General features: G+C 70.1%; 219 protein-coding genes, 2 tRNA genes, 2 pseudogenes and 2 riboswitches (1 of these 225 cut by a window edge). Of the genes and pseudogenes, 159 read left to right on the forward strand and 64 right to left on the reverse strand.

Annotation, left to right across the window (positions count from 1 at the left end):
* Positions 1–446 carry the 5' portion of an NADPH-dependent FMN reductase gene (locus AW271_RS12085; protein WP_062335961.1) on the reverse strand. 130 nt of this gene lie to the left of the window's left edge, so the window shows 446 of its 576 coding nt (coding positions 1–446); it begins with the start codon at positions 444–446; its stop codon lies beyond the left edge, outside the window.
* Positions 447–533: 87 nt separating this feature from the next.
* On the opposite strand from AW271_RS12085, the gene AW271_RS12090 reads away from it, so the two are divergent.
* Together AW271_RS12090 and AW271_RS12095 are read left to right on the forward strand one after the other, a co-directional pair.
* Complete coding sequence (locus tag AW271_RS12090; protein ID WP_062335963.1) at positions 534–1,010, forward strand: MarR family winged helix-turn-helix transcriptional regulator; 477 nt, start codon at positions 534–536, stop codon at positions 1,008–1,010.
* A 34-nt stretch (positions 1,011–1,044) separates the two neighbouring features.
* Positions 1,045–1,617: a TetR/AcrR family transcriptional regulator gene (locus AW271_RS12095; protein WP_062335965.1), complete on the forward strand. Its 573-nt coding sequence runs from the start codon at positions 1,045–1,047 to the stop codon at positions 1,615–1,617.
* On the opposite strand, the gene AW271_RS12100 is transcribed toward AW271_RS12095, so the two are convergent.
* Positions 1,605–2,294: an SDR family oxidoreductase gene (locus AW271_RS12100; RefSeq protein WP_062335967.1), complete on the reverse strand. Its 690-nt coding sequence runs from the start codon at positions 2,292–2,294 to the stop codon at positions 1,605–1,607. The genes AW271_RS12095 and AW271_RS12100 overlap by 13 nt on opposite strands.
* Before the next feature lie 74 nt (positions 2,295–2,368).
* On the reverse strand, positions 2,369–3,439 hold the full coding sequence (locus AW271_RS12105) for a beta propeller repeat protein (RefSeq protein ID WP_062335969.1): 1,071 nt from the start codon (positions 3,437–3,439) through the stop codon (positions 2,369–2,371).
* Positions 3,440–3,586: 147 nt separating this feature from the next.
* On the opposite strand from AW271_RS12105, the gene AW271_RS12110 reads away from it, so the two are divergent.
* The 6 genes from AW271_RS12110 to AW271_RS12135 all read left to right on the forward strand — a co-directional run bounded on the left by AW271_RS12110 (position 3,587) and on the right by AW271_RS12135 (position 8,329).
* Positions 3,587–5,344, forward strand: coding sequence for a DUF2339 domain-containing protein (locus AW271_RS12110; protein WP_157554035.1), 1,758 nt, complete (start codon positions 3,587–3,589; stop codon positions 5,342–5,344).
* Complete coding sequence (locus tag AW271_RS12115) at positions 5,337–6,464, forward strand: hypothetical protein (RefSeq protein ID WP_062335973.1); 1,128 nt, start codon at positions 5,337–5,339, stop codon at positions 6,462–6,464. The genes AW271_RS12110 and AW271_RS12115 overlap by 8 nt, the downstream gene beginning before the upstream one ends.
* 276 nt (positions 6,465–6,740) lie before the next feature.
* Positions 6,741–6,941, forward strand: a complete 201-nt coding sequence (locus tag AW271_RS12120; RefSeq protein ID WP_062335975.1) for an Arc family DNA-binding protein — start codon at positions 6,741–6,743, stop codon at positions 6,939–6,941.
* A complete protein-coding gene (locus tag AW271_RS12125; protein WP_062335977.1) occupies positions 6,938–7,339 on the forward strand; it encodes a type II toxin-antitoxin system death-on-curing family toxin in 402 nt (133 codons plus the stop codon). The genes AW271_RS12120 and AW271_RS12125 overlap by 4 nt, the downstream gene beginning before the upstream one ends.
* Before the next feature lie 412 nt (positions 7,340–7,751).
* Entirely contained in the window at positions 7,752–7,955 is a 204-nt protein-coding gene (locus AW271_RS12130; RefSeq protein WP_062335980.1) for a hypothetical protein, read from the forward strand.
* Between the two features lie 101 nt (positions 7,956–8,056).
* On the forward strand, positions 8,057–8,329 hold the full coding sequence (locus tag AW271_RS12135) for a hypothetical protein (protein WP_062335982.1): 273 nt from the start codon (positions 8,057–8,059) through the stop codon (positions 8,327–8,329).
* 47 nt (positions 8,330–8,376) lie between these two features.
* Here the strand turns inward: AW271_RS12135 and AW271_RS12140 are convergent, their stop codons facing one another.
* The 3 genes from AW271_RS12140 to bcp form a co-directional block, all read right to left on the reverse strand.
* Entirely contained in the window at positions 8,377–8,964 is a 588-nt protein-coding gene (locus tag AW271_RS12140; protein ID WP_062335984.1) for a hypothetical protein, read from the reverse strand.
* Positions 8,965–9,469: 505 nt separating this feature from the next.
* Positions 9,470–9,543: transfer RNA gene (locus tag AW271_RS12145), tRNA-Leu, on the reverse strand.
* Positions 9,544–9,580: 37 nt separating this feature from the next.
* On the reverse strand, positions 9,581–10,051 hold the full coding sequence (gene bcp / locus AW271_RS12150; protein WP_062335986.1) for a thioredoxin-dependent thiol peroxidase: 471 nt from the start codon (positions 10,049–10,051) through the stop codon (positions 9,581–9,583).
* Positions 10,052–10,168: 117 nt separating this feature from the next.
* On the opposite strand from bcp, the gene AW271_RS12155 reads away from it, so the two are divergent.
* On the forward strand, positions 10,169–10,516 hold the full coding sequence (locus AW271_RS12155; protein ID WP_062335988.1) for a DUF3618 domain-containing protein: 348 nt from the start codon (positions 10,169–10,171) through the stop codon (positions 10,514–10,516).
* 123 nt (positions 10,517–10,639) lie between these two features.
* Here the strand turns inward: AW271_RS12155 and AW271_RS12160 are convergent, their stop codons facing one another.
* Positions 10,640–11,797 carry an amino acid deaminase/aldolase gene (locus AW271_RS12160; RefSeq protein ID WP_062336430.1) on the reverse strand — a complete coding sequence of 386 codons (1,158 nt, stop codon included), beginning with the start codon at positions 11,795–11,797 and terminating at the stop codon, positions 10,640–10,642.
* 98 nt (positions 11,798–11,895) lie between these two features.
* Between AW271_RS12160 and AW271_RS12165 the strand changes: the two genes are divergently transcribed.
* Complete coding sequence (locus tag AW271_RS12165) at positions 11,896–12,483, forward strand: DUF6286 domain-containing protein (protein ID WP_157554036.1); 588 nt, start codon at positions 11,896–11,898, stop codon at positions 12,481–12,483.
* A gap of 11 nt (positions 12,484–12,494) precedes the next feature.
* The gene (locus AW271_RS39620; RefSeq protein WP_062335992.1) at positions 12,495–12,992 is read left to right on the forward strand and encodes a hypothetical protein; all 498 of its coding nucleotides are present in this window, start codon (positions 12,495–12,497) and stop codon (positions 12,990–12,992) included.
* On the opposite strand, the gene AW271_RS12175 is transcribed toward AW271_RS39620, so the two are convergent.
* The 8 genes from AW271_RS12175 to AW271_RS12210 form a co-directional block, all read right to left on the reverse strand.
* Positions 12,918–14,339: a hypothetical protein gene (locus AW271_RS12175; protein ID WP_062335994.1), complete on the reverse strand. Its 1,422-nt coding sequence runs from the start codon at positions 14,337–14,339 to the stop codon at positions 12,918–12,920. The two genes, AW271_RS39620 and AW271_RS12175, sit on opposite strands and share 75 nt — an antisense overlap.
* A gap of 54 nt (positions 14,340–14,393) precedes the next feature.
* Positions 14,394–15,770, reverse strand: a complete 1,377-nt coding sequence (locus tag AW271_RS12180; protein WP_062335996.1) for an L-serine ammonia-lyase — start codon at positions 15,768–15,770, stop codon at positions 14,394–14,396.
* A gap of 10 nt (positions 15,771–15,780) precedes the next feature.
* Entirely contained in the window at positions 15,781–16,170 is a 390-nt protein-coding gene (gene gcvH, locus AW271_RS12185) for a glycine cleavage system protein GcvH (protein ID WP_062335998.1), read from the reverse strand.
* Positions 16,167–17,237: a glycine cleavage system aminomethyltransferase GcvT gene (gene gcvT, locus AW271_RS12190; RefSeq protein ID WP_062336432.1), complete on the reverse strand. Its 1,071-nt coding sequence runs from the start codon at positions 17,235–17,237 to the stop codon at positions 16,167–16,169. The genes gcvH and gcvT overlap by 4 nt, the downstream gene beginning before the upstream one ends.
* A gap of 33 nt (positions 17,238–17,270) precedes the next feature.
* A riboswitch (glycine riboswitch) is annotated at positions 17,271–17,365 on the reverse strand.
* A riboswitch (glycine riboswitch) is annotated at positions 17,366–17,463 on the reverse strand.
* 16 nt (positions 17,464–17,479) lie between these two features.
* Entirely contained in the window at positions 17,480–18,181 is a 702-nt protein-coding gene (locus AW271_RS12195; RefSeq protein ID WP_062336000.1) for a gamma-glutamyl-gamma-aminobutyrate hydrolase family protein, read from the reverse strand.
* Positions 18,178–18,942, reverse strand: coding sequence for a 3-oxoacyl-ACP reductase (locus AW271_RS12200; protein ID WP_062336002.1), 765 nt, complete (start codon positions 18,940–18,942; stop codon positions 18,178–18,180). The genes AW271_RS12195 and AW271_RS12200 overlap by 4 nt, the downstream gene beginning before the upstream one ends.
* A gap of 7 nt (positions 18,943–18,949) precedes the next feature.
* A complete protein-coding gene (locus AW271_RS12205) occupies positions 18,950–20,287 on the reverse strand; it encodes an aldehyde dehydrogenase family protein (protein ID WP_062336004.1) in 1,338 nt (445 codons plus the stop codon).
* On the reverse strand, positions 20,284–21,627 hold the full coding sequence (locus AW271_RS12210; protein ID WP_083976542.1) for a glutamine synthetase family protein: 1,344 nt from the start codon (positions 21,625–21,627) through the stop codon (positions 20,284–20,286). Before AW271_RS12210 ends, AW271_RS12205 begins: the two co-directional genes overlap by 4 nt.
* A gap of 66 nt (positions 21,628–21,693) precedes the next feature.
* Here AW271_RS12210 and AW271_RS12215 point away from each other — a divergent pair, with 66 nt between their 5' ends.
* From AW271_RS12215 to AW271_RS12235, 5 genes are all read left to right on the forward strand, one after another.
* Positions 21,694–22,416 carry a FadR/GntR family transcriptional regulator gene (locus AW271_RS12215; RefSeq protein ID WP_062336008.1) on the forward strand — a complete coding sequence of 241 codons (723 nt, stop codon included), beginning with the start codon at positions 21,694–21,696 and terminating at the stop codon, positions 22,414–22,416.
* 39 nt (positions 22,417–22,455) lie between these two features.
* Positions 22,456–23,187 (forward strand): hypothetical protein, encoded by a 732-nt coding sequence (locus tag AW271_RS12220; protein ID WP_062336434.1) that lies wholly within the window; start codon positions 22,456–22,458, stop codon positions 23,185–23,187.
* A 58-nt stretch (positions 23,188–23,245) separates the two neighbouring features.
* On the forward strand, positions 23,246–23,398 hold the full coding sequence (locus AW271_RS12225) for a CsbD family protein (protein ID WP_169806310.1): 153 nt from the start codon (positions 23,246–23,248) through the stop codon (positions 23,396–23,398).
* Positions 23,399–23,409: 11 nt separating this feature from the next.
* Positions 23,410–24,030, forward strand: a complete 621-nt coding sequence (locus AW271_RS12230) for a hypothetical protein (RefSeq protein WP_062336012.1) — start codon at positions 23,410–23,412, stop codon at positions 24,028–24,030.
* Positions 24,031–24,126: 96 nt separating this feature from the next.
* Complete coding sequence (locus AW271_RS12235) at positions 24,127–25,506, forward strand: FAD-binding oxidoreductase (RefSeq protein ID WP_062336014.1); 1,380 nt, start codon at positions 24,127–24,129, stop codon at positions 25,504–25,506.
* Here AW271_RS12235 and AW271_RS12240 read toward each other — a convergent pair.
* The 4 genes from AW271_RS12240 to AW271_RS38405 form a co-directional block, all read right to left on the reverse strand.
* Positions 25,463–26,977 carry a nickel/cobalt transporter gene (locus tag AW271_RS12240; protein ID WP_063817953.1) on the reverse strand — a complete coding sequence of 505 codons (1,515 nt, stop codon included), beginning with the start codon at positions 26,975–26,977 and terminating at the stop codon, positions 25,463–25,465. The genes AW271_RS12235 and AW271_RS12240 overlap by 44 nt on opposite strands.
* Complete coding sequence (locus tag AW271_RS12245) at positions 26,974–28,200, reverse strand: tetratricopeptide repeat protein (protein WP_062336018.1); 1,227 nt, start codon at positions 28,198–28,200, stop codon at positions 26,974–26,976. Before AW271_RS12245 ends, AW271_RS12240 begins: the two co-directional genes overlap by 4 nt.
* Positions 28,201–28,271: 71 nt before the next feature.
* On the reverse strand, positions 28,272–29,663 hold the full coding sequence (locus AW271_RS12250) for a DUF4331 domain-containing protein (RefSeq protein WP_062336020.1): 1,392 nt from the start codon (positions 29,661–29,663) through the stop codon (positions 28,272–28,274).
* 148 nt (positions 29,664–29,811) lie between these two features.
* On the reverse strand, positions 29,812–31,695 hold the full coding sequence (locus tag AW271_RS38405) for a cellulase family glycosylhydrolase (protein ID WP_062336022.1): 1,884 nt from the start codon (positions 31,693–31,695) through the stop codon (positions 29,812–29,814).
* 275 nt (positions 31,696–31,970) lie between these two features.
* Between AW271_RS38405 and AW271_RS12260 the strand changes: the two genes are divergently transcribed.
* The 3 genes from AW271_RS12260 to AW271_RS12270 all read left to right on the forward strand — a co-directional run bounded on the left by AW271_RS12260 (position 31,971) and on the right by AW271_RS12270 (position 36,425).
* Positions 31,971–33,689 (forward strand): ABC transporter ATP-binding protein, encoded by a 1,719-nt coding sequence (locus tag AW271_RS12260; RefSeq protein WP_245653035.1) that lies wholly within the window; start codon positions 31,971–31,973, stop codon positions 33,687–33,689.
* A 273-nt stretch (positions 33,690–33,962) separates the two neighbouring features.
* Positions 33,963–35,609, forward strand: a complete 1,647-nt coding sequence (hutU, locus tag AW271_RS12265) for a urocanate hydratase (RefSeq protein WP_062336026.1) — start codon at positions 33,963–33,965, stop codon at positions 35,607–35,609.
* 3 nt (positions 35,610–35,612) lie between these two features.
* Positions 35,613–36,425, forward strand: a complete 813-nt coding sequence (locus AW271_RS12270; RefSeq protein WP_062336028.1) for a MurR/RpiR family transcriptional regulator — start codon at positions 35,613–35,615, stop codon at positions 36,423–36,425.
* Here AW271_RS12270 and AW271_RS12275 read toward each other — a convergent pair.
* The 4 genes from AW271_RS12275 to AW271_RS12290 all read right to left on the reverse strand — a co-directional run bounded on the left by AW271_RS12275 (position 36,422) and on the right by AW271_RS12290 (position 39,201).
* Positions 36,422–37,171, reverse strand: coding sequence for an ABC transporter permease (locus AW271_RS12275; RefSeq protein WP_062336030.1), 750 nt, complete (start codon positions 37,169–37,171; stop codon positions 36,422–36,424). The genes AW271_RS12270 and AW271_RS12275 overlap by 4 nt on opposite strands.
* Positions 37,168–38,127, reverse strand: coding sequence for an ATP-binding cassette domain-containing protein (locus tag AW271_RS12280; protein ID WP_174553087.1), 960 nt, complete (start codon positions 38,125–38,127; stop codon positions 37,168–37,170). Before AW271_RS12280 ends, AW271_RS12275 begins: the two co-directional genes overlap by 4 nt.
* 67 nt (positions 38,128–38,194) lie before the next feature.
* Positions 38,195–38,725, reverse strand: coding sequence for a PadR family transcriptional regulator (locus tag AW271_RS12285; RefSeq protein WP_062336032.1), 531 nt, complete (start codon positions 38,723–38,725; stop codon positions 38,195–38,197).
* Positions 38,726–38,763: 38 nt separating this feature from the next.
* Entirely contained in the window at positions 38,764–39,201 is a 438-nt protein-coding gene (locus tag AW271_RS12290) for a hypothetical protein (RefSeq protein ID WP_062336034.1), read from the reverse strand.
* A gap of 171 nt (positions 39,202–39,372) precedes the next feature.
* Here AW271_RS12290 and AW271_RS12295 point away from each other — a divergent pair, with 171 nt between their 5' ends.
* Positions 39,373–40,041, forward strand: coding sequence for an SDR family oxidoreductase (locus tag AW271_RS12295; protein ID WP_062336036.1), 669 nt, complete (start codon positions 39,373–39,375; stop codon positions 40,039–40,041).
* Between the two features lie 8 nt (positions 40,042–40,049).
* On the opposite strand, the gene AW271_RS12300 is transcribed toward AW271_RS12295, so the two are convergent.
* Positions 40,050–41,327 carry a TIGR04013 family B12-binding domain/radical SAM domain-containing protein gene (locus AW271_RS12300; RefSeq protein WP_245653036.1) on the reverse strand — a complete coding sequence of 426 codons (1,278 nt, stop codon included), beginning with the start codon at positions 41,325–41,327 and terminating at the stop codon, positions 40,050–40,052.
* A 54-nt stretch (positions 41,328–41,381) separates the two neighbouring features.
* Here AW271_RS12300 and AW271_RS12305 point away from each other — a divergent pair, with 54 nt between their 5' ends.
* The 17 genes from AW271_RS12305 (at position 41,382) to AW271_RS12385 (ending at position 62,817) form a co-directional block, all read left to right on the forward strand.
* A complete protein-coding gene (locus tag AW271_RS12305) occupies positions 41,382–42,551 on the forward strand; it encodes an allantoate amidohydrolase (RefSeq protein WP_062336037.1) in 1,170 nt (389 codons plus the stop codon).
* On the forward strand, positions 42,551–43,882 hold the full coding sequence (locus AW271_RS12310) for a formimidoylglutamate deiminase (protein ID WP_062336040.1): 1,332 nt from the start codon (positions 42,551–42,553) through the stop codon (positions 43,880–43,882). Before AW271_RS12305 ends, AW271_RS12310 begins: the two co-directional genes overlap by 1 nt.
* A gap of 18 nt (positions 43,883–43,900) precedes the next feature.
* On the forward strand, positions 43,901–45,049 hold the full coding sequence (gene hutI / locus AW271_RS12315) for an imidazolonepropionase (RefSeq protein ID WP_062336042.1): 1,149 nt from the start codon (positions 43,901–43,903) through the stop codon (positions 45,047–45,049).
* Positions 45,050–45,196: 147 nt separating this feature from the next.
* Entirely contained in the window at positions 45,197–46,126 is a 930-nt protein-coding gene (locus tag AW271_RS12320) for a sigma-70 family RNA polymerase sigma factor (protein ID WP_062336044.1), read from the forward strand.
* A 277-nt stretch (positions 46,127–46,403) separates the two neighbouring features.
* Complete coding sequence (locus AW271_RS12325; RefSeq protein WP_062336046.1) at positions 46,404–47,705, forward strand: ammonium transporter; 1,302 nt, start codon at positions 46,404–46,406, stop codon at positions 47,703–47,705.
* On the forward strand, positions 47,702–48,040 hold the full coding sequence (locus AW271_RS12330; protein WP_030455639.1) for a P-II family nitrogen regulator: 339 nt from the start codon (positions 47,702–47,704) through the stop codon (positions 48,038–48,040). The genes AW271_RS12325 and AW271_RS12330 overlap by 4 nt, the downstream gene beginning before the upstream one ends.
* 7 nt (positions 48,041–48,047) lie before the next feature.
* Positions 48,048–50,348 carry a [protein-PII] uridylyltransferase gene (locus AW271_RS12335; protein WP_062336440.1) on the forward strand — a complete coding sequence of 767 codons (2,301 nt, stop codon included), beginning with the start codon at positions 48,048–48,050 and terminating at the stop codon, positions 50,346–50,348.
* 224 nt (positions 50,349–50,572) lie between these two features.
* The gene (locus AW271_RS12340) at positions 50,573–53,881 is read left to right on the forward strand and encodes a nitrate- and nitrite sensing domain-containing protein (protein ID WP_169806319.1); all 3,309 of its coding nucleotides are present in this window, start codon (positions 50,573–50,575) and stop codon (positions 53,879–53,881) included.
* On the forward strand, positions 53,878–54,297 hold the full coding sequence (locus tag AW271_RS12345) for a roadblock/LC7 domain-containing protein (RefSeq protein WP_062336050.1): 420 nt from the start codon (positions 53,878–53,880) through the stop codon (positions 54,295–54,297). Before AW271_RS12340 ends, AW271_RS12345 begins: the two co-directional genes overlap by 4 nt.
* 6 nt (positions 54,298–54,303) lie before the next feature.
* Positions 54,304–54,666 carry a DUF742 domain-containing protein gene (locus AW271_RS12350; protein WP_030455643.1) on the forward strand — a complete coding sequence of 121 codons (363 nt, stop codon included), beginning with the start codon at positions 54,304–54,306 and terminating at the stop codon, positions 54,664–54,666.
* A complete protein-coding gene (locus AW271_RS12355) occupies positions 54,647–55,231 on the forward strand; it encodes a GTP-binding protein (RefSeq protein WP_030455644.1) in 585 nt (194 codons plus the stop codon). The genes AW271_RS12350 and AW271_RS12355 overlap by 20 nt, the downstream gene beginning before the upstream one ends.
* Before the next feature lie 276 nt (positions 55,232–55,507).
* The gene (locus tag AW271_RS12360) at positions 55,508–56,641 is read left to right on the forward strand and encodes a polyamine ABC transporter substrate-binding protein (protein ID WP_083976492.1); all 1,134 of its coding nucleotides are present in this window, start codon (positions 55,508–55,510) and stop codon (positions 56,639–56,641) included.
* Positions 56,642–56,735: 94 nt separating this feature from the next.
* Positions 56,736–58,019: a glycosyltransferase gene (locus tag AW271_RS12365; RefSeq protein ID WP_062336052.1), complete on the forward strand. Its 1,284-nt coding sequence runs from the start codon at positions 56,736–56,738 to the stop codon at positions 58,017–58,019.
* Between the two features lie 174 nt (positions 58,020–58,193).
* Complete coding sequence (locus AW271_RS12370) at positions 58,194–61,439, forward strand: sensor histidine kinase (RefSeq protein ID WP_157554037.1); 3,246 nt, start codon at positions 58,194–58,196, stop codon at positions 61,437–61,439.
* Positions 61,436–61,858 carry a roadblock/LC7 domain-containing protein gene (locus tag AW271_RS12375; RefSeq protein WP_061296951.1) on the forward strand — a complete coding sequence of 141 codons (423 nt, stop codon included), beginning with the start codon at positions 61,436–61,438 and terminating at the stop codon, positions 61,856–61,858. The genes AW271_RS12370 and AW271_RS12375 overlap by 4 nt, the downstream gene beginning before the upstream one ends.
* Positions 61,859–61,877: 19 nt before the next feature.
* Positions 61,878–62,249: a DUF742 domain-containing protein gene (locus tag AW271_RS12380; RefSeq protein WP_030455649.1), complete on the forward strand. Its 372-nt coding sequence runs from the start codon at positions 61,878–61,880 to the stop codon at positions 62,247–62,249.
* A 7-nt stretch (positions 62,250–62,256) separates the two neighbouring features.
* Positions 62,257–62,817 carry a GTP-binding protein gene (locus AW271_RS12385; RefSeq protein WP_034385786.1) on the forward strand — a complete coding sequence of 187 codons (561 nt, stop codon included), beginning with the start codon at positions 62,257–62,259 and terminating at the stop codon, positions 62,815–62,817.
* 18 nt (positions 62,818–62,835) lie between these two features.
* Here the strand turns inward: AW271_RS12385 and AW271_RS12390 are convergent, their stop codons facing one another.
* The 5 genes from AW271_RS12390 to AW271_RS12410 are packed head-to-tail and all read right to left on the reverse strand — an operon-like array spanning position 62,836 to position 67,178.
* Positions 62,836–63,843, reverse strand: coding sequence for a methyltransferase (locus AW271_RS12390; RefSeq protein WP_062336057.1), 1,008 nt, complete (start codon positions 63,841–63,843; stop codon positions 62,836–62,838).
* The gene (locus AW271_RS12395) at positions 63,840–64,628 is read right to left on the reverse strand and encodes an ABC transporter ATP-binding protein (RefSeq protein ID WP_062336059.1); all 789 of its coding nucleotides are present in this window, start codon (positions 64,626–64,628) and stop codon (positions 63,840–63,842) included. Before AW271_RS12395 ends, AW271_RS12390 begins: the two co-directional genes overlap by 4 nt.
* 9 nt (positions 64,629–64,637) lie before the next feature.
* Positions 64,638–65,429 carry an ABC transporter permease gene (locus AW271_RS12400; protein ID WP_218008034.1) on the reverse strand — a complete coding sequence of 264 codons (792 nt, stop codon included), beginning with the start codon at positions 65,427–65,429 and terminating at the stop codon, positions 64,638–64,640.
* Positions 65,426–66,208, reverse strand: a complete 783-nt coding sequence (locus tag AW271_RS12405; RefSeq protein WP_062336063.1) for an ABC transporter permease — start codon at positions 66,206–66,208, stop codon at positions 65,426–65,428. The genes AW271_RS12400 and AW271_RS12405 overlap by 4 nt, the downstream gene beginning before the upstream one ends.
* A gap of 4 nt (positions 66,209–66,212) precedes the next feature.
* On the reverse strand, positions 66,213–67,178 hold the full coding sequence (locus AW271_RS12410; protein WP_245653037.1) for an ABC transporter substrate-binding protein: 966 nt from the start codon (positions 67,176–67,178) through the stop codon (positions 66,213–66,215).
* A 621-nt stretch (positions 67,179–67,799) separates the two neighbouring features.
* Here AW271_RS12410 and AW271_RS12415 point away from each other — a divergent pair.
* The 18 genes from AW271_RS12415 to AW271_RS12500 all read left to right on the forward strand — a co-directional run bounded on the left by AW271_RS12415 (position 67,800) and on the right by AW271_RS12500 (position 83,344).
* Positions 67,800–70,550: a nitrate- and nitrite sensing domain-containing protein gene (locus AW271_RS12415; RefSeq protein ID WP_245653047.1), complete on the forward strand. Its 2,751-nt coding sequence runs from the start codon at positions 67,800–67,802 to the stop codon at positions 70,548–70,550.
* Entirely contained in the window at positions 70,547–70,981 is a 435-nt protein-coding gene (locus AW271_RS12420; protein ID WP_062336070.1) for a roadblock/LC7 domain-containing protein, read from the forward strand. Before AW271_RS12415 ends, AW271_RS12420 begins: the two co-directional genes overlap by 4 nt.
* Before the next feature lie 2 nt (positions 70,982–70,983).
* Complete coding sequence (locus tag AW271_RS12425) at positions 70,984–71,376, forward strand: DUF742 domain-containing protein (RefSeq protein ID WP_030455658.1); 393 nt, start codon at positions 70,984–70,986, stop codon at positions 71,374–71,376.
* Between the two features lie 25 nt (positions 71,377–71,401).
* Entirely contained in the window at positions 71,402–71,956 is a 555-nt protein-coding gene (locus AW271_RS12430; protein ID WP_062336444.1) for a GTP-binding protein, read from the forward strand.
* Between the two features lie 70 nt (positions 71,957–72,026).
* Positions 72,027–73,568, forward strand: coding sequence for a signal recognition particle protein (gene ffh / locus AW271_RS12435; protein ID WP_062336072.1), 1,542 nt, complete (start codon positions 72,027–72,029; stop codon positions 73,566–73,568).
* Between the two features lie 156 nt (positions 73,569–73,724).
* Positions 73,725–74,174 carry a 30S ribosomal protein S16 gene (gene rpsP, locus AW271_RS12440; RefSeq protein ID WP_062336074.1) on the forward strand — a complete coding sequence of 150 codons (450 nt, stop codon included), beginning with the start codon at positions 73,725–73,727 and terminating at the stop codon, positions 74,172–74,174.
* Position 74,175: 1 nt separating this feature from the next.
* Positions 74,176–74,418, forward strand: a complete 243-nt coding sequence (locus tag AW271_RS12445; RefSeq protein WP_062336076.1) for an RNA-binding protein — start codon at positions 74,176–74,178, stop codon at positions 74,416–74,418.
* 126 nt (positions 74,419–74,544) lie between these two features.
* Positions 74,545–75,057: a ribosome maturation factor RimM gene (rimM, locus tag AW271_RS12450; RefSeq protein ID WP_062336078.1), complete on the forward strand. Its 513-nt coding sequence runs from the start codon at positions 74,545–74,547 to the stop codon at positions 75,055–75,057.
* 1 nt (position 75,058) lies between these two features.
* Complete coding sequence (gene trmD, locus AW271_RS12455) at positions 75,059–75,823, forward strand: tRNA (guanosine(37)-N1)-methyltransferase TrmD (RefSeq protein ID WP_062336080.1); 765 nt, start codon at positions 75,059–75,061, stop codon at positions 75,821–75,823.
* 116 nt (positions 75,824–75,939) lie between these two features.
* Positions 75,940–76,302 carry a 50S ribosomal protein L19 gene (rplS, locus tag AW271_RS12460; RefSeq protein ID WP_062336082.1) on the forward strand — a complete coding sequence of 121 codons (363 nt, stop codon included), beginning with the start codon at positions 75,940–75,942 and terminating at the stop codon, positions 76,300–76,302.
* Positions 76,303–76,468: 166 nt separating this feature from the next.
* Complete coding sequence (gene lepB / locus AW271_RS12465; protein ID WP_245653038.1) at positions 76,469–77,263, forward strand: signal peptidase I; 795 nt, start codon at positions 76,469–76,471, stop codon at positions 77,261–77,263.
* An 11-nt stretch (positions 77,264–77,274) separates the two neighbouring features.
* Positions 77,275–77,892, forward strand: coding sequence for a signal peptidase I (lepB, locus tag AW271_RS12470; protein ID WP_062336085.1), 618 nt, complete (start codon positions 77,275–77,277; stop codon positions 77,890–77,892).
* A gap of 22 nt (positions 77,893–77,914) precedes the next feature.
* The gene (locus tag AW271_RS12475; protein ID WP_062336087.1) at positions 77,915–78,622 is read left to right on the forward strand and encodes a ribonuclease HII; all 708 of its coding nucleotides are present in this window, start codon (positions 77,915–77,917) and stop codon (positions 78,620–78,622) included.
* Positions 78,619–78,942 (forward strand): DUF2469 domain-containing protein, encoded by a 324-nt coding sequence (locus AW271_RS12480; RefSeq protein WP_030455669.1) that lies wholly within the window; start codon positions 78,619–78,621, stop codon positions 78,940–78,942. Before AW271_RS12475 ends, AW271_RS12480 begins: the two co-directional genes overlap by 4 nt.
* 126 nt (positions 78,943–79,068) lie before the next feature.
* Entirely contained in the window at positions 79,069–79,425 is a 357-nt protein-coding gene (locus AW271_RS12485) for a YraN family protein (RefSeq protein WP_062336089.1), read from the forward strand.
* 960 nt (positions 79,426–80,385) lie between these two features.
* Positions 80,386–81,324 carry an ATP-binding protein gene (locus AW271_RS12490; RefSeq protein WP_083976496.1) on the forward strand — a complete coding sequence of 313 codons (939 nt, stop codon included), beginning with the start codon at positions 80,386–80,388 and terminating at the stop codon, positions 81,322–81,324.
* Positions 81,321–82,781, forward strand: a complete 1,461-nt coding sequence (locus AW271_RS12495; RefSeq protein WP_062336091.1) for a recombinase family protein — start codon at positions 81,321–81,323, stop codon at positions 82,779–82,781. Before AW271_RS12490 ends, AW271_RS12495 begins: the two co-directional genes overlap by 4 nt.
* Before the next feature lie 266 nt (positions 82,782–83,047).
* Positions 83,048–83,344, forward strand: coding sequence for a hypothetical protein (locus tag AW271_RS12500; RefSeq protein ID WP_062336093.1), 297 nt, complete (start codon positions 83,048–83,050; stop codon positions 83,342–83,344).
* Here AW271_RS12500 and AW271_RS12505 read toward each other — a convergent pair whose 3' ends face one another.
* Positions 83,345–83,956, reverse strand: coding sequence for a helix-turn-helix domain-containing protein (locus tag AW271_RS12505; protein ID WP_062336095.1), 612 nt, complete (start codon positions 83,954–83,956; stop codon positions 83,345–83,347).
* A 178-nt stretch (positions 83,957–84,134) separates the two neighbouring features.
* Between AW271_RS12505 and AW271_RS12510 the strand changes: the two genes are divergently transcribed.
* The 23 genes from AW271_RS12510 (at position 84,135) to AW271_RS12610 (ending at position 99,366) form a co-directional block, all read left to right on the forward strand.
* A complete protein-coding gene (locus AW271_RS12510; protein WP_062336097.1) occupies positions 84,135–84,404 on the forward strand; it encodes a helix-turn-helix domain-containing protein in 270 nt (89 codons plus the stop codon).
* Positions 84,404–84,598: a hypothetical protein gene (locus AW271_RS12515; RefSeq protein WP_062336099.1), complete on the forward strand. Its 195-nt coding sequence runs from the start codon at positions 84,404–84,406 to the stop codon at positions 84,596–84,598. Before AW271_RS12510 ends, AW271_RS12515 begins: the two co-directional genes overlap by 1 nt.
* Before the next feature lie 116 nt (positions 84,599–84,714).
* Positions 84,715–86,007 carry a hypothetical protein gene (locus AW271_RS12520; RefSeq protein ID WP_062336101.1) on the forward strand — a complete coding sequence of 431 codons (1,293 nt, stop codon included), beginning with the start codon at positions 84,715–84,717 and terminating at the stop codon, positions 86,005–86,007.
* Positions 86,004–86,456 (forward strand): hypothetical protein, encoded by a 453-nt coding sequence (locus AW271_RS12525; protein ID WP_062336103.1) that lies wholly within the window; start codon positions 86,004–86,006, stop codon positions 86,454–86,456. The genes AW271_RS12520 and AW271_RS12525 overlap by 4 nt, the downstream gene beginning before the upstream one ends.
* On the forward strand, positions 86,449–86,721 hold the full coding sequence (locus AW271_RS12530) for a hypothetical protein (protein ID WP_157554038.1): 273 nt from the start codon (positions 86,449–86,451) through the stop codon (positions 86,719–86,721). The genes AW271_RS12525 and AW271_RS12530 overlap by 8 nt, the downstream gene beginning before the upstream one ends.
* Positions 86,718–87,101, forward strand: coding sequence for a hypothetical protein (locus AW271_RS12535; RefSeq protein ID WP_062336107.1), 384 nt, complete (start codon positions 86,718–86,720; stop codon positions 87,099–87,101). The genes AW271_RS12530 and AW271_RS12535 overlap by 4 nt, the downstream gene beginning before the upstream one ends.
* A gap of 54 nt (positions 87,102–87,155) precedes the next feature.
* The gene (locus AW271_RS12540; protein WP_062336109.1) at positions 87,156–87,560 is read left to right on the forward strand and encodes a hypothetical protein; all 405 of its coding nucleotides are present in this window, start codon (positions 87,156–87,158) and stop codon (positions 87,558–87,560) included.
* Positions 87,557–88,171 carry a helix-hairpin-helix domain-containing protein gene (locus AW271_RS12545; RefSeq protein ID WP_062336111.1) on the forward strand — a complete coding sequence of 205 codons (615 nt, stop codon included), beginning with the start codon at positions 87,557–87,559 and terminating at the stop codon, positions 88,169–88,171. Before AW271_RS12540 ends, AW271_RS12545 begins: the two co-directional genes overlap by 4 nt.
* On the forward strand, positions 88,168–88,350 hold the full coding sequence (locus AW271_RS12550) for a hypothetical protein (protein WP_062336113.1): 183 nt from the start codon (positions 88,168–88,170) through the stop codon (positions 88,348–88,350). Before AW271_RS12545 ends, AW271_RS12550 begins: the two co-directional genes overlap by 4 nt.
* Entirely contained in the window at positions 88,350–88,991 is a 642-nt protein-coding gene (locus tag AW271_RS12555) for a hypothetical protein (RefSeq protein WP_062336115.1), read from the forward strand. Before AW271_RS12550 ends, AW271_RS12555 begins: the two co-directional genes overlap by 1 nt.
* Positions 88,984–89,475, forward strand: coding sequence for a hypothetical protein (locus tag AW271_RS12560; protein WP_062336117.1), 492 nt, complete (start codon positions 88,984–88,986; stop codon positions 89,473–89,475). Before AW271_RS12555 ends, AW271_RS12560 begins: the two co-directional genes overlap by 8 nt.
* On the forward strand, positions 89,475–89,633 hold the full coding sequence (locus AW271_RS39625; RefSeq protein ID WP_157554039.1) for a hypothetical protein: 159 nt from the start codon (positions 89,475–89,477) through the stop codon (positions 89,631–89,633). The genes AW271_RS12560 and AW271_RS39625 overlap by 1 nt, the downstream gene beginning before the upstream one ends.
* Complete coding sequence (locus AW271_RS39630) at positions 89,630–89,779, forward strand: hypothetical protein (RefSeq protein WP_157554040.1); 150 nt, start codon at positions 89,630–89,632, stop codon at positions 89,777–89,779. The genes AW271_RS39625 and AW271_RS39630 overlap by 4 nt, the downstream gene beginning before the upstream one ends.
* The gene (locus AW271_RS12565) at positions 89,776–90,306 is read left to right on the forward strand and encodes a RusA family crossover junction endodeoxyribonuclease (RefSeq protein ID WP_062336119.1); all 531 of its coding nucleotides are present in this window, start codon (positions 89,776–89,778) and stop codon (positions 90,304–90,306) included. The genes AW271_RS39630 and AW271_RS12565 overlap by 4 nt, the downstream gene beginning before the upstream one ends.
* Entirely contained in the window at positions 90,303–90,722 is a 420-nt protein-coding gene (locus AW271_RS12570) for a hypothetical protein (protein ID WP_062336120.1), read from the forward strand. Before AW271_RS12565 ends, AW271_RS12570 begins: the two co-directional genes overlap by 4 nt.
* Before the next feature lie 54 nt (positions 90,723–90,776).
* Complete coding sequence (locus AW271_RS12575; RefSeq protein ID WP_062336122.1) at positions 90,777–91,142, forward strand: YfdP family phage-associated protein; 366 nt, start codon at positions 90,777–90,779, stop codon at positions 91,140–91,142.
* Complete coding sequence (locus AW271_RS12580; protein ID WP_062336124.1) at positions 91,139–92,017, forward strand: DUF2303 family protein; 879 nt, start codon at positions 91,139–91,141, stop codon at positions 92,015–92,017. Before AW271_RS12575 ends, AW271_RS12580 begins: the two co-directional genes overlap by 4 nt.
* A gap of 81 nt (positions 92,018–92,098) precedes the next feature.
* Positions 92,099–92,683, forward strand: a complete 585-nt coding sequence (locus AW271_RS12585) for a hypothetical protein (RefSeq protein WP_062336126.1) — start codon at positions 92,099–92,101, stop codon at positions 92,681–92,683.
* Entirely contained in the window at positions 92,680–94,551 is a 1,872-nt protein-coding gene (locus tag AW271_RS12590) for a UvrD-helicase domain-containing protein (RefSeq protein ID WP_062336127.1), read from the forward strand. Before AW271_RS12585 ends, AW271_RS12590 begins: the two co-directional genes overlap by 4 nt.
* Entirely contained in the window at positions 94,548–95,018 is a 471-nt protein-coding gene (locus AW271_RS12595) for a hypothetical protein (RefSeq protein WP_157554041.1), read from the forward strand. Before AW271_RS12590 ends, AW271_RS12595 begins: the two co-directional genes overlap by 4 nt.
* Positions 95,018–95,803 (forward strand): PD-(D/E)XK nuclease family protein, encoded by a 786-nt coding sequence (locus tag AW271_RS12600; protein ID WP_063817954.1) that lies wholly within the window; start codon positions 95,018–95,020, stop codon positions 95,801–95,803. Before AW271_RS12595 ends, AW271_RS12600 begins: the two co-directional genes overlap by 1 nt.
* A 14-nt stretch (positions 95,804–95,817) precedes the next feature.
* On the forward strand, positions 95,818–96,498 hold the full coding sequence (locus AW271_RS12605) for a hypothetical protein (RefSeq protein WP_062336131.1): 681 nt from the start codon (positions 95,818–95,820) through the stop codon (positions 96,496–96,498).
* Positions 96,499–96,591: 93 nt separating this feature from the next.
* Positions 96,592–99,366, forward strand: coding sequence for a phage/plasmid primase, P4 family (locus AW271_RS12610; RefSeq protein WP_063817955.1), 2,775 nt, complete (start codon positions 96,592–96,594; stop codon positions 99,364–99,366).
* Between the two features lie 178 nt (positions 99,367–99,544).
* Here the strand turns inward: AW271_RS12610 and AW271_RS12615 are convergent, their stop codons facing one another.
* Complete coding sequence (locus AW271_RS12615) at positions 99,545–99,862, reverse strand: hypothetical protein (protein ID WP_062336134.1); 318 nt, start codon at positions 99,860–99,862, stop codon at positions 99,545–99,547.
* Between the two features lie 110 nt (positions 99,863–99,972).
* Between AW271_RS12615 and AW271_RS38410 the strand changes: the two genes are divergently transcribed.
* From AW271_RS38410 to AW271_RS12680, 14 genes are all read left to right on the forward strand, one after another.
* Positions 99,973–100,776 (forward strand): hypothetical protein, encoded by an 804-nt coding sequence (locus tag AW271_RS38410; RefSeq protein ID WP_169806321.1) that lies wholly within the window; start codon positions 99,973–99,975, stop codon positions 100,774–100,776.
* The gene (locus AW271_RS39635) at positions 100,773–100,934 is read left to right on the forward strand and encodes a hypothetical protein (RefSeq protein ID WP_157554042.1); all 162 of its coding nucleotides are present in this window, start codon (positions 100,773–100,775) and stop codon (positions 100,932–100,934) included. Before AW271_RS38410 ends, AW271_RS39635 begins: the two co-directional genes overlap by 4 nt.
* 22 nt (positions 100,935–100,956) lie before the next feature.
* Positions 100,957–101,229 (forward strand): hypothetical protein, encoded by a 273-nt coding sequence (locus AW271_RS12625; RefSeq protein ID WP_062336138.1) that lies wholly within the window; start codon positions 100,957–100,959, stop codon positions 101,227–101,229.
* Between the two features lie 75 nt (positions 101,230–101,304).
* Entirely contained in the window at positions 101,305–101,571 is a 267-nt protein-coding gene (locus AW271_RS12630) for a helix-turn-helix domain-containing protein (RefSeq protein WP_062336140.1), read from the forward strand.
* Positions 101,568–102,098, forward strand: coding sequence for a hypothetical protein (locus AW271_RS12635; protein ID WP_062336142.1), 531 nt, complete (start codon positions 101,568–101,570; stop codon positions 102,096–102,098). The genes AW271_RS12630 and AW271_RS12635 overlap by 4 nt, the downstream gene beginning before the upstream one ends.
* Positions 102,095–102,340 (forward strand): hypothetical protein, encoded by a 246-nt coding sequence (locus AW271_RS39640; protein WP_062336144.1) that lies wholly within the window; start codon positions 102,095–102,097, stop codon positions 102,338–102,340. The genes AW271_RS12635 and AW271_RS39640 overlap by 4 nt, the downstream gene beginning before the upstream one ends.
* Positions 102,337–102,813: a hypothetical protein gene (locus tag AW271_RS12645; RefSeq protein ID WP_062336146.1), complete on the forward strand. Its 477-nt coding sequence runs from the start codon at positions 102,337–102,339 to the stop codon at positions 102,811–102,813. The genes AW271_RS39640 and AW271_RS12645 overlap by 4 nt, the downstream gene beginning before the upstream one ends.
* Complete coding sequence (locus AW271_RS12650; protein WP_062336148.1) at positions 102,810–103,355, forward strand: hypothetical protein; 546 nt, start codon at positions 102,810–102,812, stop codon at positions 103,353–103,355. The genes AW271_RS12645 and AW271_RS12650 overlap by 4 nt, the downstream gene beginning before the upstream one ends.
* Positions 103,356–103,409: 54 nt before the next feature.
* Positions 103,410–104,276 carry a hypothetical protein gene (locus AW271_RS12655; RefSeq protein WP_062336149.1) on the forward strand — a complete coding sequence of 289 codons (867 nt, stop codon included), beginning with the start codon at positions 103,410–103,412 and terminating at the stop codon, positions 104,274–104,276.
* A complete protein-coding gene (locus tag AW271_RS12660; RefSeq protein ID WP_062336152.1) occupies positions 104,273–104,542 on the forward strand; it encodes a hypothetical protein in 270 nt (89 codons plus the stop codon). Before AW271_RS12655 ends, AW271_RS12660 begins: the two co-directional genes overlap by 4 nt.
* A complete protein-coding gene (locus tag AW271_RS12665) occupies positions 104,539–104,793 on the forward strand; it encodes a hypothetical protein (RefSeq protein WP_062336154.1) in 255 nt (84 codons plus the stop codon). The genes AW271_RS12660 and AW271_RS12665 overlap by 4 nt, the downstream gene beginning before the upstream one ends.
* Positions 104,790–105,170: a hypothetical protein gene (locus tag AW271_RS12670; RefSeq protein WP_062336157.1), complete on the forward strand. Its 381-nt coding sequence runs from the start codon at positions 104,790–104,792 to the stop codon at positions 105,168–105,170. Before AW271_RS12665 ends, AW271_RS12670 begins: the two co-directional genes overlap by 4 nt.
* Entirely contained in the window at positions 105,163–105,396 is a 234-nt protein-coding gene (locus tag AW271_RS12675) for a hypothetical protein (RefSeq protein ID WP_062336160.1), read from the forward strand. Before AW271_RS12670 ends, AW271_RS12675 begins: the two co-directional genes overlap by 8 nt.
* On the forward strand, positions 105,393–105,644 hold the full coding sequence (locus AW271_RS12680; protein ID WP_062336162.1) for a hypothetical protein: 252 nt from the start codon (positions 105,393–105,395) through the stop codon (positions 105,642–105,644). Before AW271_RS12675 ends, AW271_RS12680 begins: the two co-directional genes overlap by 4 nt.
* Here AW271_RS12680 and AW271_RS12685 read toward each other — a convergent pair.
* Positions 105,616–106,020 carry a hypothetical protein gene (locus tag AW271_RS12685; RefSeq protein ID WP_062336164.1) on the reverse strand — a complete coding sequence of 135 codons (405 nt, stop codon included), beginning with the start codon at positions 106,018–106,020 and terminating at the stop codon, positions 105,616–105,618. The two genes, AW271_RS12680 and AW271_RS12685, sit on opposite strands and share 29 nt — an antisense overlap.
* A gap of 118 nt (positions 106,021–106,138) precedes the next feature.
* On the opposite strand from AW271_RS12685, the gene AW271_RS12690 reads away from it, so the two are divergent.
* The 29 genes from AW271_RS12690 to AW271_RS12835 all read left to right on the forward strand — a co-directional run bounded on the left by AW271_RS12690 (position 106,139) and on the right by AW271_RS12835 (position 130,976).
* Positions 106,139–106,516: a hypothetical protein gene (locus tag AW271_RS12690; RefSeq protein WP_062336166.1), complete on the forward strand. Its 378-nt coding sequence runs from the start codon at positions 106,139–106,141 to the stop codon at positions 106,514–106,516.
* 969 nt (positions 106,517–107,485) lie between these two features.
* The gene (locus tag AW271_RS12695; RefSeq protein ID WP_062336168.1) at positions 107,486–108,115 is read left to right on the forward strand and encodes a hypothetical protein; all 630 of its coding nucleotides are present in this window, start codon (positions 107,486–107,488) and stop codon (positions 108,113–108,115) included.
* A gap of 5 nt (positions 108,116–108,120) precedes the next feature.
* Positions 108,121–108,672, forward strand: a complete 552-nt coding sequence (locus tag AW271_RS12700; protein WP_500784373.1) for a phage terminase small subunit P27 family — start codon at positions 108,121–108,123, stop codon at positions 108,670–108,672.
* Positions 108,673–108,747: 75 nt separating this feature from the next.
* Positions 108,748–110,169, forward strand: a complete 1,422-nt coding sequence (locus AW271_RS12705; RefSeq protein ID WP_169806323.1) for a terminase large subunit domain-containing protein — start codon at positions 108,748–108,750, stop codon at positions 110,167–110,169.
* A 10-nt stretch (positions 110,170–110,179) separates the two neighbouring features.
* The gene (locus tag AW271_RS12710; protein ID WP_062336173.1) at positions 110,180–110,362 is read left to right on the forward strand and encodes a hypothetical protein; all 183 of its coding nucleotides are present in this window, start codon (positions 110,180–110,182) and stop codon (positions 110,360–110,362) included.
* Positions 110,359–111,615 carry a phage portal protein gene (locus AW271_RS12715; protein WP_062336174.1) on the forward strand — a complete coding sequence of 419 codons (1,257 nt, stop codon included), beginning with the start codon at positions 110,359–110,361 and terminating at the stop codon, positions 111,613–111,615. Before AW271_RS12710 ends, AW271_RS12715 begins: the two co-directional genes overlap by 4 nt.
* A 1-nt stretch (position 111,616) precedes the next feature.
* Complete coding sequence (locus AW271_RS12720; RefSeq protein WP_062336176.1) at positions 111,617–112,405, forward strand: HK97 family phage prohead protease; 789 nt, start codon at positions 111,617–111,619, stop codon at positions 112,403–112,405.
* 66 nt (positions 112,406–112,471) lie between these two features.
* Positions 112,472–113,722: a phage major capsid protein gene (locus AW271_RS12725; protein ID WP_218008036.1), complete on the forward strand. Its 1,251-nt coding sequence runs from the start codon at positions 112,472–112,474 to the stop codon at positions 113,720–113,722.
* 60 nt (positions 113,723–113,782) lie between these two features.
* A complete protein-coding gene (locus AW271_RS12730; protein WP_062336179.1) occupies positions 113,783–114,193 on the forward strand; it encodes a hypothetical protein in 411 nt (136 codons plus the stop codon).
* Position 114,194: 1 nt separating this feature from the next.
* Positions 114,195–114,485, forward strand: coding sequence for a hypothetical protein (locus AW271_RS12735; RefSeq protein ID WP_062336181.1), 291 nt, complete (start codon positions 114,195–114,197; stop codon positions 114,483–114,485).
* A gap of 1 nt (position 114,486) precedes the next feature.
* On the forward strand, positions 114,487–114,906 hold the full coding sequence (locus tag AW271_RS12740; protein ID WP_062336183.1) for a hypothetical protein: 420 nt from the start codon (positions 114,487–114,489) through the stop codon (positions 114,904–114,906).
* Positions 114,907–114,920: 14 nt separating this feature from the next.
* On the forward strand, positions 114,921–117,011 hold the full coding sequence (locus tag AW271_RS12745) for a hypothetical protein (protein WP_062336184.1): 2,091 nt from the start codon (positions 114,921–114,923) through the stop codon (positions 117,009–117,011).
* Positions 117,008–118,066 (forward strand): hypothetical protein, encoded by a 1,059-nt coding sequence (locus AW271_RS12750; protein ID WP_062336186.1) that lies wholly within the window; start codon positions 117,008–117,010, stop codon positions 118,064–118,066. Before AW271_RS12745 ends, AW271_RS12750 begins: the two co-directional genes overlap by 4 nt.
* 8 nt (positions 118,067–118,074) lie before the next feature.
* Positions 118,075–119,172, forward strand: coding sequence for a hypothetical protein (locus tag AW271_RS12755; RefSeq protein ID WP_062336187.1), 1,098 nt, complete (start codon positions 118,075–118,077; stop codon positions 119,170–119,172).
* Positions 119,172–119,636: a hypothetical protein gene (locus AW271_RS12760; RefSeq protein ID WP_062336189.1), complete on the forward strand. Its 465-nt coding sequence runs from the start codon at positions 119,172–119,174 to the stop codon at positions 119,634–119,636. Before AW271_RS12755 ends, AW271_RS12760 begins: the two co-directional genes overlap by 1 nt.
* 13 nt (positions 119,637–119,649) lie before the next feature.
* Complete coding sequence (locus AW271_RS12765; RefSeq protein ID WP_062336190.1) at positions 119,650–119,895, forward strand: hypothetical protein; 246 nt, start codon at positions 119,650–119,652, stop codon at positions 119,893–119,895.
* A 2-nt stretch (positions 119,896–119,897) separates the two neighbouring features.
* Positions 119,898–120,929 (forward strand): phage tail tube protein, encoded by a 1,032-nt coding sequence (locus tag AW271_RS12770; RefSeq protein WP_062336192.1) that lies wholly within the window; start codon positions 119,898–119,900, stop codon positions 120,927–120,929.
* Between the two features lie 2 nt (positions 120,930–120,931).
* Positions 120,932–121,552, forward strand: coding sequence for a hypothetical protein (locus tag AW271_RS12775; protein ID WP_062336194.1), 621 nt, complete (start codon positions 120,932–120,934; stop codon positions 121,550–121,552).
* Positions 121,553–121,885, forward strand: a complete 333-nt coding sequence (locus AW271_RS12780) for a hypothetical protein (RefSeq protein WP_062336196.1) — start codon at positions 121,553–121,555, stop codon at positions 121,883–121,885. It abuts the gene before it with no gap.
* A 199-nt stretch (positions 121,886–122,084) separates the two neighbouring features.
* Positions 122,085–126,026 (forward strand): hypothetical protein, encoded by a 3,942-nt coding sequence (locus AW271_RS12790; protein ID WP_062336200.1) that lies wholly within the window; start codon positions 122,085–122,087, stop codon positions 126,024–126,026.
* Positions 126,023–127,705, forward strand: a complete 1,683-nt coding sequence (locus tag AW271_RS12795; RefSeq protein WP_157554044.1) for a hypothetical protein — start codon at positions 126,023–126,025, stop codon at positions 127,703–127,705. Before AW271_RS12790 ends, AW271_RS12795 begins: the two co-directional genes overlap by 4 nt.
* A gap of 53 nt (positions 127,706–127,758) precedes the next feature.
* On the forward strand, positions 127,759–128,223 hold the full coding sequence (locus tag AW271_RS12800; protein ID WP_157554045.1) for a hypothetical protein: 465 nt from the start codon (positions 127,759–127,761) through the stop codon (positions 128,221–128,223).
* Between the two features lie 12 nt (positions 128,224–128,235).
* Complete coding sequence (locus AW271_RS12805; RefSeq protein ID WP_062336207.1) at positions 128,236–128,439, forward strand: hypothetical protein; 204 nt, start codon at positions 128,236–128,238, stop codon at positions 128,437–128,439.
* Positions 128,440–128,502: 63 nt separating this feature from the next.
* Positions 128,503–128,877, forward strand: a complete 375-nt coding sequence (locus AW271_RS12810) for a hypothetical protein (protein WP_062336209.1) — start codon at positions 128,503–128,505, stop codon at positions 128,875–128,877.
* Entirely contained in the window at positions 128,867–129,070 is a 204-nt protein-coding gene (locus AW271_RS12815) for a DUF7620 family protein (RefSeq protein WP_062336211.1), read from the forward strand. Before AW271_RS12810 ends, AW271_RS12815 begins: the two co-directional genes overlap by 11 nt.
* Positions 129,063–129,401 carry a putative phage holin gene (locus AW271_RS12820; protein WP_062336213.1) on the forward strand — a complete coding sequence of 113 codons (339 nt, stop codon included), beginning with the start codon at positions 129,063–129,065 and terminating at the stop codon, positions 129,399–129,401. Before AW271_RS12815 ends, AW271_RS12820 begins: the two co-directional genes overlap by 8 nt.
* Positions 129,401–130,192 carry a peptidoglycan recognition protein family protein gene (locus AW271_RS12825; protein ID WP_062336215.1) on the forward strand — a complete coding sequence of 264 codons (792 nt, stop codon included), beginning with the start codon at positions 129,401–129,403 and terminating at the stop codon, positions 130,190–130,192. Before AW271_RS12820 ends, AW271_RS12825 begins: the two co-directional genes overlap by 1 nt.
* A 10-nt stretch (positions 130,193–130,202) precedes the next feature.
* Positions 130,203–130,607, forward strand: coding sequence for a hypothetical protein (locus tag AW271_RS12830; protein ID WP_062336217.1), 405 nt, complete (start codon positions 130,203–130,205; stop codon positions 130,605–130,607).
* A 9-nt stretch (positions 130,608–130,616) separates the two neighbouring features.
* The gene (locus AW271_RS12835; protein ID WP_062336219.1) at positions 130,617–130,976 is read left to right on the forward strand and encodes a hypothetical protein; all 360 of its coding nucleotides are present in this window, start codon (positions 130,617–130,619) and stop codon (positions 130,974–130,976) included.
* A gap of 62 nt (positions 130,977–131,038) precedes the next feature.
* Here the strand turns inward: AW271_RS12835 and AW271_RS12840 are convergent, their stop codons facing one another.
* Positions 131,039–131,269, reverse strand: a complete 231-nt coding sequence (locus tag AW271_RS12840) for a hypothetical protein (RefSeq protein WP_062336221.1) — start codon at positions 131,267–131,269, stop codon at positions 131,039–131,041.
* A gap of 12 nt (positions 131,270–131,281) precedes the next feature.
* Positions 131,282–131,665: an MmpS family transport accessory protein gene (locus AW271_RS12845; protein WP_062336223.1), complete on the reverse strand. Its 384-nt coding sequence runs from the start codon at positions 131,663–131,665 to the stop codon at positions 131,282–131,284.
* A gap of 314 nt (positions 131,666–131,979) precedes the next feature.
* Between AW271_RS12845 and AW271_RS12850 the strand changes: the two genes are divergently transcribed.
* From AW271_RS12850 to AW271_RS39645, 3 genes are all read left to right on the forward strand, one after another.
* Positions 131,980–132,474, forward strand: coding sequence for a hypothetical protein (locus AW271_RS12850; protein ID WP_062336226.1), 495 nt, complete (start codon positions 131,980–131,982; stop codon positions 132,472–132,474).
* Between the two features lie 72 nt (positions 132,475–132,546).
* Positions 132,547–132,627: transfer RNA gene (locus tag AW271_RS12855), tRNA-Tyr, on the forward strand.
* A gap of 160 nt (positions 132,628–132,787) precedes the next feature.
* Positions 132,788–132,973: a hypothetical protein gene (locus tag AW271_RS39645; RefSeq protein ID WP_157554046.1), complete on the forward strand. Its 186-nt coding sequence runs from the start codon at positions 132,788–132,790 to the stop codon at positions 132,971–132,973.
* Between the two features lie 58 nt (positions 132,974–133,031).
* On the opposite strand, the gene AW271_RS12860 is transcribed toward AW271_RS39645, so the two are convergent.
* The 8 genes from AW271_RS12860 to AW271_RS12895 all read right to left on the reverse strand — a co-directional run bounded on the left by AW271_RS12860 (position 133,032) and on the right by AW271_RS12895 (position 139,448).
* Positions 133,032–133,724 carry a PP2C family protein-serine/threonine phosphatase gene (locus AW271_RS12860; RefSeq protein WP_062336229.1) on the reverse strand — a complete coding sequence of 231 codons (693 nt, stop codon included), beginning with the start codon at positions 133,722–133,724 and terminating at the stop codon, positions 133,032–133,034.
* 188 nt (positions 133,725–133,912) lie between these two features.
* Complete coding sequence (locus AW271_RS12865; protein WP_062336231.1) at positions 133,913–136,159, reverse strand: MFS transporter; 2,247 nt, start codon at positions 136,157–136,159, stop codon at positions 133,913–133,915.
* Entirely contained in the window at positions 136,159–136,557 is a 399-nt protein-coding gene (locus AW271_RS12870) for a TraA-like protein (RefSeq protein WP_062336233.1), read from the reverse strand. Before AW271_RS12870 ends, AW271_RS12865 begins: the two co-directional genes overlap by 1 nt.
* The gene (locus tag AW271_RS12875; protein WP_062336235.1) at positions 136,538–136,750 is read right to left on the reverse strand and encodes a hypothetical protein; all 213 of its coding nucleotides are present in this window, start codon (positions 136,748–136,750) and stop codon (positions 136,538–136,540) included. The genes AW271_RS12870 and AW271_RS12875 overlap by 20 nt, the downstream gene beginning before the upstream one ends.
* On the reverse strand, positions 136,750–138,285 hold the full coding sequence (locus tag AW271_RS42310) for a hypothetical protein (RefSeq protein ID WP_245653039.1): 1,536 nt from the start codon (positions 138,283–138,285) through the stop codon (positions 136,750–136,752). Before AW271_RS42310 ends, AW271_RS12875 begins: the two co-directional genes overlap by 1 nt.
* 172 nt (positions 138,286–138,457) lie before the next feature.
* Positions 138,458–138,739, reverse strand: a complete 282-nt coding sequence (locus tag AW271_RS12885) for a hypothetical protein (protein WP_062336237.1) — start codon at positions 138,737–138,739, stop codon at positions 138,458–138,460.
* Positions 138,736–139,056, reverse strand: coding sequence for a hypothetical protein (locus AW271_RS12890; protein ID WP_062336239.1), 321 nt, complete (start codon positions 139,054–139,056; stop codon positions 138,736–138,738). The genes AW271_RS12885 and AW271_RS12890 overlap by 4 nt, the downstream gene beginning before the upstream one ends.
* On the reverse strand, positions 139,053–139,448 hold the full coding sequence (locus AW271_RS12895) for an ATP-binding protein (RefSeq protein WP_062336241.1): 396 nt from the start codon (positions 139,446–139,448) through the stop codon (positions 139,053–139,055). Before AW271_RS12895 ends, AW271_RS12890 begins: the two co-directional genes overlap by 4 nt.
* An 84-nt stretch (positions 139,449–139,532) precedes the next feature.
* Between AW271_RS12895 and AW271_RS12900 the strand changes: the two genes are divergently transcribed.
* The 6 genes and pseudogenes from AW271_RS12900 to AW271_RS42320 form a co-directional block, all read left to right on the forward strand.
* Positions 139,533–140,303 carry a GntR family transcriptional regulator gene (locus tag AW271_RS12900; protein WP_062336244.1) on the forward strand — a complete coding sequence of 257 codons (771 nt, stop codon included), beginning with the start codon at positions 139,533–139,535 and terminating at the stop codon, positions 140,301–140,303.
* A gap of 113 nt (positions 140,304–140,416) precedes the next feature.
* Positions 140,417–140,896 (forward strand): GntR family transcriptional regulator, encoded by a 480-nt coding sequence (locus AW271_RS12905; RefSeq protein ID WP_169806324.1) that lies wholly within the window; start codon positions 140,417–140,419, stop codon positions 140,894–140,896.
* Positions 140,897–141,132: 236 nt separating this feature from the next.
* On the forward strand, positions 141,133–141,774 hold the full coding sequence (locus AW271_RS12910) for an ATP-binding protein (RefSeq protein ID WP_062336248.1): 642 nt from the start codon (positions 141,133–141,135) through the stop codon (positions 141,772–141,774).
* Positions 141,771–142,880, forward strand: coding sequence for a DNA-processing protein DprA (gene dprA, locus AW271_RS12915; protein WP_062336250.1), 1,110 nt, complete (start codon positions 141,771–141,773; stop codon positions 142,878–142,880). Before AW271_RS12910 ends, dprA begins: the two co-directional genes overlap by 4 nt.
* A gap of 6 nt (positions 142,881–142,886) precedes the next feature.
* Positions 142,887–143,147: pseudogene (locus AW271_RS42315) on the forward strand (site-specific integrase); the annotation flags it as partial.
* A gap of 1,185 nt (positions 143,148–144,332) precedes the next feature.
* A pseudogene (locus AW271_RS42320) lies at positions 144,333–144,830 on the forward strand (tyrosine-type recombinase/integrase); the annotation flags it as partial.
* A gap of 801 nt (positions 144,831–145,631) precedes the next feature.
* Here the strand turns inward: AW271_RS42320 and AW271_RS12930 are convergent.
* Entirely contained in the window at positions 145,632–146,081 is a 450-nt protein-coding gene (locus AW271_RS12930; RefSeq protein WP_083976554.1) for a M23 family metallopeptidase, read from the reverse strand.
* A 128-nt stretch (positions 146,082–146,209) separates the two neighbouring features.
* On the opposite strand from AW271_RS12930, the gene AW271_RS12935 reads away from it, so the two are divergent.
* Positions 146,210–147,469, forward strand: coding sequence for a CoA transferase (locus tag AW271_RS12935; RefSeq protein WP_062336258.1), 1,260 nt, complete (start codon positions 146,210–146,212; stop codon positions 147,467–147,469).
* Here the strand turns inward: AW271_RS12935 and AW271_RS12940 are convergent.
* On the reverse strand, positions 147,402–148,679 hold the full coding sequence (locus AW271_RS12940; protein ID WP_063817956.1) for an MFS transporter: 1,278 nt from the start codon (positions 148,677–148,679) through the stop codon (positions 147,402–147,404). The two genes, AW271_RS12935 and AW271_RS12940, sit on opposite strands and share 68 nt — an antisense overlap.
* 72 nt (positions 148,680–148,751) lie before the next feature.
* Between AW271_RS12940 and AW271_RS12945 the strand changes: the two genes are divergently transcribed.
* The 6 genes from AW271_RS12945 (at position 148,752) to AW271_RS12970 (ending at position 153,771) form a co-directional block, all read left to right on the forward strand.
* Positions 148,752–149,348 (forward strand): ArsR/SmtB family transcription factor, encoded by a 597-nt coding sequence (locus tag AW271_RS12945; RefSeq protein WP_063817957.1) that lies wholly within the window; start codon positions 148,752–148,754, stop codon positions 149,346–149,348.
* 286 nt (positions 149,349–149,634) lie between these two features.
* A complete protein-coding gene (rpsB, locus tag AW271_RS12950) occupies positions 149,635–150,531 on the forward strand; it encodes a 30S ribosomal protein S2 (protein ID WP_062336266.1) in 897 nt (298 codons plus the stop codon).
* 84 nt (positions 150,532–150,615) lie between these two features.
* Complete coding sequence (gene tsf / locus AW271_RS12955; RefSeq protein ID WP_062336273.1) at positions 150,616–151,449, forward strand: translation elongation factor Ts; 834 nt, start codon at positions 150,616–150,618, stop codon at positions 151,447–151,449.
* A 33-nt stretch (positions 151,450–151,482) separates the two neighbouring features.
* Entirely contained in the window at positions 151,483–152,298 is an 816-nt protein-coding gene (gene pyrH, locus AW271_RS12960; RefSeq protein WP_202610317.1) for a UMP kinase, read from the forward strand.
* 10 nt (positions 152,299–152,308) lie between these two features.
* The gene (gene frr / locus AW271_RS12965) at positions 152,309–152,866 is read left to right on the forward strand and encodes a ribosome recycling factor (RefSeq protein ID WP_062336275.1); all 558 of its coding nucleotides are present in this window, start codon (positions 152,309–152,311) and stop codon (positions 152,864–152,866) included.
* Between the two features lie 71 nt (positions 152,867–152,937).
* A complete protein-coding gene (locus AW271_RS12970) occupies positions 152,938–153,771 on the forward strand; it encodes a phosphatidate cytidylyltransferase (RefSeq protein ID WP_245653041.1) in 834 nt (277 codons plus the stop codon).
* Positions 153,772–153,779: 8 nt separating this feature from the next.
* Here AW271_RS12970 and AW271_RS12975 read toward each other — a convergent pair whose 3' ends face one another.
* The gene (locus AW271_RS12975; protein WP_062336278.1) at positions 153,780–154,814 is read right to left on the reverse strand and encodes a suppressor of fused domain protein; all 1,035 of its coding nucleotides are present in this window, start codon (positions 154,812–154,814) and stop codon (positions 153,780–153,782) included.
* Between the two features lie 84 nt (positions 154,815–154,898).
* On the opposite strand from AW271_RS12975, the gene rlmN reads away from it, so the two are divergent.
* Positions 154,899–156,011, forward strand: coding sequence for a dual-specificity RNA methyltransferase RlmN (gene rlmN / locus AW271_RS12980; protein ID WP_062336280.1), 1,113 nt, complete (start codon positions 154,899–154,901; stop codon positions 156,009–156,011).
* Here rlmN and AW271_RS12985 read toward each other — a convergent pair.
* Both AW271_RS12985 and AW271_RS12990 read right to left on the reverse strand, forming a co-directional pair.
* A complete protein-coding gene (locus AW271_RS12985) occupies positions 156,001–156,666 on the reverse strand; it encodes a hypothetical protein (RefSeq protein WP_062336282.1) in 666 nt (221 codons plus the stop codon). The two genes, rlmN and AW271_RS12985, sit on opposite strands and share 11 nt — an antisense overlap.
* Positions 156,663–157,364, reverse strand: coding sequence for an ABC transporter ATP-binding protein (locus AW271_RS12990; protein ID WP_062336284.1), 702 nt, complete (start codon positions 157,362–157,364; stop codon positions 156,663–156,665). Before AW271_RS12990 ends, AW271_RS12985 begins: the two co-directional genes overlap by 4 nt.
* Positions 157,365–157,421: 57 nt before the next feature.
* Here AW271_RS12990 and AW271_RS12995 point away from each other — a divergent pair, with 57 nt between their 5' ends.
* A complete protein-coding gene (locus AW271_RS12995; RefSeq protein WP_063817958.1) occupies positions 157,422–158,807 on the forward strand; it encodes a M1 family metallopeptidase in 1,386 nt (461 codons plus the stop codon).
* Between the two features lie 31 nt (positions 158,808–158,838).
* On the opposite strand, the gene AW271_RS13000 is transcribed toward AW271_RS12995, so the two are convergent.
* The 3 genes from AW271_RS13000 to AW271_RS13010 all read right to left on the reverse strand — a co-directional run bounded on the left by AW271_RS13000 (position 158,839) and on the right by AW271_RS13010 (position 161,275).
* The gene (locus tag AW271_RS13000) at positions 158,839–160,224 is read right to left on the reverse strand and encodes an Nramp family divalent metal transporter (protein ID WP_062336289.1); all 1,386 of its coding nucleotides are present in this window, start codon (positions 160,222–160,224) and stop codon (positions 158,839–158,841) included.
* A gap of 40 nt (positions 160,225–160,264) precedes the next feature.
* On the reverse strand, positions 160,265–160,690 hold the full coding sequence (locus AW271_RS13005; RefSeq protein WP_062336291.1) for a hypothetical protein: 426 nt from the start codon (positions 160,688–160,690) through the stop codon (positions 160,265–160,267).
* 102 nt (positions 160,691–160,792) lie between these two features.
* Complete coding sequence (locus AW271_RS13010; protein ID WP_030455690.1) at positions 160,793–161,275, reverse strand: Lrp/AsnC family transcriptional regulator; 483 nt, start codon at positions 161,273–161,275, stop codon at positions 160,793–160,795.
* A 182-nt stretch (positions 161,276–161,457) separates the two neighbouring features.
* On the opposite strand from AW271_RS13010, the gene AW271_RS13015 reads away from it, so the two are divergent.
* From AW271_RS13015 to AW271_RS13035, 5 genes are read left to right on the forward strand one after another with little or no spacing between them, the layout of a single operon-like run.
* Positions 161,458–162,885, forward strand: a complete 1,428-nt coding sequence (locus AW271_RS13015; RefSeq protein ID WP_062336293.1) for a gamma-aminobutyraldehyde dehydrogenase — start codon at positions 161,458–161,460, stop codon at positions 162,883–162,885.
* A gap of 16 nt (positions 162,886–162,901) precedes the next feature.
* A complete protein-coding gene (locus tag AW271_RS13020) occupies positions 162,902–163,996 on the forward strand; it encodes an ABC transporter ATP-binding protein (RefSeq protein WP_062336295.1) in 1,095 nt (364 codons plus the stop codon).
* A 60-nt stretch (positions 163,997–164,056) separates the two neighbouring features.
* Complete coding sequence (locus AW271_RS13025) at positions 164,057–165,256, forward strand: ABC transporter substrate-binding protein (protein WP_062336298.1); 1,200 nt, start codon at positions 164,057–164,059, stop codon at positions 165,254–165,256.
* A 4-nt stretch (positions 165,257–165,260) separates the two neighbouring features.
* Complete coding sequence (locus tag AW271_RS13030) at positions 165,261–166,112, forward strand: ABC transporter permease (protein ID WP_062336300.1); 852 nt, start codon at positions 165,261–165,263, stop codon at positions 166,110–166,112.
* Positions 166,109–166,897 (forward strand): ABC transporter permease, encoded by a 789-nt coding sequence (locus tag AW271_RS13035; RefSeq protein ID WP_062336302.1) that lies wholly within the window; start codon positions 166,109–166,111, stop codon positions 166,895–166,897. Before AW271_RS13030 ends, AW271_RS13035 begins: the two co-directional genes overlap by 4 nt.
* A 350-nt stretch (positions 166,898–167,247) precedes the next feature.
* On the opposite strand, the gene AW271_RS13040 is transcribed toward AW271_RS13035, so the two are convergent.
* Positions 167,248–168,426: an RNA-guided endonuclease InsQ/TnpB family protein gene (locus AW271_RS13040; RefSeq protein ID WP_245653042.1), complete on the reverse strand. Its 1,179-nt coding sequence runs from the start codon at positions 168,424–168,426 to the stop codon at positions 167,248–167,250.
* Between the two features lie 215 nt (positions 168,427–168,641).
* Between AW271_RS13040 and AW271_RS13045 the strand changes: the two genes are divergently transcribed.
* Positions 168,642–170,039: an NAD(P)/FAD-dependent oxidoreductase gene (locus AW271_RS13045; protein ID WP_062336306.1), complete on the forward strand. Its 1,398-nt coding sequence runs from the start codon at positions 168,642–168,644 to the stop codon at positions 170,037–170,039.
* 24 nt (positions 170,040–170,063) lie between these two features.
* The gene (locus tag AW271_RS13050) at positions 170,064–170,960 is read left to right on the forward strand and encodes an alpha/beta hydrolase (protein WP_062336308.1); all 897 of its coding nucleotides are present in this window, start codon (positions 170,064–170,066) and stop codon (positions 170,958–170,960) included.
* Here the strand turns inward: AW271_RS13050 and AW271_RS13055 are convergent.
* The 7 genes from AW271_RS13055 to AW271_RS13085 all read right to left on the reverse strand — a co-directional run bounded on the left by AW271_RS13055 (position 170,917) and on the right by AW271_RS13085 (position 177,403).
* Positions 170,917–171,753, reverse strand: coding sequence for a phosphotriesterase family protein (locus AW271_RS13055; protein WP_062336310.1), 837 nt, complete (start codon positions 171,751–171,753; stop codon positions 170,917–170,919). The two genes, AW271_RS13050 and AW271_RS13055, sit on opposite strands and share 44 nt — an antisense overlap.
* A gap of 52 nt (positions 171,754–171,805) precedes the next feature.
* A complete protein-coding gene (locus AW271_RS13060; protein ID WP_062336312.1) occupies positions 171,806–172,465 on the reverse strand; it encodes a hypothetical protein in 660 nt (219 codons plus the stop codon).
* A gap of 145 nt (positions 172,466–172,610) precedes the next feature.
* Positions 172,611–173,246: a DUF998 domain-containing protein gene (locus AW271_RS13065; RefSeq protein WP_062336313.1), complete on the reverse strand. Its 636-nt coding sequence runs from the start codon at positions 173,244–173,246 to the stop codon at positions 172,611–172,613.
* A gap of 12 nt (positions 173,247–173,258) precedes the next feature.
* Positions 173,259–174,482: a glycosyltransferase gene (locus AW271_RS13070; RefSeq protein ID WP_062336315.1), complete on the reverse strand. Its 1,224-nt coding sequence runs from the start codon at positions 174,480–174,482 to the stop codon at positions 173,259–173,261.
* An 11-nt stretch (positions 174,483–174,493) separates the two neighbouring features.
* Positions 174,494–175,312: a DMT family transporter gene (locus tag AW271_RS13075; protein WP_062336317.1), complete on the reverse strand. Its 819-nt coding sequence runs from the start codon at positions 175,310–175,312 to the stop codon at positions 174,494–174,496.
* Between the two features lie 208 nt (positions 175,313–175,520).
* Positions 175,521–176,252, reverse strand: a complete 732-nt coding sequence (locus AW271_RS13080; RefSeq protein ID WP_062336320.1) for an SDR family oxidoreductase — start codon at positions 176,250–176,252, stop codon at positions 175,521–175,523.
* 14 nt (positions 176,253–176,266) lie between these two features.
* A complete protein-coding gene (locus AW271_RS13085; RefSeq protein ID WP_062336322.1) occupies positions 176,267–177,403 on the reverse strand; it encodes an MFS transporter in 1,137 nt (378 codons plus the stop codon).
* Positions 177,404–177,455: 52 nt separating this feature from the next.
* Here AW271_RS13085 and AW271_RS13090 point away from each other — a divergent pair, with 52 nt between their 5' ends.
* Positions 177,456–178,391, forward strand: a complete 936-nt coding sequence (locus AW271_RS13090) for an ROK family transcriptional regulator (RefSeq protein WP_218008037.1) — start codon at positions 177,456–177,458, stop codon at positions 178,389–178,391.
* On the opposite strand, the gene AW271_RS13095 is transcribed toward AW271_RS13090, so the two are convergent.
* Positions 178,388–178,858 (reverse strand): TspO/MBR family protein, encoded by a 471-nt coding sequence (locus tag AW271_RS13095; RefSeq protein WP_062336325.1) that lies wholly within the window; start codon positions 178,856–178,858, stop codon positions 178,388–178,390. The genes AW271_RS13090 and AW271_RS13095 overlap by 4 nt on opposite strands.
* Positions 178,859–178,887: 29 nt before the next feature.
* Positions 178,888–179,520: a VC0807 family protein gene (locus AW271_RS13100; protein ID WP_062336326.1), complete on the reverse strand. Its 633-nt coding sequence runs from the start codon at positions 179,518–179,520 to the stop codon at positions 178,888–178,890.
* A 289-nt stretch (positions 179,521–179,809) separates the two neighbouring features.
* Between AW271_RS13100 and AW271_RS13105 the strand changes: the two genes are divergently transcribed.
* From AW271_RS13105 to AW271_RS13125, 5 genes are read left to right on the forward strand one after another with little or no spacing between them, the layout of a single operon-like run.
* Positions 179,810–182,137 (forward strand): hypothetical protein, encoded by a 2,328-nt coding sequence (locus AW271_RS13105; RefSeq protein ID WP_157554050.1) that lies wholly within the window; start codon positions 179,810–179,812, stop codon positions 182,135–182,137.
* Positions 182,138–185,263: an Hsp70 family protein gene (locus AW271_RS13110; RefSeq protein ID WP_062336331.1), complete on the forward strand. Its 3,126-nt coding sequence runs from the start codon at positions 182,138–182,140 to the stop codon at positions 185,261–185,263. It begins immediately after the preceding gene.
* Positions 185,263–186,291: a hypothetical protein gene (locus AW271_RS13115; RefSeq protein ID WP_062336333.1), complete on the forward strand. Its 1,029-nt coding sequence runs from the start codon at positions 185,263–185,265 to the stop codon at positions 186,289–186,291. Before AW271_RS13110 ends, AW271_RS13115 begins: the two co-directional genes overlap by 1 nt.
* Positions 186,281–186,817, forward strand: coding sequence for a hypothetical protein (locus AW271_RS13120; RefSeq protein WP_062336337.1), 537 nt, complete (start codon positions 186,281–186,283; stop codon positions 186,815–186,817). The genes AW271_RS13115 and AW271_RS13120 overlap by 11 nt, the downstream gene beginning before the upstream one ends.
* Entirely contained in the window at positions 186,814–187,308 is a 495-nt protein-coding gene (locus tag AW271_RS13125) for a hypothetical protein (RefSeq protein ID WP_062336339.1), read from the forward strand. The genes AW271_RS13120 and AW271_RS13125 overlap by 4 nt, the downstream gene beginning before the upstream one ends.
* Here AW271_RS13125 and leuE read toward each other — a convergent pair.
* A complete protein-coding gene (leuE, locus tag AW271_RS13130) occupies positions 187,305–187,940 on the reverse strand; it encodes a leucine efflux protein LeuE (RefSeq protein ID WP_062336340.1) in 636 nt (211 codons plus the stop codon). The genes AW271_RS13125 and leuE overlap by 4 nt on opposite strands.
* 59 nt (positions 187,941–187,999) lie before the next feature.
* On the opposite strand from leuE, the gene AW271_RS42835 reads away from it, so the two are divergent.
* Complete coding sequence (locus tag AW271_RS42835; RefSeq protein WP_269750632.1) at positions 188,000–188,128, forward strand: hypothetical protein; 129 nt, start codon at positions 188,000–188,002, stop codon at positions 188,126–188,128.
* Positions 188,125–189,219: a YeiH family protein gene (locus AW271_RS13135; protein ID WP_062336342.1), complete on the forward strand. Its 1,095-nt coding sequence runs from the start codon at positions 188,125–188,127 to the stop codon at positions 189,217–189,219. The genes AW271_RS42835 and AW271_RS13135 overlap by 4 nt, the downstream gene beginning before the upstream one ends.
* A gap of 50 nt (positions 189,220–189,269) precedes the next feature.
* On the opposite strand, the gene AW271_RS13140 is transcribed toward AW271_RS13135, so the two are convergent.
* Together AW271_RS13140 and AW271_RS13145 are read right to left on the reverse strand one after the other, a co-directional pair.
* Positions 189,270–190,829 (reverse strand): ABC transporter permease, encoded by a 1,560-nt coding sequence (locus AW271_RS13140; protein ID WP_062336343.1) that lies wholly within the window; start codon positions 190,827–190,829, stop codon positions 189,270–189,272.
* Positions 190,826–191,707, reverse strand: coding sequence for an ABC transporter ATP-binding protein (locus AW271_RS13145; protein ID WP_062336344.1), 882 nt, complete (start codon positions 191,705–191,707; stop codon positions 190,826–190,828). The genes AW271_RS13140 and AW271_RS13145 overlap by 4 nt, the downstream gene beginning before the upstream one ends.
* Positions 191,708–191,790: 83 nt before the next feature.
* Here AW271_RS13145 and AW271_RS13150 point away from each other — a divergent pair, with 83 nt between their 5' ends.
* The 5 genes from AW271_RS13150 (at position 191,791) to AW271_RS13170 (ending at position 199,150) form a co-directional block, all read left to right on the forward strand.
* Entirely contained in the window at positions 191,791–192,264 is a 474-nt protein-coding gene (locus AW271_RS13150) for a GbsR/MarR family transcriptional regulator (protein WP_062336347.1), read from the forward strand.
* 222 nt (positions 192,265–192,486) lie between these two features.
* Positions 192,487–194,100: a chitinase gene (locus tag AW271_RS13155; protein WP_062336348.1), complete on the forward strand. Its 1,614-nt coding sequence runs from the start codon at positions 192,487–192,489 to the stop codon at positions 194,098–194,100.
* On the forward strand, positions 194,101–195,867 hold the full coding sequence (locus tag AW271_RS13160) for a chitinase (RefSeq protein WP_062336350.1): 1,767 nt from the start codon (positions 194,101–194,103) through the stop codon (positions 195,865–195,867).
* Between the two features lie 11 nt (positions 195,868–195,878).
* Positions 195,879–197,423, forward strand: coding sequence for a cellulose binding domain-containing protein (locus AW271_RS13165; RefSeq protein WP_062336352.1), 1,545 nt, complete (start codon positions 195,879–195,881; stop codon positions 197,421–197,423).
* Positions 197,424–197,725: 302 nt separating this feature from the next.
* Positions 197,726–199,150, forward strand: a complete 1,425-nt coding sequence (locus tag AW271_RS13170; RefSeq protein ID WP_174553088.1) for a putative hexosyltransferase — start codon at positions 197,726–197,728, stop codon at positions 199,148–199,150.
* A 246-nt stretch (positions 199,151–199,396) separates the two neighbouring features.
* Here the strand turns inward: AW271_RS13170 and AW271_RS13175 are convergent, their stop codons facing one another.
* Positions 199,397–200,446 (reverse strand): AI-2E family transporter, encoded by a 1,050-nt coding sequence (locus AW271_RS13175; protein ID WP_062336354.1) that lies wholly within the window; start codon positions 200,444–200,446, stop codon positions 199,397–199,399.
* Positions 200,447–200,727 lie beyond the last annotated feature (281 nt).

The following is a 200,727-nucleotide window of genomic DNA, read 5'->3' on the forward strand; positions in this document are numbered from 1 at the left end:
AACAGCGAGAACGACACCTGCTGCCGCACGTGGGCGACCTGGAGCTCGCTGAGCATCGCGCGCAGGTGCTCGATGGCGCGGGCGCCGCCGAGGGAGCCGTAGGAGACGAAGCCGGCGGCCTTGTTGTTCCACTCCTTGTAGAGGTAGTCGATGGCGTTCTTGAGCACGCCCGAGGTCGAGTGGTTGTACTCGGGGGTGACGAAGACGAAGCCGTCGTAGGCGTCGATGGTGGCCGCCCACGCCTTGGTGTGGTCGCCGCCGTAGTTGCCGAAGCTGGGCGGGTAGGCCTCGTCGAGGTGGGGGAGCGGGTGGTCGGCCAGGTCGACGAGCTCGTAGTCGGCGCCGGTGCGCTCCTTGGCGCGCGTCATGACCCAGTCGGCCACGGCCTTGCCGTTGCGGCCGGGGCGGGTGCTGCCGAGGATCACGGCGATCTTCAGCTTGCTCATCTCGTACTCCTCATAAGTTGAAGATTCAACGAGTGGAGACTAGACCCGAATGACATGAACGTTCAAGTCATAGCCTAGACTGTGAGTATGACCACATCAGACGAGGTGCGCTGGCTGAGCAGCGGCCAGCTGGCGGCCTGGCGGTCGTTCAGTCTCATGCTGGCCCGGTTGCCCGCCGCCCTGGAGCAGCAGCTCCAGCGAGACGGCGGGCTCAACTTCGTCGAATACCACGTGCTGGCCGGGCTCTCCGACGCCCCCGACCGGACCATGCGCATGAGCGGCCTGGCCGTGCTGGTCAACTCGGAGCTGTCGCGGCTGTCCCACCTGATGCGGCGGCTGGAGAAGCGCGGCCTCGTCAGGCGCGAGCCCGACCCGTGCGACGGGCGGTTCACCAACGCGATCCTGACCGACGAGGGCCACGCCCACCTCGTGAGGCTGGCTCCCGACCACGTCGCCACGGTGCGGAAGCTGGTGATCGACGCCCTCGACGAGAGCCGGCTGGCCTCCCTGCGCGGGTGTTCCGAAGACATCCTCCGGGCCATCGACGTCTGCGACGCCGAGTAAACCCATCTGTTTCCCGCGCAGTAGACTGGTGGCCATGGCAGAGACGATCCCCTCCGACGACGTACGCGACCGCGTCCTGACCAGCGCCCGGCGGCTGTTCAACGGCCGGGGCATCAACGTGACCGGGGTCGACCTGCTGTCGGAGACGGCCGGGGTCTCCAAGCGCAGCCTCTACCAGCGCTTCCGCACCAAGGACGACCTGATCGAGGCCTATCTGGCCGAGGAGATGGGCTGCGTCCTGGCCGACCTGCTGCCTCCGGCCGACGCCGGGTTGTCTCCGGCCGGGCGCATCATGGCGGTGTTCGAGACGGCCCGCCGGTTGTCGGAGGTCGACGACTATCCGGGGTGCCCGGTCCTCAACGCGGCGGCCGAGATCCGCGACCCGGCGCATCCGGTGCGGGTGGCCGCGGTGACGTACAAGAAGCGCATGCAGGCCCACTTCGAGGCGGAGGCCGCGCTGGCCGGGGCCGCCGACCCCGGCCAGTTGGGCGAGCAGCTGATGATGTTGTTCGACGGCGCGATGACCTACGCGTCGGTCCGCAAGGTGCCCATGCCCGCGAGCCTGCTGACCGCCGTGCGGACCCTGCTCGACGCTCAGCTCCCGTAGAGCGCGCTGGGGTCGAGCGACAGCGCCGACTTGACCTGCCGGGCCGTCCCGTCGACGAGCACCTCCATGGCGCCGCTCTCGATGCCGTCGAACGCCTCGCGGGCGACCTCGGCCGGCGGCACCTTCCCGTCGGCGATGTGCGCGGCCATGTCGGTGTCGACGTAGCCGACGTGGAGGCTGGTCACGCCGACCTTGGGCGACAACTCCAGGCGCAGCCCGTTGGCCAGCATCCATGAGGCGGCCTTCGTGGCGGCGTAGGAGGAGGTGCCCGGGACGACGGCCCACGACAGCGCGGAGTTGACGATCAGCAGGTGACCCTCCCGGGCGGTCAGGGTGGGCGCGAAGGCGCGGCTGACCTGCAACGGCCCGAAGTAGTTGACCTCCATCTCCCGGCGGATCGTCTCAAGGTCGTCGGTCACGATCGAGGTGCCGAGCGTGACGCCGGCGTTGTTGACGACGACGTCGACGTCGGTGAGCCGCTCCGCGAGCTCGGCGATCGCGGCGGCGTCGGTGATGTCGAGTTTGACGGGCACGGCGCCGGGCGTGGTGACGGTCTGCGGGTCGCGCGCGGCGGCGTAGACCTTGGCCGCCCCGCGCGCGAGCGCCTCTTCGACGAGGGACTTCCCGATGCCCCGGTTGGCACCGGTGACCAGCACGGTCGCGTCTTGGATCTTCATGGGGAACCTCCGGTAAACAGACCTGTTTCCAGCAGCGTAAACCGATCTGTTTACCGGGGGCAAATCGTGGCCGGTCAGCTCGTGGTGAGCACCGGCCCGCCGGGCCGGGTGTCGGCCAGCACCCACAGGCGGGAGGTGCCGGCCTCCACGGCGAGGGTGTCCCACCCTTCGTGGTGGACGCCGCCCTCACCGGCGCCCGGGACCTCCAGGACCGTCCACGCGATGGAGTCGGGCGAGGTGCCGATGACCACGGGCCGGGGCTGGGCTTCCCAGTCCGGGGCCAGGGCGAGGCCGGAGATCCAGACCGTGCCGGCGTCGTCGCGCACGATGGAGCTCAGCCCGACGACCTCGGGCGGCAGCGGGACCGGGGTCCACGTCGCGCCGTCGTAGCGGTGCAGCAGCGGCTCGGTCGGGCGGGGCTCGCCGCGGGTGTAGTTCGTCCCCACGACCCAGACGTCGTCGGCGGTACGCGGCAGCACGTCCTCCAGGATCGCGCCCTCGCTGAACGGAGTCGGGTAGGGGACGTTCTCCCAGGTCGTGCCGGTGAAACGGGCGACGGCCGGGGCGGAGTCGTCGTCGCCGACCGCCCAGGCCTCGCCGCCCCGGGCCCGGACCGCCAGCACCTTCTGCATCGGCATGGCGTAGGGGGCCCAGGCCGTGCCTTCGCGCCGCCAGATGACGCCCGTGCGGGGGTCGCCCGGCAACCACACCCCCGCCGAGGTCTGCTCCGGGGCCGCCGACCGCAGCCCGGCCGGGGCGGCGACCTGGGTGAACGCGCCGTTGACGTACTGCGCGACGTAGGCGGCGCCGTCCTTGGCGCCGCCGATCCAGACGCCGTCGGCGGTGGCGCTCACGCTGCGCAGCACGCCCCGGCTGGAGAAGTTCGGGATGGTGAACCCGGCCCACCGGTGGCCGTTCCATCGATGGACGACCGGGTTGCCCGGATATCCCGGCTTGAGCGCCTGGTAGCCGACGATCCAGGTCTGGTTCGGGGCGGGCGCGGCGACGTCCATCAGCTCGGCCTCGGCGCGGAGGGCGGGGAGGGCATGGGCGTGCAGGACCGGGTCGGCGGCGAGCGCGGGCGAGGGGGTCATGGCGGCGGCGGCGAGCCCGAGGGCCGCCGCGATCCGGGCTGAGGGTTTCATGGGGCCAGCTTCTCCGCTTTTCTGTTGATATTTGCAGGAATGACTTATGTCGGATATTGACGGTCAATAGGTAAAGTGCAGTTCGCTGTCCCGCTAAGATCGCTTCCTGTGCTTTTATGGCGGATTTTCAGAATTTGCATAGTCGGTTTGGTTCTGGTGCTGGCGGCCGTGGGTCTGGCGTCCAGTGACGCCCTGCTCTGGACGGCCGCCGAATGGACGACGGCGCCCGATCTGGAACTGGATTTCATCGCCCCGGACAGGTTCGACGTACTGACCAAAGCCGTGTTGATCGTGGCCGCCGTGGTGAAGGCCGCGCTTCTGTGGCTGATCCTGCGACCACTCATGCCGGGCCTGTTGAACGACAGGGAGAGGGCGCTGCGGTGGCTGCTGTACGCGGCGGTGGCCTACAGCCTCGTGTTGTGGTTCCCGCTAATGTGGCTGCCCGACGAGGTCGACCTGACGCTCAGCCTCGTGTTGTGGGGCACGATCGACGTGCTCTACCTGCTCGTCATCCGCTGGCGGGCGCGCCCGCTCCGCGCGGCGGCCGGGGTGATGTTCGCGGTCACGCTGGCCGCGAGCGCCAACGACCTGCTCGACGAACTCGACCTGCTCGACGTCGAACCGGGCGCCGTCGGCGCGCTGGTCGTGATGGTGTGCGGAGTGGCCGCGACCGTTCTGACGATCATCGGGCAACACCGCGACGGCCGGTGGAGCCGCGGCACGCTGATCCTCGGCTGGTCGTCGCTGAGCGTCTACGTGCTGGTCTATCCGCTGGCCTTCGTCTCCGAGTCGGACGTCTTCTCCGGCCCGTCCTTCGTCCCGCAGATCGTCATGGACGCGGCGGCGCTCGTCCACACCGTGTGGCTGGCCGCGACCGCCCGCGAGATGCCCTCCAGCGGCCTCCCCGCCGAGCCGCTCTCGCCCGGCCGGCGGCGGGCGGCCCGCCTCGCGGTGGCGGCCGTCACCGTGTTGCCCCTCGTCGTGCTGATCCGGCCGGAGTCGGACCCGCGCACCACCTTCAGCGGCTGGTCGATCGGCTGCGACGAGTGGGACGGCAACTTCGGCGACCTGAAACCCGAGGAACGCGACGACGTGTTCGTGTGCCGGGCCCGCAGCGAGATGGGCGGCGTCCCGCCCATGTTCCCCCACACCACCTCCGACCAGCAGATCCTCGGCTACGGGCGGGCGTTGTGCCACGCGAAGGACCGCGAGGAGCAGGAGGCGCTGCTGAGGGAGGCCGGGAGCGAACGCGCCTCGTGGGGAGTGGACTCGAGAGACCTCGTCTACGTCTGCCCCGAGATCGTCGGCGCGACCCAGCCCGAACTGCTGCGCACGTCCGAAGAGGCGGAGGCGGCGAGCAGGGCCTACATCGCCGAGCTGAACGCCAGGTGCCGCGACCCCTGGCCCCGGACGAAGGGCGTCGTCCAGGCCACGGCCAACTACTCCCTGTTCGCCGACGGCGACTACGGCTACTTCGTCCACGACCCGGAGGACGAGGCCGGCGACACCCGGGCCGACCAGGCGGTCGAGCGGCTCTACGACGACAACACGCAGGTCGGCGTGGCCGGCAGCGCCGTGCTCGTCGGACACCTGGAGGACGTCATCGACCTCTGCCTGACCGTGAAGGCGTTCCGCACCGCGCCCCCACTGCGGCTGGCCGGCTGGGACCAGGTCACCGAGGTGCCGATCACCACCCCGACCGGCAACCTCACCGTGCCGGAGGCGGACGGGGGCGACGTGGGCGCGAACGCCCCGATGCCGAACCTGGCGATCGAGGGCAAGGGGCGCTACCGGCTGCGCGTGTACGTGCGGCTCGCCGAAGAGGAGGAACACCTCGTCGTGGTCTTCCCGGGCACCTCGAAGAAGCGGCTGAAGCTGAAGACGTGGGAGTACGCCAGTGAGTGAACCGGTTCTGCTCCGGCGCGTGGAGGACGACGTCCCCGTCTCCTACGGCCGCTTCCAGCTCCTGGACGGGACGGGCCTCTGGGACGAGCCCGAACCCGCCCTGCTCACGACCGGCACCGAGGGGACGGCCCTCGGCCAGCTGGACGTCGCCAGTCCGGCACATGCCTACCGGGCGACCGTGCGCATGGAAGCCTGGGACGGCCAGCCTCCCCCGCCGGAGGGGCCGTGGACGGCGGCCGGTCAGCTCGTCTACCTCAGCCCCAGCGGGACCGTCTCCGCCTACGGCCCGAGCCACGACCGGTCGCCGCAGATGCTGCTCCTCGGCCCGCCCCTGTTCGCCTACGGTCTGCGCGCCTACGTGGGACCGGTCAGAACCGAGCCCGCCGCGTGGGACGCGGACGTCCTGGAACCGGTCGAGGAACCCTGGCTGCTGCGCTTCTGGCCCCTGGCCGACACCGCCTCCGCCGCAATTCACGACGACGTCCTGGGCAGGATGCGCGAGCGCCGCCCGGACCTCACCTCGGTCGTGGACGGACGGGAGGAGTGGCCCGCCTTCCACCCGCCCGCCACTCTCGAACCGCCCAAGCTGATCAGATCCGTCGCTCCACCACGCGAGCTGCGACGTATCCCCACCGCCGAGTTCAGCGGCCGCATCGGACACCACCTGGAGGGTGTCGCCTCCGGCCGGAGAGTCGACGACGTCCTGGGCGACCTCGCCTACACGATGCTGGGGAACCTGCCCCACAACGTTCGCGACTGGTCGGAGCAGAGGCTCGCCGACTACGCCGCCGTGCTCCACGTCAGCCGCCGTATCGGCAGGGAACTCAACCCCCATGGCGCTCCGACGCTGCGGTTACCGGCGTCCGACGTCAGCACCGCCCTGCTCGGCCCCCACCCCGGCGTCAGTGGCCGGGCCTGGACGTGGGCCCGCGACGAGCACGCCCATCCGGAGGTCCTGTCGGTCGACCGCCAGGTGATCGCCCGCAACCGGATCCGCCGGAACACGCTCCTGACGGGCATCGTCACCATCCTCAGAAACGAGAACGACTTCGTCGAGGTGCGCGCCGCCACCGGCCCGGAAGCCGCCCGGGTAACAGAGGTGGAAACCACCCAATCCTGATTGGCGCACAGATTCTTATGCGGGGGACGTCGGGCCAGTCGCATTCCCGTCTTTTTCCGCCTACACCCATGTTCGGAGTCGAGGGTTCCCAGAAGCGCGGGGGTCAGGAGCCGCGGCGACGCCAGGGTGCGTGAGCCTTTCGTAGGGAAGGTCGGGGAAGTCGTCCTCGGTAAACGACGAAGAACGTGACAGCTGCCCTGCACCAGAAGGTCGCGTACGTCCCCAGCAGGGGCAGTGATCCCAGTCTTTGGTACCGCGTGGGGGTACCATCATGGAATGGAGCTTCGACTGCGACTTCCTGATGGGGTTCACGGCCGGCTGCGGGCCGCGGCCGAGGAGGACGGCAACAGCCTGAACACCGAGATCGTGATCGCGATCGAAGAGCACCTGGCGCGCCGTCAGACGAGTGCGGTGCGGGCCATCGCCCGTAAGGTCGCCGAGCGAGACGCGGAACTGCTGCACCGCCTGTCCCAATGACGGTCTATCTGACCACGACCGATGTCCTGGCCGCCGCCGAGGAGATCCTGCCCTCGGCCGATCTGCGTGACGGCGGACTCCTGCATGTGGCCGTTCTGCGCCCGCAGACCAGCGTCTTCGGCAAGAACGCCTACGCCGATCTGTGGACCAAGGCCGCGGCCCTGATGCAGAGCCTGATCATCGGCCATCCATTGGTCGACGGCAACAAACGGCTGGGCTGGACCTGCGCGGTCGTCTTCCTGGAATTGAACGGCGAGACGCTCGTCGGCACCGATGCCGACGCCGCTGAGCAATTGGTCATCGCGGTCACCAACGGCGAACTCGACGACGTGACCGAGATCGCGAAGACCCTTAGAGCGCTGAATCCGGGAAGCGCTGAAGAGCAAGCGGGCTCCTGAGAAACCGACACGCTCTCACCTTCCAGGTCAGGGCACGGTCACCCGGAATGCGGTCGACCAGCAATTCCTCCTCGACCCAGCCCTCCCTGAGGCCGACGTCCTCACAAGGACAGCGAGCGAAGCGAGGCCGTTCCAGGAAGCGCGAGGGGCGGAACCCTTCGCCAGGAGCACAGCGACCCGGAGCGACAGCGGCGCCACGGGCGCGCAGGGGGGCGACAGCCCTCTCATGTCAGGGGGTTCGGGGGGTCGTCCCCCCGGGTGAATGAGGAGCGCCTCGCGAAAGGCGCCAAAGGCGCCGCCCACGAGCCGTTCCGAAAGTGGTCGCGAGAACAGCGACGGACCCGTAACGGGTAGCGGCTGCTCTACCGAGGGCCTCGTAATCGAGGTTCGGCGGGGGCAATACCATCTTGCAATGGCGAATGAACGTGTTTACGGCGGAGAGAGCTCCGCATTTATCACGGCGCTGGTGGCTCTGCAACGTGCCCAGGGCGTGCCGCTCGACCAGGCATACCAGTTCGCCGAAGCCACCTATAGGGAGACGACGTCCAGGAAAGGCAGGAACTCCTTCGGCAACGACGAGCTACTGGAATTCTTGAGGTTGTTCGAACAGCGCTGAGCCCCGCGAAGTCAACGGCCGGACCGCCGTAGGGTGTGCAGGTCGCACGGGGAGATGTCACAGGTCAAAGCAACCTGCGCGGAGAGGCGCGGCCTCCCCACGTGGGGGTGCCGCACTTCTCCTGCGGCCTGGGCGATCTACCTCAGATGGGAGAATGTCGCGCGGCCGGGCGCCGCATCGACCTGCTCACGAAGGGCGGTTGGACCTGCGCCGTCGTCTTCCTGGAATTGAACGGCAAGATCCTCATCGGTACCGATGCCGCCGAGGAATTGGTCCTCGCCGTCACCGCCGGCAGACTTGGCGATGTGACCGTGATCGCCAAGAACCTTCGGGAACTGAGAGCGGAAGAGGCCGGGGACCAAGCGGACTCCTGAGAAGCTGTGCATGATCACCCCGGGCTCGCGACGCAAGGGGTGCTTGATCAACCGGGGATCACCTCGCGCAGCGGAGAGGCATGGACCCCAAGGCCGTACTGGTAATGCAAACCGGCGTCTGCGATGAGCCGTGCAGCATGGGGCAGAACCGGCCTGGAGCCGATCTTGCTCACCGCCATCCGCCGAATGATCCGGTTGAGGCGGCCGGAAGCACGTGTCACCGCCGCCCAGTCCCATTCGGCCGGATCACCGAGCGACGGCGAAGCAGCGGCCCAGGCGAAGGCCCGCTTCTCCGTATTGTGATTGGTATGGGTCGATCGCAACTCGTGCGGTCCGTACAGCCCGCCGTAGTCGAGTTGCACAATGCCCCAGCCTTCGTACACGTAGTGGAAGGTCGTATCACCAGGATGCCGGTCGACCCACCTGGCCACGGGATCCGGCCCTGATCCCACGACGAACAGAGCCAGGTGCCGCGCTGGTCGACTGTCAGGAACGTCCAGAGGGTCGTGAAACTCCCGCAACTCCCGGCCAGGCTCCGAGGCTCTTTCGAAAACGCGAAACAAGCCAATGTCGAAAACGACCTCGATGACCGCGGCCCAATCGTCTTCAGCAGCGTAAAAGTCGAGGTTCGGCACGGTCTCATCATCTCGGCGGGTACGTCATCTCCGCCAGTCACCGCCCCTGCTGACCGGCATCGGCCGGCAGCATCGCGTCATGCGACGAGGCGCTTTGAGCGACGACCGCGCACGTCAGCCCAAATAGCCGCCGGAAAGATCACCGCGATTGCCGATCCGCCGGGCAACAACCCCGAGCCTCGCAACGTTTGCGGCGCCCTCGACCAGCTCAGCCCCCTTCCCCTGACCGCGTCCCGAGTCATCGCGAAGCCCAAACGACCCCGAGCGAAGCGAGCTCGACCCGAGCGAAGCGAGGCCCGTCCAGAGAGCGCGAGGGGCGGAGCCCTTCGCCCGGAGCGCAGCGACCCGGAGCGACAGCGACGCCAGGGGCGCGCAAGCGCACCAGGGGGAGCGCGAGGGGGCGAAGCCCTCTCGTATCGGGGGGTTCGGGGGGTCGTCCCCCCGGGTGAATGAGGAACGGCTCGCGAAAGGCGCCGAAGGCGCCGCCCACGAGCCGTTCCGAAAATGGGGTTGGCGGGACTCGAACCCGCGCTGGCATGATCCTAAGTCATGTGCCTCTGCCAATTGGGCTACAACCCCGCTGGGCGGAAGTGATCCTACCTCCCGCCGTTGGGCATCAGGAAACCCCGAGTTCCTTGAGTAGTCGCGCGACGTGCCCGGTCGCGCGGACGTTGTAGAACGCCTTCTCGATCTTCCCGTCGGGGTCGATGACGAAGGTCGACCTGATCACGCCCATGATGGTCTTGCCGTAGTTCTGCTTCTCGCCGTAGACGCCGTAGGCCTTGTGGACTTCGAGGTCTGCGTCGGACAGCAGCGGGAAGGTCAGCGCGTCGCGTTCGGCGAACTGGCGGAGCTTGGCCGGTTTGTCCTTCGAGACGCCGAGGACGGTGATGCCCTTGCCGGTGAGCGCGCTCAGGTTGTCGCGGAAGTCGCACGCCTGCTTGGTGCAGCCTGGAGTCATCGCCGCTGGGTAGAAGTAGAGGACGACTCGCTTGCCGTGGAGCGAGTCGAGCGACACTTCGTCGCCGTCGGCGCTGGTCAGGGTGAAGCCGGGGGCGGCGTCGCCGGGTTCGAGTCGCTGGGTCATGTCGCCTCCGTTGCGGTGTGTCTCGACCCGAACAAACTACCGGTTCGGCCGCTGCGGGATGCGCGGCCCGCACCTGGCAGACTTGATCGAACACACCCTGTGACAGGAGGCGACCCCATGGCCGAGCCCGATCCGGACACGCTTGAGCGGCGTATAGAGCGCACTCGCGCCGAACTGGCCAAGACGGTCGACGCGATCGCCGACCGGGTCAGCCCGAAGAAGGTCGCCGGTCGCAGTGTCGCCAAGGTGAAGTCGCAGGTCAGGGCGCAGACCGAGCAGGTCGTGTCGACCATAGGAGACATGGTGGGGCAGGCGCACAGCCCCAACGGCCACCGTCCGGCGGCCGACGAGCCGTGGGACGACGACTATCCGGCCTCGCCCATCGCGCCGGTGCTGATCGGGCTGGGCGTGGTGGTCGTGGTCGGGGCGGCCATCGTGATCATGCGTCGCCGCCGGAGGCGGTAGCCGGTTCGCCCGTGCTCCGCGTCGCCGGGCGAACCGGGCGCGGCCGGTCGGCGCCGTTCACGGAGAGGTCCGGAGACGGCGGGCGGGGCCGGGCAGGCGGAGCCGTAACGGAAGAAAGACCCTTTACAGGAAGGTTCGGCCTTCGCCCCGGTAGGTGGGGACCGTGGCGGTCACCTGGTCTCCTTCGATCAGGTGCAGGGTGTCGAAGCGTTCGCAGAGTTCGCCCGCCTTCGCGTGCCGGAACCACACCCGGTCGCCGATCTTGAGGTCGTCGGCGGCGCGGCCGTGGAGTGGGGTCTGCACCTCGCCGCCGCCCTCGTCGCCGTTGTGCCGCAGGCCCTCCGGGAGGTGGGGGAGGGCGGCCCTGCCGGGGCCCGCGCCCGAGGCGGGGTAGCCGCCGCCGAGGACGGTGACGACGCCCGGACCCGGGCGGCGGACGACCGGGAGGGCGAAGAGGGCCGCCGGGCGGCCGGTGAAGTTGCGGTACCTGTCGAAGAGGGTCGGGTGGTAGAAGCCCGAGCCCGCCGCGACCTCGGTGATCGCGGGTTCCCGGGTGGTCGTCTCCAGGCTGCCGGTGCCGCCGCCGTTGACGAATTCCAGGTCGGTCACCTCGCGCACCGCCTCCACGATCTTCGCCCGGCGCACCGCCAGTTCGCGGCGGGAGCGGCGCTGGACGAAGCGGACCGCCATCCCGTAGGGGCCGGGGATGCGGTCACCCAGACCGGCGATCTGCGCCTCGTAGGCCATCAGGCCGACCAGCCGCAGCGAGGGGGTCCTGCCGATCAGGCGGGCCAGGTCGGCGGCCTGTTCGGGGGTGCGGACCGGTGAGCGCAGGGCGCCGGCGCGGAACGGGCCGAGGACGTAGGCCGCGTCCAGGTCGAGGCAGACCCTGATCGGGTGGCGGCCGGTCAGCAGGGGGAACTGCTCGGGGGAGTCGACCATCACGGTGATCTCGCGGCTCAGGTGCTCGTCGGCGGCCAGGGCGGCGACGGCGGCGCGGTCGGTGGTCGGGTAGGCGACCAGGATGTCGCGGAAGCCGCAGGAGGCCAGCCACAGGGCTTCGGGCAGGGTGAACGCCATCACTCCCTGGTAGCCGGGCAGGTCCAGGACGCGGTGGAGCACCTCTCGGCAGCGGATCGACTTCGACGCGACCCTGATCGGGGTGCCGGCGGCGCGGTCGGTCATCGACCGGGCGTTGGCGGCCAGCGCGTCGAGGTCGACGACGGCGAGCGGGGGGTCGAGATGGGCGGTGGCCTGGTCGTATCGCTGCCGGTCGCTCATGGGGAGCACTCTAGTCCCGGCAAAACCTGGCACAAGATCGAGTCATCCGGGCCCTGCGGGCTGATCGCGGCCGTCCGGGCGTGTATCCCTGGGTGACCATGAGCGCGGTAGACGAGATCCGGACGACCAAGGACCGCCGCCGGGACCGCCGCCGCACGGCCATGCGCGCCCTGCGGCCGGGGCGGACCCCGGCGGGCGCGGGCGTGGCGGGGGCCCTGGTGGTGCTGGGCACGGCGCTGGTGGGCGAGATGGTGTGCGCGTTCGCGGGGTGGCCGACGGGCTGGTCGGGCTTGCCCGGCGTGCTCGGGCTGGCCTGGGGCGAGCCGCTGGTCGCGCTGACGGGGTCGCTGATGGTGGTGACCGGGACCGTGCTGGTGCTGCTGGCGATGATCCCGGGGCGGCCGCGGCTGGTGCCGCTGGAGGTGTCCGACGACGGGCTCGTCATGGGGCTGACCCGGGCGGGGCTGAAGCGCACGCTGGTCGCCGTGGCGATGACCGTCTCCGGGGTCGACCTGGCCTTCGTGCGGGTGCGCCGGGGGCAGATCGAGGTGACCGTGCTGACCAGGGGGAACCGGACCGGCGGGCTGCTCAAGGAGGTCGGCGCCGCCGTCGGCGACCGGCTGGAGGGCCTGGGCGTGCACGGCCGCCACGAGGTGGTCGTCCGGCTGCGCCGGAAGAGCTCATGAGGAGTGGCGACATGCAGGTGGCGGAGAAGATGCGCACCCCCTACGGCGACCGTCTCGGGCTGGCGGTCGTGGGCGTCGTGCTGGTGACCGGCGGGAACTACGTGCTGTTCGCCTCCGACGCGCGGGCCGAGTACAAGATCGGGGAGCTGGCCGCGTTCACCGCGCACCCGTGGGCCCGGTCGATCGCCGCCGCGCTGGTCGTGCTGCTGGTGTCCGTCGCCGCCCGCTGGCTGGTGTGCTCGCTCGGGCTGGGCAAGGACGGCGTGCGGCACGGCTACGGCACCGCCACGCTGGCCATCGCGCTCAAGGACCTGCCGGGGGTCGACAAGATCAGTGTCCGGGCCGTGGGCGAGGAGCAGCTCCGGGTCTCGGTACGCTGCCTCCCCGGCGCCCCCCTCGACGAGGTCGTCTCCCGGGTCGATACCGAGGCGGTGTCACGCGTGCGCGGCGCGGCCGGCCGGGACCCGCTCTTTCCTGTCCTGGTCACGCTGCACGTTCGCCGAGGGTGACCGCCACCCCACCGCGCAGGCCGCCGCGAGGCACGCCAGGGGCACGACCGGGACGACGTACCGATGGTCGAACGCGGCGACCAGCGGGGGCAGCAGCAGGAGGGTGAGCGCGAACCCGAGCGGGAGCAGGGTCGCCGCCCGGAACCTGATGATCATCACCAGGAAGGTGAACACGAAGACCGCCCCGAGCAGGGGGCCGCGCAGGTAGACGTGCCGCTGGTAGGCGCGCGTCCACGACGCGAACGGCTCGACGACCTGGGTGTCGGCGCGGCTGCCCTGGTACTGCTGCATCAGCTCGGGGGCCGACCGCCCGGCCGAGGCGAGCTTGTCGGTGAGCGGCTTGACGTACTCGGGGAACTGGTAGGCGCTCTGGGTGCCCGGCGACGGGTAGACCACCCGCTCCCAGCGGAACGCCCACATCGCGTCGCCGAGGCCCGTCATCAGGAAGTCGAGCGGCTGGCTGCGCAGCGCCAGCATGGAGAACTCCGAGGCCATCTCGTCGCGCTGCTTGCCGGTCTTCATGATCGGCGAATGCGGGTCCCAGATGTACGCCGGGGCGGCCAGCCGGGGCCCGATGTCGGGGCACAGCACCTTCAGGTCCTCCGGCGGGTTCATCCGGCCGCAGTCGGCGAAGGTCATCGTGCGCGACCAGAGCCACACGCTGCTGCTGCCCAGGCCGTAGCTGCCGTAGGCGGCGTTGTACCAGAACGCGTATCCGGCCACGGCCACCCCGGCCGCGCCGGCCCCGGCCAGCACCCGCCGCCAGCCCGCCCGCGCGATCAGCAGCCACACCGCCGCCACCCCGATCAGCGGCAGGCCGAGCGTGCGGGTCATCGCCGAGAACGCCAGCAGCAGGAAGGCGGTGATCACCATGGTCCAGCTGCGCGGGTTCAGCAGCAGCAGCGTCACGCCCGCCACCACGAGGAACGTGAACAGCAGGTCGGCCATCACGAGGTGTTCGAGCTGGATTTGGTACGCGTCCAGCAGCACCGGCGCCGTCGCCAGGGCGGCGGCCCAGGCCGGCAGGAAGGTGCGTTTGCGCAGGACGGCGTACAGGCAGACGGCGATGCCCAGCCCGAGCAGGTGCTGCACGGTGACGAGGGCGACGACCGAGTGGAACGGCGCGAGGAAGAGCGAGTAGCCCGAGGGCCGCGACTCCAGCGGGCGCAGGTCCAGGGCCGAGCTCAGATAGGAGAACGAGTCGGCCCAGAACCAGAGCGCGGGACGGTAACCGAGGCTCGCGATGACCCGGATCACAATCCCCGACACCAGGAGGGCGACGAAGAGCCAGTGGGTCCGGATGAACTTGCCTGCGGAAATGATGTCCACCGCCTTTCCGGTGGACATTTCAGCACTGTCGGGGTTTCACCGCCAGTCCCAATGGGAACACCCAGAACTTTCTCAGCACTCGATGACGTTCACCGCGAGCCCGCCGCGGCTGGTCTCCTTGTACTTCGCGTGCATGTCCCGGCCGGTGTCGCGCATCGTCTTGATCGCCTTGTCGAGCGAGACGAAGTGTTTCCCGTCGCCGCGCAGCGCGATCCGGGCCGCCGCGATGGCCTTCACCGACGCGACCGCGTTCCGCTCGATGCACGGGATCTGCACCAGCCCGCCGATCGGGTCGCAGGTCAGCCCCAGGTTGTGCTCGATGCCGATCTCGGCCGCGTTCTCCACCTGCTCGGGCGTGCCGCCCAGCACCTCGGTCAGCCCGGCCGCCGCCATCGAGCAGGCCGAACCGACCTCGCCCTGGCAGCCGACCTCCGCGCCCGAGATGGAGGCGTTCTCCTTGAACAACACGCCGACCGCGCCCGCCGTGAGCAGGAACCGCACCACCGCGTCGTCGTCGGCGCCCGGGATGAACCGGGTGTAGTAGGACAACACCGCCGGGACGATGCCCGCCGCGCCGTTGGTCGGCGCGGTCACGATGCGCCCGCCGGCCGCGTTCTCCTCGTTGACGGCCAGCGCGAACAGCGTCACCCAGTCCATCGCCTGGAGCGGGTCGCCGTCGGCCGGTTCGCTCTGGAGGCGGCGCTGCAGCTGGTGGGCCCGGCGCTTCACCTTCAGGCCGCCCGGCAGCACGCCCTCGCGGGACGACCCGCGCCGCACGCACTCGTCCATGACCCGCCACAGGTGCAGCAGCTGCGCCTTGATCTGCTCGTCGGTACGGCCGAAGGCCCGCTCGTTGGCCATCATCAGCCCCGAGATCGACAACCCCGTCTCGGCGCACTGCGCCAGCAGCTCCCCGGCCGTCGTGAACGGATGGGGGAGCGGGGTGTCGTCGGGTTTGATGCGGTCGGCCCCGGTGGCGTTCTCGTCGACGACGAACCCGCCGCCGACCGAGTAGTAGACCTTCTCCCGCAACACGTCGCCGCTGTCGCCCCAGGCGGTGAACCGCATGCCGTTGGGGTGGTGCGGCAACGAGATCTTGCGCTCGAACACCAGGTCGTCGCCGACCACGAACGGCACCGAACGCTGCCCCATCAGCGACACCGTGCCCGCCGCCCGCATCGCGGCCAGCTTGCCGTCGACCGCGTCGACGTCCACGAGCTCGGGTTTCTCCCCCGACAGGCCCAGCAGCACGGCCTTGTCGCTGCCGTGGCCCTTGCCGGTCAGGCCGAGGGAGCCGTAGAGGATGACCTGGACCCTGACGGTCTTCTCCAGCAGACCGTCGTGGAGCAGGCCGCGCGCGAACTTGTGCGCGGCCGCCATCGGGCCGCCCGTGTGGGAACTGGACGGCCCGATGCCCACCTTGAACAGGTCGAAGACGCTGATCGCCATGGGCGGACGATCAGCTGTCGCCGGAGATCAGCGCGGCGTACTCCTCGGCGGTGATCAGGTCTTCGGTCGCGCCGTTGGAGCGCATCTCGAACAGCCAGCCGTCCGCGTAGGGATTGCTGTTCACCAGGGAGGGGTCCTCGTCGAGCGCCGTGTTGACGGCCACGATCTCGCCGCCGACGGGGGCGTAGATGTCGCTGACCGACTTGGTCGACTCGACCTCGGCGATCGCCTCGCCCGCCTCGACCTGCCGGCCGACCTCGGGCAGCTGCACGAACACGACGTCACCGAGCTGCTCGGCCGCGTAGGCGGTGATTCCCACGGTGACGGTCAGCCCGTCGTCGAGCCCGGCCACCCACTCGTGCTCCTTGGTGTAGCTGAGCTCGTCGGGAATGCTGCTCACTTCTTCCTCCTGTAGAAAGGCAGGTCAACGACGTCGACCGGTTCGTGGGAGCCGCGGATGTCCACGGCGGCGGGGGTTGTTGTCACATAGGCCATGGCGATCGGCCGGCCGATCGACGGCGACGGGGCGCCGCTGGTGACCTCGCCGACCACGGCGCCGTCGGCGTCGACGACGGCGAAGCCGTGGCGGGGCACCCGGCGGCCCTTCATCACCAGGCCGACCAGGCGCTTCGTCGGCTCCGAGCCGTCGAGCGCGGCGCGGCCGACGAAGTCGCCCGGCTTGTCGAAGCGCACGACCCTGCCGAGACCGGCGTCCATGGGGGTGGTGGCGGCGGTGAGCTCGTTGCCGTACAGCGGCATGCCCGCCTCCAGCCGCAGGGTGTCGCGGGCGCTCAGCCCGGCGGGCACCAGGCCCTCGGCGGCGCCGGCCTCCATGAGCGCGCCCCACAACTTCACCGCGTCGCCCGCGCCGACGAACAGCTCGAAGCCGTCTTCGCCGGTGTAGCCGGTGCGGGCGATCAGCGCCTCGACGCCCGCGACCGTGCCCGGCAGGCCGGTGTAGTACTTGAGGTTCGCCAGGTCGGCGTCGGTGAGCCCGGCCACGATCTCCTGGGAGTGCGGGCCCTGGACGGCCAGCAGCGCGTAGGAGTCGGAGCGGTCGTCGACCACGGCGTCGAAGCCGGTCGCGCGGCCGGTCAGCTCGCGGGCCACCCGGAGGTAGTTGGAGGCGTTGGCGCAGACCATGAACTCGTCGGCGGCCAGCCGGTAGACGATCAGGTCGTCGACGATGCCGCCGCCGGCGTCGCACATCATCGTGTAGCGGGCCCGGCCCGGCTCCAGCGCGCCCACGTTGCCGACCAGCGCGTAGTCGAGCGCGCTCGCGGCGCCCGGGCCGGTCACGTGGATCTCGCCCATGTGGGACAGGTCGAACAGCCCCGCGGCGGTGCGGACGGCGGTGTGCTCGGCCGACTCACTGCCGTAGCGCAGCGGCATCAGCCAGCCGGCGAAGTCGGTCAGGGTCGCGCCGAGGCTCTTGTGCACCTCGTGCAGCGGGGTCGGTCGGGACATGAAGCGCACCTCGAATAAGGTCGGATGTCAGCATCCTCCCCCTCTGTCATGGGTGCCTGAGAGCTTCGCCCGAGTTTTGCCGGACTTTCACCTTCGGCGAGGCCACCGGCCTGCTTTCCAGAGGACACCTCGCCCGCACGGTCCTTTGCCTTGAGAGGTTCGCGGGGAGGGCTTGCTCCTTCAGGGGCCCTGGCCGGCTGCCAGGGCGCTCTCCCGCGCGGGATCAATGGTGTGCGGTCAGCCTATCTGCCCCGTATGGCCGGGCGAAACCCGGCGCGGGTGACGAACGACCCGAACACCGGAGCCTCCTCGTCGGCCTCCGGATGCCACTGGACCGCCCAGACCGTCTCGTCGAGCATGACGGCCTCGATCGTGCCGTCGTCGGCGCGCGCGATCGTCGTGAGTCCGGGCGCCAGGCGTTCGACGGCCTGGTGGTGGTAGTGGGCGGGGGTGATCAGGTCGGTGCCGTAAAGCCGTCGCAGCGGATCTTCGAGGCGGACCGGGACCCGGCCGTAGACCCCCGGTGCGGGGGAGTGGCGGTCGGTGCCGCACACGTCGGGCAGGTGCTGGACCAGCGTGCCGCCGAGCGCGACGTTGAGCACCTGGAGGCCCCGGCAGATCCCGAGGATCGGGAGCCGTTCCGCCAGCGCCGCTTTGACCAGAGAGAACTCCGCGTCGTCGCGAAATTCTCGGACATATCCGGTTTTGGCGTGCTGGGGAGCCCCGTACCGGCCGGGGTCGACGTCGCCGCCCCCGGCCACGATCAGGCCGTCGAGACGGCCGGCGAGTTCGCCCGGGTCACCGGCGGGCGGCAGGATCACCGGCTGCCCCCCGGCTCGTTCGACGTGCCTCACGTAGTCCCACGGCAGCAGGGCCGCGGGGGTGTGCCAGACCGTGAAACGCGCGGGTTCGGCGTAACACGTGATGCCGATGACGGGCCTCACAGGGGCGTCACGTACGCCCCGGAGATGCCGCCGTCGACGAGGAACTCGGCGGCGGTGACGAACGACGCGTCGTCGGAGGCCAGGAACGCCACGGCGGCGGCGATCTCCTCGGCCCGCGCGAACCGGCCGAGCGGCACGTGCACCAGACGGCGCTGGGCCCGCTCGGGGTCCTTGGCGAACAGCTCCCGCAGCAGCGGGGTGTCGACCGGGCCGGGGCACAGGGCGTTGACCCGGATGCCCTCGCGGGCGAACTGCACGCCCAGCTCGCGCGTCATCGCCAGCACCCCGCCCTTGGACGCGGTGTAGGAGATCTGCGAGGTCGCCGACCCCATGACCGCCACGAACGAGGCGGTGTTGATGATCGACCCCTTGCCCTGCCGTTGCATGTACGGGATCACGTGTTTGCAGCACAGGTAGACGCTGGTCAGGTTGACCTCCTGCACACGCCGCCAGGCGTCCATGCCGGTGGTCAGGATCGAGTCGTCGTCGGCGGGGGAGATGCCGGCGTTGTTGAACGCGATGTCGACGCTGCCGAACTCGTCGAAGGCCGTGGCGAACATCCGGACCACGTCGTCTTCCTGAGACACGTCGGCCCTGACGAACAGGCCGCCGACCTCCTCGGCCGCGCGCCGCCCGGCCTCCTCGTCGAGGTCGGCGAGCACGAGTCGCGCGCCCTCCTCGGCGAACCTGCGCGCGGTCGCCAGCCCGATTCCCCCGGCGGCGCCGGTGATGACGGCGACCCGGTCCTGCAAGCGTTGCATGTGCTTCCTACTCCGTTGCGATGAAGACGTTCTTGGTCTCGGTGAAGGCGGCCAGCGCGTCGGGGCCCAGCTCACGGCCCAGGCCCGACTGCTTGAAGCCGCCGAAGGGCGTCCAGTAGCGGACCGACGAGTGGGAGTTGACGCTGAGGTTCCCGGCCTCGACCCCGCGCGCCACCCGGAACGCCCGGCCGACGTCGCGGGTCCAGATGGAGCCCGACAGGCCGTAGGGGGTGTCGTTGGCCATCCGGACCGCGTCGGCCTCGTCGTCGAACGGGACCACCGACACCACCGGGCCGAAGACCTCTTCGCGGTACGCCGGGTCGTCGTCGCCCGTGAGGACCGTCGGCGGGAACCAGTAGCCGGGGCCCTCCGGGCAACTGCCCTGGAAGTAGGGGTCCGACACGTAGGAGCGCACGCGGGCGAGGTGTTCGGCGCTGACCAGCGGGCCCATCTGGGTGTCCTCGGCCGTGGGGTCGCCCGTTCTGATCGCCTTCACGGCCTCGGTGAGCCGGGCGAGGAACTCGTCGTGGACGGCACGCTCCACCAGGATGCGCGATCGGGCGCAGCAGTCCTGGCCGCTGTTGTCGAAGACGGCCATCGGGGCCGACGCGGCGGCTTTCTCCAGGTCGGAGTCGGCGAACACGATGTTGGCGGACTTGCCGCCCAGCTCCAGCGTCAGCCGTTTGACCTGGGATCCGGCCTGCGCGGCGATCAGCCGGCCGACCTCGGTCGAGCCGGTGAAGACGATCTTGGCGACGTCAGGGTGCTCGACCAGGCGGGCGCCCGCGACCTCGCCCGCGCCGGGCACGACCTGGAGCACCCCCTCGGGCAGCCCGGCCGCGAGGGCCAGCTCGGCCAGCCGCAGCGCCGACAGCGGGGTCCATTCGGCGGGCTTCACGATGACGGTGTTGCCCGCCGCCAGCGCCGGGGCGGCCCCCCACATCATGATCACCATGGGGAAGTTCCACGGCACGATGACGCCGACCACGCCCAGCGGCTCCTGGAAGGTGACGTCGACGCCGCCGGGCACCGGGATCTGCTTGCCGTGGTTGCGCTCGGGCGCGCCCGCGTAGAAGTTCAGCACGTCGCGGACGTTGCCGGCCTCCCAGCGGGCGTTGCCCACGGTGTGCCCGGCGTTCGCGATCTCCAGCTGGGCGAGCTCCTCGGCGTGCTCCTCGACCAGCGCGGCGAAGCGCCGCAGCAACCGCGCGCGTTCGCCGGGGGCGACGTCCTTCCAGCTCCGGTACGCCGTGCGCGCCGTCGCGACCGCCCGGTCGACCTCGGCGGGGTCGGCCAGCTCGACGTCGGCCAGGACCTGCTCCGTCGCCGGGTTGATGATCTTCACAGCCGTTCGAACCCCCGATAGAGCTCCCAGTCGGTGACCGCCGCGTCGAAGGCGGCCAGCTCGACCCGGGCGTTGTTCGCGTAGTGGTCGACGACCTCGTCGCCGAAGGCGTCCCTGGCGAGCGTAGAGCCCTCGAAGACCGCCAGCGCGTCACGCAGCGTCGAGGGCACCGTGTCGGCGCCCGAGGCGTACGCGTTGCCGGTGAAGGCGTCCTCCAGCGGGAGTTCGTCGTCGATGCCCGAAAGGCCTGCGGCGATGAGGGCCGAGACGGCCAGGTAGGGGTTGACGTCGCCGCCGGGCACCCGGTTCTCGATGCGGAGCGAGCCGCCGTGGCCGACCAGGCGGAGCGAGCAGGTGCGGTTGTCGACGCCCCACTTGACGGCCGTGGGGGCGAAGGACCCCTCGACGAACCGCTTGTAGGAGTTGATGTTGGGGGCGTACAGGAGGGTGAGCTCGCGCATCGCGCGCAGCTGGCCGGCGATGAAGTGCTCGCCGAGCCTGGAGAGGCCGTGGGGGCCGTCGCCGGCCATCACCGGCGTGCCGTCGGCGTCGCGCAGCGAGATGTGGACGTGGCAGGAGTTGCCCTCGCGCTGGTTCGGCTTGGCCATGAACGTGAGGGACATGCCCTCCTCGGCCGCGATCTCCTTGGCCCCGTTCTTGTAGACGGAGTGGTTGTCGCAGGTGGTGAGGGCGTCGGCGTACTTGAAAGCGATCTCGTGTTGACCAAGATTGCATTCGCCCTTGGCCGACTCCACGTACAGGCCGGCGCCCTCCATGCTGAGACGGATGCGGCGCAGCAGCGGTTCCACCCGGGCCGTGCCGAGCAGGGAGTAGTCGACGTTGTAGAGGTTCCCGGGGACCAGATCGCGGTAGCCGGACCGCCAGGCGTCCTCGTAGCTGGTGCGGTAGACGCAGAACTCCAGTTCGGTGCCGACGAGGGCGGTCCAGCCGCGCTCGGCCAGCTTCGCGGTCTGCCGCTTGAGGATCTGGCGCGGCGACGGGACGACGTCGGAGCCGTCCTCCCAGACCAGGTCGGCCAGCAGCAGGGCGGTGCCCTCCTGCCACGGGACCCGTCTCAGCGTGGCCAGGTCGGGCTTCATGACGAAGTCGCCGTAGCCGTGCTCCCACGACGACATCGCGTATCCGCCGACCGTGTTCATCTCGACGTCGACGGCCAGCAGGTAGTTGCAGCCCTCGGCGGCGTGGTCGAGCACCTCGTCGAGGAAGTGCCGCGCCGACAGGCGTTTGCCCTGCAGGCGGCCTTGCATGTCCGTCACGGCGAGCAGGACGGTGTCGATCCGGCCCGCCTGCGCCTCTGCCCGTAGTTCGTCGACCGTCAGCACCCGCGCCTCACCTTCTACGGTATGAAAAAATACCAATGAAGGAGTGCAAATGGGGAGGGTGGGGTGAAGGAAACACAACTCGGATCGTTGTTGCGTCCGGTCCGGGCCGGGAACGCGTTCGAGGAGACCGTCGAACGCCTGCTCCAGGCCATCAAGCTCGGGGTCGTCCCGCACGGCGAGCGGCTGCCGTCGGAGCGGGATCTGGCCGTCCACCTCGGCATCAGCCGGGTCACCCTGCGCGAGGCCATCCGCTCCCTGCAGGAGGCCGGCTACCTCGACGTGCGGCGCGGCCGCTACGGCGGCGCGTTCGTCGTCTACTCGCCGCCCGAGCCGGGGCACGGCGACCTCGCCGAGGCGGTCAACCAGATGGGCGCGGGCGACCTGGCCGACGCGCTGACCTTCCGGATGGCCGTCGAGTGCGGCGCCGCGCAGATCCTGGCCACCCTGACCCTCGACTCGGCGCAGCGGGCGGTGCTGCTGCGGCGGCTGGCCGACGTGAACGGGGCCGCGCCCGCCGACTACCGCCGGCTCGACACGGCCTTCCACCTGGCGATCGCCGAGCTCACCGGCTCGCCGCTGCTCGCCGCGGCCTGCGCCGACGCGCGGCTGCGGGTCACCGACCTGCTCAACGCCATCCCGGTGCTCGGCCCGAACATCGCCCACGCGGCCGCGCAGCACCAGGCGATCGTGTCGGCGATCCTGGCTGGCGACCCCGATGGCGCGTCGCGGGCGGTGGCCGAGCACCTCGAAGGCACCGCCGCGCTGCTGCGCGGGTTCCTGGCCTGAAGAGATCACCTGGGTAGAGTCGGCCCGGGGGGCGTGCCGATGGGTGAGGTTTTCCAGCGGGCCGTGGTCGACACCCACCGGCTGCCGCTGTTCTGCTTCTTCGTGGCGTTGATCGTGACGTTCGTGTTCACGCGCATCAACGTGCGGTTGATCCGGGCCGAGGTCCGGTGGTGGTTCAAGAACGTCAGCGTGGGCGAGACCCACGTCCACCATGTCGTGTTCGGCGTGATCCTGATGATGGCCAGCGGCGTGACCGCGCTGCTCATCTGGCCCGCCTCCGAGGGCTGGCTCGCCGTCACGGCGGCGGTGTTCGGGATGGGCTCGGGTCTCGTCCTCGACGAGTTCGCGCTGCTGCTGCACCTGCGCGACGTCTACTGGGCCGAAGAGGGCCGCACCTCGGTCGACGCCGTCTTCGTCGCCGTCGCCGTCACCGGCCTGCTGCTCCTGGGGGCCCGGCCGCTGGGGTGGGACGACGTCACCGGCGACTTCTGGCTCGCCGTCCTGCTGCTGGCCGTCAACCTCGTCTTCGCCGTCGTCACCCTGCTCAAGGGGAAGATCTGGTCGGGCCTGCTCGGGGTCTTCGTGCCGGTCTTCGGGTACGTCGGCGCGGTGCGCCTCGCCCGCCCGGGGTCGCCGTGGGCCCGCTGGTTCTACGAGACCCGGCCGGTCAAGCTGGCCAAGGCGCTGCACCGGGAGGAACGCTGGCGGCGGCCGGTCATCAAGGCGAAGATCGCCGTCCAGGAGTTCGTGTCGGGGCGGCACATGGGTTAGCCGGACGCCGTATCGGGCAGTCCGCAACGCCATGGGACTCTACGCGAAACTCCGTGAGATGAAGGCCAGGGCCAAGCAGGAGATCGGGCGGCGCACGGGCGACCGCCGGATGGTGGCCGCGGGCCGCACCGAACAGGCGGAGGCGAAACTGCTCCGCACCCAGGACCGCATCCGGACCGTCGCCAACGAGATCCGCCGCAGGTACCGGTGATACTTGGGCGGGTGACCTTCCTGGGCGTCTTTCCCGACCGCATCCTGGCCGCCATCCGCCCCGCGCGCCTCGACCTGGCCCTCATCGGAGGGCCGGCGCTCCGCCTGCACGGCATGCGCGCGTCGCACACGGCCGAATTGCGGCTGGCCACCACCGTCAAGCTCGTCGAACCGGCCTGGCACGCGACCGAGTCGCTGCACCGGGCCGGTTTCGACGTCGCCGTCGAGGAGACCTCGGCGCGGGCGACCCGGCTGACGGTGCACGACCCCGTCACCGAGCAGACTTTCGCCGTCGACCTGCTGCGCGAAGACCTGGCCGACCCCGCCGAGGAGATCGACGGCACTCCGGTGGTCGCGCTGCTCGACGCCGCCGGGCTGGCCATGCGCGACCTGCACGAACGCGGCACGGCCGACGACGTGCTGAACGTGGCGTCGGTGCGGGCGCTCTACTCGTACCGGGAACTCGAGACCCTGGGCCGCGCCCACCTCGACGACTTCGCGGCCGAGGAGCTCGCCGACCGCCTCGACGCGGCCGAGATGATGCCGCTGCCCCGCGAGATCCGCGCCTGGGCGCTGGCCTGGGCCGAGGACATCCGCCTGCGGCGCCCCGAGGAGGGCGACACCGACTGGTGAGTGGCAAGGTGCACTGTCCGTAATTCGCCGCAGATGGAGACATAGCCGGATTTCTATGGTCTGAGCCGATCACCTTCCCTAAGGAGTTGGCTCTTCATGGACTTCACCGGCGAACTGCACGGACGCCTGGTGCTCCCGCACGACCCCGACTGGCACACCGCCCGCATGGCCTGGCAACTCGCCGTCGACCAGCAGCCCGCGGCCGTCGTCTTCGCCGCCTCGGCCCAGGACGTCTCCGCGACGGTCCTGGCCGCCGTCCAGATGGGGCTGCGCGTGGCCCCCCAGGGCACCGGCCACAACGCGGCCCCGCTCGGCCCGCTCGACCGGACCGTCCTGCTGCGCACCGACCGCCTCGATGAGATCTCCGTCAACCCGCTGACCAGGATCGCCCGCGTCGGCGCCGGCGTGCGCTGGCTGGAGCTCACCGACGCCGCCTCGAAGTACGGCCTGATGGCCCTGGCCGGCAGCGCCGCCGACGTCGGCGTGGTCGGCTACACGCTCGGCGGCGGCGTGTCGTGGTTCGCCCGCTCCCACGGACTGGCCGCCAACCAGGTGGTCGCCGCCGACGTGGTGCTGGCCGACGGGACCCTGGTCAGGGCCGACGCGCACCACCACCCCGACCTGTTCTGGGCGCTGCGCGGCGGCGGCGGGATCGCCGGCATCGTCACGGCGCTGGAGTTCCGCCTCTTCCCGATGACCGAGGTCCAGGCCGGCCTGCTCGCCTGGCCCATCGAACAGGCCCCCACGGTGCTCTCGGCCTGGCGGCGCTGGGTCGACGACGTGCCCGACCAGGTCACCTCGGTGGGCCGCATGCTGCGCCTGCCGCCCCTGCCCGACCTGCCCGAACCTCTGCGGGGCCGCTCGCTGGTGGCGATCGAGGCGGTCTGCGACCTGCCCGCCCCCCAGACCGACACCCTGCTCTCCCCGCTGCGGGCGCTCGCCCCCGAACTCGACACCTTCGGCCCGACCGCCGTCGGCGACCTGCACCTCCTGCACATGGACCCGCCCTACCCGGTGCCCGCCGCCGGCGACGGGATGCTCCTGTCGGGCCTGCCCTCGGGGGCGCTGGCCGCCTTCCTCGGCATGACCGGCGCCGGGCGCGACCTGCCCCTGCTGTCGGTCGAACTGCGCCACCTGGGCGGCGCGTTGCGACCGGGCGTGGTCGGCGGCGGCGCCGTCGACGGCCTCGACGCCGAGTTCGCGCTGTTCGCCGCAGGGATCACACCCGACGCGGCGAGCGTGGTGGCCGTGCACGCGGTTCTGGACGAACTCCGCATGGCGCTGTCACCGTGGGAGGCGGCGACGGGATACCGCAACTTCGTGGAGCGGTCACGGGAGGACTTCGACCCGCCGCAGGTGGCGGCGCGGCTGCGGGCGGTCAAGGCCGCGTACGACCCCGGCGACCTGATCCACGCCAACCATCCCGTGCGGGTCAGCCGAGGGAACGAAGGGCCAGTCCGAGGCCCAGCACGATGACGATGACGGCGGTGCCGACCGGGGCCAGCCGGGTCGCCGTGGTGGTGAGGCGGCCCAGCTTGAGGAGCGACTCGGCGCGGCCGGCGAGCCTGACGAGGAGGAGGCCGGTGGCCGTGAGCGTGGCGGCCATGCCGACGCCGTAGGCGAGCACCAGCGCGACCCCGAACCAGGTCCGGCCGAGGGCCACCGCGCCCAACAGCACGACCAGCGCAGACGGGCTCGGGACCAGGCCGCCCGCGACGCCCATGCCGATCAGGCCGGCGCGCGAGGGCTTGGGTGCGGGGGCGGGGGTGGATTCGACGCGGTCGAGAACCGCAACGGCATGTCCCGAAATTTCGGCATTCGTGTGGTGGGGATCGGGGTGGCCGTGGCTGTGCGTGTGGCCTTCACCGGCCTCCTGGTCGTGGTCGTGGTGCAGGTCGTGTCCATGCCCGTGCCCATGCCCGTGCCCATGCCCGTGCCCATGCCCATGCCCATGCCCGTGTCCGTGTCCGTGTCCGTGGCTGGGGGAGTCGCCTCTGATGGCGGTTTGCAGGAGGCGGAGGCCGATCGCGGTGACCAGAAGCCCGCTGGCCACGCCCAGCCACGTCAGCACCCGGTCGCCCGACAACGACGACACCGCCGTCAGTGTCAGCCCGACGACCAGCACTCCCGCCGTGTGGGTGGCCGTCACCGTGAAGCCGACGACCAGCGCGTCGCGGGGGCGGCCGCGGCGGCCTGCCAGGTAGGCGGCCATGATGGTCTTCCCGTGGCCCGGGATCAGGGCGTGTCCCGCTCCCAGGATCAGCGCGAGGGCCACGCCCAGCACCCCGACGCCCAGGGTCAGGTCCCGGGCGCCGACCAGGTCGGTGAAGGTCCGGTCCAGGCCGTCGAGCCAGTTTCCGAGAGGGCCCGGAACCGCGGGGTTCGACGGGAGGGGGAGCACGCCCGACGGGTTCACCGTCAGCGTCACCGTGCGCCGGTCGAGCGGGGAGGCGAGCAGGTCGTCGGGGTAGGCGCGGAGTTCGTCGCTGACGCTCGCAGCGGGCACGTCGGGGGGTGTGAGCCGGACTTCCCGGGAGGTCACGGTGATCTCGCGCCAGCCGATGCGGTCGGCCGCGTGGTCGTCGGTGAAGACGATGGTGCCGGCCGGGGGCGTGTCGGCGCGCAGTTCGCACACCAGGCGGGTGGTCTTCAGGCCGCCCTGGCCCTCGGGGTGGGTCAGGTCGCCGCCGGTCACCCGCCACGTCGTGCGGCGGGCGTCGATCTCCAGGGTCTGGGCGGCGGCGACCGTCTCGCAGGTCGGGCGGTCGCCCTGGAGGGTGGGGAGTTCGGCCACGTCGACGACGGCCGTGTTCTCGACGTGGTCGGCGTACAGGCGCAGGCCGTTGTAGTGGTTCACGGTGAAGTTGCCCAGCGGGTGGGCCAGGGCCGCCGGGCCGAGGGCCACGAAGGCCGCCAGGCCGGCGAGGACGGCGGGCACGATCTTCATGATGACCTCTGGAGGGCGGGGAGGGCGGGGGTGAACCGGGGGTTGTAGTCGCGGACCAGCGACGCCGATCGGGTCGTGCGGCCCAGCGCCTTCTCGATCTCGGCGCGGTGGTGCATGACCAGGGCGTTGCGCCAGCCGGTCGCGGTGGCCTCCTGCGCGTACCGCAGCGCCTCGGCGGAGCGGCCCGCGCGGTGCAGGGCCCAGGCGAGGGCGTCGGCGGCGACCACGTTGGGGTTGCGCCCGTATTCGGCCTGGGCGTGGGCCACGGCTTCGGCGGGGTCGCCGTGGTCGGCTTCGAACTCGGCCCAGGTGAGGTCGTCGCGCACGCCGTTGAGGCGCATCAGGTCGCGTTGCGCCGTCAGGGTGGCCCAGCCGGGGTCGCGGCCCAGCGCTTTCAGCACCTCGCCCTGCTCGACCAGGGTCTGGGTGAGCGGGAGGCGGGCGGTGACGGCGGCGTACAGGGAAGCGGCCTTCTCCAGGTCGCCCGACAGGGCGGTGACCCGGGCCAGGCCCGCGTGGGCGGGGTCGAAGGTCGGATCGGCGGTCAGCGCCTTCGCGTAGTGGGCGCTGGCCTCGTCGTAGCGGCCCCGGCGGAGGGCGAGCTCGCCGAGGTAGTGCTCGCAGAAGGCGACGTCGGCGGGCTGGTAGGCGTCGCGGCGGGCGTGTTCGAGCATCTCCTGGGCCGTCTTCAGGTCGCCGCGCAGTTCGGCGTCGTAGGAGGCGCGGGTGAAGGACGACACCCCGGGCGCCAGGGCGATCATGTCGTCGATCGCCTCGGTGGCCTCGGGGTAGCGGCCCAGCTGGTGGTAGGAGTCGGCGAGCACCCCGTAGGCCGGCGCGCCGTAGGGGTTGACCGCGATGGCCTGCTTGGCGGTGGCGGCGGCCCGGGTGAACTCGTGGCGGCCGGCCTCCAGGGCGGCCCGGCCGGTCAGGCCCGCCGGGTTGCCGGGACGGACCTCCAGCGACCTGGCCACGGCCTGTTCGGCCTTGCCGTACCAGCTCGGGTCGCCGGTCAGCCGGGCCCTGTCGACGTAGACCGAGCCCAGCGCGGCCCAGCCGACGTAGTCGCCGGGGAGCCGGCGCAGCCGTTCCTGCAACGGGTCCGACGAGACCGCGATCACGTCGGCGGAGGGACGCGGGGAGAGCATGGCGGCGGCCGTGATGGCGATGGTCCCGGCGAGGATCCCGGCCAGCGCCACGCCGCCGCGCTTGAGGAAGCGCATGGCAGGGCTCCAGAGAGAGAAGGAGAGGGCGCCGCCGCGGAGAGGGGCGCGGCGGCGGTGGGACACGTGGATCAGGATCCGGAGAAGGTCCGGTTCACGGCCACGTTGCTCGGGCCGGGGATGTACGGGAACGTCGACAACGCGGGCTGGTCGTTGGCGTCGACCTTGTCACCGGCCGCCAGCGCCGGCACCAGCTGACCGGTCTGCGCCGCGCCGGCCATGGCCTGGATCGCGATGTCGACCACGTCGTCGCCCAGCCGCCGCCCGTTCGGGAAGCCCTGCAGGTCGCCGCCGAGCACGCCGAGACGGTTCGGGTTGGCCGTCACCGGCACGGCCATGTTCAGCCGCAACATCTCGGCCGGGCGCAACTTTCCGGCGTCCTTGTTGAGCGTCTGGGAGTTGAGGTCGGCGTTGATGGGGCCGTTGCCCTTCGCGATGCCGGTCAGGAAGATCTCGACCAGGTCGTTGCGCGGGGTCTTGGGCGCCTTCAGGCCGTAGATGCCCTCCAGCAGCTTCGGCAGCTCGGGGTCGGTGACCCGCTTGACCACCTCGGGGATCGAGGCGTCCTTGTCGGGGCTGATCGAGTTGAAGGCGTCCTTCAGGCCCGCCGGCACCACGACCTCGTTGACCAGCGGCTGGCCGAGGCGCGACACCTGCACGTAGCCCTTCGGCGACCACTTGTCGGTGGTGGCCCAGACGCCCACGACCGGGTTGCGCGACACGTTGCCGCGCAGGGCGATCTCCTTCTTCGGCACCTGCAGCGCCAGCGTGTGCACGTTGTAGCCGCGGGTGGTGTCCTGGCCGACCTCCGACAGGTCGCCGCCGTAGAGCAGGTCGAAGACGCGCAGGTCGAGGAAGAACGCCTCGTCCGACTGGCCGGCGAACTGCTTTCCGCCGCCCTTGATCGAGTCGACGGCCTGGTTGCGGAGCACGGAGTAGTCGGGCATCGAGGCCCGGCCGACGTTGCTGGGCGCGACCGTCCCGGTGCCGATGACCGTCGCGCCGCGGTGGGTGATCTTCCTGAGTGTGTACGACTGCCTGAACAGCAGGTTGGGGTCGTTCAGCGACGTGACGGGCCCGTTGTTGAACAGGAACGTGGAGTTCCCGCGCTTGTCGACGTTCTTGAACGTCCACTGGTAGACGACGTCGGGCTTGGCGTCGCCGTCGTTGTCGATCTTGATGTTGTAGCGGGAGTTGACGTCGAAGAAGTAGAAGTTCGGCCCGCCGTTGGGCTCCTCGAACGGGATCCAGTTGGCCAGCAGCGTGACCGTGTCCTGCTTGTCGGGGCTGGTGAAGGCGTAGACGTCGGTGTTGTCGTTGCGCGGGTCGCCCGCGATCAGCGGGGCCTCACGGTGGGAGGAGGCGCTCGGGGCCTCCGGCCGGAGGATGACGAAGGACGCGGCGGCGAGGGCGCCCGCCACACCCACGGCGACCATCGATCGCGGGGTGATCCGGAGCTCCATGACGATGAAGTCCTCTCGGGACGTCGGGACTGGTTTGGGGAGGGTCCGGCCGGAGTCCTCGCCCGCCTATTCGCCCCGTCGCCGCGATCGGATTGGTGCCGATTCCAAAAAAGACGGCCCCCTCCGCCGGAGGGGGCCGTCGAAGGCACTACGCGCAGGTGTACGACGAGACCGTCGCGGTGTTCCCGTTGGGCCGCGACACCTGGAACCCGAACGACGTGCTCGCGCCGGAGCCGAGCGTGCCGTTGTAGCCCATGTTCGTCGCGGTCACCGTCTGCCCGGAGACGGTGACGTTGGCGTTCCACGAGCCCGACAGGGTGTGCCCGGAGGGCAGCGTGAACGTGACCGTCCACGACGTGCGCGCCGTGGTCCCGTTGGTCACGGTCACCGGCTGGACGACGTAGCCGTTGCCCCACTGGCTCTGCACGGTCCCGGTCGCGGTGCAGCCGCCCGACGTGCCGCCGGTGGTGGTGAACGTGACCGACGACGAGTTGGCCGACAGGTTCCCGGCCCCGTCGCGGGCCCGGACGTAAACCGTGTAAGCGGTGTTGGCCGAGAGCCCGGTCAGCGTCGCCGAGTTGGTCGTCGTGGTGGCCAGCTGGGTGCCGTTGGAGCGGTAGACGTTGTACCCGGCCAGGCCCGACCCGCCGGAGTCGGTCGAGGCCGTCCAGCTGAGCGACGCGCCCGAGGAGGTGACTCCGGACACGGTCGGGGTGCCCGGGGTGGTCGGCGCGGTCGTGTCGGACGGCGCGGCGCTGGTCGTGAACGTGACCGACGACGAGTTGCCCGACAGGTTCCCGGCCCCGTCACGGGCCCGGACATAAACCGTGTAAGCGGTCGACGGCGTCAGCCCGGTGAGCGCCAGCGAGTTCGTGGTGGAGGTGCCGAGCTGGGTGCCGTTGGAGCGGTAGACGTTGTACCCGGCCAGGCCCGATCCGCCGGAGTCGGTCGAGGCCGTCCACGACAACGACGCGCCGGTCGAGGTGACCGACGAGGCGGTGGGGGCGCCCGGCGTGGTCGGCGGGGTGGTGTCGGTCGGCTGGCCGCCGCCGCACATGGTGCACTCCACGGCCGTGGACGCGATGCCGTTGGCCCCGTTGAACAGGCGCGTTCCCCAGGAGGTCAGCTGGTTGGGGTTGAAGTTGGTGACCTGGTCGAGGTACTCGACGCCGCCGCCGTTGCCCGACCACGACCAGCCCAGGTAGCCGATGCCGCGCGCCTGCGCCTCGGACATGATCGTGTCCTCGTCGGGGTTGCCGTCGGAGTGGTTGAACCCGAACTCGCCGATGACCAGGGGCAACCCGGCGGTCTGGAAGGCGTTCAGGTAGGAGGTGATCTCGGCGGCGGTGTCGAAGACGCCGTACATGTGCACCGAGAAGACCGTGTTGCGCTGCGGGTCGGCGGCGGCGACGGTCGTGGCGTTGTCGCGCATGGTGAACGACCAGTCCTGGCCCCAGTTGGGGGCGTCCACCATGAGCAGGTGCTGGAAGCCGGCCGTGCGCATGCGCTGGATGGCGGCCGAGGTGGCCTGGGTCCAGCCCGGGGTCACCGCGTTGTTGCCGATCGGCTCGTTGCCGATGTTGATGATGACGTTGTTCTCCTCGCCGGTCAGCACGCTCTGGAGGGAGATCCAGTAGTCGACCGCCGCGTCGAGGCTGACCGAGCCGCTCTGCTCGCCGAAGCCGGTGGTGTCGTGGTTCTCCAGGATGCAGATCAGCTTGCTGGCCTTGCACAGGGAGATCACGTTGGCGACGTCGGAGGGGCCGTTGGCGGGCCAGCGCCCGCCGCTGAGCACGACGCGGACCGCGTTGGCGCCCTTGGCCTTGATGTTCGCGATCGAGCTCGTCTGGGAGGTGTACCAGGTGTGCGCGTGGCTGGTGCCGCGGATGACGAAGACGCTGCCGTTGGCCTCCACGATGTTGCGGCCGCTGACCCGCAGGCCCACGGCGGCCTGGGCGGGAGAGGCGGCGACCAGAAGTGACGCGATCAGGGTGAGGACGGCCGCGCATGCCAGCGCGCATTGTCGTCTCATTTCGTGGACCTTTCCATGAACCGGTTAAGGAGCGTGCACCCCAGAGTCGGGGGAGGCGCGCGAGGTGTACAGGAATCCGCCTCCGGGAGGAGCCGAACCCCGAGGTGACCGGCCAGGATGGATGAAAGATTCAAAAGCGAGACGCGGACGGCCGAAGGCCGGCCGTGGCTCGCGCCATGGATCTGTCTCAAACAGGCGTCAAATCAGGTTGACACGCTTTGGGTGTCAACCTAGATTGACGTCAACCTTCATTGACGTCCACAAGGGGGCAAACCGTGACGTCGTCCTGGCAGATGCTCGGAGATCTCGTCAAACCCCACCGGCGCACGCTCGTGTTAGCCGGTGTCCTCACGCTCGCCGGTTCGGCCGGCGGGCTCGCGATGCCGCTGTTCGTCCGGTCGGTGATCGACCGGTTCGGGGCCGGGGAGAGCGTCCTCGGGCCCGTGCTGCTGCTGTCGGTCGTGGTGCTCCTCGGCGCGTCGATCTCGGCGCTCGGCCAGTTCGTGCTGGAGCGCATGGGTGAGGGCATCGTGTTGTCGGCGCGGGTGCGGCTCGTCGACCGGGTGCTGCGGCTGCGGGTGCCCGAGGTCGACCGGCTCAAGCCCGGCGACCTGCTGTCGCGCGTCACCTCCGACACGACGCTGCTGCGTACCGTCACGACCGAGGGCATGGTCGGGGCGGTCGGCTCGGCGGTGCTGTTCGTCGGGGCGGCGGTGCTCATGGGGATCATGGACTGGGTGCTGCTGCTGGTCACGCTCGGGGTGGTCGCCTTCGTCGCCGGGCTCGGGTCGCTGTTGTTCCCGCGCATCCGCGCGGCCTCCTTGCGCGCCCAGGAGGCGCTGGGCGACATGGGCTCGGCGCTCGACCGGGCTCTCCAGGCGTTCCGTACGGTCAAGGCCTCCGGCGCCGAGGCCCGCGAGATCGCCGTGATCGAGGCCGCCGCCAAGAAGGCGCGCGACCGGGGCGTGCTCTCCTCGGCCTACCAGTCGGTGGCCGGCACCACCGCGTGGTTGTCGGTCCAGCTCGCGTTCCTGATCGTGCTGGCGGTCGGCGGCGCCCGGGTGGCCGACGGGTCGATGGACATCGCCACCCTGATCGCGTTCCTGCTCTACCTGTTCTGGCTGGTGGCCCCGATCGGCCAGCTCGTCCAGGCGGCCACCCAGCTGCAGAACGGCCTGGCCGCGCTCATCCGCATCAAGGAGATCGACGCGCTGCCGGTCGAACCGGCCGCGACCCAGGGCCAGACCACCGGCGTCCCGGTCGGGGTGGTCTTCGACGACGTCGTCTTCCGCTACGGCGACGACCGTCCGGTCGTCCACCACGGAGTGAGCTTCGAGGCGCCCGCCGGCCGCCTGTCGGCGCTGGTCGGGCCGTCGGGCGCGGGCAAGTCGACCGTGTTCGGCCTGGTGGAGCGGTTCTACGAGCCCGATTCGGGCCGCATCTCCATCGGCGGCACCGACATCGCCGACTGGCACCTGCCCGACCTGCGGGCCGCCGTCGGCTACGTCGAACAGGACGCCCCGGTGCTCGACGGCACCCTCCGCGAGAACCTCACCTTCGCCGCCCCCGACGTGACCGAGGAGGAGATCCAGCGCGCGCTGGCCCGCACCCGGCTCGACGACCTGGTCGACCGGCTGCCCGAGGGGCTGGAGACCGAGGTCGGCCACCGCGGCATCCTGCTGTCGGGCGGCGAACGCCAGCGCGTCGCCATCGCCCGCGCCCTGCTGCGCCGCCCCCGCCTGCTGCTCCTCGACGAGGCCACCTCGCAGCTCGACGCCGTCAACGAGCTGCGGCTGCGCGAGGTCATCGCCGAGGTGGCCCGCGAGACGACCGTGCTGGTCATCGCCCACCGCCTGTCGACGGTCACCGGCGCCGACCGGATCATCGTCATGGAGGCCGGTCGCGTCAGGGCCAGCGGCACCCACGACGAGCTGATCGCCGAAGACGACCTCTACCGGGAACTGGCGGCAACCCAGTTCCTGGTCAACTCCTAGCCGGAGCTTTCCCCCGCGGGGGAGGTGGCCCGAGGGGATCGGGGGCACCCCGCAATGAGCGGAGCCTCTCCTTCGCCACAGAGCCGGTCCGGGTCAAACGCGTACGTGCGGTCGCGTCCGGGATGGGGTGCCCCGGGACGCCGGGGTGCCCCTCCGACTCTCGCCGCCGTATCCTGCGGGAGACGACGTGAATACTTTCATTCAGCGAGACGCGGACGGCCGGAGGCCGGCTGCGGCTCGCGCGGTGAATCTGCCCCAATGGAGAGGTGCGCCATGCCGACCGTGCGGAGCCCCCGCGGCACGACCTTGACCGCCAAGGGCTGGCCCCAGGAGGCCGCGCTCCGGATGATCCAGAACAACCTCGACCCCGAGGTGGCCGAACACCCCGAACAGCTCGTCGTCTACGGCGGCTCGGGCAAGGCGGCCCGCGACTGGCCCTCGTTCCAGGCGATCACCCGGACCCTCACCACCCTCGACGCCGACGAGACCCTGCTCGTGCAGTCGGGCCGCCCGGTCGGCGTCATGCGCACCCACGAATGGGCGCCGCGTGTGCTCATCGCCAACTCCAACCTGGTGCCCGACTGGGCCAACTGGGAGGAGTTCCGCCGCCTGGAGGCCGCCGGGCTCACCATGTACGGCCAGATGACCGCCGGTTCCTGGATCTACATCGGCACCCAGGGCATCCTCCAGGGCACCTACGAGACCTTCGCCGCCGTCGCCGCCAAACGTTTCGGCGGCACGCTCGCCGGGACCGTCACGCTGACCGCCGGGCTCGGCGGCATGGGCGGCGCCCAGCCGCTGGCCGTCACGATGAACGGCGGCGTGGCCATCTGCGTCGACTGCGACCCCCGGTCGATCGAGCGCCGCATCGAGCACCGCTACCTCGACGTCCGCGCCGACTCGCTGGCCGACGCGCTGCGACTGGCGTACGAGGCCCGCGACCAGCGCCGGCCGCTGAGCATCGGGGTCGAGGCCAACGCCGCCGACGCCCTGCCCGAACTGCTGGCCATGGGCGCCGAGATCGACGTCGTCACCGACCAGACCTCCGCCCACGACCCGCTCATGTACCTGCCGCGCGGCGTCGCCTTCGCCGACATGGCCGCCGAACGCGAGAAGGACCCGGCGGGCTTCACCGTCAGGGCCCGCGAGTCGATGGCCCGCCACGTCGAGGCGATGGTCGGCTTCCTCGACGGCGGCGCGGAGGTCTTCGACTACGGCAACTCGATTCGCGGCGAGGCCCAGCTGGCCGGCTACGACCGCGCGTTCGCCTTTCCCGGCTTCGTGCCGGCGTACATCCGCCCGCTGTTCTGCGAGGGCAGGGGCCCGTTCCGGTGGGCCGCCCTCAGCGGCGACCCCCGCGACATCGCCGCCACCGACCGGGCGATCCTCGACCTGTTCCCCGACAACGAGCCGCTCGCCCGGTGGATCCGGCTGGCCGGGGAGAAGGTGCACTTCCAGGGCCTCCCGGCGCGCATCTGCTGGCTCGGCTACGGCGAGCGCGACAAGGCCGGCGAGCGGTTCAACCAGATGGTCGCCGACGGCGTGCTCCAGGCCCCGGTCGTCATCGGCCGCGACCACCTCGACTGCGGCAGCGTCGCCTCCCCGTACCGTGAGACCGAGGGCATGCTCGACGGCTCCGACGCCATCGCCGACTGGCCGCTGCTGAACGCCATGGTCAACGTCGCCTCGGGCGCGTCGTGGGTGTCGATCCACCACGGCGGCGGCGTCGGCATCGGCCGCTCCATCCACGCCGGGCAGGTCACCGTCGCCGATGGCACCCCGCTCGCGGCCGAGAAGCTGAACCGGGTGCTCACCAACGACCCCGGCATGGGCGTCATCCGCCACGTCGACGCCGGCTACGCCGAGGCGGCCGAGGTGGCGGCCGATACGGGGGTCCGGGTGCCGATGCGGGAGAATTGACCCGTGGTCGACGGTCTCGAACGCCTCCTCGACGGTCGCCGTCTCTCCCCGGCGCAGCGCCGCATCGCCCATTACCTGGGCGAACACCTCCACGAAGCGATCTTCCTGTCGAGTGTGGAGCTGGCCGACCGGGCCGGGGTGAGCCAGCCGTCGGTGACCCGCTTCGCCGCGGCGCTCGGCTTCGCCGGATATCCGGAGCTGCGCCACGCGCTGCGCCCGCTGGTCCTGGGCGGCCCGCCGCCCCGGGTGGAGGCGGGCCCCGACGCGCTCGACGCCGAGATCGGCAACCTGCGCTCCCTGCGCGACCGCATCGGCCCGGTGACCGAGACCGTCGGCGAGGTCGGGGCCGCGCTGGCCGCCAGCGAACCGCTGCCAATCCTGGGCCTGCGCGTCTCCAGCGGCCTGGCCACGACCTTCGCCTACTTCGCCCGGCGTATCCACCCCGACGTGCGCCTGTTCACGCACGGCGGCTCGGAGCTGGCCGACGGCCTCCACGCCGCCCGCCGGGCCGGGGCGGGCTGGCTGCTGGCGGTGGTGCTGCCGCGCTACCCGGCCGAGGCGGCGGCGGCCCTGACCGAGGCGCGAGAGCTGGGCCTGTCGATCGCCGTGCTCACCGACCGCCCCGACGTGCCCTTCCCCGCCGACGTGGTCCTGGACGCGCCGGTCGGGGAACGGCTGGTGTTCGACTCCCACGTGGCGCCGCTCGCCCTGGCCATGCTCCTGGTGGAGGCTATGGCCGACGCGGCGCCCCTGCGAACCAGAGCCCGCCTCGACGACCACGAACGCATGACCGAACGCGGCGGGATCTTCCTCTAGGCCGCCAGGCGGCGCAGTGACCGCATCGACCAGACCAGGGTGATCAGTGCCAGGCCGATGAGCAGCGCGAACGCGATCGGGATGGTCGAGTCGCCCAGATCGCCGCGGAACAGCGACCGGCCGGCCTCGACGCCGTAGTAGAGCGGGTTGAAGCGGGCGAGGGTCTGCAGCCAGTCGGGGCCGAGCGAGACGGGCAGGAACAGGCCCGCGATCAGGGTCAGCGGCATCGCGAAGAACTGCACCAGCTGCGAGACGCCGTTCTCGTCCTTGATGGCCAGCGCGAGGCCGTAGGAGAGGCTGGCCGCGAACAGGCCGGTCACCGCCATCAGCAGTAGCATGATCAGGAACTCGGGCAGGCCGATGCGCAGCCCCATCAGGATGGCCACGCCCATGACCAGGATCGCCTGGATGACCAAGACCAGCATGTCCTTGGCGACCCGGCCCAGGATGATCGCGGGCGGCCAGGCGGGGGAGACGGCCAGGCGTTCGAGCACCCCGTTCCGGGTTTCGTTGATCATGCCGAACCCGGCGAACAACGAGCCGAACAGCGCGATCATCATCATCGAACCGGGCGTGAACATGGCCAGCACCTCGGGCATCGACCCGCTCGCGGTGGTCTTGCCGAGCAGCGGCGCGAAGAACAGCAGGTAGAGCACCGGCTGCATGATGCCGAACAGCGGCCACACCGGGTTGCGCAGCAGGAAGCGGAGCTCGTAGCCGAGGAAGAGGGAGGTCTGGCGGATCATGCGGCATCTCTCAGGGATCGGCCCGTGTGGCGGAGGAAGACGTCGTCGAGGGTCGCCCGGTCGAGCGAGATCGACTCGAGGGTGAGGTCGCGCTCTTCGAGCACACGCAGCAGGTGGGGCAGCCCGTGCTCACCGTCGTCGAGGTAGGCCCGCAGCAGGCCCTCCTCGGTCCGCACCTCCTTGACGTAGGACTGGGCGCGCAGCACCTCGGCCGCGTCGTCGACGCCCTTGAGCCGCAGCGTGACGACGTCGCCGGCGACCTCCTTCTTCAACGAGGAGGGGGTGCCCTCGGCGACGACGGTCCCGTGGTCGATGATGACGAGCCGGTCGCAGAGCGCGTCGGCCTCGTCGAGGTAGTGGGTGGTCAGCAGGACGCTGGTGCCCCGGTCGCGCAGGGCCCGCACCTCGTCCCACAGGTTGGCGCGGTTCTGCGGGTCGAGCCCGGTCGTCGGCTCGTCGAGGAACACCAGCGGGGGCGCGGTGACCAGGCCGAGCGCGATGGAGAACCGGCGCTTCTGCCCGCCCGACAGGGTGCGGGCCGGCCGCCGGGCGATCTCGGTCAGGCTGAACGCGGCCAGCAGCTCGTCGGCGCGGGCCTGGGCCTGCTTCTTCGACAACCCGGCGATCCGCCCGGCCAGCAGGAGCTGCTCGATGCCGGGGTTGTTCTCGTCGACGCCGCCGGCCTGGCTGACGTAGCCGATGTTCTCGCGGACCTTGGCGGCCTCCTTCACCACGTCGAACCCGGCCACCCGGGCGGTGCCGGCGGTGGGGGCGATGAAGGTGGCGAGCATGCGGACGGTGGTGGTCTTGCCGGCGCCGTTGGGGCCGAGCGCCGCGAAGATCTCGCCCTTCTGCACTTCCAGGTCGATGCCCCGGACGGCCTCGACCTCCTCGGTCTTCCCTCGGCCGCGTTTGGCGTGGAAGGTCTTGCGCAACCCGTGCGCTTCAATGATCATTCGCAAACCTGTTCTCGTCAGGGGGAGAACCAGCGTCGGGGATGACGCCGGGTCAAGGTCAACCGATTTACGGCAACTCGCCGTTCTCGACCCGCTCGATCGCGGTCTCGATCCAGTCGAGCTGCGACCGGAGCTGGGCGTTGGCCAGCCGGATGCACTCGTCGACGTGGCGGGGGGCGTCGAACGCCAACTTGGCCTCCAGCGCCCGCTCGGTCGACGAGATCGCCGCCCGCAGTTGCTCCAGCCGGGCGTTCATGGCGTTGACCAGGTCGGGCTTGGCCAGCCGGTCCATGAAGGTGAGCGCGACCTGGAACGGGTCGACGATCGGCTTGATCTCCCACCAGTAGGTGAGCAGTTGCCGCCGGAACTCCTCCCGCCCGTCGTCGGTGACCTCGTAGACGGTCTTGCCGCCCGGCCCGTGCTCGACGACGGCGAGCAGCCCCTCGCCGGCCATCTTGGCCAGCCCGTGATAGATCGACCCGTAGGCCACGTTGGCCCAGTAACCGGCCCCCCACAGTTCCAGCCGCCGCCGCACCTCGTAACCGTGCAGCGGGCCGTCGAGCAGCGTGCCCAGGATGAGAACCCGTGTGGAGGACATGCTCAAACTTATATACAAGTTTGAATAGTGGTCGCAACCTAGAGCCAGAACTGGACGCGGTAGAGCTCGGCCAGCCCGATGCGGGCGTCGAAGTCGGGCTCCCGGTCGTTGAGCAGGACCCTGGTGGTCAGCCGGGCCGACCACGTCGCGCCGGCGCGCCCCAGATCGAACTCCGGTCCGTCGGGGGCCTCGGCCCAGTCGGCCGCCGCGACGACGCCCGACTTCACGGTCAGGCGCCCGCTCCACAACTCCTCCCACCCGGCGGGCGACGGCGGCGGCCCGTCCCAGGACTCGAATCTGATGTGGGCCGTCTGGCTCGTGTGTCTCATGCGGACGAGGAGCGCGTCGTCGGCGGCGGTCACCCGGCCATCGGGGTGGTCGATCGACGCGGAATCGACGTCGGGCATCGCGGCGACCGTGAAGAGAGAGAACTCCGGCTCCACCTCGACGTTGGCGGCCTTCTGCAGGATGGACATCGACCCTCCCGATCGAACAGGTTGTCGAAAAGACCGTACACCTGCGGGACGACAGACGTGGTCGAATGGCCGGCCCGGCGGAGCCGTAACGAAAAAGGACGCGACGACGGCGGCGAGGGATGCGCGGTGATCAACCAGGGTCGGCGGGCTCCCTTAACTAAGGTGAGCGGCATGAGTGATCGACCTGTCGCCCTGATCACGGGCGGTTCTCGCGGCCTCGGGGCCGCCGTCGCGCGGGCGCTGTCGCCCGCCTATGACCTGATCCTCGGCGGACGGGGTGGCGGGAAGCTCGACGAGATCTGCAAGGAGCTCGACGCGCGGCCCTTCCCGGTCGAGCTGACCGAGATCAACCAGCGCGACGTCGAGGGGCTCGGGCGCATCGACCTGCTCGTGCACAGCGCGGGGGTCGTCACGCTCGGGCCGGTGGGGGAGACGCCGATCCGCGTCTGGCGGGAGACCTTCGAGGTCAACGTCTTCGCCGTCGCCGAGCTGACCCGGCTGCTGCTGCCCTCGCTCCGGGCGGCCAAGGGGCAGGTCGTGCTGGTCAACTCCGGGGCCGGGCGCAACGCCCACCCCGACTGGGGGTCCTACGCCGCCAGCAAGTGGGCGCTGCGCGCCTACGCCGACGTGCTGCGCCAGGAGGAGCCGGAGTTGCGGGTCACCACCGTCTACCCGGGGCGCATCGACACCGACATGCAGCGCGACGTGCGCAACCAGGAGGGCGGCGAGTACGAGCCGCACCGCTATTTGCGGGCCGAGTCGGTGGCCAAGGCGGTGGTCGCGGCGGTGACCGCGCCGGCCGACGCCCATCTGACCGAGGTCGTCGTCAGGCCGCGCTAGACCCAGCGTCAGACACGGCGGCGGGGCGTGCGGCGCGGATACTGCTTGGCCGTCTCGGCCAGGACCTGGGCGTGTTCGGCCTGCTTGCGCCAGTGGCCGTAGGCGTCGCCGCGCTGGGCCAGGCGGTCGAGCTCGGTCGAGGTGGTCAGCGGGATCAGCGCCGGTTCGGCGTCGCGCCACGGGGTGCCGGGCAGCGGCATGAACGTGTGGGTGTGGATGCGGGCGCCCAGGTCGGCCAGGTCGGAGGCGAGTTTCAGAGACGCCTTCTGGTCGTCTTCGGTCTCGCCCGGCATGCCGAAGATGAAGTCGACGTTGGGGCGGAACCCGAAGTCGATCGCGATCCTGGCCGCGTCGAGGACCGGCGCGGCGCCGTGGCCACGGCCCGAGGCGGTCAGGATGCGGTCGGAGCCCGACTGGGCGCCGATGATGATGTTGTCGTTGGCGACGTAGCCGCGCAGCATGCGCATCGCCTCGGGCGTCACGTGCTCGGGGCGGATCTCCGAGGGGAAGCTGCCGAAGAACACCCGGCCGTTCGCGGGCGCCTCCTCCTTGCAGGCCACCAGCAGCTCCTCGACCTTGTCGAGGTCGGGATCGGCGGTCTGGCTGCCGTAACTCAGCGAGGTCGGCGTGATGAACCGGACGTCGCGCAGGCCCCGGGCGGCCATCCGCCGCACGTGGTCGCGCACGCTCTCGACCGAGCGGTGCCGGAACTGGGCCCCGAACATGAACGGGGTCTGGCAGAACTTGCAGGTGTAGCGGCAGCCGCGGGTGATCTCGATGGGCCCGGCCCGGCCGGCCGGGAACGAGGGGAAGGCGTCGAGCGGCAGCTGCGGCGCGCCCGGGGTGCGCAGCGCGATCCCGTCGTGGTCGCGGATCGCCAGGCCCGGCACCCTGCGCAGATCGGGTTCGGCGACCAGGGAGATGATCGTGGTCTCGCCCTCGCCGATCGCGGCGACGTCCCAGCCCGCGTCGATCACCTGCTGGGGTTCGGCGGTCGCGTGGACACCGCCGGCCACGTGGACGACATCGTTTCTAGTGGAAAGCGCCCTGACTTCGGCCAGTTCGGCCGTCATTAACGGGAAATCGGGCGAATAGAAGGACCAGAGCACCAGAATCCGGTCGGCGTCGGCCTGGCCGATCTGGATCGCCGTCTCTTCGGCGCTGGTGGCGTACCGGATCTCGAAGTTCACCGCCGGGGGCGCAGCTTCGAGGGCCGCCAGCAGGGCGTGCATGCCGTAGGTGACCGCCTTGCGGTATCGAACGACCACGCTGACATCGAAACTCACCGGGTCAGGGTAGCCCTCCCTGGACTGAATGAAGCCATTCAGTAGGGTGGAGGAATGCTGGCGGACATCGAGCAGATCGGCAGAAACCCGCGCACCGGGGGCTATCGGCGTGACGCCTGGTCGTCCGCCGACATGGAGTTGCGCGAATGGTTCACCCACCAGGCCGCGAAACGCGGTCTGACCAGCCACGAAGACCGCAACGGCAACCTGTGGGCGTGGTGGGGCGACCCGTCGAGGCAGGGGCCGGGGCTGGTCACGGGGAGTCACCTCGACTCGGTCCGCGAAGGCGGCGCGTTCGACGGGCCGCTCGGCGTGGCGTCCGCCTTCGAGGCGATCGACCTGCTCCGGGGCGACGGGTTCGAGCCCGACCGGCCGATCGCCGTGGCCTGCTTCACCGACGAGGAGGGGGCCCGGTTCGGGGTGCCCTGCATCGGGTCGCGGCTGCTGACCGGCGTGCTCGACCCCGACCGCGCCCGGGGCCTGCGCGACGACCAGGGCCACAGCCTCGGCGAGGTGCTCACCGCCCGGGGCCGCGAGCCCGGCCGCCTCGGCCGCGACGACGAGACCCTCTCCCACGTCGGCGTCTTCGTGGAACTGCACGTCGAGCAGGGCCGCGCCCTGGAGGCCCCGGTCGGGGTGGCCAGCGCCATCTGGCCCCACGGGCGCTGGCGCTTCGATTTCCGCGGTACGGCCGATCACGCCGGCACCACCGCTTTCGAGAACCGCGACGACCCCATGCTCGCCTACGCCCACGCGGTCCTGGCCGCCCGCACCCAGGCCGAGGCCCACGGCGTGCGCGCCACCTTCGGCAAGGTCCGGGTCGAGCCCAACAACGCCAACGCGATCCCGTCGCTGGTCACCGCCTGGCTCGACGCCCGGGGCCCCGAGACGGAGGCGGTCCGGAGCCTGGTCGCCGAACTCGCCGCCGGCGCCGAGGTCACCGAGGAGTCGTGGACGCCCGAGGTCACCTTCGACGAGGTGCTGCGTCTGCGCGTCGCCTGCGTGGCCGGGCTCGACGGCCATCCCGCGCCGATCCTGCCGACCGCCGCCGGGCACGACGCCGGGATCCTGGCCTCCGCCGGGGTGCCGACGGCGATGTTGTTCGTCCGCAACCCCACCGGGGTCTCCCACGCGCCCGGCGAGTTCGCCGAGCCGCGCGACTGCGTCTCCGGGGTCATCGCGCTGGCCGCCGTGCTGGCCGACCTGACCGGCGGCGGGGCGTGATGGAGACGTACTGGTGCGAGATGGCCCTGGTCGGCGGCGCGGTCGCCGAAGGGGTGCGGATCGACGTCGAGGGCCGCCGGATCTCCGAAGTGAAGCAGGGCGTGCCGCCGACCGGCGAGATCCTCGCCGGCCTGACCATCCCCGGGCTGGCCAACGCCCACTCCCACGCCTTCCACCGCGCCCTGCGCGGCCACACCCAGGTCGGCCGGGGCAGCTTCTGGACCTGGCGCGAGCAGATGTACGCCGTCGCCGGCCGCCTCGACCCCGACACCTATCACCGGCTGGCCCGCGCCGCCTACGCCGAGATGGCCCTGGCCGGGATCACCGCGGTGGGCGAGTTCCACTACCTCCACCACGGCCCCGGCGGCGTCCCCTACGCCGACCCCAACGAGATGGGCCACGCCCTCGTCAGAGCCGCCCGCGACGCCGGGGTCCGGATCTCGTTGCTCGACACGTGTTATCTCAGCGGCGGTTTCGGCGCCCCGCTCGAAGGCGTGCAGACCCGGTTCGGCGACGGCACCGCCCACGACTGGGCCGAACGCGCCGACCGGCTCGCCGGGGCGTACGCCGGGGCCGACGACGTGGAGATCGGCGCGGCCATCCACTCCGTACGGGCCATGCGCCCCGAGCAGATGCCCACCGTGGTCGAGTTCACCCACCACCACGCCGGGCCGCTGCACACCCACGTCTCGGAGCAGCCCGCCGAGAACGACCAGTGCGTGGCCGCCTACGCCGCCTCCCCGGTCCGCGTCCTGCACGAGGCCGGCGCGCTCGGCCCGAGGTCGACGGCCGTGCACGCCACCCACGTCTCCGACGAGGACGTCGCCCTCCTCGGCGGCTCCGGCACCCACGTCTGCGTCTGCCCGACCACCGAACGCGACCTGGCCGACGGCGTCTGCGCCACCCGCCGCCTCCACCTGGCGGGCAGCCCCATCACGCTCGGCTCCGACAGCCACGCCGTGGTCGACCTCTTCGAGGAGGCCCGCGCCGTCGAACTCGGCGAGCGCATCGTCAGCGGCGAACGCGGCCACTGGCGGGCCGACGAACTGCTCACCGCCGCCACCCTGGCCGGCCACACCTCGCTCGGCTTCCCCGACGGCGGCCAGCTCTGCCCGGGAGCCTGGGCCGATCTGGTCACAGTAAGGCTCGACTCCGTGCGTACGGCTGGCGCGACGGCCCGTTCGGCAGTGGAATCGGTGGTGTTCGCGGCGACGGGTGCCGACGTCGTGTCCGTCGTGTCGGGTGGACGGCGGATCGTCGGCTCCGGCCGCCACGTGATCGGTGAGGTGGGCCACCTGCTGCGCGACGCCATCGGCGCGGTCCGCGGCTGACGTGATTGCGAGTGCTGAATGAGCGCGACGCTCTTCTATGACATCGGGCTGCTCTTCACGGCCGACCCCGGCCGCGAGGAGATCGCCAAGGCGGCGGTGGTGGTCGACGGCGCGGAGATCGCCTGGGTGGGCGAGGCCGCCCGCGCCCCGGCCGCCGACCACCGCGTCGACGCCCGCGGCCGGGCCGTGATCCCCGGATTCGTCGACAGCCACGCCCACCTGGTGTTCGCGGGCGACCGGACCGCCGAGTTCGCGGCCCGGATGGCCGGGGAGCGCTACACCGCCGGGGGCATCCGGACCACGGTCGCCGCGACGAGGGCGGCGACCACCCCGGAGCTGGCGAACCGGACCGCCGGGCTGGTGCACGAGATGACCGGCCAGGGCACCACCACCGTCGAGATCAAGAGCGGCTACGGCCTGACCACCGGCGACGAGAAGCGCTCCCTCGAGGTGGCGCGGGCGTTCACCGAGGAGTCGACGTTCCTGGGCGCCCACGTCGTGCCGCCCGGGACCGACGCCGACGAGTACACCCGCCTGGTCGCCGGGCCGATGCTGGCCGCCTGCGCCCCCCACGCCAAGTGGATCGACGTCTTCTGCGAGCGCGGCGCCTTCGACGAGGCGCAGAGCCGCGAGATCCTCACCGCCGGGAAGGCGGCCGGGCTGGGCCTGCGGGTGCACGCCAACCAGCTGGGGGAGGGGCCGGGCGTCCGGCTGGCCTGTGAGCTCGGCGCGGCCTCGGCCGACCACTGCACCCACCTCACCCCCGAGGACGTCGGCATGCTCGCCGACGCCGGGGTGGTGGCCACCCTGCTCCCGGGGGCGGAGTTCTCCACCCGCTCGCCCTATCCCGAGGCCCGCCGGCTGCTCGACGCCGGGGTCACGGTGGCGCTGGCGACCGACTGCAACCCGGGTTCCTCGTTCACCTCGTCGATGCCGTTCTGCGTGGCGCTGGCCGTACGGGAGATGGGCATGACCCCGGCCGAGGCGGTCAGGGCCGCGACGGCGGGCGGGGCGGCGGCGCTGCGCCGCGCCGACGTCGGGGTGATCCGGCCGGGCGCGCGGGCCGATCTGGTCATCCTCGAAGCGGCCTCGTATGTGCACCTGGCCTACCGCCCCGGCGTCCCGTTGGTCACACAGGTGTGGCAGGCCGGACGGCGGGTAGTGTGAGATTTCGCGATAAAGAGATGCGCATCCTCCTATAGGAGGAATCGAAAACCATTCTGGCGGCGTATCTCTTGAGGGAATCTTTGCCCTGATCCAGCCGTTGGCACGTTCAGGACGAGGGTGTTCGCGCTGCGGAACGAGGTGCCTTGAATGGCGACGGGGAACAGGACGCAGGAAGTCGCGGATCGTGATCTGCTGGGAACCTACCTGGCGGAGATCGGGCGCGTTCCGCTCCTGAGCGCAGAGCAGGAGGTCGAGCTCGCCAAGCGGATCGAGGCGGGGCTGTTCGCCGAGCAGCTGCTCGACACGGGCGACCCGGAGCCGAAGGTCTCCGACGCGCTCGACGAGGAACTCGAACGGCTCGCGGTCTCGGGGCGCCGCGCCAAAGACGAGTTCATCCAGGCGAACCTGCGCCTGGTGGTGGCGGTGGCCCGGAAATACTCGGGGCGCGGAATGCCGCTCATCGATTTGGTGCAAGAGGGGAACCTGGGCCTGGTGCGGGCGGTCGAGAAATTCGATTACCGCCGGGGTTACAAGTTTTCGACGTATGCGACGTGGTGGATCCGCCAGTCGGTGGGCCGGGCCATCCACGAGCAGGCCCGCCCGGTGCGCCTGCCCACCCACGCCGGCGAGCAGATGACCCGCCTGATGCGGGTGCGCCGCGACATGCTGGCCGAATTCGACGCCGAGCCGACCGACGACGATCTCGCGAACGTGCTCGACCTGCCGATCGAGCGGGTGCGCGAGCTGCGCCGCTGGGCCTCCGACCCGGTGTCGCTGCAACTGGGCGTGGGCGACGAGGACGAGACCGAACTGGGCGACATGATCGCCGACGAGTCGTGGGCCGACCCCGAGGAGCAGGCCCTGGCCACCCTCGACCGCGAGCGCCTGGAGCACTGGCTGACCGGCCTGGAGGGTCAGGCCAGCGAGATGCTGCGCTGGCGTTACGGCCTGGTCGACGGCCGGGAGCACACCCTGACCGAAGTGGGCGAGCGCTACGGCATCGGCCGTGACCGGGCCCGCCGCCTCGAACGCGACGCGCTGGCCCGCCTGCGCAAGATGGCCCACGCCGCCGCGTAGTTTTACCAGCTCAAGAGACGCCTGCCGGTTAACCGGCAGGCGTTTTTTGCATGTACGTAGCGTCCGAAACACGCCCGAAACACCCCTGTGGCGAGTTTCACAGATGTGAAACATGCAGGGTCCCGACCTGAAACGGCAGAAGAACACCCTGGCGTGCACGGGATAGCTAGCTAACCCCGACTACGTCAGTGCGCGAGCCGGTCGAAGACGCCCTAGGTGAAGCCCACTGCGCAAGTGATAACCGGCCACACGCCAATTGGAAGGAGGGTCGCATCGAATGAAGATCGATAGCGGCTCCACAGCCTGGATGCTCGTGAGCACGGCGCTCGTGCTGCTCATGACGCCGGGACTCGCATTCTTCTATGGGGGCATGACCAGGGCGAAGAGCGTCCTGAACATGATGATGATGTCGTTCGTGGCCATCATCACGGTGACGATCGCGTGGGTGGCCTACGGCTACTCCCTCGCGTTCGACGCCTCTGATGGCTTCCTGAACAAATTCGTCGGCGGGCTCGACAACATCGGGCTGATGGGCGTCAACGAGGCTGCCTACAACGACACCTTCCCCATGATGGTGTTCTCCGCCTTCCAGCTGACCTTCGCGATCATCACGGTCGCCCTGATCAGCGGTGCGATCGCCGACCGTGCCAAGTTCGGCGCGTGGGTGGTCTTCACCGTCGTCTGGGCCACCCTTGTCTACTTCCCCGTCGCGCACTGGGTGTGGGGCGGCGGCTGGCTCACCGAGCTGGGCATCGAGGACTTCGCGGGCGGCACCGTCGTCCACATCAACGCCGGCGCCGCCGCTCTGGCCCTGGCGCTGGTCCTCGGCAAGCGCTCCGGCTGGCGCAAGGAGCCGATGCGTCCGCACAACCTGACGCTGGTCCTCCTCGGCACCGGTCTGCTGTGGTTCGGCTGGTTCGGCTTCAACGCGGGCTCCGAGCTCGCCGCCGACGCCACCGCCGGTCTCGCCTTCATGAACACCCAGGTCGCCACGGCCATCGCGGCCGGCGCCTGGCTCGTGGTGGAGAAGTTCCGCGACGGGCACGCCACCACCCTCGGCGCCGCCTCCGGCGCGGTGGCCGGTCTGGTCGCGATCACCCCCGCGTGCGGCTTCGTCGACGTGTGGGCCGCCGCCCTCATCGGTCTGCTCGCCGGTGCGATCTGCGCCTACGCCGTCGGCCTCAAGTACAAGTTCGGCTTCGACGACTCGCTCGACGTGGTCGGCGTGCACCTGGTCGGCGGTGTCATCGGCGCCGTGGCGCTGGGCTTCGTCGCCAAGTACCCCTTCCTCGACGGCCAGGAGGAGGGCCTCATCTACACCGGGTCCTTCCGGCAGCTGGGCCTCCAGGTGCTCGGCCCGGTCGTGGTCGGCCTCTACTCCTTCATCCTCACCTACGTGATCGGTAAGGTCATCGACAAGACCATGGGCTTCCGGATCACGCAGGAGGACGAGGTCACCGGCATCGACATCACCACCCACGCCGAGACCGGTTACGACCTCGGCACCATTCACTCCTCGGGCGTGTCCTCGCTCAACGGGCCGGCCGTTCCGGCCGAGGCGAAGAAGGTGGACGCATGAAGCTGATCACGGCCATCATCAAGCCGTTCAAGCTCGACGACGTCAAGGCGGCGCTGGAGCAGTTCGGCGTGAAGGGCATCACCATCAGTGAGGCCAGCGGCTACGGCCGCCAGAAGGGCCACACCGAGGTCTACCGCGGCGCCGAGTACCAGGTCGACCTGGTGCCCAAGGTGCGCGTCGAGGTGCTGACCGAGGAGGACGACGCCGAGGACGTCATCGACGTCATCGTCAAGGCCGCCCAGACCGGCAAGATCGGCGACGGCAAGGTCTGGTCGGTCCCCGTGGACACGGTCGTCAGAGTCCGTACCGGGGAACGCGGCCCGGAGGCGCTGTAACCGGATGATGAGAGGGGAAGCTCGCTCGTTCGCCGCCGCCCGTAAGGAACGGGCGGCGGACATCGACCGGTGGCTCACGGACCTGCTCCGGACCGCCGTCAGTCAGCGGAACGGAAAGGGCGGGCTCCTCGACCCCGAGACACGTGGCCCCGATGCGCGGGGTGCAGAGCGCGGCCCCCTCACCGGGGTCGCGCTCGTCGCGGTCGGGAGCCTGGGGCGCGGGGAGCTGGCGCCCGGCAGCGACCTCGACCTCGTCCTGCTGCACAACGGGCGCGACGACGTCGCCCAGATCGCCGACCGGATCTGGTATCCCATCTGGGACTCCGGGGTCGGCCTCGACCACTCGGTCCGGACCGTCGACGAGGCCGTGAAGGTCTCGCGCGAGGACCTCAAGGCCGTGCTCGGCCTGATCCAGGCCCGCCACGTCGCGGGCGATCCCGAGCTGACCCGCGCCGCGCGCGAGGCGGTGCTGGCCGAATGGCGGTCCGACTCCCGGCGCCGGCTGGCCGAGCTGCGCGAATCGGCCGACAAACGCGCCGACTCCTCCGGCGAGCTGGCCTTCCTGCTCGAACCCGACCTCAAGGACGCCCGCGGCGGGATCCGCGACGTCCAGGCGATGCAGGCCGTGGCCGCCGCCTGGGTCGCCTCCGCGCCCGGGCCGCGGGTCCGGGAGGCCCACGAACTGCTGCTCGACATCCGCCACGGGCTCCACCTGGTGACCGCGCGCGGCACCGACCGCCTGGTGCTCCAGGAACAGGACGCCGTGGCGGGCACCCTCGGGCTGCTCGACGCCGAGGCGCTGATGCGCCGCCTGGCCGAGGCCGGGCGCACGATCGCCCACTCCTTCGACGCGACGTGGCGTACCGTCGACCGGCTCCTGTCCGGGCCGGCGCCGCGCGGACGGCGGCCGCTGGCCGACGGCGTGGTGGAGCACGGGGGAGAGGTCGTGCTGGCGCGCGGGGTGAACCCGCGCAACGACCCCGTCCTGGTGCTGCGGGCCGCCGCCGCGGCGGCCGAGGCCGGGTTGCCGCTCGCGCCCGCGACGGTGTCGACGCTGGCCGCCCAGTCGCCGGCGCTGCCGGTGCCCTGGCCCGACGAGGCGCGCGACGCGCTGGTGGGGCTGCTGGGGGCCGGGCGCGCGGCTGTGCCCGTCTGGGAGGAGCTCGACCAGGCGGGGGTCCTCGTCCGCCTGATCCCCGACTGGGAACGCGTGCGCCATCGGCCGCAGCGCAACCCGATCCACACCTACACGGTCGACCGGCACCTGATCGAGACCGTCGCCGGGGCCGCCGCGTTCACCCGCGAGGTGTCACGGCCCGACCTGCTGCTCATCGGCGCGCTGCTGCACGACATCGGCAAGGGCTGGCCCGGCGACCACTCGACCACCGGCGAGGTGGTCGTCCGCGACATCGCGGCCCGCATGGGCCTGCCGCCGGCCGACGTCGAGGTGCTGGCCACGATGGTGCGCCACCACCTGCTGCTGCCCGAGACCGCCACCCGGCGCGACCTCGACGACCCGGTGACGATCTCACGGGTGGCCGAGGCGGTCGGCTCCCACGAGGTGCTCGAACTGCTCGCCGCCCTGGCCGTGGCCGACGGCCTGGCCACCGGCCCGGCCGCCTGGAACTCCTGGAAGGCCAACCTGGTCTCCGACCTGGTCAGACGGGTCAGGTCGGCGCTCGCGGGCACCCCGCCCGCGCCCGCGCCCGCGTTGTCGGCCGAGCAGGCGTCGCTGGCCCGGCACGGCGGCGGCGCGATCCGCGTCAACGGGGGAGCGGTCACCGTCGTCGCCCCCGACCGGCCGGGCCTGCTCTGGCGGGCCGCCGGGGTGCTGGCCGCCCACCGCATGGTGGTGCGGTCGGCGTCGGCGGCCTCGGCCGGGTCGACGGCCGTCATCGAGTTCGCGGTGGTGCCCGAATACGGCTCCCCGCCCGACCCCGCCACGCTGGAGGCCGACCTGCGCCTGGTGCTCGCCGGGCGCCTCGACATCGAACAGCGGCTGGCCCGCCGCACCCGCTCGCTGCGCCCGCCCCGCGTGCCGGTCGCGCCGCCCCGGGTGACCCTGGTCGACGACGCCTCGAACACCGCGACCGTCGTCGAGGTCCGCGCCCACGACCGGCCCGGCCTGCTGTGGAAGATCGGCCGTGCCTTCGGCGACTGTGGCCTGGACGTGAAGGCGGCCAGAGTGGAGACTCTGGGAGCCGAGGCGGTCGACGTGTTCTACGTCGTCGACCGTGCCGGTCGCCCCATCACCGATGAGGCACAACGTGGTCAAGTCAGAGAGCATGTCCTTTCTGCACTGCGTTGATCATGTTTGTGTGCTTCAGTCCACTTACCACTTGGTAACGATTGTGTCCTGTGGGATGGGTAACCCCGTGACTGATCATGACCTTGTGGTCGAATTGTGCCCGCTTGTATGGCTATGTCACTTCACGCTGTCAGGAGTGTGAAGGGCTTTTTGTCAAGTACGAATGGCGGGGGCCGGTGTCCACTCACAAGCGGGCAAGCCGTTTCGCGCTGCGCAACTGGCGTGTGCCCACAAGGCTCACTGCGCTGATCCTCGCGCCGACGCTCATCGCGGTCATCCTGGCCAGCATGCGGGTCGTCGGCTCAGTAGACAGCCTGTCCGCCTACGAGCGGACCGCGACGGCGGCCGAGTACGCCGGTCGCCTGCGGGAACTCGCGCAGCAGCTGGCGGCCGAACGCGACCACAAGGCCTGGCTCGACGGCCTGGTCGGCGTGCAGAGCGCGCTGCGCAACGCCGACGAGACCATCCGCCAGCATCGGGACACGCTCGCGGAACAGAAGCTGGTCGTCGACGGCATGATCAAGAAGTCGATCGCCGATCTGGAGGCCGTCGACGCGTCGTTCGGGCCGCGCGTCGCCGAGGACGCCCGCCAGGTGCTCAACCGCCTGGAGACGGTGACCGACAGCCACGCCGCCGAACGCGACGACGACCCGGCGACCTCGGTCTTCTTCGAGTACGGCGCCACCATCGCCACCGTCCTGCGCCTGCACGACGACCTCGGCGAACTCAGCGACGACCCGGGCGTGGTGACCGCGTCCAACGCGCTGAGCGCGCTGGCCCACGTCAAGGACGAGGCCTCGCAACAACGGGCCATCATGGTCGGCGAGCTCCTGGAGCCCCGTCAGTCGTTCACCCCCGACGACCTCCAGCGCTTCCTGGGCTCGTGGTCGCGGCAGGAGACGTACGAGAGCGCTTTCAACGCCGAGGCGACCACGGCCCAGTTCCAAGCCTTCCACGCCGCCCGGATCAGCAAGGCGAGCACCGACGTCGAGATGGCCAAGGCGTGGGCGGTCGCGCTCGGCTCGCGCAACCAGCCGCTCAAGCCGATCCCCGGGCGGGTGCTGACCGCGCAGGACTGGTTCCGTGACAACGGCACGGTGCTGGACGCCATCTCCGAGGTCGAGGCCCAGGTCGCGACCTCGTTGCGGACCCGCGCCGACAACCTGCGCTCGACCGAGCGCCGCAGCGCCCTCGTGGCCGGCGGGCTCATCCTCGCGCTGATCCTGCTGGTCCTGGTGACGACCGTGCTGATCGCCCGCTCGATGGTGCGCCCGCTGCGGCGGCTGCGCGCCGAGGCGCTGGACATCGCGGGCACCCGGCTGCCGGAGATCGTGCGCCGCATGCGCGAGTCGGAGACGGGCGACACCTCACCGGCGGTGCAGCCCATCGCGGGCGACAACCACGACGAGATCGGCGAGGTCGCGCAGGCGTTCGACGAGGTCCACCTCCAGGCGGTCAAACTGGCCGGCGAGGAGTCGCGGCTGCGCAACAACGTCAACGCGATGTTCGTCAACCTGTCGCGGCGCACCCAGACCCTCGTCGAACGCCAGATCTCGCTCATCGACGGCCTGGAGCGCGGCGAACAGGACGGCGCCCGCCTGGCCGACCTGTTCAAGCTCGACCACCTGGCCACCCGCATGCGCCGCAACTCCGAGAACCTGCTGGTCCTCGCCGGGCACGAGACCGCGCGCAAGCGCAGCTCCCCGGCCCGGCTGGTGGACGTCGTGCGCGCCTCCCTGTCGGAGGTCGAGGACTACGAGCGGGTGACCGTGCGGGTGCACCGCTCGCCGGCCGTCGCCGGGCACGCCGCCAACGACGTCGTGCACCTGGTGGCCGAGCTGGTCGAGAACGCCATCTCGTTCTCGCCGCCCAGCACGAAGGTCATCGTGTCGAGCAGCCCGATCGAGGGCGGCGCGGTCCTGCTGGCCATCACCGACAACGGCATGGGGCTGAACCCCGACGAACTGCTGGAGGTCAACACCCGGCTGGCCGAGCCGCCGGTCGTGGACGTCTCGGTCTCCCGCCGCATGGGCCTGTTCGTGGTCGGCCGCCTGGCCGGCCGCCACGGCATCCGCGTCCAGCTCCGCCGCGGCGACAGCACCGGCATCATCGCGATGGTGCTGTTCCCGGCCGAGCTCATCAGCAACGCCGACGCCCCCGCCCAGCCCCCGCAGCAGCCCCAGGTCACCCGGCCCCGCCCGGAACTCCCCACGGGCCCGCTGCCCGCCCTCCCGACCGGCCCGTTCACCCAGCACACGGGCCCCATCGCCACGGGTCCGGCGACCACCGGCCCGATCACCACGGGCCCGATCACCACGGGCCCGATCACCACGGGCCCGGTCTCCTTCGGCACGGGCCCCCACGCGACCGGTCCCGTGACGGCCGGCGCGGGCGGCCTGCCCCAGCGCAAACCGCCGTCGCCCCGCTCTCCGGCGGACGACTCCTTCGCGCCTCCGGGCGGCCGGGTGCCCAGGCAGAGCCAGCCCCCGGGCGGCACGTTCCCAGGCTTCGAACGCCGCCACCCGAACAACCCGACGAACCCGACGGGACCGACCAATCCGGCCAACTCGACCGGCCCGATCAACCCTGCCGGTTCGACCGGCCCGATCAGCCGGATAGGCCAGGCGGGTGCCGCAGGTCCCGGCAGCTTCGCGGGCTCCGGCGATGCCGCGATGCCCGCAGGTCCCGGTGGCTCCGCGGGCCCCGGCAACCCTGCGAATTCCACGGGTCCCGGCGGGTCCTCGGGCTTGGCCGGTGCCGGGGGGCCGGGTGGTCTCAGCGGCTCCGCAGGTTCGGGGGGCTTTGGCGGCTCTGCGGGTTCGGGCGGTCCCAGCGGCTCTGCGGGTTTGGGCGGTCCCGGCGGTCCTACCGGTCCTGCCGGTACCGCCGGGCAGGGCGGGCAGCCTGGGCAGGGCGGGCAGCCTGGGCAGGGCGGGCGCGGCGGGCAGAGCGGGCAGACCGGGCGGTTGCGGCCCTCGACCGGGGACACGCAGCCGACGCCGCTCGCGCCGCCCTTCACCGAGCACTCCGGCGCGTTCCCCGTTCTCGGGGCGCCCGCCGGGTCGGCGGCTCCGCCCGCCGGGCGGCCGGTGGCGGACACGCCGCTGGAGCGGGGGGACGAGTTCCTGCCGATCTTCGCGTCGGTCGAGTCGTCGGCCTGGTTCACGCGGCCCGAGCCGACCCCCGCGCCCGCTGCTCCTGGGGCTCCAGATGCCCCTGTGACGCCTGGGGCGACTCCGTGGGGCCGGCATGCCGATCAAGGCTTCCAGGCGGCTCGTGCGGCCAACGAACCGGCCTCGGGGGGCGTCACACAGTCGGGGCTCCCGAAGCGGACGCCCCGTGCCAACCTGGTGCCGGGTTCCGTCGGGACGCAGCCCCAGGGAGGGACGGGCGCGGCGCCGCCGGAGTCACCCCGGCCCCAGGTCTCGCCGGAGGCCGTACGCGACCGGCTGTCCAGCTTCCAGCAGGGCGTACGACGAGGGCGGGCCGAAAGGACGCAGGAAGGCACGGGTAATGAGGAGGAGGGCTCGTGACTGAGCTCAGTGTCGACGTCAGCAGGTTCGACTGGCTGATCACCGACTTCGTGGGCGGCACCCCGGGGGTGGCCCACGCGGTGGTGGTATCGGCCGACGGCCTGCGCCTGGCCCACTCCAACGGGTTCCCGCCCGACCGGGCCGACCAGCTGGCCGCCGTGGCGGCCGGACTGGCCTCGCTGACCACCGGCGCCTCCCGGGTGTTCGAGGGCGGGCCGGTCCGGCAGACCGTCGTGGAGATGCAGCGCGGACTGCTCATGGTGATGTCGATCAGTGACGGTTCGGCCCTCGCGGTGCTGGCGTCACACGATTGTGATCTGGGCCTTGTCGCGTACCAGATGACCCTCCTGGTGGAGCGCGCCGGACAGGCGCTGACCCCGGCTCTGCGTGCCGAGCTGCACTCGGCGCGGCGGTGATGCCCGATGCGCGCGGGTGAGGGGACCGAGGACGAACCCCTTTTCCGTCCCTATGCCGTCACCGGAGGACGCGCCGAGCCGCGTTACCATCTGGCGATGGAGACGCTGGTCTCCACGGCGACCATGATGGGCGATGACTACTCCCTGCTCGGCCCCGAGCAGGAGGCGATCATGACGCTCTGCCGATCCGTGCGATCGGTCGCGGAGATCTCCGCGCTGCTCCGGGTCCCCCTCGGGGTGGCACGGGTGCTGATCGCCGACATGGCCGACGAAGGGCTGGTGCGACTGCACATGCCACAGCTCATCAGCTCGGGCCAGCCCGACCTTAACTTGCTCGAAAGGGTGCTCAGTGGACTTCGCAGGCTCTAGTCGCGGCCTGACCTCGACGAAGATCGTCGTGGCGGGTGGTTTCGGCGTGGGCAAGACGACGTTCGTCGGCGCCGTCTCGGAGATCCTTCCGCTGACGACCGAGGCCGTCATGACCGACGCCAGCGCGGGGATCGACGACCTCGGGCTCACGCCGGAGAAGACGACGACCACCGTCGCCATGGACTTCGGTCGTCTCTCGCTCGATCAGGACCTGATCCTTTACCTGTTCGGAACCCCCGGGCAGCACAGGTTCTGGTTCATGTGGGACGATCTGGTCCGCGGCGCGATCGGTGCCGTCGTACTGGTCGACAGCCGCAGGCTTGCCGACAGCTTCCCGGCGATCGACTACTTCGAGGAGGCGCAGCTTCCGTTCGTCGTGGCGCTGAACGGGTGGGACGGCGTGTTCATGCACGCCGAGGAGCAGATTCGCGAGGCTCTGTCGCTGCAGCCGCACGTGCCCATCGTGCGGACCGACGCGCGGTCCCGTGAAGCGGTCAAGTCCACCCTGATCACCCTTGTTGAGTACGTACTGACCGTACGTTCCGCATACGGTCGGCAATACTGATCGGGAACAATCCGCACCTCACGGGCATTGAGGGCCATCTGTCCCCGGCAGGTGGCCCATGTTTTTGTCCGGATTGTGGTAGTTCGTGGATGTGTGAGAGTTGGAGTCCCATTTCACTGGTTGACAGGATGCTGAAGCATCCTTCAAATCGAAGTGTGAACGTCCAGCTAACAATGTCCTGAAAAGTCTTGATCTGTGTTGATACGTGCTGCAACACTCCCCCTTTGGTCTGCCCCCCTGCAGGCCATCAGGCAAATTTCAGAAGGAGTAGCGGTCGTGTCCCGAATCCGGCACACCCGTCATCTGCCGGCTGTTGTCACCGCCGCCGGCCTTGTCCTCGCCCTGGCCGCGTGTGGCGGCTCGAACCCCGCCACCACGGCGGACGGCGCCGCCGCGCCGAGCGCCACCGCCGCGCAGCTCGACCCGAACGCCGACCTCACCAAGCAGAGCCTGACCTTCACCATCTGGGACGGCTACAGCCCCGAGGACCTGAAGGACCGCGTCAAGGAGAAGCTCGGCTTCACCATCGAGAAGGCGATCCACGACACCAACGAGACGGCCATGGCCAAGATCACGGCCTCCAAGGGTGTCGGTTTCGACGTGGCGTTCGTGTCGGGCCAGTACGCCCAGGCCCTCAACGAGGCAGGCCTGCTGGAGCCCCTGCACAAGGAGCTCATCCCGAACCTCGCGAACCTCTACCCCGAGGCGTCGAACCTGTCCTACGACAAGGGCAACAACTTCTCGGTTCCCTACACCTGGGGCACGACCGGCATCTGCTACCGGACCGACCTGGTGAAGCCCGCTCCCACGAGCTGGAACGATCTTCTCCAGCCGAAGCCGGAGTACGAGAAGAAGATCACCCTCATGACCACCGAGCGCTGGCTCGCGCTGCCCGCCCTCAAGGCCATGAACGCGTCGATCAACACCACCGACGACGCGGTGATCGCCAAGGCCAAGGAGATGCTGGAGGCCGCCAAGCCCAAGCTGCTGGCCTTCGACGACACCGAGTTCGGCGCCAAGGTCGCCAAGGGCGAGGCCGTCATGGCCGAGGCCTGGGACGGCTGGTGCCCCACGGGTGAGCCCAACGTCGGCTTCGTCGTCCCCAAGGAGGGCAGCGACCTCTGGGTGGACACGATGGTGATCCTGAAGGCGTCCAAGAACAAGGAAGCCGCGCACGCCTTCATCAACTTCATCCTCGACCCGGAGCAGCACGGCTGGGCGGCCCAGAACATCCTCTACAAGGTGCCGAACAAGGCCGCCATGGAGAAGGTCCCGGCCGACGTCCTCGCCTCGAACGAGCCGCTGAAGTACACGCCGGCCGACCTGCTGCAGGGCGAGTCGATCATCGACCTGGGCGAAGACTCGGTGAAGTACACGACCCTGTCGACCGAGGTCACCGCCGCGCAGTGACGCTGTGAGGGGCACCGCGGCGGAGTCCCCGGGGGCTTCGCCGCTTTTCGCCGCCCGCGTTGGAACGATCGTTTACCGCGAGAAGAGAACCCCAATGTCTGCTGAGAAGCCGCTCACCGTCCTGTTCATGCCGGAGAGCGCGTACGGGCCCACCAACAACTGCATCGGCATCGGAGACGTCCTGCTCAAGCGCGGCCACCGCGTGGTGTTCGCGGCCGAGGCGTCGTGGAAGGGCAAGCTGACCGCCCTCGGGTTCGAGGAGGACCTGGTCGACCTCGCCCCGCCGGCCGAGGACGCCGAGGAGCAGGACGCGGGCCAGTTCTGGAAGGACTTCATCCGCGACACCGCGCCCGAGTACCGCAAGTCGACGCAGGAGCAGCTCGAGACGGTCACCAAGCCGATCTGGGACGCCCTCATCGACGGCGCGAAGTACTGCGAGCCCCAGCTCAAGGCCATCATCGAGCGGGTGAAGCCCGACGTCATCGTCGAGGACAACGTCATCACCTTCCCCGCGCTGCTCACCGCGGGCGTGCCGTTCGTGCGCATCATGTCGTGCAACCCGCTGGAGATGCGCGGCGAGGGCGTCGCCCCGGTCTTCTCCGGTCTCCCGGCCACCGGTGAGGGGTGGAAGGAGTTCAACGAGGAGTACGACCGCACCCACCGCGAGATCTGGACGGCGTACAACGAATGGGTCGTGGAGCAGGGCGCGCCGCCGCTCCCGGACCTTGACTTCATCCACGAGGGTGACGCGAATCTCTACGTTTACCCCGAATTCCTCGACTACACTGTCGAGCGCCCGCTCGGGCCTTCGTGGACCCGGTTGGATTCGTCGGTACGAGAGACGGACGAGGACTTCACGTTGCCGTTCGAGCGCGGTGACAACGCGCTGGTCTACTTCTCGCTCGGTTCGCTCGGCTCGGCCGACGTCGAGCTGATGCGCCGGGTGATCGACGTGCTGTCGCGTACGCCGCACCAGTACATCGTCTCCAAGGGCCCCCTCCACGAGGAGATCGAGTTGGCCTCCAACATGTGGGGCGCCGAGTTCGTTCCGCAAACGAAGATCATCCCGCTGGTGGACCTCGTCATCACCCATGGCGGCAACAACACCACCACCGAGGCGCTGCACTTCGGCAAGCCGATGATCGTGCTGCCCCTGTTCTGGGACCAGTACGACAACGCCCAGCGCGTCGACGAGAAGGGTTACGGCGTCCGCCTGGACACCTACAAGTTCTCCGGCGAGGAGCTCATCAGCGCCGTCGACCGCCTGCTCGGCGACTCCGCTCTGCGCGCCGACCTGGCCGCGAAGGGCGAGGAGCTCCGCCGTCGAGACGGCCTCCGCGTGGCCGCGGACGTCATTGAGAAGGTCGCGGCCAAGTAAGAAGCACCAATCGCACTTGATGTCCGATTCGGCGATCCGGGTGTAATTCGCTGATCTGGTAACAGTGTGTTCCAATTTCTGGTGCCATAGAGGGCAACAGGAGTGACAGGCGAGAGGTTGTAAAAGCCAGTGACAACGCACGACCCGAGAGGTGGCCTCGGAATCGAGGCAGGCGTGCAGGAGAAGGCGGCGCCCGCCCCCGCCGCCAAAGCTCCAGGGGCCGCGTTCATGCGGCTGGGAAACTGGCGGGTGCGCTCCCGTCTCGTCGCCCTGATCCTGCTTCCGACGGTGGTCGGTGTCATCTTCGCGGCGGTGCAGCTCACCTCGGCGATCAACACCTCCGCCGAATACCGGAGACTGACCGAGGTCGCGCGGCTCGTGGTCCAGCTCGACGGGCTGAACCACGAGCTCGCCAAGGAACGCGACTACACGGCGCTGTTCATCCAGGACGGCCGCAAGAACAGCCGGTTCGACGAGGTCCAGAAGGTCTCGGGCAACGTCGACGTGCTTTCCGGCAAGGCGGTTGCCACGCTCCAGTCGCTCGACTCCAGCCACTCCACCCGTGTGCTCAGCCGGGCCGCGAAGATCGCCGGATGGCTCCGCGGTCTGCCCGGTCTGCGCGAGGGCGTCCTCGAGAACGAGAGCGTGCCCGCCCGAGCGGCCATCGTCATGTACACGACGATGATCTCGGAGCTCACCTCGCTCCACGAAGACCTGATCCGCTCCGCCGGCGCCGACGAACGCCTGTTCGCCGACACCACCGCCCTGGCCGCCTTCACCCGGGCCAAGGAGGACATCTCCAAGAGCCGCGGCCTGCTGGCCATCACGCTCGCGAGCCGGCCGCTGCAGCGCAACGTCAGGTTCGACTACGACGACCTGTCCGACTTCCTGAGCGCCGGCCGCTCCCAGGACACCCAGCTCGCCATCTTCCAGAGCGAGGCGTCCCCGGCCGACAGCTCGTTCTACCGCCAGACGGTCAAGGGCGAGATGACCGAACGCGCCCACTCGATGCGCGCCGCCGCCCTCGCCCAGCTCCGCCAGTTCAACGGAGCGATCCAGGACCTCGACCGCACCCGCACCGACGACCTCCAGCGCTGGTTCGACTCGACCACCGCGACGGTCGACCTGATGCGCGAGGTGGAGAAGCGGGTCGGCGACTCGGTCGTCACCCAGTCGGTCGCCCTGCAGGACGCCGAGCAGCGCAGCGCCGTCGTCTCCGGTGTGCTGATCGTGGTCCTGCTGCTGGTGGTCCTCGTCATCACCACCCTGGTCGCCGGTTCGCTCACCCGGCCGCTGCGCCGCCTGCGCCGCGAGGCGCTCGAGATCGCCGGTTCGCGGCTGCCCGACACGGTCCAGAAGCTGCGCGAGTCCGGTGAGGCCGCCGACCTGCCCGAGGTCGCCCCGATCGGCGTCACCACCTCCGACGAGATCGGTGAAGTGGCGCGCGCCTTCGACGAGGTCCACCGCGAGGCGATCCGGCTGGCCGGTGACGAGGCCCGCCTGCGGAGCAACGTCAACTCGATGTTCGTCAACCTCTCCCGCCGCACCCAGACGCTGGTGGAACGCCAGCTGTCCCTCATCGACGGCCTGGAGCAGGGCGAGCAGGACGAGACCCGGCTGGGCAACCTGTTCAAGCTCGACCACCTGGCGACGCGCATGCGCCGCAACTCCGAGAACCTCCTGGTCCTCGCCGGCCAGGAACCCGCCCGCCGCTGGGGCCAGCCGGTCCCGATCGTCGACGTCGTCCGCGCCTCCCTCTCCGAGGTCGAGAACTACGAACGCGTCGCCATCCAGGTGCAGTCGGGCGCGGCGGTCGTCGGCCAGTCGGTCAACGACGTCGTCCACCTCATCGCCGAGCTGGTCGAGAACGCCATCTCCTTCTCCCCGCGCGAGACCCGCGTCACCGTGTCGAGCAACCGCATCGACGGCGGCGGTCTGATGATCTCCGTAAGTGACGTCGGCATCGGCATGACCGGCGACGAGCTCGCGGCCGCCAACTGGCGCCTGGCCAACCCGCCGGTCGTCGACGTGTCGGTGTCGCGCCGAATGGGCCTGTTCGTGGTCGGCCGGCTGGCCCTGCGCCACGGCATCCGCGTCCAGCTCCGCCAGCAGGACGTCGGCGGCCTCACCGCGATGGTGCTGCTGCCCGAGAGCCTGCTCTCCCAGCCCGCCGGCGCCTTCCCCGGCGCCCCGCAGCAGGGCCTGCCCGCCAACGCCCAGCAGGCGCTGCCCGGGTCGGGCACCGGTTCGTTCGGCACGCCGGCTCCCGCCGCGTTCGGGCAGCAGCCGGCCCTGGCCAGCCCGACCCCGTTCGAGACGGTGCCGCGGCCCTTCGGCAGCGACGGGCCGCCCGACCCCTGGGCGAGCACCACCGGCGGCACGCCGTTCGACTCCTCGTTCGGCCAGCTCCCGCAGCGCAACCCCTTCGACAACCCGCCGGCCAACACCCTGCCCCCCGCGGGTATGCCCCCCGCGGGCCCGCCCGGACTGCCCGCCGCGCCGCGCAACCCCTTCGACCAGCCGGAGCGCGACCCCTTCGCGCCCATGCCGGATCGGGGCTCCTTCGACACCGGCCCGCGCATGTTCGGCGGCGGGCCGAGCCCGACCGACACCGGTCCGTTCGACCGCACCGCGTTCGCGCGCGGCCCGCTCGACAGCGGCGCCTTCGAGCCCCCCTACGACCAGCGGGGCGGCTTCGACACCGGCGGTCACCCCCTCGGTGGTCACAACACCGGTGGTCACACCACCGGTGGCCACAACACCGGCGGTTTCCCCTCGGGCGGCTACCCGCATCCCGGCGCGCACGACACGCCGTGGCCGGGGCAGACGCCCGCAGCCGGCACCTCTGGATGGCCCGGCGGACCGGCCGAGAACGGTTCCTGGCCGGGCACGCCCGCTCAGCGCGGGCCCTTCGAACCTGATGTCGACAACACCGGACCGCTTCCCGCGGTCCGCAACTCGCCCCTCGACGAGATCGACGAGTTCCTGCCGATCTTCGCCGCCGTGGAGTCCGACTGGTTCCGGCGTGCGCCGGACCAGCCCGAGGTTTCCGGCGACGACGAGAGCCCCGGTGAGCGCACCGCGTGGTCGTCCCCCGCGGTGGACGCCGGTTGGCAGGCCGCCCAGGCGGCCGCCGAGCCCTCACTCGGCGGAATCACCTCGTCCGGCCTGCCGAAGCGGGTGCCCAAGGCCAACCTGGTGCCGGGCTCGGCCGAACTGGCCGCGCCCTCGGCTCCCGTGCCGGTGGCTCCCGCGCCGTCGCTCTCGCCCGATCGTGTGCGCAACCGCCTGGCCAGCTTCCAGGCCGGCGTACGCCAGGGCCGCGCGGTGGCGAGGGGAGACATCAGCGAGGAGCAGGGTTGGCCCGGGGCAAACCCCGCCCAGGGTCAGGGTCAAGAGACCGATAAGGATGAGGCATGAGGGAAATGAGCCAGGCCGCTCGCGGCGTCAATTGGCTGATCACAGACTTCGTGAACAACGTGCCCGGTGTGGCGCACACGGTTGTGGTCTCCGCTGACGGGTTGCCCCTGGCGTACTCGGAGGGATTCCCGAAGGACCGCGCCGACCAGCTGGCGGCCGTGGCCGCGGGTCTGATCTCGTTGACGCAGGGCGCCTCGCGGGTCTTCGAGGGTGGAGCCGTGACGCAGACCGTGGTCGAGATGCAGCGCGGGCTGCTGTTGATCATGTCGATCAGCGATGGTTCCTGTCTGGCCGTGCTGGCCGCGGCCGACTGTGACATGGGTCTGGTGGCGTACCAGATGACGCTGCTGGTCGAGCGGGCGGGTCAGGTCCTGACCCCGGCCGTCCGCGCCGAGCTCCAGGCTTCCCACCCCCGTTGATCGAGATTAGGAGGTCGCCGTGGCAGGCGGCTGGACAGGCGAGCCCCCGGCGGAGCAAAGTTCGCTGGTGCGACCCTATGCGGTGACCGGTGGGCGCACGGCCCCGCGAGTTCAGCTCGCCATGGAGGCACTCGTCTCCTCTGTCATTGCGGCGCACGTGGACCTCTCGACCATGCCCCCGGAACGGCAGGCGATCACCTCGCTCTGCCGTCAGGTCAGGTCGGTCGCGGAGATCTCGGCCATGCTGCGCATGCCGCTGGGCGTGACGCGGGTGGTCATCGCCGACATGGCGGCGGAGGGCCTGGTGCAGGTGCACCAGCCGCAGCTCGACGCGGGTAAGCCGGATCTGGGTTTGTTGGAAAGGGTGCTCAGTGGACTTCGCAGGCTCTAGCCGGGGCCTGACCTCGACGAAGATCGTCGTGGCGGGTGGCTTCGGCGTCGGCAAGACGACATTCGTCGGTGCGGTGTCGGAGATCGTGCCGCTCACGACCGAGGCGGTGATGACCGACGCGTCCGAAGGCATCGACGACGTCGGCCTGACCCCCCACAAGACCACCACGACCGTGGCGATGGACTTCGGCCGGGTGTCGCTCGACCAGGATCTGATCCTCTACCTGTTCGGCACGCCCGGTCAGCACCGCTTCTGGTTCATGTGGGACGACCTGGTGCGGGGCGCCATCGGCGCCGTCGTGCTGGTCGACACGCGCCGCCTGGCCGACAGCTTCCCGGCCGTCGACTACTTCGAGGAGGCGCAGCTCCCGTTCGTGATCGGCATCAACGGGTTCGACGGCAGCTTCCCCCACGGGGAGAACGAGGTGCGCGAGGCGCTGTCGTTGTCGCCGCACACCCCGATCGTGCGCACCGACGCGCGGTCACGTGACTCGGTGAAGAACACGCTGATCACCCTGGTGGAACACGCTTTGACGATGCGGGTCGCGGTCCCCGGCTGGCAGCGCTAGCCGGGGACCCCGGTCCCCTTAGTTGGGTACGGCCTCGATGACGCTGGCCCACCCCGTGAGCGGCAGGATCCGCGCCGTGGTGAGGCCGCTCTTCTCCAGCAGCGTCTGATACTCGGCGGGCGTGCGCTCCATGCCGCCGCCCGAGAGCGACAACATCCGGATGTCGCCGTCCTTGCCCACGTGGGGCGAGTCGTCGTCGCTCAGCACGATCTCCAGGATCAGCACCCGTCCGTCGTCGGGCATGGCCGCCCGGACGTTGCGCAGGATCCGCACGCTGTCCTCGTCGCTCCAGTTGTGGATGACGTTGGCCAGCAGGAACACGTCGGGGCCGCTGGGGATGCCGGCGAAGAAGTCGCCGACGACGAACTCGCAGCGGTCGGCGAGGCCCGCCTCGGTCAGCGCCTCGCGGCCGCTGCCGAGCACCCGCTCCAGGTCGAACAGCACGCCTTCGAGGTGCGGGTTGGCCGCCAGCAGCGCGCCCAGGATGTGCCCGCGCCCGCCGCCCAGGTCGATGACCTTTCGGGCGTCGCTCAGGTCGTAGTTGTCGGCCAGGCCGGCCGCGAACGGCTCGGCGCGGATCGTCATGTAGTGGTCGAACAACACGGCGACCTCGGGGTTGCGGCCGACGTACTCGTAGACGTGGCCGTACTTCTCCTTGAAGACGCTCCGGCCGGTCCTGACCGTCTCGGGAAGCTGGCCCATGGCGTACCAGAAGGCCTCCTGGCCGACCATGCGCACGGCCGAGCGCACCGATCCCGGCGCGTCCTCGCACAGGAGCCGGCCCGACTCGGTGAGTTCGTAGCCTTCGGGGACGGTGCGCAGGAAGCCCATGGACGCCACCTCACGCAGCGTCCGGTGCAGCGACAGCGGGTCGGCGCCGCAGCGTTCGGCCAGTACGTCGGCCGTCAGCGGGCCGGCCGCGAGATGGTCGGCGCAGCCCAGCTCCGCCATCGTGGCGAGGGCGGCGAAGCGGGAGATCCCGTAGATCGCATCCCATACCGGGGCGGCCGGGTCGTTCTGGGTCACCTGGTCTCCAGTCCATATCCGTGCGGGTTTCGTTGCGGGGTCATGCCGCGGACGAGACGGCCGACTTCGGCGCGGAGCCGGACGAAGGCGTCGAGTTCGCGGGTGTGGATCTGGTCGCGCGGCCCGGGGAGCTGGACGGGCAGGTCGCCCACCACCGTCCCGGGGGCCTTGCTGAGCACCACGACGCGGTCGCCGACGTAGACGCTCTCGTCGACGTCGTGGGTGATCAGCAGGATGGTCATGCCGTGGTGGGCGCAGACGCGGAGGGTCAGGTCCTCCAGCTCCTCGCGGGTCTGCGCGTCGACGGAGCCGAAGGGCTCGTCCATGAGCAGCAGTTTCGGCTGGTAGGCGAGCGCGCGGGCGATGGACACCCGCTGCTGCATGCCGCCGGACATCTCCCACGGGAACTTCGCCGCGGCCCCGGCCAGGCCGACCTGTTCGAGGGCGGCCAGCGCGGCGGCGTCGCGGCGCTTCTTGTCCAGGCCGCGGCGGCGCAGCGGCAGGCCGACGTTGGCCAGCGCCGACATCCACGGGTAGAGCGAGCGGCTGTAGTCCTGGAACACCACAGCCAGGTTCTCGGGGCTGCCGTCGACGGGTTTGCCGTCGAGCAGGACGGTTCCGCCGGTGGGTTTGATCAGCCCCGCGATCGACCGCAGCAGGGTCGACTTCCCGCAGCCCGACGGCCCGACGATGCAGACCACCTCGCCCTGGGCGACCTTGAGGTTGACGCGGTCGATGGCGCGGTAGGAGCCGTAGGTGTGGCTCAGGTCGACTAACTCAAGCACCGGATCTTCCTAAACGTTGCGCCTGGCGTTGGCGTGCCAGGACAGGACGCGGCCCTCGGCGACGAGGAACAGGGCGTTGAACAGCAGGCCGAGCACGCCGAGCAGGACGATGTGCGCCCAGACCCCGGCGTAGTCGTAGGACTGCTGCGCGTAGAGCAGGCTGTAGCCGATGCCGCTGTTGCTGCCGACGAGTTCCGACACCACCATCAGGATCAGCGCCAGCGACAGGCTCAGCCGGAGGCCCGCGAAGATCTTCGGCATGGCCGAGGGCAGGATGACGCGGCGGAGGATGTCGTACCGGCTGAACTGGAAGACCCGTGCGGTCTCCAGGAAGCCCTTGTCGACCGACCGCACGCCGTCGGTCGTGTTGACCAGCACCGGCCAGATGACGCCGAAGACGATGACGGCCAGCTGCGTGGGGGTGCCGATCTTGAACAGGACGAAGAAGATGGGCACCAGCAGCGGCGGCGGCAGGGCACGCAGGAACTGCAGCACCGGGTCGGCGTACTCGGCCAGGCCGCGGATCCGGCCGAGGGCCACTCCGAGGGCGACGCCGAGCACGCCGGCGATGACCCATCCCGCGAGGAGCCGGCCGAGGCTGGGCCCGAAGGTGTCGAGCGCGCCGTCGGTCAGCAGCAGCTGGGAGGCCGGGCCGCTCAGCCACATGTCGTAGAACTGGGTGGCGATCCGGCTGGGCGGCGGGAAGTACGGCGACTCGGTCGCCCGCGTGAGCAGTTCCCACACCACCAGCGTCACGGGCACGATCCAGAAGCGGAGCACGCCGGAGGTCGCTCGTCTCACGTGGCGGCCCCCGCTCTGGCGCGGTGCCACCGGAACAGCCGGTTCTCCCCGGCCACCAGCAGCGCGTTGACCAGGATGCCGAACAGCCCGACCAGGATGGTCGCGCCGATCATCAGGTCGAGCCGGTTGCCGCTCGCCGCGATGGTGATGTAGACGCCGATGCCCTCGATGCCGCCGGCGATCAGCTCCGACGTCACGACCAGCACGATCGCGACCGAGGCGGCCAGCCGGATGCCGGTGGCGATGAACGGCGCGGCGCCCGGCAGCACCACCCGGTAGGCCACCGAGCCGGGACCGAAGCCGAAGCTGCGCAGGGTCTCCTTGGCCAGCGGGTCGACGTCGCGCACGCCGTAGATGGTGTTGATGAGCACGGGCCACAGGGCGGCGTACACCGCGACCGTGATCCGCATGTGGGTGGTCTCCGAGTAGAGCAGGATGACCAGGGGGATCAGCGCGACCGACGGGATCGGCCGCAGGAACTCGATCAGCGGCCGCACCGCCAGTTCGGCGGGTTTGACCATGCCGAGCAGCAGCCCGGCCGGCACGGCGATCGCGATCGTCACCAGCAGCGCCAGCGCCCACGTGGTCAGGCTCGACCGGGCGCTGACGAGGAACTCGGGGTCGGTGAGCAGTTCACCGGCCCGCAGCAGGACCGTGGAGACGAGGGGCAGCCTTTCGGTGTCCCACGCGCCCAGCCGGCCGGCCGCCTCCAGAACGACGAGCAGCCCCGCGGTCCCGATGAGACCGCGGAGCAGGCTCGCCCCGTTTACCTTCGGCACGTCGTCACTGCGCGGGGGCAGCCGGCGCCATCAGGGCCTTCACGTCGAAGCCGGCCGGGATCATGCCGTACTCCGTCAGCGTGTCGGCGACCCGCTGCAGACGGGCCTCGCTCAGCGAGGTGGAGTAGGTGCCCAGCGCGATGACGGCCGCGGTGGCGGCGTCGATCTTCGTGTACTTCGGCAGCGCCTCCTCCACGACCTTGCGGTCGGTGGCGGCCAGGGTCTGCGCCTTGGCGAGGGCGCGCTGGAAGGCGGCCACCGTCTTGGGGTTCTCGCTGGTGAACTTGTCGGTCATCACCCAGCCGGCGATCGGGAAGTTCTCCAGCGGGCCCGCCATGCTGTCGGCGACCTTCTTGGCGCCGGCCTTGGCGTTGGCCGAGATGAACGGCTCGGCGACCCAGATCGCGTCGACGGTGCCGGTCTCCAGCGCCGCGCCCATCTCGGGCAGCGGCATGGCGACGTACTGCTCCTTCTCGTTGATGGTGACGCCGGCGACCTTGGCGGTCGCGGTCACCGCGAGGGTGCCGATCGCGTTGAGGGTGTTCACGGCGATCTTCTTGCCCGCGAGGTCGGCCGCGGTGTTGATGGCGGCGTTGTCACCCTTGGTCATGATGACGAAGTTGTCGGGGGCGGCCTGGTAGCTGTCGGCCACCACCTTGAACTTGCCGGCGCCGGCCTGCTGCGCGAGGAACAGCGCGACGTAGTTGCCGAGCATGGCGTCGAGCTGGCCCGCGACGAGCTTGGGCGTGGCGGCGGCGCCGCCGACCTCGACGGAGATCTTGACGTCGAGGCCCTCTTCCTTGAAGAAGCCCCGGTCCAGAGCGATCTGGATGGGGGCGGCGTCGGGCACGGCCACGACGCCGATGGTCAGCGCGGTCTTCTCGAGCCCGCCGGAGCCGCCGGCGGCCGCGCCGGTCTCGGGCTCGCCGCTGCCACAGGCCGAAAGGGTCAACGCAGCCAGAACGCCCACGATGAGCGTCCGGCCCGCAAATAGGCGCCTCATAGGTTGAGTCTCCTTAGATGGGGGGAAGCACACCCGCCCATGGCCAAGATCGCGGGGCCCGGCGGGCGACGGCGAAGACTGTATCGGTTCGAAATCACCATCAACAGGAATAAGAGCACTATGTCACCAAACTTGTAAACAAATTAGCCCCTGTGACTTTTGGGGGGTTAAGGGAAGTAGTGGGCGTTTGGACCGGTCCTTGGAACAGCGGGGTCCGATCGGCGGATCGGGTCCATCGCTGACCTGGCCTGGGATAACTATGTGATGAATCGTCATCTCTGGACCGGTCCAAAACCAATGTGACTATTGGTGGAGCTCCTAGTCATATGCTCCAATTGCCCCTGGCTTATGGGAGGTATCCCGAAGAAAATTGAAATTTCTTTTATCGGAAGGGTGCGGCCTGTGAGGACGGCAACGATCGAACGTGATCACCGCACCGCGCCCGAGGCGCCGCCGGAACCCCCGAGGGAGCCGGCCGGTCATCGGGACACGACATCCAAGCGGATGGCGTTGCACAACTGGCGGGTCCGTAACCGCCTTATCGCACTGATCATGATTCCGACCGTCGCGGCGGTCGTTCTCGGCGCCATGCGCGTCATCAGCGCGGTTACCAGTGCCGCGGAATATCAGCGGGTGAGTGATATCGCCGCGTTCACCGGAACGCTGGGCGAGCTCATCCAGGAGATCGAACTCGAACGAGATTTGACAATTCCCTACATCGCTGACAGGCGAAGTCAAGAGTCTGATCTCAACCTAATCGACGCACAGAAGAGCAAAGTGGACGTTCTCGCCGAAAAGGTGCGAGAGCGTGTTCCAGAGATCGAAGGTTCTCTCGGTGACCTCGGTAAAGAGAAGCTGACGCGAGTCGACGGCCGCCTCTCCGAGCTCAAGAACCTGCGCGAGATCACTCTCAAGACCCAGCTCCCCGCGCTCCCCGCGGTGGACAAGTACTCCCTCGTCATCGGCGACCTGCTGCGCTTCTACGAAGAGGTCGGCCAGGCCGGCACCGACGAGTCCATCGACGGCACCGCCGCCGCGCTGACCGCGCTGGCCCGTGCCAAGAACGAGCAGTCGATCATGCGTGGCCTGCTCTCCCTCGGCATCAAGATGCGCAACTTCACGCCCATCGAGCTCGACGCCGTGACCGCCGCCCGCAAGCGGTTCGAGAGCGAGATCGCCGCGTTCCGCGTCGCGGCCACCCCGGCCGAACGGCAGCTGTACGCCGACACCGTGACCGGCGCCCGCGTCGACCAGGCCGAGTTCCTGCGCGGCTCGGCGATGGAGCGCATCCGCCTCGACCGCCAGCTCGTCAACCTCGACGGCACCCCCGGCGAGGACTCGGAGATCTGGTTCGAGTCCAGCAGCTTCGGCATCGAGCGCATGTACGAGGTCGAGAAGCAGCTCGTCGGCTCGGTCGTGAAGCAGGCCGACACGCTGGCCGCCGCCGACCAGCGCGGCGCCCTGGTCAACATCCTGATCGTCGTGGTCATCCTGGCGCTGGTGCTGCTCATCACCACCGGAATGGCGCGCTCGCTGACCACACCGCTGCGGCGGCTGCGGTCGGAGGCCCTGGAGATCGCCGGGCACCGGCTGCCCGACCTGGTCCAGCGGCTGCGCGAGTCCGACTCCGCGCACGACTCGGTCCCGCACGTCGCCCCCATCGGCGTCAGCGGCTCCGACGAGATCGGTGAAGTGGCGCGGGCCTTCGACGAGGTCCACCGCGAGGCGGTCCGGCTGGCGGGTGACGAGTCGCGCCTGCGCAGCAACATCAGCGCGATGTTCGTCAACCTCTCCCGCCGCACCCAGACGCTGGTGGAGCGGCAGATCGCCCTGATCGACGGCCTGGAGCAGGGCGAGCAGGACGAGGCCCGGCTGGCCAACCTGTTCAAGCTCGACCACCTGGCGACGCGCATGCGCCGCAACTCGGAGAACCTCCTGGTCCTCGCCGGCCAGGAGCCCGCCCGCCGGTGGAGCCAGCCGGTGGAGGTCACCGACGTCGTGCGCGCCTCGCTCTCCGAGGTCGAGGGCTACGAGCGCGTCGTCATCAACGTGCCGGGTGAGGTCGCGCTGGCCGGTCAGGCCGTCAACGACGTCATCCACCTGCTCGCCGAGCTGGTCGAGAACGCCCTGTCGTTCTCCGCCCGCGACACCCGCGTCATCGTGTCGGGCAACCGCATAGACGGCGGGGGAGTGATGGTGTCGGTGACCGACTCCGGCATCGGCATGAGCCCCGACGAGATCGGCGCCACGAACTGGCGGCTGGCCAACCCGCCGGTCGTGGACGTGTCGGTGTCCCGTCGAATGGGCCTGTTCGTGGTCGGCCGGCTCGCGCTGCGCAACGGCATCCGCGTGCAGATCCGCAACCACGACGGCGGCGGTCTCACCGCGATGGTGCTGCTGCCCGAGTCGCTGATCGCCGTGCCGCCCAGCGCGGTCCAGCAGAGCCAGCACTTCGGCACCGGCGGGTACGCCCCCGCCTGGACCCCCAAGGGCCAGCTGCCCCAGATGCCCCCGCAGCAGGACACCACCGGCGGCTGGGGCCCGCCGCAGCTCGGCTCGACCGGTGGACGGCCCGCGTTGCCGTCGCCCGGTCCGCTGGGACCGTCGACGGGCCCGTACAACACCCAGCCCGCGCCGCCCTCCCACCACACGGGCCCGCAGCACACGGGTCCCCAGCACCACCACACGGGTCCCCAGCACACGGGTCCCCAGCACACGGGCCCGCAGCCGTCGATGTTCGGCCCGCCGCCCCGGCAGCAGGGACCGGCGTCGACCGGACCGAACGGCGCTCCGGGAGGTCAGCCCACGATGTTCGGACCGCCGCCCCCGTTGCCGCAGCAGCCCGGAAACCCGCTGCCCCGGCGCAAGTTCGACTCGGCCCTGGGCGGTCTGTCCGGCCTGAGCGAACGGGACGCCGACGTCACCGGCCCGCTGCCCGCGGTCCGGGAACCCGCCGGACAGGACCGGCCCGAGGAGTTCCTGCCGATCTTCGCGTCGGTCGAGTCGGCGTGGTTCAAGAAGCCCGCCGAGGAGACCAAGCCCGAGGAGGTCTGGAAGGACACCAAGGCCGACTCCGCGTGGGGGGTCGCCGCCGCGGCCCAGCAGCCCCAGTTCGAGGCCAGCACCTCCGCCGGCCTGCCCAAGCGTGTACCCAAGGCCAACCTCGTCCCGGGCTCCGCCGAGCCGGGCCGGCAGGCGGCCGCGTCACCACCGCCGTCGCTCTCCCCCGACCGCGCCAGAAGCCGGCTCTCCAGCCTCCAGTACGGCGTACGCCAGGGCCGCGCCGTGGCCCGGGGCGAGATCAGCGAGGACGAGGGTTACCCAGGAAGAGGGGAATGACCAGCGTGAGAGAGATGAGCCAGGCCGCCCGCGGCATCAACTGGCTGATCAACGACTTCGTGATGTCGGTGCCGGGCGTCGCCCACACCGTCGTCGTCTCGTCCGACGGCCTTCCGCTGGCCTACTCGGACGGATTCCCGAAGGACCGCGCCGACCAGCTCGCGGCGGTCGCGGCCGGGTTGATCTCGCTGACCCAGGGCGCCTCCCGCGTGTTCGAGGGAGGCCCGGTCACGCAGACCGTCGTGGAGATGCAGCGCGGGCTGTTGCTGATCATGTCGATCAGCGACGGCTCCTGCCTGTCGGTGCTCGCGGCGGCCGACGCGGACATGGGCCTGGTCGCCTACCAGATGACGCTGTTCGTCGAGCGTGCCGGTCAGGTACTCACGCCCGCGGTCAGGGCGGAACTCCAGGCCTCCAACCCGAGGAGATGACCATGGACTCGTGGGGGTCGCCGCCCTATGGGGGCGGCCAGCCGCCTCCGCGCCCGGAGCCGGCCTCGCCGGTCCGCCCCTTCACCGTCACCGGCGGCCGCACGACACCGCGCATGCAGCTCGCGCTGGAGGCGCTGGTGTCGTCGGCCACGTCGCTGCAGCACGACCTGTCCCAGCGGCCGCCGGAGTACCGGGCGATCAGCTCCCTGTGCCGTCAGGTGCGGTCGGTGGCCGAGGTGTCGGCCCTGCTGCACATCCCGCTCGGGGTGATCCGCGTGGTGATCGCGGACATGGTCGCCGAGGGCCTGGTGCACGTGCACCAGCCGCAGTTGGATGCCGGGATGCCGGACTTGGGCTTGTTGGAAAGGGTGCTCAGTGGACTTCGACGTCTATAGTCACGGCGGCGGCGCGAGCCGCGGCCTGACCTCGACGAAGATTGTTGTGGCGGGTGGCTTCGGGGTGGGCAAGACCACCTTCGTCGGAGCGGTCTCCGAGATCGTCCCGCTGACGACCGAGGCGGTGATGACCGACGCCTCGAAGGACATCGACGACGTCGGGCTGACCCCCCACAAGACCACCACGACGGTGGCCATGGACTTCGGCCGGGTGTCGTTGGAGGAGGATCTGATCCTCTACCTGTTCGGCACCCCCGGGCAGCACCGTTTCTGGTTCATGTGGGACGACTTGGTCAGAGGCGCCATCGGCGCCATCGTCTTGGTGGACACGCGGCGGCTGGCCGACAGCTTCCCCGCGGTCGACTACTTCGAGGAGGCCCAGCTTCCGTTCATCGTGGGCATCAACGGCTTCAACGGCCTCTACCCCCATGCCGAGGACGAGATCCGGGAGGCCCTCACCCTCTCGGCCCACGTCCCGATCGTCCGTACGGACGCCCGGTCCCGCGATTCGGTGAAGAACGCCCTCATCACGCTGGTGGAGCACGCGCTCACCTCGCGTGTGGGCGGTCCTCGCTGGTGAGCGGATAGGCTTGGGGGGCCGGGGGTAGTCCCCTGATCCACGACGATTCCCTTCGAGGCTGGCCAATCACGTGTTCGAGACGCTTTCCGACCGGCTGACTTCGGTCTTCTCCTCGCTCCGGTCCAAGGGCAGGCTTTCCGACGCCGACATCGACGCGACCTGCCGTGAAATCCGCATCGCCCTGCTCGAGGCAGACGTCGCGCTGCCGGTGGTCAAGGACTTCGTGGCCCACGTCAAGGAGCGGGCCCGGGGATCCGAGGTCTCACAGGCGCTGAACCCGGCGCAGCAGGTCGTGAAGATCGTCAACGACGAGCTGATCGACATCCTCGGCGGCGAGACCCGCCGCCTGCGCCTGGCCAAGACCCCGCCGACGGTCATCATGCTCGCCGGTCTCCAGGGCGCCGGTAAGACCACCCTGGCCGGCAAGCTGGCCCGCTGGCTGCGCGACCAGAACCACGCGCCGCTCCTGGTGGCCTGCGACCTCCAGCGGCCCAACGCGGTGCAGCAGCTCTCGGTGATGGCCGAGCGAGCCGGGGTCGCCGTCTACGCGCCCGAACCGGGCAACGGCGTCGGCGACCCGGTCGAGGTGGCCCGCCAGTCGATCGACCACGCCCGCCGTCAGCAGCACGACGTCGTCATCATCGACACCGCCGGCCGCCTGGGCATCGACCAGGAGCTGATGGCCCAGGCCGCCGACATCCGCGACGCCGTCAGCCCCGACGAGGTGCTGTTCGTGGTCGACGCCATGATCGGCCAGGACGCCGTCACCACGGCGCAGGCGTTCATGGACGGGGTCGGCTTCGACGGGGTCGTCCTCACCAAGCTCGACGGCGACGCCCGCGGCGGCGCGGCCCTGTCGGTGCGCCACATCACCGGCCGCCCGATCATGTTCGCGTCCACCGGTGAGAAGCTCGAGGACTTCGACGCCTTCCACCCCGACCGCATGGCGGGCCGGATCCTCGACATGGGTGACATCCTCACCCTGATCGAGCAGGCGCAGCGCACGTTCGACGAGGCCGAGGCCGCCAAGATGGCCGGCAAGCTGGCCTCGGGCGACGACTTCACGCTCGACGACTTCCTCGAGCAGATGATGATGGTCCGCCGGATGGGCCCCATCAAGAACCTGCTCGGCATGATGCCCGGTATGGGGCAGATGCGCGACCAGCTCAACCAGGTCGACGACAAGGACCTCGACCGGGTCGCCGCCATCATCCGGTCGATGACCCCGGGCGAACGGTCCGAGCCGAAGATCATCAACGGCTCCCGCCGGGCCCGCATCGCGCGCGGCTCGGGCGTGAGCGTCACCGAGGTCAACAACCTGGTGACGCGCTTCTTCGAGGCGCAGAAGATGATGAAGCGCATGTCGCAGGGCATCGGCATCCCCGGCATGCCGGGGGGCAAGCGCAACCAGAAGCAGGCCAAGCCGAAGAAGGGCCGGCGCGTGAGCGGCGACCCGCGCAAGGCCGGTCTGCCGAAGGAGCCCGCCGCCGACGCGCCGGCCAAGCAGCCGGGCGGCGTGCTGGGCAACCTCGCCCCCGGCAAACTGCCCAAGGGCCTGGAGCTGCCGCCGGGGTTCGACCCGTCGAAGTTCAAGCTGCCCGGGCAGAAGTAGCCGCTCGGATCTGGCAGAATGTCATGTTGGAACATCGTGGTCCGGCGGGCGCCCTCTAATCCCCGCCTCCGCGCCTGTCCCTGGAGTGGCCGCCACCTCGTGCCCCACTCGATGTGACGCCGCTCATCCATTTTTGAAGCAGGAGAGACCACACCCGTGGCAGTCAAGATCAAGCTCAAGCGGCTCGGCATGATCCGCAACCCGCAGTACCGCATCGTCGTCGCCGACAGCCGCACCAAGCGTGACGGCCGTGCGATCGAGGAGATCGGGCTGTACCACCCGAAGGAGCACCCCTCGCGCATCGAGGTCAACTCCGAGCGGGCGCAGTACTGGCTGGGCGTCGGCGCGCAGCCGACCGACCCGGTCCTGAAGCTCTTCAAGCTGACCGGTGACTGGCAGAAGTTCAAGGGCGAGGCCGCTCCGGCTCCGCTGCTCGTCGCCGAGGCCGCCGCCGACCGCCACGCCGCCTACGAGGCCGCCGCCAAGGAGGCCCTGTCGGCCGACACCGGCGCCGCCACCACGCCGCGGAAGTCGAAGAAGGCCGAGCCCAAGGCCGAGACCGCCGCCGAGGCGCCCGCCGAGCCCACCTCGGAAACCGAGGCCTGAAATGCTCGAGGAGGCCCTCGAGCACCTCGTCAAGGGCATCGTCGAACATCCCGACGAGGTCCGCGTCCGCGCACGGAAGATCCGCACCGGGCGTGTCCTGGAGGTGCGGGTCCACCCCGAAGACCTGGGCAAGGTCATCGGGCGCGGGGGCCGCACGGCCAAGGCGTTGCGCACCGTCGTCAACGCCCTGTCCGACGGCAAATACGTCCGGGTCGACCTGGTTGATCTGAACGAAGCCCGCTGAGCGAGACGCGGACGGCCGGAGGCCGGCCGTGGCTCGCGCTGTGAATCTGCCTAATGAACAGGTAGTCCGTCATCCCGGGAGCACCGTCATCGGTCTCCCGGGATCGTCGTTTCTGGAGAACTCCTGATGCAGCTCGTCGTCGGCCGGATCGGCCGCCCCCACGGCGTCCGCGGTGAGGTGACCGTCGAGGTCCGCACCGACGAGCCGGGGGAGCGGTTCGCGCCCGGAGCGCTGCTGGCCACCGACCCGGCCTCCCGGGGGCCGCTCACGGTCCGCCACGCCCGCTGGCACAAGGGCATCCTGCTGCTGTCGCTCCACGGGGTCGACGGGCGGGAGGCCGCCGAGGCGCTGCGCGACACGATGCTCGTCATCGACTCGGCCGACATCGTGCCCTCCGACGACCCCGACGAGTTCCACGACCACCAGCTGATCGGGCTGGCCGTGGTGAACGCCGAGGGCGAGCGCCTCGGCGAGGTGACCGACGTGCTGCACCACGGGCAGGACCTGCTGGTCGTCAAGCGGCCCGGCCGCGACGACGCCTACGTGCCGTTCGTGAAGGCGCTGGTGCCCGACGTCGACCTGGCGGCCGGCCGCCTGGTCGTCTCGGCGCCTCCCGGCCTGTTCGACCTCGACGCCTGACATGCGCATCGACGTCATCTCGATCTTCCCCGAGTACTTCGCCCCCCTCGACGTCTCGCTGATGGGCAAGGCGCGGGCCAAGGGCATCCTCGACGTGCGCCTCCACCAGTTGCGGGAGTGGGCGCACGACGTACACAAGACCGTCGACGACACCCCCTACGGGGGCGGGCCGGGCATGGTCATGAAGCCCGAGATCTGGGGCGCGGCCATCGACGACGTGATCGGCGAGGGCTCCCCGAGGCTGGTCGTGCCCACCCCGAGCGGCCGCCCGTTCACCCAGGCCGTCGCCCTGGAGTACGCCGCCGAACCGTGGTTGTTGTTCGCGCCGGCCCGCTACGAGGGCATCGACAGCCGGGTCATGATCGAGTACGGCTCCCGCCTGCGGCTCGACGAGGTCTCGATCGGCGACTACGTGCTGGCAGGGGGCGAGGCGGCCGTGCTGGTCATGATCGAGGCCGTCGCCCGGCTGCTGCCCGGGGTGCTCGGGAACGCGGTCTCGGCGGTCGACGACTCGTTCGCGCCGGGGGCCATGGAGAACCTGCTCGAAGGGCCGGTCTTCACCAAACCGCCGGTCTGGCGCGGCCACGAGGTGCCGGAAGTGTTGCTCTCGGGCCACCACGGCAAGATCGCCCGCTGGCGGCGCGACGAGGCGCTGCGCCGCACCCTGCTGAAACGCCCCGAACTGATCGAACGCGGGGAGTTGTCGGCCGCCGATCTCAAGGCGATCGCGTCGTTTCGCGCCGATGGCGATCCTGTGGCAGACTGAAGCGCTGAATGCCTGCCGTTCGCAGGTTAGTCGTGCCCGCGTCCTTCTCGACGCCCCGCCTCGCAGGGGACGGACGGACCTCCGGGCGCTCTCTCAACTGATGAGGAACCTCAGTCATGCACACGCAGATCCAGGAGATCGAGAAGGCTGCCCTCCGCAGCGACATCCCCGCGTTCCGCCCGGGTGACACGCTCGAAGTGCACGTCCGCGTCGTCGAAGGCAACCGCTCCCGAATCCAGGTCTTCAAGGGCTTCGTGCTGCGCCGCCAGAACGGCGGTCTCCGTGAGACGTTCACCGTTCGCAAGATCAGCTACGGCGTCGGCGTCGAGCGCACCTTCCCGGTGCACAGCCCGGTCATCGAGAAGATCACGCTGGTGACCCGTGGCGACGTCCGCCGCGCCAAGCTCTACTACATGCGTGACCTGCGCGGCAAGGCCGCCCGCATCCGCGAGCGCCGCGACGCCCTGCCCGCGAAGTAAAGCGGCATATCCCTGCGAGCCCGTGCCTGACCGGCGCGGGCTTTCGCAGTTTTGGCGCTCGGAAGACGAGTCGGCGACGTCGCGTACTGTGACCATGATTTAGGCTCGTCTAGGCACGCGCGGGCGCGCCGCATCACTTGACTTCCCAGACCAGGACGGGGTGGACGTGGTCGCCGAAGACACCCATCAGAACGCCAAGCCCGGCAAAGACAAAAAGAGCGGCTCGTTCTGGCGTGAACTGCCCGTGCTGATCGTGGTCGCGCTGGTGCTCGCCCTGCTCATCAAGTCGTTCGTGGTCCAGGCGTTCTACATCCCGTCGGAGTCGATGGAGAACACGCTCCTGAAGAACGACCGGGTCCTGGTCAACAAGCTCGTCTACCGGGTGCGCGACATCGAGCGCGGTGACATCGTCGTCTTCTCCGGCGTCGACTCCTGGGCCGGCGAGGTCCAGTTCGACCCGCCCGCCAACCCGGTCGCCGGGTTCTTCCGCTGGGTCGGCACCGCGTTCGGCGTGGTCCCCGGCGAGAAGGACTACATCAAGCGGGTCATCGGCGTCCCCGGCGACAAGGTCAAGTGCTGCGACGAGGGCCGCATCACCGTCAACGGGGTGCCTCTCGACGAGGAGAGTTATCTCTACCCCGGTGACGTTCCGTCACTGGGCAACTTCGAGATCGACGTCCCGCCCGGCCGTCTGTGGGTCATGGGCGACCACCGCTCCGTCTCGCTCGACTCGCGCGCCCACGGCGGCGACCCGGGCGGCGGCGCCATCCCGATCGACCAGGTCATCGGCCGCGCGTTCGTGAAGGTCTGGCCGTTCGACCGGGCCGGGATCCTGCCGATCCCCGAGACGTTCGGCCAGAAGGGCCTGGCCGCCGCGGCGGGCGCGGCCCCGCTCCTGCTGGGCTTCGCGGGGGCCTTCCCGCTCCTGGCCCTTAGGCGCCGCATACGGGTCAAGCGGTAGTCTTTCCGCCCGTGGCCGTCGCAGAAGAAGAGACCAACGCCTCCGGCAAGCCCGAGGAATCCGGCAAGCCGGAGAAAAAGAAGAAGTCCGCCCTCCGGGAGACGATCACCTTCACGATCGGCGGCATCGTCGTCGCCCTCCTGGTCCACTTCTTCGTCATGCGGTCGTTCTGGATCCCCTCGGAGTCGATGGAGAACACCCTGCTGGTCAACGACAGGGTGGTGGTGCTCCAGTTCGGCTCCATCGACCGCGGCGACATCGTGGTCTTCAAGGGCTGGGACGGCGAAGACACGATCAAGCGGGTCATCGGCAAGGGCGGCGACACCGTGAAGTGCTGCGACGCCCAGCGCCGCATCACGGTCAACGGCACCCCCATCGAGGAAGAGGGCAAGTACCTCTACCCCGGCGACTACGCGGGCCGCACCTTCGAGGTGAAGGTGCCGGCGGGACGCCTGTGGCTGATGGGAGACCACCGGACCAACTCGATGGACTCGCGGTCGTACATCGACGACGAGTTCAAGGGGACGATCTCCGAAGACGACGTCATCGGCTTCGCCTTCGCCCGTTATTGGCCGCTTGACCGGCTCACATTCATATCGCGGCCGGACACCTTCTCCAACGTCCGGTGATGGGGCGTACGCTGCTTCTGTCATGACAGTCGCTTACCGTCCGCGCCCGAGCGTGGTCCGCCGTGACTCTGGCCTCTACGGCTACGAGCGCGCCCTGGCCCGCCGGGGCCTCAAGCCCGTCGCCGGCGTCGACGAGGCGGGCCGCGGGGCCTGCGCGGGCCCGCTGGTGGTGTCCGCCGTGGTCCTCGGACGTGAGATCGACGGCCTCAACGACTCCAAACTGCTGACCGAGGCCCGCCGCGAGGAGTACTACGCCAAGATCATGGCGACCGCGAAGGCCGTCAGCGTCGTGGTCATCCCGCCCGCCGAGATCGACCAGCGCGGCCTCCACAAGTGCAACGTGGCGGGAATGCGGCGCGCGGTCGCCGGGTTGGGTCTCACACCCGGATACGTCCTGACCGACGGATTCCCGGTCCCCGGCCTGCCGGCGCCCTCACTCGCCGTCTGGAAGGGCGACCAGGTGGCCGCGTGCATAGCGGCCGCGTCCATCATCGCGAAGGTGACCCGGGACCGCATGATGACAACCCTGCACGAATCATTCCCCCAATACGGTTTCGCCGGGCATAAGGGCTATGTGACCAGAGACCACAGAGCCGCCCTCGCGCACCACGGACCAAGCCAGCACCATCGGTTCTCGTTCGTGACAGTGGCTCGGACGATGCCGGGTATGAGGATGCGGGAGAATGAACCAGGGGCCGAAACGGGGTTGGGAACAGGAGGGCCGGAATGAGCGCGGAGGATCTCGAGAAGTACGAGACCGAGATGGAGCTGCAGCTCTACCGCGAGTACCGCGATGTGGTCGGTCTGTTCACGTACGTCGTCGAAACCGAACGTCGGTTCTACCTGACGAATTCGGTCGACATGGAGGTGCGCACCGCCGAGAACGGCGAAGTCTTCTTCGACGTGAAGATGCAGGACGCATGGGTGTGGGACATGTATCGACCGGCGCGGTTCGTGAAGAACGTACGAGTGGTGACGTTCAAGGACGTGAACGTCGAGGAGCTCGCCAAGCCTGACCTGGAGATGCCGAAGGAGGGCTTCTCCAGCTGAGGCCACGCGTCTTGGGGCCGGGTCCGCATGGGCCCGGCCCTTTCGCGTTTTCCACAGGTTCCTCGTTGTCCACAGGCGGTGGCGTGGGGGGTCGGCGGGCTGGCGTGGTCTGCGAGCGTTTGGCGCATGGGAGCGGCGAAGGACGAACTGGGGCGGGCGGGCGAGGAACTGGCGGCGCGGTATCTGGTGCGCCAGGGGATGGAGATCCTCGCCCGGAACTGGCGCTGCCGTGAGGGAGAGATCGACATCGTCGCCCGGGACGGGGCGGTGCTGGTGGTCGTGGAGGTGCGGACGCGGTCGTCGGGGGCTTACGGGTCGGCGTTCGCTTCGGTGACGGAGGCGAAGCTTTCGCGATTGCGGCGGCTGGGGGCTCGGTGGCTGGCGGGGCAGGGGGAGCGGTTCGTGTCGGTGCGGATTGACGTGGTGGCGCTTGACGGGTTCGCGGGGACCTTTTCGATCCGGCATGAGAAGGGGGTGTTCTGAGATGCCTTGTGTCGGGATCGGACCAGGTGGGGGTGGTTTGGGGCTCGAGCGGTTAGAGGCCAGGGCGGTTCGGGGCGGGTTCTTCGGAGTCTTGGCCGTTCGAAGCTGGAGTCGTGCGGGGCTGGGGTCGTTGAGTCGAAGGCTCCTGCGAGGCGGAGCGGTTCGAGGCCAGGGCGGTTCGGGTCGGGGTTCTTTGGAACCGGGGCCGTTGAGAGCTGGTTCTGTTTGTGGCCGGAGTCGTCAAGCCGAGGGCTCCTGTGAGGCGGAGCTGTTCGAGGCCAGCGCCGTTCGGGACGGGATTCTTTGGAGCCGGGGCCGTTTAGAGCTGGCTGGTGGGGGCCGGGGTCGTCAAGTCGAGGACCGCTCGCTGTGAGGCGGAGCTGATCGAGGCTGGAGCCGTTTGATACGGGGCGTTCGGAGCCAGGGCCGTTGAGGGCGGCAGCGTTTACGCCGAAGGCCGCATTGAGGCGGAGCCGTTCGAGGCCGGGGCCGTTTGGTGTGGGGTCGTTTGGGCGCCAGGGCGTTCCGGGCGGGGGCGTTCAAGGCGAGGGCCGTCTGGAGGCCTGGGCCGTTCAGGGCGAGGGCGCAATGCCCCAGGCGTGGGTCTTTTAGACCTGGAACCAGCCGTGGTGTTCGGCCGCGCCGGTCGGACAGTCACTCTGTCGGCGGCCGGCTTTGAGGCCGGAGCCGTTCGTGGGCGGGGTCGCTTGGGGCGGCGTTTGGGGTGGGGGCGTCCAAGGCCCGGACCTTCCGAGCCGGGGCCGTTTAAGGCGAGGGGTGTCTCGGTGCCGGGGCTGTTTGGAACTGAGGCCGTTGTGGGTCGGGATCGTTTGAGGCCGGGAGATCGCAGGGCCATCCGAGTTCAAGATCACTTTAGCAATCGGGGCAGGTCGTCGGTCGGCGCGAGTTCCTTGGGTGTTCATGTTGCTGCCTTCGGTGGAAGGCGTGAGGGGTTGTTCGATGCCTGTTGCACGTACGCGGTCCGCCGCGCTGGTCGGGGTGGCCGGGCACACCGTCGAGGTCGAGGCCGATGTGGGACGGGGGCTGGTGGGCACCCACTTCATCGGCCTCCTCGACACGGCGATCAGCGAGGCCCGGGACAGGGTGAGGTCGGCGCTGCTGAACAGCAGGTTCGACTGGCCCGATGCCCGGGTGACCGTCTCGCTCTTCCCCGCCTCGCTGCCCAAGAAGGGCTCCTCCTTCGACCTGGCCATCGCCATGGCCGTGCTGGGCGCGGCGGGGCTGGTCCCGCCCGAACGCATCGCCGAGCCGTTCTTCCTGGGAGAACTGGGGCTCGACGGGCGGGTGCGGCCCGTCCGGGGCGCACTGCCGGCGGCGCTCGCGGCGGTCGCCGCCGGGGCGCGCACGATGGTGGTGCCCGCGGCCAACGCCGCCGAGGCGGCCCTCGTGCCGGAGCTGGCGGTGTTGCCGGTGGCGTCGCTGGGGGAGCTCGTGGAGATCCTGCGTGAGGGCGAGGCGCGGGCCAGGGCGCCCTACTTCGACCCGATGGAGCTCGCCGTACCCGCCGAGGAGAAGACCCTCGACCTCGCCGACGTCGCGGGTCAGGCCCTGGGCCGGTGCGCCCTGGAGATCTGCGCGGCCGGGGGTCACAACCTGTGGTTCCTCGGCCCGCCCGGAACCGGCAAGACCATGCTGGCCGAGCGGCTGACCACGATCATCCCGCCGCTCGACCGGGAACAGGCCCTCGAGGTCACCGCGATCCACTCCATCGCCGGCACCCTCCCCGCCGACCGTCCACTGCTGGCCCGGCCGCCGTTCGTCGCGCCCCACCACACCGCATCGGCCGCGGCGGTCATCGGCGGCGGCACCGGCCAGATCCGTCCCGGCGCCGTGTCACTGGCCCATGCCAGTACGAGCTTATGTATCTTGACTTCATGAGCACACCGTTACGGGTCGCGATCTATGTGCGCATCTCCAACGACCGGACCGGAGCAGGGCTCGGCGTCGCCCGCCAGGAAGAGGAATGCCGGACGCTGGCCGCCCGGATCGGCTGGGAAATCTACGACGTCTACTCCGACAACGACGTCTCTGCATACTCCGGGAAGACCCGCCCCAACTACGCCCGCCTTCTGGCGGACGTAGCCGCCGGCCGCGTCCAAGCCATCATCGCCTGGCACGCCGATCGCCTCCACCGCTCTCCACGCGAACTGGAGGACTTCATCGAGCTCGTCGACAAGCACCACGTCCGCATCTCCACCGTTAAGGCCGGCCAGCTCGACCTCGACACCAGCAGCGGCAAAATGGTCGCCCGCATCCTGGGCAGTGTCGCCCGTGCGGAGTCCGAGCAGAAGTCTGAGCGGCTCAAGAGCAAGCTCCTCCAGCTCGCCAAGTCCGGGAAGTACGGCGGCGGCGGATCGCGCCCCTACGGCTACGAGAAGGACGGGATCACAGTCCGTCCCGCAGAGGCCCAGACCATCCAGGAGTGCGCCCGCCGAGTCCTCGCGGGCGAGGCCATCGCGAGCGTGGCCAAGGACCTCAACGTGCGTGGCGTCCCCACCGCCACGAACCGGCCCAACGGCTGGAGCGTCCCCATCCTGAAACGGATGCTGATCTCCCCGCGGATCGCCGGGCTGCGAGAGCACCGGCCACGCAACCCGGACGGGACGCGGCCGAACGTCGGCGAGATCATGGCCGTCGCCGAATGGCCCGCGATCATCAAGCGAGAAGAGATGACCCGACTGCACGGCATCCTGCTCGACCCAGCACGCCGTGTGAGCCCCGGGCGGAACGGACGCTACCCATTGAGCGGAGTCCTCTACTGCGGCCGCGAGGGATGCGCCAGGCGGCTTGTGGGCAGACCTGACGGGCTGGGCCGGCGCAGGTATGTGTGCAACGCGGTGCCGGGCGCCGGAGGCTGCGGCAAGATCATGGCCTTGTCCGAGCCCATTGAGGAGCATCTGTTCACCTTGGTCGCCGGAGCGCTGGACGACCAGCCCTTCATGACCCGGCTCATGTCGGCCGGGAGTGACGTCACCGCCGACAAGGTCCTGGCGGAGATCGCCGATGACGAAGCGGAGCTCGAAGCGCTGGCGGGCGACCTGGGAGAGCGGCGGATCACGCGGAAGGAGTGGCTGGCGGCTCGAGTCCCCATCGAGGCGCGGCTGCGTCAGAACCGGGCCCGCCTGGAGAAGTCCGACCACCGGGCTCCGCTGACGTTCGCGGACGCACCGAAGTCGGGGGAGCAGGCGCTGGCCTGGTTGACGAACCCGGAGATTCCGGCCAGTCGAAAGTCGGCGTATATCCGTGCCGTGATGGAGAAGGTGTGGGTTCTGCCGGGTGTACGTGGCCGCAATAAATTCGACGCGGCACGCTTCAAAATTGACTGGGTTGCGTAAACGCTGCCTATGGCGACAGATCCTCCTTACCGAGACCAGATCAAATCTGGACATCCGCGTCTATCGCGGCACGTGGGGGCCGTATGGCGTGAGAGGGCAATAACGTCCCGCCGAATCCGGTATGGACCGGTCCTAAGGACCTATTCCCACGCCTCCCTTACGCATCTACAGTGGTCGGCACTGCGTCTCGCCCCGGGAATGTCGAACGCACGATCGGATACCGCCCGTAGGGGGACAGGGAGGTCCGATGGGAGGGAACTACCAGCATGGGGTTGTACTCGCGCATCGTCCTGTACGTCGCCACCGGCCTGCTCTGGCTGGTCACGGGGGGCTGCGCAATCCTCACCGACCTCGACTACGAGATCTACTCGCTCATGCGGCTCGCCACAGGGCTCGCAAGCCTGTGGACGCTCGCGACCATCCTCACCCGACCTGACAACGGCGCCCTCGCCCACGCCCGCCTCGCCATCCACGCCCTGCGCGTCGAGGGCGCGGCGAAACGGCAACACGCCCCTGACGACTCGCCGACCGGGCCGTTCCGGTCGCTCGATCGAGTGAAGTAGCTATTCCTGGTCTTCCGGCGCGGCCTGTTTGAGGCGACGGAGCTGTTTCTCCAGATCCTTGATCTGGCCGCGCGAAAGACCGGGGCTCGTCGCGACAACCCATGCGAGCGCATCGTCCAGCGTGACGATCTCTTCAGGCCGCGACACAGTCGCGGGCGGACGACTCAGCCTCCCGATCCTGGCCGGCGAAGTGCGGAGATCATCGGCTGAGACTAGACCTGTCGCCACGAGAACATCCCCAACGGAAACGTCGAACTGGCCGGCCAACCTCTCGAGCTCGCCGAAGACTTCCTCCACGGACTCCCACCGGACACGGCTGCCTGACAGCGCGAAGAGCAAACCGGGGGACGGCGCCACCTTCTGAGGCGCGGGTGCCGGCACATCGCCGCCTTCTCGAATCTCGTGGAGAGTGCCGGGAGAGAGGCCGAGCGCTCGTTCGACACGGGCGCGCGTGGCGGCCTGGGGCCACTTCTCGCCCGACTCCAAGTTGTAGATCGTCTTCACGTCGACCGAGCTCGCGGCTGCGAGTTCGGTCTGAGTCATGCCCAGCTCTCCCCGCCGCTGAGTCACAAAGGCGGCGACGTCGCCGAGCGGGGCCCGTCGTCGGCTCATGCAGCACATCATGAGGGAACATCCGGGAACAGTCGAGCTGACTACTCGGTGACGAAACCGAAACAACCGGCAAGTCAAGGGCGTAATCGGGAACTCTTTCGGAGGTCGTGCGACTGTAGTTGCTGTTTCTTGCCGGTTCTTCCTTGAAAAGTTCCCGATTGTTCCCTAGGGTTGCGGCATGACCCACCCCCTGGAACCCGAGAACGTTCGGCGAGGCGCCACCATCCGCGCCCTCACCGAAGCACACGGCTGGCGCGTGGGGGAGCTGGCCGCCGCTCTCGACAAGAGCCACTCGTTCATCAGCAACGTCATGGCCGGCCGCAAGGCCGCGCCCGTCCCGCTGTGCCGCCAGATCGCCGACCTGCTCAAGGTCCCGCTGGCCGCCATCGTCAGCCCCGAGCACTACGCCGACGCCGCCGAGCCCGCGCTCACGGGGGGCGAGTCCTGATGGGGGAGCGGCAGCCCGCGCACACCGCGCCATGGCTCGACCTGCCCCCGGCCGAACGGCTGAAGGACCCCGCCTTCCTGGCGTTCCTCCGCGACTCCCGCGCCTCTTCCGGGCTCCCGCCGACCATCAGCGACCCGGTGACCATCTCCCGCCTCGTGGACCTCATGCAGGTCCCGCAGGCCGCCGCGGCTTAGCCGCGAACTCAGGCGGGCCCCGGAGGCACCCGGAGCCCGCGAGCCCCGCTCCATCCCCCTCTTCGCAGAAGGAGAGCAGGACCGATGACCATCATCTACGACGCGGCGGTGCGCCGATGACGCAGCCGACGACGCCGCTGTCGATCCAGGTGTTCAACGCGCTCACCCACATGGACTGCCACCCCGGCGGCAACCTGGCCAACGCCGTCAACGCCACCAGCCCCGGCACCGGCCGCGACGTCTACAAGGCGCTCGCCACCCACCTGGGACTGAACACCGGCGGGTCCGCGACGGACGCGGCCGACGCCGTGTACGCGTGGGAGGACTTGTCCACCAGCTACGAGATCCGCGCCACGCTGCTCGCCTGCGGGTGGGCGGAGCGGCGCCGGGAGCGCGACGCCGAGGAGGAGGCCGACCTCGCCCGGCACATCGCCGAGGCCGACGCCGCCCCCGCTGAGCAGATCGCCGCTGAGCTGCACGAGTTGAACGTGCGGCCGATCTACCGGCCGACCCGCTGGGACGTGCAGTACCGGGAGCACCTGGAGCAGCTGCACCGCAAGCACGGGAGCCGCCCGGCCGTCCCGCCACTGCGAGAGTGCTGCGCGGAGGCTACCGACCGCACGTCCCACTGGCACTGCCCACGATGCGACGCGGTGGTCGGGATGTACGGCCACGAGGAGTGCGACCGGCCGGTGCCGGTGGACCTGGCCGACGCGCTGCCGCAGGACGACTACATCTCCGCCGTAGTCGCCGCGCTGAACGCCTCCGGCATCGAGGTCTCCGATTTCTGGACCGAGGACAGCGAGACCGAGGGCACCCACTGCTACCTCGACGCCGTGATCACCCTGGCTCCGATCGCCGGAGAGGGCGACGACGACGGGTGGCCCGACGGACTGCTCCTCCTCTGGGAGTGGCACACCGGGCGCGAGGAGGGCGGCCCCGAGCGCGGCCCGTCCTGGCGCTACGCCGAGCTCCACGACGACGGCAGCAACGAGACCCCCGACGACCTGATGGTGGCCGGCTACGCGTCCCCCGAAGCGGTCGTCGAGGCGACCCGCAAAGCCATCAACCACGAGCTCGGCGACGAGCTCATCGGCGGCTCGTGGGAGCACGCCGGCGAGCTGGCCGCCGCGTGCGAGGCGTGGGGCGCGGACGAGGCGGCCGAGCCGCCGGCCCGGGTCGCGACCATCAGGTGGATCCCGGGCCACGACCTCGGCGAGGTCCTGTACGTCGTCGCCACCACGGTGGACGGCAAGTCGACGGGCTCGACCACCGTTTCGGCCTCGAAGATCGACGCGCACAAGGCGTCGCTGGTCGAGGACGGGTGGGCGGTCCGTTGGGAGATGCCGGCGGATGTGGCCGCTGACCTCAAGGCCGCGAACGAGCACCTGGGCGGCGGTGCGCGATGAACTTCGAGGACCGTCTCAACTTCCAGCGGGGCATGGCGCCGTACCAGCGCCGCGTCGCCACCCTCGCCGGGATGCAGGACCTGATCGACTTCCTCGGCGACCACCGCGACTTTCCGCTGCCGTCCAATTACGTCGAGATCGAGCTGTGGAAGCCGGAGCACTCCCGCCGGGCGACCGCCACTGCCGAGCAGGCCATGGCGCAGGCGCTGACCCTCATCGGCGAGATGGAGGACGTCACCGTCGAGCTGGCGATCGTCAACGGCACGCCCCACGCCCGAGTCGTGATCAACGGCCGGATGGAGGGCGTGTTCGTCACGGCGACGCTCTGGGCCGAGGGCATCTGCGAACACCGGCCGGACGAGAAGCGGAAGCGCGACCGCTGGGTCGTCCCGACTCAGCTGATCGAGGCGGCCAACAAGCAGCCGAGCGGTGGTGACGACCGTGGCTGAGCGCATCCCGGTCGAGGACGTTCGAGAGCTGATCCGCGAGATCACGACCATCCTCGACGTGCCCTTCTATGCCGACTACGACGACCGGGAGAAGCGGGCCGACGTGTTGGCCCATCGATCGGCCCAGCTGCGGGGTGTGCTGAAGTTCTTCGCCGAGGGGGACCTCGACTCCATCGAGTCGACCATCTCGGCCGCGCGTTCGATCGTCAGGGACCACCCCGTCACCTACCGAACCGCCGAGCAGCAGGCCGGTGATGCCCGATGACCGGTCTCGATCACTACCAGGAAGCCGAGGCGCTTCTTCGCCGTGCTGACGGCGCGGACCTCGACGGGCACGCCCAGTACCTCGTCGCCCGCGCCCAGGTGCACGCCACGCTCGCCCTGGCCGCCGCGACCGCCCTCCGCCCCGCGAGCGTGCCGGACGTCCACACGGCCGCCGACCTCGTCCACCGCGACGACTTCCCCCTCACCGTCATCGCCGCGTGGTGGAAGAAGGCCGGCCCCGTCGTGATCCTCTCCGCCCGCGAGGCCGGCGAGCACTTCGACGAGATCCGCCTCCACTACTACGACACCGGCATCCGCCAGTTCGGCGACGTGATGGTGCCCCGCGACTTCCCCCTGCGCTTCGCGCCCTCCACCCCCTGACATGCGACGGCCCCCGCCAACCACCGGCGGGGGCCCTCCAGAAACGAGAACCACATGAACGACACCATCTCCCAGGCCGACCCGCTGGTCCTGTCGCGGGACACCATCAAGCGGCTGGCCTGCAACGTCGACGACGACATCAAGGCGATCGACGCCCAGGCCGACGCCGAGGCGGCGGACCTGCAGCGGCAGATCGACGCCGTGAGGGCCAAGCAGGCGAAGACCGTCTCCGAGCTGCGGGCGGCCGTCACCAAGATGTGGACGTTCGCGGAGCCGGAGCCGACGCTGTCGGCCCTCCTGCCGCCCGACCGCCGCAACTACCCCCCGGACCTGGACCCGTCGCAGGAAGCGGCGCTGCAGCGGTTGAACGCGGCGCACGACCTCCAGGACGCCGAGGAGGGCCTCGCCCCGCCCGCCTACCAGCGGCCGTACGTCCAGCAGGGCCAGGTGCAGTCGTGACCGTCGAGACGACCGCCGTCGAGCAGGAGTTCGTGATCCGGGCGCTGCTCGAATACGAGTACAAGGTCAAGGCCGCCGACGCCGACGAGGCCGCCAACCTCATGCAGGACGGCGAGCGCAACCTCGGCTCCGGTCAGTGCGTCGGTTACTCGATCCACTCCGTGGTGTCCGCCGAGGCGGCAAAGAAGACGCAGACCTGGTCGGAGGACCAGGACGAGCGGACCCGCTGCAAGTGCGGCCACCTCGTCGACGAATCGCACATCGGCCGCCACAAGCGAGACGACCAGGGCCGCGCGTTGCTGGTCAAGGGCCGCCTGGTCAAGGACACGGACCACCCCGAGGCGTGCTGCGAATACCGGTGCGACTGCGTCCGGCCCCGTCCCCTGACCACGCTCCTGGCCGACCACATCGCCGCCTCCGGGCTGCCCGGCACCACCCTGATCTCCGACCTGCCCGGCGTGACCTGGCACCAGTCGAAGCCGCTCGCCGACCACGGCATCACGACCATGAGCGACCTGGCGGCCCGATCGAAGGCCGACCTCCTCGAGGTGCCGGGATTCGGTGACGGCCGACTGGCCAAGCTGACCGCCGCCTTGGACGGCGCGGCGTGAGCCGGGGCCGCCACGCGGGCCGCCGCCCCGTCCCCGCCCGGCACCAGCGCACGGGCCGCGGGTCGTCGCTGACCGGCTGGTCCGCCCACGCCGCGATCGTCGCCATGACGCCCGTCACCACCCCGCACACGCCCTGCAAGTGCCACCACGCCCCCACCTCTGACCTGCGGAGCGCCTGATGAGCCGCTACGAGATCACCGTCAACCAGGGCATGCCCCAACTCTGGGAAGCCCAGCACCCCTTCGCCGCGCCGTACGGCAACCGCTACCGGCCGACCGACCCGTGGAACGAGGTCGACTACACGTTCGCCTCCTGGGACGAGTTCGTCGACGAGCTCCCCGACTCCGGCAGCGCCTTCGAGCAGGTCTACAGGTGGGACTGGACCCGCGACGCCCCCGACGCCGAAGTCCAGACGGCCGACATCCTGACGATCTACTTCGTGCTCCCGCGCGAAGCCCGGCTCTCCCGCGCCGACATCACCGTCACCACCGACGACGAGCCGGCCGTCCGCGAATGGCTCACCCGCCGCGCCCAGACGATCGCCGACCTGTGGGCGCCGCTCGCGGTGTCGCCCAGGTCGTCGATCAACGACGTCACCCCGGAGATCGCCGCTCACGTGCTCTTCCAATTCGGGCACGTCGGCCTCCCCGCGAGCGGCTGGCGGGCCACCCTCCTGCTGGCCATCGCCAAGGCCGACGTGCACAACCGGGAGCTGCTCGCCCGCGGCTACCCGGGCTACGTGTTCGCCTTCGAGCTCGCTCAGGGGCGGCCCGACGGCATCGTCCTCCTGCGCGAGATCGCGAGGCCCATCCATGGCTGAGCGCACCCCCGCAGAGACGCTCGTGGCCGCTGTCGCCAAGCTGCGCGAGACCGCCGCAGGGGCAACACGCGGTCCGTGGGTCTCCTACGGCACGCCGGGCCGGAGCGAGGACGGCCACGCCCACACCATCACCCGGCCCTACTGCAACAAGGGCATGTACGACCCCGACGCCGAGTGCGAGCCCGATTGCGGCACGACCGTGCTGACAACCGGCGCCGAAGGCTGCGAGGACGACAACCTCGCGACGGGCGACGCCCTGTGGATCTGTCTCGTTCACCCCGGGCTGGCCGACCCGCTCGCCGCCTGGCTGGAGCCCTGGACCGGCATCGCCTTCGACGAGGACGCCGCGCTTCCCGTCGACCTCCAGCACGCCCTGGCCGTCGCCCGCGCGATCGTCGGGCCCGACGACGTCGCCACCGCGATCCGCGCCGCAGTCGACGGCCTGGACAACCAGCAGCTCGCCGACCTCATGGAGGGCCGCTGATGTTCGTCTTCCACGCCAGCGTCGCTCTCGTCACCGTCCTCGTCGGCGTGGTCGTCGCCGACCGGCGCGGCTACCCGGAGGCCGCCGCCAACCTCCTCAAGATCCTCCTGGTCGTCGGCGTCATCTGGATGATCGCCGTGGCGGGTGAGAGGCCGTGATCACCTGGGTCATCGTCTCCGTGTCGGCGCTCGCCGTGCTCGCCCTCACCACCCGGGCGGCCTGGGCCCGAGCCGCGGTCGTCGCCGGGCTGCTCTCCCTGGCCGGCGCGCTGGTGTTCGCCGACCGGATCGGCGGCGGCCGATGAAGCTGATCACGATCACCGCCTACGGCTCACCCGAGGGGCAGGCGGCCATCTCCTGCGGGAAGAACGGGCGCGGCTACTACAGCAACGCCGCCGCCCTCGAGCCGTGGCGGGCAGCCGTCCGCAACGCGGCCATGGACCTGCTCGGCACCCACCAGCACGTCCCCCCGTTGTCGGACAAGCTCGACGACAAGGGCAAGCCGAAGAAGAACCACGCCGGCCCGTGCCAGCGGTGCGGCACCCGGAAGAAGGACCACGGCCTTCTCCGGGGTGCCCTGCGCGCCGAGTTCATCGTCGCCCTCGAGCGCCCCAAGTCGGTGCCGCTCGACCGTGACCCGATCACCCGCTCAGCGGGGGATTGGGACCACCACGGCCGCGCCATCGGCGACGCCCTCAACCAGGCGTCGGTGATGTGCGACGACGCGCAGATCGTCGACGGCCGCGTCGCCAAGTACTACGCCGGCCACCCCAACGCCCTGGCCATGCCGGGCGCGATCATCCGCATCTGGCCCATCGGCGGAACCTCATGACCACCAGCCAGCTCGACCCCATGTACCAGCTCCAGCGCGAGCTCCGCCTCAACGACGCCCTCGAGAAGAAGGCGCGAGGCAAATCGCGCGGCCCGAACGCCAAGACGTTCGTCGCCTCCGTCGACGACCCCACACCCGACCCCGAAGCGCAGGCCGCCGCCCGGCGGCTCATCGCCCGCCTCGCCCCCGACGACCAGGACGTGATCCTCACCGCCCTCGGCCTGGCCGACGACCCCGACAGGAAGCTCAACCGGCGGCCCGCCACCAAGGACGCCTGCCCGGTCTGCGGCCGCACCGGCCTGCGGATGCGACTCGAGGGCGTCCTCGTCTCGCACTCCCCGAGCGCCACCAAGTCCGTCGTCACGGCTGGCCAGTGCAAGGGGAGCGGCAAGGAGCCCGTCATCCCCGCCGCCTGAACCACCACCCCAACGAGAACCCGGCTCCTCGAGGGGCCCCAAGGAAGGAAAACCGTGACCGACACCAAGGGCGAGGAGCAGATCCGGCCGTTCGCCGCGATCCTCCAAGAGCTCGACGCAGGCCGCGTCCACGACGCCCTCTCCCGCGAGATGCACACCCTCGTCAAGGCCATCCAGGACACCGGCAAGAAGGGCACCCTCACCCTCAAGGTCGAGGTGGCCCCCATCGCGCCCGGCGACACCCACGTCCTGACCATCAAGGCCGGCGTCTCCAGCGCGCCGCCCGCCACCAGCCAGCCCGTCTCGGCGTTCTTCGTTGACGGCAGCGGCAACCTCTCCCGCAACGACCCCCGCCAGCTCACCCTGCCCGGCGTCGTCCAGGAAGTCCCCTCCCTCACCCAGGCCCGGAGCGCCCAGTGACCATCCCCACCCCTCAGCGGACCGAGAACGACGCCATCATCGACGCCCTGGAAAACCTCCAGGAGCCCGACCAGCTCGCGCCCGGCTACATCTACGCCTTCAAGCTCCGCGACCGCGTCGAGATCGTCGACCTGGCCGACAACCAGCTGGCCCAGCCCCGCCGGAAGACCGGCACCATCAACGTCGCCGAGGCCGCCAGCTTCGCCGTCTACTACCGCAAGCACGCCGACGACGGCACCGAGACGTACGCCAACATCGACGCCGACACCATCACCGCGGTCCTCAACGCCCACCAGGCCACCGACGGCGCCCTGTTCCGGGACGACACCGCCCGGTGGGGCGACCACCGCCTCATCCTCACCCTCAAGCGCACCCCCGCCTGGACACAGTGGCTCGCCCTCAACGGCAAGGACCTCGACCAGGTCGGCTTCGCCGAGTTCCTCGAGGACCACCTCCCCGACGTCGTCCTGCCGTCCGGCGCCGACATGCTCGAGATGGCCCTCAAGTTCCAGGCCACCTCGGAGGCGTCGTTCTCCAGCGCGGTGGTCCTGCAGAACGGCGACCGCCAGCTGGTCTACACCGACACCACGAACGCCCGCGCCGGCGGCGGCAGCGTCGACATCCCCAAGACGTTCACCATCCGCCTGAAGCCGTACGAGGACGCCCTCCCGATCGACATCACTGCCCGGTTCCGCTACCGGGTCCGCGGCGGCCGCCTCACCCTCGGCTACCTCCTCGACAACCCCGAGGAGCGGCTCCGCGACGCGTTCCGCCAGGTCGTCGCCTCGATCGAGGGCGACCTGGAGATCCCCATCCTGCACGGCGTCCCGGCCGCCGCCACCGCGCCGCCCAGCCGCATCGCCACCACCCGCTGACCCGCACCGCCCCATAGCGCCGGTGGCTACAGCGACCCGCCGTAGCCACCGGCGCCCACCCTCAACCAGAAGGCCCGCCTCATGATCTGGCCCTTCCGCCGCCGCGACCGCGAACCCATCGGCGACCCCTTCGCCGTCGACCTCGAGGCGGCATACCTGACCAGCAACGCCCGCGACATCATCACGAACACGATCTTCGTCAGCGACACCCGCGACGCCCACAAGCTCGCCACCGCCGTCATCGACGACCTCCTCGCCGCCGGATACGGGCTCACCGACGGCTCCGGGGCCGGGAACGAGCTCGCGCGGGAGATGCTGGCGGAGAACCTGGAACTCAACCGCGATCTCGTCGCCGCCCGCGGCCAGAACACCGCGCTGGCCGACCAGCTCAGCGACGCGCGGAAATTGCAGGGCGACCTCGCCAACGCCAACGCCCGCGTCACCGAACTCGAGGCCGCCGTCGCCGCTCTCGCCGCGGCCGACCAGCCGACCGAACCGGCCCAGCACCGCCTCGGCTACCGGCCCGCGCACCAGCTCAGCGAGATGAGGCAGGTCCAGACGCTCATCTGCGGCCAGCCCCGCTCGGTCTGCCTGCGTGAGACCGCCCGAGCCAACCAGCTCGCCGCCCGCCTCCAGGGCCTGACGGAGAGGCAGCTGGCGCGATGACGTTCACCTTCTCCCAGCCCGGCGGCGCCCCCGCCGCCCCGGCCGCGCCCGTCTACGAGGTGCCGCCCACGCCGGAGCAGCAGGCCATCATCGACGCCGCCGCCACCGGAGCCGACCTCACCATCACCGCCGGCGCGGGCACCGGCAAGACGACCACGCTCAAGATGCTCGGGCAGCACACGCGCGGCCGCGGCCTCTACGTGGCCTACAACAGGGCCATCGCGGACGAGGCCCGCGCCAGCTTCCCGCCCAACGTGCACTGCTCGACCGCGCACGGCCTCGCCTTCGCCGCCGTCGGCAAGAAGTTCCAGCACCGGCTCAACGGTGCCCGCCAGCCCGCCCGTGTCGTCGCGCAGCTGCTCGCCATCCCCGCCGTCCTCCACATCGGCGACACCGGCCTCACCGCCGCCAAGGTCGCCCGGCTCGTCTCCGACACCATCGCCCGCTTCTGCTGGTCCGCCGCCGACCAGATCGGCTGGGACCACGTCCCCGACGTCCCCGGCCTCGACACCCCGGCCCTTCGCACCGAGCTGCGGACCGCCATCGTTCCCATCGCGGTGCGCGCCTGGGCCGACATCCGCGACGAGAAGGGTGGCGTGCTCCGCTTCACCCACGACCACTACCTGAAGCTGTGGGCCCTCACCAACCCCGCCCTGCCCTACAACCTCGTCATGCTGGACGAGGCCCAGGACGCCAACCCCGTCATCGCCTCTGTCATCAACGGCCAGTCCGCCCAGCGGATCCTCGTCGGCGACTCTTCGCAGGCCATCTACGGCTGGCGGGGCGCGGTCGACGCCATGAGCGGCTTCAACGGGCAGCGCCTGGCCCTCACCCAGTCCTGGCGGTTCGGGCAGCGCATCGCTGAGGAAGCCAACCACTGGCTCGGCCTCCTCGACGCACCCCTGCGCCTGACCGGCAACCCGGGCCGCGACTCCCGGCTCGCCCCGCTCGCCCAGGCCGACGCGATCCTCTGCCGCTCCAACGCGGGCGCGGTCTCCCACGCCATGGCCGCCCAGGCCGCCGGCCACCCTACCGCCCTCGTCGGCGGCGGCACCGACATCCGGATGCTCGCCGAGGCCGCCCGTGACCTCCAGGCCGGACGCTCCGTCCACCACCCCGAACTCATGGCCTTCTCCTCGTGGAGCGAAGTTCAGGAGTACGCCGAACACGACGCCGGCGGCGCCGACCTCAAGACGTTCGTCAAGCTCATCGACTCCCTGGGCGTCAACCGCGTGCTCGGCGTGCTGTCCTCGCTCGTCGACGAGTACAACGCCCGCGTCATCGTCTCCACGGCCCACAAGGCCAAGGGCCGCGAGTGGGGCACCGTCCAGCTCGCCAGCGACTTCGGCGACATCTACGACCCCCAGACCGGCGAGCTGCGCACCACCGAGGTGATGCTCACCTACGTCGCCGTCACCCGCGGCAAGGACGTCCTGGACCGGACGATGCTCGGCACCGGCGGCGGCCAGCCCGCCATCCCCGGCCTCGGCCAGGCCGCCGCGCCGACGAGCATCTCCACGCTTCCGCAACCCGCAGCCCTCGCCGCGCCGACGGCGCCCGAAGACGACGACGCGATCGAGCTGCCGGCCGAGGCGCGGAACTGGCTCACGGAGATCAAGGAAGCCGCCGCCGAAGAGGCAGCCGCCAAGGCCAGGAAGGAACGCGCCGAAGAGCAGCTGCAGGCGATGGTCGGCGACCACCACGCCGCCACCCTCGACGGCCGCCCCGCCATCACATGGAAGCCCTCCGCCGTCAGCTACTCCGTCGACAGCAAGGGCCTCCGCGAGGAGCACCCCGAGATCTGGGCCAAGTTCGCCAAGCCGAAGAAGCAGGCCCGCCCCTTCAAGCTCGCCGGAGAGTGGAAGTGACCCAGTACACGTTCACCGACGAGAGTGGCGACCAGCTCCACGTGTGGGTGGAAGGCGATGGTGCCTGCAAGTTCGCCTCCGCCCGTGACGTGGTGGTGCCCGCCAAAGAGCTCCGCAACGTCCTCGCCGGGATCGCCAAGGGCATGGGCCTGTCGGTCCTCATCCTCGACCGGCCCGACTGGCCGGATCCCGAGAAGCGCGAATACACCACCCACGGCTTCGCGTTCATCCGCGAGGGCAAGCAGATCCGATTCGCCGGTGGTCGCGTCCACGCGGCCACGGCGCGGGCCATGGCCGCTGTCCTCGCCGAGATGGCCGACGCCGCCGACGCCGAACCTGACCCCGAGCAGCTCGCCGCACTCACCAGTGCGGTGCGCGAAAGCCTCTGGGAGGGCGGTGAGGTGGCCCCCGCGACCGCCGACAGGATCGCACGCCACCTGCTGCGCAAGGGCTGGAAATCCGCCTGATGTTCACCCAGCCCGCCGTCGCCCCGGTCAACCCTCCTCTGCTTGACGGGCTGGCCGCCCAGATCGCCGCCAACGTCGTCGGCACCATCCGGCACGCCTCCGCCAACGCCCCGCGCTCCCGCCAGGTCGCGATCGGCCCCTCCGAGATCGGCACCCCCTGCGTCAGGAAGCTCGCCTACAAGCTCCTCGACTGGGACCCCAAGCCGAACAAGGACACCGACCCGCTCGCCTCCGTCATAGGCACGGCCGCGCACGGCTGGATGGAAGAGACGTTCAACAAGTTCAACCCCACCCTCCCGGACGGCCGGCCCCGCTACATCACCGAGCAGCGCGTCGCCGCCGACGCCACCCTCAAGGGGTCCTGCGACCTGTTCGACCGGCAGGCCAAGACCGTCATCGACTGGAAGTTCCCCGGCACCACCTCCATGGAGAAGGTCCGGAAGAACCGCGACCCCGGCGTCACCTACCGCGTCCAGGCCCACGTCTACGGGCTCGGCTACCGCAACGCCGGCGAGGACGTCGAACACGTCGCCGTCGTCTTCCTGCCCCGCGCCGGACGCCTCGACGGCGTCTACGTGTGGACCGAACCCTTCCAGCCCCAGATCGCCCTCGACGCCCTGACGCGCCGCGACAACGTCATGAAGGTCCTGGCCGACCTCGACCCCGAGAACAACCCGGCCATCTGGGGCGCGTTCCCCGTCGGCGACGCCTACTGCACCTACTGCCCCTGGCACCTCCCCAAGTCCACCAACCTCGCCCGGGGCTGCCCCGGGATCACCAACTGAAAGGAACCACCCGCATGTCGTTCAACTTCAGCCAGCCCGCCGCCGGTTCGGACTGGAAGGCCAAGGACTTCGTCGGCCACCTCATCGTTTTCTTCCCGCGCCGCCTGGAGGAGAACATCGCCACCCAGTTCGGCACCAGCGACGCCCTCCGCGTCGACCTCGTCGTCCTCACCGCCCAGGGCGGCCCCCAGGTCGAGGAGAACGTGCTGCTGTTCCAGAAGCCCCTGATCGGCTCCCTGTCCGGCAACATCGGCAAGGACCCCGTCCTCGCCCGCCTCGCCCAGGGCACCGCGAAGGCCAACCAGTCCGCGCCCTACATCCTCCAGCCCTTCAGCCAGGAGGACGCCGCCTACGCGGGCCAGTACATGCAGTCCGTCGGCGGCAACCCTTTCCAGTCCGCTCCGCAGTTCGGATCTGCCGCCGGTAACCCCGCCCCCCAGGTCCCGCACGTCCCGCTCCCGACCGCCGCCCCGGCGCCCGCGCCCGCCTACGCGCCGCCCGCCCAGCAGCAGCCCGCCCCCGCCTACCAGGCGGCCCAGCCCAACCCCGGCTACCAGGCCGCCCCGCCGGCCCAGCCGCAGCCGCCCGCCGGCGGGATGGTCACCATGCCCAACGGCCAGGTCGTCTCCGCCGAAACCGCCGCCGCGGCCGCCAACCTCGGCATGACCTTCGGCACGCCCCCGCCCCAGGCCTAACCCGCACCCGAACCACCACGCGGGGCAGCGACCGAAACGCGGGCCCGGTCACTGCCCCGCCCCATCACGGCTGGCACCGAGGGGACGTAGTACGTGAACCACAGCACCATCCACAGCACCGCCCAGGCCCTGCACAACGCAGGGCTCTGCGTCCTACCAGCCGCCACCGATGGCACCAAACGCCCGAGCGTGTCCAGCTGGCGGCAGTACACCCAGAAGGGCGGCAGCCACCCCCGGCCCGACACCGACCGGATCACCCGCTGGTTCATCGACGGCCCCTTCGACGGCCTCGGCATCGTCACCGGCGCCGCATCCGGCAACATCGAAATGCTCGAACTCGAAGGCCGCGCCGTCGCCGAAGGCATCCTGGCCGAACTCACCGAGCTCGCCACCAACAGCAGCCTCGGAGACCTGTGGACGCGCGTCGTCCAGGGCTACAGCGAGTGGACCCCCAGCGGCGGCCTCCACATCCTCTACCGCGTCGACGCCGACCCCGTCGCCGGCAACACCCACCTCGCCCGACGGCCGTCCACCCCCGAGGAGTTCGCCGCGTGGAAGGCCGAGCGCCAGGCCGAGCTCGACGGCGAGGACCTCGCCGCCGACGAGCGCGCCCGCCGCCAGGCCAAGCTCGACAACATCACCCGCCCCGAGCAGGTCCCCCAGGTCCTCATCGAAACCCGAGGCGAAGGCGGCTGGGTCGTCCTCGCGCCCTCCGGCGGGCGCACCCACCCGACCGGCCGCCCCTGGACCATGGCCGCTGGCGGGCCCGCCACCATCGCCACCGTCACCGCCGACGAACGCGACGCGCTCCACCACCTCGCCGGGGCGTTCGACCGGATGCCCATCACCGCGCCGCCCGTCGCCGCGCCCCGGCCCGCCCTCAGGGCGCTCCCCACCTCGCCGTGGTTCTCCCAGCCCGCCACCCCGTACGGCGTCGACGGCGGGATCAGCCCCGGCGACGACTACAACGAGAAGGCCGACTGGCAGCGCGACATCCTCGGCCCCCTCGGCTGGACCATCGTCTGGGTCCGCTCCGACGGAGAAGTCCACTGGCGGCGCCCCGGCAAAACCCACGGCATCTCCGCCACCACCGGCCGCGGTGGCGCCGACAACCTCTACGTCTTCACCACCAGCACGGTGTTCGACACCGAACGCCCCTACGACAAGTTCGGCGCCTACACCCTCCTCAACCACGGCTCCACCAGCCAGACCGCGTTTGAAGCCGCCGCCAAGGACCTCGCCGCCCAGGGCTACGGCCACCGCACCGAACCCACCCGCCCCGCGCCCGGCCCCACCCCGCCACCCACCCACACCGTCCAGGCCGGGCCCGTCATCGGCAACCTCGCCACCGTCCACCAGCTCGACCCGCCGCCCCCGCCTGCCCTCGCCTTAGTCGAGGAGCGCACCTACGAGCACAGCGACGACGGCAACGCCCTGGCCCTCATCGACCGGTTCGGCGACGTCATCCGCTACTGCGCCGACCGAGGCCGCTGGCTCTCCTGGGACGGGCAGCGCTGGGAGTGGCAGCCCGCCGGTGGCGGGATCGTCCGGGAATACGCCAAGCGCGTCTGCCGCAGCTTCCCCGACGACGGCAAGACCGCCGTCGAACACAAGAAGAAGGCCCTGTCCGCCGGCGGCATCACCAGCATGCTCGCCCAGGCCCAGACCGACGTCCGCGCCGTCGTCGCCTACGCCGACCTCGACGCCCGCCCCATGGAACTCAACACCCCCGCCGGGATCGTCGACCTGGCCACCGGCGAGCTCCTGGCCGCCGACGCCGCCCACCTCCACACCCGCATCACCCGGGTCGCCCCCGACCCCGGCGCCGACCCCAGCCGCTGGCACGAGTTCCTCGACGACACCTTCGGCGCCGACCCCGACCTCATCGCCTACCTGCGCCGCCTCGTCGGCTACAGCGCCACCGGATCGGTCAAACACCACCGGCTGCCCTTCTGCGTCGGCTCCGGAGGAAACGGCAAAGGCGTATTCCTGGAAGCCATTATCGCCGTTCTTGGAGATTACGCTACCACCGCCCCGAGCGGTTTCTTGATGGCTAAAGCACATTCACAGCACGAAACCGAGATTGCCCGACTTGCCGGAATGAGAATGGTCGTCTGCTCCGAAGTCGGAGACGACGACCGATTCGACGAAGTGAAAGTCAAGCTGCTCACGGGCGGCGATTCTCTGACCGCCCGGTTCATGCGCGCGGACCATTTTACTTTTGAACCGACTCACAAATTGTGGCTCATGGGCAACCATCAGCCGAAGGTCCGCGCCGGCGGCCGGAGCTTCTGGCGGCGCCTGCGGCTCATCCCGTTTGACCACGAGGTGCCCGAGGAGAAGGTCGTCGAGGACCTGCAGGGAATCCTCGCCCGCGACCACGGGCCCGCCCTGCTCGCCTGGATTATCGCCGGAGCCGTCGAAGCCACCGCCCAGGGCCTCGCCGACCCTGAGCGCGTCAAGGCCGCCACGCTCGCCTACGAGGCCGACCAGGACACCGTCAGCAGGTTCGTCGAGGACTGCTGCCGCATCGGCGGCGGAGAGCACGTCCAGATCAAAATCAGCAAGCTCCGCGAAGCCTACGAACGCTGGTGCTTCACCGAGGGGGAGACCCCCGTCACCCCGAAGACTCTCAGCACCGAGCTCGCCCGCCGCCACAACGTCGGATCCACCCGCACCAAGGCCGCCCGCCTCTACACCGGCATCAGCCTCTACACCGAGGACACCGACGACTCCGCGGACGCCTCCTGGCCCACCGCCCCCGCCGGAGTCGACGAGCCGGGATCTGTCACCCAGACCAACCAACCTGTCACCCCGGCCGCCACCGACCCAGGCGACCCGTGGGCATCGCAGGGATCGGCATGGTGACGGGTCCGATGACGGGTGACAGATGTGTCATCGCCCCGTCACCCGCACTGAGCTGCAGAAAGGGGGCTTTCAACCCCCCTCGGGTGACAGGTGACAGGTTGTCTCACATTAAGCCCCTCACATGCGCGTGTATGTGCGCGCATACGTACGCGCGCATAACGCGCGCGCATGTGGGCCGTCAATACGGAGCGAACCTGTCACCTGTCACCCGGGGTCTGGGAAGGCCCTCCGGATGAGCGGCCACCTGATCTCCACAGCCGCCGCCCTCGTCGGCTGCCGGCGATGCGCCCGAACCGTCCTGGAGGGCTACGACGGCGGCCAACTGATCCGAGCCGACCCCGCCCCCCTCGCCCCCGAAGACGAACTCCTCGCCCTCCTCGGCGGCCGCCACACCTACGACCTCCACCTCATGGGACTCCCACGCCGGCCCTACCTCATCTGGCGCTGCACCTTCCGGCTCCGAGCCCCCCGACGCCACCAAGTCGTCGCTACCCACGAATGCACCCCCACCCAGCACCTCAACGCTGGCGGACCACCCATCAACCTCATCGCCTCATACCGAAAACAGCCACTCCCCGAAAAACCCCCATTCTGAAAAGGAACGCCATGGACAACCGCGACATCACACCGAACGACACCGAACTCCGGGAATGCCCAATCGATGAATGCCGGGAGACTTTCACCGCGCAGCCGTTGAAAACGTATGAGACGGCCGCAGACATCTATTCACACCTCACGACGACCCACGGCCTTAACCGGATGCAGGCAGAATCGCTGACCTTCGGCTGGCCCATGCCGGAACTCAAGCAGCGCCCCGAAGATCAACCGCTGCCGGTCCCGAACGACCACACTGACATCCAGTCGCTCGTCATCTCCGACATCGAGGCTCGACGCCGGCTCGGCATCCAGCGATACGGCACCGCGCTCCAGCCCCACAACGGACGCAACGGTCTCCGCGATCTGTACGAGGAGCTCCTCGACGGCGCCATGTACGCCAAGCAGGTCCTGATCGAGACCGCCGGCCTCAGCCGCGTCGAGCAGGAGATCCGCGACGAACGCCGCCGCCAAGACGAGCGCTGGGGCGAGCAGAACCACCCCGACCTCGACCCGCGAGACATCGACGTCGCCACCCGCCACCACTACGCCTTCCGCGCCGAGTGCTGGAAGAACGTCAACGCTGAACGCGCGACGCCTTCCCGCAGTCCTGGCCGATGCTTCGGCCACCCCGACGAGCCCCACACCCATGTCGCGTGGGACGGCGTGCTCCTCGAGGAGGTCTACGAAGCGCTCGTCGAGTCAGACCCGGCCCAGCTACGCGCCGAGCTGCTCCAGGTGGCCGCCGTCTCCGTGGCGTGGATCGAAGCGCTCGACCGTCGGCTGGCCGCGACCCCGGAAGGACCCCAGACGTGAAAGAGACCATCGAGGTCGAGGACGACGAGATTGCCATCACCTACGAAGCCGAGACCCCTGAGGACGAAGCCGAGCTGAAGGAACTCGCCCTCGACATCCTCTACGGCCGTGTCCGCGACGGCATCACGCTCGACGAATGGCGGGCTGGCCGTGCGTGATCCACGAGCTGCCGTCAAGAAAGTGCGCGCCGCCGCCGAGGTCGCAGGGCTCAAGGTGGACGGCCGCGAAAACTACGACCGTGCCTCACTGAACATCCAGGCCCCCCACGCTGCCATCGACGTCCAGTTCGTCGTCCGCAACCCCAACAGCGGCTACGCCTCGTTCTGCAACGCGACCATCACCCGGGCCGGAGCCGACAAGGAGATCGTCTGGGCGATGCGCGACCTCATCCCGCGCCTGGCCCAACTCGGAGCCGAAGAGCAGCCTGCTGCACGGCCCTCAGATCACACCTGAGACCTCGTCCTCAAGATCCCCTGCACCACCACCGCACATTGCCCCACCGAAGATCACAGCCCTCCGGAGCGCCCCTTGATCGCCCGCCTCACTCCACTCGGTCCCACCGCTCGAGCCGTAGCCGCCAACATCCGCGCACGACGAGCGACCCTCGGGCTCTCCTACGAAGGCGTCGTCGCCCGCCTCCAACTGCAGGGCCACTACGCCACTCAGCAGCTCCTCAGCCGCATCGAACTCGGGCAGCGACGGGTCGACGTCGACGACCTCGTCGCGCTCGCCGCAGCGCTCGACACCACCCCCGCAGAACTGCTCACACCAGCCTCCACAAGGAAGTCCTCGTGAAGATCCTCCGCCGCATCCCGGCTGGCGAGCTCAGCCTCGGCGCCCTCTGGACCCTCGCCAGCGTCTGGAACTTCGCCTCCGGACAGGCATACATCGCGACCCTCATGCTCATCGCCGCTGCCCTCAACCTCCACTCCGGTGACCGCAAAGGCCGCCTCATCGCCGTCACCGCCGAACGCGACCGACTCCGCGAGCAGGCCACCGCGCCCCGCTGTGACTCCACCACCCGAGGCATCCTCAAGGGCGACAACCGGTTCTGGTTCTGCCGCCACCCCGTCCGGCACGAAGGCCTCCACGAAGCCGACGACGGCATGAAGTGGCTCAACCGCCAAGGAGACCCTGAGCAGCGCATCACCAACGCCATCCGCGCCGCCGAAACCTGGGAGCGGCACGTAAAGGCCGTGCTCGGCTCCGACGAGGCCGCCAACTGGACCACTATCAGCGGCGAGGTCGTCGACGTCCTCAACGGCCTGGAAACCCGGCTCCCCGACGGCACCACCATCCCCGCCGCGCAGGCACAGCCGTGATCGCCCGCACCTGGACCCTCGAAGAAGCCGCCATCGCGCGAGCCAACTGGGCCGCCGGCGGATGCCCGTGCTGCCCCGCCCCAGAGCTCGACAACTACGAAGGCATCGAACCCGCCGTCATCGGGGAGGGCGTCCAGATCTGCGCGCTATGTACCCGAGGACGCCACGACGACCCCGCCATCGCCGCAGTCCTGCTCGCCATGCTCGTCGACCCCCGCGTCCCGAAAGGCCCGCCCCGATGAACCTCTTCCGCCGCCGTCCCAAGTTGCCCGTCTTCGAGTTCAGCCACACCGTGCCGAACGGCTACGGGCAGGTCGTCATCCTCAACGACGCCCCCGACACCCTCGCCCGCTACAACGCTGAACGCGGCCGCGGCATCGTCCACACCCCCGAGTGGGACGCCGCCATGGCCGACCTCCAGCGCGAGCACGACCACGCCACCTACTGCGCCGACCGGTGGATGCACACCGCGGACGAAGCCACCGACTACGCGATCCAGGCCGCCGACGCCGAACAGCGCATCACCAACGCGCTCCGCGTGGCCGAAAGCTGGCGCGACGCCAGCAGAGCAGCCACCGATGCCACGCCGGAGGAGCAGCTCTCCAGCGCGCTCATCGCCATGGTCTGCAACGAGGTCACCGCCGCGCTCAACGGCCAGAAGGCCACCCTCGCCGACGCCACCACCATCCCCGCCACCCGGGAGCCGCAGCGATGACGACCCGCCGATGGATCACGGACCGCACGGTCTACACCCCGCCCAAGCCAGCCCCTGAAGTCCTCAGCGAGCTCGACATCGCCCTGGCGGCGATCCAGCGCGTCCGCGACCTCCACACGCCGGAGCAGCCCCCAGAAGGGCACGCCTGGATCGACACCGGCGACGCCCGCCCGAAGTGCGAAGGCTGCGACCAGGGCGACCCCTACCTCACCCCCGACTGGCCCTGCGCCACCATCCGCGCCCTCGACGACACCACCCCGACCGAACATGCTCCGCAGACGGTCGGCGGCCTCGATATCGCCCAGGCCGCCGTCGCCCGGGTCACCAAGCTCGCCCTCGACATGCGCACCTGGTGTAGCCCCCACGGCGTCGCCGTGCAGTACGCCGACGACATCGCGAAGGCGATCCTCGGCGAGGCCGGCCTGCTGCCGTTCGGTGAAGCCCTCAAGCGCCTCGAAGCCGAACACCGCCAGCGAAAGCACACCCCAGCGCCACTTGTGCCCCCGCTTTCCAACGGAGCGCCCGGCGACTACGACGGCTGACCGCGCCTCACCACAGCAGCGAGAGATCAACCCCACACCATCAGGAAGGCCACGTTGACGCACGCCGAACACCTCGCCGACTACGTCCGCCAGCTGCTGGACGAGGTCACCGTCCGCGTGGAATGGACCGAATACCGGAAGGGCGCCCACGGCCGCCGACCCGAGCAGCGCATCGTCACCCGCCGCGACCCCGGCCTGCTCCCGCAACTCGGCGCAACCACCGGCCGCAGCCGCCACGCCTGGCTCGTCGAGGACCTCCTGACGACCGTGCCCACCACCATCCCGGGCAAGCCGGCCCGCGTGATCCGCACGGGCCACAAGAGCACGACAACCACCCACCAGGCCGCCAGCTTCGCCGAAGTTGGGGCCGCCACCCCGTCCGGTAGCCCCGGCTGGGACGCCGACGGCGCGCTCTCCGCCACCCGAGGCGGCGGCTACGGATCCCGCGAACCCGTCACCCCCGCGCTCCTCCTGGCCGACCAGATCGCCTCCGAAGTCGCCCAGGTCTACACCCACCTCTACAGCCGGGTTTTCCAGCTCACCGTCGGCTCCGGCCGCGTCAGCGTCGGCGGCCGACTCCACCACATGGTCGCCCTCGTCGCCCAAACCGAAGACGACGACCTCGCCCGCTGGGCACTCGGCCGCGTCCGCACCTGGGTCGTCGCCGCGCGCACCCTGCTGGGCTACGACGCCCGCGTGATCGAGCTCGTCTCATGGTCGTGCCCGGAGTGCGGCGGCCGGCTGCGCACCCGCGCCGACGACGAGAGCCTCGTTTGGTGCGCCGGCCTCGGCTCCGTCATCGGCCCGCGCGAGCACATGGAAGACCCGATGCCCGTCAGCTACCCCGGGTGCGGGGCCACCTGGAGCAAACTCGGGTGGGTGGACCTCATGACCCGAGCAGGACGGAAGGCGGCCCAGTGAGCATCTGGAACACCTTCAAGACGTTCAGAGAACACGGCGTAGACAACCACCTCACCCTGTCCCACGGCTATGAGGGCAATCCGCTCCGCATCGGCGTCGACGAAGGGCCAGCCGAGGCGTACATCGAACTCACCCGCGAACAGGTGCGCGAACTCGCCGCAGACCTGAACGCATGGGCTGACGATGACGAGCAGCGCGTTGACGCACGATCCATGAGGAAGTCCGACGGGCTAATCGCCGGGGGCCGTGAGGGGTGGCGGCTATGAGCATCTGGGGAAACGTCGGCATCGGCGGCCCGGACATCCTGGCAGCGCACGACGGGCTGGAAGATGACCTGCCGACCGTCCGGCTCGGCATCGCCACCAGCGGAATGGATGAACACATCCGGCTGGCCGTGGACGACGACAGCATCGTGAACGTGCGCCTGCTGCTGTCCCACGAAGCCGCCGCGCTCCTGCGCGACCGGCTCACCGAGGCGCTCGCGGGCGAGCTCAAGCGCGAAAGGACCACGCCATGACGGACCGTCAGCCCGACTTCTACGGTGACCTCAACAGGGCCTTTGCGGAGATCGGCAAGGCCTTCCAGCCCGTCGTCGAGTCCTTAGGTCGGGCCTTCCACCAGATCGTCAACGCCCCCGGCATGCCCGAACTCCTCGAATGGGCCAACTCGCCCGAGGGGAAGGCGTGGATCGCGGCGATGGAGCGCGGCGAGATCGAGCGCTCCAAGCCGTGCCACTGCCTCTGCGGGTTTTACGACCATCTCGGGATCTGCGAAGGCGACGCCGTCGGAACCCTGCCGTTCGATTCGCCGCCCGGCGTCCGGGTCGACGTCGCGATGTGCCGCCCGTGCATGGAGTCGGCGATCGCTCACTTCGCCGGAGGACGTCGTGGCTGAAGAGCCAGAACCGCTGAAAGGCATCTCCGAGAGCCTCGCCCGACTGAGTCATGTCCTCGAAGCTCAAGCCGCCATGAACTGGGCCTACCGAGGCAACCTGGAACGGCTACAGATCACGCTTGCGCGGATGACCCCCGAGCAGCTGCGCGAGCTGTCGACCGCCGCCGCGATGCTCAGCTCCGCCGCAGACGACGTCCTCGCCGAGAAAGGCAGAATGACCCCATGAGCCAGCTCCGCCGCACCGCCGACCCCATCCCGCCCGGTCAGGCCCGGGTGCTGCTCAACGTCGGCGACGACTCCGAACTCGTCACCTCGCGCCACCCCGCCACCGCGCCCCTACGCGTTCCCTCGGCTCGTATCGCCCAGCAGGCCGGGCTGCCGACAGGGGAACTGCCCGGCCGGACCTTCGCCGTCCACATGATCGGCGAGAACGACGCCGACGGCTTCACTCTCCTGAACGATCCTCGTCAGTAGCCTTCCGGGGCCGGCCGCCCTTCGTGTTCCGCGTCGGCGCGTAGGCCACTATGGCGGCCCGCGCCCAGAGCTTCCCGGCCGCCAGGTCGTATACCGGCGCGGGGAACGCCCCGTCCGTCTCAGCGATTTTCGCCGCGCGGGCCCGGGAGACTCCGAGGATCTCGCCGACCTCGGCCATGCCCACCACGTCGGGAGCTGGCGGGCTGGCCGGGGCGAGCTCGTACAGGGCCATGAGCAATGCGTCGCTGTAGGGCCGGTCGGGCTGCTCGGCGGTCGCGGTGAGCGTGGTGTCGTGCAGTTTCCCGAGGTCGATCCCCAGGAGTCGGCCGATGGTGGTCGCGGCGGTGATCAGCTGCTCATCTCGGTTCGCTTCCATGGATTGAGCATGTCAGAACTATTGCGAAGCTGCAATAGATAGTGCCATAATAGAGAAGTCGGCAGGGAGGTCAGAGCCCCGGACGACAAGCAGATTCACAACTCAACAGAGGAGAGACATGAGCGACCCGCTCGACCACTTCGGGGAACTCCTGCTGGGGGCCTACGTGCTCATCAGCAAGACCCTCGGGTGGCTGCCCCTGGCAATCGAGCTCCCCCCGGTCGGCAACGACTGGACCGGAGAACAGGGCGCACAGGCCATCGACAGGGCCCGGATCGCAGTCCGAGACCTTCCCCTCGACGAGACCACCAGCAGCCTGCTGGTGAGGCTCCTCCTGGAATGGCTCGACGGCTACACCATCTGGGAACACGCGATGGACCGCCGCGAAACGCTCACCGCGAGCGCCTGGCAGTACGAATCGATCGCCTACACGCTGGTGCGAATCGAATCCCTCCACCAGGTCCTCGCCCCTCGGCTCCGCCCCGAAACGGACTGAGCCACCCCGCCCCCGCCAGCCAGGCGGGGGCGACCCCTCTCTCCTCACGAGCTGCTGAAGACGCAAAACGGGACCGGCGAGTGGCGCTATGCGCCAAGGTCAGAGCCTCGCCGGTCCCACAGATTCACACCCCAACAGGTGCCATCCCAGTCTAGGCGGCCCCCGTCCCAGGGCGGGTACGGACGCATACTGAACCCATGGCCTACGACCCCCACACACCCCATCTGATCGGCCTCGTAGAGGCCATGGCCTGGACCGGCCGTCCGGCCGGAACCCTGCACCGATGGGCCTCCGAGGGACGCATCACCCGGCATGGCTCCGGGCGCACCAGCCAGTGGGATTGGCATGAGCTCCCGTGCGCAGGCTCCGGCATCGTCCCGCCACGCCGGGCCGGCCAGGCGGCTTGACGCTCTGACCAGCGGCGAAGCATAATCTGCAGCAAGTCCCCGTGTGTCCATTCCACGGGGTTGCTCTGTTTCTGGGGTACCCCCGCCCCCCACCCACGGTTACATTCCGCTAGATCTCACGCTGTGTGATTGATCGTGGATTGCAGCGATCTCACGGGGTGTGATCGGCTCAAGATCGCCAACGCTTCCGGAGCGACGGACGCGAGCCGCCTGTACGCCGCCCCGGAGAGTAATCAAGGCTCTGACCTGCACAAATACATCTGCGCAGGTCGGGGGCGGGTCAAAAGTTCGGGACCTGGCCTACGGGGACCCCGCGAGCAGCTCGCTTTTTTTCTGTACGGGTCTGGAGTGACGGAGCGTAGTCAGTCACAGATTGTGACCAGTTACGCTATGTGATGGGCGGGCGGCCGTGGTCCAGATGCCGAAGATCTGCCCAGGGTGCCGCCAACGGGTGACGGGCACCTGCCCGAGGTGCTCTCCGGCGACTTCGCGGGGCCCGCGTCCATCGCGTCGCCCAGGATACGGCAGGCAGGAACGGAACCGCAGGGCCGACACGGTACGGGTGCACGTCGAGCAGTTCGGGGCGGTGTGTCCGGGCTGGGAGCGGCCGTCGCATCCTGCCGACGACCTGACTGCCGACCACATCCTGCCGCCGGGGCGCGGGGGAGCGGAGAACGGCCCGCTGCGGGTGCTGTGCAGGACCTGCAATTCGGCCCGGCGAGCCGAGCTCGACGCGCCGAACGTGCCCGGCCTGGTGGTGACGCTGGTGGCCGGCCCGCCGTGCGCCGGGAAGTCGGCGTACGTCCGGGCGAATGCGCTGCCGTCCGACCTGGTCGTCGACTATGACGCGCTTGCCCAGGCGCTGCAGGTGCCCGGCCGGGAGCTCTATCAGCACCTCGCCTCGCACCGGCCGATCGTGACCGAGGCCCGGGACGCGGTGCTCGACCGGCTTGTGCTCGGCAACCACGACGTGAAGCGGGTGTGGGTGCTCGCGACGGCCGCCACGAAGGCCGACCGGGACCGCTATCGGCGTCGGTACGCGGCCCGGGTGGTCATGGTCCTGGCCCCTGAGGAGGTGTGTCTGCGGCGGGCGATGGGGGAGCGGCCGGAGGCGTGGTGGGGATATGTGCGGTCCTGGTTCGCGGCCTACGAGCCGGATGAGCGTGACGAGGTCGTGAAGAGCGGGGGGTGAGGCCGGTGGCCGGTCGTGGCCCGGCGCCGAAGGACCCGTCGAAGCGCCAGAGGCGCAACGCGCCGGCACCGCTCGAGGTCGTGCAAGAGGTCCAGGTCGAGGTGAACGTTCAGCCACCTCATCCTCCGGCACCCAGCTACCTGCTCAAGGTCACCAAGGACCGGTGGGTGGCGTACTGGGCGACGCCCGTGGCCAGGCTCGTCGACGCCGTCTCCGACCTGCCCGCCCTGGAGCGCCTGTTCTGGCTTTACGACGACCTGGAGCGGTCGCGGCGATCGGTCGCCTCCACGGGCCACATGGTCGAGGGCAGCCAGGGCCAGAAGGTCATGAACCCGCTCCTGCGGCACATGCAGACGCAGAGCGCCGAGATCCGCCAGCTTGAGGATCGGTTCGGGCTGTCCCCGCGGGCCCGGCTGTCGCTCAACGTGACCCTCGGTGAGGCCGCCAAGTCGCTCGCCGATCTCAACGCGCCGTTTCTGAACTCCGGGGGTGACGACGATGACCCGAGAGGCGATCTCGACGTCGTCGAGGGGTACGTCGTCGACGACGTGGGCTGACCGGTGAGCCTGGCCGTCGCCTGCCGTCCGCTGTCGGCGCCGAAGTCTCTCGGGTGGCCATCGCACGGCCGGATCGTGTGCGCGTGGATCGAGCGCCACTGCGTGTACGGCGAGGGTGACTACTTCGGCCAGCCGGTGAAGCTCCAGCGGTGGCAGAAGCAGATCCTTTACTGGCTGTACGAGTACAACCCGATCACCGGGGAGCGGCGGTTCCGCGAGGCCCTGATCGAGGTGCCCAAGGGGCAGGGGAAGACGCCCCTGAACGGCTGGATTCAGCTGTTCGAGCTCCTTGGCCCGCCGCTGTTCGGGCCGAAGGGGTCGCCGCTGATCCCGGTGGCGGCCGCCAGCTTCGAACAGGCTGACCTGCTGTTCGGCGACATGAAGCACGCGTGCCGGGAGTCGCCGACGTTGCGGCATCACGTCGACGCTTACGACACCGAGATCGTGGTGCGTAACGGTCCGGGCCGGTCGTACCGGGTCGCTGCGGTGGCCGGCACCAACGACGGTCAGCGGCCTTCGTCGCTGGGCGCCGACGAGCTGCACGAGTGGCTGGGCCCGAAGGAGCGCGTCCACCTGGTGCTCGTGAACGGCATGTCCAAGCGGGCCAACAGCATCGCGGTGAACACGACGACGCCCGGGTCGAACTTGGACACGATGGCCGGCCGGAAGCATCTGTACGGCTACCGCGTGAACGCCGGCGAGGTGGACGACCCCCGGTTCATGTTTGTCCACTACGGCGCGGCCGACGTGTACGACCTGACGGACCCCGAGCAGTTGCTCCAGGCGGTGCTCGCCGCGAACCCGGCGGCCGGGACGTTCCTGCGGACAGACGATGTGGTCGCGCGGTTCTACCAGATCCCGGAGTTCGAGTTCCGCCGCTACCACCTGGGCCAGTGGACGCGCGCCGACGAATCGTGGCTCCCGCCGGGAGCTTGGGAGGCGTGCCAGGGCGACGGGCCGGTGGCGCTGCGGCCGGACCTCCCGGCGCATGCCGCGGTGGATATGGCGCTCAAGCACGACAGCGTGGCGGTCGTGGTGTCGCAGGTCCAGCCTGACGGCCGCGTGGCCGTCGTCTCGAAGGTCTGGGAGCCCTCCGGGGACACCATCGACACTCACGCGGTCGAGAACCATCTCCGCCAGCTGCACCGCGAGCTGAACCTGCTGACCGTCGCCTACGACCCGGCCTACTTTCAGAGGTCGGCGGAGGTGCTGCTCGACGAAGGCCTTCCGATGGCGGAGTTCTCGCAGGGCGCCGCGTCGATGGTGCCGGCCTGCCAGGACGCCTACCGGCTCATCTGCGAGGGCCTGGTCCTGCACGGCGGCGACCCCACGCTCACCGACCACGTGCTCAGCGCGGCGGTGCGAGAGACCGACTCGGGCTGGCGGCTGAGCAAGGGCCGTAGCAAGCGGAAGATCGACGCCTGCATCGCGATGGTCATGGCCCTGTTCCTGTCCCAAGTGCCCGTCCTGGTCGAAGAGGGCCCGAATCTGTGGTGAGGAGGCCCGGGTGCTGATCCTTGCGGAGATCGGGTTCGTGCTGATGGCACTGGTCGGCGTGGCGCTGTGGAGTGTCCCGGCAGCGCTGATCATCGGTGGCGTGCTGGGCGTGGTCGCCATGGAGCGGGCGTCGGCAGCCCGGCCGCGCGCGGTCGCCACGGTGACCGATCTGGACAGCCGGAGGGCCGCGTGAGCCTGTTCGGCCTGTTCGAGCGCCGCAGCAACCCGGAGAACCCGTCGGTTCCGCTGACCTCCTCCAGCCTGTTGGAGTGGCTCGGAGGGATGACGACGAGCTCGGGCAAGCAGGTGTCGGAGAAGGGCGCGCTCGCCATGAGCGCGGTCTACCGGTGCGTAGGCCTGGTGGCCGGCGTCAGCAGCAGCGTGCCCCTGCACACCTACCAGTACGGCACCCACGACCGGGTCACGTCGCGCCTGCTGAACGATCCCCACCCGGAGCTCACCGCGCTGGAAGTCTGGCGGCTCGCCTACACTCACCGCGCGATGTGGGGCAACGCCTACCTGCAGAAGGTGCGCAACGGGGCCGGCCAGGTCCGTGAGCTCTGGCCCGTCACGCCCGATCGGGCGATCGTCGACCGGGAGAAGCCCTCCGACGCCAACCCATCGGGGAAGTACTTCTACGTCACCGACGACTGGGGCGTGACCCACCGGCTGACGCCCTACGAGATCCTTCACCTGCCCAGCTGGGGATACGACGGCCTGATGGGGCTGAGCCCGATCGCCGCGGCGCGGAACGCGATCGGCCTGGGCCTGTCCGCTGAGGAGTACGGCGCCAAACTGTTCGCCTCGGGCAACATGATGGGCGGCATCCTGTCCACCGAGCAGCGGCTCAACAAGGAGCAGGCAGACACGCTGAAGGCCCGGTGGAAGGCCCGCGTCGGCAGCGGTCTGGACAACGCGCACGACGTGGCCGTGCTCGACTCCGGCGCGTCCTTCACCCCGGTCACGATGCCCGCGCGGGACTCCCAGTTCCTGGAGTCGAGGACGTTCTCGGTCGAGGAGATCGGCCGCTGGTTCGGCGTCCCGCACTTCCTGCTCGGTCTGACGGCGAAGAGCACGAGCTGGGGCACCGGCCTGGAGCAGCAGGCCATCGGATGGGTGAAGTTCGATCTCCACCCGACGTGGCTGGCGCTCACCGAGGCCCGGGTCACCAAGGAACTCACCGGCGCCACGGTCCAGGCCCGCTACAAGCTCGAGGGCCTGCTCCGGGGCGACTCCCAGGCTCGCGCCGACTTCTACCGGGTCATGCGCGACGTCGGTGCCTTCTCGGCGAACGACATCCGCGAGCTCGAGGACCTGGGGCCGGTCGAGGGTGGCGACATGCGGCTGCAGCCGCTCAACTACACCCCCCTTGGGTCGGACCCATACGACGACAAGCCCGCCCCGTCTGGCCAGGGCGGCCAGGACAACGACGAAGACGAGGACTGAGATGCCCACCGTGACGCTTGAGGAGCGGCGCAGCCTCGCGCTGGCCGCGACCGGTGCCGAGATCCGGGCCGACGGCGAGGGCGTTGAGCGCTTCCGAGGCCTGGCTTCGCCGTTCAACGTGCGTGCGCCGATCGGGAACCCGAAGACGTGGGGGTTCTACGAGGAGTTCTCCTTCGGGGCCTACACGAAGACCCTTGCTGAGGGCGATCAGCGCATGCTGATCGACCACGCCTCCTACTACGTGGTGTCGCGGGTCTCGGCCGGGAGCCTCAACCTGGCGCAGGCGGCCCGAGGCTTGGACGTCGACTCCGCGATGGACAACGAGCTCTCCTACGTGCGTGACCTGAAGGCGAACCTCAGGAACGGCAACATCACCGGGATGAGCATCGGCTTCTACGTGGTCAAGGACCAGTGGTCGCTGATCGAGGTAGAAGAGCTCGGAGATGACGGCAAGATTCGCGTCTTCGAGGCGGAGCTCAGGACCGTGCTGGAGGCCCGCCTCCTGGAGGTCTCCGCTGTCACCTTCCCGGCCTTCGTCGACACGGAGGCCGAACTCAAGAGCGTGTCGCACGCGCTGGTCATGCGCGGCGACGTCGGCGCGGTCGAACGCCGCGCTGTCCACCGTCCCGAACTTCGGGACCTGCTGCAGGTCATCGGTCGCGAGCCGGGTGAGACCACTCGCGATGCCGTGCCCTCCGAGCCGGGAGAGACCACTCGGAAGGGCGTCGACGAGATCGACCTGGCCATGCGGGGGCTGTCCGCCCGCTACGGGCTGAAGCTGCCCGCCTGACCCACCGATCCACGCACCCGCCGGCCAGCTGCCGCGCGGGTCGTCGTCATGCCCAAGGAGGCACACGTGAGCACGGTCGCTCTACAGCGGCTCATCGACGAGCAGAACACCATCTGGAACCGGATGCAGGAGCTGCGCCGGGGCATGGATGACCGCGACCTGACCGCCGAGGAGCGGCAGAACTGGGACGAGGCCGAGGCCCGTCTCACCGTGGTCTCCAGCGACATCGAGCGGCTCCAGCGCGCCGCCCAGCTCGACACCGTCGACCGGTCACAGGTCATCGTCGCCGGCGGCGGCCAGGACGGCGACCAGCGCGGCAACGACGCTGACCGGCAGGAGCGCTACTCCGAGGCGTTCTACGGCTTCATCCGGCGCGGCCTGGACCGCCTCACCCCCGAGCAGCGGGAGCTCCTCGCCGCGAACTTCGGTGAGGTCCGCGCTCAGGGCGTCGGCGTCGACTCCGCGGGCGGCTACCTGGTCCCCGAGGGCTTCCGGAACAAGATGACGGAGACCCTCGTCGCGTTCGGCGGCCTGATGGGCCAGGTCTCCGAGATCGTGACCGGCACCGGCAACGACCTGCCGTGGCCGACCAACGACGACACCGCCAACATCGGCGCCATCCTGGGCGAGAACACCCAGATCAGCGAGCAGGACCTGACGATCGGCCAGCGCAAGCTGGGCGCGCACATTTACACCAGCAAGCTGGTGCGGGTGAGCCTGGCCCTGCTCCAGGACAACCAGTTCAACCTGGAAGCCTGGCTCCCGACGAAGCTGGGCACCCGCATCGGCCGCGCGGTCGCCGCGCACCTGTGCACCGGCACCGGCGTCGGCCAGCCGGAGGGCATCACGGTCGGCGGCACGGTCGGCAAGACCGGCGCCGTGTCGGCGACGGCGGTCATCACCTACGACGACACGATCGACCTGGAGCACTCGGTCAACTCGGCCTACCGCGAGGGCGGCAACGCCAAGTACGTGTTCGCCGACTCCATGCTGAAGCTGCTGCGGAAGCTGAAGGACGGGGAGGGGCGCCCGATCTGGGTCCCGGTGCCGACCGCTGGGTTCCCGGCGACGATCAACGGCTGGTCCTACACCGTCGACGACGGCATGCCCGCGCCGGCCCCGGGCGCGAAGTCGATCGCGTTCGGTGACTTCCGGCAGGGCTACGTGGCCCGCCGCGTGCTGGACGTCCAGCTGCAGATTCTGCGAGAGCGCTACGCCGACTACCTGCAGGTCGGCTTCCACGGTTTCGCCCGCCTCGACGGCCGCGTCGACGACGCCGCCGCGTTCCGCCTGTTCCAGCACGGCGCCGCGTCGTAACCCCTCTGATCGTCTCGCCCGGCGGCTGGTGGGCCGCCGGGCTTCTGGAAGGACTGAAGCGTGTCTCGAGACGCGTACAACAACCTGCTGGTCAAGCAGACCCTCATCCCCGCCGTGCGCAACGCCAGCGCCAACGGCACCGCGGTGGACCGCAACGAGGACGGCTGTGGCTTCCAGTCCGCCCTCGTGGTCGTCAACGCGGGCACCGTCACCGACGGCACCCACACCATCGAGGTCCAGGACTCCGACGACGGCACCAACTTCACCGCCGTCGCCGACGCCTACCTCCAGGGCGCAGAGCCGGCCATCGTCGCGGCCGACGACAACAAGGTTTTCGAGATCGGCTACCTCGGCCTCAGGCGCTACCTGCGGGTCGTGCTCACCGTCTCCGGTTCCCCGGCGACCGGCGCCGCCCTGGGCGCGTTCGTCGTCCTGGCCGAACCCAGCGTCGCGCCCGTGGTGAGGAACTGACGTGGCGACGCTTAAGGTCAAGATCCGCACGCCCGTCTCGGGGGACGGCGTCAACTACGGCGGCGGCGAGGTCGTCGACATGCCCGAAGGCCAGGCGCGGTCGTGGGTCGAGCACGGGATGGCGGAGCTCGTGGAGGACTCCGCCCCGCCCGCCGGTGCCGAGACGCCGGAAGACCAGCCGAAGCCGGAGACTCCGGAGGGCTCGGGCCCCGAGGTCCCCGAGGCGGATGAGCCCGAGACGCCGGAGCAGCCCAAGCGGCGCACCCGCGCGGCGGCGAAGAAGGAGGGCTGAGATGCCGACTCGTATCAACACGGCCGCCCGGAACGCGGCGGCGGACGCCATCGCCGACCTGCTGAACGGCGGCGTGATCCGTATCTACTCCGGCGGCCAGCCCGCGACACCGGCGACGTCCGCCAGCGGCACGCTGCTGGCGGAGTTCACGCTGTCCAACCCCGCGTTCGCCGATGCGGTCAACGGCGTCGCGGCGCTGGACGTGACTCCTGCGCTGACCGACACGGGCATCGCTGACGGTACGGCGGGCTGGGTTCGCATGCTGACCTCGGCGGAGGCCGGCAGCACGGGACTGGGCGTGATCGACGGCGCGGTCACGGCGACCGGCGGCGGGGGGACGCTCACGCTCAACACCACGACCATCAGTACCGGGGTGAACGTTGAGGTGACCTCCGGCAACATCACCGTGCCCGCGTCCTAAGCCGGGGGTGACCGATGTCCGCTCTGTCGAACAACTTCGAGGGCGGGCCCAGCAGCGGCACCACGGTCAGCACGGGCAACTCCGGCGGTGCCAGCGGAAACGCCTGGAACACGCTCGTCATCGACAGCGGAGCCTCGTTCGCCTACAGCAACGCCCAGGCGGCACACGGCACTCTGTCCGCCCTGGTGTCGACGGTCGCCTCAGGCAGCTCCTACGCGGCGTGGACGTCCGGCATTCCGGGCACGTCGGCGACGCTGTGGGGCCGCGGGTACTTCCGTTTCTCAGCGAATCCGTCGTCGGCGATCATCCTGCTGCGCATCCTGACCGGCGCGAATGGCGTTGTCGGCAGCATCCGCCTCAACACAGCCGGAACGGTGTCGATCCTGAACTCGATCGGCAACGCCGTCGCGACGTCCACGAACACGATTCCGACGGGCGCCTGGTGGCGGGCCGAGCTCATGGTCACCTCCAGCACGACAACCGGCGTGATCACGGCCCGGCTCTACCTGTCGTCACCGGACGGGACGACGGCGACCGAGACGCTCTCGGTGTCCAACACCAACATGGGCAGCGCCAACCCGGCTCGTTTGCGGGTTGGGGTCGTGACGAACACGGCCAGCATCAGTGGGTTCCACATCGACGAGGTAGCGCTCAGCGATGTCGACTGGATAGGCCCTGCCGGTGGCGGCGGGAGCGTCGCTGGCGTGCTCGACGTCGCTCTGCCCGCAGTCACCATGGAAGCGGCAGGGACGGTCACGGTCGCGGGCGTCGCCGACGTCGCGCTTCCGGCAGTTCAGGTCGCGGCCGCTGGCGACGTCGAGGAGACAGAGCCCGACGTCGTCGAGGCGGTCCTCGACGCGGTTCTTCCAGCAGTGGTCGTGGACGCTGCTGGAGAGGTCTCCGTCGATGGGGAGCTGGCGGCTACGCTCCCGGCGGTCACGGTTGAGGCGGCCGGTGCGGTCGCGGTTGAGGCCGTCGTGGACGCGCTGTTGCCCGCCGTGCAGGTCGAGGCCGTCGGCACCGTTGCCGTCGGCGGTGAACTCGGCGTGGCTCTTCCTGCCGTGCAGGTCGACGTTGTGGCCGCGGTTGAGGTCGACGGTGTTGTCTCGGCCGAGCTGCCGGCGGTCGTGGTCGAGGTCGTCGGTGAAGTCGAGATTGAAGGCGTCGCGGGCGTTCTGGCCGTAGCCCTGCCGGCCGTGGTCGTTGAGGCGGCCGGGGCCTTGGGCGTTGCCGGTGACCTCGACGGGGTCCTCCCGGCGGTCGTTGTCGACGCGGCCGGCGCGGTCACTGCGCTGGCCGTGGTTGATGCGGCTCTTCCCGCAGTGGTGGTCGAGGTCTCTGGGGCTGTTTCGGCCGTCGGGACGATCGACGCCAGCCTGCCTGCGGTGGTGGTGGACGCCGCCAGCAAGGTGGCGGTCGCAGGTGAGCTGTCCGCCGTTCTTCCTGCTGTTTCGGTCGGGGTGGCTGGCGAGGTCTCCGTCGATGCGGTCGTCGATGCGGCGCTTCCGGTTGTCGTCGTCGCCGCGGCGGGAGTGGTTGGCGGGGGCGTCGTGGGGGCGCTCGACGTCCAGCTGCCCGCCGTTCAGGTGGTCGCTGCGGGCCAGGTCGTCGTGTCGGGCGCGGCCGACGTCCTGCTCCCGGCCGTTCAGGTCGGGGTGGCGGGCAGTGTCCAGGGCGAGCCTGTTGAGGGTGCTCTCGACCTGGTGCTGCCCGCCGTGCAGGTCGCCGCTGCCGGTTCGGTCACGGTGGCCGGTTCGGTGGATGCGCTGCTGCCGGCTGTGCAGGTCGCTGCGGAGGCTGAGGCGATCGTGGCGGGCGCGCTGGGGGCGTTGCTTCCGGCGGTGGTGGTCGAGGCATCGGGCGGGGTCGCCGTCCGGGGCGAGCTCGACGCCGCCCTCCCTGCGGTCGTGGTGTCCGTGACCGCGCTGCATGACGTCACCGGTGTGTTGGCCGCCTCGCTCCCGGCTGTGCAGGTGTCGGTGGCCGGGGTGATCGCGGCGTCGGGGATCGGTCAGGTGGGCCGTCTGCGGTCGGCCGCTGCGGCTGCTGCTGGTCTGGCGTCGGCTGCCGAGCCGCTGGCGAAACTTCGTGGGGGTGTCGAGTGAGCACGACGGGCTACACGTCGGGAGACCCGACGAAGGTGTCGGCCGACGCTGTCGGCCAGCCGGGCGGCCCGGCCGGCCCGCTCGACGAGGACGGGCTGATCCCGGCCGAGCAGATCCCCGGCGGCGGTGGCGGGCCGGGCGGCGCGGTGGCCAGCGTCAACGGGCAGTCCGGCGTCGTCGTCCTGGACGCCGGAGACGTCGGGGCCGATGCGGTCGGTACGGCCGCCAACGAGATCACCGACCACGAGGGCGACGACGACCCACACGAGGATCGCGCCCACGCCAGCGGGCTCGTCAGCGCGCTCGAGGTTGCCCTGCGGGCCGACCTGCTGGCCAAGACCGGCGGCACGGTGACCGGCCCCATCACCCTGCAGGCGCTGCTCACTCTGGCCCGGCTGACGATGACCAGCCCGAATGACCTGACCACGCTGATCACCTTGGTCGCCCCGTCCGCTGCGTCGACGGACCCGGACGACTCTGCGAACCTCCTGGAGGTCCTCCAGGATTCACAGCCGACATGGTGGCTCAACGAGAACGGCAACCCCAGGGCCAGAGCCGCGAAGACGACGGAGGCCGCCGAGAGGCTGTACGGGCTGAGCGGCCAGGCCGCTGACATCTTCCAGGTCCTGCGGACTCGCGCCGATCCGACGGTGCTCGTTGCTGCGAAGCCGAACGGCAACTTGGAGATCCTCGGGAACCTCGTGGCGGCGAACCACGCCAACTCGGCATGGACCCTGCTGACGTCGAACGACCCGGACTACACGGCCGTCGACGGCGACCACGCGGAATGGCAGCCCGCTGTGCGCCTGGTCGGCGCGGCCGGGGAGACGGTCGAAATGCGCGGCCGATTCACTGTCGCGACCACCGTCCTCAACGACGTCATGACCATCCTGCCCAGCCAGTTCCGGCCATCGAAGACGGTCAGGGTGTCATTCGCGAACGGTCAGAGCACCGCTATCCACGGCCTCATCAATCCGTCCGGACAGGTCACGATCGGCCGCGCGACGGCGGCCACGTTCCTCTCCTTGGACGGGATCAACTTCTCGCGGATCTAGGAGCCCGGATGATCGTCGCCCAGGGCCAGACCGGCACGCTGCTCGCCTCGTGGCTGGAGTACCCCGGCGGGCCCGCCGTCGACGTCACCGGCATCACCATCACGATCACCCCACTGCCGAGCGGGAGCCCCGTCGTGGGGCCGACGTCGGCCGGGGTCAGCCACCCGGCGACCGGCATCTACACCTACTCCTGGGCAGTCCCGGCCGACCTCGAGGTGGGCACCTACCTCGCGGTGTGGAACGCCGTCGACGTCGGCGGCGGCGCCGTACAGGCCAGCGAGATCGTCACAGTCACCGGCGCGGGCGGCCCTGGCGGGTTCCCGCCCAAGCGGCTGACGACGAAGGTGACGACCGCCTCCGGGTTGGTGGACCCGATCACGATCCAGGTCACCGTCTACCAGCCGGACGGCACCAGCGCGGGCCCGTTCACTGGGGTGCGCGACGCGCAGGGCCTCTACTACTACGACTTCGTGCCGAGCATGGCCGGTCGGCACATCGCCCGCTGGGTCACCACCGCGCCGGACGCCGCCGACGAGGAACCCTTCGACGTCCCGCCCCCGTGGGGCGAGGCCGGGATCATCAGCCTCACCCAGGCCAAGAGCACCCTCAACATCGACCTCGACGACCACCAGGACGATGACGAGATCACGGGCTTCATCCAGGCGATGACGGGCCCGATCGAGCGCATCGTCGGCGCCACCGTCCGCCATACCCATCGGGAGAAAGTCGACGGCGGCCACGCCATCGCGCTCAACCACACCCCGGTCATGTCCATCGTCTCGATCACCGCGATCCGGACGGGCGTCACCGCGCCGGCCCTCGACGCCCTCGACGTCGACGGGCCGACCGGCATCATCGAACGCCTCGACGGCGGCCGCATCTACGGCCCGCTGCGGATCGAGTATGTCGCCGGCCGATCCGTGATCGAGGCCTACATCACCCTGGCCGCGAACCTGATCCTGCAGCACATGTGGGAGACCCAGCGCGGGTCCCAGGGCGTGGTGCGTCGCGGCGGTCAGGACGAGATCTGGGACCCGCGGTTCGGGTTCAGCATCCCTCGCCGGGCCCACGAGCTGCTCGGCGACCAACCTCCTGGAGTGGCCTGATGGCCGAGGTTTCCCGCGCGCCGGCCATTGTCGACGCGCTCGTCGCGCTCGCCGAGGGCCTGGCCCTGGACGACTGCGTCGTCTACGACGGCCCGAGCCTGGACAGCGCCACTCGTCAGCGGGTGATCTGCGTCGGCTGGGACGGCGGCGACAGCGACAGCGAGTCGCAGGCGATCGAGTCCACGTCGGATTGGGCGGGGATCGGCATCCGGGCCCGGGACGAGCAGCTCGTCATCACCGGCGCGGTCATCGCCTGGGAGGGCGCCGGGACGGTCAAGACGGTCCGGGACGAGGCATACGCGATGGCCGGCGCGCTGGAGCTCGCCCTGCGAGCCGATCCGTCGCTGGGCTTCCCGTCGCCGACGGTGGCGGCGTTTCGCACCGTCGGCCTGTTCCAGGCGCAGGACAAGCAGGGTCCGCTGGCGCGGCTGGTGTGGCAGATCGCCGTGAGTACTCGCATCTGAGAAGGGGGCCCGCGTGGCCAAGTTCAAGAACGTCTCCGGCGTCGACGTCCACGTGGGGCGTGCCGACGGCCGGATCGTGAAGTCCGGAGAGTTTTTCGAGGTCGCGGGCGAGCGGGTCGAGGTCGAGGGCGTCGACGACGCCGTCGTGATCAAGACTCCAGACGGCGATCTGCGGTCGTGGCCGACGGCCACGTGGGAGTACGTGCCCGACGTGGTGCCGACGCCTTCGCGGGCGGCGCGTAACAGCGAGGAGAGCTAACGATGGCGACCGGATCGGGCCTTGACGCCCAGCTGGGGTTCGCGCAGGAGTCGGTGGTCGGCACCGGCGTCACTGTGACCAAGTTCGCGGAGTTCAACTCGGAATCCCTGTCTCTCGACGTCGGCTACCTGGAGCCCGCCGGACTGCGGGTCGGCCGGTACCACAAGCGCGCCTCGCGGGTGAAGCAGTCGCGGCGGAGCGTGTCGGGCGACATCGAGTTCGAGGTCGCGACGCGCGGCCTCGGCATGCTCTTCAAGCACATGCTCGGGTCGAACGCGACGGCCACGCAGATCGGTTCGACGACGGCGTACCGGCAGATCCACACCCCGCAGGGCAAGGTAGGCAAGAGCCTGACCATCCAGGTCGGCCGCCCGGAGCCCGGCTCGGGCCTGGTCAAGCCCTTCACGTACCGGGGCTGCAAGATCACGTCGTGGGAGCTCAAGCTCACCGACAACGGCATCATGACCCTCAACGTGTCGGTGAACGGCTGGGACGAGACGACGGCCACGGCGCTCGCGGCGGCCAGCTACACGGCCAACGCCGGGGTCTGGTCGTTCCCGCAGGCGACCTTCAAGATCGGCGGCACCCCGTCAACGTCGAGCGGTCTGCTCAGCGTCGCCGGCGGCACGGCCGTGGCGACGGTCGTCAAGGAGATCTCGATCAAGTGCGAGTACCCGATGGCGACGGAGCGATACGGGATCGGCAACGCGGGGATCAAGCGGGAGCCGCTGGAGAACTCGTGGCCGACGATCACCGGTTCACTGTCGGCCGAGTTCAGCCAGGCAGAGCTGTACGACGTCTACACCGCTGGCGACTACACACCGATCGAGTTGTCGCTGGTGGGTGACGAGATCGGCGAGTCGGGCGAGAACGACACGTTCTCCGTGATCATGCCCGCCGTGATTCTCAAGAGCGCCGCGCCGACGGTCTCCGGTCCGGACATCGTCCAGATGACCACCGGCTACGAGGCGTACGACAACGAGGTGGACGCGCCGATCCAGCTGATGACGATCAGCGCCGACACCGCGCTGTAGCCATGCCCGAGGTGCGCGTGGTCGGCGCCGAGAAGCTCGGCGAACTGGCCAAACGCCTCAAGGACGTGGAGCGGGAGCGCAAGCTTCCGCGCAAGTTGAGCACGGGCATTCGGAACGCGGCCAAGCCGGTCGTCGCCCACGTTCAGCAGGAGATCCGGACCCTGCCCGTGAAGGGCACTCGAGGAGGCGGCGCACGGCGGCGGGAGACCTACGCCTACCGCCGGTCGTCCGCCCGGGCGCTCGACCGCGCCGAAGACAAGGACCTCGGTTCGGATGAGCTGAACCAGGTGCTCGATCGGCATCGCCGCCGTGCCCGGCAACGGTCGGGGCTGCGGGACACGATCGCCCGCAGCATCAAGACCGAGATCAAGACCGGCCCCAAGTCGGCCGCCGTGCGCATCGTCGTCGACGAGAAGCAGCTCCCGCCCGACCAGCGGAAATTGCCGCGCTACCTGGACAGCACAAAGGGCTGGCGGAAGCCCACCTTCGGACGTGACCCGTGGACTGTCCAGAAGGGCCGGCCATGGTTCGCCTCCACCATCCGCAAGCACGCCGCCGAGCTGCGGACACAAATCCTGAAGGTGATGGACGACATCGCCGACGAAATCGAGAGAGGACTCTGAATGGCGCGCATCACCATCGGCGACCAAGTCGCCGAGGTCAACCTCGGACGCCTGCCGCTCCACCAGGGCATCGCCCTGCAGAAGGCGACCAAGATGCGGTCCAACGAGTTGGGCACCGCGATGCAGCAGGGTGACCTGGAAGCCGTCGCCGCGCTCGCCTGGCTGGTCCTCAAGTTCTACATGGGCCATGACGACCTCACGTTCGACGACGTGGTCGAGGGCCGGTTCGTCATCAACATGGACGCCATCAAGGTCGAGGACGCGGAGGCGGCCGAGGAGGACAAGGTGGAGTCGTCCCCTACGCCCGCCGCCGTCGAGGCGGCCCCGATTTAGAACGGCGCGTACTCGAATACCTCGCGCTGCTGGCGCACTACTGCCATCTCAGGCCGCGTGATGTGTACGAGCTCGATGAGCTCGAATTCGAGTTGATGGTCGCCTTCGTCGACGCCCAGCTCGAAGCCGCGAAGAAGCAGTCCTGAACACCTGACCGCGCGCACCGCGCAGACCAACACCACACCCGGGGGAGGTCTGCGTGGCGTCGCTGTCGTTCGACCTGTTCGCAAGGGACCACGCCAGCAAGGCTTTCCGCGATCTCGGCGACACCGCCGACCGCACCGAGGCGCGCCTCAAGCGGTTCGGCGCGTCGGCCGCGCAGGTCGGCGGGCAGACGGCTCAGCTCGGCGGCCAGGTCAAGCAGCTCGGCGGCCACTTCCAGGAGATGGGCGGCCGCGTCTCAGCCGCCGGTGGCCGCGTACGGGAGTTCGGCGGCCGCCTGGGCAGCGTTGGCGGGCAGATCGGCTCGTTCGGCGGCCAGCTGGGCTCGCTGACCGGCCGTCTTCGTGGCCTGTCCGCCGGCCTCGGCGACCTCAACGGGCGTATGCAGCTGCTGGGCGGGGTGATGGCCCGGCTCGGCAGCCAGTCGGCCGACCTGGGCCGCGACATGACCCGGCTCGGGTCGCAGGTGTCGCTCGCCGCTGTTTCGTTCTCCCTGCTGGCGGTGGGCGCTGCCGGGTCCGCGCTCGCCCTCGGCCAGCTGGTCGCGGCGGTCGCCCCGGCCGTCGGCATCCTGTCGGCCCTGCCCGGCGCCCTGGCCCTGGGCGCCGCCGCCTCCGCCACGCTCCGGGTCGGTCTGCTCGGCATCCAGGAGGGCTTCGCCGCAGCCATCAGCGGCGACTACGAGACCTTCATCGCAGGCACGAAGAACCTCGCCGCCTCCGCTCAGAACGTCTCCTACGAGCTGTTCCAGATGGCCGGCGCCTTCCAGGGGATCAAGTTCCGCACGCAGGAGGCTCTCTTCGCGCCGCTGGTCGGCACGATGTCGGAACTCCTGCCCGTGATCAAGGCCGTCGCCGACGGGATGGAGCTCGCCGCCGCCGCGTTCGGCCGGGCCGCCGTGCGGGTCAAGGAGTTCCTCCAGGAGGCAGAGAGCGTCTCGGCAGTCGAGGCCGTTTTCCGGGACCTCGCGACCATCGTTGACACGCTCGCCCCAGCCCTGGCCCCGTTCCTCGGCGGTCTGCGGGACCTGGCCGTCGTCGGCAGCGCGTTCACGACGTCCCTGGCTCCGGGCATCGCCGCCCTGCTGACCCGGTTCGGGGAGTTCCTCAGCGCGGCCTCGGCCAGCGGTGAGGCTCTGGCCTGGATGGAGGACGCGCTCGCCGTCCTCCGCCAGCTCGGGCGACTCCTCGCAGACGTGTGGGGTGTCCTGGCCGGCCTCAACACCGCCCTGCAGGCAACCGGCGAAGGCGCGCTCGGCGTCCTGGGCCAGCTCGCCGCGGCCGCGCACGCCTGGGTCGATTCGGCCGAGGGCCAGCAGGTCCTCATCTCCATCTTCGGCGCGGTGCAGCAGGCCGCTGCCGCGCTGTGGCCGGTCGTGACCGCGCTCGGCGTTGCCCTGGCCGACCTGGCCCCGAGCGTTGTCGTGCTCGCCCAGGCGATCGGCCCGGTCCTGGTCGCGGCGATCGAGGCGGTGACGCCCGCGCTGGCGGCGCTGGTGCCCGGCATGGTTGCCGTGATCTCCGGTGTCGGCGCGGCCATCGGCGCGCTCGCCCCCGCGCTGGTCCCGATCGCCCAGGTCGCCGCTCAGGTCCTCGCCGGTGTCGGCGGCCTGGTGGCCGCTCTGGGCGGCGCGATCGCCGCCCTCCTGCCCGGCCTACAGGCGCTCGGCGGAGCGATCGCCGAGGCCTTCGGCATCATCGCGCCGGTACTCGCGCCGATCGCCGCGCTGCTCGCCCAGGTCGTCGTCGAGCTTGCGCCGCTCATCCCGGCCCTGGCCCGGCTGGCCGTGACCGTCGTCAACGCGGTCCTGCCCGCCCTGTCCGCCGTGCTGCCGGTCGTCGAGGACATGATCAGCGGGATCGCCGGCCTGGTCCGCAGCCTGGTCCCGCTGCTGACACCGATCGGCGGCATCCTCGAGCAGAGCCTCGGGCTGCTCCCGCCGCTGCTCGCCGCGCTGACCCCGGTGCTGCAGGCGCTCATCCCTGCTGCCCGCGCGGTCGGCGCCGCGCTAACCGACGCGTTCCGGCTGGTGATCCCCGAGCTCGCGCCGATCGCGGCCATGCTCGCCCAGCTCGTCGGCGCGCTGGCTCCGCTGATCCCGATCATCACGCAGATCGCCTTGCTCGTCGTCGACATGCTGCTCCCGGCGCTGATCACGATCGCGCCGTCGCTGCAGGTAGTCGCGGCCAGCTTGCGGGGCGCGTTCGCCGACCCTCGGGTTCAGGGCGGCATCGCCGGGCTCGCCCAGGCCGTCGCCGACCTGATCCGGCTGGTGGGCCCGCTGCTGGGCGAGGCCGTGAGGGCGATCGTGCCCGCCCTCACCGCGGTGCTACCCGGTGTCCGGTCGTTCTTCGACACCGTGGTGGCCGGGGCCCGTGCGCTGGCGCCGTCGCTGGTCCCGATCGGTTCGGCCATCGGCACCGTGTTCCGAGCGCTGGGCCCGGTACTGGTCGAGGTCGCCAGGGCGTTCGCTCTGCTGATCCCCGCAGGTGCCCAGGTTGTTGCCGCCCTCGCGCCGATCGTGACGGCGATCGTCAGCGCCCTCGCCCCGGCCCTGGCCGCACTCCAGCCGGCGCTGGTCGTCGTCGGTCAGGCGCTGGCGGCGGCGTTCGCGGACCCGATGGTCGCACCGGCGCTGATGGAGCTCGCGCGCGGCCTGGCGGCGGTGTTCGCCGGACTGGCCCCGTTGGCGGTGCCGCTGGTCGAGATTGCGGCGATCATCGTGGGCCGCCTCGGCACTGGGTTGCAGCTGCTGGCGGCGCTGCTGGCGCCGGTGATCGCGCAGCTGGCCGACATGCTGCTGCCGCTCCTGCCGCAGATCGGCGCGCTGCTGTCGGAGCTGCAGAAGGCTGTCCTCCCGGTCGCCGCCGCGTTCGGTGACCAGCTGGCGACGGCCCTCGAGGCCGTCATGCCGTACCTGGAGCCGATCATGCTCGCCCTCCGCGAAGTCGGCGAGAAGATCATGGCCACGCTGGCGGAAGTGATTCCGCAGGTCACACCCTATCTAGGTGCCATGGCCCAAGCCTTCGGGTTGATCTTCGTCGAGGTCGCCAAGATGATGCCGGATCTGATCCGGCTGGCCGGCGACATCCTCGTCCTGTTCCTGCAGCAGCTCCCGGTGATCGCGCCCATGCTGCTGGACCTGGCGATCGCGTTCCTGGCGATCACGCGAGAGATCACGCCGCTGGTGCCCGACCTCGTCCGGCTGTTCCTGGAGTTCGTGACGCCGATCATCCCCAAGCTCCCCGGGCTGATCGGGATGGTGCTGGAGCTGGCGTGGGCGTTCCAGGACCTGGTGAGCCAGGTCGCGCCCTGGCTGGACAAGTTCCTCGCCAGCCCGGAGGCGATGGCCGGCGTCCAGCTAGCCGCCGCCGGGGTCGTGCTGGCGATCGACACGCTGGGGCGCGCCTTCAGCATCGCGCTCGGCGCCGTCGAGCTCTTCTTCGGCTGGTTCATCGGCAGCCCCGAAGCGATGGAGCGCGGCCTCGGCCGCATGGCCGGCGCGATCAAGGGCTGGATCAACGACCTGATCGGCTGGCTGGAGTCCGCCTACAACGCGCTGGCGCGGATGGTCCCCACCATGCCGCAGATGACCTTCCCTCGCCTGCTCGCCGACGGCGCGATCATCCGCCGGGAAACCCTGGCCGTCGTCGGTGAAGCCGGCCCCGAGGTCGTCATCCCGCTGACCCGGCCGAAGCGCGCTGTTCAGCTCGCCCAGGAGTCGGGGCTCCTCGATCTCCTCACCCGGACGGCGTCACTCGGGGGCGCCCTGCAACGCGGCCCGCAGCTGACGGCCGCGGCGGTGATGGCGGACAGCAGGCGGGCCGCGCCGGTGGTGGTCCGTGGGGCGACGTTCGTCCTGAACTTCCCGGGCCAGCCGCTGGTCAGCCAGGACGAGATCTTCCGGATGATCCAGTCGGCGGTTTCTGAAGCTGAGTCGCGTGGGTTCCCTTTGACGAGGATCGGGGTCGCGCCGTGACGATGCCGGATGTACGGGTGGAGATCGCATGGACGACGGACACCTCGAATTCGGACATGTGGTTGTTCACCGATGTGACGCCGTGGGTGGAGTGGCAGGACAGCGTCAAGATCAGTCGGCGTCGTCAGCACGAACTTGACCAGGTCACGCCCGGGACGCTCACTCTGACGTTGGACAACTCAGATGGCCGGTTCACCGCGGCTCGGGCGGCGTCACCGTACTACCCGCACGTGAAGATCAACCGCCCGATCCGTGTCCGCGCCTACTGGCCACCGTCGCGGAACCTGCTTGCGCGCAACGCGTCGTTTTCGGTCAGCGTCGGGAGCCGGACCACTACATTCGTGTCTCCGCCGCCTGGCGCAGATCGCAGTGAACAGTGGTCAGCGGGGGTGCTCGCAGGGGCTGCGTCCATCTGGCTCGGGACCAGCGCACTGACCACCGCCACCAACCAGGCGAACCCCGTAACCCCCGGGCAGACGTACACGTTTAGCGTCCAGGTGAAGTCCACAGTCGCGGTCAGCATCCGGCCGATCATCCGCTGGTACGGCCTGGACGGCGCGTTCATCATCCAGTCGGGCAGCCCTTCGTTCACCCCGTTGACGTCGTCCTATCAGGGGCTATCCGTCACCGCGACCGCTCCCACTGGCGCCTTCTTCGCCCGGGTCGTCCTGACCACCACCGGGACCACGGGGAGCGCGACGACGATCAACGCCGGCGCATGGCAGCTGGAGGCGGCGGCGGCGCCATCCGCGTACGAGCTGGCCGAACTCGACAGGACGCGCTACCAGGGCTTCGTCGACAAATGGCCTGCCGCGTGGTGGAACGGCTGGCTTTCCCGCGTCGCCCTGACGGCAACCGACCTGCAAAAGCTCCTCTCTCGTCAGCGGCTTACGAACGTCGGCTGGATCACCGATAACCAACTCTCCGGCGCCCGGATCGAAGGGCTGCTCGCGGCGGCGCAGGCGTTCTTCTCCTTCAACACGCTGGTTGATACGGGGGCCAGCGTCCTGGGGCTCTCGGGCCAGGAGTTCGAGCAGTCGATCATGGCGTCGATCCGGGCGGCGGCGGTTTCCGAGGGTGGCGTCTTCTTCATCGCAGGCGGCGGCTACCCCCGCTTCTACGATCGGGAACACAGGCAGCGGCCAGTCGAAAGCCAGTCCCCGGCGATTGAGCTCTCCGCTGACCAACTCGGCACCGACCTGACCTTCGTGCTCGACGATGTGCTGCTGATGAACGAGGTCATAGTCACGGGGGCCGGCGGGATCGAGGCCGACCCGTATGTGGACCTGACGAGCATGTCCAGCTACGGCACCTACTCCGGCCGTTTCGAGACGCTCCTGAAATCGCTGAGCGAGTGCGAAGCGCGGGCCGCGTTCATGGCCTTGCAATATGCGGACCCGCAGCCCCGTGTGGGCCGCGTGAGCCTGGAGGCACGCACCCAGCCGAGCCTATGGTCCGTGCTGCTGGGCTCCGACATCGGCCGGCGCCTGCAGATCACGGACCTGCCGCCGGAGGCCCCGGACGGCGTCCTCAACCTTTGGATCGAGGGCCTGCAAGAGACGATCACGGATGAGTCGTGGACGTTCGCGTTCGATACGTCGCCGGCGTCGTTGACTGCCGGATTCATTCTCAACGACGCCAATTACGGTTTCTTGGATGAGAATCGATTGGGCTGGTAATGGTATTTCGTGCTTTCGACTTTCAGCCGGGCGACCTTCTGACGGCAGCGGATATGAACGATGTGCCGCAGTTCGCGACGGTGGTGAAACCCTCAGACGAGTCGGTGTCGTCCAGCACAACCCTGCAAAATGATGATCATCTGATTCTGTCACTGCCGACGAACAGCACGTTCATCATGGACGCGATGATCATCTACCTGTCGCCGGGTAACGCCGACTTCAAGGGCGCATGGTCCGGCCCATCCGGAGCGACGCTGCAATGGTTCACCGATGCCGGAAGCAGCGCGGAAACCGTCGGTGTCCATGCGGTCAACCGGATCGTCTACCAAATCTCGGAGACCACGTCCATTCTCGCTCCCGGGCTCGATCCGTTCCTTATGTGCTACAAGCCGAAAGGGATTCTCACCACCGGCGGAAGCAACGGAAATCTCACGTTCCGATGGGCTCAGGCGACCAGCCAGGCTTCGGCCGCCGTGGCGAAAGCCGGGTCGTGGATTCGTCTCCACAAGATCGCGTAGAAGGGCATCGCCATGCACACCCATAAGCAAGGGTTCCCGTCAGGTACGCCCCACGGGCTGGCCATCGCCGCGGCGACCGAGGCCGCGCAGCGGTTCGTCGGCGACGGCGAGCAGGTCCTGGCCGCCGAGGTGATGGAGCAGAGCCCGGAGCACGAGGAGGCTGGCGAGTTCCTCGTCCGCGTCGAGATCGGGCCGTTGACCAGTCCTTCGTCGTAGTCGTCATGCAGGCCTTGCCCCCGCCTGTCGTTTATCTACTCACTTCAAAGGGGGGCCTCACGGGTGGTGGACTGGCTCCAAACGCCAGTAGGTCAGCTCGGAGTCATCGGGGCCGTCTTCAGCGCGATGCTCGCTCTTTTCGGGCTGGTCCTGCGGCTCATCTTCACTGGCAAGTTGGTTCCGTCGAACCTCGTCCCTCGTTCGACCCTGGAGGACGTTAGGGCCGACCGCGACGCCCGTATTGCCGAGGCCGTCGAGGACGCCGAAGCGTGGCAAAAGCTCTTCCAGCAGGAATGCGCCGCACACAACACCACGCGCGAAGCCCGCATCGAGGACCTGGTCGGTCGTCTGGCGGTCAACACCGAAGCGGCCAACCTGGCCGCGACGCTTCTCACGGAAATCCGTCGCAGCCAGATCGAGGCCCGGGATGACCACTGACGACGACCGCCCCGACCTCCACCAAGCCGCCCGCCATGTGCAGGAGTCCGCCGAACGGGCCCAGCGCGACCTCGACGAGGCCCGGAAGCGGTCACGTCAGGCGCGTTCTCTGGCCGACAAGCTGCGGGGCCTACGCGAAGAGAACGGATTCAGGGACATGTTCATCCAGGCCATGAGGGGTTCCGGTGGTTGAGCTCGTCCAGTCGATCGGCAGCGTCGAAGTGGTCATCTCCGCGCTGCTCGCCACGGCCGTCGTCATCGTCCACCACGTGCTGGCCCGGTGGTGGGAGACCGCCGCAGGCCGCCACGTATTCACCTTCGAGGCCGTCCTGGCCGCGTGCCTGGACCTGTGGGCCATCCGGCTTCTCTTCCCCGATGGCGACTGGTTCCTGATCCCCCGGCTGGTCGCGTTCACGGGAGTGCCCATCGTCCTGGCCTGGCGGATCCAGGTCCTCCTCTCGCACCGGAACGCCGGCCGCCGGAAGCGGACCCAGTCGAACGAACCGACCCCAGAGGAGTCGTGATGGTCCAAGTCCAGCTGATCACTCGCGCCGGTTGGGGTGCCCGAGCCCCCAAGCAGGATGTTCCCGCGCTGTACTCCACGAAGGGCGTCAAGGTCCACTACACCGGCGGCCGCGTCGACCCCGCCATCGTCAGCAACCACAACATCTGCGTCGGCCTGGTCCGCGGCTACCAGCGCATGCACATGGACGACAACGGCTGGTCGGATCTGGGCTACACAGCCGCGGCCTGCCCTCATCGGAAGGTGTTCGTCGGCCGCGGCCCGAACCGGCTGCCCGCCGCGAACGGGGCCGGCCGGAACTCGGGCCACTACGCCGTGCTCGGCCTGGTCGGCAACGCGGGCTTCGTCCGGCCTAACGACGGCCTGCTGCACGGGATCGTCGACGCGATCGAATACCTGCGTGCCGAGGGCCGCGCGGGTCGGGAGGTCAAGGGCCACCGCGACGGCTACTCCACCAGCTGCCCCGGCGACGCGCTCTACGCGTGGGTCCAGCGGGGCGCGCCCCGGCCTGGTGGCGCTCCGCCGAAGGCGCCCGTCGAGGAGCTGCCCGTCGTCAACGGCATCCCGACGTGGCTGCGGCCGATCCGGCTACAGACGCCGATGCTCGCCGGCCTCGACGTCCGCGAATGGCAGGAGAAGGCCCGCCAGTGGGTGGCGTCGCTGGTCGCCGATGGCATCTACGGCAAGCAGTCCCAGACCGCGTGCCGCGCCCTGCAGAAGTTGTTCGGCCTGCCCGTCACGGGCGTGGTCGACGAGGAGACCTGGACGGTCACCTTCGCCCTCGAGTCCTGAGAGGACCCTCATGAGGAAGCTCATCGCCGGCATCGGCGTCGCGCTGCTCGCCCTCGTCAGCATCGGCCCCGCCGCCGCGAACGTCTCGACGACCACGGCCCTGGCCGCCGTTGAGCCCGCCCCGGCCTACGGGGCGTGTGGCAACAAGAGCACCGGCCTGCTCCGGATCCTGGAGCGGAACAACCTGGCCAGCAGCAAGGACGGGAAGTGCCGCGACACCGAGCGGAAGATCACCCTGCCGTCGATCGCAGGGGGCCCGAACAAGCTCGTCTTCAAGCGCGGCCTCGCCACGGAGACGTGCACCCGGGCGACCCGAACCTTCAGCGCCACGTGGACGTTCACGTGCACCACGGTGACGGTCCCCGCTCCGTCTCCGAGCCCCACCCCCACGCCGTCCCCGACGGCCACCCCGTAAGGAGTCCTCATGCCCGATTCGGAGCTGACCGGCGAACCGGCACTGTGGGCCGGCCTCGTCAGCGGCATCATCGGCATCATCGCCGCGTTCCTGCTGCCCCTGACCGACGAGCACGTCGCCGCGTTGAACGCCGTCGTGGTCGCCGTCGCCGGCGTCTACGTCGCATTCGTGACCAGGTCGCCGGACAACGGCGGCAGCATCAAAGCCGCGATCCTCGGTCTCGGCCAGGCCGTGCTCACGCTGGCGCTGACGTTCGGCTGGAAGGTCGAGCCGGAGCAGACCGCGCCGATCATGCTGGTGCTCGGTCTCGCGGTGTCGCTGTGGCTTCGACAGACCTCGGTGCCGAAGGCAGCGGTGACCCGCGCCTGACCCCGGGACTACGAACGCCCCGCTCTCTTCGGAGGGCGGGGCGCCTTCGTCATGTCTGAGGCTCAGCGGCGTTCGTGCTCGGCTTGCAGGCGACGGCCTTCCTCGGTGTCGGCGTACTTCAGGACGGCCTGTACCGGCGTGCTCGAATACCAGGCGGTGAGGTTGTCGGCGGCAGCCTGGAGGTTATCGAGTTGGGCCGGGTAGACCACGGCGGCGCTATTGAGCACGTGGGCCAGGCCCTGAAGGTGATGCTCAATCTGGGCGGCCACGGTGTCGGCGAGTTCCTCGGTCATGCCGTCCATCTTCTACCGGTCGGCCTGAAGGTCGCAGCGGTCCAGCATCGTTCGCGCGGTCTGCTCGCGCACGACCTGGCCGTCGATGATGATCCGGCACGTGATGCCGGAGGCGATCCCGGCCGCCGTGGCGGTCATGGACACGCGGGGCGCGACGCCCAGGGCGGGCACGGTCTTCCGCCAGGGGAGCGTCACGCCCCTTTCCTGGCCGCGCTCGGTGGCGACGGCGTGGGTGACGTTCGCGGTGGTGGCCGTCGAGTCGGCCGACTGGACGATCTCGAAGACCACGGTGTGCGCGCCGACCTGGTCGGGTGAGGTGGCGGGCCGGCTGAGAACCGATGCGAGGGCGACGGCGCCGAGGACGAGCGCGCCGATGACGACGGCGATGATGAGCACGATCCTGAGGCCGCTGCTGCGCGGTGGCGGCTGAGGGGCGGGGGGCGGGGGTAAGTATTGCGGCCGGGGTGGCGGGCCGGGCTGGTAGGTCATCGGGGCTCCTGAGGTCGTGGCGTCTTGTGGGACGCGGCGCCCTTGGAGGTGGTTGCCCGGGGTGGCCGGATCGTTGCTAGCGGCCCTTAACGCAAGCTGATCAAGGGGTCGTGATCATCCAACATAATCGGTGTTATGTGGGGCGATTTGGCGATCTTGCTCGACGGGCCCGACCCGATGTGGGAGCTGGAAGCCCCGGTCGACGAAGACGAGGAACCCTCATGACGCCGGACATCAGCCTGCCCGTCCACTACGCCGTGCACCGCTACGGCGTCCTGTCGTGCCAGGCCGCGATCATCACCGATCTGCACTGGAGCGACACGGCCGGAGGCGAAGACTGGCAGGGCATCGAACAGGATGCGCGGCTCGGAGACGAACAGGCGCGCCCGTACATCGACGGGGTCGCCCTCTGCGTCCTGTCCACCGAGGGCATGCGGTTCATCGAGTGCAGCGACTACGACCCCGGCGCCTCCCGGGGCAAGGCCGGGCGTCGAGTCGGGGGGTGGCACTTCCGCGAGAGCTGCCCCGTCATGGTGCCGCCCGCGCCCGCCAACCCCACACCGGTACGGCCGAAGCTTCTCGCCGGGCTGGTCCCGGGCGCGATCATCGTGATCGGCGACAAGCGGTACGAGGTGAAGGAAGTCGACGACATCTCGGGCATGGAGAGAGGCGAGGTGCTCCTCAGCCTCACCGAGGCATCTGCCAGTAGCTGCTAGTTTCGCCAGATTTAGCAGCTCACGGAAACCACTGGAGCCCGCCCCGCCTCTCGGGAGATAGTCGGATCACACGCAGGGGCTGAGCACGTGGTGGGCTCACCTGGCTGTAACCCAGGCGCTTCGGCCGTGGCGGTTCGACTCCGTCCTCCTGCACCCACGCACGGCAACGCCCCCACCATCACGGCGGGGGCGTTCGTCATTCCAGGGAGCGCTCAGCGATGTGTGATCATGGCTTATAAAATTAGCCATGATCACACACGGGTGATCTGAGCTGCGGAATCACCGCGATTCCTGGCGTCACAGCCTCGCCCCGATGTACGGATCCGCCGCCGGGCCGCCTCTTGCAGGTATGGACATCAACCCGCTCGCGCTCCTGCCCACCGACCTGACCGCCGCGATGCACCCCGGCGAGCGCCTCGCCTACCTCGCGGCCCTCGACGAGGACCCGCCGCCCGCGCCTTCTTGGGCCGCCGGGCTCCTGGCCCTCCGGTTCAGCTGACCCAGACACGACGAAGCCCCCGACGCCATCAGGCACCGGGGGCTCCTCCAGCGGGGGCTCAGCCCACGCGCAACAGGACCACCGTCGCGTCGTCCCGGTAGCCGTCCGCCTCCTGCTCGGCAGCCGCGACGATCAGGTCAGCGAGCGCCTGGAGGTCACCGTCGGCGTGCTTGCGCACGAGGGCCTCGAGCGTCTCGCGCGGCATCTGGTCGTGTACGCCGTCGCTCGTGAGCACGAGCAGCTGCTCCGCCGGGATGTCCACCTCGCAGACGGTTCCCGGGGTGGCCTGGGCGAGCGAGAGCGTCAGGATGTTGTCGCTCGCCTTGGCGACCTCCTCGGGGATATCGCCGCGCTCGCGTAACCGCTGCCCGGCGGTGTGGTCGACGGTGTACTGGTGCAACGCCACGCCGTCCCAGCCGTAGGCCCGGCAGTCGCCGATCCACGCGACCGCGACGTGCGGGGATCCGGGCGCGGCCACGGCGACCACCCCGACGGCGGTGGGGGTGGCGTCGTCGGCGCCTGGGTCGGCGACCATGCCGCCGGCGGTGAGGATGCCGGCCAGGGCGCCGCGCTGGGCTCCGTAGTGGGCGGCCACCTTGGCGAGCGTGGGCGCGAGGTCGTGGATCTGGTCGGCGTGTCCGACGCCGTCGATGACGGCTGCGGCGAGGGTCCAGTCTCCGGCGGTGTAGGTGGCGGTGGCGTCGGCCAGGCCGTTGTCGGTGCCCTGTCGCTGGGCTACGGCGGTGATCATGTGTCCTCCTTCACGGCTGCGCGTGGGATGCGCGAGCCATAGTTTTTGATCTTGAATGGGGGTGCAACAGATGGTGCAACACCCCCTGCAACGCAGGGCTGTTGCAGGGGTGCAACGGGGGTGCCACGGCGCTCTGACCTGTAACACCCTCGCCCGTTGCACCCCCAGCCCCTCGCGAGGCGCAACACCTACTCCGGCCGGGCCAGCATGAGGTGGCGCTGGGCCTCCTCGTCGTAGCCGAGCACGCCCTCGTCGCGGAGTTTCCGCAGGCGCTTCTGCGCCCAGGACCGCGTCGCGTCCGTCGTCGTCCACAACGCGGCCAGATCACCGGTCTGGAACTCACGTCGGTCGGCGTCCCACCAGTCCCGCAGCAGGGTGAGCAGCGCCGCCCGCTTCTCGGCGTCGGTCATCTTCGGCCCCGACTCGAACCGCCACGGCGGGTCGCCCTCGGGGATGTCCGGGATCTCACCGTCGGCGTCGGCCACCAGCTCCGGGTCTGGGTCGTCGGTCTCCACGTACTCCCCGGCGACGTCGCCCAGGTCCTCCTCATCCTCGTCCACGACCTCCTCCTCAGGGTCGTCGCCCTTCAGCCGGGCCAGCAGCTCCGGCAGCTCATCAGGACCCACCAGCACCTGGCGGGCGGCACCCTCACGGGGCGGGCCGAGAACCCCGATGTCGGCCAGCGCCGACTCCAGCGCCTTCGCCTGCTCGAACGGCACCCGCGCCTTACGGTGGATCATCTGCGGCGACCCGAACTGGCTCTCCACCACCATGGCGGCCGCGAGCGCCAGCAGCTCGGGGTCGACGGCGGACGCCGCCGGTGCCACTGCCGATGCCGGCGCCTCCGGCTGGACGAGCCGCGACAGCCGGGCCGTCGTCTCGTCCACGTCCCTCGCCGCCGCCGGCCACTGCGCGGCGTACTCCCGCATCGACGCGTTCGCCAGCTCGTCGTCGAACACGCCATGCTCGTCGATGCCCCACGCGAACGTGCGCATCGGCATCGCAATCCGGCCGTCATCGATCCCCGGCGCGTCGAGGTAGGCCATCCCAGGCTTGGCGTTCGTCCACAGCTCCGGCCGCGCCCCCGCGTCCTCCTGCCGCTCGCTCAACCCGAAACTGGCGTCGCCGCTGTTCTCGACGCCGAAGCACATCTTCGCCAGCTGGCCCCTGGCCAGGGTCGGCATCTGCGTGTAGTCCGATCGCTGCAGCGACATGACGATCGTGCCGCCGGCCGACCGGATCGCCTTGAGCATCGACAGGAACTTCTCCTGCTCATCGGAGGTCATGCAGTCGAAGATGTCGGGGAACTCCTCCAGCCAGATCAGCCAGTAGGTGAGCCCGCACCCGGGCTTCCACTTGGCCAGCCCCTTGCTGGCGAGGTAGTCGGTGCGCGGCTTCACCTCCTTCTGCAGCTCCGACAACATGGCTCTGACCCCGGCCTTGGTCGTCTCGAACCGGTGCAGCGCCGGGCGGAGCGGGCCGAGCGTCTGCTCGCCCTTGGTGATGTCCCCGGCGAACACCGCACCGTCCTTGCGGGACATGAACTCGGCCAGGTAGTTCCAGGCGCCGCCGAATCCCTTCCCGGCACCGGTCATGCCCATCATCTGGAGGTGATGGCCGGGGATGACGTAGGCAAGTTCGTCGAGGTCCTGCCACAGCGCCAGCCGGAACGGCTCGGCCACGCTCGCTCCAGGGCGGGATGGGCCCGGCCACGGGATGGCGGCGTTCATTACGCGCGGATCCGAGATGACGACCTTTGCCTTGCTGGAGTTGTCGGGGTCGATGCTCGTGGTGACCGACCCGGGCGGCAGCTCCATCCCCGACTCGATGTAGGCGATCTTCCGCTGCAGGTCCTCAGCCGTCATCTGGCCGGGCGGCAGCTGCACGTCGGCCTCGACCTTGTGGTCGCCGCGGGCCGTCGTGGTCGCCTCCAGTTCGGGCATCCCGGCTCGCTTCGCCCCGTCGCCGAACAGCGCCTTGAGCGGGTCGCTGGCGACGGCCTGGACGTCGACGCCCTTCACGCGGATGACCGACCGGATGTTGAACGAGATGGCGAGGGCGACCCCGCCGATGATGATGGCCCGCCCGGTGAAGGGGGAGACCGGGCTGTTGATCGTGGCGGCGCACACCCACATCCCGGCCGCGAATGTCGTCAGCGTGGTGTGGAGCCGCCCCTGCAGGCTCCGGGCGTGGGACTGCGTCCACGTGTAGACGGTCAGGCCGAGCACGCACGCGGTGATCCCCGCCGTCGTCCACGCGACCACCTGGGGGTCGTCGCTGGACAGCGTCGCGAAGAAGAACCAGCCGAGGCCGTACAGCAGAACCCCGGCGATCCACGGCGGCGTGTAGAGCAGCACCTTGTTGAGCTCGCGCTCGCCGGGCTTGCTGCCGGTCTGCTCCTCGACCGGGGCGGGGCGCGTAGTGGTGCGGGCCATCAGTCGTCATCCCAGTTGAACGAGCTCTTCTGCTGCTTCTCCGGCTTCGCCTGCGGCAGCACGTCGACGAACTCCTTACGGAACTGCGCGTGGAACTTCACCAGCTCCACCGACGCACCCCGCTCCAGCTCGGCCGCGCGCTTCAGCCGGCGCACGACGCGGCGGGCGCGCAGCCGGACGTCGGGGGCGCCGAACAGGGCGAGCACCGGGTGGCCCTTGAAGGAGCGGATGAGGACGGCGTACAGCTCGGTCGAGGCGAGGTTGAACTCCTCGCCGAGGTCGCGGACGAGGGCGCGGCCGACGCGGGCGTAGTCGGTGATCGCGCGCGGCCCCTCCCAGGGGATCTGCTCCAGCTCGGGGATCCGGGCGCGGCCGGGCTTATCGGGTGTGGCGGCCATGGTGCGCCTCCAGGTCGTTCTTGATCAGCGTGCGGATCTGGCGGATGAGGGTGGCGGCGCGGCGCGTTCCGAGCCGGGCAGTGACCCACGCGTCGACCGCGCCGGCGACCAGGACGGCGAGGGCGCCGACCCAGACCACGGCGTAGAGGAACGCGGCGAACAGCTCCCGGGCGAGCGCTCGAAGGTCGTCCATCACGAGTCCCGACCGGTCGTGGCGGCGACCAGTTCGGCGACCGGCGGGATGGGGGTCCCGTCCTCAGCGAACGTCCACCTTTCGTCGGCGAGAAGCTCGCGGCCTTCCCTGATGCGGTCGAGGCACCAGGTCTTCTTGAAGCCCGACCGGTCGGCGAGGGCTCGGTTCGAGAGGACCTCACCAGCCTTCACGCGCTTGGCCCAGTACCGTGCGACACGGCGTCTGTCCTGCTCGGTGGGCTGTTTCTGGTCGCGCGACCGGTCGTCATCTGGTCGCGACCGCTCCTCATCGGCGACCACTTCCGCGACCGCCACGGACCCGTTGACCGCGACCGACCCGCGACCGGCGATCAGCTCTCGCACCGGTCGCGCGACCGGTCGCCCGTCGAGGGTGACGAACCGGCTCCCGGAGACCGGCCAGACGGCCCGAGCGAGCCTCGACCCGAACGCGTCCACCGGGGCCTCGGCTCCGTCCCGACCGGTCGCGTGAATGGTCGCGACCGGCAGGGTGGTCGCGACCAGTCCGCGGCCAGTCCGCGTCCGCCACGCCTCGAAGTCGGCGACCGCTTCGGCGCCGCGGGCGTCCGCTGCCGCGACCACCTCGTGGTCGACCGGGCCGCGCAGCGCCGGGTGGTTGAGTCGCTTCCACGGGCCGACCGGGGTCAGTTCCACGAACGTCTGCGCGTCCATCGCCGCGGCGTAGTCGACCAGCCGACGCTGGATGGTCTCGTCGGAGGCCAGGCCGGTGTGCTCGACCGCCTTGTCCATCGCGCGGTCGACGCGGTCGAGGGCGGCGCGCTGGCGGCGCTGCGAGGCGCCGGTCTCGCGTAGGTGGCGGGCGCGCTTGGCGGCCAGGGCGACGCGGGTGAGGCGGCGGTGGGCGTCGACGTCGCTGGCGGTGCGGTCGCTCGACTCGGCCAGGCCGAGGCGGACCATCGCGCGCTCGGGGGTGAGCCGCCAGTGGATGCGGTGCCGGCCGGTCAGCTTGACCCGCTCGATGGCCATGCCGCGCTCCCACAACCACGCGGCGACCAGCGGCGCGGCGAGGCGGAAGATCGCCTCGGCGACGCTGGCGGCGTCCATGGCCGACAGGACGGCCGACAGGCCGGTGAGCACCCACACCGCGAGGCCGTCGATGCCGGCCGCGTAGTTCTCGCGCATGTTCCGGCGGGCGCGCACCGCCGAGGTGATGACGGCGACCTCGATGAAGGCGAACAGCAGCAGCCGCAGCGGGCCGTCGAACCCCAGCACGTCGCCGGCGAACTGCCACATGCCCTGCGCGGACACACCGGTCGCGACACCGGCCGCGACGATGGTCAGAACGTCCTCGAGGGTGCGGGGCCTGACGAAGAGCACCAGGCGCCGGAGGACGTAGGCTGCGGCCGCGCCGATGGCTACCCATTTGAGTGCCCAGAGGCCGAACTCGATCCAGGCGACGAGCTGGGCGTCGAGCGGCACGGGGAGTTCCACGCCGAGCAGGTGCCCGGTTTGTGGGGGTGGACCAGCGGCGATGCCGTGGTCAGGATATGTGGTCATCGGGTCATCCCTGGGTTGCAAGGGGTGATGGTCTTCGGGCCCGGCCCCGTCTGGCGCTTCGATCGCTCAGACGGGGCCGTCGTACTTGGTGGGGTCCGGCCTCCGCTCTCCCAAGTCAGAGACCGGACCCGGGCCTGCCCCCCGCTCGGGGGCCCACGGGCGGGCAGGCGGTCTAAGGGGCCAGTCGGAGCCCGGCGGCCACCACGCGCTGCTCCGGGTCCGCCCCCGCCGGAGCCTCGTCCACGACGACCATCACCGCGCGCCCGTTACCGGCGACGCGCGTGACCGTGGCCGTGCAGCCCATCAGCCACTTGGGCGGTTTGAACGGGGCCACCGCCCACTCGTCGGTGAGGAGCTTGTCGACGACCACCCGGTCGCCGACCTTGAAGCCCGCCAACTCGGCGGCCCCCACGGGCTCCGAGATGCGGCGGAACAACTCTCTGTCCGTCGTCACCGCGCCCTCCCTGCCAGCAGGTCAGCCCAAAGACGGGCAACCTCGGGTTCGGCCGCGGGCGCCGTCTCCTTCAGGCTGTCGGTCCGGGTGCCGGTGCTCGTGCGCCACCGGATCCGCAGCAGCGGCACGCCGGTGTCGTGCGAGACACACAGCTCGTAATCGTGTCCGTCCTCGGGGGAGGCGGTGTCGACGACGCGCACCTCGGCGGACAGGTCGGCCTTGCGCCAAACGAGCTTGGTGGCATCGGGCTGGGGCGGCTGGATCGGGGGGCGACTGCTGGTGAGAGGCCCCCGCCCGAACGGGCGGCGAGTGGTCATCGCGATCTCCCCGCGAGCATCTCGGGGCCGAACTCCACCCAGGCCAGATACTCACCACCTGCGGTACACCCTCCGAAGTCCCGCACCTTCCGTGACACGTCGTCCCACACCGCAGGGCCGGGCCGGGTCGGCTGGCCGGCCGGGTCGCGGACTTCGACACGCAGCCTGCCGCCGTCGAGCATCTGAGCCCGGACCGAGATCTGGTCGCGCTCGCGCGTGTGACGGACAGCCGACGCGACGAGGGCGTAGACGACTTCGGCGGCCCGGTCGGCGAGGTCGGGCTGCTCGTGCTCAGCGATCGTCCGGATCCATTGCGCGGCCTGGAGAGGGGCGGCGTCGGTCCCGGGGAGTGTCTGGTTGTAGGGGGCCAGTGCGGCGGGTGGTTCACTCACAGGGGATCCCAACCTTAGGCGTAAGGCTCTGTATCATCGGCCTTAGCTTGCAACCTTACGGGTAAGCACGTCAAGCTATGGCGTGTGGATCACACCTACCAGCGCATCGCCGACGACCTGCGGCGCAAGATCACCTCAGGAGAGCTCGCCGTCGGCGACCAGCTGCCGTCGATCCCGACGATCAAGCGCGACTACGGGGTAACCAGCGGCACAGCCCAAGCCGCCATCCGCCTCCTCGTCGCCGAAGGCCACGTCCTCACAAGGAGCGGGTCGGGCTCCTACGTTCGCGACCGGCCACAACTCCGCGCCCTCACCCGCTGCTGGGACCGCGCCCGCCGATCCGGGAGCCCCTTCGCCGCCGAGATGGAAGCCCAAGGCCGCGTCGGGTCCTGGGAGTACGACTCCCGCACCGCACAGGCCCCCGACCACGTCCGCGAACGCCTCGACCTCGCTGCCCCCGACGGCGACAACCCCGACGTCCTCCACACCCGCTACCGCTTCAAAGCCGACGGCCGCACCGTGATGCTGAGCGACAGCTGGGAGCGGCTCGACGACACCCGCGGCACCGCGATCGTCCTGCCCGAGGAGGGCCCGCACGCCGGCCGCGGCGTGGTCGAGCGCATGCTGGCGATCGGCATCCGAATCGATGGGACCGACGAGGTCGTGGGGGCCCGGCTCGGGTCGGCGGATGAGTGCAGGCTGCTGGAGAGACCGCCGGGCTCTGTCGTGTTGACGATCAAGCGGTCGTACGTGGCGAGCGGACGGGCCGTCGAGACCGCCGACCTGGTGCTGCCCGCGGACTTGTTCGAGCTCGTGTACGGGTGGCGGATCGATCCGCCGGACGAGCAGGACTGAGTTGACCGTCGAACGGCCGTCTTCCCTGCGAGGGAGGGCGGCCCTTCGTGTTTTCGCAGCTAGTGATCCTCATGGCCATGATGGCTATATGGCCATATGGGGATGTGGCCATCATGGCCAGTACGGTCGCGATCATGGTCAGGGGGTCAGGCGCCGGGCAGATCAAGCCCCACACGGGTGTGGCGGTCTACCGCCAGCTGGCCAGCATCATCCGCGACCAGATCGCCACCGGCCGGCTCCGGCCCGGGGACAAACTGCTGACCCAGGACACCTACGTCTACGAGTACGGAATCGGCGTTGACGCCGTCCGCGACGCTCTCGCCATCCTCCGCTCGGAAGGGCTGATCGACACCACCCGGCAGGGTTCGGTGGTGCGCCGGCCTCCGCAGCGCGCCGACGTGACGCTGGGGCCCGGGATGCGGGCCATTGTTCGCATGCCTACGGAGCGGGAGCGTCATGACATTGGGCTGCCGGAGGGGGTGCCGGTAGTCGTGTTCGAGAAGCCCGGGGGAGAGATGGAAGTTCTAGCGGGTGATCGAATCGCGCTCGTCGGCAATCATGAGCAGGACGCGGCGGGGGGGCGGTCCGGTTGACGGGTCACCCCGGCACTATCCATGCCGGGGTGACCCCCATGTAGACCGCACCGACAGCCTCTCGCCCCGGGAAGGACAAGGCCGGCGGTGCGGCGCCCAACCCTCGCCTAAGGCGGCGGTGCAGACACACATGGAATGTCGGATCGTAGCTGACGTATTACGTCATGTCACGTAATACGTCGTCTGACTGATCAATACTCTCTTGACCAGCGACAATGCTCAAGAGACATTGGCGTATGGTGGCGCATCGCGGCATCCTGTTCCTCGACGAGGCGCCGGAGTTCCCGCCCCGGGTGCTCGACTCGCTCCGCCAGCCGGTCGAGTCGGGCCAGGTCACGGTCTCGCGGGCGAACGGCTCGGTGACGTTCCCGGCCAGGTTCACCCTGGTGCTGGCCGCCAACCCGTGCCCGTGCGGGCTCAGCGGCGAAGCGGGGCGGTTCTGCACCTGCACTCCGTCCGTCCGGCGGCGCTATCTGTCCCGCCTGTCCGGCCCGCTGCTCGACCGGGTCGACGTGAAGGTACGGCTCTCGCCCCCCACCCGGGCCGAACTCCTCGCCGACCGCGCGCTCACCGAATCCAGCGCCACCGTCGCCGAACGGGTCGTCGAAGCCCGCGAACGCGCCGCCGCCCGCCTGACCGGCACCCCCTGGCGCCTCAACGCCGAGGTCCCCTCGTCGCTCCTGCACGGCGGCTGGCGCCTCGATCATCGCGTACTGGCCCCCCTGCACCGCGCCGTCGACGTGGGCACCCTCAGCGCCCGGGGGGTCGACCGCGTGCTCCGGGTGGCCTGGACGATCGCCGACATCAGCCGGCGTCCCCGGCCGTCGGCCGACGAGATCTCACTGGCACTCACGATGTGGATGGGAGAGGAACTGTGACCGGTGACCGGACCGCACGCGCGGCCCTGACCCGGATCGCCGAGACCGGCGACGAGACCATGGGCCGCCAGATCGCGGCCCACGGAGCGGAGGCCGTCCTGGCCGCAATCCGGAAGGGCACCCTGGAAGGCGTGGACGACCGCCGGGCGGCGGCCTGGCGGACGCGGGCCCTGGCGGCCGGCGACCCCGACGACGACCTGGCGCGCCACCGCTTCGTCATTCCCGGCGACCCCGACTGGCCGAGTCAACTTGACGACCTGGGCGACGCCCGCCCCATCGGCCTGTGGGCAGACGGCCGGGGAGACCTCCGCCGTGCCTGCGCCCGCTCGATCGCGCTGGTCGGAGCCCGGGCGGCCAGCGCCTACGGGGTGAACGTGGCCTCCGAACTGGCCTGCCGCCTGTCCGACCGGGGTTACTCGGTGATCTCCGGGGGCGCGTACGGCATCGACGCCGCCGCCCATCGAGGCTGCCTGGCCGGCCCGTCTCCGACGATCGCGATCCTGGCCTGCGGCGTGGACGTCCCCTACCCGGCGGCCCACCAGGACCTGTTCGCCGCCATCCGCGAGGAGGGCTTGGTGATCAGCGAATCGCCGCCCGGAGTGAACCCGACGCGGTTACGCTTCCTCGTCCGCAACCGGGTCATCGCGGCCCTGTCGCGGGGAACGGTGGTCGTCCAGGCGGCCCCTCGCTCGGGCGCGCTGAACACCGCCCACCACGCCTTCCAGCTGAACCGCCACCTGATGGCCATCCCGGGCCCGGTGACCAGCGACGTCTCGGTCGGCTGCAACAACCTGATCCGTCTCGGAAAAGCCATGTGCGTGACGTCGGCCGACGAGATCCTGGAACAGGTCGGCCAGGCCGGAGACGACATCGCCCCCATCCCGCGCGGCCCCGTCACCCGTCGAGACCTGCTCAGCCTGGAGTCCAAGCGCATCCTCGACGCGATGCCGGGCGGACTCGGGGTGATCGGACCGGCCGAGGTCGCGCTGAAGGCCGGTCTGCCCCTGCCGGTGGCCCTGGCCTGCCTGGGCAACCTGGAAGCCGGCGGCTACCTGAAGCGGGAGGAATCCGGCTGGCGGCTGACCGCCCGAGGAAGGGGAAGATAGACGGATATGTCGGGAGATCTTGAGGACGCGATACGAGCCTTCGAACGCCACCTCCGGGTCGAACGCGGCCTGGCGGCCAACACGGTACGGGCTTACACGGGCGACATGGCGTCCCTGGCCGAACACCTCATCGACGCGGGCGTCGACCGAGTGGAACTGATCGACGTGGGCGTGCTTCGGGACTGGCTGGGGGAGCAACACGAAACCGGCAAGTCCCGGGCGACCCTGGCCCGGCGCACGGCCTGTGTCCGTTCTTTCACGGCGTTCTGCCACAGGGCGGGGTGGCTCTCTTCCGATCCGGGCCTCCTGCTCGGCACGGCCCGGGCCAAGCGGACTCTGCCGAAGGTGCTCGACCAGGCTGAGGCGATCCGGATGCTGGACCTCAGGAGACCTGGTGCAGCTCTGTCTGGCGGAGATTCGGCCGGCAGGGGTCTTCCAGGCCCAGGTCTGTCCGGCAGAGATCTCTCCGACGAAGGTCTCTCTGGTAGAGGAAAGGCGTCAGGTAGTGGCGTGCCTCTAGGTGGCGGCCGTTGGGGTGACACCGGCGATCGTCATGGGCGGGTCTTCTATGGGCCGGACCTGAGCAGTTCTGCTGAGGAGGTCGGCAAACCGTCAGTTGACGAGTCGCGCCTCAACGATCCGGCACAGGCGTCTGGTGATGGCGTGCCTCTAGGCGGCGGCCGTTGGGGAGACACCGGCGATCGTCATGGGCGGGTCTTCTATAGGCCGGACCTGAGCAGTTCTGCTGAGGAGGTCGGCAAACCATCAGTTGACGAGTCGCGCCTCAGCGATCCAGCTCAGGCGTCTGGTGATGGCGTGCCTTCAGGCCGGGGCCAATGGAGGGCGACCGGTGATCGTTACGGTCAGGTCTTCCATGGGCCAGATCCGAGCGGCTTGGTTACTGCGGCCGAGCATCAAAGGGTCGGCCAGCCCTGCCTCAGCAATCCGGCAGAGGCGTCTGTTGATGGCTTGCCTTCGGTCGGAGGCCCGGGGGAGGAGACCGATGATCGTTACGGTCAGGTCTTGTACGGGCTGGAACCAAGTGGCTCGGTTTCTACGGCTGGGTATCCAGGGGTCGCCCACCCCCGCATCAGCGATTCAGAGAAGGCGTTTGGCGGTGCCGCGCCTCTAGATGGCGGCCGTCGAGGGGAGACCGACGATGGTTACGGCCAGGTCTTCGATAGGCCGGATCCGAACTGCTCGGCTGCTGAGGCCGGGGAACCACTGGGCGACGGTCCCCACGATTCTCGTCGTGGCCACTCCGGATACCGAGATGTCCCGCTTGACTCCGCTGAAGTTCCGCTTGATCCGGATCGTGAAAGCCTGAGCTCGGGTTGGAAGGCTCTTCGCGATCGAGCACCCGTCGCGGATACCGAGAGGGCGCGGGATCCCGCACACGGGCGAGTGACGGGGCCGGAACCGGCCGAAGACGATCCGCTCACTTTGGCGAAGGAACTGCGTGACCAGGCTCTGCTTGAGGTGCTCTACGCCACCGGCATCCGGGTCAGTGAACTCTGCGGACTCGACGTGGACGACGTCGATCGGGAGCGGCGGACCATCCGGGTACTCGGCAAAGGCGGCAGGGAGCGGGTCGTGCCGCTGGGCCTGCCGGCGCTCGATGCGGTGGACGCCTGGCGTGTCCGAGGACGGCCCATCCTCGTCTGCGGGCGCTCTGGCCCGGCGCTCTTCCTCGGGGTCAAGGGCGGGCGGATCGATCAGAGCGCGGTCCGGCGGGTCGTGCACGCCCGCTTGGGCGAAGCGGGCGTGACGGACATGGGTCCGCACGGTCTCCGCCACACGGCGGCCACCCATCTTCTGGAGGGCGGTGCCGATCTCCGCAGCGTGCAGGAACTACTCGGCCACGCGTCGCTGGGAACCACCCAGATCTACACCCACGTCTCGATCGAGCGCCTGAGGGCCGCCTACCAGCAGGCCCACCCCCGAGCTTGATCGGGAGATGCTGCCGAAGCATTGATCGTGCAGGTGGACGCAGGCCCAGGGGAAGTCGCGCAGGCCGCACTGGAGGTCGGCCAGACAGTCAGCGCGGGATGGACCAGGGGGCGGTGCAAACCGGGCAGAGCGCCGAAGGACGAGGTGATCTGGCTGCGCCACCTCGATACCGTCGCGAGACACCTTTGCCCAGTCCGTCAGATCGGAGGACCGTGTCCGCGAGGGGGAGACTCGCGGGCAAGTGCCTTCGCGCGACTCCAGCGGTGCACTGCGGTTAGACGGCATGCAGCGGTTTGGCGTAGGTGCCGGTGCAACAGACGCGAAACTGCGGCTGGTTTCGGCCTGTATGGCCTGGGTCGGCGGGTCTTGCCTCGAGTGTCTCCGCTCGCGTTCTGCCTCGAGTGTTTCTGCTCGAGTGTTTCGCCCGGATTCTCCGCTCTGCTGGTCCCCGAATCGGTCCACGGTTCGGTCGGTCTTGGTTCGGTCGGTCTTGTTGGATGTCTCCAGCCGAATTGTCCTCGTCGGGTGCTGCATTCAGGTCCCCAGCCGACTGGTCCCCGATCGGTCGGGTCTCCGCCGGCTGAGCTGCAGTTGGCTAGCTCCATCCGGCCGATTCGAAACCCTCCTTGCCCTCAAGCGTCGCTATCGCCCGGGCGGCTCTTTGGCGGGCTCGCAAGCAACCCGGCTGGGCTGTGTCGCCTGGCTCGTCGCCGCCTCGCAGTCACCAAGACCTTGTGGACACGGGCCCGCCCACGCCCTGCGGGCTCAGGGCGATCGCCGTGTGCAAGTGAGCGCAGCCCATCAGTCCTCTGGCAGGGGCAGCAGTCTGACCTGGCCCAAGCCCAGCAAGAGCAGCGGATCCAAATACAGCTCCCCGCTCACCAACCCCCAATGCAGGCACGTAGCCGGACAGTGCCCCTCAGCCCCGCCCACCGTCCCCAGCACCTCCCCCGCCCGCACCCGCCGCCCCTCCGTAACCAACGCGTCCACCGGCAGATACGTAGTCCGCAGCCCGTTGGCGTGTGTCACCGTCACCACCCCCCGCCCCGCCACCCGCCGCGCCACCGTCACGACTCCCTCCCCGGCCGCCAGCACCTCCTGCCCCGTCACGGCAGGCAGGTCGACCCCGCGATGCCCGGAAAGCCACCGCTCCGCCGGAGGAGCGAACACCCGCACCGGCCGGGACGCCCCGGCCAACGGCCACCCCCATTGGGCAGCGATCACGAGTGCCATCGAAGCTGGGAACAACATGGGCCACAGCCTGGCGAAATCGATACGCACCGCGATCCGTCGGCGACCGCTTGTGGAAAACCGTTCGAGGTATGTCCGGATCTGAGGGATCAGCCTGTGGAAGAGCTTGTGGATAACTTGGGGATGCGGTGAACGTCATCCATGACCTGGGGCGGCTCGTCGGCGTCGACCTCGGCCACGTCACTGTCACCGGCCGTGAGCCGGTCATGCCCTCGCCCTTTCGCATCGGGACCGCCGCAGCGGCCAGTGTCGGGGCGGCGACGGCCGCCCTCGCCGTCCTGACCGGGCAGCGCGGGCGGGCGGAGGTCGACATGAGGCACGCCGCCGTCGCCTTCCGCAGTGAGCGGCACTTCCGCATCGACGGGGAGCCGATCCCTTTGTGGGCTCCGCTCAGTGGCGACTACGCCTGCGCCGACGGGCGCGTCAGGATCCACGCCAACTTCGACCACCACAGAGACGCGGCGCTGGAAGCTCTCGGGCTGCCTCCGGACGCCACCCGGGAGGAGGTGGGGGAGGCGTGCGGACGACGTACCGGCGAAGAGATCGAGGACCGGGTCACCCGGGCGGGCGGATGCGCGGCCGCGATGCGTGGCAGGAGCGAATGGGCCGGCCACCCCCAGGGCCGGGCGGTGGCGGCGCGGCCGCTGATCACGCTCGACAGGCTTCCCGGGCCGCCGCCCCGTCAGCCGGGGATGCGGGTGGTCGATCTGACCAGGGTGATCGCCGGGCCTGTCGCCGGCCGGTTTCTCGCCTCGCGCGGGGCCGACGTCATGCACGTCTGCGGGCCGGGAATCCCCGAGGTCCCGGGGCTGGTGCTGGAGACGGCGGCGGGCAAACGGTCGTGCCTCGTCGATCTGCCCGCCGAGGGCGACCGGCTCAGGGAGCTCGTCAGGGGGGCCGACGTCGTCATCCGCGGCTATCGCCCGGGGGCGCTCGACCGGCTCGGGTTCGGCGTCACCGATCTCGTGGCGCTGCGGCCGGGGCTCGTCGTGGTCGACCTCTCCGCCTATGGTCCGGGGCCGTGGCACGGGAGGCGCGGGTTCGACAGTCTCGTGCAGATGTCCACGGGGATCGTGGCCGAATCGGGGGCGCTGCCCTGTCAGGCCCTCGATCACGCCACCGGTTATCTGGCCGCCTTCGCGGCGGCCGCGGCGCTCGTCCGCCGGGGGCGGGAGGGCGGATCCTGGCACGCCACGCTCTCGCTCGCGGCGACCGCCCACTGGCTCGACTCGCTCGGTCGCGTCCCTCCCGGCGGGGAGCCCGAGGTGGACGACCTCCTGGAGACCCGCGACGGGTACACCTTCGTCCGGCCGCCCGGTCTCATCGGCGGGCGTCCTCCCACATGGGCGCCGCCGCCGCTTCCCGGGGAGCACGAGCCCGCCTGGTGAAGCCCGCCAGCGGCGACAACCACAGGCACGGGATGGTCAGCAGCGCGCCGGCGAAGCACACCCACATCGCCGGGCGCAGGCCCAGGAGCTCTCCCGCCACGCCGCCGAGCAGGCCGCCGACACCCAGCGCGCCCTGCGTCAGGAAGTTGATCGACGCGTTCACCCGGCCGATGAGCTCGGGGGGCGTCTCGCGCAGCGACAACGCGCCCGAGCAGACGCTGAAGCAGACCACGGCCACGCCCACCACGGCCTCGGCCGTGCCGATCAGCAGCACGCACCACCACACGGGCCCGCTCACGGCCGCCATGACCAGAAAGCCGAGCGGGAAGAACAGCACCGCCCCCAGCAGCACCGGGCCGCCGCCGAAGCGCCGCGAGAGCTTCGGGGCGGCGAACGCGCCGACGAGCCCTCCCGCGCCGAAGCCGATCATCATGATGCCGACCAGGCCGCCGGGCAGGCCCAGCACGTGGACGGCGTACAGCACGTAGACCGCCAGCTGGGCCGCCGCGAACAGGTTGACCGTCATCCCGCACAGCGCCAGCGCCCGCAGGACCGGGTGGCGGACCAGCGCCGACATGCCCTCGGCGATCTCCCGCCGCAGCGACCGCCTCGGGGAGGCCGGGCGGGCCGGCTCCTCGGCGCGGATCGAGCGCAGCAGCAGGGCCGAGGTCACGAACGTCACGGCGTTCACCAGCAGGGCCAGGGGCGCCGACAACACGCTCACCAGGACGCCCGCCAGGCCGGGGCCGCCGAGCTGGGCGATGGCGAAGACCGACTGCATGCCGGCGATGGCCTCGGTCCGCTGGGGTTCGGCGACCACGCTGGTCAGGTGGGGCATCGTGAAGTTCCGGAAGGTCACGGTGCAGGCGCCGACCACCAGGGCCACGCCGATCAGCCAGGTGACCGTCAGCAGGCCGAGCAGCCAGGCGACGGGGACGGTCGCGACGGCCGTACCGGAGATCAGTTCGCAGAGCACCAGCACGGGGCGGCGGCGACGGACGCGGTCGGCCCAGACCCCGACGGGGAGGCCCACGAACAGGAACGGGAGCGAGGCGGCGGCGGTGAGCACGCCCATCTCCAGCGGCGAGGCGGCGAGCAGGGTGACGGCGGTGAGCGGGACGGCCAGCCGGGACACCTCGCTGCCCGTCTCGGTGACGGCGCGGGCGGACCAGAGGAGGCGGTAGTCGCGCTGACGGCGAAGGGGGATCATATTTATGAAAGTACTCTTTCAGAGTTATGAAGGCAATGCTTCATATCTCCCGACGCCCTACCGTGGAGCCCCATGACGAGCCATCGGATGGTCACCGACGACGTCGGGCTGCTGCGCGCGATGGCCCACCCGGCGAGGCTGGCGATCCTGGGCCGCCTGCAGGAGGAGGGCCCGGCGACGGCCACCGAGTGCGCCGAGATCGCCGGGTTGTCGCCGAGCGCGTGCAGCTACCACCTGCGCACCCTCGCCAAGCACGGCCTCATCGAGGCGGCCCCCGCGCGCGGCGACGGGCGCGAACGCGTGTGGCGGGCGCTCCAGAAGGGCTGGGGTATGAAAGACCCCGAAAGCGGCGAACTCACCCCCGAGTTGCTCGCCGCCCAGGGCGCGGTCATCCAGACGGTGCTCGACGAGGCGTCGCGGCGGCTGTCGGAGTATCTGGCCCAGTCGTCGCGGGAGTCCGCCGACTGGCGGCACGCGACCCGCCTCGCCCACGTGGTGCTCCTGATGGATCCCGACGAGATCCGCGACCTGGCCGGGCGGATCGACGAGCTCATCGCCCCCTACCGGATCACCGACCGCGACCCCGAGACCACCCCCAACGGCGCCCGCGTGACCGAGTTCCAGCTCCGGCTCTTCCCGCGCGCCCCCAAGAGGCCGTCACAGGGCTGATCGAGGCGCCATCCCGCCGCGCCGTCTCGGCTCAAGAGCTCTTTCCGTTACGGCTCCGCCCGGCCGGCCACCCGACCGGCTCCGGCCACCCGGGGTGCGCGGGCAGGTCAAGTCGTCCACCGGTTCCGGGTAGACTGTCCGGTGGTCTCCATAGCTGAGGCCGAATTCGCACGCCCATTCACGAAACGTCCTCTCGGTCCGCCGGTAAGGCGGCTGGAACGGTTCGGGGCGTCAGGGCGCGGGCCGCCGGCCCGTGCGTATAACCGAGATCGTGGAGGACCATTTCATGGCCACCCCCGTCGTCACCATGCGACAGCTCCTGGAGAGCGGCGTTCACTTCGGCCACCAGACCCGCCGGTGGAACCCGAAGATGAAGCGCTTCATCTTCACCGAGCGCAACGGCATCTACATCATCGACCTCCAGAAGTCGCTGTCCTACATCGACAGGGCCTACGACTTCGTCAAGGAGACGGTCGCCCACGGCGGCACGATCATGTTCATCGGCACCAAGAAGCAGGCGCAGGAGTCGATCGCCGAGCAGGCGGCGCGCGTGGGCATGCCCTACGTGAACCAGCGCTGGCTGGGCGGCATGCTGACCAACTTCTCGACCGTCCACAAGAGGCTCCAGCGCCTGAAGGAGCTCGAGGAGCTCGACTTCGAGAACGTCGCCGCCTCCGGCCTCACGAAGAAGGAGCTGCTGCTCCGCCGTCGTGAGAAGGAGAAGCTCGAGCGCACCCTCGGCGGCATCCGGGACATGTCCCGCGTCCCGAGCGCGGTCTGGGTCGTGGACACCAAGAAGGAGCACATCGGGATCTCCGAGGCCAAGAAGCTCGGCATCCCGGTCGTCGCGATCCTCGACACCAACTGCGACCCCGACGAGGTCGACTACCCGATCCCGGGCAACGACGACGCCATCCGCGCCGTCAGCCTGCTGACCCGGGTGATCGCCGACGCGGTCGCCGACGGTCTCATGACCCGCGCCGGCGCCTCGCGCGGCGGCGACGACAAGCCGGCCGGTGTGGCCGCGGCCGAGCCGCTGGCCGAGTGGGAGCGCGAGCTGCTCGAGGGCACGCCCGCCGCCGAGGCCCCGGCCGAGGCCGCCGCCGAGGAGGCCCCCGCCGCCGAGGCTGCTGCCGAGGCTCCGGCTGAGGCTCCGGCCGAGGGCGACGAGAAGCAGGCGTAGTTCCTTCCCCAAAGCTCTCCCGGGTGGGCGTGTCGACCGTGACGCGCCCACCCGCTCCACGACGAAACCCATGAGGAAATGACAATGGCTTCCGTGAACATGGCCGATGTCAAGCGGCTTCGCGAGCTGACGGCCGCCGGCATGATGGACTGCAAGAAGGCGCTGGAGGAGTCCGAGGGCGACTTCGACCGCGCGGTCGAGCTCCTGCGTCTCAAGGGCGCCAAGGACGTCGGCAAGCGCGAGGCCCGCACCGCCTCCAACGGCCTGGTCGCCCTCAAGCAGAACGGCGACTCCGCCGCGGCCCTGCTCGAGCTCAACTGCGAGACCGACTTCGTCGCCAAGGGCGAGCGCTTCCAGGAGCTGGCCGCCCAGATCGTCGAGTTCGTGCTCGAGACCAAGCCGGCCGACGTGGCCGAGCTGCTCGACTCCAAGCTCGACGGCAAGACCGTCAAGGAGCACCTCGACGAGGCCAACGCGGCCCTCGGCGAGAAGATCGAGATCCGTCGTTTCTCCGTGCTCGAAGGCGGCTACATCGGCGCCTACATGCACAAGACCGACCCGCAGCTGCCCCCGGCCGTGGGCGTGCTGGTCCAGCTCGACTCGGCCAACGCCGAGGTCGCCAAGGACATCGCGCAGCACGCCGCCGCGATGGCGCCGAAGTACCTCGACGCCGACGCCGTGCCCGCCGAGGTCATCGAGAAGGAGCGCGCGCTCTTCGAGGAGATGACCCGCGAGGAGGGCAAGCCCGAGCCCGCGATCGCCAAGATCGTCGAGGGTCGCGTCAACGGCTGGTACAAGGACTTCACGCTGCTCCAGCAGGCGTTCGTGAAGGACAACAAGAAGTCGATCAAGAAGTACGCGGACGAGGCCGGCGTCAAGGTCCTGGCCTTCACCCGCTTCAAGGTCGGCCAGGCATAGTCTGGGGCTGTCACCCGAGGTCGTCCCGTAATCATGCGGGACGACCTGTTCAGCCCGAAATCCACTGAGGAGGCCGCCGCCGTGCAGGAGAACACCGAACCCGCCCCGGCGGCTTCGTCGTATGACGGGCCGCTGCGCTGGAAGCGGGTCATGCTGAAGCTTTCCGGCGAGGCGTTCGCCGGTGGAGATTCCCTGGGCATCGACCCGGTCGTCGTGGCCAAGATCGCCGACTCGATCGCGGAGGCGGTGCGCGACGGCGTCCAGGTCTCGGTGGTCGTCGGCGGCGGCAACATGTTCCGGGGCGCCGCGCTGTCCGAGCGCGGCATGGACCGGGCCCGCGCCGACTACATGGGCATGCTGGGCACCGTCATCAACTGTCTCGCGCTGCAGGACTTCCTGGAGAAGCGCGGCGTGGAAACGCGCGTGCAGACCGCCATCACGATGCAGCAGGTCGCCGAGCCGTTCCTGCCCCGCCGGGCGATCCGCCACCTGGAGAAGGGCCGTGTGGTCATCTTCGGGGCCGGGCTGGGCTCGCCCTTCTTCTCCACCGACACCTGCGCCGCCCAGCGCGCGCTGGAGATCGGCGCGGAGGCCCTGCTCAAGGGCACCCAGGTCGACGGCGTCTACGACGCCGACCCCCGGAAGAACCCCGACGCGGTCCGGTTCGACCGGCTCGAATACGGCGAGGTCCTCACGCGCGACCTCGCGGTGATGGACGCCACGGCCATCAGCCTGTGCAAGGACAACGGCCTGCCCATCGTGGTGTTCGAGCTGATGGGCGAAGGCAACATCCTGCGGGCGGTCCGCGGAGAGAAGATCGGCACGCTGGTGAGTCCGGCAGGGAAATAGGGAGCCAACAGTGATCGAGGAAACCCTCTTCGAGGCCGAAGAGAAGATGGACAAGGCGGTGACCGTCGCGAAGGAGGACTTCGCGGCCATCCGCACCGGCCGGGTCACCCCCGCGATGTTCAACAAGATCAATGTTGACTACTACGGGTCGCTGACCCCGGTCCAGCAGCTCGCCTCCTTCCACGTGCCCGAGGCGCGCATGGTGCTGGTCACCCCCTACGACAAGGGCTCGATGAGCGCCATCGAGAAGGCGATCCGCGACAGCGACCTGGGGGTCAACCCCGGCAACGACGGCTCGGTGATCCGCGTGGTGTTCCCCGAGCTCTCGGGTGAGCGCCGCAAGGAGTACATCAAGATCGCCCGGACCAAGGCCGAGAACAGCCGGGTGTCCATCCGGAACATCCGGCGGCACGCCAAGGAAGTCCTCGACAAGCTGGTCAAGGACGGCGAGTCGGGCGAAGACGAGGTCCACCGCGCGGTGAAGGAGCTCGACGACCTGACGCAGAAGCACGTCGCCAAGATCGACGAACTGCTCAAGCACAAGGAAGCCGAGCTGCTCGAAGTCTGACGGCACCATCGCGATCCTTGCCCCGGCGACGCAAGGGGCAGGGATCGCGCGCATGTAGGGAGTAGGACATCTTGGACGGAACGGTGTCACCCCCGGCGGGCGGGAGCCGTACCGGCCGGAACCTGCCGGCGGCGATCGTCTCCGCGGTCGGGCTGGCAGTAGTGATCATCGGGTCGCTCTACCTGTACAAGCCCGCGTTCCTCGTGGTCGTCATCGCCGCTGTGGGCGTGGGCATGCACGAGCTGGTGAAGGGGCTGGCCACCCGCGACATCCACGTGCCGCTGATCCCCGTTCTGGCGGGCATGGCGGCGATGGTCTCGGGGGCCTACTACTTCGGGCCGGGGGTGTTCCTCGGCATCTTCGCGATCACCGTCATGGGCGTGCTGGGCTGGCGGCTCTTCCAGGGGTCCGACGGCTTCGTCCGCGACGCGACGGCGACGGTCTTCATGGCGGTCTACCCGGCGCTGTTCGCCGGGTTCGTCGGCCTGCTGCTGGCGCCGCCCGACGGCGCGAACCGGGCGCTGATCTTCGTGGCCGTGACGGCCTCCTCCGACATCGGCGGTTACGCCGCCGGGGTCCTGTTCGGCAGGCACAAGATGTCGATCATCAGCCCGAAGAAGACCTGGGAGGGTTTCGCCGGTTCGGCGATCGCCTGCATCGCGGTCGGCGGCTGGCTGGTCGCCTGGTTGCTGAAGGGTCAGATCTGGCAGGGCGCGCTGCTCGGGGCCGTGGTGGTGATCTGCGCGACGGTGGGCGACCTGATCGAGTCGGTCATCAAGCGCGACCTCGGGATCAAGGACATGGGCTCGGTGCTGCCGGGCCACGGCGGCATGATGGACCGCATCGACTCCCTGCTCTTCACCCTGGTGCCCTGCTGGTTGCTGCTGGCGGCCTTCATCCGCTAGACGCGCCGTCAGATGCGGTGGTAGGCGCTCAGCCGCGAGGCGATGACGTCGTGGCCGCGTTCGGCGGCGACCTTGAGCTCGGCGTCGGTCACCGGCACCAGCCAGAGCCACCGCACCACGTCTCCGGCGACCTGGAACCCCGACAGGTCGGGCAGGCCGCGCGGGGCGGCCAGCATCATCACCCCTTCGTAGCCGCCGGGGACCGGGAACGTGCCGGGCTGGTGATACCAGCGGGCCGTGTGGCCGTCGCCGAGCCAGGTCACCGAGCGCCACGGATACTGGCCCAGCCACAGGAACAGCCGGGCCGCCGACCGGGGGTCGCCCCTGGTGGCGACGGCCAGTTCGACGCGGGTCGGGGTGTCGTAGAGCTCGGCCGAGGGCATGCGCTGGCAGCTCATGCCCACCGTCGACAGGACCGTGTAGTCGCGGCCGTAGGCGGGCGGGCGTTCGGTGACCCCGAGGGCGGGCATCAGGCCGCCGCCGGCGTCCCAGAACCGGCCCGGAGGGCCCAGCCGTCCGTCGAGGTGGCCCATCACGAACTGCTGGAACGACGTCCACGACGACTCGCCGGCCCGCCACTGCCAGTAGGCCTCGGCCTTGGCGACCCGGGGGCTCAGCCCTTCGAGCGCCTCCGACAACGCCCAGGCGAACGGCCATTCGCCGACGGCCTCGCGGGCGTAGCCGGGCATGCCACGTTCCAGATCGGCCCAGCCGGGGATCACGGCCAGCAGGCCCTCGTCGTCGTAGAGGGCGACGCCGTCACCCTCCTCGAACCACAACACGCGCAGCCGGGAGGCGTCGAGATGGGCGGTGCCGAAAGGGCGGCGGGTGCCCGCCCGGGGCATGACCGGGGGCCGTCCGGTGTTGAGACGGGCGAGGTCGAGTGACATGGGGGCCGTCACGTGGTTGCCCAGCCAGACGGCTCCACGGACGGATCCGGCCGGGTCGCGCAGGTAAGCTACCGAGGACACCTGATCGCGCTCGACGGTAAGGGTGCGGCTCCCGTAGGGATTGGTGCTGGTGAGCACGATGGTGCTGTCCACGCCTGACCTCCCAGATCAGGACTCTAAGCCCGGTGCCGCCCGGCCGTAAGAGCAGTCGTCGTTTTGAGATCGTGAGGGTTCGTTATGTCCGAGGCCGCCCCCAAGGCCGGTCAGCTCACGTTCGTCGCGCCGCGACGGGCGAAGCCCCAGCGCCACCTGGCCGACCTGACCATGGCCGAGCGCCGTGCCGCCGTCGCGGAGCTCGGCGAGAAGCCGTTCCGGGCCGACCAGCTCTCGCGCCACTACTTCGCCAAGCTGACCGAGTCGCCGGAGGACATGACCGACCTCCCGGCCGCCTCCCGCGAGACGCTCGGGCAGCTGCTGCCGTCGCTGCTGACCACGGTCCGTGAGATCACCTGCGACGACGGCATGACCCGCAAGACCCTCTGGAAGCTGTTCGACGGCTCCCTGGTCGAGTCGGTCATGATGCGCTACCCCGACCGGGTCACGATGTGCGTGTCCTCGCAGGCCGGGTGCGGCATGAACTGCCCGTTCTGCGCGACCGGCCAGGCCGGGCTGACCCGCAACATGTCGACCGCCGAGATCGTCGAGCAGGTCGTCGCCGGGCAGCGGGCGCTGGCCAGGGGCGAGGTGCCGGGTGGTCCCGGGCGGGTCAGCAACATCGTCTTCATGGGCATGGGCGAGCCGATGGCCAACTACAAGGCCGTGATCGGCGCGGTCCACCGCATGGTCGACCCGTCGCCCGAGGGCCTGGGCATCTCGGCGCGCGGCGTCACCGTCTCCACGGTCGGCCTCGTCCCGGCGATCGAAAAGTTGTCGAACGAGGGCCTGCCGGTGACGCTGGCCGTCTCGCTGCACGCCCCCGACGACGAGCTGCGCGACACGCTGGTCCCGATCAACACCCGCTGGAAGGTGGCCGAGGTCCTCGGCGCGGCCTGGGACTACGCCGCCAAGACCAAGCGCCGGGTCTCGATCGAGTACGCCCTCATCAAGGACGTCAACGACCAGGAGTGGCGGGCCGACCTGCTCGGCAAGCTGCTCAAGGGCAAGCTGGTGCACGTCAACCTGATCCCGCTGAACCCGACCCCGGGTTCGAAGTGGACGGCCTCCCGGCCGGAGGACGAACGGGCCTTCGTCCGCCGGCTGGAGTCCCACGGGGTCGCGGTGACGGTTCGCGACACCCGGGGGCGCGAGATCGACGGCGCCTGCGGCCAGCTCGCCGCGGCTAACCCCTGACCCGGCGCACCGCCGCGTAACCGGCGAGCCCGGCGACGCTCCACGCCACGGCCGAGGCGGCGATCACCGCCGCCCGTTCGGGCAGTTCGTGGTGGTGGGCGGCGTTCATCCAGTCCAAGACCGGCACCGACGCCCACGGGCCGGCCGAGCTGAGCAGCAGGATCGCCATGTATCCGCCGACCAGCACGGCCGCCGAGGCGGCGGGGGAGGCCAGCACCGGGCGGCTCGTCAGCGCGCCCAGGGTGGTGCCGGCGAGCACGGCCAGCAGGTGCAGCCCGGCGCCGTAGCCGACGTCGGCCGCGCCGGGGGTCTCGGCGAAGCCGACGACCAGCGGGAAGACCAGGGCGACCAGGGCCAGCGCCCCGGTGAACGCCAGCGCGGCGAGCAGCCCGGCCACGAGCTCGCGACGGCGGCCCACGGCGGTGATCGCGATGAGGCGCTGCTCGTCGGGCTCGTTGTCGAGCAGGCCCCGGGCCCCCCAGGCGAAGACCAGCATCAGGATGCCGGCCGAGTCGGAGTAGCTGGGCAGTTCCCCGCCCGCGGGCACCCCGGTGGCGTAGATGACCGACAACACGGCGAGCAGCCCGAGCAGGGGCTGGAAGATCCGGTGCGAGCGCACGTAGCCCGAGAGCCGGAACGTGACCAGGGGGATCATGACACCTCGTGGCCTTCCGCCCGCAGCCGGGCCGCCAGCGCGTCCGCCTTCGACTGCGGCAGTTTGATCGTCAGGGTGGTCAGGGGATCGTCCTCGACGACCCGGGCGACCTGGGTGATCTTTCCGTCGCGGACCTCGTGGCGGGTCACGCCCGGCACCGTCCGCAGGTCGCCCTGGTGGTCGCTGGCGACCACGATGCCGCCCCGCGCGGCGACCTCGGCGACGATCAGCGCCAGTTCGGCGCGGGCCGTCACGTCGAGCCCGGCGAACGGCTCGTCGAGGATCAGCAGCCCCGGTTCCCCGGCGAGGGCCTGGGCGAGGCCGACCTTGTGGGCGCTGCCCTTCGACAGGTCGGGCAGCCGCTGGCCCAGCAGGTGGTCCATGCCGAGCCGCGCGGTCAGCTCCTCGGGCACGTCCACCCGGCGGACCGCCGCCATGTGCCGCAGGTAACCCGCCACGGTGAACGGCTGGGCCGAGGGGAACCGTTCGGGGGCGTAGCCGATGACCGCCGGACGTTCGTCGATCCGCCCTTTGACCGGCCGCAACAGGCCGGCGAGCAGCCGCAGCAGCGTCGACTTTCCGGTGCCGTTGGGCCCGGTGATCTCGGCCACCGCGCCGGGGGCGAGGTCGAGGGAGGCGTCGGAGAGCACCCAGGGATCGCCCCGCCGGTAACGGAAGGAGACGTTGGTCGCACGCACTTCACCGATATTAGGTTGATTGTGTCCCTTGCCGGATTCATCTCGATAATGTGCGGCATGCTTCGCACACGAATCTCCGGCGCGGCGCTGCTCGCGGTCGCCGCGTTAGTCGCCCCCTCAGCCCCGGCATGGGCCGACGCTCATTCCCCGGGCTCCTCCGGTGTGGGCGACCCCTACTTTCCGCACGCCGGCAACGGCGGCTACGACGTCCAGCACTACGACCTGAAGCTGCGCTACACCCCCAGGTCCGGGAAACTCGACTCCACCGCCACCATCACCGCCAAGGCCACCAAGGGCCTGTCGCGCTTCAACCTCGACCTGTCGGGGCTCACCGTCCGGTCGGTCACGGTCGACGGCAAGAAGGCCAAATGGTCCCGCAAGGGCCAGGAGCTCACCGTCACGCCGAAGAAGGGCATCGACGACGAGGCCGCGTTCACGGTCGTCGTCGAGTACGACGGCGTGCCCAAGCCCGTCGACGACGACGAACTCGGCGTCACCGGCTTCATCCGCACCAAGGACGGCGCCGTCGTCGTCTCCCAGCCCGACGGCGCCCGCACCTGGTTCCCCGCCAACGACACCCCCCGCGACAAGGCGACGTTCTCGTACGAGATCAGCGCCCCCGTCGGCGTGACCGTGCTGGCCAACGGCGAGCCGCAGAACTCCGGCATCGTCCGGGTCAAGAAGGGCTACGTCGTCTCCCGCTGGCGGATGAAGCAGCCCATGGCCCCCTACCTCGCCATGATCGCCATCGGCAAGTACAAGGTCAGCGAGGGCACCGCGGCCGGCGTGCCGAACATCACCGCCTACGACCCGGCGCTGGCCAAGACCTCCAAGCACCTCCACAAGGAGACCGCCGAGGCGACCAAGTGGGGCGTCGAGCACTTCGGCCCCTACCCGTTCGGCTCGACCGGCGGCATCGCCGACAAGCTCGACGTCCACTACGCCCTGGAGACGCAGGGCCGCCCGGTCTACGACGGCGACGCGAGCGACGACCTGCTGATCGTCCACGAGATCGCGCACCAGTGGTTCGGCAACAGCGTCGGCCTGGAGTCGTGGAACGACATCTGGCTGAACGAGGGCCTGGCCAGCTACGCCGAGTGGCTCTACGAGGAGACCCACAACGGCCCGAAGGCGCAGACGACCTTCGACAAGTACTACAAGAGCACCGGCGCGTTCTGGGACGTCAAGACCGGCAGCCCCGGCAAGAACAACATGTTCGACTTCGAGGCGATCTACCTGCGCGGCGCGATGACCGTGCACGCCCTGCGCACCGAGATCGGCGATGAGACCTTCTTCGACCTGCTGAAGGAGTGGGCGGCCCGCAACCGGCACGAGACCGCGATCACGAAGGACTTCGTCGCGCTCGCCGAGGAGCTCAGCGGCAAGGACCTCGGCCCGCTCTTCAAGAAGTGGCTCTACGAGGCGAAGAAGCCGTCCCTGTGACCTGCGGGCGGGCCGTGACGCGGCCCGCCCTTCACACGAGTTTGCCGACCTGCTCGATCAGCGTCAGCACGGAGAAGAACCCGAAGAAGGCGAAGGTCAGCAGCACCGCGACCATCCGGTAGCCGCGGATCTTGATCGCCTGCGGCAACATCTTCCTGTTCAGGACCGCCAGCAGCGCCGAGTAGACGAACATCATGATCCCGCCCACGCTGGAGGAGATCACCAGCAGCGTGATCGGCTGGTCGAACCCGATCGTCAGCATCAGGATCCCGAAGACCACGATGAACCAGACGACGATCGAGTAGATCCGGCTCTCCGTCCACCGCGCCGAGGCCGGCAGGTAGACGGTCTTCACCACGTCGGCGACCATGCGCCCGACGTAGTCGCAGATGCCCATCGCGGCGGCGAACAACGACAACGCGCCGATGGCCCAGAAGAACGTGCCGAACCAGCTGAGCCGCTGGTTGAGCACCTCGCCCTCGGCCTGGAGGAAGGTGATGTCGTTGGTGGCGCCCGAGCCGAACACGGTCGAGTAGGCCAGCATCGACATCAGGAAGATCGTGAAGATGGTGATCGCCACGAACGAGATGAGCTGCTCGATGTTGGCGACCCGCCACCACCCCCGCCACCGCGAGAGGTTCTCCTCGGTCGGCTCGAAGGTGTAGCCGGTCGCGGGCGCGGCCTGGTCCTCACCGGTGACCGGCGAGACCAGCCGGGGGATCCGGGCGCCCATGCCCATGTTCTTGTCCCTGATCCAGTTGCTCTGGACGAGGTTCTGCCCGCCGCCCGCCCCCGCGAAGGCCAGCGCGCCGAGCACCAGCGCCGTGCCCAGCTGGCTGGGCACCGTGCCGATGTTCGTGACCGCCTCGCCCAGTCCCCGGTACGCCTCTCCCGAGATCGCCACGAACAGCGCGACGACCAGGAAGACCAGCACCGCCGCGACCTTGACGAACTGGGTCGCCTCGACGGTCCGGTAGACCACGGGGGAGAGGGTCAGCGCGATCCCGATGATGACGAGCTCGATGACCGCGATGACGGTGACGTTCCCCTGCCCGACCGCGTAGGTGAACACGGTGGCCGACGAGGTCGCCCAGCCCGGCCAGATGTTGGCCAGCAGCGCCATCAGGGCGAACACGACGCCCCAGTGCCGCCCCAGCCGCGAGAACCCGGTGAGCGCGGTCTCCCCGGTGGCCAGGGTGTAGCGCTCGATCTCCATGTTCAGGAAGAACTGCGCCACCACCCCGACGACGGCCGCCCACAGGAAGACCAGGCCGACGTTGGCGGAGATGTAGGGCCAGATGACGAACTCGCCGGAGGCGAGCCCGACCCCGGCCGCGATGACCCCGGGACCGAGAACGCGGCGGAGCGGCTGGGGCTCGGGTAACTGGGCGACCTTGAACGCGGGCATGCTGCTCATGGCCGCCGTCGCTACCCGCACAGACGCCTTTCAGGCGTCGTCAGCACCACCAGGGGGTGAGGTAGGTGGTGCCGCCGTAGCGGTAGCCGGCGCGGAAGCAGACCTCGTTGCTGGCGTAGGTCTTCTTGGCCTGGCCGTAGTTGCGGCCCGTCGACGAGAGGGTGCGCAGGTCGCACTGCTTCCAGTTGGCCATGCTGTCGCCGGAGACGTCGAGCCAGATGTTCTCGCCGCTGTAGGACCTGCTGACCCAGGCGTATCCGTACTGCACGCCGTTGATCCGGGCCGACTTCACCGCGATGTACCGGCGGTCGGGCAGGGTCCGGGTCTCCTCCTCGTAGCCGGTGGCGCCGGCCGGGTTGATCATCCCGCTGCAGTCGACCGCGACGGCGGCCTGCGCGGGGGTCGCGAGGCCCATCGTGGCCAGGAGGGAGGCGGCGGCGAGCGCGGTCGTCGTTCTGGGCTTCATGATCCCGTCTCCTCTGTTCGCGGGGCGTTTCTCGCCCCACAGGAAGACTCGGACAGCGCCGCCGTGACGGGAACCTCGAAGCTTAGAGGTTGCTGTGGACGGTCAGTGTGTGCCCCAGCTGTACGTTTGTTTGTGCAGCTTCAGGTAGACAAAGGTCTCGGTGGCCCTGACCGCGGGGATCGCCCGGATTTTGCCGAGAATTTCCAGGAGGTGTTGATCTCCCTCACACACGACCTCGACCATGATGTCGAGCGAGCCGGCCGTCAGGACGACGTAGTCGACCTCCTCGATCGAGCCGAGCTCGTCGGCGACGGCCTCCAGGTCGCCTTCGCACTTGATGCCGATCATGGCCTGCCGGGGGAACCCGAGAGTGAGAGGGTCGGTGACCGCCACGATCTGCATGACCCCGGCGTCGAGCAGGCGCTGGACGCGCTGGCGGACGGCGGCCTCGGAGAGCCCGACGGCCTTCCCGATGGCGGCGTACGGCTTGCGGCCGTCGGCCTGCAGTTGCTCGACGATCTGCTTGGAGATCTCGTCGAGCACCACGGGGCCGTTCCTGGTGGTCCGAACTCTCGGCGTGGTCATCCCCGCATAAGCCCTTCATGTTTCCGACAGGTTGCCGCCTAGGTGCGACATGTTGTCAGTTCAGCGTCCCTTGTCAAGCGATTCCGTAGCAATTTGATATCTTTCGCTACGAAATCCCTTGTCGTTGTCTGATATGTCTGTCAGAGTCGCGACAACTTTGAACACCTTCACAGGAGGTCGAAGTGACCACCCGCCTGCAGAACTACATCAACGGGAAGTTCGTCGACGCCAGGAGCGGACGCTTCTCCGACGTGGTCGATCCGAGCACCGGCGAGGTCTACGCGCAGGCCCCCCTGTCGGGACAGGAGGACGTCGACGCGGCCTACGAGGCCGCCGCGGCGGCTTTCGAGACCTGGGGACAGACGACTCCGGGTGAGCGCGCGAACCTGCTGTTGAAGATAGCCGACGCCATCGAGGCGCGCGCGGACGAGATCAACCAGGCCGAGTGCCGCAACACCGGCAAGCCCTACGCCCGCATGAGCGAGGACGAGACCCCGGTCGCCGCCGACCACTTCCGCTTCTTCGCGGGAGCGGCGCGCACCCTGGAGGGCCCGACGGCGGGCGAGTTCCTCGCCGACCACACCTCGGTCATCCGGCACGAGCCGGTCGGGGTCATCGGCCAGGTCACGCCGTGGAACTACCCGATGATGATGGCCGTGTGGAAGATCGCCCCGGCGCTGGCCGCGGGCAACACGATCGTGCTCAAGCCGTCGGACACCACCCCGGTCTCCACCGTCAAGCTGGCCGAGATCATCGGCGACGTCCTGCCGGCCGGCGTGTTCAACGTCGTCACCGGCGACCGCGAGACCGGTTCGCTGGTCATCGCCCACCCGACCGCCTCGATGGTCGCCATCACCGGCTCGGTCGGCGCGGGCATGGCCGTCGCCAAGAGCGCGGCCGACGACCTCAAGCGCGTCCACCTGGAGCTGGGCGGCAAGGCCCCGGTCGTGGTCTTCGACGACATCAAGGACGTCAAGGCCGCCGCCGAGGCCATCGCCGGCGCGGGCCTCTACAACGCCGGGCAGGACTGCACCGCGGCCTGCCGCGTGCTCGTCCAGGAGTCGATCCACGCCGAGTTCGCGCAGGCCCTCAAGGAGGCCGCCGCCGCGACCGTCACCGGCACCGGCGACGACGCCTTCTACGGCCCGCTCAACAACCCGAACCAGCTGGCCCGGGTGCGGGGCTTCTTCGAGCGCCTCCCCGAGCACGCCACCGTGCTCACCGGCGGCGAGCAGGTCGGCGAGGCGGGCTACTTCTTCGCCCCGACCGTGGTCGACGGCCTGAAGCAGGACGACGAGATGATCCAGACCGAGGTCTTCGGCCCGGTCATCACCGTGCAGACCTTCACCGACGAGGCCGACGCCCTGGCCAAGGCCAACGGCGTGCAGTACGGCCTGTCGAGCTCCGTCTGGACGTCCGACCACGGCCGCGCGATGCGCATGTCGAAGCGGCTCGACTTCGGGGTCGTGTGGGTCAACACGCACATCCCGTTCGTGTCGGAGATGCCCCACGGCGGCTTCAAGCACTCCGGGTACGGCAAGGACCTGTCGGTCTTCGGCCTGCACGACTACACCCGCGTGAAGCACGTCATGCACTACATCGGCGACTAGGTAAGCGAGAGGTGATATGCCCGAGGATGTCCCCGCCATCGAGCTTGACGGCGTCGTCAAGGAATACCTCGCGCACGGCGAGACGGTTCAGGCGGTAAAGGGTGTCAGCCTGACGATCGGGGAGGGCGAGTTCTTCTCCCTCCTCGGCCCGTCCGGCTGCGGCAAGACGACGACGATGCGCATGATCGCGGGGTTCGAGGAGCCCACCAAGGGCCTCGTCAAACTCCTCGGGCAGGACGTCACCAACGTCCCGCCCAACAAGCGCGACATCAACATGGTCTTCCAGTCGTACGCGCTGTTCCCGCACATGAACGTGTGGGAGAACGTCGCGTTCGGGCTGCGCCGCAAGAAGGTGGCCGAGGCCGAGATCAAGCAGCGGGTGGGCGACATCCTGGAGATCGTCGACCTCACGGGCCGCGAGAAGCGGCGTCCGCGCGAGATGTCCGGCGGCCAGCAGCAGCGGGTGGCGCTGGCCCGCGCGCTGGTCAACCGGCCCCGGGCGCTGCTGCTCGACGAGCCGCTTGGCGCGCTCGACCTGAAGCTGCGCCAGCAGATGCAGACCGAGCTCAAGCGCATCCAGCGCGAGGTCGGCATCACCTTCGTGTACGTCACCCACGACCAGTCCGAGGCGCTCACCATGAGCGACCGGATCGCCGTCATGAACGACGGCCTGGTGGAGCAGCTGGCCGACCCCAGGGAGATCTACGAGCGGCCGGCCTCGAAGTTCGTGGCCGGCTTCATCGGGACCTCGAACCTGCTCTCGGGCACCGTGGACGCCGTCGACGGCGACCTGCTGGTGGTCCGGCTGGGCGAGCACGACCGCATCCTGGTACCCGGGCAGGCGGCGGCGGGGGACACCGTCGACCTGACCGTGCGGCCGGAGAAGATCACCATCTCGACCGAGCGGCCGGAGGCGGGGCTGAGCATGGTGCAGGGCACCGTGGGCGAGCTCACCTATCTCGGCACCTACAACAGCTACGCGGTGGCGCTGGCCGACGGCACGGAGATCACCGTCTTCCAGCAGAACGCCATCGACAGCTCGACGACGGCCGAACGCGGGGACACGGTGTGGTTGTCGTGGCGCCCGCAGCACTCGTACACGCTGTCGTGACCGGGGGAATTTTGCGGATAACTTCAGGAACGTCCAGATAGAAACCCCCTCGGAGCTTTGATGAACAATCCCCTCCTGCGCGGTCTGACGCAGTCCCGATACTCCCGCCGTGACGCCCTCCGCTTCGCCGGATACTCGGCCGCCGGGCTCGCCCTGGCCGCCTGCGGCGTGCAGGGCCAGAAGGCGGCGGCGCCCTCTCCCAGCGCCGTCGCCGACTTCTGGTCGACGCAGAAGAAGAACGGCCGGGTCGTCTTCGCCAACTGGCCCGAGTACATGCCCGAGGACCAGGCCCCGCTGAAGCAGTTCCAGCAGGCGACCGGCATCTCGTACGAGTACAAGGAAGTCATCCAGGAGAACGCCGAGTTCTTCGGCAAGTCGGAGCCGCAGCTGCGGGCCGGGCAGCCGCTCGGCTACGACATCATCGTGATGACCAACGGTCTCCAGCTCGGCAAGATGATCCAGCTCGGCTACCTGACCGCGCTCGACCACAAGCAGCTGCCCAACTTCGCGGCCAATGCCGGGGCGTCGTACAAGAACCCGGCCTACGACGCGAACAACACCTACACGATCCCCTACCAGGCGGGCGTGACGGGCATCGCGTACAACACCAAGTACGTCGACGAGGACATCACCAGCATCCAGTCGCTGTTCGACAAGAAGTACGAGGGCAAGGTCGGCATGATGGCCGACGCCCAGGAGGTTGGCAACTTCGGCATGTTCGCCGTCGGCGTCGACCCCGACAAGTCGACCCAGGCCGACTGGGAGAAGGCCGCCGCCAAGCTCAAGGAGCAGCGCGACCAGGGCATCGTGCGCAAGTACTACGCCCAGGACTACATCGACGCCGTCGCCAAGGGCGACGTGTGGCTGAGCCAGGCGTGGTCGGGCGACGTGTTCCAGCGGCAGCTGGCCGGGGAGCCGGTCAAGTTCGTGGTGCCCCAGGAGGGCGGCACGATCTGGATCGACAACATGGCCATCCCGAAGGGCGCCGCCAACCCGGTCGACGCGCTGATGCTGATGGACTTCCTGTACAAGCCGGAGATCGCCGCCGAGCTCACCGCCTACATCCAGTACGTCACCCCGGTGAACGGCGTGCAGCAGATCCTGGCCGGCAAGAGCGACGAGGACTCCAAGGCCCTGGCCGAGAGCTCGCTGATCTTCCCGACCGAGGCCGACTACGCCAAGCTGCGGCCCTACCGCACCCTCACCAACGCCGAGGAGCCGGTCTACAACGGCCTCTTCCAGACCATCACCCAGGGCTGATCGAATGAGACGCTGGACGCCTTACTGGCTGGCCCTGCCCGCGTGGCTGTGGCTCGCCATCTTCCTGGTGGTGCCCATCGCCGCCATGGCCTCGGTGTCGCTGACCACGGGCAACCTCATCGACGGGTTCACCCAGACGTTCAGCGTCTCCAACTACTCGGACGCGATCGCCAAGTACAGCACGCAGCTCGTGCGCTCGCTGGTGTACGGCGGCGTCGCGACCGTGATCATGCTGGTGCTCGGCTATCCGGTGGCGTACTGGATCGCCTTCAAGGCCGGGCACCGCAAGTCCATGTTCCTGTTCCTCCTGCTGCTGCCCTTCTTCGTGTCGTTCGTGCTGCGGACGATCTCGTGGGGCTTCCTGCTGGCCGACGACGGCATCCTGCTCGGCACGCTGAAGGGCTGGGGGGTGCTGCCGCAGGACTTCCACGTGCTGGCCACGACGGTGGCGGTCATCGGCGGCCTGGTCTACAACTTCCTGCCGTTCATGATCCTGCCGATCTACGTGGCGCTGGAGCGCGTCGACCCCCGGGTCATCGAGGCGTCCTACGACCTGTACGCCTCGCGCCTGTCGACCTTCCGCCGGGTCGTGCTGCCGCTGTCGCTGCCGGGCGTGTTCGCCGGCGTGCTGATGACGTTCGTGCCGGCCACGGCCGACCCGATCAACGCCCAGGTGCTGGGCGGCACCAGCAACACGATGATCGGCAACATCGTGCAGACCGAATACCTGGTCAACAACGACTACCCGACCGCGTCGGCGATCTCGTTCACCCTGATGGCCGTGCTGCTGATCGGCATCTTCATCTACGCGCGTGCCCTCGGCACCGAGAACGTCCTGGAGGCGGCGGCCAGATGAGGGGCAAACTCGGAGACCGCGCTCTCTACCTCTACACGTGGCTGATCATCCTGTGGCTGGCCTCGCCCATCGCCGTGATGGTCCTGTTCGGCTTCAACGACAAGCAGTCGAAGTCGAACACCTCGTGGCAGGGTTTCACGTTCAAGTGGTACCAGCAGCTGTTCGCCATCGACGGGCTCACCGAGGCGCTGGTCAACTCCCTGATCATCGCGGTGGTCAGCACCGTTTTCGCGACCGTGCTCGGCACCCTGCTCGGCCTGGCCGTCGGCCGCTACCGCTTCCGCGGCAAGGGCGTCACCAACTTCCTCATCTTCGCCGCGATCTCGACGCCCGAGCTCGTCATGGGCGCCTCGTTGTTGTCGCTGTTCGTGTCGGGCAACGCCCCGCGCGGCCACATCACGATCATCATCGCGCACACCCTCTTCTCGCTCGCGTTCGTCGTCGTGACGGTCCGGGCGAGGGTGGTCGGCCTCGACCCCTCGCTGGAGGAGGCCGCCCGCGACCTGGGCGCCGGGACGTGGACCACGTTCCGCCTGGTCACCCTTCCGTCGATCATGCCGGGCGTGGCGGCGGGCGCGATGCTCGCCTTCGCCCTGTCGATCGACGACTACGTCGTGACGAGCTTCGTCAACGGCTCGACCCAGACGTTCCCCCTGTGGATCGTGGGCGCCGTGAAAGTCGGCATCCCGCCGCAGGTGAACGTCATGGGAACCCTTATCTTTGGTATCGGCGTCCTGCTCGCCGTCGCCAATGCCATATCCGCCCGCAGGAAGACGACCCACTAAGGGACGTGAAATGTGTGAGCCTCTCGCACAGCCGCACTCCTAGCACCGCGAAGGGCAAGTGCCCGCTCCACTCCGCTCGCGCCGCGTCGCCCCTCGACCGGCGCAAGCCCGGCGTGTCCGCCGCCCCCACCTGATCTGATCTCTTGAGCCCCGTCGAGCCGTGCTCCGGGGCCATCAGGCGTTTCCTCCTTACCGGCTTGCCGTTCCGGCATGCCGGGATTTCCTGTACCTCCGAAAAAGAGACCTTGGATGATGAGGCGTACCAGAAAAATCGTCGGAATCCCCGCCGGTGACGAACCCGTGCTGAGGCGATGGTGACTCCTCCGACGCCCGAAGACGACGGCTTCTCGCTAAGCCGCGACAGCTCCGCGAAGGGCAAGCCCTGCCCGCAAGATGTTCTGGGCCGCGTTCACGTCCGCGTGCGCCACATGGCCGCACGCTCCGCATCGGAACTCGGCTTGGGAGACACGGTTGCCCGCCGCGCAATGCCCGCATCGGGCACAGGTGCGGGAGGTGTTGGCGGGATTCACCGCGATCAGCTCTCGACCGGCGCTTTCAGCCTTGTGCGACAGGATCGTCAGGAACACCCCCCAACCCGCGTCGAGAATGCTCTTGTTGAGCCCGGAATTCGCAGCCGCTCCATTGGGCGAGAATCCGCCCCCGCCGTCCGGTATGGGGCTGGCGCGTCTGGTCATCTTCGTGACCTGAAGCGCCTCATGGACGATGACGTCGAAGCCGCGGACCAGCCCGCACGCCGTCTTGTGGGCGCCGTCCAAGCGTTGGCGGCGGATCTTCCCGTGTATGGCCGCGACCCGCGCCACGGCCTTGCGCCTGCGGTTCGATCCGCGCTTCTTGCGGGCCAGACTCCGTTGAGCGCAGGCAAGGCGGCCCGCACCGGCGAGAAGGTGACGGGGATTCGCGACGTGCGTCCCCTCGCTGGTGGTGACGAACGAGGCGACACCCATGTCGATGCCGATCATGGCGTCGGTCCGGGGCAGCGGCCTGGCGGGGACGTCGTCGCAGGAGAGCACGACGAACCAGCGGGAGCCCGCCCGCTTGACGCTGATCGTCTTCACGGTGCCGGACACGCGCCGGTGCTGATGGACGCGGATGTGCCCGACGCCCTGGAACCGTACATAGGTGGCGGTCGGATGGTCGGGCTGCGAATTCCATCGGCAACCGTCACCGTCCTTGGGCCACTCCACCGTGTCGAACCGGCCCGGTCCCTTGAAGCGCGGGAATCCAGGCGTACGGCCTGTGCGAATCCGGGTGAAGAACGCGGCGAACGCCCTGTCCAGCCGACGCAGCGTGGCTTGCTGCGAAGAGAACGACCAACGTGCCTGACCATCAGGGTCATCGGCTCGGATGCTCTTCAACTCCGCCGACTGATCGCCGTACCGGACGATCACTCCCGCCGTGCGGTAGGTGGTGCGCCGGTGCTCCAAGGCCCCGTTGTACAGCTCGCGGTGGTCGGCGAGACAAGCGGCGAGAGCGATCTCCTGGCGACGGGTGGGTCGCAGCCGGAACACGTAGGACCTACGCAACGGCCCCGCCTTCGGCGCTCGGACGACTTCGCACCTGACAAGTCACAGGATCATTGAACGCCGCCGCACATCATATGCGCCGATGAATGGAGAATTTCGATGTGCAGATCGGGCAACCTTCTGCATTCCGCGGCCTTGACGGCCCTTATCTACTCAATTCCCCTCTCAAATAATAATGCCGGTCAAATCGGAGATTTCTGATGGATCCCCGACGCGCGCTCGCCGACGCCGAGCGCAAGCCCTACTGGCTGCACGAAGACCCCCTGGAGCCCGAGACGCTGCCGCGTCTGTTCGGCCACACCACCGCCGACCTGGCCATCGTCGGAGGCGGCTTCTCCGGGTTGTGGACGGCCCTGCTGGCCAAGGAGCGCGACCCCCGGCGCGATGTGGTCCTGCTGGAGGGCCAGACGGTCGGATGGGCCGCCACCGGCCGCAACGGCGGCTTCTGCCACGCGAGCCTGACCCACGGGCTGGGCAACGGGCTGGAACGGTGGCCCTACGAGATCGCCGACCTGCACCGCATGGGCATCGAGAACTTCAACGAGATCGAAGAGACGATCAAGCGCTACGGCATCGACTGCTCCTTCGAGCGCACCGGCGAGATGAACGTCGCCACCGAGCAGTGGCAGATCGACGAGATGCGCGAGATGCACACGATCGGCCGCGAGCTCGGCATGGACATCCAGTACCTCGACCAGGACGAGGTGCGCGCCGAGGTCAACTCCCCGACCTACATCGCCGGCGTCTGGGAACGTGGCGAGTGCGCCATGATCGACCCGGCCCGGCTCGCCTGGGGCCTGCGCCAGGCGTGCCTCAAGCTCGGGGTGCGCATGTACGAGCACTCGCCGGTCCGCGAGATCTCCTCGCTCGGCCCCTCGCTCCAGCTCAAGTCGATGTACGGCACCGTCCGCGCCCGCCGGGTCGCCCTGGGCACCGGCGTCTTCTCGCCCCTGCTGCGGCGGCTCAAGTACTACGTCGTCCCCGTCTACGACTACGCCCTGATGACCGAGCCCCTCACCGAGGCGCAGCTCGACTCGATCGGCTGGCGCAACCGGCAGGGCATGGGCGACTCGGCCAACCAGTTCCACTACTACCGGCTGACCGACGACAACAGCATCCTGTGGGGCGGCTACGACGCGGTCTACTACAACGGCGGCCGGGTCAGGCCGACCTACGACCAGCGCGACACCACCTTCCACACCCTGGCCGAGCACTTCTACGAGACCTTCCCCCAGCTGGAGGACGTGCGGTTCTCCCACAAGTGGGGCGGCGTGATCGACACGTGCAGCCGCTTCTCGGCGTTCTTCGGCACCGGCTACGGCACCCGTCTCGCCTACGCGGTCGGCTACACCGGCCTCGGGGTGGCGGCCACCCGCTTCGGCGCCAACGTCATGCTCGACCTGCTCGACGGACGCGACACCGAGCGCACCCGGCTCCACATGGTGCGCCAGAAGCCGGTGCCGTTCCCGCCCGAGCCCGTCAGGTCGGGGGTGATCCAGCTGACCCGGTGGTCGCTGGCCCAGGCCGACGCGAACGGCGGCCGCCGCAACATGTGGTTGCGCACCCTCGACCGGCTCGGGCTGGGATTCGACTCATGAGATCTTTACGTCAACACTGAGGGAATGAGAGTCGAGTTCACCGCAGGCACCCTCCGGCTCGCCGGCGAGCTGAGGGTGCCGACGGGCCCGGGGCCCCACCCGGCGCTCGTCTTCACCGGCCCCTTCACGGGCGTGAAAGAACAGGTCACCGGCCTGTACGCCGCCCGCCTCACCGAGCTCGGCTACGTCACGCTGGCCTTCGACCACCGCAACTGGGGTGAGTCCGACGGCCAGCCCCGGCGCCACGAAGACCCGCAGGGCAAGCTCGAAGACCTGCGCGCCGCCGTGAGCTACGTGCGGTCGCGCCCCGAGGTGCGGACGGACGCGGTCGGGGCGGTCGGCATCTGCCTCGGCGGCGGCTACGCGCTGAAGTTCGCCGCCTTCGACCCCCGGGTGAGGGTCTTCGTCGGCATCGCGGGCGGCTACAACAGCCCCTACACGATGCGGACCGGCGACTGGTGGCCGGGCGCGCTGAAGTCGTTCACCGAGGCGCTGGAGCGGCAGGACCTCGGGGCGCGGCCCGAATACGTGCCGGCGGTCGGCGGCCCCGACGCCGCGATGGCCGGCGACGAGCCGTTCGAGTACTACGGCACCGCCCGAGGCGAGACCCCCGGCTGGGTCAACGAGGTGACGAGGGCCTCGTTGCGCGAGCTGATCACGATGGACAACATGATGGGCGCCGACTTCCTGTCGCCGAAGCCGGCGCTCCTGGTGCACGGCGTGGTCGACGCCTACTGCGCGCCCGAGGGCGCGCACGAGGTGCACGCCCGGCTGTCAGAACCGCGCAAGCTGGTCTGGCTCGACGCGAAACAGCACGTCGACCTCTACGACGCGGAGCCCTACGTCACCCAGGCCGTGGCGGCCGTGGGCGAGTTCCTCAGCGTCCACCTGCCAGCCACCGCACGGGGTTCACACGGGTGACCAGGTCGGGCACGCCCTCGACGTCGAAGAGCCTCGCGTAGCCCTCGCCGCCGTAGGGGCAGAGTTCGTCGCGGCGGGAGACCCCCGAGGTGAACAGCACCCGCTCGCCGTGCCCGGCGTCGAGCAGCGTGAACACGTCGTCGGGGCAGGTGACGGTGACGTACGCGCCGGTCTCGCAGATCTTGCGCTGGGCCAGCGGGTCGGCGGTCATGACGTTGACCCGCTGGGGCGGCACCCGGTGGTGCAGCAGCGTCTCCAGCAGCGCCAGCCCCGACGCCGCGACCGGCAGGTCGGTGCGCAGCGACGCGCGGGCGGCGGCCACGGTCGCCCGCTCCTCGGCCGGGGTGGGCGTCTCGTCGTGGGCCGTGGCGACGATGAGGCCGGGGCGCGCGGAGGTGCCGTCGAGCCCGACGCCGATCTCCCGCAGCAGGTCGCCGGTGAGGTCGTCGACGCCCGACTTGGTGATGAGGTCGCCGGCGAACGGCTCGGGCCCGAAGCCGGTGGCGGCGACGATCCCGACCCGGCTGCCCGCGGCCATCCGGGTCAGCGCGGTCGTGTCGCGCCCCATGCCGAGGCCGGTGTGGTCGACGATCAGCGACAGGCCGAACTCGCGGTTGAGGCGGGTCAGCTCGGCGGTGACGTGACCCTCTTCGTCCAGCCACCGCTCGGGATCGGATTCGACCCCGACACCCCAGCGGGTGTCGGCCCGCAGCGTCTCCCAGGGGAGCACCGGGCCTTCGACGGAACTGACCGGGACGGTCCCGGCGACGGTCTGGATACGAGCCTCGAACATGACCGGACATTAGCCGATTTTGAGGCGTGATCAGGCCATTCTTGGGATTCCTTTACCCCGGAGTGTCAGCGTTTGTCGGCTCTGGGGAGGCGCAGGCCAGTTTGGCCGGGTCCTTCACGACGGTGATCTCGGCGAGGATCCGCCCCTGCGCGGGGATCGCGGGCGGCCTGCTGCCGCCGGGCACCCAGTAGACCCGGATGTCGTACTCGCGGTCGGCGTCGCGGGGATCGTCGACGCCGACGCGGACCGGCGCCCGCCAGCCGCCGTCGTCTCCGGTGGTCAGTTCGTGCACGACGCCGCCGACGACCAGCCACAACGTCCCGGTGCCGGGCGGGATGGCGGTGCCGGTGACGGTCACGCAGGTCGGGCTGAAGCCGCCGTCGAGGGGCCGGGTGATGTGCACCATCCCGTAGTTGACCGCGAGCGGCGCCCGGGTCACGGCGGCGACCGGGGGAGCGAACCCGGTCTGCCGCACGACGGAGATGACGAGGCCCGTGACGGTCAGCGCCAATCCGGCGACGGCGAAGGGCAGGAGTTCGGATTTGCCGCGAAGGCCGAGAATCAAAAGGGCCAATGCGACGAATCCGGCGAAAATGCTGACCGGCCCCAGGTATTTTCCGGATAAGTCCGGATCTATGAACGCCCAGGTCGCGGCGGCCGCGATCCCGCAGGCCGCGGCCGCGATCCGGCCGGTGATCGGCGCGTTTCCCATGAACGGGAGTATCCATCGGCGCGGTGCCGGATTTGTGATTTCGACCTAGTTCGCTGGACGTGCCTGATGAAATGCCGGAATTATTGGTTTTTATGACCTCAATAAATCACCGCCCCTTCGCTGGAAAGGGGCGGTGAAAGGAGGGTCAGCCGTTGAGCGCGTGTTCCGGCCGGGCCGCCGGGGCGGCCGCCCGCTGCCCGGCCTTGCCCACGTTCGCCAGGGCGATCACGAGCAGGATCTCCAGGACGACCACGATCCGCTCCAGCAGGCCGAAGTACGCCTCCCCGCCGATCAGCGCCGACACCGGCGACGTCGGGTGGCTCAGCAGGTAGCAGACCAGGACGGCCCCGCTCACCCGGGCCAGCAGGCCGACCGCCCCGAGCGGCCCCCGCCGCGTCAGGATCCAGCCGGCCACCGGCAGCGCGGTGAAGACCACGGCCGTCGACCAGCGGTGGATCTCGCCGCCCAGGGTGGTCACGTCGGCCGACAGGTCGGTCGGGAAGATGGTGCCCAGGACCAGCCCGGCAGCCGCCACGATCAGCAGCACCCGGGTCGCGGCCGTCCGCGACGGGTTCGGCTCGGTCAGGCTCCAGGCGGTGGCCACGCAGCCGGCCGCCAGCGCCATCATGCCGAGGGCGAAGATCGTCTCGGTCATGGTGTCGGTCACGGCGTAGTCGCTCAGCAGGCCGGTCATCGGGTCGATCAGGTCGGCGAAGAAGAGGTGCAGGCCCAGCATCAGGAGCAGGGCCGTCGCCGGGCCCGCCGTGGCCATCAGGATCATTGGTCCCCCGGTTCAGTGAACAGCGGATATGGGTGCGCGGTGCACGAGTTCCCCGTAGATCGACTCGAAACGGGCCAGCGACTGCTCGTGCGTGTGGGTCGCGGCCAGGGTGAGGCTCGCCTTCGACATCGCGGCGCGTTCCTCGGGCCGGGTGAGGATCGACTTCAGGTGGCGGGCCAGCTCGGAGACGTCGCCGGGCGTGTAGAGGTGGCCGTTGCCCTCGACCAGGTGCGGCAGCGCCATCGCGTCGGCGGCGACGACCGGCAGGCCGCTCGCCATCGCCTCCAGGGTGGCGATGCTCTGGAGTTCGGCCGTGCCGGGCATGCAGAACACGTCGGCGACGGCGTACGCCTGGGGCAGGTCGGCGTCCTCGACGAAACCGAGGAACCGCACGTTGTCGCCGGCGCCGACCCGGTGGGCCAGCTTCTCCAGCGCCTCGCGGCGGTTGCCCTGGCCGACGAAGACCGCCTGGCAGTCGAGGTCGTTGAGCAGCTTCGGCAGCGCCAGCACGATCTCTTCGAGGTGCTTCTCCTCGTCGAGGCGGCCGACGAACAGGATCGTCGGACGCTCCGGCACGCCGAACCGGCGGCGCGCCCAGGCCTGCGGCTGCGGGTGGAACCGGGACAGGTCGATGCCGCACGACACCGGCTCGACCTTCGCGCGCAGGCCCTTGGCCGACAGCAGGTCGGCGGCCAGCGGGGTCGGGGTGGTGACGTGGTCGGCCCGCTCGAAGATCCGGTTCAGGTCCTTCCAGGCCAGCTCGCCGACGCGGCGGCGCAGCCGGGTGGGCACCCCGGTGAACTGGAAGAGGTTGTCCGGCATGAAGTGGTTGGTGGCCACCACCGGCAGCCCGGCCCGCTTGGCGGCGGCCACGGCCGACCGGCCGACCACGAAGTGGCCCTGGGTGTGCACGACGTCGGGCGCGATCCGCCGGACCAGCCGGTCCATCGTGCGGCCGAGCCCGGCCGGGACGGTGAACCGCATCGTCGGGTGGACCAGCAGGCGGGCCGACCGGAGCCGGTGCACGAGCACGCCCTCGATCACGTCGGTGACCGGGGGGCCGTCGTCGGAGCTGCACACGACGTGGACCTCCGTGCCCCGGGCCGCCAGGCCGGAGGCCAGGCGGTGGGTGAAGTAGGCGGCGCCGTTGACGTCCGGCGGGTAGGTGTCGGTCGCGATCAGCACCCGGCGGGGGCGCGAGTGCGCGACGGACGCCTCGGCGAGGGTGAGGCTCATGGGGGCTCCGTTCACCTTTTCGACAGGGGGGTGGTTCTGGCGAGCGCGACCGTGCCGGCCGCCGCGAGGGCCGCGGCCGCCGTCGCCGCGAGGCCGTTGGCGGGCAGGGGTTCACCGAGCAGCAGCGCGCCGAAGGACACCGCGGTGACCGGGTCGGCGACCTGCAACGCCGCGAAGGCCACTCCGAAGTGCCCGATCGCGTACGCTTTCTGGAGCAGCATCAGCGCCACGACCAGGGGGACGGGGAGGGCCAGGAGGAACCACAGCTGGCCGGGCCAGCCGTCGGCGATGACCCGCATCAGGGTGGACGCGGCGCCGTACATGATCCCGGCCGAGACGGCCAGCAGGGCGGTGCGCCCCGGCGGGCCGATGCGGGTGGCGGCGGCCAGGCAGATCAGGGCGGCGCCGCCCGCCAGGCCCAGCATCAGGGTGACCTCGGCGGCGGTCATGCTCGGCGGCCGGGTCGGCACCGGCACCATCAGGACCAGCGCGATCAGGCCGATCGCGACCATCGCCCCCGCCGCCAGCTCGCTCTTGGACGTGGGGCGTCCGTGCAGGGCGGCGGCGATGGGGAGCGCGAACAGCAGGCTGGCGACGCCCATGGGCTGCACGATCGTCAGCGGGCCGATGCTCAGGGCGTAGACGTGCAGGAGACCGCCCGCGGCGATCACCGCGCCGCCGAGCAGCCAGCGCGGCCGGCGCAGCAGCACCCGCAGGCGGGGCTCGTTGCCGGTGGCCGCGACGTGCTGCTGGAGGGCGGCGCCGAGGGCGAAGAAGAGCGAACCGACTAGGGCTACGGCCGCCGACGGCGCTGCCGCGAGCATGGTCATGGTGCGGTCTCCTTTCCCCTGGATGAACCCATGGCACGGTGGCCGGAACGCCGCGAATTGGCGTCCGGTTCGGGAACTCGTGGGAGATTTCCGCTGTCGTGCCTGACTGCTAACCGCAGCCTGGTTCAAACGGGTGGGAGATCCATCCGGGATCGCCCCTGAGATGCCGACCGGTCATCCCTGGGGCGACCCCGGGCGAAAGCCGCGTTCAGCTCATGGTCTTGCCGCCGTTGACGGCGATGCGCTGCCCGGTGACGAACCGGGAGGCGTCGGAGGCGAAGAAGGCCACCACGTCGGCGACGTCGGCGGGGGCGCCCATGTGGGGGAGCGCGAGGCTGTTCCGGTACGTCTCGTAGTTCTCGGCCGCCACGGAGGCGTGGCGTTCGACCGGGATCCAGCCGGGTTCGACGGTGTTGACGGTGATGCCGTGGGGCCCGAGGGCGCGGGCCCACGACCGGGTCAGGCCGTGCATGGCCATCTTGGCGGCGACGTACTGGCTGAACTCGGGGTTGCCGAGGTCGGCGACCTCGCTGCCGATGTTGACGATCCGGCCGGTCCCGGCGGCCTTCATGGCGGGCAGCACCGCCTGCAGGATCAGCAGCGGCGCCTTGACGAAGAACGTGAGCTGGTCGAGGTGGTCGTCCCAGGTCAGGTCCTCGACGGGGATCTCCGGCTGCGGGCCGGTGGCGTTGTTGACCACGACCGCGATCGGGCCGGCGGCGGCCAGCGCCGCGGCGACCTGCTCCTCCGAGGTCACGTCGAAGCGGGAGATCTCGATCGAGTGGCCCCGGGCGCGCACCCGGTCGGCGACGGCGGTGGCCCCGGCCGTGTCGTGGGCGTAGTTGAGCACGACGTGCCACCCGTCGGCGGCGAGCCGTTCGGCGATGACGGCGCCGAGCCCGCGGCTGGCGCCGGTGACGAGAGCGGTTCCGAGAGACAAGTGAGTTCCTTCTTTCACGCCGGGACGGGGACAGGTGCCGATACTCGTGGACGCAGCACCGGCGCCGCCAGGGCGATGGCCGCGACGGCCGCGGTGACCAGCAGGAACGAGGCACGGGGGGAGAACGCGTCGGCGACCACGCCGAAGAGGGTGGGCCCGCCGAGCCCGGCGAACAGGGTCATCATGGCGATGCCCGAGACGCCCTCCCCGGGGGTGGGCGCGGCGTCGGCGGCGGCGCTGAACGACTGCGGCACGACGGTGGCCAGCCCGAGCCCGATCAGCGCGAACCCGAGGGCGGCCACCCAGGTCGCCGGCGCGAACACGGCCAGCAGGCCGCCGGCCAGCCCGGTCAGCGCCCCGGCCCGGACCGTCTTCACGATGCCGAGCCGGACGATCACCGCCACCGAGCCCAGCCGCGAGAACGCCGAGGTGCACGCGAAGGCGACGTAGGCCAGCGCCGCCGCCACGGCGTCGGCCCCGGTCACGTCGCGGACGTAGACGCCCGACCAGTTCACCACGGAGCTCTCGGCGAAGGAGGAGCAGAAGGCCACCAGCCCGATCACGACCACCGACCGGGACGGCAGGGCGAGCCGCCGTTCGGGGGCGGGGGCGCCGGGGCGTACCGGAAGGGATCGGGCGGCCCACCAGGCGCCGCCCGCCGCCAGCACCGCGACGGCGCCCAGGTGCGGCGGCGCGGCGACGGAGAAGGAGGCGGCGAGCGCGCCGAGACCGGCGCCGAGCAGCATGCCGACCGACCACATGCCGTGCAGGCGGGTCATGATCGGCTGCCCGGCGGCCTTCTCGACGCCGGACGCCTCGGCGTTGACGGCGACGTTGGAGGTCCCGGCGGCGGCGCCGTAGAGGACCAGGGCCAGGCAGAGAACGGGGACACTGGGGGACAGCGCGGGCAGCCCGAGGGTCAGGCAGTAGATCGGGACGAGGATCGCGGTGGCGTCCCGCGCCCCGAATCGGGCTAACAGCGGCCCGGCGGCGAGCAGGCCGGCGACCGAGCCGCCCGCCGTGGCCAGCAGGACGAGACCGAGGGTGGTGGCCGACAGACCCAGGTGCTCCTGGATCCAGGGGATGCGCGTGGACCAGCTTCCCGCCACCAGTCCGTGGCACAGGAAGACCAGTGAGATCGCGCGACGCATTTCGTACTCCATGGTTCGAGGGGTACGCTCAAATTAACAGTTAGGCTTCCTGATGATTAAGGCGACCCCCCGCACGGCACGGGCGATCAACGACCGGATGGCGCTCGACCTGCTGGTCGAGATGGGCCCGCTGACCGCCCCGCAGCTGCGCGAACTGACCGGCCTGTCCCGCCCGTCGGTCTCCGACCTGGTCGAACGGCTCCACGACGCCCGGTTGATCGAGCCGGCCGGCGAGACCGGCGCCGACCGGCGCGGCCCCAACGCCCGCCTCTGGCGGGTCGCGGCCGCGCGCGCCCACGTGGTGGGGGTCGACGTGCGGCCCGGCCACGTGAGCGCGGTGTGCGCCGACCTGGCGGGCGAGACGGTCGGCGAGGCGCGGTTGCCGGGCCGTCCCGGCATCGTGGCGGCCGTACGGGCGGTGGCGCGCGGCCCGCTGCACACCGTCGTCGTCGGGGCCCCCGGCCACGGCTCCCGCGACGGCCACGCGGAGGAGCGTGAACTGGGCGCCCGCGTGGTGATCGAGAACGAGGTCAACCTGGCGGCCATCGCCGAACACCGCGCCGGGGCGGCGGTGGGCCGCGCCGACTTCGCCCTCTTGTGGCTCGACTCGGGCACGGGCGGCGCGCTGGTCCTCGACCACAAGCTGCGCCGGGGCGTGTCAGGGGCGGCGGGCGAGGTCGGCTTCCTGCCGCTGCGCGGCGGCGACCTGCACGACCTCGTCTCCGAGGCCCCTCTCGACGTGCTGGCCGACCGGGTCGCGCTGGGCGTGGCGGCGATCGTCGAGGTCGTCGACCCGGGCCTGGTCGTCCTGGGCGGCGACGCGGGTCACCGGGGCGGCGCGGAGCTCGCGGCCCGGGTCCAGCGCGCCGTCGAGGCCATCTGCCCGGTGCCCGTGCAGGTCACGGCGAGCACGGTGGCCGACAACCCGGTGCTGCTCGGGGCCGCCCTGCTGGCCCTCGACGCCGCCAGGGACGAGACGTTCGGCTAGTTCGCCAGCCAGATCGACAGGTTGAGCGCGGCGGCGAAGGTCACCCAGAGCAGATAGGGCGCCAGCAGCCACCCGGCGGCACGGCTGCGGCGCAGGAACATCACGATGTTCACCACGATCGCCGCCCACAGCAGCGTGATGTCGACGAACGCGGTCCCGTAGAGCCCGGCGCCGAAGAACAGCGGCGTCCAGAGGGCGTTGAGGACGAGCTGGACGACGTAGGGGACGAAGGAGCGGTCGAGCCCGTGCGACTTCCAGACCAGCCAGCCGGAGATGGCGATCAGGGCGTAGAGCACGGTCCAGACCGGGCCGAACAACCACTGCGGAGGCGCCCACGAGGGCAGGTCGAGCCGGACGTAGACGGCGCCGGCGTTCGAGGCGGCGAGCCCGCCGGTCACCGCGACCAGCGCCACGACCAGCGCGAACACGAGGAGGCCGGGCCAGCGATACCGGGTCAGAGTGCTCATGACCCCACCCCTGCCCGCAGGGGCTCAGGTCAAGCGGCGGGCTCGGCGTGCAGCCGGTTCAGCACCCGCTTGAACGCCCACACCGACCCCGCGAACGCCACCCCGGTGATCACAGCCACCGCCGACGTGCGGACCAGCAGGTAGGTAGACACGTTGTTGTGCAGCAGCAGCCAGATGCTCACCGCCGAGTTGCACATCAGCACGAACGCCCACAGCAGGGTGATCCGCGCGAAGAACTGCCGCATCCGCTCGTGCTTGAGCACGAACTGCGGCAGGTGGATGTAGTCGAGCGTGAGCCGCTGGACCAGCGGCTTGTTCAGCCGCACGGAGGCCAGGAAGGCCAGCGCGATGCAGATCGTGCCGAGCTCGGGCTGGATGAAGTAGACCACCGCGTCGCCCGACCACCACCCCAGCAGCGCCCGCACCGTGATCGCGATGGCCGCCAGGACCATCGTCCCTGGCACCGGCCGCCGCCGGACGAGCCGGTAGACCACCCCGAGGTAGACCCAGGAGACGGCGGCGATCAGCCCGCCGTCAAGCCCGAGCAGCGCGAAGGCCGTGTAGAACACGGCGAGAGGCGCGACCACCCCTTCGAGCAGCCGGGGGATCGCCGTCTTGATCAGGGCGGTCAGCCTCGGCAGGGTGAATTGAGGGTGGTTCATACTGCTCCTTCAGGCGTCGGAGCACCGACGCTAGAGCTTCCGCGCCTACCCGTGGGGCGGTGTGTGAAAACCCATTGGGGAGGCCGTGGCCGATTCGTTACAGTACCCGACCCCTAGGGGTGGTCGGGCTTACCCCCTAAGGGACATCTGCGGAGTTAGAGGGATCTAACCCTCAGGACAACAGGGCGTTCTCGGCCCTTTCTCCGGGCTCGTCCCTGATGCCAGGAGGAGTTTGCTCCGCTGAGGTTGACGTAGCCACCCCAGGAGGGACTACGTGACGGTCGAGCACATGAGACAGGACATCCGCACGGCGGAGGAGTACGCCGCCGGGATCCGGCGCCTGCTGGAACATCCCGATCTGCCCGACGAGCTGGGCCCGGCCGTCGCCCGCACGCGCGACCAGGCGGGCCGGCTCCTCGACGCCACCCGGCGGCCCTACCAGCTCGGCGTGCTCGGCGAGTTCAGCGCCGGCAAGACGATGTTCATCGCCTCCCTGCTCGGGCTGGAGGGCCTGCTCATCGGCGACCAGCCCACGACGGGCAACGTCACCGCCTACTGGGTGCGCCAGGGGCGCTCCGGGGCCCCCACGGTCATCACCGGCAGGCGGGCCGCCTATCTCACCGAGACCGCCGTGGCCCAGCGCCGGGAGTCGATCGGCCAGGAGCTGCACGCCGCCGGCCGCGCCGTGTCGGGTCCGGCCGCCGCCGGGTTCGAGCAGGCCGTCTGGGAGGCCGCCGCCAGGAACGGCGACGGCCGCCCGCTGCTGCGCTGGCACCAGGCCCACGCGGCCCAGGCCCCCAACCAGGTCCGCCGCCTGTCGGCCCAGCTCGTGGCCATCGCGCTGGCCGTCAGGGAGTACGGCGGCCGGCTCGGCGCGCGGCCGGAGATCTCCGAGGCCGAGGCGAACGACCTGCTGCTGATCTCCGAGCGGCGGCCGGTCTCCGAGCCCGACCCCTTCTGGATCGTCGACCACATCGCGGTCACCGTCGAGGTCGCCCCCGAGGTGCTCGACCTCGACCGGCTGCTCGGCGACGCCTCCTGGAACCACGAGGTATCCAAGGACCGCATGGTCGTCTACGACTTCCCCGGCTTCCTCAACGACATCTCCGGCGAGCGCGACCTGACGCTGACCAAGACGCTGCTGCCCGACATGGACACCGTGATCGCCCTGCTCAAGGGCGGCAACCCCGACGGCATGGCCTCCGACGAGCTCACCTCGCTGCTGCGCGAGGTCTATCCCGCCGACCGGCGCGGGCGGGTGCTGGTGGGGGTGGGCAACCTCAGCGACGTCCAGGACATCAGGCGGTTCGAGACCCCGGCGCTGCGCCAGGCGCAGTCGGACGACGAGGTGCTCGCCCAGGTGCCGACCCTGCGCAAGCTGCTCGACACCGCCGGGAGGCTCAACCCCGACGACGACCCCTTCTTCTACTCGGGGCTGACGGCCCTCGACCACATGGGGCTCTCGGGGTCGCTGGACAACCGGGTCGGGGAGGCCGTCAGGGTCGTCGAGGCCGCCGGGGCGGTCGCGGCGGGGCTGCCGCAGTCGAGCCGGCTCCGCACCATGCTGACCGAGACCGCCCGCGACGGCGGCAAGGAGCTGGTGCTCGACCGGCTGGCCGACCGGCTGGCCGGCTACGGCCTGACCGCCCGCCACAGCCGGGTCGTGAAGGAGCGCGCCGCCCTCGACCTGGCCGAAGGCGACCTGGAGGCGGCGCTCGACCAGGCGTCCCGGATGGTCTTCGCCTCGGCCGGAGCCGAGACGGAGAACCTGGTCAACCAGGTCAAGACCGTGCTGAGCAGCCTCAAGGCCGACCTGCCGCCGCTGCTGGCCGAGACCCTCGGCGGCGGCAACCCCTCGCTCATGGACGAGATCCGCGCCGACCTCATCGCCCGCGTCTTCGCCTGGCCCCAGTGGTGGGCGATCATGTCCACGGCGACCGGCACCGAGCTGCGGGCCGGTCCCGAGTCGACCGAGGAGTTCGTCGGCCCCTTCACCGCCGTCTGCCACGAGGTGTACGCGACCTCCCGCAACCTGGCGCTGGTGCGCTGGGAGCAGGCGGTGCTGGCCAAGGCCCAGACCCTCGTCACCGACGACCTGCGCCGCCGCCTCGCCGCCGTCGACCTGCCCGAGCAGGAGCGCGAGACGCTGGCCGCGCTCATCAGGCCCGCCGAGTGGCGCGGGATCCTCACCAACGCCGCCGCCGACCTTCCCCGGCCGGACACGCGCGGGGTCGAGCACGCCTTCCCGATGCGCCGCCCCCACCGGTTCGCCTGGTCGATCCCCCACGACGACCGCCCGGCCGAGGACGCCTGGTTCGTGCACCAGCTGCACCCCGTCCACGTGATCCGGCTGCGGCAGCAGGTGGTCGACGCCGCCGACATGGTGGTCCGCGGCTGGCTCGACGCGCTGCGCCCGCTGGCCGACGCGCAGATCAGATCGGGTCTGGAGACCCTGGAGGACATCCTGGAGCAGATCCGCGCCGACGTCGTCCGCCGCCCGGCGCAGGCCAAGGGCACCCCGCTGCTGGAGGAGCTGCGCAAGCTGCGCGCCGCCTACCCCAGCGGCGGCGCCAACCTCGGCTTCTCCCGGTTCGCCGACTGGAAGAAGGGCGCGTAGGTGGAGATCTACCTCACCGGTCCCGACGGCGGCCGGGTGACCGACGTCCGGGTGCCCGGGCCGCTGCCCCTGCCGATCGTCGTCCCCGAGCGCGACGCCGTCATCCGGGCGATCACCGTCGAACCCGCCGGGGCGCTCGCCACCCGCTGGACGCCGCAGGTCCCGCCGGGCGGCATGAGCCTGCGGGGCGGCAGCGCGTGGCGGCTGCTCGGGCCGGTGTCGGCCGAACCGACCGACGCGCCGGCCGAACCGGTCGTCTTCACCTGGACCATCACCTACGAGTACGAGGGCGGGAACCGCCGCATGGCAGAGAGCCGCGTCACCGTCAGTCCCGAGCCCGGCCCCGACCTCGACGTCAACAGCGGCTGGATCGCCCTGGACTACGGCACCAGCACCACCTCGATCACCCTGTTCGACCAGCGCCGCCAGCACGCCCTGATCGGCTTCCCGCCCTCCCAGCGGGAGGTGCTGCGCCGGGAGCTGACCCTGCGCTTCGACGGGCATCCCGGCTTCGGGCTCGACGGCCAGAGCTGGCAGCGGTTCCTGGCCGCCACCGGGAGCACCCTGGCGACGGCCGGGGGGAGCGCCGACCCGCTCCAGGCGGCTCGGGCCGTCCTCGACAACGACACCTCCACCAGCGGCGCGGGGCTCTACCGGCTGCTGCTGACGATGGAGCGCCAGGCCGCCCAGGTGCGGCAGCCGATCGTGTCGCAGGCGCTCCAGGGGCTCTACCGGGCGGCCTTCGACGTGCCGCCGATCCGGGAGCAGCGGATGATCAGGATCCCGCTGCACGCGGGGGAGGAGACGATCGACAGCGAGATCGCCGTGCACGCGCTCGACCCGCTGACCGTCAGCATGGCGGCCGACGGCCACCGGCCGGGCGGGTCGGCCGAGCCGCTGGCGCCGGAGGTGCGGTCGCAGCGCAGCCTCAAGCAGTTCCTCGGCTCCGCCCGGTCGCTGCCGGGCCTGCCGGCGGGCCACCCGGTGACCCCCGACGACGTGATCGCCGCGGCCTGGGCCGGCCTGATGACCGAGAAGGTCGCCAAGTACTGCCACGACCACCCCGACGAGGTGTCGACCAAGCCGATCACCCACGCGGTGGTGACCTATCCGACGGTGTCGCCGCCCCGCATCCGCCAGGACGTCGAACGGCTGGCCCGCCGGATCGGCATGCGCCAGGTCGTGACCGCCTACGACGAGGCGACCGCCGCCGCGATGTTCTACCTGATGCGCGACTTCGCCGGCGACCAGGCGGTCGGCATCGAGGCGTTCCGGGCGCACACCCGCCAGGTCGGCGACAAGCAGTGGCACCGCAACATCCTGGTCGTCGACATCGGCGGCGGCACGACCGACATCGCGCTGCTCGGCATCACCCTGCTCGACCAGACCGTCTACGGGACCGGCCGCGACGAGCGGGTCCAGGGCCGCTACTACGCGCTGCGTCCCGCCGTGCTGGCGAAGGCGGGCCGGGCCCAGCTCGGCGGCGACCGCATCACGCTGGGCGTCTTCAAGCACCTGAAGGCGCTGCTGGCCGACGCGGTGCTGACCCGCTCGCCCCGGCTGGTGCGCGAGGAGTATCCGGGCTACCTGACCGGCGGCGTCTACGTGCCCGGCTCGCTGCTGGCGCCCGCCGCCGGCCCCGACGCCGAGCAGCGCCGGGCCGACCTGATCGAGAAGGTGGTGCCGACCCGCTGGGCGAGCGCGGCGGGTGACCGGCACGCCGCCGAGGAGCGGTTCCGGCGCCTGTGGAGCCAGGCCGACCTGGCCAAACGCCAGCAGTCGACGCACGAGGGCGACTACGTGGTGCGCCGGGTGCCCGAGCTGCTCCAGCTGGAGGGCCGGGCCCGCGACCTCACCGAGCCCGCCGAGGTGGTCATCAAGCAGGAGGAGATCAACCGGATCGTCGAAGAGGTGGTCAGGGACGCCTTCGCCATCGCCCTCAGCGTGGTCAAACGCAGGCTGGGCCGCGACGAGAAGGGCGTGCCCGACGTCCTCGACAAGGTCGTCATCTCCGGCGGCACGTCGGCGCTGCCGCAGGTGCGCCGGGTCCTCTTGGAGACCTTCGCGCAGGCCGGCGACCACGTGAACTGGAACCCCCTCGACGTCGTGTACGACCCCGTCTTCGCCAAGACCGGCACCTCGATCGGCGCCTGCTGGGCCGAGCACGTCCGGCAGAAGGGCTACGCCAGCGCCTCCCAGGCCACCCAGCGGGTGCGGCGCGGCCTGACCGAGCTCTACATCGACGTGGACAACCTGTTCCACGCGCTGCCCAACTCCCTGGTCTTCGACGCCACCGGCGGGCAGCTGTTCCCGATCTTCCAGGTCGGCGAGCGGTTCGACCGCATCGAGGTCGACGGCGAGATCGAGGGCCGCCGCCGCTACGGCGACTGGATCCCCGTGCCGCAGAACATGGCGATCTACCGCCAGCCGTTCGCGGTCGAGGAGGAGCGCAGCCTGTGGAGCCACCTGAACACGCACGACCTGCTGACGGGCCGGGTGCCGGCCGAGCAGCAGGCCGCCTGGCACCGGCAGGTCCAGGTGACGTTCGAGGTGAACGAGCGGGAGCTGGTCACCGCCCACTTCTGCCACCAGTCGGGCCCCGTCTACGCCCCCCGCTTCGGCTCCGCCAAGGCGACCCGCGGCCTGGTGGCCAAGGACGAGGCGGGCCGCTTCGTGCTCCAGCGCGACATCGTGGTCAACCCCTACACGGCGGGCGGCCTGGCCTCGGCCCCGCAGCCGATCTTCGCGGCCGGGACCGTGCTGACCGAGCGCCTGCTCACCGACGACGGCCGCCACGCCGCCGGTCTGATCGGCCGGCCGCTGCCCAAGGACGTGCCCGGCGACGGGCTCTGGACCTTCTACACCCCTGAGCCCGGCCGGCCCGACGCGCTGACCCAGATCGGCGAGTCGGTGCGGGCCCCCAAGGCGGGGCTGCTCGGGGCCGACATGGTGCCCGTGCTCGACTCCGAAGGGCGGCTGACCGTGGAGCCCGGCTACGTGCGCTTCCGGGAGGCGCGGTCTCCCGCCGAGGTGGTCGCCGACCCGGGGTCGGTGTTCAGCGTCGCGATGACCCCGGGCGACCCCGACGTCGACGAGAAGCTCAATCCGTTCACCGGCAGCCACTGATGGCCCTGGAGGAGACGCTGCGCGTGGTCCTGGCCCAGACCGGGACCGCGCCCGCCGCGCTGACGAAGGGCTTCCTGGCCGGGCTGCGCACGGCGCTGGCCGACCTGCCGGCCGGGCCGGGCACGGCCGACCTGGCCGCCGACCTCGACGCCGTGCTGGCCGAGCCCACGCCGGAGCAGCCGGTCGCGGCCGTGACCGTCGCGAGCCCGCTGCGGGAGGCCCTGCTCGGCCTGGCCGAACGGCTCGCGCCCGGGTCGACCACGCCCGCCCACGACGAGGGCCGCCTGTGGACCGCCGTCCACCTCAACGCGCTGCGCCTGTCGCGGCGGGAGGCCGACCTGGTGCGCCGGGCCGCCGAGGAGATCGCCGTGCGATCGGGGGCCAGGCTCGGGAAACCGGGCGCGGCGGTCACCCTGTCCGGTCCCAAGGACGAGCGGCTGATCCCGGCGCTGAAGGTCGACGGCCGCGCGGTCGCGCCGGGGCTGGCGGTGTCCGGCGGCGCGCCGAGGGGCGACGGCGTGGTCCCGGCCGAGCTGGCGGCCTTCGCGGCGATGGTGCCGGTCCTGGCCGGGCTCGACCCGGGGCTGCACCACTGCCTCCAGGCGCTGGAGTTCTCCGGCCTGCGCCCGCTGGCCGACCCGGCCGCCCGGACCGGTTACGTCGGCCATCTGCACGGCCGCCTGGAGGAGGTCGCCGGACGGCAGAAGCACTCGGGGCCCTGGCTGGAGTCGGTGGTCCGCCTGCACGAGGCGCTCTGCTCGGTGGTGCACCTGCCGCCCGCGCCGGAGGACTCCTGGTGGGGGGAGTGGCGCATCGCCTGCAACGACGCCCTGTCGGACGCCGCGCTCGACTCCGGCGCCGGGACGGTCAAGTTCCCGCCGGGCCGCTACCGCTCGGTCGACGACCTGACCCGCCACGACATCGCCATCCACTACCCCGAACGGCCCGGCCAGGTGCTCGCGTGCGTGCGGGCGTGGTCGAGCGTGCACGGGATCGAGACGCCGGGACGGGTCATCTATGCCAGCTGAACTGGTCGTCTGGCCGTCCGACGACGACTACGTGCGGGCCCTGAGCCGATCGGCGGAGTTCGGCGCGGGGGAGCTGCGCGGCGCCTGGGTCGCCATGGACGGCCCCGACCGGCCGCGCAGCTTCCCCTGGCCGGGCGGGATCGGGTTCGACGTGACGGCCGAGAGCGAACTCGTGCTGCTCTGCTTCACCTCGGCGGCGGCCTCCGACCGCTGCCACCGCCTGGCGGCCGAGGGCGGCGGGGACCTGCACTGGCACCACCGGGGCATCTCGATGGACGGGCGGTGGATCCCGGTCGCCACCCATGAGCGGGACACCTTCGACCCCCGGACCGCCTTCTGGGCCGAGCCCGCCGAGGCCACCCGGGAGCTGCGCGTGCCGAGGATCCCGACGGCGACGATCGAGCCGGTCGAGCCGCCCCCGCCGCCCGTCGTGCCCCGGCCGGCGCTGCCGGTGTGGCTGGTGCCGGTCGTGGCCCTGATCACCACCCTGGCGCTGGCCGGGCTCGTGCTGGTGTCGCTGGCATGACGCGGGCCCGCGCGCTCGTCGCGCTCGTGTGCGTGCTGGCCGCCCTCGTCGTCGCCCAGGCGCTGGTCGCCCGCGCCAAGGTCGCGGGCCTGCGCGACACCATCGAGGTGTACGAGACCAAGGGCGACGTCTCCGCCGCGACCCTGGCCGGGGCGCGGGTGCGCGGGAAGGTCGTGGCCGCGCTGGCGAATACCCGGTGCGAGGGCCCGGCCGAGTGCCGGCCGGCGAAGGCGGTCACCGTCGAGCCGTGCGACGGCGGCCTCTGCGTCTCGCACGAGTGGTCGGGCCGCGAGAAGGTCGCCGTCGTCGACGGAGAGGCCACGGGCCGCTGCGACGGCCGCGACCGTCGCTGGCGGTTCGTGTTCACCCCGACCCGGGCCACCTTCGACCCGGCCGCCGGGGCGTGGTTCGTCACCGCGTTCGACGCCCGGCTGGAGGCGGCCTGCGACAAGCTCACGACGGTGTGGGAGGCGACCGGCGCGCGGGTCTAGAGGCTGGTGGTCGCCAGCTTCGCCCCGAACCCCAGGAACACCGCGCCCACACCCGTGGTCAGCCCCGCCGAGAGCACCTTCCGCTGCCGGAACTGCCCGGCCAGGAAGGTCCCGCCGAAGATCAGCGCCGACAGGTAGAGCACCGAGAACACCTGCAGGATCGCGCCCAGGATCAGGAACGACAACGCCGGCGCCGCGTAGGTGTGGTCGACGAACTGGATGAAGAACGACACGAAGAACAGGATCGCCTTCGGGTTCAGCAGGCTGATGACCAGCGCCTTGCGGAAGGGGTCGGGCGAGATCGCCGGGGTCTCGACGTCACCCGTCACGGCGCGGGCCCGCCACGCCCCCCAGATCATCGAGAGCCCGATGTACGCCAGATAGCCCGCGCCCGCGTACTTCACGATCGTGAAGACCAGTTCGTTGGACATGAGCAGCGAGGCCGCGCCCGCCGCCGAGGCGATCATGAGCACCGAGTCGCCGATGAAGACGCCGGCCGCCGCGCGGTAGGCGTCGCGGACGCCGCGCTGGGCGGCGGTGGAGAGCACGAACAGGGAGTTCGGGCCGGGGAGGAGGACGATCAGGAACGCGCCGATGACATAGGTCCATATGTCGGTGATGCCGAAGAACACGTGGTCACGATACTCCTGAAGGCTTTACCGCTAATTCCTATATGTTTAGTATGAAATCCATGACCGAACCCCCCACTCGGCAGGAGAGCCGGACCCAGTTCAACGAGGACTGGGCGGCCACCGTCATCGGACTCGTCCTGCTCGTGCTCGTCATCGTCGGCGTGATCCCGCCGGGGCTGATCCCATGACCGAGACCCAGTCCCCGGCCCCGGCCCGGAGCGCCGGGCTCCACATCGTCCTCGGCGTCGTCGTCGTGCTGGCGCTCGGCGCGGCCACCCGGTTCCTGGAGAAGAACGTCCCCGTCTGGTTCGAGGGCGACGTCGCCAAGGCCATCGAATACCCCGTCTACGCCATCGTCCTCGGGCTCATCGGCAACGCGATCCTCACCGCCACCGGGTGGCGGGAGCGGCTCGAAGGCGGCTTCCGGACCGAGTTCTTCATCAAGACCGGGCTCGTGCTGCTCGGGGCGTCCATCAACCTCAAGGTGATCGTCACCGCCGCCGGGCCGGCCATCATCCAGGGCATCCTGCTCATCACCAGCGTGTTCCTCTTCACCTGGTGGCTCGCGGGGCGGCTCGGGCTCGACGACAAGCTGCGCGCGCTGTTGTCGGCCGCCGTGTCGATCTGCGGGGTGAGCGCGGCCATCGCGGCGGCGGGGGCCGTACAGGCCCGGAAGGAGCAGCTCGCCTACACGGCCAGCCTGGTGATCGCGTTCGCGCTGCCGTCGATCTTCCTGGTGCCGTGGCTGGCCTCGGTGTTCGGGCTGACCGACGAGGTCGCCGGGGCCTGGATCGGCGGCAACATCGACACCACCGCCGCCGTGACCGCGGCCGGGGCGCTCGTCGGCGAGGACGCCCTCGCCGTCGCGTCGATCGTGAAGGTCACCCAGAATGCGCTGATCGGGATCGTGGTGATCGCGCTGACCGCCTGGTTCGCCTTCCGGGTCGAGCGCACGCCCGGCGCCAAGGCGCCCGGGATCGGGGAGTTCTGGACGCGGTTCCCGAAGTTCGTGCTCGGGTTCGTGGCCGCCTCGGTGATCGCCACCTGGTACCTCGGCACGGTGCCCGCCGCCGAGGGCAAGGAGGTCATCGCGGTCGCCAACGACCTGCGGGTGTGGTTCCTGATCCTGGCCTTCGTGAGCATCGGCCTGGAGTTCAAGGTCAGCTCGCTGCGCGAGGCCGGCTGGCGGCCCGTCGTGGTCTTCGGCAGCGCGGCGGTGCTCAACCTGGTGCTGGCGCTCGGGCTCGCGTTGTTGCTGTTCAGCGGCTTCACGGTGTGACCTGAGCCGACTTGCGGGTGACGCCCCTTGCCGGGGCGTCACCCGTGGCTTCACACCCCGACGTCGCGGCGGCGGAAGCCCCACAGGCCCGCCGCCGTCAGGGCCCCGGCCACCAGGGCGAGCACGGCCAGCGGAAGCGCGCTCACCTCGCCGCCGGGGACGCGGGGCGTGTGGGTGAACGGCGACAGGTCGAGCACGACCTGGCTGAGCTGGAGCAGCGCGCCGACCTGTCCCAGCAGCAGGCAGATCGCCAGGATCCCCCACGCCACCCCCGACAACCGGGGCAGCAGGCCGAACAGGGCGACCGTCAGGCCCGTCAGGGTGGCCGCCGCCGGAGCCTGCGCCAGCGCCGCGCCGATCAGGCGGGGGACCTGGCCCAGGTCGCCGACGTCCGCGCCGTAGGTGAGGCCGAGACCGGCGCCGATCATGAACAGCGCCACGATCGGGCCGACGACCGCGAAGACCACGTGGCCGAGCGCCCACGGCGCCCGGGCGGTCCCCGTGGCCAGCACCGGTTCGGCGCGCATCGCGGCCTCCTCCGCGCGCATCCGCGACGCCGCCTGGATCCCGTAGGCCGCGGCGGCGATGGCCGCGATGCCCAGCAGGGTGGCGATGAAGGTGTCGGTGAGCGACACCCCGCCGCCCAGGCGGGCGAACAACTCGGCCAGCTCCGGGTTGCCGGTGAACGCCTCGGTCGCGCCGGACACCGCGCCGCCGAAGGCCAGCCCGAAGACCAGGAAACCGACGCTCCAGCCGATCAGCAGGCCCCGCTGCAACCGCCAGGCCAGCGCGAACGGTCCGGTCAGCGAGGTCGAACCGGCCGGGCCGAGACGCGTCGGCAGCAGGCCGCCGCCCACGTCGCGGCGGACCGAGAGCCATCCGGCCAGCCCGGCCAGCACGGCCGTCAGGCCGAACGAGGCCAGCAGCGGCCGCCAGTCGTCGCCCGCGAACGGCTTGGTGTACTGGCTCCACGCCAGCGGCGAGGCCCACGACAGGTTCGAGCCCGTCGCGTCGCCGGCCGCCCTGACCAGGTAGGCGACGCCGAGCACGGCCAGCGCCAGCCCGCGCGCCGGTCCGGCGTTCTCGGTGAGCTGCGCGGCCACCGCGCCGACGGCGGCGAACACGATCCCGGCGAACGCCAGCGACAGGCCGAGCAGCAGCGAACCGCCGGAGAAGCCCATGAAGGCCGCGGTCAGCAGGCCCATCACCAGGTCGGCGCCGACCGCCACGACCAGCGCGGCGGCGAGCGGGGCGTGTCGTCCGACGACGGTGGCGGCGACCAGTTCCCGCCGCCCGGCGTCCTCCTCGGTCCGGGTGTGCCGGATCACCACCAGCACGTTGATGAGCGCGACGATCAGCAGGGTCAGCCCGGCCCGCTGGGTGGCCAGGGCCTCGACGCTGTGGCCGTAGACCGGGCCCAGCATCGCCTCGATCGAGGGGATGCCCGCCGTGGTCCGGGCGTAGAGCTCCCGGGCCTCCTCGGTGGGGGTGAGTTCGGCGAAGCTGGCCGCATAGACGGCCGGGAGGGCGGCCAGGATCAGCACCCACAGGGGGAGCAGCACCCGGTCGCGCCGCAGGATGAGGCGGATCAGGTGCCGGAGGCCGGTCATCTCGCCGCCCCCTGGTAGTGGCGCATGAAGAGCTCTTCGAGGGTGGGCGGCTGCGAGGTGAGGCTGCGCACGCCGGCGGCCGTCAGGTGCTTGAGCGTGTCGTCGAGCCGGTCGGTGTCGACCTCGAAGCGCACCCGGGTGCCGTCGACGACCAGGTCGTGCACCCCCGGGATCGTGGTGAGCGGGGTGGCCAGGTCGGCGCTGATCGACGTGCGGGTCAGGTGGCGCAGGTCGGTCAGGGTGCCGCTCTCGACGGTCTGGCCGTTCCTGATGATGCTCACCCGGTCGCACAACTGCTCGACCTCGGCCAGGATGTGGCTCGACAGCAGGACCGTGCGGCCCGACGTCTTCTCCTCGGCGACGCACTCCCGGAAGACCTCCTCCATGAGGGGGTCCAGGCCGGAGGTGGGCTCGTCGAGGATGAGCAGCTCCACGTCCGAGGCGAGCGCCGCGACCAGGGCGACCTTCTGCCGGTTGCCCTTGGAGTAGGCGCGGCCCTTCTTGCGCGGGTCGAGGTCGAAGCGCTCCAGCAGTTCGGCGCGGCGTTTGGGGTTCAGCCCGCCGCGCAGCCGGCCGAGCAGGTCGATGACCTCCCCGCCCGACAGGTTCGGCCACAGGGTGACGTCCCCGGGCACGTAGGCGAGGCGGCGGTGGAGCGCGGTGGCGTCCTTCCACGGGTCGCCGCCCAGCAGGCGGGCCGACCCGGAGTCGGCGCGCAGCAGCCCGAGGAGGACACGGATCGTGGTCGACTTCCCCGATCCGTTCGGGCCCAGAAAACCGTGCACCTCCCCGGTCCTGACCGTGAGGTCGAGTCCGTTCAGCGCGTGCGTCCGGCCGAAGGTTTTGTGGAGGCCGGACACCAGGATGGCGTTTTCCATGGTTCGGACCGTACGCTCGTTTCACAAATTTGTGAAATCTATGACGCGTATGAATCGCGTATATATTTCGGTGGGGAGGTTGGATGCGAGACGAGGAACAGGTACGGATGGCCACCGAGCGGATGGCCATGGTGTTCACGAGCTGGGGTTTCCCCCGCATGGCGGCGCGGGTGCTGATGACGGTGATGACCGCCGACGAAGACGCGCTCACGGCCGGCCAGATCGGTGAGCGCCTGGCGGTGAGCCCGGCGGCGGTGTCGGGCGCGGTGCGTTATCTGCTCCAGGTGGGCATGCTGGCCAAGGAGCCGCAGATCGGCTCGCGCAGCGACGTCTACCGGTTGCCCGACAATCCCTGGTACGAGGCCACGGTCCTGAAGAACGACCTGTTCGTCACGATGGCCACCATGGCCGAGGAGATCGGCGCCGCCCTTGGAGAGGGCACCCCGGCCGCCCGGCGGGTCCAGACGATGAACGAATACTTCAAGTTCGTGCACGAGTCGCTGCCGATGCTCATGGACCTGTGGCGCAAGTACAAGGTGGAACACGGCCTTGACTGACAGAGTGGTCTGACACTTGTTGACATAGACCGCCTCGGAGTTCCGGGGCGGTTTCGTCATGTTTCACCGGATAACGGGATGGGCCTTGTGACGCGGGGATCGGCGGGCTACGATCCCCACAACTCTTAGGAAACTTTACTAAAAGAAGCTCCCACACACAGCGTCAAGTCACCGGACGCATCCACAGCCTGTCCTCCCACCCCCCTCACCCGAGGTTGTGACATGCAACGTAGGTATGTCTGGCGAACGCTGACGGCGGTCTTCTCGCTCGCGCTCGCCTTCGTCGTGATCCCCTTCGCCGCGAGCCCGGCCAGCGCCGCCGCGACGGCGACCTTCACCAAGACCTCCTCGTGGGGGTCGGCGTTCGAGGGCAAGTACGTCATCACCAACAGCGGCCCCAACGTGGTCAACGGCTGGTCGCTCGCCTTCGACCTGCCCTCCGGCGGCGCCGTCAGCTCCCAGTGGGACGCCACCCTGACCCGCAGCGGCCAGCGCTTCACCTTCTCCAACGTCGGCTGGAACGGCACCATCCCGGTCGGCGGCTCGGTGAGCTTCGGCTTCATCGCCAGCCCCGGCGGCGCGACCCCGGCCAACTGCACCGTCAACGGCGTCTCCTGCGGCGGCGGCACCAACCCGTCCCCGTCGCCCTCGCCGTCACCGCAGCCGGGCGTCCCGGGCAAGCCGGGCACCCCGTCGGTCACCGGCACGACCGGCTCCGCCATCTCGCTGAGCTGGGGCGCGTCCTCGGGCACCGTCACCGGCTACCGCGTGTACGAGGGCACGACCCAGCGCGCCCAGGTCACCGGCACCAGCGCCACGATCTCCGGGCTGGCGGCGTGCACCGCCAAGACGTACACGGTCAGGGCCTACAACGCGCAGGGTGAGTCGGTCGCCAGCGACGCCGTGAGCGGCTCGACCACCGGCTGCCCGATCGGGCCGCTGCCCAAGCACTTCCTCACCGGCTACTGGCACAACTTCGTCAACCCGGCCACCGAGCTGAAGTTGTCGGCGGTGCCGAACGAGTACGACCTGATCGCCGTCGCCTTCGCCGAGGCCACCAGCACCCCCGGCCAGGTCACCTTCGCCCTCGACCCGGGCCTGGCCTCGGCCGTCGGCGGGTACACCGAGGCCCAGTTCAAGGCCGACGTCCAGGCCAAGAAGGCGGCGGGCAAGAAGGTCATCATCTCGGTCGGTGGTGAGACCGGCCGCGTGCAGGTCGCCAGCTCCGCCGCCGCGACCCAGTTCGCCAACTCCGTCTACTCGATCATGCAGAACTACGGCTTCGACGGCGTCGACATCGACCTGGAGAACGGCCTGAACGCCCAGTGGATGGGCGACGCGCTGCGCCAGCTGCGCAGCCGCGTCGGCGCGTCGCTGATCATCACGATGGCCCCGCAGACGATCGACATGCAGTCGACCGGCATGGAGTACTTCAAGCTGGCCCTGGGCATCAAGGACATCCTCACGGTCGTCCACATGCAGTACTACAACTCCGGCTCGATGCTCGGCTGCGACCAGGCGTTCGCCTACGGCCAGGGCTCGATCAACTTCCTCACCGCCCTCGCCTGCATTCAGCTGGAGAACGGCCTGCGCGACGACCAGGTCGCCCTCGGCCTCCCGGCCGGGCCCGGCGCGGCCGGCGGCGGCGTGGTCGCCCCGTCGATGGTCAACCAGGCCCTCACCTGCCTGGCGACCCGCACCAACTGCGGCAGCTTCGTGCCGCCGCGCGCCTACCCGGGCATCCGGGGCGCGATGACCTGGTCGATCAACTGGGACGCCAGCAACAACTGGAACTTCTCCCGGACCGTCCGCCCCCACCTGAACACCCTGCCGTAGATGAAGATCCGCAGCCTGATAGCAGCTGCGGCCCTCGTGCTGGGCGGCGCCTTCGTGGCGTCGCCCGCCCAGGCCGCCAACATCGCCACCAACCCCGGCTTCGAGTCGGGCCTGACCGGCTGGACGTGCTCCTCGGGCGCCCAGGCCGTCACCACCCCCGTCCGTTCGGGCTCCGGAGCCCTGGCCGCCACCCCGGCGGGCAGCGACTTCGCCCGGTGCTCCCAGACCGTGACCGTCCAGCCGAACACCGCCTACACGCTCTCGGCGTGGGTGCGCGGCCCCTACGTCTTCCTCGGCGCGATCGGGTTCTCCGAGACCTGGGCCGCGCCCGGGGCGAGCTGGGCCCAGCTGACCCGCTCGTTCACCACCGGCGCCGCCCAGACCTCCGTGACCGTCTATCTGAACGGCTGGTACGGCCAGGGCACCTACTACGCCGACGACGTCGTCCTCGACGGCCCCGGCGGCAACCCGCCCGGCCCGCAGCCGCCGGCCGCGCCGGTCCTCTCGTTCAGCCAGACGACCACCGACGTGAACCTGTCGTGGCCCGCCGTCTCGGGCGCCACGGGATATCGCGTCTACCGCAACGGGACCCTCGTCTCGTCGCCGACCGCGACGACCTACACCGACCGGCCCGCCGCCGGAACCCACGGCTACCAGGTCAGCGCGGTGAACGCGGCCGGAGAATCGGCCAAGTCGAACACCGTCACCGCCACCGTCGGCAGCGTGCCGCCGCCGCCCACCGGCCTGCCCAAGCGGGTCATGGTCGGCTACCTGCACGCCTCGTTCGCCAACGGCTCCGGCTACACGCGGATGGCCGACGTGCCGAACGAGTGGGACGTCGTCAACCTGTCGTTCGGCGAGCCGACCTCGGTCACCTCGGGCGACATCCGCTTCACCCAGTGCCCGGTCGCCGAGTGCCCCAACGTGGAGACCGAGGCGCAGTTCATCGCGGCCATCCGGGCCAAGCAGCAGGCCGGCAAGAAGGTGCTGATCTCGATCGGCGGCCAGAACGGCCAGGTCCAGCTCACGACCACGGCCGCGCGCGACAAGTTCGTCCAGTCGGTCGGCGCCATCATCGACAAGTACGGCCTCGACGGTCTCGACATCGACTTCGAGGGCCACAGCCTGTCGCTGAACGCCGGTGACACCGACTTCCGCAACCCGACCACCCCCGTGATCGTCAACCTGATCGCGGCGCTGCGCTCGCTGAAGGCGCGCTACGGGAGCCGTTTCATCCTGACCATGGCTCCAGAGACGTTCTTCGTGCAGCTCGGCTACCAGTTCTACGGTTCGGGCCAGTGGGGCGGCGCCGACCCGCGCGCGGCCGCGTACCTCCCGGTCATCCACGCGATGCGGAACGACCTGACCCTGCTCCACGTGCAGGACTACAACTCCGGGCCGATCATGGGCCTGGACAACCAGTACCACACGATGGGCGGCCACGACTTCCACGTCGCGATGACCGACATGCTGCTCGCCGGCTTCCCGATCCAGGGGAACGCGAACAACGTCTTCCCGGCGCTGCGGCAGGACCAGGTCGCCATCGGCCTGCCGTCCTCCCCGCAGGCGGGCAACGGCTTCACCACCGTCGCCGAGGTCCAGAAGGCGTTCGACTGCCTGGCCAAGGGCGTCAACTGCGGCCCCTACCGGCCGCGCGGCGTCTACCCGAACCTCCGGGGTCTGATGACCTGGTCGATCAACTGGGACCGGTTCAACAACTTCGAGTTCTCCCGCAGCCACCGCTCCTACCTCAACGCGCTCGGATAGGACGTGTACCGATGAAACGCTTACGCGTGCTCCTCGCGGCCTCCATCGCCTTCGCGGGTGTCCTCGTCGCCACCCCCGCGCACGCCGCGCCCGCCACCGCCGTCTTCACCAAGACCTCCGAATGGGGGTCCGCCTTCGAGGGCAAGTACGTCATCACCAACGGCACCACCTCGACCATCAACGGCTGGTCGGTCGCCATCGACCTGCCCTCGGGCGGCAACGTCAGCTCCCAGTGGGACGCCGTGCTCTCCCGCAGCGGCCAGCGCTTCACCTTCTCCAACGTGGGCTGGAACGGCTCGATCCCGCCCGGCGGCACCGCCAGCTTCGGCTTCATCGCCTCGCCCGGCTCGGCCGTGCCCGCCAACTGCACCCTGAACGGCCAGCCCTGCGGCGGCGGCACCACCAACCCCGGCGCCCCCGGCACCCCGGGGAACCCGTCGGTCACCGGGTCGACCGGCTCGTCGATCTCCCTGTCGTGGGGCGCGTCCTCGGGCACGGTCACGGGCTATCGCGTGTACGAGGGCTCGACCCAGCGCGCGCAGGTCACCGGCACCTCGGCGACCATCTCGGGGATCGCGGCCTGCACCTCCAAGACCTACGTGGTGAGGGCGTACAACAGCGTGGGTGAGTCGTCCTCGTCGGCCTCCGTCACCGGCTCCACCACGGGCTGCCCGACCGGCGGCCCCCGGATGCCCGGCGCGCCCTACCTCTACATGGGCTGGGGCGACCCGCCCAACCCCGCGACCGTGATGGCCGCGAGCGGCGTCAAGTCGTTCACGATGGCGTTCATCCTGTCGTCCGGCGGCTGCAACCCGGCCTGGGACGGCAACCGCCCGCTGAACAACGCGGCCGACATGAACGCCATCAACGCGATCAAGGCGGCCGGCGGGTCGATCCAGGTCTCGTTCGGCGGCTGGCAGGGCAACAAGCTCGGCCCGAACTGCTCGACGCCGCAGGCGTACGCGCAGGCCGTCCAGACGGTGATCAACGCCACCGGGCCGGCCGTGGTCGACTTCGACATCGAGAACACCGACGAGTTCGAGAACTACACCGTCCAGGACCGCATCCTGAACGGCCTCAAGATCGTCAAGCAGAACAACCCGAACATCAAGATCGCGGTCACCTTCGGGACGTCGACGACCGGCCCCACCTCCCACGGCGTGCGCCTGATCAACCAGGCCCGCGCCCTGGCGGTGCCGATCGACAACTTCACGATCATGACCTTCGACTTCGGCAGCTCCAACATCCAGCAGGACACGATCAACGCCTCGGAGGGCCTGAAGAACGTCCTGAAGTCGGCCTACGGCTACACCGACGCCCAGGCCTACGCGAAGATGGGCATCTCCGGCATGGTCGGCCTCTCCGACCAGCTCGAGACCACCACCCCCGCGGCCTGGACGGCGATCCGCGACTACGCCCTCCAGCGTGGTCTGACCCGCTTCGCGACGTGGTCGGTCAACCGTGACCGCCCGTGTCCCGGCGGCGGCGTGGTCGCCAACTGCTCCGGCATCAGCCAGTCGAACTGGGACTTCACCAGGATCACCGCCGGCTTCTGAGCCGCAGGGCCGCAGGGGAGCCGCCGACCCGGCTCCCCCGCGGCCCCGGAGGACGAAGGCGGCGCCGCACCCATGCCGGGACGCCGGGGTGCGGCGCCGCCTTCTTCGTGTCTTCCTTCGTGTCTTCTTCGCGCCGTCGCGGGGCGAGGCGGGAGCGGGGCGGCGGCGCCGGACACGGCGCGGGCCGGGAGCGGCGGGCGGCGCCGGGGTGGGCGGAGCCGTAACGGAAGCCGGTTCCGCCCCCGGAGTACGGCGCGAGAGCGACCTCCTGAGGCACCGGGAATGGCTAAGGTTGGCGCGTCATGGACTACGCAATCCCCACGGGAATCCTTCTCGTCACCGGTGTCGTGCTCGCCGTCCTCGCCCAGCGGAGGGGGTGGCAACCCTCGCTCCTGGCGATCCTCGGCGTCGGCGTCGTGGTGCGGGTCCTGATCATGGCGTTCTCGGCCGCCGACTCGTGGCAGCCGATCGACTTCGTCAACAGCTTCCGCCCGGCCGGCGAGGCGATCCTCGAAGGACGCAACCCGGTCAACAGCGGATGGCACTTCCTGCCCGCGATCCCCTATGTCTACGGGGCGCTGATGTGGCTGGGCATCCCGTGGGAGATCGCCGGACGGCTGGTCACCGTCGTCGCCGACCTGGCGCTGATCCCCCTCGTCGGCAAGCTGGCGGGCCGGGGGCAGCAGCGGCTCCGGGCCTTCCAGTACGCCTGCAACCCCCTCGCGGTCCTGGTCGCCTCGGTGCACGGCCAGGTCGAGCCCGTCTCGCTGGTCTTCGCCGTGGCCGCCTACGTGGTGGCGCGGGGGCCGGGCGAGTTCCGGGGGAGCGAGCCGCTGCTCGCCCGGCCCGACCGGATGGTGCGCAGCCTCCTCACCCGCGACGCCGCCGGGGTGACCCGCCGGGCCGTCTACGCCGGTCTGCTCATGGGGCTGGCGCTGTGCGCGAAGAGCTGGCCGGTGATCCTGGTGCCGGGCATGCTGATGTTCCTGCCGGGGGTGCGGGCGCGGATCGTGTCGGGGCTGGCGGTGGCCGTGCCGCCGATCCTGGTGCTGCTGACCATGCCGCTCGGCGGCTGGGTGCGCTGGGACCAGCTCGTCGACGTGCTGAAGGAGATCAGCCTGCGGCCGAGCGACGTGCGGCCGATCACCGGCGACTGGGGCTGGACCGCCGTGATCAACGGCGGCAACTGGGACCTCACGCCGTGGAAGCTCGTCGTCGGCCAGTACATGATCTACGCGGTGGCCGCCTTCTGCCTGTGGTGGTGGCGCAAGGCCGACCCGATCGACGTGTCGATCGCGATCCTGCTGGGCTTCATGGTCGTCACGCCGCGCCTGGGCGCGCAGTATCTGCTCTGGTTCATGCCGTTCCTGGTCGCCCGCCCGACGAAGTGGGCCTGGCCGGCGATCATCGGCAGCTCCCTGTGGGCCGCGACCGGCTATCTGGTGCTGACGCAGTTCCGCGGCCAGGACTGGGGCGCCCTGCACGCGCCGTGGGCGATCAGCTCGATCGTCCTGTTCCCGCTGCTCATCGCGGCGATGCCGTGGGCCCGCCGGTCATTCGACGATCAGGCGGACCAGGTGCCCGTGACTCTTGAACCCGGGCGGGTCGGCGTCGAGCATCCCGGTGACGCAGTCGAAGACCCGGGGCTCGCTCTGCGTGACGAAGAAGACCGGCTCGGCGACGGCCGCGAGAAGACCGACAGCGGCACGGTGCAGCGCGACACCTGACAGGTCCTCGCCGATCGTCAGCCGCACCTCGTAGACCCCGTCGTCGAGGAGCCGTTCACCGGTGATCCGCCACCGGTCGCCGCACGCCTTCTTCAGGTGCGGCAGCAGGTGCACCTCCGGCTCCTCGGTCACCCAGCCGTCGCGGCGCATCGCCGCCACCAGAGTCTGGACCTGCGGATCCATCGCCGAGCCGTCGGCGATCCCGGTCTGCCGCTCATCGATGTCCCATCTGCGCACGCGGCGACCCTACGCCGGGGTACGCCCCTGCGGAGGCGCTTCCCCCGAAACGAGCGCCCGCGCGAACCGGGCGGAAGGGTCGCTGTCGATGAGCAGCGCCCGCACCAGCAGCGAGAGCGGGATGGCCAGCAGCGCGCCCAGCGGCCCGATCACATAGGCCCACACGATCAGCGAGACCAACGTCATCGTGGTCGACAACCCGACGGCGTCGCCGAGGAACTTCGGCTGCACGAACGACTGCACCACCACGTTGATCACGATGTAGGCGAGGATCACCAGCAACATCGTCGAGAAGCCCCCGTCAAGCAGCGCGAGCAGCGCCGGCGGCACCAGCCCGATGATGAAGCCGATGTTCGGCACGTAGTTCGTGATCAGCGCGAGGATGCCCCAGAGCAGCGGCAGCGGCACGCTGAGGACGACCAGCGCGATCACGTCGAGCACCGCGCAGATGATCCCGAACACGGTGGAGACCAGCAGATAACGCCGCGTCCGCGCCGCGAACGTGGTCAGCGCCGCGTGCAGTTCGGGCCGCTCCTTCTTGGCGACCCTGATGATCCGGGTGAACGCCGGCGCGTCGAGGCTCATCGACAACGACAACACCACGATCAGGAACAGCGCCGACCCCGCCCCCAGCGCCCCCGCGAGCAGCCCCTGCGCAACCGGCAGCAACCGGCTGGGATCGAAGGAGGCGATGGCCTTGTCGATCTGGTCGGCCCCGAACCCGATCTCGGCCACGAAGGCCCGCGCCTGCGCCGCCAGCGCGGCGAACTTGTCCGTGTACGTCGGCGCGATCGTCGCCAGCTGCGTCGCCGCCACCGCGATGATCGCCACCATCCCGGCGAGCACCAGCAGGACGACGAGAAAGGGAACCACCACCTGCGACCAGGTCGGCGCGCCCCTCCGCTCGAGCACACCCCTAATAGGCGACACCGCCACGACGAGCACCAGGGCCAGCATCACCGGGCCGACGATCGACCCCACGGCCTGGATTCCGGCCAGCGTCACGACCGCCGCCGCCGCGGTCAGCAGGACGACCAGTGCGCGCGGCAGCTCGATCATGAGGCGTTCCTACCCGTCTGACCGGCGGAGATCCAGTGTTGGCGGTTAACTGACCGAGCCGTGACCACGAGGCCGTGCGGAAGCACTCCGGCGAGCTGTTAATCTTTAACACGTCGACCTGGTTCGGCAAACCCCACTCAACGAGATCCGGAAATCCGGTCGATTTGACATCGTACGGGATCTGGCTAAGTTAGAGGGGTTGCTTTTCGGCAGGAACCGCAAAAAGTGCCAGTTTGACACTAGCGGGAAACGCTGAAAAGATAAAGGCACAACAGCAAGAA

Origin of the sequence: Herbidospora sakaeratensis (genome assembly GCF_001570525.1) — a bacterium.
GTDB lineage: Bacteria > Actinomycetota > Actinomycetes > Streptosporangiales > Streptosporangiaceae > Herbidospora > Herbidospora sakaeratensis.

Coding starts and splice junctions, on each gene's coding strand:
- AW271_RS12090 (WP_062335963.1), top strand. CDS start 534: ATGACCACATCAGACGAGGTGCGCTGGCTGAGCAGCGGCCAGCTGGCG.
- AW271_RS12095 (WP_062335965.1), top strand. CDS start 1,045: ATGGCAGAGACGATCCCCTCCGACGACGTACGCGACCGCGTCCTGACC.
- AW271_RS12100 (WP_062335967.1), bottom strand. CDS start 2,294: ATGAAGATCCAAGACGCGACCGTGCTGGTCACCGGTGCCAACCGGGGC.
- AW271_RS12105 (WP_062335969.1), bottom strand. CDS start 3,439: ATGAAACCCTCAGCCCGGATCGCGGCGGCCCTCGGGCTCGCCGCCGCC.
- AW271_RS12120 (WP_062335975.1), top strand. CDS start 6,741: ATGGAGCTTCGACTGCGACTTCCTGATGGGGTTCACGGCCGGCTGCGG.
- AW271_RS12125 (WP_062335977.1), top strand. CDS start 6,938: ATGACGGTCTATCTGACCACGACCGATGTCCTGGCCGCCGCCGAGGAG.
- AW271_RS12130 (WP_062335980.1), top strand. CDS start 7,752: ATGGCGAATGAACGTGTTTACGGCGGAGAGAGCTCCGCATTTATCACG.
- bcp (WP_062335986.1), bottom strand. CDS start 10,051: ATGACCCAGCGACTCGAACCCGGCGACGCCGCCCCCGGCTTCACCCTG.
- AW271_RS12155 (WP_062335988.1), top strand. CDS start 10,169: ATGGCCGAGCCCGATCCGGACACGCTTGAGCGGCGTATAGAGCGCACT.
- AW271_RS12160 (WP_062336430.1), bottom strand. CDS start 11,797: ATGAGCGACCGGCAGCGATACGACCAGGCCACCGCCCATCTCGACCCC.
- AW271_RS12165 (WP_157554036.1), top strand. CDS start 11,896: ATGAGCGCGGTAGACGAGATCCGGACGACCAAGGACCGCCGCCGGGAC.
- AW271_RS39620 (WP_062335992.1), top strand. CDS start 12,495: ATGCAGGTGGCGGAGAAGATGCGCACCCCCTACGGCGACCGTCTCGGG.
- AW271_RS12175 (WP_062335994.1), bottom strand. CDS start 14,339: ATGTCCACCGGAAAGGCGGTGGACATCATTTCCGCAGGCAAGTTCATC.
- AW271_RS12180 (WP_062335996.1), bottom strand. CDS start 15,770: ATGGCGATCAGCGTCTTCGACCTGTTCAAGGTGGGCATCGGGCCGTCC.
- gcvT (WP_062336432.1), bottom strand. CDS start 17,237: ATGTCCCGACCGACCCCGCTGCACGAGGTGCACAAGAGCCTCGGCGCG.
- AW271_RS12200 (WP_062336002.1), bottom strand. CDS start 18,942: ATGCAACGCTTGCAGGACCGGGTCGCCGTCATCACCGGCGCCGCCGGG.
- AW271_RS12220 (WP_062336434.1), top strand. CDS start 22,456: ATGGGTGAGGTTTTCCAGCGGGCCGTGGTCGACACCCACCGGCTGCCG.
- AW271_RS12225 (WP_169806310.1), top strand. CDS start 23,246: ATGAAGGCCAGGGCCAAGCAGGAGATCGGGCGGCGCACGGGCGACCGC.
- AW271_RS12235 (WP_062336014.1), top strand. CDS start 24,127: ATGGACTTCACCGGCGAACTGCACGGACGCCTGGTGCTCCCGCACGAC.
- AW271_RS12240 (WP_063817953.1), bottom strand. CDS start 26,977: ATGAAGATCGTGCCCGCCGTCCTCGCCGGCCTGGCGGCCTTCGTGGCC.
- AW271_RS12245 (WP_062336018.1), bottom strand. CDS start 28,200: ATGCGCTTCCTCAAGCGCGGCGGCGTGGCGCTGGCCGGGATCCTCGCC.
- AW271_RS12250 (WP_062336020.1), bottom strand. CDS start 29,663: ATGGAGCTCCGGATCACCCCGCGATCGATGGTCGCCGTGGGTGTGGCG.
- AW271_RS38405 (WP_062336022.1), bottom strand. CDS start 31,695: ATGAGACGACAATGCGCGCTGGCATGCGCGGCCGTCCTCACCCTGATC.
- hutU (WP_062336026.1), top strand. CDS start 33,963: ATGCCGACCGTGCGGAGCCCCCGCGGCACGACCTTGACCGCCAAGGGC.
- AW271_RS12275 (WP_062336030.1), bottom strand. CDS start 37,171: ATGATCCGCCAGACCTCCCTCTTCCTCGGCTACGAGCTCCGCTTCCTG.
- AW271_RS12280 (WP_174553087.1), bottom strand. CDS start 38,127: ATGATCATTGAAGCGCACGGGTTGCGCAAGACCTTCCACGCCAAACGC.
- AW271_RS12285 (WP_062336032.1), bottom strand. CDS start 38,725: ATGTCCTCCACACGGGTTCTCATCCTGGGCACGCTGCTCGACGGCCCG.
- AW271_RS12290 (WP_062336034.1), bottom strand. CDS start 39,201: ATGTCCATCCTGCAGAAGGCCGCCAACGTCGAGGTGGAGCCGGAGTTC.
- AW271_RS12295 (WP_062336036.1), top strand. CDS start 39,373: ATGAGTGATCGACCTGTCGCCCTGATCACGGGCGGTTCTCGCGGCCTC.
- AW271_RS12305 (WP_062336037.1), top strand. CDS start 41,382: ATGCTGGCGGACATCGAGCAGATCGGCAGAAACCCGCGCACCGGGGGC.
- AW271_RS12310 (WP_062336040.1), top strand. CDS start 42,551: ATGGAGACGTACTGGTGCGAGATGGCCCTGGTCGGCGGCGCGGTCGCC.
- hutI (WP_062336042.1), top strand. CDS start 43,901: ATGAGCGCGACGCTCTTCTATGACATCGGGCTGCTCTTCACGGCCGAC.
- AW271_RS12320 (WP_062336044.1), top strand. CDS start 45,197: ATGGCGACGGGGAACAGGACGCAGGAAGTCGCGGATCGTGATCTGCTG.
- AW271_RS12325 (WP_062336046.1), top strand. CDS start 46,404: ATGAAGATCGATAGCGGCTCCACAGCCTGGATGCTCGTGAGCACGGCG.
- AW271_RS12330 (WP_030455639.1), top strand. CDS start 47,702: ATGAAGCTGATCACGGCCATCATCAAGCCGTTCAAGCTCGACGACGTC.
- AW271_RS12335 (WP_062336440.1), top strand. CDS start 48,048: ATGAGAGGGGAAGCTCGCTCGTTCGCCGCCGCCCGTAAGGAACGGGCG.
- AW271_RS12350 (WP_030455643.1), top strand. CDS start 54,304: ATGCGCGCGGGTGAGGGGACCGAGGACGAACCCCTTTTCCGTCCCTAT.
- AW271_RS12365 (WP_062336052.1), top strand. CDS start 56,736: ATGTCTGCTGAGAAGCCGCTCACCGTCCTGTTCATGCCGGAGAGCGCG.
- AW271_RS12375 (WP_061296951.1), top strand. CDS start 61,436: ATGAGGGAAATGAGCCAGGCCGCTCGCGGCGTCAATTGGCTGATCACA.
- AW271_RS12415 (WP_245653047.1), top strand. CDS start 67,800: ATGCGCGTCATCAGCGCGGTTACCAGTGCCGCGGAATATCAGCGGGTG.
- AW271_RS12420 (WP_062336070.1), top strand. CDS start 70,547: ATGACCAGCGTGAGAGAGATGAGCCAGGCCGCCCGCGGCATCAACTGG.
- AW271_RS12425 (WP_030455658.1), top strand. CDS start 70,984: ATGGACTCGTGGGGGTCGCCGCCCTATGGGGGCGGCCAGCCGCCTCCG.
- AW271_RS12445 (WP_062336076.1), top strand. CDS start 74,176: ATGCTCGAGGAGGCCCTCGAGCACCTCGTCAAGGGCATCGTCGAACAT.
- rimM (WP_062336078.1), top strand. CDS start 74,545: ATGCAGCTCGTCGTCGGCCGGATCGGCCGCCCCCACGGCGTCCGCGGT.
- trmD (WP_062336080.1), top strand. CDS start 75,059: ATGCGCATCGACGTCATCTCGATCTTCCCCGAGTACTTCGCCCCCCTC.
- rplS (WP_062336082.1), top strand. CDS start 75,940: ATGCACACGCAGATCCAGGAGATCGAGAAGGCTGCCCTCCGCAGCGAC.
- AW271_RS12475 (WP_062336087.1), top strand. CDS start 77,915: ATGACAGTCGCTTACCGTCCGCGCCCGAGCGTGGTCCGCCGTGACTCT.
- AW271_RS12480 (WP_030455669.1), top strand. CDS start 78,619: ATGAGCGCGGAGGATCTCGAGAAGTACGAGACCGAGATGGAGCTGCAG.
- AW271_RS12485 (WP_062336089.1), top strand. CDS start 79,069: ATGGGAGCGGCGAAGGACGAACTGGGGCGGGCGGGCGAGGAACTGGCG.
- AW271_RS12490 (WP_083976496.1), top strand. CDS start 80,386: ATGCCTGTTGCACGTACGCGGTCCGCCGCGCTGGTCGGGGTGGCCGGG.
- AW271_RS12495 (WP_062336091.1), top strand. CDS start 81,321: ATGAGCACACCGTTACGGGTCGCGATCTATGTGCGCATCTCCAACGAC.
- AW271_RS12500 (WP_062336093.1), top strand. CDS start 83,048: ATGGGGTTGTACTCGCGCATCGTCCTGTACGTCGCCACCGGCCTGCTC.
- AW271_RS12505 (WP_062336095.1), bottom strand. CDS start 83,956: ATGAGCCGACGACGGGCCCCGCTCGGCGACGTCGCCGCCTTTGTGACT.
- AW271_RS12510 (WP_062336097.1), top strand. CDS start 84,135: ATGACCCACCCCCTGGAACCCGAGAACGTTCGGCGAGGCGCCACCATC.
- AW271_RS12515 (WP_062336099.1), top strand. CDS start 84,404: ATGGGGGAGCGGCAGCCCGCGCACACCGCGCCATGGCTCGACCTGCCC.
- AW271_RS12520 (WP_062336101.1), top strand. CDS start 84,715: ATGACGCAGCCGACGACGCCGCTGTCGATCCAGGTGTTCAACGCGCTC.
- AW271_RS12525 (WP_062336103.1), top strand. CDS start 86,004: ATGAACTTCGAGGACCGTCTCAACTTCCAGCGGGGCATGGCGCCGTAC.
- AW271_RS12535 (WP_062336107.1), top strand. CDS start 86,718: ATGACCGGTCTCGATCACTACCAGGAAGCCGAGGCGCTTCTTCGCCGT.
- AW271_RS12540 (WP_062336109.1), top strand. CDS start 87,156: ATGAACGACACCATCTCCCAGGCCGACCCGCTGGTCCTGTCGCGGGAC.
- AW271_RS12555 (WP_062336115.1), top strand. CDS start 88,350: ATGAGCCGCTACGAGATCACCGTCAACCAGGGCATGCCCCAACTCTGG.
- AW271_RS12560 (WP_062336117.1), top strand. CDS start 88,984: ATGGCTGAGCGCACCCCCGCAGAGACGCTCGTGGCCGCTGTCGCCAAG.
- AW271_RS39625 (WP_157554039.1), top strand. CDS start 89,475: ATGTTCGTCTTCCACGCCAGCGTCGCTCTCGTCACCGTCCTCGTCGGC.
- AW271_RS12565 (WP_062336119.1), top strand. CDS start 89,776: ATGAAGCTGATCACGATCACCGCCTACGGCTCACCCGAGGGGCAGGCG.
- AW271_RS12570 (WP_062336120.1), top strand. CDS start 90,303: ATGACCACCAGCCAGCTCGACCCCATGTACCAGCTCCAGCGCGAGCTC.
- AW271_RS12585 (WP_062336126.1), top strand. CDS start 92,099: ATGATCTGGCCCTTCCGCCGCCGCGACCGCGAACCCATCGGCGACCCC.
- AW271_RS12590 (WP_062336127.1), top strand. CDS start 92,680: ATGACGTTCACCTTCTCCCAGCCCGGCGGCGCCCCCGCCGCCCCGGCC.
- AW271_RS12600 (WP_063817954.1), top strand. CDS start 95,018: ATGTTCACCCAGCCCGCCGTCGCCCCGGTCAACCCTCCTCTGCTTGAC.
- AW271_RS12605 (WP_062336131.1), top strand. CDS start 95,818: ATGTCGTTCAACTTCAGCCAGCCCGCCGCCGGTTCGGACTGGAAGGCC.
- AW271_RS38410 (WP_169806321.1), top strand. CDS start 99,973: ATGGACAACCGCGACATCACACCGAACGACACCGAACTCCGGGAATGC.
- AW271_RS12645 (WP_062336146.1), top strand. CDS start 102,337: ATGAACCTCTTCCGCCGCCGTCCCAAGTTGCCCGTCTTCGAGTTCAGC.
- AW271_RS12650 (WP_062336148.1), top strand. CDS start 102,810: ATGACGACCCGCCGATGGATCACGGACCGCACGGTCTACACCCCGCCC.
- AW271_RS12665 (WP_062336154.1), top strand. CDS start 104,539: ATGAGCATCTGGGGAAACGTCGGCATCGGCGGCCCGGACATCCTGGCA.
- AW271_RS12670 (WP_062336157.1), top strand. CDS start 104,790: ATGACGGACCGTCAGCCCGACTTCTACGGTGACCTCAACAGGGCCTTT.
- AW271_RS12680 (WP_062336162.1), top strand. CDS start 105,393: ATGAGCCAGCTCCGCCGCACCGCCGACCCCATCCCGCCCGGTCAGGCC.
- AW271_RS12685 (WP_062336164.1), bottom strand. CDS start 106,020: ATGGAAGCGAACCGAGATGAGCAGCTGATCACCGCCGCGACCACCATC.
- AW271_RS12690 (WP_062336166.1), top strand. CDS start 106,139: ATGAGCGACCCGCTCGACCACTTCGGGGAACTCCTGCTGGGGGCCTAC.
- AW271_RS12720 (WP_062336176.1), top strand. CDS start 111,617: ATGCCCACCGTGACGCTTGAGGAGCGGCGCAGCCTCGCGCTGGCCGCG.
- AW271_RS12740 (WP_062336183.1), top strand. CDS start 114,487: ATGCCGACTCGTATCAACACGGCCGCCCGGAACGCGGCGGCGGACGCC.
- AW271_RS12745 (WP_062336184.1), top strand. CDS start 114,921: ATGTCCGCTCTGTCGAACAACTTCGAGGGCGGGCCCAGCAGCGGCACC.
- AW271_RS12755 (WP_062336187.1), top strand. CDS start 118,075: ATGATCGTCGCCCAGGGCCAGACCGGCACGCTGCTCGCCTCGTGGCTG.
- AW271_RS12760 (WP_062336189.1), top strand. CDS start 119,172: ATGGCCGAGGTTTCCCGCGCGCCGGCCATTGTCGACGCGCTCGTCGCG.
- AW271_RS12770 (WP_062336192.1), top strand. CDS start 119,898: ATGGCGACCGGATCGGGCCTTGACGCCCAGCTGGGGTTCGCGCAGGAG.
- AW271_RS12775 (WP_062336194.1), top strand. CDS start 120,932: ATGCCCGAGGTGCGCGTGGTCGGCGCCGAGAAGCTCGGCGAACTGGCC.
- AW271_RS12780 (WP_062336196.1), top strand. CDS start 121,553: ATGGCGCGCATCACCATCGGCGACCAAGTCGCCGAGGTCAACCTCGGA.
- AW271_RS12800 (WP_157554045.1), top strand. CDS start 127,759: ATGAACGATGTGCCGCAGTTCGCGACGGTGGTGAAACCCTCAGACGAG.
- AW271_RS12805 (WP_062336207.1), top strand. CDS start 128,236: ATGCACACCCATAAGCAAGGGTTCCCGTCAGGTACGCCCCACGGGCTG.
- AW271_RS12815 (WP_062336211.1), top strand. CDS start 128,867: ATGACCACTGACGACGACCGCCCCGACCTCCACCAAGCCGCCCGCCAT.
- AW271_RS12825 (WP_062336215.1), top strand. CDS start 129,401: ATGGTCCAAGTCCAGCTGATCACTCGCGCCGGTTGGGGTGCCCGAGCC.
- AW271_RS12830 (WP_062336217.1), top strand. CDS start 130,203: ATGAGGAAGCTCATCGCCGGCATCGGCGTCGCGCTGCTCGCCCTCGTC.
- AW271_RS12835 (WP_062336219.1), top strand. CDS start 130,617: ATGCCCGATTCGGAGCTGACCGGCGAACCGGCACTGTGGGCCGGCCTC.
- AW271_RS12840 (WP_062336221.1), bottom strand. CDS start 131,269: ATGACCGAGGAACTCGCCGACACCGTGGCCGCCCAGATTGAGCATCAC.
- AW271_RS12850 (WP_062336226.1), top strand. CDS start 131,980: ATGACGCCGGACATCAGCCTGCCCGTCCACTACGCCGTGCACCGCTAC.
- AW271_RS39645 (WP_157554046.1), top strand. CDS start 132,788: ATGTACGGATCCGCCGCCGGGCCGCCTCTTGCAGGTATGGACATCAAC.
- AW271_RS12860 (WP_062336229.1), bottom strand. CDS start 133,724: ATGATCACCGCCGTAGCCCAGCGACAGGGCACCGACAACGGCCTGGCC.
- AW271_RS12865 (WP_062336231.1), bottom strand. CDS start 136,159: ATGGCCCGCACCACTACGCGCCCCGCCCCGGTCGAGGAGCAGACCGGC.
- AW271_RS12870 (WP_062336233.1), bottom strand. CDS start 136,557: ATGGCCGCCACACCCGATAAGCCCGGCCGCGCCCGGATCCCCGAGCTG.
- AW271_RS12875 (WP_062336235.1), bottom strand. CDS start 136,750: ATGGACGACCTTCGAGCGCTCGCCCGGGAGCTGTTCGCCGCGTTCCTC.
- AW271_RS42310 (WP_245653039.1), bottom strand. CDS start 138,285: ATGACCACATATCCTGACCACGGCATCGCCGCTGGTCCACCCCCACAA.
- AW271_RS12890 (WP_062336239.1), bottom strand. CDS start 139,056: ATGACCACTCGCCGCCCGTTCGGGCGGGGGCCTCTCACCAGCAGTCGC.
- AW271_RS12905 (WP_169806324.1), top strand. CDS start 140,417: ATGGCCAGTACGGTCGCGATCATGGTCAGGGGGTCAGGCGCCGGGCAG.
- AW271_RS12910 (WP_062336248.1), top strand. CDS start 141,133: ATGGTGGCGCATCGCGGCATCCTGTTCCTCGACGAGGCGCCGGAGTTC.
- AW271_RS12930 (WP_083976554.1), bottom strand. CDS start 146,081: ATGTTGTTCCCAGCTTCGATGGCACTCGTGATCGCTGCCCAATGGGGG.
- AW271_RS12940 (WP_063817956.1), bottom strand. CDS start 148,679: ATGATCCCCCTTCGCCGTCAGCGCGACTACCGCCTCCTCTGGTCCGCC.
- AW271_RS12945 (WP_063817957.1), top strand. CDS start 148,752: ATGACGAGCCATCGGATGGTCACCGACGACGTCGGGCTGCTGCGCGCG.
- rpsB (WP_062336266.1), top strand. CDS start 149,635: ATGGCCACCCCCGTCGTCACCATGCGACAGCTCCTGGAGAGCGGCGTT.
- tsf (WP_062336273.1), top strand. CDS start 150,616: ATGGCTTCCGTGAACATGGCCGATGTCAAGCGGCTTCGCGAGCTGACG.
- pyrH (WP_202610317.1), top strand. CDS start 151,483: ATGCGGGACGACCTGTTCAGCCCGAAATCCACTGAGGAGGCCGCCGCC.
- rlmN (WP_062336280.1), top strand. CDS start 154,899: ATGTCCGAGGCCGCCCCCAAGGCCGGTCAGCTCACGTTCGTCGCGCCG.
- AW271_RS12985 (WP_062336282.1), bottom strand. CDS start 156,666: ATGATCCCCCTGGTCACGTTCCGGCTCTCGGGCTACGTGCGCTCGCAC.
- AW271_RS12995 (WP_063817958.1), top strand. CDS start 157,422: ATGCTTCGCACACGAATCTCCGGCGCGGCGCTGCTCGCGGTCGCCGCG.
- AW271_RS13000 (WP_062336289.1), bottom strand. CDS start 160,224: ATGAGCAGCATGCCCGCGTTCAAGGTCGCCCAGTTACCCGAGCCCCAG.
- AW271_RS13005 (WP_062336291.1), bottom strand. CDS start 160,690: ATGAAGCCCAGAACGACGACCGCGCTCGCCGCCGCCTCCCTCCTGGCC.
- AW271_RS13010 (WP_030455690.1), bottom strand. CDS start 161,275: ATGACCACGCCGAGAGTTCGGACCACCAGGAACGGCCCCGTGGTGCTC.
- AW271_RS13020 (WP_062336295.1), top strand. CDS start 162,902: ATGCCCGAGGATGTCCCCGCCATCGAGCTTGACGGCGTCGTCAAGGAA.
- AW271_RS13025 (WP_062336298.1), top strand. CDS start 164,057: ATGAACAATCCCCTCCTGCGCGGTCTGACGCAGTCCCGATACTCCCGC.
- AW271_RS13030 (WP_062336300.1), top strand. CDS start 165,261: ATGAGACGCTGGACGCCTTACTGGCTGGCCCTGCCCGCGTGGCTGTGG.
- AW271_RS13035 (WP_062336302.1), top strand. CDS start 166,109: ATGAGGGGCAAACTCGGAGACCGCGCTCTCTACCTCTACACGTGGCTG.
- AW271_RS13045 (WP_062336306.1), top strand. CDS start 168,642: ATGGATCCCCGACGCGCGCTCGCCGACGCCGAGCGCAAGCCCTACTGG.
- AW271_RS13050 (WP_062336308.1), top strand. CDS start 170,064: ATGAGAGTCGAGTTCACCGCAGGCACCCTCCGGCTCGCCGGCGAGCTG.
- AW271_RS13055 (WP_062336310.1), bottom strand. CDS start 171,753: ATGTTCGAGGCTCGTATCCAGACCGTCGCCGGGACCGTCCCGGTCAGT.
- AW271_RS13060 (WP_062336312.1), bottom strand. CDS start 172,465: ATGGGAAACGCGCCGATCACCGGCCGGATCGCGGCCGCGGCCTGCGGG.
- AW271_RS13065 (WP_062336313.1), bottom strand. CDS start 173,246: ATGATCCTGATGGCCACGGCGGGCCCGGCGACGGCCCTGCTCCTGATG.
- AW271_RS13070 (WP_062336315.1), bottom strand. CDS start 174,482: ATGAGCCTCACCCTCGCCGAGGCGTCCGTCGCGCACTCGCGCCCCCGC.
- AW271_RS13075 (WP_062336317.1), bottom strand. CDS start 175,312: ATGACCATGCTCGCGGCAGCGCCGTCGGCGGCCGTAGCCCTAGTCGGT.
- AW271_RS13085 (WP_062336322.1), bottom strand. CDS start 177,403: ATGCGTCGCGCGATCTCACTGGTCTTCCTGTGCCACGGACTGGTGGCG.
- AW271_RS13090 (WP_218008037.1), top strand. CDS start 177,456: ATGATTAAGGCGACCCCCCGCACGGCACGGGCGATCAACGACCGGATG.
- AW271_RS13095 (WP_062336325.1), bottom strand. CDS start 178,858: ATGAGCACTCTGACCCGGTATCGCTGGCCCGGCCTCCTCGTGTTCGCG.
- AW271_RS13100 (WP_062336326.1), bottom strand. CDS start 179,520: ATGAACCACCCTCAATTCACCCTGCCGAGGCTGACCGCCCTGATCAAG.
- AW271_RS13105 (WP_157554050.1), top strand. CDS start 179,810: ATGAGACAGGACATCCGCACGGCGGAGGAGTACGCCGCCGGGATCCGG.
- AW271_RS13115 (WP_062336333.1), top strand. CDS start 185,263: ATGGCCCTGGAGGAGACGCTGCGCGTGGTCCTGGCCCAGACCGGGACC.
- AW271_RS13120 (WP_062336337.1), top strand. CDS start 186,281: ATGCCAGCTGAACTGGTCGTCTGGCCGTCCGACGACGACTACGTGCGG.
- AW271_RS13125 (WP_062336339.1), top strand. CDS start 186,814: ATGACGCGGGCCCGCGCGCTCGTCGCGCTCGTGTGCGTGCTGGCCGCC.
- AW271_RS42835 (WP_269750632.1), top strand. CDS start 188,000: ATGACCGAACCCCCCACTCGGCAGGAGAGCCGGACCCAGTTCAACGAG.
- AW271_RS13135 (WP_062336342.1), top strand. CDS start 188,125: ATGACCGAGACCCAGTCCCCGGCCCCGGCCCGGAGCGCCGGGCTCCAC.
- AW271_RS13140 (WP_062336343.1), bottom strand. CDS start 190,829: ATGACCGGCCTCCGGCACCTGATCCGCCTCATCCTGCGGCGCGACCGG.
- AW271_RS13145 (WP_062336344.1), bottom strand. CDS start 191,707: ATGGAAAACGCCATCCTGGTGTCCGGCCTCCACAAAACCTTCGGCCGG.
- AW271_RS13150 (WP_062336347.1), top strand. CDS start 191,791: ATGCGAGACGAGGAACAGGTACGGATGGCCACCGAGCGGATGGCCATG.
- AW271_RS13155 (WP_062336348.1), top strand. CDS start 192,487: ATGCAACGTAGGTATGTCTGGCGAACGCTGACGGCGGTCTTCTCGCTC.
- AW271_RS13160 (WP_062336350.1), top strand. CDS start 194,101: ATGAAGATCCGCAGCCTGATAGCAGCTGCGGCCCTCGTGCTGGGCGGC.
- AW271_RS13165 (WP_062336352.1), top strand. CDS start 195,879: ATGAAACGCTTACGCGTGCTCCTCGCGGCCTCCATCGCCTTCGCGGGT.
- AW271_RS13170 (WP_174553088.1), top strand. CDS start 197,726: ATGGACTACGCAATCCCCACGGGAATCCTTCTCGTCACCGGTGTCGTG.
- AW271_RS13175 (WP_062336354.1), bottom strand. CDS start 200,446: ATGATCGAGCTGCCGCGCGCACTGGTCGTCCTGCTGACCGCGGCGGCG.